214 protein-coding genes, 1 tRNA gene and 1 pseudogene (2 of these 216 only partly in view) are annotated in these 230,686 nt (G+C 57.0%); 86 read left to right on the top strand and 130 right to left on the bottom strand.

From position 1 onward, the window contains the following. From PJL69_RS14125 to PJL69_RS14025, 21 genes are all read left to right on the top strand, one after another. Window positions 1–46: the 3' end of a phosphoadenosine phosphosulfate reductase gene (locus tag PJL69_RS14125; protein WP_271310226.1), read on the top strand. The gene continues 899 nt to the left of window position 1, outside the view; only the last 46 of its 945 coding nucleotides appear in the window; the start codon falls outside the window, past its left edge; the stop codon is at window positions 44–46. A gap of 60 nt (window positions 47–106) precedes the next feature. After that, a complete protein-coding gene (gene pyrC, locus PJL69_RS14120) occupies window positions 107–1,153 on the top strand; it encodes a dihydroorotase (RefSeq protein ID WP_271310225.1) in 1,047 nt (348 codons plus the stop codon). A gap of 21 nt (window positions 1,154–1,174) precedes the next feature. Continuing rightward, the gene (locus PJL69_RS14115; protein WP_271310224.1) at window positions 1,175–1,855 is read left to right on the top strand and encodes an orotate phosphoribosyltransferase; all 681 of its coding nucleotides are present in this window, start codon (window positions 1,175–1,177) and stop codon (window positions 1,853–1,855) included. Between the two features lie 209 nt (window positions 1,856–2,064). Beyond that, a complete protein-coding gene (locus tag PJL69_RS14110; RefSeq protein ID WP_271310223.1) occupies window positions 2,065–3,552 on the top strand; it encodes a replicative DNA helicase in 1,488 nt (495 codons plus the stop codon). A gap of 238 nt (window positions 3,553–3,790) precedes the next feature. After that, the gene (gene alr, locus PJL69_RS14105; protein ID WP_271310222.1) at window positions 3,791–4,828 is read left to right on the top strand and encodes an alanine racemase; all 1,038 of its coding nucleotides are present in this window, start codon (window positions 3,791–3,793) and stop codon (window positions 4,826–4,828) included. Continuing rightward, on the top strand, window positions 4,825–5,610 hold the full coding sequence (locus tag PJL69_RS14100) for an MlaE family ABC transporter permease (RefSeq protein WP_271310221.1): 786 nt from the start codon (window positions 4,825–4,827) through the stop codon (window positions 5,608–5,610). Before alr ends, PJL69_RS14100 begins: the two co-directional genes overlap by 4 nt. After that, on the top strand, window positions 5,607–6,353 hold the full coding sequence (locus PJL69_RS14095) for an ABC transporter ATP-binding protein (RefSeq protein ID WP_209100106.1): 747 nt from the start codon (window positions 5,607–5,609) through the stop codon (window positions 6,351–6,353). Before PJL69_RS14100 ends, PJL69_RS14095 begins: the two co-directional genes overlap by 4 nt. A gap of 110 nt (window positions 6,354–6,463) precedes the next feature. Continuing rightward, complete coding sequence (locus tag PJL69_RS14090; protein ID WP_271310220.1) at window positions 6,464–8,878, top strand: calcium-binding protein; 2,415 nt, start codon at window positions 6,464–6,466, stop codon at window positions 8,876–8,878. 7 nt (window positions 8,879–8,885) lie between these two features. After that, complete coding sequence (locus tag PJL69_RS14085) at window positions 8,886–10,961, top strand: ATP-binding cassette domain-containing protein (protein ID WP_271310219.1); 2,076 nt, start codon at window positions 8,886–8,888, stop codon at window positions 10,959–10,961. Window positions 10,962–11,002: 41 nt separating this feature from the next. After that, a complete protein-coding gene (locus tag PJL69_RS14080; RefSeq protein WP_271310218.1) occupies window positions 11,003–12,277 on the top strand; it encodes an HlyD family efflux transporter periplasmic adaptor subunit in 1,275 nt (424 codons plus the stop codon). A 393-nt stretch (window positions 12,278–12,670) separates the two neighbouring features. Further along, window positions 12,671–13,108, top strand: coding sequence for a paraquat-inducible protein A (locus tag PJL69_RS14075; protein WP_271310217.1), 438 nt, complete (start codon window positions 12,671–12,673; stop codon window positions 13,106–13,108). A gap of 14 nt (window positions 13,109–13,122) precedes the next feature. Then, window positions 13,123–14,490: a DNA repair protein RadA gene (gene radA / locus PJL69_RS14070; RefSeq protein ID WP_271310216.1), complete on the top strand. Its 1,368-nt coding sequence runs from the start codon at window positions 13,123–13,125 to the stop codon at window positions 14,488–14,490. 81 nt (window positions 14,491–14,571) lie between these two features. Further along, window positions 14,572–15,126, top strand: coding sequence for a CvpA family protein (locus PJL69_RS14065; protein WP_209100119.1), 555 nt, complete (start codon window positions 14,572–14,574; stop codon window positions 15,124–15,126). A 165-nt stretch (window positions 15,127–15,291) separates the two neighbouring features. Then, window positions 15,292–16,554: a TAXI family TRAP transporter solute-binding subunit gene (locus PJL69_RS14060; protein ID WP_271310215.1), complete on the top strand. Its 1,263-nt coding sequence runs from the start codon at window positions 15,292–15,294 to the stop codon at window positions 16,552–16,554. Window positions 16,555–16,922: 368 nt separating this feature from the next. Next, complete coding sequence (gene purF / locus PJL69_RS14055; RefSeq protein ID WP_271310214.1) at window positions 16,923–18,452, top strand: amidophosphoribosyltransferase; 1,530 nt, start codon at window positions 16,923–16,925, stop codon at window positions 18,450–18,452. Window positions 18,453–18,457: 5 nt separating this feature from the next. After that, entirely contained in the window at window positions 18,458–19,024 is a 567-nt protein-coding gene (locus PJL69_RS14050; protein WP_271310213.1) for a DUF2199 domain-containing protein, read from the top strand. A gap of 138 nt (window positions 19,025–19,162) precedes the next feature. After that, a complete protein-coding gene (locus PJL69_RS14045; RefSeq protein ID WP_209100126.1) occupies window positions 19,163–19,420 on the top strand; it encodes a hypothetical protein in 258 nt (85 codons plus the stop codon). An 83-nt stretch (window positions 19,421–19,503) separates the two neighbouring features. Further along, on the top strand, window positions 19,504–20,178 hold the full coding sequence (locus PJL69_RS14040; RefSeq protein WP_271310212.1) for an SDR family NAD(P)-dependent oxidoreductase: 675 nt from the start codon (window positions 19,504–19,506) through the stop codon (window positions 20,176–20,178). A gap of 166 nt (window positions 20,179–20,344) precedes the next feature. Continuing rightward, entirely contained in the window at window positions 20,345–21,127 is a 783-nt protein-coding gene (gene surE / locus PJL69_RS14035) for a 5'/3'-nucleotidase SurE (protein WP_271310211.1), read from the top strand. Continuing rightward, window positions 21,127–21,780, top strand: coding sequence for a protein-L-isoaspartate(D-aspartate) O-methyltransferase (locus PJL69_RS14030; RefSeq protein ID WP_271310210.1), 654 nt, complete (start codon window positions 21,127–21,129; stop codon window positions 21,778–21,780). The genes surE and PJL69_RS14030 overlap by 1 nt, the downstream gene beginning before the upstream one ends. 124 nt (window positions 21,781–21,904) lie before the next feature. Beyond that, window positions 21,905–23,122 (top strand): LysM peptidoglycan-binding domain-containing protein, encoded by a 1,218-nt coding sequence (locus PJL69_RS14025; RefSeq protein WP_271310209.1) that lies wholly within the window; start codon window positions 21,905–21,907, stop codon window positions 23,120–23,122. A 46-nt stretch (window positions 23,123–23,168) separates the two neighbouring features. Here PJL69_RS14025 and PJL69_RS14020 read toward each other — a convergent pair whose 3' ends face one another. The 4 genes from PJL69_RS14020 to PJL69_RS14005 form a co-directional block, all read right to left on the bottom strand. Next, window positions 23,169–24,008, bottom strand: a complete 840-nt coding sequence (locus PJL69_RS14020) for an ATP-binding protein (RefSeq protein WP_271310208.1) — start codon at window positions 24,006–24,008, stop codon at window positions 23,169–23,171. Between the two features lie 117 nt (window positions 24,009–24,125). Next, window positions 24,126–25,061, bottom strand: a complete 936-nt coding sequence (tatC, locus tag PJL69_RS14015) for a twin-arginine translocase subunit TatC (protein WP_209100138.1) — start codon at window positions 25,059–25,061, stop codon at window positions 24,126–24,128. After that, window positions 25,058–25,528 carry a Sec-independent protein translocase protein TatB gene (gene tatB, locus PJL69_RS14010; RefSeq protein ID WP_209100140.1) on the bottom strand — a complete coding sequence of 157 codons (471 nt, stop codon included), beginning with the start codon at window positions 25,526–25,528 and terminating at the stop codon, window positions 25,058–25,060. Before tatB ends, tatC begins: the two co-directional genes overlap by 4 nt. A gap of 17 nt (window positions 25,529–25,545) precedes the next feature. Next, window positions 25,546–25,761: a twin-arginine translocase TatA/TatE family subunit gene (locus PJL69_RS14005; RefSeq protein ID WP_271310207.1), complete on the bottom strand. Its 216-nt coding sequence runs from the start codon at window positions 25,759–25,761 to the stop codon at window positions 25,546–25,548. A gap of 186 nt (window positions 25,762–25,947) precedes the next feature. Here PJL69_RS14005 and PJL69_RS14000 point away from each other — a divergent pair, with 186 nt between their 5' ends. Next, window positions 25,948–26,616, top strand: a complete 669-nt coding sequence (locus PJL69_RS14000) for a helix-turn-helix transcriptional regulator (protein ID WP_271310206.1) — start codon at window positions 25,948–25,950, stop codon at window positions 26,614–26,616. On the opposite strand, the gene PJL69_RS13995 is transcribed toward PJL69_RS14000, so the two are convergent. From PJL69_RS13995 to PJL69_RS13980, 4 genes are all read right to left on the bottom strand, one after another. Continuing rightward, window positions 26,613–27,656 carry an ABC transporter ATP-binding protein gene (locus PJL69_RS13995; protein WP_209100454.1) on the bottom strand — a complete coding sequence of 348 codons (1,044 nt, stop codon included), beginning with the start codon at window positions 27,654–27,656 and terminating at the stop codon, window positions 26,613–26,615. The genes PJL69_RS14000 and PJL69_RS13995 overlap by 4 nt on opposite strands. A 100-nt stretch (window positions 27,657–27,756) precedes the next feature. Then, entirely contained in the window at window positions 27,757–29,142 is a 1,386-nt protein-coding gene (locus PJL69_RS13990) for a sodium:solute symporter family transporter (protein ID WP_271310205.1), read from the bottom strand. 90 nt (window positions 29,143–29,232) lie between these two features. Continuing rightward, window positions 29,233–30,369, bottom strand: coding sequence for a hypothetical protein (locus tag PJL69_RS13985; protein WP_271310204.1), 1,137 nt, complete (start codon window positions 30,367–30,369; stop codon window positions 29,233–29,235). Between the two features lie 33 nt (window positions 30,370–30,402). After that, entirely contained in the window at window positions 30,403–31,182 is a 780-nt protein-coding gene (locus PJL69_RS13980; RefSeq protein ID WP_271310203.1) for an SDR family oxidoreductase, read from the bottom strand. Window positions 31,183–31,332: 150 nt separating this feature from the next. Here PJL69_RS13980 and PJL69_RS13975 point away from each other — a divergent pair, with 150 nt between their 5' ends. The 5 genes from PJL69_RS13975 (at window position 31,333) to PJL69_RS13955 (ending at window position 37,394) form a co-directional block, all read left to right on the top strand. After that, the gene (locus PJL69_RS13975) at window positions 31,333–32,361 is read left to right on the top strand and encodes a Hint domain-containing protein (RefSeq protein ID WP_271310202.1); all 1,029 of its coding nucleotides are present in this window, start codon (window positions 31,333–31,335) and stop codon (window positions 32,359–32,361) included. A gap of 99 nt (window positions 32,362–32,460) precedes the next feature. Beyond that, on the top strand, window positions 32,461–34,068 hold the full coding sequence (locus PJL69_RS13970) for a peptide chain release factor 3 (protein WP_271310201.1): 1,608 nt from the start codon (window positions 32,461–32,463) through the stop codon (window positions 34,066–34,068). Between the two features lie 48 nt (window positions 34,069–34,116). Next, a complete protein-coding gene (locus PJL69_RS13965) occupies window positions 34,117–34,872 on the top strand; it encodes a hypothetical protein (protein ID WP_271310200.1) in 756 nt (251 codons plus the stop codon). Beyond that, a complete protein-coding gene (locus PJL69_RS13960; RefSeq protein ID WP_271310199.1) occupies window positions 34,869–35,819 on the top strand; it encodes a glycosyltransferase family 2 protein in 951 nt (316 codons plus the stop codon). The genes PJL69_RS13965 and PJL69_RS13960 overlap by 4 nt, the downstream gene beginning before the upstream one ends. Before the next feature lie 177 nt (window positions 35,820–35,996). Then, complete coding sequence (locus tag PJL69_RS13955) at window positions 35,997–37,394, top strand: DEAD/DEAH box helicase (RefSeq protein ID WP_271310198.1); 1,398 nt, start codon at window positions 35,997–35,999, stop codon at window positions 37,392–37,394. 91 nt (window positions 37,395–37,485) lie between these two features. Here PJL69_RS13955 and PJL69_RS13950 read toward each other — a convergent pair whose 3' ends face one another. The 28 genes from PJL69_RS13950 to PJL69_RS13815 all read right to left on the bottom strand — a co-directional run bounded on the left by PJL69_RS13950 (window position 37,486) and on the right by PJL69_RS13815 (window position 64,453). Beyond that, window positions 37,486–39,150 carry a ribonuclease J gene (locus PJL69_RS13950; RefSeq protein ID WP_271310197.1) on the bottom strand — a complete coding sequence of 555 codons (1,665 nt, stop codon included), beginning with the start codon at window positions 39,148–39,150 and terminating at the stop codon, window positions 37,486–37,488. After that, a complete protein-coding gene (locus PJL69_RS13945; protein WP_209100156.1) occupies window positions 39,147–39,923 on the bottom strand; it encodes a type III pantothenate kinase in 777 nt (258 codons plus the stop codon). Before PJL69_RS13945 ends, PJL69_RS13950 begins: the two co-directional genes overlap by 4 nt. A gap of 25 nt (window positions 39,924–39,948) precedes the next feature. Continuing rightward, entirely contained in the window at window positions 39,949–40,701 is a 753-nt protein-coding gene (locus PJL69_RS13940; RefSeq protein ID WP_271310196.1) for a biotin--[acetyl-CoA-carboxylase] ligase, read from the bottom strand. Between the two features lie 114 nt (window positions 40,702–40,815). Further along, window positions 40,816–42,255 carry an NADH-quinone oxidoreductase subunit NuoN gene (gene nuoN / locus PJL69_RS13935; protein ID WP_271310195.1) on the bottom strand — a complete coding sequence of 480 codons (1,440 nt, stop codon included), beginning with the start codon at window positions 42,253–42,255 and terminating at the stop codon, window positions 40,816–40,818. A 14-nt stretch (window positions 42,256–42,269) separates the two neighbouring features. Beyond that, window positions 42,270–43,814, bottom strand: a complete 1,545-nt coding sequence (locus PJL69_RS13930; RefSeq protein WP_271310194.1) for an NADH-quinone oxidoreductase subunit M — start codon at window positions 43,812–43,814, stop codon at window positions 42,270–42,272. After that, window positions 43,814–45,967, bottom strand: a complete 2,154-nt coding sequence (gene nuoL, locus PJL69_RS13925) for an NADH-quinone oxidoreductase subunit L (RefSeq protein ID WP_271310193.1) — start codon at window positions 45,965–45,967, stop codon at window positions 43,814–43,816. Before nuoL ends, PJL69_RS13930 begins: the two co-directional genes overlap by 1 nt. A gap of 6 nt (window positions 45,968–45,973) precedes the next feature. Then, window positions 45,974–46,279 (bottom strand): NADH-quinone oxidoreductase subunit NuoK, encoded by a 306-nt coding sequence (gene nuoK, locus PJL69_RS13920; protein WP_209100166.1) that lies wholly within the window; start codon window positions 46,277–46,279, stop codon window positions 45,974–45,976. 45 nt (window positions 46,280–46,324) lie between these two features. After that, window positions 46,325–46,927, bottom strand: a complete 603-nt coding sequence (locus PJL69_RS13915; RefSeq protein ID WP_271310253.1) for an NADH-quinone oxidoreductase subunit J — start codon at window positions 46,925–46,927, stop codon at window positions 46,325–46,327. A gap of 2 nt (window positions 46,928–46,929) precedes the next feature. Continuing rightward, window positions 46,930–47,337: a carboxymuconolactone decarboxylase family protein gene (locus PJL69_RS13910; protein WP_271310192.1), complete on the bottom strand. Its 408-nt coding sequence runs from the start codon at window positions 47,335–47,337 to the stop codon at window positions 46,930–46,932. Between the two features lie 17 nt (window positions 47,338–47,354). Continuing rightward, window positions 47,355–47,849: an NADH-quinone oxidoreductase subunit NuoI gene (gene nuoI / locus PJL69_RS13905; protein ID WP_271310191.1), complete on the bottom strand. Its 495-nt coding sequence runs from the start codon at window positions 47,847–47,849 to the stop codon at window positions 47,355–47,357. A gap of 1 nt (window position 47,850) precedes the next feature. Further along, complete coding sequence (nuoH, locus tag PJL69_RS13900; RefSeq protein WP_209100172.1) at window positions 47,851–48,891, bottom strand: NADH-quinone oxidoreductase subunit NuoH; 1,041 nt, start codon at window positions 48,889–48,891, stop codon at window positions 47,851–47,853. 6 nt (window positions 48,892–48,897) lie between these two features. Next, window positions 48,898–49,314 (bottom strand): hypothetical protein, encoded by a 417-nt coding sequence (locus PJL69_RS13895; RefSeq protein WP_271310190.1) that lies wholly within the window; start codon window positions 49,312–49,314, stop codon window positions 48,898–48,900. 7 nt (window positions 49,315–49,321) lie between these two features. Next, window positions 49,322–51,340, bottom strand: coding sequence for an NADH-quinone oxidoreductase subunit NuoG (gene nuoG, locus PJL69_RS13890; protein ID WP_271310189.1), 2,019 nt, complete (start codon window positions 51,338–51,340; stop codon window positions 49,322–49,324). 3 nt (window positions 51,341–51,343) lie between these two features. After that, window positions 51,344–51,757 carry a DUF5333 domain-containing protein gene (locus tag PJL69_RS13885; protein WP_271310188.1) on the bottom strand — a complete coding sequence of 138 codons (414 nt, stop codon included), beginning with the start codon at window positions 51,755–51,757 and terminating at the stop codon, window positions 51,344–51,346. 103 nt (window positions 51,758–51,860) lie between these two features. Then, on the bottom strand, window positions 51,861–52,232 hold the full coding sequence (locus tag PJL69_RS13880; RefSeq protein WP_271310187.1) for a hypothetical protein: 372 nt from the start codon (window positions 52,230–52,232) through the stop codon (window positions 51,861–51,863). A gap of 19 nt (window positions 52,233–52,251) precedes the next feature. Continuing rightward, on the bottom strand, window positions 52,252–53,550 hold the full coding sequence (nuoF, locus tag PJL69_RS13875) for an NADH-quinone oxidoreductase subunit NuoF (RefSeq protein ID WP_271310186.1): 1,299 nt from the start codon (window positions 53,548–53,550) through the stop codon (window positions 52,252–52,254). Between the two features lie 4 nt (window positions 53,551–53,554). Further along, a complete protein-coding gene (locus PJL69_RS13870) occupies window positions 53,555–53,788 on the bottom strand; it encodes a DUF5337 domain-containing protein (protein WP_271310252.1) in 234 nt (77 codons plus the stop codon). A gap of 9 nt (window positions 53,789–53,797) precedes the next feature. Continuing rightward, window positions 53,798–54,889, bottom strand: coding sequence for an NADH-quinone oxidoreductase subunit NuoE (gene nuoE / locus PJL69_RS13865; RefSeq protein ID WP_271310185.1), 1,092 nt, complete (start codon window positions 54,887–54,889; stop codon window positions 53,798–53,800). Then, window positions 54,889–55,161 (bottom strand): hypothetical protein, encoded by a 273-nt coding sequence (locus PJL69_RS13860; protein WP_271310184.1) that lies wholly within the window; start codon window positions 55,159–55,161, stop codon window positions 54,889–54,891. Before PJL69_RS13860 ends, nuoE begins: the two co-directional genes overlap by 1 nt. Further along, on the bottom strand, window positions 55,158–56,381 hold the full coding sequence (locus PJL69_RS13855; RefSeq protein WP_209100458.1) for an NADH-quinone oxidoreductase subunit D: 1,224 nt from the start codon (window positions 56,379–56,381) through the stop codon (window positions 55,158–55,160). The genes PJL69_RS13860 and PJL69_RS13855 overlap by 4 nt, the downstream gene beginning before the upstream one ends. Next, complete coding sequence (locus PJL69_RS13850) at window positions 56,381–56,986, bottom strand: NADH-quinone oxidoreductase subunit C (RefSeq protein ID WP_271310183.1); 606 nt, start codon at window positions 56,984–56,986, stop codon at window positions 56,381–56,383. The genes PJL69_RS13855 and PJL69_RS13850 overlap by 1 nt, the downstream gene beginning before the upstream one ends. Further along, window positions 56,983–57,516: a NuoB/complex I 20 kDa subunit family protein gene (locus PJL69_RS13845; RefSeq protein WP_271310182.1), complete on the bottom strand. Its 534-nt coding sequence runs from the start codon at window positions 57,514–57,516 to the stop codon at window positions 56,983–56,985. Before PJL69_RS13845 ends, PJL69_RS13850 begins: the two co-directional genes overlap by 4 nt. After that, complete coding sequence (locus tag PJL69_RS13840; protein WP_271310181.1) at window positions 57,507–57,872, bottom strand: NADH-quinone oxidoreductase subunit A; 366 nt, start codon at window positions 57,870–57,872, stop codon at window positions 57,507–57,509. Before PJL69_RS13840 ends, PJL69_RS13845 begins: the two co-directional genes overlap by 10 nt. 626 nt (window positions 57,873–58,498) lie before the next feature. Further along, a complete protein-coding gene (locus PJL69_RS13835; protein ID WP_271310180.1) occupies window positions 58,499–59,284 on the bottom strand; it encodes a crotonase/enoyl-CoA hydratase family protein in 786 nt (261 codons plus the stop codon). Between the two features lie 11 nt (window positions 59,285–59,295). Then, window positions 59,296–60,156 carry a hydroxymethylglutaryl-CoA lyase gene (locus PJL69_RS13830; RefSeq protein WP_271310179.1) on the bottom strand — a complete coding sequence of 287 codons (861 nt, stop codon included), beginning with the start codon at window positions 60,154–60,156 and terminating at the stop codon, window positions 59,296–59,298. Window positions 60,157–60,159: 3 nt separating this feature from the next. Further along, window positions 60,160–60,825 carry a glutathione S-transferase family protein gene (locus tag PJL69_RS13825; protein WP_271310178.1) on the bottom strand — a complete coding sequence of 222 codons (666 nt, stop codon included), beginning with the start codon at window positions 60,823–60,825 and terminating at the stop codon, window positions 60,160–60,162. After that, window positions 60,822–62,780 carry an acetyl/propionyl/methylcrotonyl-CoA carboxylase subunit alpha gene (locus PJL69_RS13820; RefSeq protein WP_271310177.1) on the bottom strand — a complete coding sequence of 653 codons (1,959 nt, stop codon included), beginning with the start codon at window positions 62,778–62,780 and terminating at the stop codon, window positions 60,822–60,824. The genes PJL69_RS13825 and PJL69_RS13820 overlap by 4 nt, the downstream gene beginning before the upstream one ends. Window positions 62,781–62,848: 68 nt before the next feature. Continuing rightward, window positions 62,849–64,453, bottom strand: coding sequence for a carboxyl transferase domain-containing protein (locus tag PJL69_RS13815; protein ID WP_271310176.1), 1,605 nt, complete (start codon window positions 64,451–64,453; stop codon window positions 62,849–62,851). Window positions 64,454–64,592: 139 nt separating this feature from the next. Here PJL69_RS13815 and PJL69_RS13810 point away from each other — a divergent pair, with 139 nt between their 5' ends. Continuing rightward, the gene (locus PJL69_RS13810) at window positions 64,593–65,198 is read left to right on the top strand and encodes an OmpW/AlkL family protein (protein ID WP_271310175.1); all 606 of its coding nucleotides are present in this window, start codon (window positions 64,593–64,595) and stop codon (window positions 65,196–65,198) included. Between the two features lie 107 nt (window positions 65,199–65,305). Here PJL69_RS13810 and PJL69_RS13805 read toward each other — a convergent pair whose 3' ends face one another. The 4 genes from PJL69_RS13805 to PJL69_RS13790 form a co-directional block, all read right to left on the bottom strand. After that, the gene (locus PJL69_RS13805; RefSeq protein WP_271310174.1) at window positions 65,306–66,469 is read right to left on the bottom strand and encodes an isovaleryl-CoA dehydrogenase; all 1,164 of its coding nucleotides are present in this window, start codon (window positions 66,467–66,469) and stop codon (window positions 65,306–65,308) included. A 153-nt stretch (window positions 66,470–66,622) separates the two neighbouring features. Then, the gene (locus PJL69_RS13800) at window positions 66,623–67,957 is read right to left on the bottom strand and encodes an MATE family efflux transporter (RefSeq protein WP_271310173.1); all 1,335 of its coding nucleotides are present in this window, start codon (window positions 67,955–67,957) and stop codon (window positions 66,623–66,625) included. After that, the gene (locus PJL69_RS13795) at window positions 67,950–68,459 is read right to left on the bottom strand and encodes a PaaI family thioesterase (RefSeq protein ID WP_209100210.1); all 510 of its coding nucleotides are present in this window, start codon (window positions 68,457–68,459) and stop codon (window positions 67,950–67,952) included. The genes PJL69_RS13800 and PJL69_RS13795 overlap by 8 nt, the downstream gene beginning before the upstream one ends. Beyond that, a complete protein-coding gene (locus tag PJL69_RS13790) occupies window positions 68,459–68,881 on the bottom strand; it encodes a PaaI family thioesterase (protein ID WP_209100212.1) in 423 nt (140 codons plus the stop codon). The genes PJL69_RS13795 and PJL69_RS13790 overlap by 1 nt, the downstream gene beginning before the upstream one ends. 118 nt (window positions 68,882–68,999) lie before the next feature. Between PJL69_RS13790 and PJL69_RS13785 the strand changes: the two genes are divergently transcribed. The 7 genes from PJL69_RS13785 (at window position 69,000) to PJL69_RS13755 (ending at window position 76,399) form a co-directional block, all read left to right on the top strand. Then, on the top strand, window positions 69,000–69,380 hold the full coding sequence (locus tag PJL69_RS13785; protein WP_209100214.1) for a MerR family transcriptional regulator: 381 nt from the start codon (window positions 69,000–69,002) through the stop codon (window positions 69,378–69,380). A 359-nt stretch (window positions 69,381–69,739) separates the two neighbouring features. Continuing rightward, on the top strand, window positions 69,740–70,141 hold the full coding sequence (locus PJL69_RS13780; RefSeq protein WP_209100216.1) for a MerR family transcriptional regulator: 402 nt from the start codon (window positions 69,740–69,742) through the stop codon (window positions 70,139–70,141). A 48-nt stretch (window positions 70,142–70,189) separates the two neighbouring features. Then, the gene (locus PJL69_RS13775) at window positions 70,190–71,965 is read left to right on the top strand and encodes an acyl-CoA dehydrogenase C-terminal domain-containing protein (RefSeq protein WP_271310172.1); all 1,776 of its coding nucleotides are present in this window, start codon (window positions 70,190–70,192) and stop codon (window positions 71,963–71,965) included. A gap of 67 nt (window positions 71,966–72,032) precedes the next feature. Then, entirely contained in the window at window positions 72,033–72,245 is a 213-nt protein-coding gene (locus PJL69_RS13770; protein ID WP_209100220.1) for a hypothetical protein, read from the top strand. A 56-nt stretch (window positions 72,246–72,301) separates the two neighbouring features. Beyond that, a complete protein-coding gene (locus tag PJL69_RS13765) occupies window positions 72,302–72,940 on the top strand; it encodes a glutathione S-transferase family protein (protein ID WP_271310171.1) in 639 nt (212 codons plus the stop codon). A gap of 24 nt (window positions 72,941–72,964) precedes the next feature. Beyond that, entirely contained in the window at window positions 72,965–74,176 is a 1,212-nt protein-coding gene (locus PJL69_RS13760) for an acetyl-CoA C-acetyltransferase (protein WP_209100225.1), read from the top strand. A 24-nt stretch (window positions 74,177–74,200) separates the two neighbouring features. Further along, complete coding sequence (locus PJL69_RS13755; protein ID WP_271310170.1) at window positions 74,201–76,399, top strand: 3-hydroxyacyl-CoA dehydrogenase NAD-binding domain-containing protein; 2,199 nt, start codon at window positions 74,201–74,203, stop codon at window positions 76,397–76,399. A gap of 98 nt (window positions 76,400–76,497) precedes the next feature. On the opposite strand, the gene PJL69_RS13750 is transcribed toward PJL69_RS13755, so the two are convergent. Then, entirely contained in the window at window positions 76,498–77,175 is a 678-nt protein-coding gene (locus tag PJL69_RS13750; RefSeq protein ID WP_271310169.1) for a Hint domain-containing protein, read from the bottom strand. Between the two features lie 351 nt (window positions 77,176–77,526). On the opposite strand from PJL69_RS13750, the gene PJL69_RS13745 reads away from it, so the two are divergent. The 4 genes from PJL69_RS13745 (at window position 77,527) to PJL69_RS13730 (ending at window position 81,454) form a co-directional block, all read left to right on the top strand. Continuing rightward, the gene (locus tag PJL69_RS13745; protein WP_271310168.1) at window positions 77,527–79,155 is read left to right on the top strand and encodes an AMP-binding protein; all 1,629 of its coding nucleotides are present in this window, start codon (window positions 77,527–77,529) and stop codon (window positions 79,153–79,155) included. An 88-nt stretch (window positions 79,156–79,243) separates the two neighbouring features. Then, a complete protein-coding gene (locus PJL69_RS13740; protein ID WP_209100231.1) occupies window positions 79,244–79,954 on the top strand; it encodes a DUF484 family protein in 711 nt (236 codons plus the stop codon). Beyond that, complete coding sequence (locus PJL69_RS13735; protein ID WP_271310167.1) at window positions 79,951–80,865, top strand: tyrosine recombinase XerC; 915 nt, start codon at window positions 79,951–79,953, stop codon at window positions 80,863–80,865. The genes PJL69_RS13740 and PJL69_RS13735 overlap by 4 nt, the downstream gene beginning before the upstream one ends. 205 nt (window positions 80,866–81,070) lie before the next feature. Beyond that, the gene (locus tag PJL69_RS13730; RefSeq protein ID WP_271310166.1) at window positions 81,071–81,454 is read left to right on the top strand and encodes a cupin domain-containing protein; all 384 of its coding nucleotides are present in this window, start codon (window positions 81,071–81,073) and stop codon (window positions 81,452–81,454) included. Window positions 81,455–81,469: 15 nt separating this feature from the next. On the opposite strand, the gene PJL69_RS13725 is transcribed toward PJL69_RS13730, so the two are convergent. The 5 genes from PJL69_RS13725 to PJL69_RS13705 form a co-directional block, all read right to left on the bottom strand. After that, window positions 81,470–82,420 (bottom strand): NAD(P)-dependent oxidoreductase, encoded by a 951-nt coding sequence (locus PJL69_RS13725; protein ID WP_271310165.1) that lies wholly within the window; start codon window positions 82,418–82,420, stop codon window positions 81,470–81,472. Between the two features lie 86 nt (window positions 82,421–82,506). After that, complete coding sequence (locus PJL69_RS13720; protein WP_271310164.1) at window positions 82,507–83,253, bottom strand: maleate cis-trans isomerase family protein; 747 nt, start codon at window positions 83,251–83,253, stop codon at window positions 82,507–82,509. A gap of 4 nt (window positions 83,254–83,257) precedes the next feature. Then, on the bottom strand, window positions 83,258–84,427 hold the full coding sequence (locus PJL69_RS13715; RefSeq protein ID WP_271310163.1) for a M24 family metallopeptidase: 1,170 nt from the start codon (window positions 84,425–84,427) through the stop codon (window positions 83,258–83,260). Beyond that, window positions 84,420–85,472, bottom strand: coding sequence for a pyridoxal-phosphate dependent enzyme (locus PJL69_RS13710; RefSeq protein ID WP_271310162.1), 1,053 nt, complete (start codon window positions 85,470–85,472; stop codon window positions 84,420–84,422). Before PJL69_RS13710 ends, PJL69_RS13715 begins: the two co-directional genes overlap by 8 nt. Beyond that, window positions 85,469–85,885: an acyl-CoA thioesterase gene (locus PJL69_RS13705; RefSeq protein WP_271310161.1), complete on the bottom strand. Its 417-nt coding sequence runs from the start codon at window positions 85,883–85,885 to the stop codon at window positions 85,469–85,471. Before PJL69_RS13705 ends, PJL69_RS13710 begins: the two co-directional genes overlap by 4 nt. Window positions 85,886–86,068: 183 nt before the next feature. Between PJL69_RS13705 and PJL69_RS13700 the strand changes: the two genes are divergently transcribed. Then, window positions 86,069–86,533: an Lrp/AsnC family transcriptional regulator gene (locus tag PJL69_RS13700; protein WP_271310160.1), complete on the top strand. Its 465-nt coding sequence runs from the start codon at window positions 86,069–86,071 to the stop codon at window positions 86,531–86,533. A gap of 52 nt (window positions 86,534–86,585) precedes the next feature. Here the strand turns inward: PJL69_RS13700 and PJL69_RS13695 are convergent, their stop codons facing one another. The 4 genes from PJL69_RS13695 to glpD all read right to left on the bottom strand — a co-directional run bounded on the left by PJL69_RS13695 (window position 86,586) and on the right by glpD (window position 92,265). Beyond that, window positions 86,586–86,870, bottom strand: coding sequence for a helix-turn-helix domain-containing protein (locus PJL69_RS13695; RefSeq protein WP_271310159.1), 285 nt, complete (start codon window positions 86,868–86,870; stop codon window positions 86,586–86,588). A gap of 76 nt (window positions 86,871–86,946) precedes the next feature. Continuing rightward, entirely contained in the window at window positions 86,947–88,113 is a 1,167-nt protein-coding gene (locus tag PJL69_RS13690) for an ATP-binding protein (protein ID WP_271310158.1), read from the bottom strand. 164 nt (window positions 88,114–88,277) lie between these two features. Then, window positions 88,278–90,494, bottom strand: coding sequence for an NADP-dependent isocitrate dehydrogenase (locus tag PJL69_RS13685; protein WP_271310157.1), 2,217 nt, complete (start codon window positions 90,492–90,494; stop codon window positions 88,278–88,280). A 187-nt stretch (window positions 90,495–90,681) separates the two neighbouring features. After that, the gene (gene glpD / locus PJL69_RS13680; RefSeq protein WP_271310156.1) at window positions 90,682–92,265 is read right to left on the bottom strand and encodes a glycerol-3-phosphate dehydrogenase; all 1,584 of its coding nucleotides are present in this window, start codon (window positions 92,263–92,265) and stop codon (window positions 90,682–90,684) included. Window positions 92,266–92,430: 165 nt separating this feature from the next. Between glpD and PJL69_RS13675 the strand changes: the two genes are divergently transcribed. After that, window positions 92,431–93,189: a DeoR/GlpR family DNA-binding transcription regulator gene (locus tag PJL69_RS13675; protein ID WP_271310155.1), complete on the top strand. Its 759-nt coding sequence runs from the start codon at window positions 92,431–92,433 to the stop codon at window positions 93,187–93,189. Between the two features lie 2 nt (window positions 93,190–93,191). Here the strand turns inward: PJL69_RS13675 and PJL69_RS13670 are convergent, their stop codons facing one another. From PJL69_RS13670 to PJL69_RS13660, 3 genes are all read right to left on the bottom strand, one after another. Beyond that, on the bottom strand, window positions 93,192–94,817 hold the full coding sequence (locus PJL69_RS13670; RefSeq protein WP_271310154.1) for an FAD-binding oxidoreductase: 1,626 nt from the start codon (window positions 94,815–94,817) through the stop codon (window positions 93,192–93,194). Between the two features lie 29 nt (window positions 94,818–94,846). After that, window positions 94,847–95,323 carry a nuclear transport factor 2 family protein gene (locus tag PJL69_RS13665; protein ID WP_271310153.1) on the bottom strand — a complete coding sequence of 159 codons (477 nt, stop codon included), beginning with the start codon at window positions 95,321–95,323 and terminating at the stop codon, window positions 94,847–94,849. Window positions 95,324–95,415: 92 nt separating this feature from the next. After that, window positions 95,416–96,039: a glutathione S-transferase family protein gene (locus tag PJL69_RS13660; RefSeq protein WP_271310152.1), complete on the bottom strand. Its 624-nt coding sequence runs from the start codon at window positions 96,037–96,039 to the stop codon at window positions 95,416–95,418. A 124-nt stretch (window positions 96,040–96,163) separates the two neighbouring features. Here PJL69_RS13660 and PJL69_RS13655 point away from each other — a divergent pair, with 124 nt between their 5' ends. After that, window positions 96,164–97,063, top strand: coding sequence for a LysR family transcriptional regulator (locus PJL69_RS13655; RefSeq protein ID WP_271310151.1), 900 nt, complete (start codon window positions 96,164–96,166; stop codon window positions 97,061–97,063). On the opposite strand, the gene PJL69_RS13650 is transcribed toward PJL69_RS13655, so the two are convergent. The 22 genes from PJL69_RS13650 to PJL69_RS13545 form a co-directional block, all read right to left on the bottom strand. After that, window positions 97,060–97,860 carry an ABC transporter permease gene (locus PJL69_RS13650; RefSeq protein ID WP_271310150.1) on the bottom strand — a complete coding sequence of 267 codons (801 nt, stop codon included), beginning with the start codon at window positions 97,858–97,860 and terminating at the stop codon, window positions 97,060–97,062. The two genes, PJL69_RS13655 and PJL69_RS13650, sit on opposite strands and share 4 nt — an antisense overlap. After that, the gene (locus PJL69_RS13645) at window positions 97,853–98,620 is read right to left on the bottom strand and encodes an ABC transporter ATP-binding protein (RefSeq protein WP_271310149.1); all 768 of its coding nucleotides are present in this window, start codon (window positions 98,618–98,620) and stop codon (window positions 97,853–97,855) included. Before PJL69_RS13645 ends, PJL69_RS13650 begins: the two co-directional genes overlap by 8 nt. Window positions 98,621–98,667: 47 nt before the next feature. Next, window positions 98,668–99,681: an ABC transporter substrate-binding protein gene (locus PJL69_RS13640; protein WP_271310148.1), complete on the bottom strand. Its 1,014-nt coding sequence runs from the start codon at window positions 99,679–99,681 to the stop codon at window positions 98,668–98,670. Window positions 99,682–99,700: 19 nt separating this feature from the next. Continuing rightward, the gene (locus PJL69_RS13635; protein ID WP_271310147.1) at window positions 99,701–100,369 is read right to left on the bottom strand and encodes a GntR family transcriptional regulator; all 669 of its coding nucleotides are present in this window, start codon (window positions 100,367–100,369) and stop codon (window positions 99,701–99,703) included. Between the two features lie 103 nt (window positions 100,370–100,472). Continuing rightward, window positions 100,473–101,630, bottom strand: a complete 1,158-nt coding sequence (locus PJL69_RS13630; RefSeq protein WP_271310146.1) for a Gfo/Idh/MocA family protein — start codon at window positions 101,628–101,630, stop codon at window positions 100,473–100,475. Then, window positions 101,630–102,685: a sugar phosphate isomerase/epimerase family protein gene (locus PJL69_RS13625; RefSeq protein WP_271310145.1), complete on the bottom strand. Its 1,056-nt coding sequence runs from the start codon at window positions 102,683–102,685 to the stop codon at window positions 101,630–101,632. The genes PJL69_RS13630 and PJL69_RS13625 overlap by 1 nt, the downstream gene beginning before the upstream one ends. Window positions 102,686–102,704: 19 nt before the next feature. Further along, window positions 102,705–103,799, bottom strand: coding sequence for a LacI family DNA-binding transcriptional regulator (locus tag PJL69_RS13620; protein WP_271310144.1), 1,095 nt, complete (start codon window positions 103,797–103,799; stop codon window positions 102,705–102,707). Next, a complete protein-coding gene (locus PJL69_RS13615) occupies window positions 103,768–105,387 on the bottom strand; it encodes a dihydroxyacetone kinase subunit DhaK (protein WP_271310143.1) in 1,620 nt (539 codons plus the stop codon). The genes PJL69_RS13620 and PJL69_RS13615 overlap by 32 nt, the downstream gene beginning before the upstream one ends. A gap of 12 nt (window positions 105,388–105,399) precedes the next feature. After that, window positions 105,400–106,392, bottom strand: a complete 993-nt coding sequence (locus tag PJL69_RS13610) for an ABC transporter ATP-binding protein (RefSeq protein ID WP_271310142.1) — start codon at window positions 106,390–106,392, stop codon at window positions 105,400–105,402. Next, window positions 106,385–107,479: an ABC transporter ATP-binding protein gene (locus PJL69_RS13605; RefSeq protein WP_271310141.1), complete on the bottom strand. Its 1,095-nt coding sequence runs from the start codon at window positions 107,477–107,479 to the stop codon at window positions 106,385–106,387. The genes PJL69_RS13610 and PJL69_RS13605 overlap by 8 nt, the downstream gene beginning before the upstream one ends. 2 nt (window positions 107,480–107,481) lie before the next feature. Beyond that, on the bottom strand, window positions 107,482–107,670 hold the full coding sequence (locus tag PJL69_RS13600; protein WP_271310140.1) for a hypothetical protein: 189 nt from the start codon (window positions 107,668–107,670) through the stop codon (window positions 107,482–107,484). Beyond that, the gene (locus PJL69_RS13595) at window positions 107,667–108,629 is read right to left on the bottom strand and encodes a carbohydrate ABC transporter permease (RefSeq protein WP_209100283.1); all 963 of its coding nucleotides are present in this window, start codon (window positions 108,627–108,629) and stop codon (window positions 107,667–107,669) included. The genes PJL69_RS13600 and PJL69_RS13595 overlap by 4 nt, the downstream gene beginning before the upstream one ends. After that, window positions 108,626–109,573, bottom strand: a complete 948-nt coding sequence (locus tag PJL69_RS13590; protein ID WP_209100285.1) for a carbohydrate ABC transporter permease — start codon at window positions 109,571–109,573, stop codon at window positions 108,626–108,628. Before PJL69_RS13590 ends, PJL69_RS13595 begins: the two co-directional genes overlap by 4 nt. A 97-nt stretch (window positions 109,574–109,670) precedes the next feature. After that, window positions 109,671–110,990 (bottom strand): ABC transporter substrate-binding protein, encoded by a 1,320-nt coding sequence (locus PJL69_RS13585; RefSeq protein WP_209100287.1) that lies wholly within the window; start codon window positions 110,988–110,990, stop codon window positions 109,671–109,673. A gap of 278 nt (window positions 110,991–111,268) precedes the next feature. After that, on the bottom strand, window positions 111,269–111,712 hold the full coding sequence (locus tag PJL69_RS13580; protein ID WP_271310139.1) for an SRPBCC family protein: 444 nt from the start codon (window positions 111,710–111,712) through the stop codon (window positions 111,269–111,271). Beyond that, a complete protein-coding gene (locus tag PJL69_RS13575; protein ID WP_209100291.1) occupies window positions 111,709–112,572 on the bottom strand; it encodes a phosphoenolpyruvate hydrolase family protein in 864 nt (287 codons plus the stop codon). Before PJL69_RS13575 ends, PJL69_RS13580 begins: the two co-directional genes overlap by 4 nt. A 1-nt stretch (window position 112,573) precedes the next feature. Further along, window positions 112,574–113,782 (bottom strand): Tm-1-like ATP-binding domain-containing protein, encoded by a 1,209-nt coding sequence (locus PJL69_RS13570; protein ID WP_271310138.1) that lies wholly within the window; start codon window positions 113,780–113,782, stop codon window positions 112,574–112,576. Window positions 113,783–113,793: 11 nt separating this feature from the next. Next, a complete protein-coding gene (locus PJL69_RS13565) occupies window positions 113,794–114,513 on the bottom strand; it encodes an ABC transporter ATP-binding protein (protein WP_271310137.1) in 720 nt (239 codons plus the stop codon). Next, window positions 114,503–115,276 carry an ABC transporter ATP-binding protein gene (locus PJL69_RS13560; RefSeq protein WP_209070303.1) on the bottom strand — a complete coding sequence of 258 codons (774 nt, stop codon included), beginning with the start codon at window positions 115,274–115,276 and terminating at the stop codon, window positions 114,503–114,505. Before PJL69_RS13560 ends, PJL69_RS13565 begins: the two co-directional genes overlap by 11 nt. After that, the gene (locus tag PJL69_RS13555; RefSeq protein ID WP_271310136.1) at window positions 115,267–116,505 is read right to left on the bottom strand and encodes an ABC transporter substrate-binding protein; all 1,239 of its coding nucleotides are present in this window, start codon (window positions 116,503–116,505) and stop codon (window positions 115,267–115,269) included. Before PJL69_RS13555 ends, PJL69_RS13560 begins: the two co-directional genes overlap by 10 nt. Before the next feature lie 13 nt (window positions 116,506–116,518). Beyond that, window positions 116,519–117,499, bottom strand: a complete 981-nt coding sequence (locus PJL69_RS13550; RefSeq protein WP_271310135.1) for a branched-chain amino acid ABC transporter permease — start codon at window positions 117,497–117,499, stop codon at window positions 116,519–116,521. After that, complete coding sequence (locus tag PJL69_RS13545) at window positions 117,496–118,362, bottom strand: branched-chain amino acid ABC transporter permease (RefSeq protein WP_271310134.1); 867 nt, start codon at window positions 118,360–118,362, stop codon at window positions 117,496–117,498. Before PJL69_RS13545 ends, PJL69_RS13550 begins: the two co-directional genes overlap by 4 nt. Window positions 118,363–118,666: 304 nt before the next feature. Here PJL69_RS13545 and PJL69_RS13540 point away from each other — a divergent pair, with 304 nt between their 5' ends. Beyond that, a complete protein-coding gene (locus PJL69_RS13540) occupies window positions 118,667–119,194 on the top strand; it encodes a phosphoenolpyruvate hydrolase family protein (protein WP_271310133.1) in 528 nt (175 codons plus the stop codon). Further along, window positions 119,191–120,915 (top strand): phosphoenolpyruvate hydrolase family protein, encoded by a 1,725-nt coding sequence (locus PJL69_RS13535; RefSeq protein WP_271310132.1) that lies wholly within the window; start codon window positions 119,191–119,193, stop codon window positions 120,913–120,915. Before PJL69_RS13540 ends, PJL69_RS13535 begins: the two co-directional genes overlap by 4 nt. A 48-nt stretch (window positions 120,916–120,963) precedes the next feature. On the opposite strand, the gene PJL69_RS13530 is transcribed toward PJL69_RS13535, so the two are convergent. From PJL69_RS13530 to PJL69_RS13520, 3 genes are all read right to left on the bottom strand, one after another. Further along, window positions 120,964–122,241: a TRAP transporter large permease gene (locus tag PJL69_RS13530; RefSeq protein ID WP_209100304.1), complete on the bottom strand. Its 1,278-nt coding sequence runs from the start codon at window positions 122,239–122,241 to the stop codon at window positions 120,964–120,966. Between the two features lie 6 nt (window positions 122,242–122,247). Continuing rightward, window positions 122,248–122,775, bottom strand: coding sequence for a TRAP transporter small permease (locus PJL69_RS13525; protein ID WP_271310131.1), 528 nt, complete (start codon window positions 122,773–122,775; stop codon window positions 122,248–122,250). 63 nt (window positions 122,776–122,838) lie between these two features. Beyond that, the gene (locus PJL69_RS13520) at window positions 122,839–123,819 is read right to left on the bottom strand and encodes a sialic acid TRAP transporter substrate-binding protein SiaP (protein ID WP_271310130.1); all 981 of its coding nucleotides are present in this window, start codon (window positions 123,817–123,819) and stop codon (window positions 122,839–122,841) included. A 314-nt stretch (window positions 123,820–124,133) separates the two neighbouring features. On the opposite strand from PJL69_RS13520, the gene PJL69_RS13515 reads away from it, so the two are divergent. The 6 genes from PJL69_RS13515 (at window position 124,134) to PJL69_RS13490 (ending at window position 131,325) form a co-directional block, all read left to right on the top strand. Further along, window positions 124,134–124,898, top strand: a complete 765-nt coding sequence (locus PJL69_RS13515) for an IclR family transcriptional regulator (protein ID WP_209100307.1) — start codon at window positions 124,134–124,136, stop codon at window positions 124,896–124,898. Window positions 124,899–125,080: 182 nt separating this feature from the next. Next, window positions 125,081–125,833, top strand: coding sequence for a sugar phosphate isomerase/epimerase family protein (locus PJL69_RS13510; RefSeq protein ID WP_271310129.1), 753 nt, complete (start codon window positions 125,081–125,083; stop codon window positions 125,831–125,833). Then, on the top strand, window positions 125,833–126,906 hold the full coding sequence (locus PJL69_RS13505; protein ID WP_271310128.1) for a LacI family DNA-binding transcriptional regulator: 1,074 nt from the start codon (window positions 125,833–125,835) through the stop codon (window positions 126,904–126,906). The genes PJL69_RS13510 and PJL69_RS13505 overlap by 1 nt, the downstream gene beginning before the upstream one ends. Beyond that, window positions 126,903–127,652, top strand: coding sequence for a transporter substrate-binding domain-containing protein (locus PJL69_RS13500; RefSeq protein ID WP_209100312.1), 750 nt, complete (start codon window positions 126,903–126,905; stop codon window positions 127,650–127,652). Before PJL69_RS13505 ends, PJL69_RS13500 begins: the two co-directional genes overlap by 4 nt. A 65-nt stretch (window positions 127,653–127,717) precedes the next feature. Next, window positions 127,718–129,364 carry an amino acid ABC transporter permease gene (locus tag PJL69_RS13495; RefSeq protein ID WP_271310127.1) on the top strand — a complete coding sequence of 549 codons (1,647 nt, stop codon included), beginning with the start codon at window positions 127,718–127,720 and terminating at the stop codon, window positions 129,362–129,364. Further along, window positions 129,361–131,325, top strand: a complete 1,965-nt coding sequence (locus PJL69_RS13490) for a beta-galactosidase (protein ID WP_271310126.1) — start codon at window positions 129,361–129,363, stop codon at window positions 131,323–131,325. Before PJL69_RS13495 ends, PJL69_RS13490 begins: the two co-directional genes overlap by 4 nt. A 58-nt stretch (window positions 131,326–131,383) precedes the next feature. Here PJL69_RS13490 and PJL69_RS13485 read toward each other — a convergent pair whose 3' ends face one another. Then, a complete protein-coding gene (locus PJL69_RS13485; RefSeq protein WP_271310125.1) occupies window positions 131,384–133,168 on the bottom strand; it encodes a methyl-accepting chemotaxis protein in 1,785 nt (594 codons plus the stop codon). A gap of 393 nt (window positions 133,169–133,561) precedes the next feature. Between PJL69_RS13485 and PJL69_RS13480 the strand changes: the two genes are divergently transcribed. Then, window positions 133,562–135,352, top strand: a complete 1,791-nt coding sequence (locus tag PJL69_RS13480) for a methyl-accepting chemotaxis protein (protein ID WP_271310124.1) — start codon at window positions 133,562–133,564, stop codon at window positions 135,350–135,352. Between the two features lie 121 nt (window positions 135,353–135,473). On the opposite strand, the gene PJL69_RS13475 is transcribed toward PJL69_RS13480, so the two are convergent. The 13 genes from PJL69_RS13475 to PJL69_RS13410 form a co-directional block, all read right to left on the bottom strand. After that, window positions 135,474–136,274, bottom strand: a complete 801-nt coding sequence (locus tag PJL69_RS13475) for a ChaN family lipoprotein (protein WP_271310123.1) — start codon at window positions 136,272–136,274, stop codon at window positions 135,474–135,476. Window positions 136,275–136,296: 22 nt separating this feature from the next. Continuing rightward, on the bottom strand, window positions 136,297–136,461 hold the full coding sequence (locus PJL69_RS13470) for a hypothetical protein (protein WP_271310122.1): 165 nt from the start codon (window positions 136,459–136,461) through the stop codon (window positions 136,297–136,299). A gap of 164 nt (window positions 136,462–136,625) precedes the next feature. Continuing rightward, on the bottom strand, window positions 136,626–138,143 hold the full coding sequence (locus PJL69_RS13465) for an FGGY-family carbohydrate kinase (RefSeq protein ID WP_271310121.1): 1,518 nt from the start codon (window positions 138,141–138,143) through the stop codon (window positions 136,626–136,628). Further along, on the bottom strand, window positions 138,136–138,978 hold the full coding sequence (locus PJL69_RS13460) for a class I fructose-bisphosphate aldolase (protein WP_271310120.1): 843 nt from the start codon (window positions 138,976–138,978) through the stop codon (window positions 138,136–138,138). The genes PJL69_RS13465 and PJL69_RS13460 overlap by 8 nt, the downstream gene beginning before the upstream one ends. After that, window positions 138,951–140,696, bottom strand: a complete 1,746-nt coding sequence (locus PJL69_RS13455) for a glycerol-3-phosphate dehydrogenase/oxidase (protein ID WP_271310119.1) — start codon at window positions 140,694–140,696, stop codon at window positions 138,951–138,953. Before PJL69_RS13455 ends, PJL69_RS13460 begins: the two co-directional genes overlap by 28 nt. 109 nt (window positions 140,697–140,805) lie before the next feature. Further along, a complete protein-coding gene (locus tag PJL69_RS13450; RefSeq protein WP_271310118.1) occupies window positions 140,806–141,801 on the bottom strand; it encodes an aldo/keto reductase in 996 nt (331 codons plus the stop codon). Then, complete coding sequence (locus tag PJL69_RS13445) at window positions 141,791–142,771, bottom strand: sugar-binding transcriptional regulator (protein WP_271310117.1); 981 nt, start codon at window positions 142,769–142,771, stop codon at window positions 141,791–141,793. Before PJL69_RS13445 ends, PJL69_RS13450 begins: the two co-directional genes overlap by 11 nt. A 10-nt stretch (window positions 142,772–142,781) precedes the next feature. Further along, entirely contained in the window at window positions 142,782–143,777 is a 996-nt protein-coding gene (locus PJL69_RS13440; RefSeq protein ID WP_271310116.1) for an ABC transporter permease, read from the bottom strand. Window positions 143,778–143,788: 11 nt separating this feature from the next. After that, window positions 143,789–145,312: a sugar ABC transporter ATP-binding protein gene (locus PJL69_RS13435; RefSeq protein ID WP_271310115.1), complete on the bottom strand. Its 1,524-nt coding sequence runs from the start codon at window positions 145,310–145,312 to the stop codon at window positions 143,789–143,791. A gap of 83 nt (window positions 145,313–145,395) precedes the next feature. Further along, complete coding sequence (locus PJL69_RS13430; protein ID WP_209100346.1) at window positions 145,396–146,403, bottom strand: substrate-binding domain-containing protein; 1,008 nt, start codon at window positions 146,401–146,403, stop codon at window positions 145,396–145,398. A gap of 323 nt (window positions 146,404–146,726) precedes the next feature. Next, on the bottom strand, window positions 146,727–148,409 hold the full coding sequence (gene dld, locus PJL69_RS13425) for a D-lactate dehydrogenase (RefSeq protein ID WP_271310114.1): 1,683 nt from the start codon (window positions 148,407–148,409) through the stop codon (window positions 146,727–146,729). A 20-nt stretch (window positions 148,410–148,429) separates the two neighbouring features. After that, window positions 148,430–150,493: a TRAP transporter large permease subunit gene (locus PJL69_RS13420; protein ID WP_333781881.1), complete on the bottom strand. Its 2,064-nt coding sequence runs from the start codon at window positions 150,491–150,493 to the stop codon at window positions 148,430–148,432. Between the two features lie 139 nt (window positions 150,494–150,632). After that, window positions 150,633–151,685 carry a TRAP transporter substrate-binding protein gene (locus tag PJL69_RS13410; RefSeq protein ID WP_271310113.1) on the bottom strand — a complete coding sequence of 351 codons (1,053 nt, stop codon included), beginning with the start codon at window positions 151,683–151,685 and terminating at the stop codon, window positions 150,633–150,635. A gap of 210 nt (window positions 151,686–151,895) precedes the next feature. Here PJL69_RS13410 and PJL69_RS13405 point away from each other — a divergent pair, with 210 nt between their 5' ends. Beyond that, on the top strand, window positions 151,896–152,675 hold the full coding sequence (locus PJL69_RS13405; RefSeq protein WP_271310112.1) for a FadR/GntR family transcriptional regulator: 780 nt from the start codon (window positions 151,896–151,898) through the stop codon (window positions 152,673–152,675). A 101-nt stretch (window positions 152,676–152,776) separates the two neighbouring features. Here the strand turns inward: PJL69_RS13405 and PJL69_RS13400 are convergent, their stop codons facing one another. The 5 genes from PJL69_RS13400 to PJL69_RS13380 form a co-directional block, all read right to left on the bottom strand. Continuing rightward, complete coding sequence (locus PJL69_RS13400; protein ID WP_271310111.1) at window positions 152,777–154,603, bottom strand: BCCT family transporter; 1,827 nt, start codon at window positions 154,601–154,603, stop codon at window positions 152,777–152,779. 79 nt (window positions 154,604–154,682) lie between these two features. Then, on the bottom strand, window positions 154,683–155,675 hold the full coding sequence (locus PJL69_RS13395; RefSeq protein ID WP_271310110.1) for a GlxA family transcriptional regulator: 993 nt from the start codon (window positions 155,673–155,675) through the stop codon (window positions 154,683–154,685). 18 nt (window positions 155,676–155,693) lie between these two features. Beyond that, window positions 155,694–158,162: a GcvT family protein gene (locus PJL69_RS13390; RefSeq protein ID WP_271310109.1), complete on the bottom strand. Its 2,469-nt coding sequence runs from the start codon at window positions 158,160–158,162 to the stop codon at window positions 155,694–155,696. Between the two features lie 9 nt (window positions 158,163–158,171). Beyond that, a complete protein-coding gene (locus PJL69_RS13385) occupies window positions 158,172–159,347 on the bottom strand; it encodes a mandelate racemase/muconate lactonizing enzyme family protein (protein ID WP_271310108.1) in 1,176 nt (391 codons plus the stop codon). Beyond that, the gene (locus PJL69_RS13380) at window positions 159,334–160,854 is read right to left on the bottom strand and encodes a trimethylamine methyltransferase family protein (protein ID WP_271310107.1); all 1,521 of its coding nucleotides are present in this window, start codon (window positions 160,852–160,854) and stop codon (window positions 159,334–159,336) included. Before PJL69_RS13380 ends, PJL69_RS13385 begins: the two co-directional genes overlap by 14 nt. 95 nt (window positions 160,855–160,949) lie before the next feature. Between PJL69_RS13380 and PJL69_RS13375 the strand changes: the two genes are divergently transcribed. Beyond that, window positions 160,950–161,861 carry a LysR substrate-binding domain-containing protein gene (locus PJL69_RS13375; RefSeq protein WP_271310106.1) on the top strand — a complete coding sequence of 304 codons (912 nt, stop codon included), beginning with the start codon at window positions 160,950–160,952 and terminating at the stop codon, window positions 161,859–161,861. Between the two features lie 40 nt (window positions 161,862–161,901). Here the strand turns inward: PJL69_RS13375 and PJL69_RS13370 are convergent, their stop codons facing one another. The 6 genes from PJL69_RS13370 to PJL69_RS13345 form a co-directional block, all read right to left on the bottom strand. Next, a complete protein-coding gene (locus PJL69_RS13370) occupies window positions 161,902–162,909 on the bottom strand; it encodes an Ldh family oxidoreductase (RefSeq protein WP_271310105.1) in 1,008 nt (335 codons plus the stop codon). Between the two features lie 56 nt (window positions 162,910–162,965). Further along, window positions 162,966–163,616, bottom strand: a complete 651-nt coding sequence (locus PJL69_RS13365) for a DUF3726 domain-containing protein (RefSeq protein WP_271310104.1) — start codon at window positions 163,614–163,616, stop codon at window positions 162,966–162,968. Continuing rightward, entirely contained in the window at window positions 163,613–165,304 is a 1,692-nt protein-coding gene (locus PJL69_RS13360) for a hypothetical protein (protein WP_271310103.1), read from the bottom strand. The genes PJL69_RS13365 and PJL69_RS13360 overlap by 4 nt, the downstream gene beginning before the upstream one ends. 103 nt (window positions 165,305–165,407) lie before the next feature. Beyond that, window positions 165,408–166,952 (bottom strand): BCCT family transporter, encoded by a 1,545-nt coding sequence (locus PJL69_RS13355; RefSeq protein ID WP_271310102.1) that lies wholly within the window; start codon window positions 166,950–166,952, stop codon window positions 165,408–165,410. Window positions 166,953–167,029: 77 nt separating this feature from the next. Then, window positions 167,030–168,013 (bottom strand): membrane dipeptidase, encoded by a 984-nt coding sequence (locus tag PJL69_RS13350; protein WP_271310101.1) that lies wholly within the window; start codon window positions 168,011–168,013, stop codon window positions 167,030–167,032. Window positions 168,014–168,182: 169 nt separating this feature from the next. Then, entirely contained in the window at window positions 168,183–169,631 is a 1,449-nt protein-coding gene (locus PJL69_RS13345) for an aldehyde dehydrogenase family protein (RefSeq protein WP_271310100.1), read from the bottom strand. Here PJL69_RS13345 and PJL69_RS13340 point away from each other — a divergent pair. After that, window positions 169,617–170,636, top strand: coding sequence for a LysR family transcriptional regulator (locus PJL69_RS13340; protein ID WP_271310099.1), 1,020 nt, complete (start codon window positions 169,617–169,619; stop codon window positions 170,634–170,636). The two genes, PJL69_RS13345 and PJL69_RS13340, sit on opposite strands and share 15 nt — an antisense overlap. Then, window positions 170,633–171,640 carry a GlxA family transcriptional regulator gene (locus PJL69_RS13335; protein ID WP_271310098.1) on the top strand — a complete coding sequence of 336 codons (1,008 nt, stop codon included), beginning with the start codon at window positions 170,633–170,635 and terminating at the stop codon, window positions 171,638–171,640. The genes PJL69_RS13340 and PJL69_RS13335 overlap by 4 nt, the downstream gene beginning before the upstream one ends. Window positions 171,641–171,711: 71 nt before the next feature. Here the strand turns inward: PJL69_RS13335 and PJL69_RS13330 are convergent, their stop codons facing one another. The 8 genes from PJL69_RS13330 to PJL69_RS13295 form a co-directional block, all read right to left on the bottom strand. After that, on the bottom strand, window positions 171,712–172,275 hold the full coding sequence (locus tag PJL69_RS13330; protein ID WP_271310097.1) for a sarcosine oxidase subunit gamma: 564 nt from the start codon (window positions 172,273–172,275) through the stop codon (window positions 171,712–171,714). Further along, window positions 172,268–175,222, bottom strand: a complete 2,955-nt coding sequence (locus tag PJL69_RS13325; protein ID WP_271310096.1) for a sarcosine oxidase subunit alpha family protein — start codon at window positions 175,220–175,222, stop codon at window positions 172,268–172,270. The genes PJL69_RS13330 and PJL69_RS13325 overlap by 8 nt, the downstream gene beginning before the upstream one ends. Beyond that, window positions 175,222–175,509 carry a sarcosine oxidase subunit delta gene (locus tag PJL69_RS13320; RefSeq protein ID WP_209100390.1) on the bottom strand — a complete coding sequence of 96 codons (288 nt, stop codon included), beginning with the start codon at window positions 175,507–175,509 and terminating at the stop codon, window positions 175,222–175,224. The genes PJL69_RS13325 and PJL69_RS13320 overlap by 1 nt, the downstream gene beginning before the upstream one ends. Beyond that, entirely contained in the window at window positions 175,503–175,988 is a 486-nt protein-coding gene (locus tag PJL69_RS13315) for a pyridoxamine 5'-phosphate oxidase family protein (RefSeq protein ID WP_271310095.1), read from the bottom strand. The genes PJL69_RS13320 and PJL69_RS13315 overlap by 7 nt, the downstream gene beginning before the upstream one ends. A gap of 10 nt (window positions 175,989–175,998) precedes the next feature. After that, entirely contained in the window at window positions 175,999–177,249 is a 1,251-nt protein-coding gene (locus PJL69_RS13310) for a sarcosine oxidase subunit beta family protein (RefSeq protein WP_271310094.1), read from the bottom strand. 318 nt (window positions 177,250–177,567) lie between these two features. Continuing rightward, the gene (locus tag PJL69_RS13305; protein ID WP_271310093.1) at window positions 177,568–178,113 is read right to left on the bottom strand and encodes a cytochrome b; all 546 of its coding nucleotides are present in this window, start codon (window positions 178,111–178,113) and stop codon (window positions 177,568–177,570) included. Window positions 178,114–178,415: 302 nt separating this feature from the next. After that, window positions 178,416–179,474 (bottom strand): DUF3500 domain-containing protein, encoded by a 1,059-nt coding sequence (locus PJL69_RS13300; protein WP_271310092.1) that lies wholly within the window; start codon window positions 179,472–179,474, stop codon window positions 178,416–178,418. 13 nt (window positions 179,475–179,487) lie between these two features. After that, window positions 179,488–179,799: a DUF2218 domain-containing protein gene (locus PJL69_RS13295; protein ID WP_271310091.1), complete on the bottom strand. Its 312-nt coding sequence runs from the start codon at window positions 179,797–179,799 to the stop codon at window positions 179,488–179,490. 46 nt (window positions 179,800–179,845) lie between these two features. On the opposite strand from PJL69_RS13295, the gene PJL69_RS13290 reads away from it, so the two are divergent. The 8 genes and pseudogenes from PJL69_RS13290 to PJL69_RS20390 all read left to right on the top strand — a co-directional run bounded on the left by PJL69_RS13290 (window position 179,846) and on the right by PJL69_RS20390 (window position 187,770). Next, window positions 179,846–180,769, top strand: a complete 924-nt coding sequence (locus tag PJL69_RS13290) for a LysR family transcriptional regulator (RefSeq protein WP_271310090.1) — start codon at window positions 179,846–179,848, stop codon at window positions 180,767–180,769. A gap of 305 nt (window positions 180,770–181,074) precedes the next feature. After that, entirely contained in the window at window positions 181,075–182,370 is a 1,296-nt protein-coding gene (locus PJL69_RS13285; protein ID WP_271310089.1) for an extracellular solute-binding protein, read from the top strand. A 72-nt stretch (window positions 182,371–182,442) separates the two neighbouring features. After that, the gene (locus tag PJL69_RS13280; protein WP_271310088.1) at window positions 182,443–183,324 is read left to right on the top strand and encodes an ABC transporter permease subunit; all 882 of its coding nucleotides are present in this window, start codon (window positions 182,443–182,445) and stop codon (window positions 183,322–183,324) included. A 12-nt stretch (window positions 183,325–183,336) separates the two neighbouring features. After that, entirely contained in the window at window positions 183,337–184,233 is an 897-nt protein-coding gene (locus PJL69_RS13275; protein ID WP_271310087.1) for an ABC transporter permease subunit, read from the top strand. An 11-nt stretch (window positions 184,234–184,244) separates the two neighbouring features. Further along, complete coding sequence (locus PJL69_RS13270) at window positions 184,245–185,285, top strand: ABC transporter ATP-binding protein (protein ID WP_271310086.1); 1,041 nt, start codon at window positions 184,245–184,247, stop codon at window positions 185,283–185,285. Beyond that, window positions 185,282–186,289 carry an endonuclease/exonuclease/phosphatase family protein gene (locus tag PJL69_RS13265; protein ID WP_271310085.1) on the top strand — a complete coding sequence of 336 codons (1,008 nt, stop codon included), beginning with the start codon at window positions 185,282–185,284 and terminating at the stop codon, window positions 186,287–186,289. The genes PJL69_RS13270 and PJL69_RS13265 overlap by 4 nt, the downstream gene beginning before the upstream one ends. A gap of 210 nt (window positions 186,290–186,499) precedes the next feature. Further along, window positions 186,500–187,110: pseudogene (locus PJL69_RS20395) on the top strand (cryptochrome/photolyase family protein); the annotation flags it as partial. Between the two features lie 3 nt (window positions 187,111–187,113). Then, entirely contained in the window at window positions 187,114–187,770 is a 657-nt protein-coding gene (locus tag PJL69_RS20390) for an FAD-binding domain-containing protein (RefSeq protein WP_441347499.1), read from the top strand. A gap of 68 nt (window positions 187,771–187,838) precedes the next feature. Here the strand turns inward: PJL69_RS20390 and PJL69_RS13250 are convergent, their stop codons facing one another. The 7 genes from PJL69_RS13250 to PJL69_RS13220 all read right to left on the bottom strand — a co-directional run bounded on the left by PJL69_RS13250 (window position 187,839) and on the right by PJL69_RS13220 (window position 194,006). Further along, window positions 187,839–189,305, bottom strand: a complete 1,467-nt coding sequence (locus PJL69_RS13250) for an aldehyde dehydrogenase (RefSeq protein ID WP_271310082.1) — start codon at window positions 189,303–189,305, stop codon at window positions 187,839–187,841. A 9-nt stretch (window positions 189,306–189,314) separates the two neighbouring features. Then, window positions 189,315–190,352, bottom strand: coding sequence for an LLM class flavin-dependent oxidoreductase (locus tag PJL69_RS13245; protein WP_271310250.1), 1,038 nt, complete (start codon window positions 190,350–190,352; stop codon window positions 189,315–189,317). Between the two features lie 13 nt (window positions 190,353–190,365). Continuing rightward, window positions 190,366–191,277 (bottom strand): flavin reductase, encoded by a 912-nt coding sequence (locus tag PJL69_RS13240; protein WP_271310081.1) that lies wholly within the window; start codon window positions 191,275–191,277, stop codon window positions 190,366–190,368. Continuing rightward, the gene (locus PJL69_RS13235) at window positions 191,274–192,086 is read right to left on the bottom strand and encodes an alpha/beta fold hydrolase (protein ID WP_271310080.1); all 813 of its coding nucleotides are present in this window, start codon (window positions 192,084–192,086) and stop codon (window positions 191,274–191,276) included. The genes PJL69_RS13240 and PJL69_RS13235 overlap by 4 nt, the downstream gene beginning before the upstream one ends. After that, entirely contained in the window at window positions 192,058–192,660 is a 603-nt protein-coding gene (locus tag PJL69_RS13230; protein WP_271310079.1) for an amino acid synthesis family protein, read from the bottom strand. Before PJL69_RS13230 ends, PJL69_RS13235 begins: the two co-directional genes overlap by 29 nt. Window positions 192,661–193,020: 360 nt before the next feature. Then, window positions 193,021–193,323 (bottom strand): DUF1330 domain-containing protein, encoded by a 303-nt coding sequence (locus PJL69_RS13225; protein WP_271310078.1) that lies wholly within the window; start codon window positions 193,321–193,323, stop codon window positions 193,021–193,023. Continuing rightward, window positions 193,320–194,006 carry a GntR family transcriptional regulator gene (locus PJL69_RS13220; protein ID WP_271310077.1) on the bottom strand — a complete coding sequence of 229 codons (687 nt, stop codon included), beginning with the start codon at window positions 194,004–194,006 and terminating at the stop codon, window positions 193,320–193,322. Before PJL69_RS13220 ends, PJL69_RS13225 begins: the two co-directional genes overlap by 4 nt. 616 nt (window positions 194,007–194,622) lie before the next feature. Here PJL69_RS13220 and PJL69_RS13215 point away from each other — a divergent pair. After that, complete coding sequence (locus PJL69_RS13215; RefSeq protein WP_271310076.1) at window positions 194,623–196,566, top strand: methyl-accepting chemotaxis protein; 1,944 nt, start codon at window positions 194,623–194,625, stop codon at window positions 196,564–196,566. 173 nt (window positions 196,567–196,739) lie between these two features. On the opposite strand, the gene PJL69_RS13210 is transcribed toward PJL69_RS13215, so the two are convergent. Continuing rightward, entirely contained in the window at window positions 196,740–196,901 is a 162-nt protein-coding gene (locus tag PJL69_RS13210) for a hypothetical protein (RefSeq protein WP_271310075.1), read from the bottom strand. Window positions 196,902–197,118: 217 nt separating this feature from the next. Between PJL69_RS13210 and PJL69_RS20385 the strand changes: the two genes are divergently transcribed. After that, complete coding sequence (locus PJL69_RS20385) at window positions 197,119–197,715, top strand: DUF4365 domain-containing protein (protein WP_441347497.1); 597 nt, start codon at window positions 197,119–197,121, stop codon at window positions 197,713–197,715. Further along, window positions 197,610–198,764 (top strand): hypothetical protein, encoded by a 1,155-nt coding sequence (locus PJL69_RS13205; RefSeq protein ID WP_271310074.1) that lies wholly within the window; start codon window positions 197,610–197,612, stop codon window positions 198,762–198,764. The genes PJL69_RS20385 and PJL69_RS13205 overlap by 106 nt, the downstream gene beginning before the upstream one ends. A gap of 13 nt (window positions 198,765–198,777) precedes the next feature. Here the strand turns inward: PJL69_RS13205 and PJL69_RS13200 are convergent, their stop codons facing one another. The 4 genes from PJL69_RS13200 to PJL69_RS13185 all read right to left on the bottom strand — a co-directional run bounded on the left by PJL69_RS13200 (window position 198,778) and on the right by PJL69_RS13185 (window position 202,681). Then, window positions 198,778–199,413: a recombinase family protein gene (locus PJL69_RS13200; protein ID WP_271310073.1), complete on the bottom strand. Its 636-nt coding sequence runs from the start codon at window positions 199,411–199,413 to the stop codon at window positions 198,778–198,780. Window positions 199,414–199,982: 569 nt separating this feature from the next. Further along, window positions 199,983–200,741, bottom strand: a complete 759-nt coding sequence (locus PJL69_RS13195) for a ParB/RepB/Spo0J family partition protein (protein ID WP_271310072.1) — start codon at window positions 200,739–200,741, stop codon at window positions 199,983–199,985. A gap of 329 nt (window positions 200,742–201,070) precedes the next feature. Continuing rightward, window positions 201,071–202,528, bottom strand: a complete 1,458-nt coding sequence (locus tag PJL69_RS13190) for a tyrosine-type recombinase/integrase (protein WP_271310071.1) — start codon at window positions 202,526–202,528, stop codon at window positions 201,071–201,073. A gap of 63 nt (window positions 202,529–202,591) precedes the next feature. Then, window positions 202,592–202,681, bottom strand: a tRNA-Ser gene (locus tag PJL69_RS13185). A gap of 201 nt (window positions 202,682–202,882) precedes the next feature. Between PJL69_RS13185 and PJL69_RS13180 the strand changes: the two genes are divergently transcribed. The 19 genes from PJL69_RS13180 (at window position 202,883) to PJL69_RS13090 (ending at window position 221,769) form a co-directional block, all read left to right on the top strand. Further along, window positions 202,883–203,773 (top strand): SPOR domain-containing protein, encoded by an 891-nt coding sequence (locus tag PJL69_RS13180; protein ID WP_271310070.1) that lies wholly within the window; start codon window positions 202,883–202,885, stop codon window positions 203,771–203,773. A 13-nt stretch (window positions 203,774–203,786) separates the two neighbouring features. Next, the gene (locus PJL69_RS13175; protein ID WP_271310069.1) at window positions 203,787–204,956 is read left to right on the top strand and encodes a D-alanyl-D-alanine carboxypeptidase family protein; all 1,170 of its coding nucleotides are present in this window, start codon (window positions 203,787–203,789) and stop codon (window positions 204,954–204,956) included. Further along, window positions 204,953–205,588 (top strand): dTMP kinase, encoded by a 636-nt coding sequence (gene tmk, locus PJL69_RS13170; protein ID WP_441347496.1) that lies wholly within the window; start codon window positions 204,953–204,955, stop codon window positions 205,586–205,588. Before PJL69_RS13175 ends, tmk begins: the two co-directional genes overlap by 4 nt. Further along, window positions 205,585–206,736 (top strand): DNA polymerase III subunit delta', encoded by a 1,152-nt coding sequence (locus tag PJL69_RS13165; protein WP_271310068.1) that lies wholly within the window; start codon window positions 205,585–205,587, stop codon window positions 206,734–206,736. The genes tmk and PJL69_RS13165 overlap by 4 nt, the downstream gene beginning before the upstream one ends. A 3-nt stretch (window positions 206,737–206,739) precedes the next feature. Continuing rightward, complete coding sequence (locus PJL69_RS13160; protein WP_271310067.1) at window positions 206,740–207,546, top strand: TatD family hydrolase; 807 nt, start codon at window positions 206,740–206,742, stop codon at window positions 207,544–207,546. After that, window positions 207,543–208,346, top strand: coding sequence for an MBL fold metallo-hydrolase (locus tag PJL69_RS13155; RefSeq protein ID WP_271310066.1), 804 nt, complete (start codon window positions 207,543–207,545; stop codon window positions 208,344–208,346). The genes PJL69_RS13160 and PJL69_RS13155 overlap by 4 nt, the downstream gene beginning before the upstream one ends. Before the next feature lie 24 nt (window positions 208,347–208,370). Beyond that, window positions 208,371–209,300, top strand: coding sequence for an AEC family transporter (locus tag PJL69_RS13150; protein WP_271310065.1), 930 nt, complete (start codon window positions 208,371–208,373; stop codon window positions 209,298–209,300). Window positions 209,301–209,368: 68 nt separating this feature from the next. Beyond that, window positions 209,369–210,010 carry a DsbA family oxidoreductase gene (locus tag PJL69_RS13145; RefSeq protein WP_271310064.1) on the top strand — a complete coding sequence of 214 codons (642 nt, stop codon included), beginning with the start codon at window positions 209,369–209,371 and terminating at the stop codon, window positions 210,008–210,010. Window positions 210,011–210,423: 413 nt separating this feature from the next. Further along, window positions 210,424–210,726 carry an STAS domain-containing protein gene (locus PJL69_RS13140; RefSeq protein WP_271310063.1) on the top strand — a complete coding sequence of 101 codons (303 nt, stop codon included), beginning with the start codon at window positions 210,424–210,426 and terminating at the stop codon, window positions 210,724–210,726. After that, the gene (locus tag PJL69_RS13135) at window positions 210,723–211,088 is read left to right on the top strand and encodes a response regulator (RefSeq protein WP_209101552.1); all 366 of its coding nucleotides are present in this window, start codon (window positions 210,723–210,725) and stop codon (window positions 211,086–211,088) included. The genes PJL69_RS13140 and PJL69_RS13135 overlap by 4 nt, the downstream gene beginning before the upstream one ends. Window positions 211,089–211,101: 13 nt before the next feature. Continuing rightward, window positions 211,102–213,297: a chemotaxis protein CheA gene (locus PJL69_RS13130; RefSeq protein WP_271310062.1), complete on the top strand. Its 2,196-nt coding sequence runs from the start codon at window positions 211,102–211,104 to the stop codon at window positions 213,295–213,297. Then, the gene (locus PJL69_RS13125) at window positions 213,290–213,760 is read left to right on the top strand and encodes a chemotaxis protein CheW (protein ID WP_209101547.1); all 471 of its coding nucleotides are present in this window, start codon (window positions 213,290–213,292) and stop codon (window positions 213,758–213,760) included. The genes PJL69_RS13130 and PJL69_RS13125 overlap by 8 nt, the downstream gene beginning before the upstream one ends. A 5-nt stretch (window positions 213,761–213,765) precedes the next feature. Further along, window positions 213,766–214,665: a CheR family methyltransferase gene (locus PJL69_RS13120; protein WP_271310061.1), complete on the top strand. Its 900-nt coding sequence runs from the start codon at window positions 213,766–213,768 to the stop codon at window positions 214,663–214,665. Further along, on the top strand, window positions 214,662–215,048 hold the full coding sequence (locus PJL69_RS13115) for a response regulator (RefSeq protein ID WP_209101536.1): 387 nt from the start codon (window positions 214,662–214,664) through the stop codon (window positions 215,046–215,048). The genes PJL69_RS13120 and PJL69_RS13115 overlap by 4 nt, the downstream gene beginning before the upstream one ends. A 23-nt stretch (window positions 215,049–215,071) precedes the next feature. Beyond that, a complete protein-coding gene (locus PJL69_RS13110; protein WP_271310060.1) occupies window positions 215,072–215,416 on the top strand; it encodes a hypothetical protein in 345 nt (114 codons plus the stop codon). A 39-nt stretch (window positions 215,417–215,455) separates the two neighbouring features. Then, on the top strand, window positions 215,456–216,667 hold the full coding sequence (locus PJL69_RS13105; RefSeq protein WP_271310059.1) for a PAS domain-containing protein: 1,212 nt from the start codon (window positions 215,456–215,458) through the stop codon (window positions 216,665–216,667). Between the two features lie 49 nt (window positions 216,668–216,716). Next, window positions 216,717–218,864, top strand: a complete 2,148-nt coding sequence (locus PJL69_RS13100; protein ID WP_271310058.1) for a methyl-accepting chemotaxis protein — start codon at window positions 216,717–216,719, stop codon at window positions 218,862–218,864. A gap of 76 nt (window positions 218,865–218,940) precedes the next feature. Then, window positions 218,941–219,507: a chemotaxis protein CheD gene (locus tag PJL69_RS13095; RefSeq protein ID WP_271310057.1), complete on the top strand. Its 567-nt coding sequence runs from the start codon at window positions 218,941–218,943 to the stop codon at window positions 219,505–219,507. A gap of 528 nt (window positions 219,508–220,035) precedes the next feature. After that, window positions 220,036–221,769: a GMC family oxidoreductase gene (locus PJL69_RS13090; RefSeq protein ID WP_271310056.1), complete on the top strand. Its 1,734-nt coding sequence runs from the start codon at window positions 220,036–220,038 to the stop codon at window positions 221,767–221,769. A gap of 183 nt (window positions 221,770–221,952) precedes the next feature. On the opposite strand, the gene PJL69_RS13085 is transcribed toward PJL69_RS13090, so the two are convergent. Both PJL69_RS13085 and PJL69_RS13080 read right to left on the bottom strand, forming a co-directional pair. After that, entirely contained in the window at window positions 221,953–223,467 is a 1,515-nt protein-coding gene (locus tag PJL69_RS13085; protein WP_271310055.1) for an aldehyde dehydrogenase (NADP(+)), read from the bottom strand. 100 nt (window positions 223,468–223,567) lie between these two features. Next, on the bottom strand, window positions 223,568–224,248 hold the full coding sequence (locus tag PJL69_RS13080) for a GntR family transcriptional regulator (RefSeq protein ID WP_271310054.1): 681 nt from the start codon (window positions 224,246–224,248) through the stop codon (window positions 223,568–223,570). A 165-nt stretch (window positions 224,249–224,413) separates the two neighbouring features. On the opposite strand from PJL69_RS13080, the gene PJL69_RS13075 reads away from it, so the two are divergent. Further along, complete coding sequence (locus tag PJL69_RS13075) at window positions 224,414–225,430, top strand: Ldh family oxidoreductase (protein ID WP_271310053.1); 1,017 nt, start codon at window positions 224,414–224,416, stop codon at window positions 225,428–225,430. 48 nt (window positions 225,431–225,478) lie between these two features. On the opposite strand, the gene PJL69_RS13070 is transcribed toward PJL69_RS13075, so the two are convergent. The 5 genes from PJL69_RS13070 to PJL69_RS13050 all read right to left on the bottom strand — a co-directional run. Then, window positions 225,479–226,504: a trans-3-hydroxy-L-proline dehydratase gene (locus tag PJL69_RS13070; protein WP_271310052.1), complete on the bottom strand. Its 1,026-nt coding sequence runs from the start codon at window positions 226,502–226,504 to the stop codon at window positions 225,479–225,481. A 34-nt stretch (window positions 226,505–226,538) separates the two neighbouring features. Then, window positions 226,539–227,783 (bottom strand): NAD(P)/FAD-dependent oxidoreductase, encoded by a 1,245-nt coding sequence (locus PJL69_RS13065; RefSeq protein WP_271310051.1) that lies wholly within the window; start codon window positions 227,781–227,783, stop codon window positions 226,539–226,541. Between the two features lie 83 nt (window positions 227,784–227,866). Beyond that, window positions 227,867–228,799: a 4-hydroxyproline epimerase gene (locus tag PJL69_RS13060; RefSeq protein ID WP_271310050.1), complete on the bottom strand. Its 933-nt coding sequence runs from the start codon at window positions 228,797–228,799 to the stop codon at window positions 227,867–227,869. After that, window positions 228,790–229,749 (bottom strand): dihydrodipicolinate synthase family protein, encoded by a 960-nt coding sequence (locus PJL69_RS13055; RefSeq protein ID WP_271310049.1) that lies wholly within the window; start codon window positions 229,747–229,749, stop codon window positions 228,790–228,792. The genes PJL69_RS13060 and PJL69_RS13055 overlap by 10 nt, the downstream gene beginning before the upstream one ends. A 518-nt stretch (window positions 229,750–230,267) precedes the next feature. Continuing rightward, window positions 230,268–230,686 carry the 3' portion of a TRAP transporter large permease gene (locus PJL69_RS13050; protein ID WP_271310048.1) on the bottom strand. The gene runs 871 nt beyond the window's last position, so 419 of the gene's 1,290 nt are visible here — the last part of the coding sequence; its start codon lies beyond the right edge, outside the window; the stop codon is at window positions 230,268–230,270.

Raw genomic sequence — 230,686 nt, 5'->3', positions numbered from 1 at the left:
CAATGGATTGGCAAGGGCGGCCGAACAAGGCCGACTTGCAGGCTAAACACGCGCCAAATCACATCAAAGGCTAGCCAGCAGGAAAGCTTTTGTGTAAGGCGCAGGCATGACCCAAAGCTTGACGATTGCCCGCCCCGATGACTGGCACCTGCATTTGCGCGATGGCGCGATGCTGAAAGCCGTTCTGCCTGAAACTGCGCGCCATTTTGCCCGCGCGATCATCATGCCGAATTTGGTGCCACCTGTGGTGACGGGTGCGCAGGCTGCAGCCTATAAAGACCGCATTATGGCGGCGCTGCCTGCGGGTATGGATTTCGCCCCTCTGATGACGCTTTACCTCACCGAGGACAGTGACCCAGACGATATCGCAGCAGCGCATGCTAGCGGGTTGATCAAAGCCGTGAAGCTTTATCCGGCTGGGGCGACAACGAACTCCGCAAGCGGCGTGTCGAACTTCAAAAACGTGCGCGCGGCTTTGGAAAAAATGGCCGAGATCGGCCTGCCGCTCTGTGTGCATGGCGAGGTCACAGACCACGACATTGATATTTTTGATCGCGAGGCGGTGTTTATTGACCGCGTTCTGGATCCGATCCGCAAAGCCACACCGGGTCTGCGCGTTGTCATGGAGCATATCACAACCAAGGACGGTGTTGCCTATGTGCAAGACAATGCGACCGATCTGGGCGCAACAATCACCACGCACCACCTGATCATCAACCGCAACCACATTCTCGTGGGCGGAATCAAACCGCATTACTACTGCCTGCCTGTGGCCAAACGCGAAGAGCACCGCTTGGCGCTGCGCGCAGCGGCGACGTCGGGCGATGCGCGGTTCTTCCTTGGCACCGACAGTGCGCCGCATGTCGACGATCTGAAAGAAAACGCCTGTGGCTGTGCGGGCTGCTTTACCGCGACCAATACAATGGCGCTGCTCGCGCATGTGTTTGAAGAAGAAAACGCGCTTGAGAACCTGGAAAAATTCGCAAGCCGCAATGGCCCGAACTTCTATGGGCTGCCTGTGAATGACGCCAATCTCACGCTGACCAAAAATGCCGAAGCCACTGTTTTTCCAGAGAAAATCGAATGCTCTGACGGGCCCGTCACTGTGTTTGATCCGGGCTTTGACGTGTTCTGGAACGTCGCCGACCAATAACTGCTGCCAAAGGACATTGAGATGATCCCTACCGCCTTCCCGCCGAAAGAAGAAATCGCTCGCCTGACTGCTCGCATGCTGTTGGAAATTGGCGCGGTGAACTTCAACACCGATGAGCCCTACACGCTGGCCTCTGGCCTGCCGTCCCCAAGCTATATCGATTGTCGCAAGCTGATCTCCTTCCCGCGCATCCGTGCGACGCTGATGGATTTCATGACCGTCACGGTGATGCGCGAAGCCGGATTTGAGGCGTTTGACAACATTGCTGGTGGTGAAACTGCGGGCATCCCTTTTGCCGCGCTGGTGGCTGAGCGCATGGCGCTGCCAATGACCTATGTGCGCAAGAAACCAAAGGGTTACGGCAAGAACGCCCGCATCGAAGGTGCGATGAGCGAAGGCGAGCACGTGCTGTTGGTGGAAGATCTAACCACCGATGGCGGCTCCAAGCTGTCCTTTGTGGATGCGATCCGCGAGACCGGCGCGAGCTGTGGCAACACGGCAGTGATTTTCTACTACGACATCTTCCCAGAAACCGAGAAAACCCTCGGCGACCACGGGGTGGCGCTACACTATCTCTGCACCTGGTGGGATGTGCTGGCAGAAGCCAAAGCGCAGGGCGCCTTCTCTGAGGAGACGCTGGCGGAGGTGGAAACCTTCCTGAAAGATCCGCGTGCATGGCAAGAGGCACGCAGCAAGGGCTAAAGCTGAAATCATCGGCGAAAATTGTCTCATGTCCGCCTGACTTGCGGGCGTGAGAACGCTGCTTTGTCCCTATATGTTGACGTAGGGCCCTATCTTTTGACAAGATCAGGGGTATTGCAGTTATCCACAGGTGATCCACAGAAACATACAATTTGCCCGGTTTTGGCGCGGTTGTTAGAACCGACGACAGGGGGCAATTGGGCGAAATCATGAACGAAATATCGAGCATCAATCCGGGCGCGGAAGCGGCCCCAGAAGAAGACCCAATGCCGCATTCCATTGAGGCTGAACAGCAGCTTCTGGGTGCGATCCTGACCAATAACGACATCTTTGACCGCGTAGCTTCGGTTATCAATTCCGAGCATTTCTATGAGCCGGTGCATGCCCGTATTTTCGAAGTGGCGGCTGCGCGGATTGCAAAGAACAATCTCGCGTCTCCTGTGACGCTCAAAGCCTTTCTGGAAGACGACGAAGGGCTGAAGGAATTGGGCGGTCCGGCCTATCTGGTGCGCCTTGCTGGGGCGGCGATTTCTGCTTTTGCGGCAGGGGATTACGCACAAATCATCTATGATTTGGCGATGCGGCGTGAGCTGATTGGGCTGGGCAATGACATTGCCACCAAGGCCAAAAAAGCGGACATCAAGCTTGAGCCGAAAGAGCAGATCGTTCAGGCCGAACAGGCGTTGTATAAGCTCTCTGAACAAGGCTCTTCTGAGCGTGGGTTTGTGAGCTTTCTGAAGGCGGTCACAGAAGCTGTGAACACGGCCAACGCCGCCTATCAACGTGAAGGTGGTCTTGCCGGGATTTCCACCGGTCTGATTGATCTGGATAAGAAGCTCGGGGGCCTGCACCCGTCTGACCTTCTGATCCTTGCGGGGCGTCCTTCGATGGGGAAAACCTCGCTGGCCACCAACGTCGCATTCAACGTGGCCAAAGCCTATAAGAAAGGCATCAAGCCGGATGGCTCTGAAGGGGCTGTTGAGGGCGGGGTTGTTGGCTTCTACAGCCTTGAAATGTCAGCAGAACAGCTGGCTGCGCGGATCCTGTCTGAGGCGGCTGAAATCCCCTCAGAACAGATCCGTAAGGGTGACATGACCGAGGAAGAATTCCGCCGGTTTGTGCAGGCCGCAAAGGATCTTGAAGCCTGCCCGCTGTTCATTGATGACACCCCTGCCCTGCCAATTGCGCAGCTGGCGGCGCGGGCGCGACGCTTGAAACGGACCCACGGGCTTGATCTGTTGATCATCGACTATCTGCAGCTTTGCCGGGGCACAGCAGATAACCGGGTGCAGGAAATCGCCGAGATTTCCATGGGGATGAAAGCCATCGCCAAGGAGCTCAATATCCCGGTGATTGCGCTGTCTCAGCTCTCCCGTACTGTGGAGAGCCGCGACGATAAACGCCCACAACTCAGTGACTTGCGGGAATCGGGCTCGATTGAGCAGGACGCCGATGTGGTGATGTTCGTGTTCCGTGAGGAATACTATGTGGAGCGTGAAAAGCCTTCGGATGACCGTCTGGATGAGATGGCGGCCTGGCAGGAGCGTATGGAGCGCTTGCACGCCAAAGCAGAGGTGATCCTTGGCAAGCAGCGTCACGGCCCGATTGGCACCGTGGAACTGAGCTTTGAGGGGCGGTTCACCCGCTTTGGCAACCTTGTGCAGCCCTGGCAACAGGGCGGCGAGGACGCTTATTAAGCCGCGCTTTGGCGTGGATGACGAATCAAAAGGTAAACGGCGTCCCAGAGCCAAAACGGGACGTCGGTATCGCGTCGGTATCCCTACGGTATTGCGTAGGTGTCACTTTCAGAAAGCCGCCAAATCGAGATCGTTTATGCAGCGGACGTTGCGCAACAGCGAAACTGAGACCTGCATGCCAAAATTCGCCGCGTCTTAGCCCTTGACCTTGTGCGGTGAGGCGTCAACAAACGCGGTCATGGCTACTGCAACTTTGACAATTGATCTGGACGCCCTGCTGCACAATTGGCGGGCGCTGGATGCGCGCTCAGGCGCGGAGACCGCTGCCGTTGTAAAGGCAGATGGATATGGTTTGGGTGCGGATCGTGTGGCGCGTGCATTGATGCGCGCGGGCGTGTCCCGTTTCTTTGTCGCCGCCGCCGAGGAAGGCGCGGCCTTAAGACAGGCTATTGGACCAGATCCGGAGATCAATGTCTTTAGCGGGCACATGCGCGGCGACACCGATATGATCAGCGATATGGGATTGACCCCAATGCTGAACTCGGTGGATCAGATCGTGCGTCATGTGGAAGCGCTGCCGGCGCATCCCTTTGGGGTACAGCTGGACACCGGCATGAACCGGCTGGGACTGGAAGCGCCTGAATGGGACGCGGTGCGGGAGCTGGTGCTGCAACGTGGGCCGACGCTTTTGATGTCCCATCTGGCCTGTGCCGATGATCCGGAACACCCGATGAACCCACGCCAGCTGGCGGCGTTCAAGGAGATGACCGACGGCATTGAGGTGCCACGCTCGCTGGCAGCGACTGGCGGGATCCTGCTGGGTGAGGATTATCACTTTGATCTGACCCGCCCCGGTGTTGGGCTTTATGGTGGCATGCCGTTTGTGGACGCCGCTCCGGTGGTCAGCCTGCGCATCCCGGTTATTCAGGTGCGTGATGTGGCCGCGGGCGAAAGTGTTGGCTATTCCAACACCTGGATCGCCCAGCGTGACAGCCGCGTCGCCACCATCGCAGCAGGCTATGCCGACGGCATCATTCGCGCGATGGGCGAGAAAGTTGATGTATTCGCGGATGAGGCGCATTGCCCTCTGATTGGCCGCATCTCTATGGACATGATCGGCATTGACGTGACCGATGTGACCACGGAGCCAAGCGAGGTCGAACTCTTGGGGCAACATCAGTCGGTGGACACCCTGGCACATGCGGCGGGCACCATTGGCTATGAAATCCTCACCTCAATGGGGCAACGCTATCAGCGGCGGTACAAATCCTCATGAGCGTTTTGTTGAAACCGTTCAACGCCATTGGGCGCAACACGTTGGCCATCCTCACGGTGATCGGCGATCTGGCGCTATTTCTGTGGGGCGCGTTGAGTCACATTTTTCGCCCGCCGTTTTACGGCCGCGAGTTTCTGAGCGCGCTTTTTAACATCGGCTGGCTGAGCCTGCCCGTGGTTGGCCTGACTGCCGTGTTCACCGGCGGCGCACTGGCCTTGCAGATTTATGATGGCTCTTCGCGGTTTTCCGTGGAAAGCGTGGTGCCGCAAATTGTGGCGATTGGCATGGTGCGCGAATTGGGGCCGGTGCTGGTGGGGCTGATGGTGGCGGCACGTGTGACAAGCTCCATTGCCGCTGAAATCGCCACCATGAAGGTGACCGAACAGATCGACGCGCTGGTGACCCTTTCTACCCATCCGATGAAGTATCTGACCGCACCGCGCGTGCTGGCCGCCGCCATTGTGGTGCCTGTGCTGGTGGGGATTGGCGACATCATCGGAATCTACGGCGGCTTTCTGGTGGCGACAGAAAACCTTGGCTTCAACCCGGCCAATTACGTGCGCAACACCGTGGACTTCCTGCATCTGAACGACATTGTTTCGAGCCTCGTGAAAGGCTGTGCCTTTGGCGTGATTGCGGCGGTGATGGGCTGTTACTATGGCATGAACTCGGGGCGCGGCGCACAAGGCGTGGGCCAAGCCACCAAAAGCTCAGTACAGGCAGCAGCCGTGCTGATCCTTGCTGCGAACTTCGTACTGACAGGACTGTTTTTCTCGACATGATCCGTTTTGACAATGTGCATAAGAGCTTTGGCCCCAAACAGGTGCTGCGCGGGGTGAACCTTGAGATCGCCAAGGGCAGCTCCATGGTGATTATTGGGGGCTCTGGCACCGGGAAATCGGTGATGCTGAAATCCGTGCTTGGGCTGGTGACACCGGACAGCGGGCAGATCTCGGTAGATGGCAAAAACGCGACCCAAGGGGATCGCGATGCGTTTCTGGCGCAGTTTGGCATGCTGTTTCAGGGCGGCGCGCTGTTTGACAGTATGACGGTCTGGCAGAATGTGGCGTTTCGCCTGCTGCGTGGCAGCCTGAAGCGCCCCAAGGCGGAGGCGCGTGAGATTGCCATTGAAAAGCTGCGCCGTGTGGGGCTGACCCCGGATGTGGCCGATCTTTATCCCTCTGAACTGTCCGGCGGGATGCAGAAACGTGTGGGCCTAGCCCGCGCGATTGCCGCGCAACCAGACATCATCTTCTTTGACGAGCCCACCACCGGGCTGGACCCGATTATGTCGGGCGTGATCAATGATTTGATCCGCGAAATTGTGGTGGAAATGGGGGCCACGGCCATGACCATCACCCACGACATGAGCTCTGTGCGCGCCATTGCCGACAATGTCGCGATGCTGCACGGCGGCGTGATCCAATGGACCGGTCCCGTGGCCGATATGGACGCCAGTGGCGACCCTTATCTGACACAGTTTATCGCAGGCAGCGCAGACGGGCCAATTGAGGCGGTGCGGTAAGTTGCGCGCCTAACGGGAGCCGCATCAGCTAAGCACACGCAAACTCTTTACCTTTTATCAACCTTTCGTTCGCAGAATGTTCTGTGTGTATTGGTAAAAGGTATTTTGGTATGCCAGAAAACGAGCCGCAGGCGTCGGTCAATCAGGTTATTGGCACGACTGGCGACGACTCCCTCACTACCGGCGCGGGCGTGGACAAGCTCAACGGTCACGCAGGAGATGACACCCTCATATCAGGCGCAGGCAATGACCTGGCCGCGGGGGATATGGTTGGCAATGAATGGATCTTTGTCGATGGGCGCTGGGTCTATAACCTTGACGCCATTGTCTCCAATGGGGACGCCGCTGATCGCAGCTACAATGACGTGATTTCAACCGGAGCGGGCGACGATGTGGTCCTGGGCAACGGAGGGGAGGACGTGCTCTCCTCCGGCGCAGGGGATGACACGGTGAACGCGGGCACCGGGCACGACACGGTAGACGGCGGCGCAGGTGATGATCTGCTCAATCTGGAGGACGGCCATGATGTGGCCGCCGGGGGCATGGGCGCGGATACAATCAACGCCGGTGACGGGCATGACCTTGTTTTTGGCGATTTGGAAAACAACAATCTTTTAAATGGCGCGGGCGGCGGGGCCGCGACCCTTGGCCAGATGGCCACACAGGGCGGCTGGGCACTCAGCGATGTCGCAGGCGAAACCGCGCTCTCCCAAGAGGTCGCGACCGAAGCCGGGGAGACCTACACCATCAGCTTTGAAATGGCCGCCAATCTGGCTGGCGGTGCGGCCTGTGGCAAGGTCGAGGTGCTGTGGAATGGCGAGGTGGTCGGCACTGTGGAGGCCACATCCGGCGTGTTTGAAACCCACACCTTTCAGGTCACCGGGACGGGCGACGCAGGTGGGCTCACGCTGCGCGAGCTCGCCCCGCCGGATGTCACGCCCAGCATCAACATGGACGGGCCGATCAGTTTTTACAGCAAAGAGGTCGCTGTGAATGGCGAAAACGTGGAAGTGCATGCCTTTGCGCCCGGACAGTCAAAACTGTTTCAGATGATTGACGGGCAGCTCAACGTGTTTGACCCGGAGACCGAACAATATGAGGTGGCGGGCGATCCTACGGGGCTGCGCATCAATGCGATCGGCTTTAACACCGAAGATGATCTGATCTATGGCATCGCCAAAGCCAATGGCGTGGACGCATTGGGAAACCCGGTGTCGGTGCGCGATCTGGTGATGGTGGATGCCGAGGGTTATGCCTATCGCGTGGGGGAAACCCCTGTGGCCGATTACGTGGGCGATTTTGACAGCGAGGGCAACCTCTGGACGTTTCAATCCAGCCTGAACCGGGTTTCAAAGATCGACGTGGACACTCTGGATGCCAATGGCAACCCACAGGTGATCAACTACGATCTTCCGGATGGCCTGTTCCGTGGGCGCACATACGACGTGGCTTACAATGCTGAGGACGGCGCTTTTTACGCAGTGGAATCCCCCGGGCGCAATGGGTCTGCAGGCGCGGTGCACCGCATTGACATGTCAGATGTGCCCAATGGCGGCAGCCCTCAGATCAGCTCTGTCCCGATCACCGCCACCCTTTATGACGACAGCATGAGCGCGGGCATGCCCAAAGGCGCCTATGGTGCAGTCTTTATGGATGGCGAAGGCAATTTGTATTTCGGGCTGAACAACGGCGACCATGATCTGGACGGCAGCACCGGGGCCAACGGCGGCATCTATCGTGTCGAGGTCGATTGGAACGCAGGCACTGCCTATTCCGAGTTCATGGCAGAAGCGCAAAGCACGGGCAGCAATGATGGCGCCGTAGATCCCCGCGCGCCCGACCCCTTCGCCCCCGTCGATACTGAAAGCACCATCCTTATACGCGATCCGGCGATCATCAGCGACCAGGGCGGCAATGACGATCTGCGCGGCGGCGCGGGCAATGACACGATGTTTGGTGGCGGAGGCGATGACACGCTGCACGGCGGCAGCGACAATGACGCCCTGCATGGTGAGGCCGGCAACGACCGTATCATGGGCGGCGATGGCGATGATCTTGCCACCGGCGGCGCAGGCAACGACAGTCTCACCATGGGGGACGGTGCCGACACCGCCGAAGGCGGCGCGGGGCGTGACTACCTGCATGGCGAACATGGCGCTGACAGTCTGACGGGCGGCGATGGCGACGACAAACTGGTCGGCGGGACAGGTGCAGACACAATTGCCGGCGGCGCAGGCAATGATCACCTCTGGGGCGGCAATTGGTGGAAAGACGGTGATGCGGACACCTTTGTTGGATCGGCAGGCGGCGGCCGGGACATGATACACGACTTTGAAGTGGACCATGATGTAATCGATCTCTCCAGCTATGGCATCGAATTTGCCGACCTGCAGGCCCACATTCAGGATCAGGGCTGGGCCACTGTGATTGATCTTTCGGCACTGACAGGTGGGGCCAGCAATGACAGGCTCATCCTGAAATCTGTGGATCCGGACGATCTGGACGAAACAAACTTCTTGCTCTGATCCGATCATGCAAACCTCGCCACTCACGCAACTAAAACGGTTGCTGCCCCCGCTCATCGGGTTGAGCGCGTTGTCCAATCTCGCGGTGTTGATCAGCCCTATCTTCATGATGCAGGTTCTGGACCGCGTCATCCCAACTGAAAACCTGCACACACTGATCCTACTTCTGGTGGTTGCGGTGGGTGCATTTCTTTTGCAAGCCATTGTGGATGGGTTGCGAGATGTCACATTGCAATATAGCGCACGTTGGAGCGAAACCCTCTGCCTGCCTGAGATCCTGTCAGCCACACCGGAGCGGCGTCAGACATTGATCGCATCGCTTGCGACACTGAAAAACAGCTTGCTCGGCGCCACCGCAGTTGCGGCATTGACGATGCCATGGCTACCGCTGTTTGTGGCAGTGCTGTGGCTCATACATCCCTTGTTTGTCGCGCTTGCATGCGCCTTGCTTGCGGTGACTGCAACGCTGCGGATCACCATCTCCGGGGTGCTGGCGCCACAGCAGGCAGAACTGAACCAGACCGTTGAAGCGGAAAGCCATGCACAGCGTGATGCGCAAACCACGCATGCGTTGCGCGGACTGGATACGCTGAGCCGCAACCTTATGTCCAAGCTGACACAGGCGATGGCCAAACGCGCGACAGTCGAAGATCAAATGACCCCTGTGTCCGCCGCCAGCACAGCAGCGCAGGGTTTGCTACGCAACATGGCGCAGCTGCTCGGCCTCAGCCTGGGGGCAGGCTTGGTGGTGAATGGCACCCTGAGCGCTGGCGGCATGATCGCGGCCAGTCTGATCCTCATGAAAACCGTAAATAGCTTTGAAACCGCTCTCGCGGCGCTGCCTGACATGCGCGCGGCGCTGGCGGCCTATCAAGACCTGCGTGACATACCAAATGCCCCATCGCGTGAGGGCACGACCATCGACACCCTTTCTGGCGCGCTGCGCTGTGAGGGCCTGATCGCGCCCCGTGGTGCAGGCGCCCCACCCAGACTGGACAGGATCAGCTTTCAATTGTCCGCCGGTCAGTGCCTTGCGATCATCGGCCCTTCCGGCAGTGGCAAAACCACATTGCTGGATGCGCTGAGCGGTGCGCACCCCTGCCCCATCGGCGCGGTCTGGCTTGACGAAACAGAGGTCAAAACGCTCCCCATTGCCAGCCACGCCAAACAGATTGGATTTTTGCCACAACAGGCACAGCTGTTTCACGGCACGCTCGCACAGAACATTGCGTCTTTTGCTCTGGATCTCTGCGACGCGGATGTCATAGCCGCGGCAAAAACCGCAGGGGTTCATGGGCTCATATCCGCCCTGCCTCACTCCTATGACACCGATATCGGCGCCATGCCGCATCTGCTGTCCGCCGGGCAAAAACAACGCGTGGCCTTGGCGCGTGCGATCTATCACCGCCCGCGCTATCTTTTTCTTGATGAGCCCAACGCGCTTTTGGATGCGGCCGGAGAGCGACAACTCTGCGCCGCGCTGGCGCGGCTGAAAAGTGACGGGACGACGGTAGTTATGGTGCTGCATCGCTCCGGCCTGATGGGGCTGGCAGATCAGATCCTCTCCCTCGAAAATGGCCGCATGGCCGATTTTGGGACCCGTGCTGAGGTGCTTGGCCGCATGAGCAGCGGCCGACGGCGCATCGAGCTGCCATTGCGCGCAACCAGTTTGCAGGATCTGACCGATTGGGTGAGCGCGCAATTCACACGTGCCTCTGATGCGCCACTGTCAAAACGCGCGGAACTGGTGGCCACTGAGCTCTTTGCGCTGGCGCAAGCAAGCGGGGCCACTGACGCGGCACGCACAGCGGTGTTCCTGTTTCGCTTCCTCTCTGAGCAAAGCTGCGAACTCACTGTCACGGAAGCAGGCCATACTGCTGCCGACACCAAAATGCGCAAGGTGGCGGACCTGTTGCGCCACCCTGACGCAAACATCGCTGAGCTGCCAAGCGACGAAGCCGCCCTCGCTGTGTTGTCGCAAATGAGTGACCGCTTGGACATTCAAAATCAGGAAGGACAGTCGGTCTATCGGGCGGCGATTTCAACACGTACGATCGCATTGCAAGGGGTGGCACGACATTGAGCCCCGCTGTGATCTCTCATCCATTGGCACAAGACTGCAGGTTGCCACCTCATGTGCTGCGCCCGCTGCACATTGGGTTTGCCTGTGTTGTTGCGGGTGTGACCCTATTTGTTTTTTGGGCCGCTCTTGCCCCGCTTGCGACATCCATCCCAACCCAGGGCCATCTCAATGCCAGTCGCCCCAGTTTTGATGTGCAGCATCCCTACGGCGGAAAGATCGCGGAGATTCACATTCGTGAACATGCCACTGTCACCGAAGGCGCCCTGCTGATCACTTTGGATGTGACACAGGAACAGGCCGAACGTGCCGCCTTGCAGCGCGCGCTGACCCAAATGATGGAGGAGCGGGCCGCCATACGCGCAGCCGTGGCGGGGCAGCTGTCTGACATGCAGGGTATCGATGCGCTGCGCGACCCTGCACAAATGGCCATCAGACGCATGCAAAATATGGAAAAAGCGATGTGGCTGCGCGCGCGCATGAGCTCCGCACAAAAACATGCACTTGAGGAGCGCGCAGCCTTTCTGGCCCGCAGCATTTCGCAGCGCGAAGCCCAACAGCGGTCTATGATGGCCCGCAAAGCACGCTATGAGGGGCTGCGCGCACAAGGTGCCTTTCGGGCGGCAGACATCGACGCCCTGAGCGAAGATATTCTGGAACTGGACTCCGCCTTGGAACGGGACCGGGCGGAACGGGCGTCCCTGCGCAATCAAGCGCTGCAGGCAGAGATGCAGGCCACACGCGAACAGGTCGAACATCGCCAGCAACTGCTGGATCGCCTTGCGCAACTGGAAGAAGCGATACCGCGGCTTCAGCGTCAGGTGCTCGGCCTGTCAGCCCGCATCGACCAAGCAGACATTCGGGCGCCGGAAGCGGGGATTGTGGCCGCCCTTTTCTATGACACCGCCGCAATGGTTGTGGCACGTGGGGATACGGTTTTGACACTGTCTCGCCCTACCGAGCGGCATCAAATCTCCTTTATCGCGAACCCGCAGGTGATCGATCAATTACACGTGGGCATGCGGGGCCAGCTTACAGTCGCAGCATTGCCGCAACGCAGCCACCCTCGGGTCAGCGCGACGATCACCTCTCTGTCACCAGAAGCCCGGCGCAATAGTGACGGGGCAGTGGTGGGCTATGACGGCGTGGCAGAGATCGATGCAGAGGACCATGCCGCACTGCTGGCACAGCTGGGCGATGATGCAACGCTGACCACGGATATGCCTGTAAGCGTGGTTTTTGCCGGTCGTCAGACCACCTTCGGCGCATATTTGATGGAACCGTTTTGGGACTTTTTGGAAAAAGCAATGCAGGACTGAAACCGACGGCCATATGCGCTGTAACACCAACCAAGGCAGCCCGTCCACTAACGATACAGTCGACAAATCTGCGATGCAGATCAAGCTGATCTGGCGCTTAAGGAAAAATTTCCAAGCCGATCCTCGGCGCGCCAGTTGGTTTGGCGGGAGCGATCACGGGGCAAGCAAAGTCGGTTGTGCGCGAGGCCGCTCAAGCGCCGCGGACATAGACAGGCCGCACCTGCAAAACCTTGCAAATAGTAACAAGCACCTGGCGCGGCACCTGCCCTTTGATCCTGAGTAAGCGACGCGTCGTCACCGGGCGCTGAAACGTCAGAGGCTGATAAATCCACCTCCATTTTCCCCTTGGTTGCGTGCTTGTTTGCGCAGAGCAATGCAGATAGCTCTTGGCGCATGAAGCTGTTTTTGCGCCTTGCGAACCTCTCTTTGCTGATATTGTTCCCAATCGCATGGTTTGCGCCATTGATGCGCGCTGGCCTGTTGCCGATTTTTGGACTGAGTGAGATTTCCATTGTGTCTGGTTTGCAATCGCTCTGGGACAGCGACGTGGCGCTCGCGCTGCTGGTGACTTTTCTAGCGATTTTTGCGCCTTATGTGAAAGTCATCGGTGTCGCCCTGATCCAGTTTGGGATGCTGAGGCGCAAGGTGCTGCCGGTGCTTGAATTCTTGGGCAAGCTGGCGATGGGCGATGTGTTTTTGATCGCCCTATACATTGTGATCGCCAAAGGCGCGGGACATGTCACCGTCTATACCGGCTGGGGGCTTTATCTGTTTACCGGATGCATTTTGGTGTCTCTGGCGATTAGCTATTTGACCCGCAAGCGGTCGTGATCCAAAACGTCCCCATGGCAAAAAGCAAAACCCAATTTACATGTTCGGCCTGTGGCGCGGTCTCGACCAAATGGTCGGGGCGCTGTGAGGCATGCGGCGAATGGAATACCATCGTTGAGGAAGCGCCTTTTGGGGCAGGCCCCGCTGGCAGCGCGCTTGGCAATGCCAAGGGGCGGCGGATGGAACTGTCTGATCTGGCCACCAAAGAAACCCCTCCGCCGCGCACCATCAGCGGCGTGAAAGAACTCGACCGGGTGCTAGGTGGCGGGCTGGTGCCTGCAAGTGCGTTGCTGGTTGGGGGCGATCCGGGGATCGGCAAATCCACGCTGTTGTTGCAGGCCGCCGCGCGGTTTGCGCGCCAAGGTGTGAAAACCATCTATGTGAGCGGTGAAGAAGCAAGCGCACAGGTGCGCATGCGCGCCCAAAGACTGGGGCTGACCGAAAGCCCGGTGTTATTGGCGGCAGAAACCAACCTGCGCGATATTTTGACAACGCTGGAGGCGGAGCGGCCGCAGCTTGCCATCATTGACTCCATTCAAACCATGTGGAGCGACACCGTGGGCAGTGCGCCCGGCTCTGTCAGTCAAGTACGCGCCGCAGCCCATGAGTTGACAGCCTTTGCCAAGCGCAAGGGTATGGCGGTCATTCTGGTGGGACATGTCACCAAAGAAGGCCAGATCGCCGGGCCACGTGTGGTCGAACATATGGTTGACACCGTGCTTTATTTTGAGGGCGAACGCGGCCACCAGTTCCGCATTCTGCGGGCGGTGAAAAACCGCTTTGGCCCGGCTGACGAAATTGGCGTGTTTGAAATGACAGGGCGCGGCCTTGTGGAAGTGGGCAATCCCAGCGCGTTGTTCCTGTCTGATCGCGGCCAACCCACGCCCGGCAGCGTGGTGTTTGCCGGCATCGAGGGCACGCGCCCTGTGTTGACAGAACTGCAGGCGCTGGTGGCCCCGTCACCGCACAGCCAGTCGCGCCGTACGGTTGTGGGCTGGGACAGCGGACGGCTTGCGATGATTCTTGCCGTGCTTGAAGCGCGCTGCGGCATCCCCTTTGCCGGGCTCGATGTGTACCTGAACGTGGCAGGCGGCATGAAAATCGCCGAACCTGCCGCCGATCTGGCCGTGGCCTGCGCTCTGGTTTCTGCGCGTGAAGACAGCGCCTTACCCGCTGACACGGTGGTTTTTGGCGAAATCAGCCTCTCTGGCGCGCTGCGCGCGGTCAGTCAGACGGAAAATAGGTTGAAAGAAGCCCAAAAACTTGGTTTCTCATCTGCAATCGCTCCGAAGGGCGGCAAATCCAATCCGGTAGACGGCATCAAGCTAAACCGGATCGGGGATTTGGCGAGTTTTGTTGGCGAAGTTTTCGGAGCGGGCTGAGGGCATCTGAGGCACGCGCACATAAATACGCCGCAAGGCAGGTTGGCCGCACATTGGGTCATCCAAAAGGGACAGGAATACATGGAAGGTTTCACCATCATCGATGCCGTTGTGGCAGGCATCATTGTTATCTCGGCGCTGCTGGCCTACAGCCGCGGCGTTGTGCGGGAAACCATGGCCATTGCGGGCTGGGTTGCCGCTGCTGTGCTGGCCTTCATGTTTGCCGGATCTTTACAGCCGCTGGTCAAAGAGGTGCCCGTGCTGGGCGAATACCTCGCCGACAGCTGTGAATTGTCGATCATCGCTGCCTTTGCGGCTGTGTTTGCGCTTTCGTTGGTTGTTGTGTCGTTGTTCACCCCGCTGTTTTCCTCGATCATTCAGCGCTCTGCACTTGGCGGGCTCGACCAAGGGATGGGCTTCATCTTTGGGGTGCTACGCGGCATTTTGTTGGTGGCGATTGCCTTCTTTGTCTATGAAACCGTGATCACCAGCCAGTCGATTGCGATGGTGGATGACAGCCGGTCTGCCGAAGTGTTCAGCCGCATCACACGCCAGATTGACGACCGCGATCCGCAGGACGCGTTGGGCTGGATCACAGCGCAATATGAACAGCTGGTCGGCGTCTGCGAAGGCTAAGCCGCGCTTTAGAATTTTTCAGAGCCCGCACCACATGGTTGCGGGCTTTTTTCTGGGCGAAATTTTTACCCTATTCAGATTTTTAAACGCCGCTCTCTACTGGCTCTTGTTTGCAAAACCAACGGCGGCTAACGTTCGGAGAAACAAGCTATTTTCGAGCCGTTTATGCGCCTTTGGATCGCCATCACCACTGTCACACTCGCGGTATGCGCGACTCTTGTTGCGCTGCTGTTGCTGCCGCCCAAAACACTCACACTGGCGGCGGGTGCGCGTGGCGGCGCATATGCGCTGATGGCGGAGCGCTACCGGGATATTTTGGCGCGCGACGGGATCACGCTGGAGATCCTCTATACCAATGGATCCGTTGATAATGCAGAACTTTTGGCGCTTGAGGCAGTGGATGCAGCGTTTCTGCAAGCCGGAATTACTGTGCCCGCAGGCAAAGCGGAGGCCATTGGAGGTATCTTTTATGAGCCTATGATCTTCCTGGTGCGAGAAGGTCATCAACTGCCGTCAAACCCCGCGCTCTGGCAAGGGCTTCAGATTTCGCGCGGCAAGATAGGCTCTGGCACCGCAGCGGCATTTGCGGACTTTCGCGCCGCAGTAGGCCTGCCAGAAGAGGCCAACAAGGAATTGGATCTGGGCGCGGCGCAGTCGATTTTTGCGTTGCAGGCTGGCGGGATCGACATGGCTTTTCTGGTGAGCAGCATTGAGGCGCCCTATCTTGCGCAGGCGTTCAGCACTGACGACATCAGCCTTTTGCCGCTGTCCTACGTCAAAGCGATTGCGCGGCATATGGACTACGCAGATATCGTGGACATCCCGATTGGGGCGATCTCGCTGGATCCGGTGCAGCCAATGGAGACCCAACAGCTTCTGGCGCTGAAGGCGCAAATGGCAATTGATCCGACGCTTCACCCGGCACTGGTGAACCGCCTGACCATGGCCGCCAAAGAACTGCATGCGGGGCGCGATATTCTTTCTGATCGAGGCACCTTTCCCTCCGCCGAAGGCATTGGCATGCCAGAGAACAATGTTGCGCGGCAGCTGATCCAGAACGGGCCGTCCACTTGGCACAATCTGTTGCCCTATTGGATGGCGGCGCAGGTGAACCGGCTTTTGCTGTTGATTTTGCCCATTCTGTTGGTGCTGTTGCCTTTGCTGCGGATCGTGCCTGCGGTTTATGCGTATTTTCGTGGCTGGCAGGTGTGGAAACACTATGGTCAGATCCGAGAGATCGAAGGGAAGGTCAGCGAAACGTCGAGTGCCAAGCAGCTCAGGAAGCTCTCAAATGCTTTGGACGCGCTGGATCAGAAAATCTCGCAGTTGCGGCTGCCGCCAGCCTATCGGCAAACAGCCTACCACGCGCGACTGCACATTGATCTGGTGCGAAGCCGCATTGCTGAACTGACATCGAAGGCCAAATAAGCGCGCGTTCGCGCAGGGCGCTGGCAAAAGTGGGAATTGCGCAGCATTTTTAACCGCTTGATCAACTTTACCATGGGGGCTGCGGTTTCTGGCACTTGGAATGTGATCCTTTCGTGACATGCCCCCCCAGAGCGCTTAAGACAGGGCCAGCACGAAACAGGGATTCGGAGCCACCTCTGTGGTCATTGGGCTGACACATACCCGACACGCAACCGCGCCTCGCGGGACGTGGATTTGCATCCCAACCTATGCGCATTGCGCCGACCGTGCACACCCACCGACCTTTGCCAAGCACAGAGACTCTGCGCAACAAAGGTGCCTGACCACCCAATCTAGCCAAGCCTAGTCCGAAAATAGGAGCACTGCACGTGTGCGGAATTCTGGGGATCGCAAATCGCAATGACGACGTTTTTGCGGAGATTTATGACGGTCTGCTGATGTTGCAGCATCGGGGGCAGGACGCCTCTGGTGTGGTGACCTACACCGGCGGATTTTTCCGAGAGCGCAAGGCCAACGGGCTGGTGAAAGACGTGTTTCAGGCCAGCGATGCGGAAACGCTGACCGGCCGTGTGGGCATGGGCCATGTGCGCTATCCGACCGCTGGCAGCCTGAGTGCCGCCGAAGCGCAGCCGTTTTTTGTGAACGCACCTTATGGCATTTATCTGGTGCACAATGGCAATATCACCAACACCGATGCACAGCGCGAAAAGGTGACAGGCAAATACAGCCGCCATCTGCGCACCACCAGCGACAGTGAAATTCTGCTGAACGTTCTGGCCGACAAAGTGGCTGATGCGATCAAGGTGAACGGCAGCGCGGATGCGATCCGCAATATCTTTGCCGGTGTCAAAATGACCATGGAGCGCGTGCAGGGGGCCTATTCGGTGATCTGCCTGATCGCGGGTGTTGGCATGCTGGCCTTCCGTGACCCGCACGGCATTCGCCCATTGTCGGTGGCCAAACGTGCGGCTGACGGCGAAGGCGATGACTACGCTTTTGCCAGTGAAGACGTGGCCTTTGGCATCAATGGGTTTGAAAAGCTGCGCGATGTGAAGCCCGGCGAGGCACTCCTGGTGGACCTAGAAGGCAACCTGCATGAGTTCCAGGCGGTGGATGGCCAACTGACGCCCTGTATCTTTGAGTATGTTTATCTGGCGCGGCCTGACAGTGTGCTCGACGGTGTGTCCGTCTATCAGGCGCAGATCCGCATGGGCAAAACACTGGCCAAACAGATTGCAGACAGCGGTCTTGAGATTGACGCGGTTATTCCTGTGCCAGACAGTGCCCGCCCCGTGGCGCTGGAGGTCAGCAACATCACTGGCGTGCGCTACCGCGAAGCGCTGGTGAAAAACCGCTATGTGGGCCGGACCTTCATCATGCCGGGACAGGAAGAGCGCCAGAAATCCGTGCGGCGCAAGCTGAATGCGATCCCGCGCGAGATGGACGGGCGCAACATTCTGTTGATTGATGACTCCATTGTGCGTGGCAACACCATCAAGAAGATTGTGCAGATGTGCCGCGAGGCAGGCGCGAAAAAGGTCTATATCGCCTCCGCCTCTCCGCCCGTGGCCTATCCGAATGTGTACGGCATCGACATGCCCACCAAACATGAGCTGATTGCCCATGACATGAGCATTGAGGAAATTCGGGACGAGCTGGGCGCGGATGCGCTGTTTTATCAGAAGCTGGATGACCTGATCTGGGCGGCCAAGGAAGGCAACCCTGAGATCGACCAGTTTGACTGTTCTTGCTTTGACGGCAATTACATCACTGGTGGCGTGACGCCAGAGTACCTGGCCGATCTGGAAAACAGCAGCCGTGTGAGCAAAAAAATCGCGGAGGCCCCGGCCCCTGGCGCAAGCTGGAATGGCGCCACTTTGGCAACCACGCAAAGCTGAGCCCGGTGAACCTGCTCGCGCTTGATAGCCGATGGCGGCGTCTCCATGACCCGGAGTGGATCAGCCCAAAGAGCGGTCGCAGCTTTGGCGGGCTGATCGACATTGGCTATGACCACCCGGATCCATGGCCGCATGGCGATCTGGCTGAGTGCGGGCAAGATGTGCTGGAGGTTGGCGCGGACAAGCTCTCCGCCGACCTGTGCCGCTGTGACGGGATGCGCTTTGTGCGCGCCATGCTGGCGCTGCCGATCAATGGCAGCGATGAGGCCGTGCAATTTGCCATCTGGGTGCATGTTGGTGACGCCGACTTCTACCGGTATCTGGAAGATGCCACCGGCGAAACGCCGGGATTTGCCGGATGCGCAGCCTGGCTGATGAATGACATTCCCGGATTTGAAAGCGACACCCCTTTTGAAGGGCAGCTGATTCCCGGTGGCGCAGATGAGCGGCCGACATTTGAGGCGAATGACGGACCGCTGAAACAGGCGCAGGCAGAGGGGATCTCCTTTGAGGCGTTGCTGGACCTCTACGCTGCAACCGGCAACGATATCCGCGCTGACCTGACCGGCTGAAATCCGCTTATTTTTATGACAAAATCGCGCCCATCGGCGGCATTAAGCCCTCATTAACCACGATCCCGATATCCAGCTCTGGCAGTCAATGGAGCGATCTCTATAAGGCCGCCACCACTCACATTATCGGGATAGCCCATGACCTCCAGAACGTCTTCGAAGGTGGCCGGACTGGCCACAGAAACGGGTGTGCTGAAAAAGCGATCTCGCCTCACGCTGATCGGCGTCATGGGATCAAAATCAGCCCCCCGCGCGCTGCTGATGACAGGCAGCGGACGGACCTTGCGCGTGCAACTTGGGGACCGCACGCCCTCTGGCAAGGTGATCGCCATTGATGGCCAAAGCATCGTGCTTCACAGCGGTCAGGGCGCAACACGCCTGTCGATGCCGCGCTAAGGCGCAGGATGGCGCGCACGCTGCGACATTGATGCGCCTGCTTGCCTCTTGACCTCATAGCGCAATGGCCGCATTCCAGAGGCATGACAGATACACATGCCTCTCCCGCACCCCAGGACGAAAAAATCGCTTTGATCACGGGGGCCTCCCGCGGACTTGGTGCCGCCTTTGCTGAAGCGCTGGCACCGGGCTATCATATTGTCGCTGTTGGGCGCACCACTGGCGCATTGGAAGAGCTGGATGACCGCATCCGCGCCAAGGGGGGACAGGCCACGCTGGCACCAATGGACATCACCAATCAGGACGCAATGGCACAGCTTTGCCGTTCGATCCATGACCGTTGGGGCAAGGTGGATCTTTGGGTGCATACTGCCGCCCACGGCGCGCCGCTGACGCCTGCGGATCACATTGATGCCAAAGACTGGCAGAAATCTGTTGCGATCAATCTGGACGCTGTCGGCCGGCTGATCCCCTTTTTGAGCCCGCTGCTGGGCCATAGCGGGCACGCGGTTTTCTTTGACGATCCCCGTGCAGGACAAAAGTTCTTTGGCTCTTATGGGGCCACAAAAGGCGCGCAGATTGCGCTCGCCAAAAGCTGGCAGGCGGAAACCGCCGCCATCGGCCCCAAAGTCTCGATCCTGTCGCCCAAAGGCATGCCCACAGGCACGCGCGCGCGGTTCTTCCCCGGGGAGGATCGTGACACGCTTGTGCACCCGCGCGAAGAGGCGGCGCGCTTGATCGCAGAGCTGGATCTCTAGAGACGACCGAAAATCCCGCCAGACTGTGACGGGGGCTCCCCAATCAGAGATGCTTGCAACGCGCCCGACATTGTCGCGCTTGCCCCGCTGTGATCGCTCCACTAGACAGAAGAAAATCAGTGGGGCTTAGGCCTTGTGGCGACAGCGAAACTTGGGGGCAGGCACCATGCGCATTCTCATCACAAATGACGACGGCATCAACGCGCCCGGTTTGGCGGTTCTGGAACAGATTGCCGCCGACCTTGCAGGTGCGGACGGCGAAGTCTGGTGTGTCGCCCCGGCGTTTGAGCAATCAGGCGTGGGTCATTGCATCAGCTACACCCACCCCACGATGATCGCGCAGATGGGCACGCGCCGGTTTGCCGCCGAAGGCAGCCCGGCAGATTGTGTGCTGGCTGGTGTGCATGACGTGATGAAAGACGCGCGGCCTGACCTGATCCTGTCGGGCGTGAACCGGGGCAACAACTCTGCGGAAAACGCGCTTTATTCCGGCACATTGGGGGCCGCCATTGAGGGCGCTTTGCAGGGAATCCCATCCTTTGCGCTGTCGCAGTTTTATGGGCCAAACAATGCCAATGCAGAGGATCCGTTTGAGGCCGCTGGACGCCATGGTGCGCAGGTGCTGCGCAAGATTCTGGCCACCGATGTGCCCAATGGATCTGACTATGGGCTGTTTTACAACATCAACTTTCCGCCGGTTTTGGCCGATGAGGTGAAGGGCGTGCGGGTTGTTGCGCAAGGGTTGCGACCAGGCACGAGCTTCTCTGTTGCGCCCCACACCTCGCCCTCCGGGCGTCGGTTCCTGTGGGCCAAGGGGGGCAATCAGCAGGTGAAAACAGCCCCGGACACTGATGCGGCGGTCAATCTGGACGGCTATATCAGCGTGACACCCATGCGTGCAGATTTGACCGCACATGATGCGCTGAGCGCTTTGAAAGACATCGAATAATGGACCCGGACGCGCTCGCAGAACGCAAAATGCAATTCCTGTTTGCCCTGCGTTCGCGCGGGGTGACGGAGGCTGCGGTTCTTGGCGCCATGGAGGCGGTGGACCGGGGGCTGTTTGTGCGTGGGCTGTTTGCGGAGCGCGCCTATGAGGACACACCTTTGCCGATTGCCTGCGGGCAGACCATCTCTCAACCCTCAGTGGTGGGATTGATGACGCAGGCGCTGGAGGTCACGCCGCGAGACAAAGTGCTCGAAGTTGGCACCGGCTCTGGCTATCAGGCGGCCATTCTGGCGCAGCTGGCACGGCGGGTGTACACGGTGGACCGTCACAAGCGACTGGTGCAGGAGGCCCGGGGTGTTTTTGACACGTTGGGCATCGTCAATATCACCTCTTTGATTGGCGATGGCAGCTTTGGCCTGCCTGATCAGGCGCCCTTTGATCGCATCATCGTCACCGCCGCAGCCGAGGATCCCCCCGGCCCCCTCTTGGCGCAGCTGAAGATCGGCGGTATCATGGTGGTGCCCGTGGGGCAGTCGGATGCGGTTCAAAGTTTGATCCGGGTGCGGCGCACAGAGAACGGGTTTGACTATGACGAGCTCAGGGCGGTGCGTTTTGTGCCTTTGCTGGAAGGCGTTGCCCGGGAAAACGATTGACTTTTCAGGGCTTTCCTCTTGGCAAAGGGGGCAGCGTCGCCCATTTGGGCACAAGCAGTAAACGGAACCAAAGCGGTCATGGCATCAGACCCCTTCTTAAGGGACCGCATGTGAGGATATCGAGATGGTTTTTTCCCAGCCCAAGCGCATTCGCTTTTTTGGTGCAGGACTGGCACTGAGTGTGCTGGCGGCCTGTGAGGGTGGTTTTGACTATGATCTGCGCGGAGATGCGGCAGGCGGTGGGCTCGACACCTCGGATGCGGCGCTGACGGCGACCTCCAAACGGCCCTTGCCTGACAATCGGGGTGTGATCTCTTATCCAAACTATCAGGTGGCGGTGGCCCAAGGCGGCGACACGCTGCAGGATGTGTCTGGCCGGGTTGGCATTCCGGTGGAACAACTGAGCCGCACCAATGGCATCGCCCCGGATGTGAAACTGCGCAAAGATGAAGTCATTGTGCTGCCTTATCGCGTGGCAGAACCCTCTGCGGCGACAGGGGGCACCGGTGTGATTGTGCCGCCGGGTGGCGTGGACATTGCGGCGCTTGCGGGTGGTGCAATTGCCAATGCCAATACCACCGAAGTACAGACCAGCACGCTCTCTCCTGCCGCGGCGCCAATTGCGACGCCTACAGAGAATGCCCAGACCGGGCTTGAGCCGGTGCGCCATAAGGTCAAACGCGGCGAGACGGCCTTTACCATTGCGCGGCTTTACAATGTGTCGGTGCGCTCGCTGGCAGAGTGGAACGGACTGGGCAGTGATTTCACCATTCGCGAGAACCAGATCCTGCTGATCCCGCCAGCGGATACAAACGCGCCTGCACCGGCACCGGCACCGGTGGCGACAACGGCCACCACGAAACCGGGGGAAGGCTCCCCGACGCCAACACCGCCAAGTGCGTCCAAACCATTGCCCGATGATGCCACCGCCCCCAAAGCGGCGCCAGCCCCGAAACCCGAAAGCCCGGATCTTGGCGCACAGCAAAGCGCCTCTAAGGCTGCGATGGGTTATCCGGTCGCGGGCAAAATCATTCGCCCCTATGCCAAAGGCAAAAACAACGGCATCGACATTGCAGGGGATGCGGGCACGCCGGTGCTCGCCGCGGCAGATGGCACAGTGGCCGCAATCACGACAGATGCGGATGATGTGACCATTCTGGTGGTGCGCCACCCCAACAACCTGATGACGGTCTACTACAATGTGGCCGAGGTAAAGGTGGCTAAGGGGGCTGCAGTGAAACGGGGGCAAACCATGGCGCAACTGCCCGCTGAAAACGCCTTTGTGCACTTTGAAGTGCGGGATGGTTTTGAGAGCGTGAACCCTGCGCCCTACCTGAAGTGAGCTTGGCTTGCAGGGGGTGCGCCCCCTGCACTGCCTTATTAATCCGTCAGATTTTGACGCCTTCGCGCCCGGCCAGATCCAGGAAAAACTGCCATGCGACGCGGCCAGAACGGGCCCCTCGGGTGGCCTGCCACTCGATGGCCTCGGCACGCAGGCGGTCTGGATCAACCGACACGCCGTGGGCGGCGCAGTAGCCGTCGATCATCGCGAGGTAGTCATCCTGCGAACAGGGATGGAAGCCAAGCCAGAGACCGAAACGGTCTGACAGCGAGACTTTTTCCTCGACAGCTTCTGACGGGTTGATCGCGCTGGAGCGTTCATTTTCGATCATGTCGCGCGGCATCAGGTGGCGGCGATTGGAAGTAGCGTAAAACACCACATTGTCAGGCCGCCCCTCGATGCCACCATCCAGCACCGCCTTCAGCGATTTGTAGTGCTGATCGTCGTGGCTGAAGCTGAGGTCATCACAGAACAGCAGGAAACGCTCTGAGCTGGCACGCAGAAGGTTCAGCAGGCGTGACACCGTGGGGAGGTCTTCGCGCTGAAGCTCCACGATTTTGAGTGCATGGCCTTCGGACAACACCTGTGCATGTACGGCTTTCACGATGGAGGATTTGCCCATGCCGCGCGCCCCCCACAAAAGCGCGTTATTGGCAGGCAAACCTTGCGCAAACTGGCGGGTGTTTTCCAGAAGCGTGTCGCGGGAGCGGTCAATGCCGACCAGCAGATCGAGGGAGACGCGGTTGATGTCTGGCACAGGTTCCAGACGGTCCGGCTCCACATGCCAGACAAACCCATCTGCGGCGGTGAAATCCGGCGCGGCCAGTGGCGCGGGGGACAGACGCTCCAGCGCGTCGGCAATGCGGGTCAAAGTGGTGTCATCCATGGCGGGCCTCCGGTGTTGTTGCCGCTAAAGAGCACTTTCTATGCGCAACAACAAGGGCATAGACCCAACGAAAAACGCGCCCAACGTGGGGCGCGTTTCATTGCTTTGACATAACGCTTATTTGGTGTCGATGTCGGCGAGGTCTTCGGCCTCTTCGTCATCTTCGAAGTAGACGCCCTCTTCCTTCAGTTTGGCGATGCGCTGTTTGTCCACACGGCGCACAAGGAAGATCGAAACCTCATAGAGGCCATAGACCACTGTGAAGAGGATCAGCTGCGTCACAACATCCGGCGGCGTGACCAGCGCGGCCAGCACAAGAATGCCAACCATGGCGTATTTGCGCACAGATGCGAGGCCATCAGCACTGACCAGACCGGCCTTGCCCATCAAGGTCAGAAGCACAGGAAGCTGGAAACACAGGCCAAAGGCCATGATGAATTTCAGCGTGATATCAAGGCTTTCGTTGACCTTACCAAAGAAGGTGATTTGTACCCCCTCTGCTGCCTGCGGCGTGGCCGCTGCGACAGTGCCGGGCACATCCTCAACCGCCGGGGCCATGAGATTGGCAAAGACCGACGCCACATCGGCAAAGCCGAGGAAGAACTGCATCGCCAGCGGGGTCACGACCAGCTGTGCGAAGCTTGCGCCCAAGAGGAACATGAACGGCGAAGCGATCATGAAGGGCAGAAACGCGCCACGCTCACTTTTGTACAGACCCGGCGCGACAAACCGCCAGAGCTGATAGCCGATCACCGGGAAGGCCAGCGCAAAGCCGCCCACCATGGAGATGCGGAACAAAGTGAACAGATATTCCTGCGGGGACGTAAACTGCAACGTTGGCGATGGGTCGCCCAGATCGCGCAGCACTTCGACGATGGGTGCGACAAGGAAATGCAGCACGTGTTCTGCAATGAATTGCCCGCCGATCGGCACAAAGAAGAAGCTGATCGCCACAATGAAGGCCAGCACGGAGCGGATCAGCCGGGTGCGCAGCTCTGCCAGATGCTCGATCAGCGGGGCGGAGCTGTCTTCAATCTCGTCAGTGTTGCTCATGCCTCATCCTTTTTGGGGGCGGTTTCTGGCTCCGCCGCCTCTGACGCCGCTTTCTCGGCGGCTTCTTTGTCCAGACGGGCCTGCGCAACATCTGCCGAATGCTTGCGGATCTTCTCTGCCGCTTCGGCGCGTTCTTTGGACAGACGCGTGGTTTCGGCCCCCGGCTCATAGCTCATGGAGCGCTTCACCTCATTGGCACTGTCGGCAAAAGCATCGCTGGCCGCTTTCAGCGGATTGGACACTTTGTTCAGCCCGTCAGTGGCGCCCTTGATGGTGTCGGTCACGTCTTTGACGCCCGCCTGATCGGCGGCCTGGTTCATGGCAGAGGAGAACTCCCGCGCCATACCCTTGGCCTTGCCAACAAAGCGGCCCACATTGCGGAACAGAACCGGCAGATCCTTGGGACCGACCACGATCAACGCGACCACCCCAATCACCAACAGTTCTGGCAAACCCAAATCAAACATATGGACTGGGCCTCAGATCAAACTTTGTCTTTTTCGTCAGATGGGGTCACGTCTTTGGCTGTGTCAGCGGCCTCTTCTTCCAGCTCCTGCTGGCCTTCGTTGATGCCCTTTTTGAACGAGGTGATGCCTTTGCCGACTTCGCCCATCAGACCGCTGATTTTGCCGCGACCAAACAGCACCAGAACCACAACCGCGATGATCAAAGCGCCCATTGGACCGATGTTTCCAATCATGATGTCTCTCCTTCTTGGTGGGGCGTTGGCCCCGAAAATTTTCCCTGCCCTTTTCCTACTCCTTGGGCTGGGTGCGGAAAAGGCGCGCGCACGGGCAATTGAGCGGAATTCGAAGGTTTTCAGCGCATAATTTGTCACTATTGTGTCAGTTGTAAAAAAACTGACAGTAGATGTGAGAATCAGCCCATGGGGACATCGCAAAATCGAGCCGAGCGGTTGCTGGCGTTGATGGACGTTCTGCGCGACGGGCAGCTGCACCGGGCGGAAGACTTGGCAGCAACGCTCGGGGTGTCATTGCGCACGGTCTACCGCGACATGAAAACCCTGATGGCGAGCGGCGTGGCGGTAGAGGGCGCGCGTGGCACTGGTTACCGCGCGCAGACGGCGCTGACACTGCCACCGCTGAACCTGACGGAGACCGAGCTGGAGGCACTGCATATCGGCTTGGCGGTGGTGGGCACCGGGATGGAAGGTGAGTTGCGCGCTGCGGCGGAAAGCCTGAGCGCAAAAATTGATGCGGTGTTGCCCGAAGAGGCAGGTGGTGTGGTGCAGGGGTTTGGGTTTGCCAGCTATCCGTTTGACTTAAGCGCGCGGGCGCTCAGGCATCTGGAGCCATTACGCACCGCAATTCGGGCCAAGCAAAAACTGCGGCTTGTCACACAAGACGGAGCGCGGGATGTGCGCCCTTTGAAGCTGCGCTATTGGGGGCGTGTCTGGGTGCTGGCGGTGTGGGATGAAACAGGCAACGCGTTTGCAGAGCAGCGCGTCGATCAGATCACCGAAATCACGCCGCTGCCCGGCCTATTTGTGGAAGAGCCGGGCAAGAGTTTGCGCGACTTTGAGGCGCAGCTTTAGGCTGGGAACACAAAGCACCGGTCGCGGCGGATGGTGAGCCAGAGCGGGGTACCCTCTTTGGGCAGGAACACATTGGGCACGGTGACTTTGAGCTCTGAGGCGTCGTGATCCATGATGAACTCGACAAGGCTTTCATTGCCCATGAAACGTGCGCGCCTGACGCGCCCGCGCGCGGCGATACCGTCGCTTTTGGTCGGGCGCGGGCCATTGCCCTTGCGGTCAAAATCAAGCTTGAGATGTTGCGGGCGGATCACGATTTCCACCGGTGCGCCATCGGCCAGGCCCGGGGTCAGAAAGTCACCAAATGGGGTGTTTGTAAGAGCGCCGTTGCTGGTGGAACGGATCACATTGATGTCGCTGAAAAACGCCACCGCCTGTTTGTCCACCGGGGCATTGTAGATGTTGTAGGGCGCGCCCTGCTGCACAATCTTGCCGTCGCGCATGAGGGCAATTTCATCGGCCATGCGCATGGCCTCTTCGGGCTCATGGGTCACGAGCAGGACGGCGGTGTCCTCTTCTTTGAGGACCGCAAGGGTTTCATCTCGGATGCCGTCGCGCAGGCGGTTATCAAGGCCAGAGAACGGCTCATCCATCAACATGATGCGCGGGCGTGGTGCGAGGGCGCGGGCCAAGGCGATGCGCTGTTGTTCGCCACCTGACAGCATGTGTGGATACTTGTCGATCGCCCAGCCGAGATTGACCTTGGCCAGCAGCTCTTCGACACGGGCACGTTTCGCCGCGCCGCTGCCCTTGAGACCGAATGCGACATTGTCGGCCACAGACAGATGCGGGAAGAGGGCAAAGTCCTGAAACATCAGACCGATCTGGCGACGCTCCGGGGGGACACGGAAAACCGTGTCGCAGATCAGGTTGCCATCCACATAGATTTCACCGCTGTCCTGCATATCCACCCCGGCGATCATGCGAAGCGTGGTGGATTTGCCGCAGCCAGAGGGCCCCAAAAGGCAGGTCACCTGCCCCGAGTGCAGGGACAGAGACACATCGTCCACCACCTGCCGGTTGCCAAACCGGCGGCGCATGTTGCGGATTTCAAGGCGTGGGGGGAGTGTTTCGGTCTGTGACTGCACTTATGGCCTCATGCGATCCCCGATGGTTTCCATCGGGTTTCGGGCAGGTTTATCAGCCCCCTACCCGCGCTTCAACCCTGCGACTGCCAAGGAGCACAGCCGCAAAGCCCACCACGAGCACGATCAGACAGATCTGCAAGAGCTGTTCGTATTTGTGGCCATCATAAAGCAGATCAGAGACCAGCGCACTGTCGCGGAACATATAGGCGGCGGCACCGGTGATCGCGGCGGCAAAGCTGACCAGATAGGCCCAGAGCGGGACAACACGATTGGTCAACAAGCCCGCCACCAGCACCGGCGTGAGGAACATTGAGGCTGTGCCGGACACAGCAACGGCATCAAACAGGGTCTGATTGCCCCAAAGCGTGAGCGCGCCACCGGCTAATGCAAAGACCAACATCGCGATGCGTCCACCCAGCAAGGTGCGGGGGGCAACACGCAGCTCTTCGACCACCAGGCGAGAGGCGGAGCTGAGCGCAGAATCCAAGGTGGACAGCGCAGACACCAGCAAGGACACCAACAGAAGCGTGAAGACCCAAGTGGGCAGCATGGTGGCCCATGTGCCAATAAGCTGGCCCTCGTAAGCGGCCCCCTCAAGCGCAGCCTGAATGCCAAAAAAGCCAAAGGCGATGATGCAGAGCGTGGAGATCCAGAAAGCGTGCAGGAAGCTTTTGCGCGTGGTGTCGCGATCCGCCAGAAAGCCGCGGTCCATCATCACCGGATCATGCACCGGGTAGGAAAACACCTGTAGCGCAGCGACCACGAGCAGCACCCAGCCATTGTGTGGGCCAGAGACGCCTGGCGCGGTCAGCACTGCGCCGAGATCAAATCCGGGGCGTAGGATCAGCGCGACAAAGGCCGCGCCAAAGACCACGAGAAACAGGCTCATCTGCACCACGTCTGTGCGCAGGGCGGCGGACAGGCCGCCCCAAGCAGAATAGGCCAATGCAAGCACGCCAACGACCAAAATCGCGGTGGTGCTGGCGCTGGAGACCTCGGGGAAGGCGGCTGCAAAAATCAGGCCAACCACCAGCAGATTGGCAAAAACTTCAGACAGCAGGCGCAGCGCAATCACAACGTTGTAGGCGGTTGTGCCGGTGCTGCCAAAACGATCGGTCAGCCAATCCTGTACCGAACGTGCGCCCTGCGCCCGCATGCGATTGACGATATAGCCGCCGGTGAGGAAGGAGCCGTAGTATGCCGCATAAGCCAGCGTGCCGGCGATGCCGTAGTAAAAGCCCAGAATGGCGGCGTTCATCAGCGAACGGGCAAAGATCCACGTGGTGACCTGCGAAAACACCAGCGTCCAGAGTTTGGGCGCATCACCTGTGGTGGATTGCCCGCCAAAGAAGCCCTCTACGGAGGCGCGACGCGGCGCAACAAGAAGGCTGAGCGCGATGATGGCGGCAAATATGGCGATAATGGCTGTGGCCTGCATGGTACTTCCCCAGTTGGTCTGACATTCGCCTAGCAGGCAGGCCCAAACCGCACCAGCCGCCCCACAAAAATGTGAAGGCCCGTTAGCGGGTTACCCTGCGGCCACCAATTCAAACGCCACTTCAGCGCGCTGCGTGCCATTCACCTGAATGGCGAGCTTGTGCGGGCCGGGATGCAGGGTGAAGGTGGTGGCATTGCCTTTCAATGGGTGCTTTTTGGCAAGCTCCAATTGGCCATTGCCGGCCACTTTGCCCTGTTTGAGCTTGAACACCTTCTGGCCGGTTTTGCCATCCGGGCGGTGGAACGTCAGGACATAATCGACCATCACGGGCACGGGTTTGGCAGCGTCGGTACTGAGGGTCACGGCCACGTTGAGCGCCTCGCCAATGGCTATGCGATCAGCCCCAACAGAGAGGTTTTCAACGGTCACCGGCGCATCCGCTGCAAAACCCAGCAGCGCAAGTGCGTCGGCATCGCCTGCTTTCACGGCGGTGCGCAGGGCGTGGCGGGTCATCCACTCAAGCTCTTTGGCGGCTTGCCGTGCCTCTGCCTGCCAAGATTTGAGGTGATCGACGACCAAACCCGTATCGATTTTGGAAATATCGTTGAGATGATTGGCCACCGAGCGCGTCACATACCGGGTGGAATCTGCGTGCAGCGCAGCCAGCAATGGCAGGGGTGCGCGGGGGTCTATGTCTATCTTCTTGGCCCAGGGCAGCTTTGGGCGGGTGCCTTCGCTGACCAGCCGGCGCACGTGGTAGTTTTCATCCTGCGCCCAGACGGTGAGCCGCGCAAAGGTTTCCTCGGGCCAGCGGTTGAGGAAGGGGCGGATGTAGAACTCCATAGAGAAGCGCTGTGTCGCGGCATAGAGGAGATCAAAGGCGCGATCGCGGTGTTCTTCCAGCCCGTAGCGCACAGCAAGGATGCCGGGCACCGCGTGGATGAAACGGCCAAAATCATCATCTGTCAGCGCGGGATCAAGCGCCGGAGGCATGGCGGCCTCCAGCTGATCCGCCATGGTGGGGAAATCGGGCGCGAGGCGTTTTTCGATGCAGTCGGCGATCCAGTCGAGCCGCTCCATAAGCTCTCGTTCTGGAAAACCAGCAAGGGTTTCTGCTTGAAAGCCTTCCGCATCAAAGCCCGACACACCGGCGGCATATTCTGCCGCCAGATCGGCCATGCTTTCTGCGTTAAACAGATGATCTTTCAGCGAAAACCCTTGTGACACACCAACACCCCGCGCCAATTTCAGAAACCCTTCTTACATGGCTGAGGCAAAGGCACCGCCATCCAGCAGCACGTTTTGACCCACAATAAAGCCTGCATGATGGGAGCAGAGGAAGGCACAGGTTGCGCCAAATTCATCTGCGGTGCCGTAGCGGCCAGCAGGAATGGTGGCAGCGCGTTGGGCCTGCGCCTCTTCCATGGTGATGCCCTGCTGCTCGGTCACCGCAGTGTCGAGGGACACAGCGCGGTCGGTGGCGTGAATGCCGGGCAAGAGGTTGTTGATGGTCACCCCTGCGCCAGCCACCTGACGGGCGGTGCCGGCCACATAGCCCGTGAGACCCGCGCGCGCGGCGTTGGACAGACCCAACACCGGGATCGGGGATTTCACGGAAACCGAAGTGATGTTGACCACGCGGCCCCAGCCCCGTTCCATCATGCCCGGAACCAGCGCCTTGATCAGCGCGATGGGGGCGAGCATGTTTGCATCGAGCGCGGAAATGAAATCGTCGCGGTTCCAATCTGTCCACATGCCGGGGGGCGGTCCACCTGCGTTGTTGACGAGGATATCCACACCCTCAGCGGCCTCAATCAGCTTCGCCTGCCCTTCCGGCGTGGTGACATCACAGGCGATGGCCTCAACCTGCACGCCGAACTCTTCACGAATTGCCGCTGCGGAGGTTTCCAGCGCCTCAACGCCACGTGCATTCATGATGAGAGCGACACCTTCAGCGGCGAGCGCGCGTGCACAACCCAGACCCAAACCCTTGGAAGACGCACAAACAAGCGCGCGTTTACCTTTGATTCCCAATTCCATGCGATTCTCCCCTTTGTATTGTGGCTAAGAAATACCTAATTCCTTTGGGATGCCAGCAATATACCAATGCGCGGGCTTCATACTGCCACAATTGCGCTATAGTTTGATGAACTTAGGGCGCCCACTTGGAACCAAATGAGAAGGTCAGATATGTTTGCTCAAGGTCAAGACACAGCGATGCCGTCACAGCGGCTGCCAGTGTATCTTGCGGAAGCATTCTCCGTAGCGGATGGTGCAAACCTTGGCGACGCGCTGTCTTTTGCAGAAGAACTGGTGCTGGATGACATCTATACGCTTGCAGTGTCCGCCAAAGTGCAGAGCCTGTCGTTGCGCACAGATGGGGCCGGACAGCACTTCGTTGCAAGCGACCGTGGTCTGGGCGCAAAAGATGCGCGGGTGTTTTTAGATTGTGTCGCGACATTCATGCCCCCAAGCGGTGACACAATTGAGGTGCTGGTACTGGTAGAGGTGGATGACGCGGGAGGCGTTGTGCAGATATATGGCGCGGCGTTGGCGCCGCTGACCCCCAAAACCAACTACGCGCTGGTTGGCGTGGATCGTGGCGTGGCAGAAACGCGGCTGGCGCAGCTGGCCTGTGTGAGTTTCACCAGCGGCACGCATATCACCATGGCCACCGGTGAGCAGCGCAGGGTCGAAGATCTGAAGATCGGGGATCGCGTCCTGACACGGGACGACGGCCCACAGGAACTTCGCTGGATTGGGCATTCTGTTCAACGCGCCAGTGGGGAATTTGCGCCGATTGTGATCACCAAAGGCACGTTAAACAACGCCGACGATCTTCGGGTGAGCCCGGACCACAGGCTGTTTGTGTATCAGCGTCATGACCATATTGGCGTGGGCCGCAGCGAACTGCTTGTAAAGGCCCGCCATCTGGTGAACGGCGAGACCGTCTATGCGGCTGAGGGTGGTTTTGTCGACTATTACCAGCTGATGTTTGACACCCATCAGATCATTTTTGCCGAAGGGATTTCGGCGGAAACCATGCAGATGGACACACGCACCCGTCCCGCCGTGCCCAAAGAGGTGACGGAACGCCTGCAACGGCAGGCCGCCAACAACAGCACGCGTGGGGCCCCCGCCGCGCATCTTGAAGTGCATGAAAGCCTGCTGGACCGCCCCGACGCGGTTGAGCTGCTGCGACGCGCTTCCTCCAAGTGAATTCCAATAGATTTAACGGGATGATTTGACGGGGCACTGTTACGCCCTGCTCTCTGCTTTTCCTTGCGAAAAGGCGCGCGCGCGCCTATACGCGCGACCATGTTGGACACGAGCACAAACCGCCCCGAATTGCCGCCTGAGATTGCGCGCCGCCGTACGTTTGCGATCATTTCGCACCCGGACGCCGGGAAAACCACGCTGACGGAGAAGTTCCTGCTGTATGGTGGTGCGATCCAGATGGCGGGCCAGGTGCGTGCCAAGGGCGAGGCGCGGCGGACACGCTCTGACTTTATGCAGATGGAGAAAGACCGCGGGATTTCCGTGTCGGCCTCTGCCATGTCGTTTGATTTTGGCAACTTCCGTTTCAACTTGGTGGACACACCGGGCCACAGCGACTTCTCTGAAGACACCTATCGCACGCTGACCGCCGTGGATGCGGCGGTGATGGTGATTGACGGCGCCAAAGGTGTGGAAAGCCAGACACAGAAGCTGTTTGAGGTCTGCCGCCTGCGCGATCTGCCGATCCTGACCTTCTGTAACAAAATGGACCGCGAGAGTCGCGATACCTTTGATATCATTGATGAGATTCAGGAAAATCTGGCGATTGACGTAACACCCGCAAGCTGGCCGATTGGCATGGGGCGCGAGTTCCTCGGCTGCTATGACATGCTCAACGATCGGCTGGAGCTGATGGACCGCGCGGATCGGAATGTGATCGCCGAGACCATTCAGATTGACGGGCTGGACGATCCAAGACTGGCTGATCACGTGCCTGCCCACCTGCTGGAGAAGTTGCAGGAAGAGGTCGAAATGGCCAAAGAGCTGCTGCCGCAGCTGGATCCGCAGGCGGTGCTGGAAGGGCATATGACGCCGATCTGGTTTGGCTCTGCGATCAACTCCTTTGGGGTGAAAGAGCTTATGGATGGCATTGGCTCTTACGGGCCGGAGCCGCAGGTGCAGACCGCGCAGCCGCGTGAAATTGCACCCGAGGAGAAGAAGGTTTCAGGCTTTGTGTTCAAGGTTCAGGCCAATATGGACCCAAAACACCGCGACCGTGTGGCCTTTGTGCGGATGGCGTCAGGCCACTTTAAGCGCGGCATGAAACTGACCCATGTGCGCACCAAAAAGCCGATGGCGATTTCCAATCCGGTGCTTTTCCTCGCGTCTGACCGGGAGCTTGCGGATGAGGCTTGGGCCGGTGACATCATTGGCATCCCCAACCACGGGCAACTGCGAATTGGCGACACGCTGACCGAAGGCGAAGCGCTGCGCGTTTCCGGCATTCCGAGCTTTGCGCCAGAACTGTTGCAGGGCATTCGCGCGGGCGATCCGCTGAAGGCAAAACACCTTGAAAAAGCGCTGATGCAATTTGCCGAAGAAGGCGCGGCGAAGGTGTTTAAGCCGATGATCGGTTCCGGCTTTATTGTGGGGGTTGTTGGGCAGCTGCAGTTTGAAGTGCTCGCCAGCCGGATCGAGATGGAATACGGCCTGCCTGTACGCTTTGAACAGAGCCAGTTCACCTCTGCCCGTTGGGTCAACGGCGAACGGCAAGCTGTTGAAAAATTTGCGGATATGAACAAACAGCACATCAGCTATGACCATGATGGCGATGTGGTGTTCTTGACGCGCCTGCAGTGGGACATCGACCGCGTGGCGCGCGATTATCCTGATGTGACGCTGACCGCCACCAAAGAAATGATGGTCTGACACAGTCTGCGATTGCACGGGGGATTGCCCTCGTGCAAACATCGCGCCATGACCGACGACACCCTCACCTACCCGGGCGGCTTCGCCTATATGATGGAGCGCTATGAGGGGCGGCGCGATCCCTTTGATTTTGGCCCTGAAGACTTGCCGCCGCTGGATGTGGATCTGGCGGCGTTGAAAGCAGCAATTGTGCCGGGAAGCGCCACGCAAAAACAGCCGGATGACCCAAACACCAGTTGGGCGCGCAAGCGTCGCCAGATTGCGGAAGAGTTTGTCGCCAAAAGCGCGTTGGCTTTTCTGAATGCGCAACTGATTTCCAACCTGCGCAAACGTGAACACCCGCCACAGTGTGCCGCCTTGTTTCGCAGGATTTGGGCCGAAGAACACGCCCACCTTATCGCAGAGTTGAACCTACGCTGGCTGGTGAGCTCAGTACAGACATTCGCCGACCATGGGGATACCGCCGCGCAGCGTGAAGTTGGGCAGGCTTTGAAGATGCTGTTTGGAATGATGAAACTCTATGAGTTTGAGCGCAGTTTCAGTGGGTTGCCTCCGCAGAAAGAACATAGCTTCGGCAAGCGTGTCAAAACCCGGCTGCCGCTGGATATGGAGGCGTTTTCGTTGATTCACGGGGGGCTCGACATCAACTTGATTGCGCCTGTCTGGGACATGGCCAAGCGAGATACCGTGATTGCCCCGCTGGCGGAACATTTGCTGGCGGAATTGATTGCGGAGCCGGGCGGCGTGTTTCGCCGACTTGCGCAGATGCGCGCCAAACGCACGCGGCAAAAGGCTGATAAATGACAGTAAAGCAAGCAAGCTGGGGCGTGGTTGCGACCGTCAAAGCCCCTGCGAAAGATATCTTGAATTTTGTTGCCCATCACTTGGAAATGGGTGCCCAGCATATCTGGATCTATCTGGACGCGCCCAATCCGGAGGCTAAGGCGCTGCTCAAAGCGCATCCAAAGGTCACCCCCGTGAGCACGGGTGAGAATTATTGGCTGAAGGCGCGCGGTAAGCGCCCGCCAATGCATCAGAACAGACAAGCCTATAACGCGCGCCACGCCTATCACCGGGCGCGGAATTTGGACTGGTTGCTGCATTGCGATGTGGATGAATTTTTGTGGCCAGACCGTTCCATTGCAGCGCAACTTGCGGCCTTACCCACTGACTGTCTGGTGGCCCGTGTGCGGCCTGCTGAGGCGCTGGCCCCGCTCGAAGACGGGACGGAGCCACGGCTGTATAAACGCTTCATCGCGAGCAAAGACGACCGTACGCGGCTTGTGGCCGAAATCTATCCGACGTTTGCGCCCTATCTGAAAGGCGGGTTTGTAAGTCACGTGGCAGGCAAGATCTTCATGCGCACCAAACAGGATGACATGACGATCAAAATTCACAACGTGATCCAGAACGGAAACCGCAATCCGGGTCAGGTAGAACTGACGGACACAACGCTGCTGCACATGCACACCAAAGGGTGGACGCATTGGGAAAAGAGCTTCGCTTACCGCCATCGCAAAGGCTCTTACCGTGATGAGCTTGGCGCGGCGACACCGGAAGAGGAAGGCGGACTTAATCTGCACAAGCTCTTCGCCCATCTTGCGGAGGAGCCAGACGGATTGCGCCAGTTTTATGAAGAGGCCTGTCTCGCAACGCCTGAATTGGTTGCCCGATTGCAGGCGCACGACCTGCTGCAAGACTGCGCATTGCATTTGGATGCGACACGGCAGAAACACTTTCCTGAGTTTTAGGGTAAATGTTTCCTAAATCACGCCAAAATGATGAGACGCTGCTGGTTTCGTTGACCTAGAGCCTTTCGTGGGTTAGAACGCCCGCCATGGATCGATATCGCCATGTGTTGCGGGGCCATACGGGCCTGATCCAAAAGCCGATACGGGCCAAGATGTGTCCGTAAACCACGGATACAAATGACAAAATTTTCTGACCTGAACCTCAACCCGAAGGTGCTGAAAGCGATCAGCGAAGCGGGATATGAAACGCCAACCCCCATTCAGGAGGGTGCGATTCCATCCGCACTTGAAGGGCGAGACGTTCTTGGCATTGCGCAAACCGGCACCGGGAAAACCGCGAGCTTCACTCTGCCGATGCTCTCCTTGCTGGCGCGTGGTCGTGCGCGCGCACGGATGCCGCGCAGTCTGGTGCTGTGCCCCACACGGGAATTGGCCGCACAGGTTGCCGAGAACTTTGACACCTATTCCAAATACCTGAAGCTGACCAAAGCGCTGCTGATTGGTGGGGTGAGCTTTAAGGAGCAAGAGGCGATCATCGACAAAGGTGTCGATGTTCTGATCGCCACACCGGGCCGCCTGCTCGACCATTTTGAGCGCGGCAAGCTGATCCTGTCTGACGTGAAAGTCATGGTGGTGGACGAAGCGGACCGTATGCTCGACATGGGCTTTATCCCGGATATTGAGCGCATCTTTGGCCTGACCCCCTTCACCCGTCAGACGCTCTTCTTCTCTGCCACGATGGCGCCGGAAATCGAGCGGATCACCAACACGTTCCTTTCCAACCCGGAGCGTGTAGAAGTGGCCCGTCAGGCGACTGCGAGCGAGACGATTGAGCAGGGCGTTGTGATGTTCAAAGCCTCACGCAAAGATCGCGAAGGCAGCGAGAAGCGTAAAGTGCTGCGCGCGCTGATTGATGGCGAAGGCGACAAATGCAGCAATGCGATCATCTTCTGCAACCGTAAGACGGATGTGGATATTTGTGCAAAATCGCTCAAGAAATACGGCTATGACGCGGCGCCGATCCACGGCGATCTGGATCAATCCCAGCGCACCAAGACGCTGGAAGCGTTCCGCGGTGGTGAGCTGCGCATTCTGGTGGCCTCTGATGTGGCGGCGCGTGGTTTGGACGTGCCCAGCGTGAGCCATGTGTTCAACTTTGATGTACCAGGTCATGCTGAGGACTACGTGCACCGGATTGGCCGCACAGGCCGTGCGGGGCGCGAAGGCAAAGCCTTCACAATCTGTAATCCACGGGACGAGAAAGCCTTTGAAGCGGTGGAAGCGCTGATCCAAAAAGAGATCCCTCGCGTTGAGAACCCGGTCAAGATTGAGCCACGCAAACCGCGCAAGCCCAAAGCGGATGCAGCCAAGACTGAGGAGAAGCCAGCGGTGGTTGAGGCACTCGACATGCCGGCGCAGGACGAACCACGTGGTCGCGGAAATCGGGGACGTGGGCGCGGCCGCTATGACCGGCGCGACGACAACAACCGCGTGGTGGGCATGGGCGACCATCTGCCAAGCTTCATTGCGCTGAGCTTTGATGAGCGCCGCGATGCTGAGAACGCGGCAGGCTAACGCCGCCGTTCTTCTTGCAAGACCACTGAAACGACAAAGGGCCCCGCTGGGGCCCTTCTTTGTTGCGTGTGGTTGTGACTGTCAGCTCAGGTCAGCTCAGACGGCTGACAATCACAGTGACTTCGGGCTTTTTGCCAATCTCGTCACGCGCGGCATTGCGCACGATGCGGCGAATGTCGCCTTCGAGTTTGTCATCATCGGACAGCGTCTTCTCTTTGGCACGGCCCAGGAACTGGGTCACGTCTTCTTCGAGCACATCAACCAGCGGCGCCTGAGAACGACCCATTTCGGGCAGGCCCATGACTTCGCACCACGCTTCGCCAAGAGGCTCATCATCTTCGTCAAGCAGCACGGTGACGATCACATGGCCATTCAGCGCCATACGGATACGATCGCGCACAATGCCGTCGAGCGCGCCGATCTGAGCACTGCCGTCGAGATAAGTGCGGCCGGTTTCCACATAACCCGCGATCGAAGGCTGGTCGCCAGAGAGGTCCAACATGGTGCCGTTCACGGCCACGATTGAGGCACGGCCGCCTTCGTTGGCGAGCTTGGCATGTTCGCGCAGGTGACGGTGTTCACCGTGGTTGGGGATCACCATCGTTGGATTCACGATGTCATGCAGGCGTTTGAGGTCCGGGCGGTTGGCGTGACCGGACACATGGTATTTGCCAGAACTGTCATCGACCACATCCACACCCATTTCGGAGAATTGGTTGATGATGCGGATCACGCCTTTTTCGTTGCCCGGAATGGTTTTGGAGCTGAAGAGGAACAGATCGCCCTCTTTCAGTTTGATGCCATTGTATTTGCCACGGGCCAATTGCGCGCTGGCAGCGCGGCGTTCGCCTTGGGAGCCGGTGACCAACAGCATTAGGTTTTCACGCGGGATGCTGGCGGCGTCTTCGGGGCTGACCACTTTCGGGAAGTCAGCCAAAACGCCGGTCTGGATTGCGGCTTCGATCATCCGGCGCATGGCGCGGCCCATCAGGCAGATGGAGCGCCCTGCCCGTTCGCCGGCCTCTGCCAGCGTTTTCACACGAGCCACGTTGGAGGCAAAGGTGGTGGCGACCACCATGTTGGGCGCCTTGGCAACCAGAGCTTCGATTTCCGGCCCGACGGAGGCTTCTGAACGGCCTTCATGGGGGGAAAAAACATTGGTGCTGTCACAGATCAGCGCTTTGACGCCATCTTTGGACACTTCCGCCCAGAGCGCTGGATCAAAGGGTTCGCCCACCAGCGGGGTTTCATCGAGTTTGAAGTCACCAGAGTGAATGACACGGCCTGCGGGCGTGTCGATCACCAAGGCAGCGCTTTCCGGGATGGAGTGGCTGACAGGCAGGAAGCCCACTTTGAAAGGGCCTGCCTGCGTGACCTCGGGCCAAGCAGAGACGGTGCGCACCATCTCTTCGGGCTGGCCGCGATCCGACATTTTGTGACGCGCCAGGTTCGCGGTGAAGGCACGGGCATAGACCGGCACGCCAAGGCGCTCCCAATAGTGGCCAACTGCGCCGATGTGATCCTCGTGACCATGGGTGATGAAGACCGCCTCAAGACGATTTTTGTTTTCCTCAAGCCAACGGATGTCGGCGAAGATCAGATCAACGCCGGGGCTGGTTTCCATGTCGGAAAACGCCACCCCAATATCCACCAGAATAAGTCGTTCGTTGTCTGCTGGCCCATAGCCATAGACATAGGCATTCATGCCAATTTCGCCGGATCCGCCCAATGGCAGATAAATCAAGCGGTCGCTCATGCGCCCTGCTCCTTGTTAAAGTCGTGGATGACGGTCAAGCCGTGCATCGTTAAATCATCTTCGATGGAGTCAAACAGGTGGTCGCCCTGCTCAAAGAGCGGCGCGAGGCCGCCCGTTCCCACCACTTTCATGGGCGCGCCATATTCCGCCTTGATCCGGGAGATAATGCCTTCGATCAGGCCGGTATATCCCCAGAACACGCCAGACTGAATACAGCCCACAGTGTTTGTGCCAATCACCTTTTCGGGTTGGCTGACATCGACATGCGGCAGTGCCGCCGCGCCCGAGTGCAGCGCCTCTAAGCTAAGGTTCACGCCCGGTGCAATCACACCGCCCACATAAGCGCCATCCTCGGCCACCACATCAAAGTTTGTCGCTGTGCCAAAATCCACAACAACAACATTGCCGCCGTGGCGGTCATAGGCGGCAACCGCATTGGCCAGACGGTCGGGGCCGGGCTGTGTGCCCTGATCCACGCGTGGTGCATGGGGCAATTTGCAATCGGGTTTGCCCACCACCAGCGGGCGACAGTTGAAAAAGCGATCCGCAAAGACGCGCAGGTTCCACACAACACGTGGCACGGTGGAAGAAATCACCACATCGGTGATGTCTGCATCAATGCCGTAATGTGTGATCAACGTGGAATACCATGTGAAATACGCATCTGCGGTGCGGGCATGGTGTGTGGAGGTGCGCAGGGTGCACAGGAACTTCTCCCCATCCCAGATGGAGAACACGGTGTTGGTATTGCCGCAGTCGATGGCCAGAAGCATGGCGCAGATCCCCCTATCCCGTGGATCAGAAAAAGATATCAGCCGCCGCAACAGCGACGCGGCCCTTCGCGGTCTTCAACACCAGATTTCCAGCGCTGTCTACCGTTTCAAAGGTGCCTGTGGTCTCCTCGCGCGTGGTACGTGCCGTCATCACCTCACCGATGCGGGCCGCACGGGCGAGCCAAGCGGTGCGGATCGGTTCAAAGCCATAGGTGACGAACTGCGCCTCCCACCGGGCATAAGACGCGGCCAGCGCATCCAAAAAGCTTTCAGGATCCACAGCGGCCCCGGTTTCTGACAGCAGCGATACAGGACGCGTGGCCTGTGCCTCTACCGCGCCAGTGTCTGGCGCATGGGCAAGGTTGACCCCAATCCCAATGGCGATGTGGCTGACAGCGCCGCCCGCAAGCCCCGCACTTTCCAGCAGGATCCCCGCAACTTTGCCTCCATTGAGCAGAACGTCGTTGGGCCATTTGAGCGCAAAGCCCGCGCTGCGCCCAGTTACGGCGACAAAGGCATCATAGAGTGCCAGCGCCGCCACAAAGGAGCGCAGCGCCACTTGATCAGGGCTTTCTGCAGGGCGCATGACCAGCGTGGCGGCAAAATTGCCAACAGGATCTACCCATGCGCGGCCACGGCGGCCGCGGCCTTTGGTCTGGCGCAGCCCAAGGATCCATTCTGGCGCCATAAGCTCTGGTGCGATACGCGCGGCTTCTGCGTTGGTGCTGTCCACTTCCGCCAAAACGCGGCGGCCATAGCCTTCGGGCCAATTGGTCATATGTATTCGTCTTCTACTGGTCAAAATACCTTCGGCGAAGGCTCTCTCAAAAACAGCAACGCGCCCTGTCTGGACGCGTCACACTTCATTTACAAACGCCATACGGCAAAACACTCATTGCAGCAATGCTGCGGCAGCCGCCTGTGCGGCTGTGTCCACCCCAAAGAAGTTGACCACCCCAAGAAGCATGACTGCGGCACTTACCATCAGCAGGACTTGCTGCATGGGGGAGCGCGGTGGATCTAGCGCATCACGCTCTTCGCCGAAATACATGAAATAGACGATGCGCAGATAATAGAATGCGCCGATCACCGAGGCAATCACACCGGCCACGGCCAACCAGGCCAAACCAGCATCAAAGGCGGCGCGCAGCACATAAAGCTTGCCAAAGAAGCCAAGGAACGGCGGCACACCTGCGAGCGAGAACAACAGGAACAGCATCGCCAGGGCGCGGCCCGAAGACCGTTTGGCATACATGTTGAGCGCATCGATATCGAGCATCGGGCGGCCGTCTTTCTCCATCGACAGAATGAAAGCGAAGGTGCCAATGTTCATGGTGAGATAGATCGCCATATAGACCAGCATTGCCTCCACACCCAATGCGGTGCCTGCTGCGAGCCCCATCAGCGCATAGCCCATATGCGCAATCGAGGAATAGGCCATCAGACGTTTGATATTGCGCTGCCCAATAGCGGCGATGGCCCCAAGGAACATCGACAAAACGGACAGAAGCGCGATGATCTGCTGCCAGTCGCTGACAACGCCGCCAAAAGCGTCAAACAGCACGCGGGCAAACAGACCCATGGCTGCAAGTTTGGGGGCCGTTGCAAAAAACGCGGTGATCGGGGTTGGTGCGCCCTCATACACGTCCGGGGTCCACATGTGGAACGGCACGGCAGAGACTTTGAACGCCAGACCGGAGATCACGAAGGTTAGCCCAAACAGCAGACCAAGCGGCAGATTGTCGTCGCCGGCGGCCTGAATGATGCCCGCAAACTGTGTGGTGCCGGCAAATCCATAGACCAACGACGCGCCATAAAGCAGCAGACCTGAGGACAATGCACCGAGAAGGAAGTATTTCATACCCGCCTCTGTCGACTTCACACTGTCCCGGCGGAGAGAGGCCACCACATAGAGCGCGAGCGATTGCAGCTCCAGCCCCATATAGAGTGCGATCAGATCTCCGGCAGAGACCATCGTCATCATGCCAACGGTCGCCAGAGCCATCAGGACCGGATATTCAAATCGCGCAATCCGGCGCCGCGCCATGTAGTCCTGCCCCATCACAAGCACAGCCGCGCCTGCAAGAAGGATGGCGACTTTGGCAAAGCGCGAAAACGCATCATCGTGGAACATGCCATTGAAGCCGACGTTTTCGCCGCTGCCTGACGCGCCAATCCATATGGCAAGGAGCACAAACACACCTGCGGTCAGCCATGTGAGCAGCCCCGCCATTTTGTCTTTGCCCGTGTAGACCACGCCAACCAGCGCACCCATCGCGTAAAGTGCCAGCAAGATTTCCGGCAAGATGATATTCAGATCAGCTTGGATCATATCTCATACGCTCCTTAGTGCGATGCCATCTGGCTGGCAGCAGCGCCATTGGCCAGAGCGATGTCATAGTTGGAAACCAGTTGCTCGACAGAGGGGCCGATGATGTCGGTCACCAGCGAGGGGTACACTCCGAGGATCAGCGTCATGGCCACAAGCGGCGCAAAGATCATCTTTTCGCGCGGGGTCATATCGGTGATCGACTTCAGGCTTTCCTTGATGAGATTGCCCAACACCACGCGGCGGTAGAGCCAAAGCGCATAGGCGGCAGAAAAGATCACGCCTGCAGTGGCCACTAGAGCGACCCAAGTGTTGACCTGGAACACGCCCATCAGGGTGAGGAATTCGCCGACAAAACCCGAGGTTCCCGGCAGACCGACATTGGCCATGGTGAAGAACATGAAGATTAGCGCATAGGCGGGCATGCGGTTCACCAGACCACCATAGGCGTCGATCTCACGCGTATGCATGCGGTCATAGATCACCCCAACACAGAGGAAGAGCGCGCCGGAGATAAATCCATGGCTCAGCATCTGGAAGATCGCCCCGTCAATGCCCTGTTGATTGGCGGCAAAGATGCCCATGGTCACATAGCCCATATGCGCCACCGAAGAATAGGCGATGAGCTTTTTCATGTCTTCCTGCACCAGCGCCACCAGCGAGGTGTAGACAATCGCAATCGCCGACATCCAGAGGATCAGGGGGGTCAGCACCTCAGAGCCGATCGGGAACATTGGCAAACTGAAGCGCAGGAAGCCGTAGCCGCCCATCTTCAGAAGGATCGAAGCCAGCACCACGGAGCCCGCCGTCGGCGCCTGTACGTGGGCATCAGGCAGCCAGGTGTGGACCGGCCACATCGGCATCTTCACCGCGAAAGAGGCAAAGAAGGCGAGGAACATCAAAGTCTGGACGCCGCCAATCACCGTGAAGCCCAGAACATTCATGGTTTCAGATGCAAACTCATAGGTCATGAGCGTCGGAATGTCGGTGGTGCCTGCCTGAACAAACATGCCAACCATTGCCACCAGCATCAGCACAGAGCCGAGGAAGGTGTAGAGGAAGAACTTGAAGGAGGCATAGATGCGGTTCTTGCCCCCCCAGATGCCGATGATCAGGAACATCGGAATGAGACCGGCTTCAAAGAAGAGATAGAACAGCACCAGATCCAGCGCCATGAACACGCCAAGCATCAGCGTTTCCAGCATCAGGAAAGCGATCATATACTCTTTGACACGGGTCTTCACATCCCAGGAGGCCCAGATCACCAGCGGCATGATGAAGGTGGTCAGCATCACAAAGAGCACAGAGATCCCATCCACGCCCATTTTGTAAGTGAACCCCATGATCCATTCCCGCTGTTCCACGAACTGAAAATCCGTGTTGCTGGGATCAAACCCTGACAGAATGAAAAGCGAGACCAAGAAGGTGATCACCGTGGTGGTGAGCGCCACGCGTTTGGCGTTGCGGTTGGCCATTTCATCTTCGCCGCGCAGGAACACCAACAGGATGAACGCCGCAAAGGTCGGCAGGAAAGTGACGAGAGAGAGCAGGCTGTCATTCATCAGTTTGCGCCTCCGCTGATGGTCATCCAGGTGACCAGAATCACGATCCCGACCACCATCGCCAGAGCATAGGTGAAGATGTATCCGGTCTGTGCGCGACCCGCCAATTTCGTGAGCATCGGAACAAAGCCCATCGCCAAGCCATTGATGCCGCCATCAATCACAGCACCATCGCCGCGCCTCCAAAGGAAGCGCCCGATGGCTTTGGCAGGACGGACAAAAATCGCGTCGTAAAGCTCGTCAAAATACCATTTGTTCAAGAGGAACTGATACAGGTAGCGCTGGCTTTCGGCGGTTCTGGCTGGCATCGACGGATCCCAGATATAGAACCACATGGCCATCACAAAGCCGAACAGCATGGCCACAAACGGGCTGACCTTGACCCATTTCGGCGCGTGGTGCGCCTCATCCATCACATGGTTGGACGGATGGGTGAAAATCGCGCCCTGAGGGGCTTCGCCGTGATGCGCCGCAGCCACCGCCGCGTGATCTGCATCGCTATGTGTGTCTGCGTGGCCTTCATCATGCGCATGATCATCATGGGCACCATGATCACCGGCCTTGGCCTCAGCATGGTCATCACCGTGATCGTCATGGGTTTCGCTGTGTTCTGCGTGGTGTCCCGGCACGCCGTAGAATTTGTTGACCGTGTCATGATCGCCAAAGAAGGCGCCAAACCAGATCATCCCAGCAAAGATCGCGCCCAGCGACAGTACGCCCAGTGGGATCAGCATGACCGTCGGGCTTTCATGGGCGTGCTCGTGGGTTTTGCGATTGCCACGTGGCTCCCCATAGAAAGTGAGGAACATCAGGCGCCAGCTGTAGAAGCTGGTGAACATGGCGGCCACAACAAGCGCCCAGAAGGCAAAGCCACCAGCAGTGCCCGCCCACGCGCTCTCGATAATGGCGTCTTTGGACAGGAAGCCTGCAAAACCGATGTGGGTCAGCGGGATGCCGACACCTGTGATGGCAAGTGTGCCAATCATCATCGCCCAGAAGGTATAAGGGATCTTTTTGCGCAGGCCGCCGTAGTTGCGCATGTCCTGCTCGTGATGCATCGCGTGGATGACCGAGCCTGCACCCAAGAAGAGCATCGCCTTGAAGAAAGCGTGGGTGAAGAGGTGGAACATTGCGGCGGAGTAGACGCCCACACCTGCGGCCACAAACATGTAACCGAGCTGAGACATGGTGGAATAGGCAATCACGCGTTTGATGTCGTTTTGCACGAGGCCGATGGTGGCGGCGACAAAAGCAGTGGCGGCACCGAGGAATACGATAAAGGCCTTGGCTTCATCGGCATATTCGATCAGCGGGGACATACGCGATACAAGGAACACGCCGGCAGTCACCATGGTGGCCGCGTGGATCAGCGCCGACACCGGGGTCGGGCCTTCCATCGCGTCTGGCAACCACGTGTGCAGGAACAGTTGTGCTGATTTGCCCATCGCACCGATGAAGAGCAGGAAAGCCACCAGATTGGCCGCGTTCCATTCACGCCAGAGAAACTCAAGCTGGGTTTCTGCCAACACGGGGGCCGCGGCGAAGATGTCATCGAATTTGATGCTCTCGGTCAAAAAGAAGATCGCGAAGATGCCGAGCAGGAAGCCAAAATCGCCGACGCGGTTGACCACAAAGGCTTTGATCGCCGCGGCGTTTGCGGACGGCTTTTTGTAATAAAACCCGATCAAGAGATAGGACGCGACGCCCACACCTTCCCATCCAAAGAACATCTGCAGGAGGTTATCTGCTGTGACCAGCATCAGCATGGTGAAGGTGAAGAAGGACAAATAGGCGAAGAAACGCGCCTTGTAGGGCTCACCATCCCCCCAGTTTTCGTCATGCGCCATGTAGCCCATGGAATAAAGGTGCACGAGGGCGGACACTGTGGTGACCACAATCAACATGATCGCCGTCAGTCGATCCACTCGGATGGACCAACTGGTGTCGAGATGACCCGATTGGATGAAATCCAGAATGTGAATCTGTTTGACGTGTTCGGCATCGAGCCCAAGGAAGACAATCCAGCTCAGCAGGCAGGCCCAGAAGAGAATGCCCGTGGTGAGCCACTGCGCCGCTTTTTCGCCAATCACGCGCCAGCCGAAGCCCGCAATCAGCGCGCCAAACAGCGGTGCAAAGAGGATGAAGGTTTCCATGCGCGCTTAGCCTTTCATCATATTGACGTCTTCGACCGCGATGGTGCCGCGGTTTCGGAAGAAGGAGACGAGGATCGCAAGGCCAATGGCGGCCTCTGCTGCGGCAACTGTCATCACAAAGAGCGCAAACACCTGCCCAGCAAGATCACCGAGGAACGACGAAAATGCGACGAGGTTGATGTTGACTGACAGCAAGATCAGTTCGATGGACATCAACAGGATGATGATGTTCTTCCGGTTGAGGAAGAGGCCAAAAATGCCGATCACAAACAGCGTCGCTGCGACGCCCAGGTAGTGTTCCAAACCAATCATTCTCGGTCCCTCGGTTCTTTTGTCTTCCGGTTCTGCGGCGGTGGCTTAAAGCCCCTGCCCCGGTTTTACGTCTTTCAGTTCCATCGCATCTGCGGGGTCGCGCCACATCTGTTCGAGCACGTTCTGGCGCTTGATGTCTCTACGGTGGCGCAGGGTCAGCACGATCGCGCCAATCATCGCCACAAGCAGGATCAGACCCGCCAGCTGGAACAGCAGGAAGTACTGATCATAAAGGATCAGCCCCAGTGCTTCGGTGTTATGGGCATCCGTTGGCGTGACCGCACCGCGCAGCGCCTGCGCTTCATCGGCGAACTGCCAAACCCCGAAGGCCATGCCGAGCTGCATCAGGAGGATCACGCCGATGAGCAGCGCCAGCGGCATATATTGCGCCATACCCGCCTTCAGCTCTGCAAAGTCCACATCCAGCATCATCACCACAAAGAGGAAGAGCACCGCGACCGCACCGACGTAAACGATGATCAGAAGCATGGCGACAAACTCCGCCCCGAGCAGCACAAACAGCCCGGCCGAGCTCAGAAACGCGAGGATCAGCCAGAGCACCGAGTGCACAGGATTGCGGCTGATCACGGTGAAAAGCCCCCCTGCGATCACGCAGATTGCAAATAGCCAGAATGCCATCGCTGCCATGGTCATGTGTCTTGCCCCTCTTGTTCGGCCAGAACCTCCTGCACAATTTCCATCGCGCGGGTGGTAGCGGGAATACCGGCAAACATCGACATTTGGCCGATGGTTTCCACAATTTCTTGTTTTGTGGCCTCTGCCTCGACCAGATGACGGATGGTGAGACGCATCTGTGCGTCCGCCTGTGCCCCCAGCATGGTGAGCGCCCCCAGCATGAGCAGAAGGCGGGTTTTTGCATCAAGCCCCCCCTGATTGAGGGTGTTGCCAAAGAACATTTCCATCACATCCTTGGGCATGGTCGGCCAAAGCGCCTCAAACCCTTTGGGCGTAAAGCTCTCCAGTGCGGGATTGAAGGCTTTTGCCATCTCCTGATACTGGGCGAACATCGCCTGATATGGGTTTTTGGTGTCGCTCATGGTCCTTTGATCCTCACTCAGCGATAGGGCGCGTCGATTTCGAGGTTGCGGGCGATTTCCGCTTCCCATCTTGCGCCGTTTTCCAACAGCTTCTCTTTGTCATAGAAAAGCTCTTCGCGTGTTTCAGTGGCAAATTCGAAGTTTGGCCCTTCGACAATAGCATCCACCGGGCAGGCTTCCTGACAGAAACCGCAGTAGATGCATTTGGTCATATCGATGTCATAGCGGGTGGTCCGGCGGGAGCCATCTTCGCGCGGTTCGGCATCAATGGTGATGGCCTGAGCCGGGCAGATCGCCTCACAGAGTTTGCAGGCGATGCAGCGTTCTTCGCCGTTGGGGTAACGCCGCAGGGCGTGTTCGCCGCGAAAACGTGGCGACAGCGGGCCCTTTTCATGCGGGTAGTTCACGGTCGCCTTGGGTTTGAAGAAGTACTTCATGCCAAGACGGAAGCCGCCAATGAAATCTTTCAGCAGGAAATAGCCAGCCGCGCGTTTGTAGTCGATTGCTGTCATATCAGCCTCCAATCGCCCAGCGGGCGTATGCGCCGCCAAAGAGTTCAAATTTTGCAAGGAAGGCCACCAACACGACCCATGCGAGCGACATCGGCAGGAAGACTTTCCAGCCAATGCGCATCAGCTGGTCATAGCGGTAGCGCGGGGTGATCGCCTTCACCATCGAGAAGATGAAGAAGACAAAGCAGATCTTGGCGAACATCCAGAAGATGCCATCGGGCAGGAAATTCACCGGGGAGAGCCAGCCGCCCAGGAACAACAGTGACACCAGCGCGCACATCAGAACGATGGCGACATATTCGCCGATCATGAACAGCAGGAAGGGCGTGGAGCTGTATTCCACCTGATAGCCAGCGACGAGCTCGGATTCCGCTTCGGGCAGATCAAACGGCGGACGGTTGGTTTCCGCCATGGCCGAGATCAGGAACAGGAAGAGCATCGGGAAATGCGGCAGCCAATACCAGCTGAGCGCGCCGTATTTGCCGTCTTGCGCGTTCACGATGTCGCCGAAGTTCATTGAGCCGGTGGTGATGATCACCCCAATGATGATCAGGCCGAGCGACACCTCATAAGAGATCATCTGCGCGGCAGAGCGCAAAGAGCCCAAAAACGGGTATTTGGAGTTGGAGGCCCAGCCCCCCATGATCACGCCGTAAACCTCAAGCGAGCTGATCGCCATGACGTAAAGAATGGCAACGTTGAGGTCAGACACCACCCAACCGTCGTTGAATGGGATCACCGCCCAAGCGATCAATGCCATCACGAGGCTGACCATGGGCGCAAGCAGGAAGACCGCTTTGTCTGCGCCCGCCGGAAACACGATTTCTTTCACAGCGTATTTGATGAAATCCGCAAAGCTCTGCAGCAGGCCGAAGGTGCCCACAACATTGGGCCCCCGGCGCAGCTGTACCGCCGCCCAGATTTTGCGATCCGCATAGAGCAGGAACGCCAGTGCCACCAACAACGGCACCACAACCAGCAGCACCTGCCCAAGGGTCAGAAGGAAAATGCCGAGGTATGTGGAGGAAAAGAAATCAGTCATAGAGCCTCACACCGTTGGTATTTCGTTTTCTTGGCAGTTCGCAACGATGACTTCTGCGTCTATCGTTTTGAGACCACGTGGTAGCGCCGGGGAGATGGTATACACCGCATCCCCTTTCCAAACGCCGTCCTGATTGTCGGTCGTTGTGCGCACATGCCGCGCAAAGCCAAACCCGCGGATCAGCGTGTACTGCGCGGCGGCGCATTCTGCATAATCATGCACGTCTTCCGCATCGCGGGCGCCGCTCATCGTCACATGAAAATTCACCAGATCGCCCTCAAGCAGACGCGTGTCCACGCCAAGGTAGAGCGGGGCGAATTCCGTCTCGCCACGGCTCACATCACTGCTGGGTTGCGGCGCACAGGCCGCAAGCGTGGCCAGGCTGGCTGCTGCGATTGTGATATGGAGAGGCGTCTGTGTCATTTTCACTTCATTCTGCCGCGATCTGTTCAGCACCGCGGGATTTTGCATTGGCGGAAAGCTCCGCCATCAACGCGCTGGCCCTGGCAATGGGATTTGTCAGGTAGAAATCCTGTATGGCTGGCAGGAAAGTGGCTTTGCCCAAATGGGCAACGTCCAGAGGTTGCCATTCGTTTTCAATAACTTGATCGACCTTCTTAAGGTGCGGAACCTGTTTCACAAGAGCCTGTCGCAGCTGGCTGAGTGTGTCATAAGGCAGGACCGCATCAAGCTCCGCACTGAGCGCCCGCAGGATCGCCCAGTTTTCCTTGGCTTGGCCGGGCGCAAACCCTGCGCGCATGGCGAGCTGCGGGCGGCCTTCGGTGTTCACAAACAACCCGTTTTCTTCGGTGTAAGCGGCAGCGGGCAGGATGACATCAGCGCGATTGGCGCCGCGGTCGCCATGGCTGCCCTGATAGATCACAAGGACACCGGGATCGATTGTCACCTCGTCTGCGCCGAGATTGTAGATCACCTCGGCCCCCTCAACGGCTGCGCTCAGCCCGCCTTCGGTCACGGCACCAACATCCATCGCCCCCACACGAGACGCGGCAGTGTGCAGGACCATGAATTTGGACTGCGCGGCCTCTGCAAGGGCCATGGCGGTTCCGAGAACGGCGGCGCCGTCCGCTTCGCGAAGGGCGCCCTGCCCCACAATCACAACACCGGGTTTGCCGTGCTGATCTGCATGATCCTGTGCCGCCAGTTTGGTCAGCGCATCCCGATCATCCCCCAGATGAGTGTACTCATAAGTGAGATCCGCCGCTGCGCCGATCAGCGCAACTTTGGCCCCTTTGAGCCACGCCTTGCGAATGCGGGCGTTCAGAACGGGCGCCTCGTCACGCGGGTTGGTGCCGATCAGCAGGATGGTTTCGGCGCTGTCGATATCTTCAATCGCCGCAGTGCCCACATATCCCGAGCGGTTGCCGATTGGCAGGCGCGCGTTGTCGGTGCGGCATTCCACATGCCCCTCCAGCCCTTCGATCAGCTGTTTGAGGGCAAAGGCGGCCTCTGTCGGGACAAGATCGCCGACAAGTCCCGCCACTTTCTTACCCTTCATGGCGTTGGCGGCCGCTATCAGCGCCTCTGGCCAGCTGGCGGGTCGCAGCTTCCCATCCACGCGCACATAGGGTTGATCAAGACGCTGGCGGCGCAGCCCATCCCAAACAAAGCGGGTTTTGTCGGAAATCCACTCTTCGTTCACCCCGTCGTGGTTGCGTGGCAGAATGCGCATCACTTCGCGCCCTTTTGTGTCCACACGAATGCTGGAGCCAAGCGCATCCATCACATCGATGGTTTCGGTCTTGCTCAGCTCCCATGGGCGGGCGGTGAAACTGTAGGGTTTGGAGGTGAGCGCGCCCACGGGGCAAAGATCAATGATGTTGCCCTGCAGATTGCTGTCGAGCGTTTCATTGAGGTAGCTGGTGATTTCCGCGTCTTCCCCTCGCCCGGTCTGACCCATCTGCGTGATGCCTGCGACCTCAGTCGTGAAGCGCACACAGCGCGTGCAGGAGATGCAGCGCGTCATGGTGGTGGCGACAAGCGGGCCGAGGTTGAGATCATCCACCGCCCGCTTGGGTTCGCGAAAGCGATTTTCGCTGATGCCATAGGCCATGGCCTGATCCTGAAGGTCGCATTCGCCCCCCTGATCGCAGATCGGGCAATCCAGCGGGTGGTTGATGAGCATAAACTCCATCACCCCTTCCCGCGCTTTTTTCACCATGGGCGATGTGGTTTTCACCACAGGCGGCTGCCCTTCCGGGCCGGGGCGCAGATCCCGCACCTGCATGGCGCAGGACGCCGCCGGTTTGGGCGGGCCGCCCACAACCTCCACAAGACACATCCGGCAATTGCCGGCAATCGACAGGCGCTCGTGGTAGCAAAAACGCGGAATTTCGATCCCGGCCACTTCACAGGCCTGAATCAGGGTCATCGCGCCCTCGACCTCGATTTCGCTGTCGTCGATGATGATCTTGCGGAGGTCAGACATGGATTACTTCGCCCTCAAGTACACGCCGATCTGGCTGTTGCGTTCCATTTCCGCCCGCCCCAGCGCGCAGAATGTTTCCGGATTTTCGTGGCTTGCGCCCTTGTGTTTGAAATAGGCATCGCCCCGCGCACGCATGCGTGCCTTCTCCTCATCGGAGTCAAGGAACGCGCGGATTTCCTCATTGCTGTAGCCCAGCGACCGTGCCTTGCGCACCAGCGCCCAGCCATCTGTTGCCCCTTTGAGCTTGCGCCCCTCAAGACTGTCGCAGGCATCCGCAATTTCAAAGGCCACCAATGCCCAATAGAGGGGCTCATAGATCTCTTCGACCTCTCGCAGAGAGGGTTTGGCTGAGGCACCCCCAGCACCCCCAGCCAGAACGATGCTTCCCAACAGGGCGGCCGATATCAGACGTTTCATGCACACACTCCTTTTGCATGGGCAAAGTGATCCTTTGCCTGCACACTCAAAGGCGCGTGTGGCGCTGTTAGGCAATAACAGCAAGCGTATGTCAGATATCCGATCAAGGGCGACAGAACCCTTCCAACGTGATTTTGTCGTCCACGGGCACGATGTTTTCATGCTCTGGCCCAATCAGCCAATCAACGCTGGAGGTGCCATACTCCGAAATGCAGTATTTGAAGGCTTCGTATTCTCCTGCTTGACGTGCGCCCACCAAACTTTGGTTGGCCCGAGACACTGTCACGGAGAAATGGTCTCGCGTCTCGCGAGAGACTTGTTGCGCTTTGGCTTTGTAAAGGTGGCCGTCGAATGTCACCTTGTCACGTTTGCTGCGAAAACTGTCGCGAAACCCGTCCCCACAAGCAGACAACGCCGTGGCCGCAGCCAGGATTATCAAGAGTTTGCCGCTTGGAGATTTGAGAGCTGTGGTCATAGTTGGGTCCATTTGTATGTCACTCCGCCGCCATGACGCCGGGGCGTCGGCTTTTTTTGGCTTTAATGCGGCCTTCGATTTCATCGCGGAAGTTGCGAATAAGCCCTTGTATCGGCCAAGCGGCGGCATCGCCAAGAGCACAAATGGTGTGACCCTCAACTTGCTTTGTCACATCCCAGAGCATGTCGATCTCTTCGGGGTCTGCATTTCCTTCGACAAGGCGCTCCATGACGCGCATCATCCAGCCTGTGCCTTCGCGACACGGAGTGCACTGGCCGCAGCTTTCATGCTTGTAGAACTTAGACAAACGCCAGATAGCTTTGATGATGTCGGTCTGTTTGTCCATCACGATCACCGCAGCGGTGCCAAGGCCCGAGCCGAGATCGTTGCGCAGATAGTCGAAATCCATAGTCGCGTCGCGCATGTTTTCGCCGCGCACACAGGGAACGGAAGATCCGCCAGGGATCACCGCCAAAAGATTGTCCCATCCCCCGCGAATGCCGCCGCAGTGCTTTTCGATCAGTTCCTCAAAGGAAATCGACATGGCCTCTTCAACGACACAGGGGTTGTTCACATGGCCAGAAATCGCAAAAAGTTTAGTGCCTGCGTTGTTGGGGCGGCCAAAACTGGCAAACCACTCACCACCGCGCCGCAGGATGGTGGGCACCACGGCGATGGATTCCACGTTGTTGACGGTTGTTGGGCAGCCATAGAGCCCCGCGCCTGCCGGGAAGGGCGGCTTCATGCGTGGCATGCCTTTTTTGCCCTCAAGGCTTTCGATCAATGCGGTTTCTTCGCCGCAGATATAAGCGCCTGCGCCATGATGCAGGAACACATCGAAGTCCCAGCCAGACCCGGCGGCATTTTTGCCAAGCAGCCCGGCATCATAGGCTTCATCAATTGCCGCCTGAAGCGCTTCACGTTCGCGAATATACTCGCCACGCAGGTAGATGTAGCAGGTGTGGGCGTTCATCGCGAAAGAGGCGATCAGCGCGCCTTCGATCAGCGTATGCGGATCATGGCGCATGATTTCGCGGTCTTTGCAGGTGCCGGGCTCTGATTCATCAGCGTTGATCACCAGATAAGCCGGACGCCCGTCGCTTTCCTTGGGCATAAAGGACCACTTCAAACCCGTCGGGAAGCCCGCACCACCGCGCCCGCGCAGGCCGGAGGCTTTCATCGTGTCAATGATCGCGTCGCGCCCCTGCTGGATCAGCTTGGCGGTGCCATCCCAATGGCCACGCGCCTGTGCACCTTTGAGCGTGCGGTCATGCATGCCATAGATGTTGGTAAAGATACGGTCCTGATCTTTGAGCATCCCGTTACCTTTCGTCTGCCTGGTCGCCTGTCTGGCGGGCGCGCCAGATCTGATAGATATTGACCATCGCCCAGATCAGCGCGGCCATTGCGGCAAAATCGAACAAGAAAGCAAAACGCCCCGGCAAGCCCACCACCGGCGCGAGCCACTGGGCCGCAATCCAGAGCACCATGGCGCCCGCAATCACAAGCGCGACAACCCGCCCTTTGCGTGCCAAAGCCTGTTCTGCCTGCCCCATCGACATCTGCTATTTGTCCTCATACACGTCGCCTTTAGCGACTTTTTTGGAGAATTCGGTTTCTTCCCCTGCGGCCAAGAGCTTGGCCTGTTCGACCCAGCCATCCCGGTCTATGCGGCCTTTGAACGAAAGCTTTTCGTCCATTTCGGCAATGTCGTCGGCCTGCCACGCGGCGATCTGCGCAAAGGTTGTGACGCCAGCATCATGCAGTTTCTTTTCAAGCGCCGGACCAACCCCTTTGAGCTGTTTGAGGTCATCCGCCGCGGCATCTGACTTCGCGGCTTTCTTGGGTTTCGCCTTCTTGGCCTCTTCGGCCTGTTTGGCGGCAGGTTTGGGCGCTGGCGAGGGTTTGGGCGGCTGCCCTTCGGCGGCGCGGCCTGCAACGGTGCCATCTTTGCCTACCCACGGGGTCAGAAGCGGCACTTCGGTGCCGTCGATGCGTTTGATGGTGTCGCCGACATCTTTGGCAAGCTGTACAGAGGCATTGTACTGCGTCTGACCGCTGTCATAGTCTTTGAGACTGGTCAGACCGGCAAGCGGCTCGGCAGCATAGCGGCCATTTTGCGGACCCGGAGTTGGCACGTTACCCGCCGCCATGTCATCCAGCATCTGAGCAAAGCCTTCGGCGGTCAGATCCTCAAAATAGTCTTTGCCAATCTGCGCCATGGGAGCGTTGGTACAGGCGCCAAGACATTCGACCTCTTCCCAAGAGAAATTGCCGTCTGCGGAGAGCTCGTGCGGCTTGGCAGCGATTTTCTCTTTGCACACCGAAATGAGATCCTCAGCCCCACAGATCATACAGGAGGTGGTGCCGCAAATCTGGATATGGGCGACGGAGCCCACCGGTTGCAGCTGGAACATGAAATAGAAAGACGCGACTTCCAGCACGCGCATGTAGGCCATGCCAAGCATATCGGCGACGGCCTCTATGGCGGGTTTGGTGAGCCAGCCTTCTTGTTCCTGCGCGCGCCACAGCAGCGGGATCACCGCAGAGGCCTGTCGGCCATCGGGATATTTGGTGATCTGGGCCTCAGCCCAGGTCTGATTGGCGGCAGTGAAAGCAAAGCTTTCGGGTTGGTCTGGGTGCAAACGGCGGAGCATTACTGGCAAGCCTCCGTATTGAGTTTGAATGTGCCGGCGTCGATTTCGCCCTGCCCCGCTTTCTCAAGGTAACGCAGGGTCTTTTCAAAAGACCGGCCTGTGAAACCGGCGGGCAGCAGCTCAGCTTTGGCAAGATCACGTGTGATCAGGCAATTGTTGGCTTCCCCAACTGAAATCACGAGATCGACAAGCTCTTGAGCAACAGGTGGCTCCTCACTGGCCCATGCGGAGGTTGCGAGGGTCATGGCGATGATTGTAGCGGCAACTCTCACCGATCAATCTCCCCAAACACGATGTCCATGGTGCCGATGATGGCGGCGACATCGGCCAACTGGTGGCCGGTGGCGATGTGATCCATCGCCTGCAGGTGCAGATAGCCCGGCGCGCGCAGCTTGGCGCGGTAGGGTTTGTTGGTGCCATCTGCCACCATATAGACGCCAAACTCACCTTTGGGCGCTTCGACAGCGGCGTAGACCTCTCCCGCGGGCACGTGGAAGCCTTCGGTATAAAGCTTGAAGTGGTGGATCAGGCTTTCCATCGAAGTCTTCATATCACCGCGTTTGGGCGGCGTGAGTTTGCCACGTGCCAGCACGTCTCCGGTGGCTTCGCGCAGTTTCACAATCGCCTGACGCATGATGCTGACCGATTGGCGCATCTCTTCCATGCGCATGAGATAACGGTCATAGCAGTCGCCGTTTTTGCCGACCGGGATCTGGAATTCAAACTCGTTGTAGCACTCATAGGGCTGGGCGCGGCGCAGATCCCAGGCCATGCCAACAGAGCGCGCCATCACGCCGGACATGCCGTAATCCAGCACGTCCTGCTCTGTCACAACGCCAATATCGACGTTGCGCTGTTTGAAAATGCGGTTTTCGGTCAGCAGCCCGTCAATGTCATCGATGACTTCCGGGAACTCGATCGCCCATTCTTCGATGTCGTCCACCAGCTTGTCGGGCAGATCCTGATGTACGCCACCGGGACGAAAATAAGCCGCGTGCAAGCGCGCGCCACAGGCACGCTCATAAAACACCATGAGCTTTTCACGCTCTTCAAAGCCCCAGAGCGGCGGGGTCAGCGCGCCCACATCCATCGCCTGTGTGGTGATGTTCATCAGGTGGTTGAGAATGCGGCCAATTTCACAGAACAGCACGCGAATGAGCTGGGCCCGGCGCGGCACTTCGGTGCCAGTCAGCTTCTCAATGGCAAGGCACCAGGCGTGCTCCTGATTCATCGGCGCCACATAGTCGAGGCGGTCGAGATAGGGCAGGTTCTGAAGGTAGGTGCGGCTCTCCATCAACTTTTCGGTGCCACGGTGCAAGAGGCCCACGTGCGGGTCGCAGCGCTCGACAATCTCGCCGTCCAGTTCCAGCACCAGACGCAGCACGCCGTGGGCCGCCGGGTGTTGTGGACCAAAGTTGATGTTGAAGTTGCGGATCTTCTGTTCGCCGCTCAGAGCGTCCACGCTGCCGTCATCAAATTTGGAGCCGTCCATCATGAGGTGCCCTCCTTCTCATCACCGGGCAGGATGTAGTTGGCCCCTTCCCATGGCGACATGAAATCAAACTGGCGGTAATCTTGTGTGAGCTGCACCGGCTCGTAAACCACGCGTTTCTGCACTTCGTCATAGCGCACTTCGGTGTAGCCGGTGGTCGGAAAATCTTTGCGCAGCGGATGGCCGCGGAAGCCATAGTCGGTCAGCAGGCGGCGCAGATCCGGATGATCTGAGAAAATGATGCCGAACATGTCAAAAACTTCGCGCTCAAACCAGTTGGCCGACGGATGCACCGAGGTGATCGAAGGCACGGTTTCATCCTCGCGCGCGGCAACCCGCAGGCGGATGCGCTGGTTCTGAAACATGCTGAGGAAGTGATACACCACATCAAAGCGGCGCGATCGTTCTGGATAATCAACGGCGGTGATATCGACCAGCGTGGAAAAGCGGCAGGTCGCATCGCTGCGCAGAAAATCGACAAATCCCAGAATGTGAGACGCCGTCACATCAATGGTCAGCTCGTCAAAAGCAACATCCCAGCCCAGAACACTTTCAGGACGCTTGAGCTCAATATGAGCGCCGAGTTCTTTAAGAGCTTCGCTCATCTCTCAATCGTCCCTGTGCGGCGGATTTTGCGTTGGAGTTGCAGCAAGCCGTAAAGCAGTGCCTCTGCGGTCGGCGGGCAGCCGGGCACATAGATGTCGACTGGCACGATGCGGTCACAGCCGCGCACAACTGAGTAGCTGTAGTGGTAATAGCCGCCACCGTTGGCACAGGACCCCATGGAAATCACATAACGCGGCTCTGGCATCTGATCATAGACCTTGCGCAGCGCCGGAGCCATTTTGTTGGTCAGCGTTCCGGCCACAATCATCACATCAGACTGACGCGGGGAGGCCCGGGGCGCGATGCCAAAACGCTCTGCATCATAGCGCGGCATGGAAGTGTGCATCATCTCAACCGCGCAGCAGGCCAGACCAAAGGTCATCCAGTGCAAAGAGCCTGTGCGGCCCCAATTGATCAGGTCTTCGGCATTGGTGAGCAGGAAGCCTTTGTCCTGAAGCTCGGTATTGAGGGCCTGCGTGGCCACTTCACGGTCCACGCCGGCCGTGTTGGCACCCGTCATCACTCCCATTCCAAGGCTCCTTTCTTCCACTCATAGGCAAAGCCCACGGTGAGCACGGCAAGGAACACCATCATGGACCAGAACCCAGCCATAGAGACGTCTTTGAAGGCGACGGCCCAAGGGAAAAGGAAGGCTATTTCGAGGTCAAAGATGATGAAGAGAATCGACACCAGATAGAAACGCACATCAAATTTCATGCGGGCGTCATCAAAAGCGTTGAAGCCACATTCGTAGGCGCTCACCTTCTCAGGGTCCGGGCTGCGCACAGCCAAAACAACAGCAGCAAGTATGAAAACCAGCCCAAGGCCGATGGCGACGGCCATGAAGACGAGAATTGGGAAATATTCCCTGAGCATCTCTTCCAATGTTAGCTCCTTTCATGCACGCGAAGCCGGTGCAGTCAGATGGCTTTAAACACTCCCAGACGGTTTACCCCTGCGCTGGGTCTGGGTCAACAATTTGCATTATCACACCACAGTGTGATGGGCTTATGTTTCTTGATTAAAAAGAGCCTGTTAGGACTTAAAATCATAGGTCACTGCCCCCTCAACACAGCCCGAGGCACTCCTCAAAACACTGTCGCACATGGCCGGTGCAGGAGTGTCAGTTCCGACATCTATTTCCTACTGTTTCCCTAAGAGACCGCATCTTTTCACAAAGAATCTGGTCAAAAGGTGCATTTTGGTGTGCCAATCAATGGATTGACGGCCAAATACGTGATGGTCTCTGGCGCTCAGTGCGCAGCAAGACACATTGACATCGCATCACAATGCCTCAGCTCCGCTAGCGGCTGGTCAGCCCCTTCCCCTGAGCGTTCCCCTGCGCTGGGCTGCGCTCATGGAAGATTGGACCATCACGCCTCATTCTCAGCAGCCCCATGTCAGCGCCAATTTGCCGCAGGAGTCGAACAGAGAATGCGGGCGGTCCTCTCCTCCTGACGGAAAAACGCTCAAGTCTTGACGTCAGGCCGTTGATGCGATGAGCTGAGCGGCTATTGCACCCAGCGCGGTTTCTGCTTGGCAAAGAATGCCGTGATGCCCTCCTGCGCCTCAGCACCTTCCCAACATGCAACCAGCTCTGAAATCGTATGATCAATCACGGTGTCGTCGATTTGAGGGCCTAGCCGCCGGGCCAATGCTTTGGCGCGCGCGACAGCTTCCGGCGCACAAGAGAGATAGGGGATCACTTCCGCCTCCACAGCTTGGTCAAGCGCATCAGCGGGTACGGATTTTGCCAGCAACCCGAGCGACACAGCCTCTTGGGCTCTGAACAAGCGTGCCGACATAAACACCCGTCGCGCCAGCGCCTCCCCCATACGGGCAAGCACGTAAGGGCCAATGGTGGCGGGGATCAGACCCAGCTTAGTCTCTGTCAGCCCCATGGTCAGACTATCGACACCAATCGCCATATCGCAGACGCTGGCCATACCGACGCCACCGCCAAAGGCATTGCCCTGCAAACGGCCAATCAATGGCTTGGGCAAAGTGTTGAGCGCCTGCAAGGCTTCGGCCAGTTTGCGGGCCTCAACAAAGCGCGTTTCTGGATCCGCCGCCATTTGGGCCTGCATCCAGCCCAAATCGCCCCCAGCGCAGAACGACTTTCCTGCCCCAGTCAGCACAACCACGCGAACCTCTGGATTTGCAGCCAAAGCCTCTGCGGCGTCCTTGAGTTCCTCAATCATCTTACCGGACATGGCGTTGTGTTTTTCCGGGCGATTGAGCGTGAGCGTTGCGACGCCCCGCGCGTCGACATCAATCAGCAAAGTTTCATAGCGCATCGAAACGGTCCTCATTCACCTGATGTGCGCATTGCGCGCGCCATCGTGGCCGCTTTGGCCAAAACAGCTTTGTCCAGCCCTGTTTCGTAACCGAGCTCTTTCATGCGGGCGGCAACCGCCTCTGTTGCGACATTGCCTGCTGCGCCGGGCGCATAGGGGCAGCCCCCAAGCCCTCCGACCGCGGCATCAAACACCCGCACGCCCAGCGCAAGCGACGCTTCAATATTCAGCAGCGCGCGCCCGGATGTGTCGTGAAAGTGGCCTGCAAGTTTTTCCACAGGCACTTCGGTGAGCACCGCCCGGAGCATCATGGAGATGCTTTCTGGTGTGGCCTGTCCAATTGTGTCACCAAGGCTGATTTCATAGCAGCCAGCCTCATGGAGGTGTTTGGCCACGGCCGCGACCTTGCTGGGCGGTGTCGGGCCATCATAGGGGCAATCGGTGACACAGCTGATGTAGCCGCGCACCGGAATGCCGGCTTCTTTTGCCGCGGTGACCACCGGCGCAAATCTCTCAAGGCTTTCGGCGATGGTTGCATTGATGTTGGCTTTGGAGAACCCTTCAGAAGCCGATCCAAATATGGCAATTTCGTCCGCTTTTGCAGTCAAAGCTCCCTCAAAGCCGCGCATGTTTGGCGTGAGGGCGGCATATCGCACACCGGGCGCGCGCCTGATCCCCGCCAACACATCCGCAGAATCCGCCATTTGCGGCACCCATTTGGGGCTGACAAAGCTCGCGATCTCGATACGTTTGAAACCCGCATCACTTAGGCAATCTACAAGCGCGATTTTCTCGGCTGTTGGGATCTGGCGCTTTTCGTTTTGCAGCCCGTCGCGTGGGCCGACTTCAAATATCTCAACAACGTCAGACATGGATCATGCGCCTTCCGGAAGATGATAGAAATCCTGCGCGTAGATTTCCTGTTCGCCATCTTTGGCAAGCGCCGCTTTGTAGGCTGGGCGCTCGATGAGCCGATCCCGGTAGGCCAGAACCTTTGGGTAATCCTCCAGGTGCACATAATAGCGCGCCAATCGCAGATTGAGACCAAACATGATGTCTGCCGCTGAAAATCCTGTGGGCAGCAAATAACCGCTTTCCTCAAGCATCCCTTCGAGTGCGCGCATGGTCAGCTGCAAACGCTTGGTGTTGAGTTTCATCGTTGTAACGGAAGCCATGGCAGGGTCACGCAGAAACACATGCTGCATATTGAGCTGCTCGATCTGTGCGGCCTGGGTTTCAGCAAAATGCATCAGCTGCAAATAGCGCGCACGGGTGGGGGAACCGATTGCAACCCCAAGGCCCGCTTCCGGGTGGGTTTCTGCAAGGTATTCGAGGATCGCACCGCTTTCGATCATCGGTATTCCGTCGATCTCGACGGCGGGTGCGCGTGAGGCAGGGCTGACTCCCTGTATCTCTGGTGTATACATCGTGCCGCGCCGGATGCTGTGCTCGATGATCTCAGCTTCCAGCCCAAGCTCTTCCAGCATCCAGATCACACGAAATGACCGAGAAATCGGGATGTGATGCAAGCGTATGATCATGCCGCATCCTCCGCTTCGTCCTCAAGCACAATCAGCGCGCTGCCATCTTCAACCTGCGCACCGTCAGCAACCATCACCTCTGCAACAACGCCATCACGGGGGGCAAGCAACGCGTGCTCCATCTTCATCGCTTCCAAAATGGCGAGCCGGTCTCCCTGTGCCACCGCCTGTCCAGGATTGGCAAAGATTGCTTTCACCACGCCCGGCATGGGCGCGGCGATGACATTGCCCCCTGCGGCGGCCTCATCTTCGCGCTCTAGCGGATCCACAACATGAAAACGGTAGCTGTTGCCCCAAAATACTGTGAGCTCTTGTGCCTCGCGCGCGGTGCGGGCAAGCACCTTGGTGCTGTCCACCCACCATGCGCCGTGGCGGTAGGTGACCGCATGGGTGGCGTCGTCCACACCAACGGTAAAATCACCGGTGCCGTTCACTTGCACTGAGACGTCGATTTGCGCGTCATTGTGCACAAGCGATACCGAAAAGGTGAGCGGCGACCAGAGCACCAGCGTTTCTGCCGGGGCAGACCCATCCATGGGGCGCAGGCCCAGCGCGGTGAGCGCAGCGATGGCGCGTGATTTGGTGCAGGCCGAGGGTTGCTGCGCCAGTGTTTCCAAATGACGCTCGATCAACCCAGTGTCGACATTGCCCGCGACAAAATCTGGCTGGGCGGCCAAGAGCGCGAGAAAGCTCACATTGGTGACGGTCCCGCCAACCTCTGTCCAGCGCAGGGCGCGCTCCAACTGTGTGAGCGCCACATCCCGGGTCGGTCCATGCACGACCAGTTTGGCAATCATCGGGTCATACCACGGGGAGATGGTATCTCCGGCGCGCACGCCACTGTCTACACGAGCTTCTGGTGGGAAGGTCAGATGGCTCAGTGTGCCGGTGGCGGGCAGGAAGCCTTTGGGCACATCTTCTGCGTAAATGCGGGCCTCAAAGGCATGGCCCGTGATGGTCAGCGCCTCTTGGGATTTTGGCAGCGGCTCCCCAGCGGCCACTCGCAACTGCCATTCAACCAAATCGACACCGGTGATGGCCTCAGTCACGGGGTGCTCTACTTGCAGGCGGGTGTTCATCTCCATGAACCAGAACCCATCCGGGCGCAGCCCGTCACTGCCATCGACAATGAACTCGATGGTGCCCGCGCCCTTGTAATTGATCGCCTCGGCAGCCCTGACGGCGGCCTGCCCCATGGCGGCACGCATCTCTTCCGTCATCCCCGGCGCAGGCGCCTCCTCGATGACCTTCTGGTGGCGGCGCTGTAGTGAACAGTCCCGCTCAAACAGATGCACCGCATTGGTGCCATCACCAAAGACCTGCACCTCAATGTGGCGCGGGCTGGTGACAAATTTCTCTATTAGTACGTCAGGATTGCCAAAGGCCGTGGAGGCCTCACCCTGCGCACTCGCCAGTGCATCCGCAAAATCAGCAGGCTTTTCAACAAGCCGCATGCCTTTGCCACCGCCACCGGCAACCGCTTTTATCAGGACGGGATAGCCAATGGCCTCTGCCTGTTCTGCCAGAAACGCAGCATCCTGATTGGCACCGTGATAACCCGGCACAACGGGCACATTGGCTTTCTCCATCAAAACTTTGGCCGCATCCTTGAGACCCATGGCGCGAATGGCCTCTGCTGAGGGACCGATGAAGGTCAGACCTGCGGCTTCTACCGCTTCGACAAATTCGGGGTTTTCAGACAGGAAGCCATACCCCGGATGAATGCCCTGTGCGCCTGCCTCCAAAGCGGCGGCAATGATCACATCGCCCTTCAGGTAACTTTCCGCAGGTGCTGCCCCCCCGATGTGCACGGCCTGATCTGCCAGCGCGACATGTTTGGCACCCGCATCAGCATCGGAAAATACGGCCACGGTTTTCACCCCCATGGCGCGCGCGGTCTCCATCACGCGGCAGGCAATTTCGCCACGGTTGGCAATCAGGATTTTCTCAAACATAGCGGCCTCCCGACCTTTCCTTCATTCTGCCCGGACAACGCCGGGGCGCGGGGGCGAACCCCCACCGCTTACATCCGGAACACGCCGAACTTGGTCTCTTCGATTGGCGCATTGAGCGCAGAACACAGGCTCAGATGCAGCACATCGCGGGTTTTGCGGGGATCAATGATCCCGTCATCCCAAAGGCGCGCGGAGGCATAAAGCGGGTGACTTTGTTCTTCGAACATCGCAAGCGTGGGCTGCTTAAAGGCAGCCTCTTCTTCTGCGGACCAGTCCCCGCCCTTCCGTTCGATCGCATCACGTTTCACGGTGGCAAGCACACCAGCGGCCTGCTCCCCTCCCATCACGGAGATCCGCGAGTTTGGCCATGTCCATAGGAACCGCGGACTGTAGGCACGCCCTGCCATGCCATAGTTGCCCGCCCCAAAGGATCCGCCCACAAGCATGGTGATTTTCGGCACTTTGGTGGTGGCAACAGCCGTCACCAGCTTGGCACCATGGCGCGCAATGCCTTCGGCCTCATACTTCTGTCCGACCATGAAGCCGGTGATGTTTTGCAAGAACACCAGCGGAATGCGGCGTTGCGAGCAAAGCTCGACAAAATGCGCGCCCTTGGCGGCGCTTTCGGAATAGAGCACACCGTTGTTGGCGATGATGCCCACCGGGCAACCTTTGACATGGGCAAAGCCGCACACCAGCGTTTCGCCAAAACGTTTTTTGAACTCATCAAAGCGGCTGCCATCCACCACCCGCGCAATCACCTCACGGATGTCATAAGGCGTGCGCAGCCCGCCCGGCACCACGCCAAGGATTTCTTCGGGATCGTAAGCCGGATCTTCGGGGCTGGCCCAATCCACCGTTTGGGGCTTGATGCGGTTCAGATGCCTGAGCGACTCGCGGGCCAAAGCCAGCGCATGGGCGTCATCTTCGGCCAGATAATCCGCAACACCAGACAGCCGTGTGTGCACGTCACCGCCGCCGAGGTCTTCGGCGCTGACCACCTCGCCCGTTGCGGCCTTCACCAGCGGCGGCCCCGCAAGGAAGATGGTGCCCTGCTCTTTCACAATGATGGTGACGTCAGACATGGCAGGCACATAGGCCCCACCTGCGGTGCAGGAGCCCATAACAACGGCGATCTGTGGGATGCCTTTGGCGCTCATGTTCGCCTGATTGAAAAAGATACGCCCGAAATGGTCGCGATCCGGGAAGACCTCGTCCTGTTGCGGCAGATTGGCCCCGCCGCTGTCAACCAGATAGACGCAAGGCAGGTTGTTTTGCTCGGCAATCTCCTGCGCCCGCAGGTGTTTTTTGACGGTCATCGGATAGTAGGTGCCGCCTTTCACGGTGGCGTCATTGCAGACCACCATGATCTCCTGTCCGTGCACACGCCCGATGCCCGCGACAACACCCGCACAGGGTGCCGCGCTTTCATACATCCCATGCGCAGCTGTCACGCCGATTTCCAGAAACGGCGAACCCGGATCCAAAAGCCCCGCCACGCGGCGACGCGGCAGCATTTTACCGCGGCTTTCATGGCGCGCACGAGAGGCTTCGCCCCCACCCTGCCGGGCTGCCTGTGCCACAGATTGCACGGTTTCCAGCATCTCAAGGTGCGCCGCGCGGTTGGCGGCAAAGTCCTCAGAGCCGGTCATAACTTTAGATTGCAGCTTCATATGCCCCCCAATTGCGGCGAATGTTTTGATGCGCGCGGATTTTGCTCACGCGATTTTGATCCAGATCAGAGCGGGAGCGCGCGGCCTGAGTCATACTCCCGACATAACCCCTCATAACGACTATGAAATGAGATCCTCCATGAAACGTTTAACCTCCACGCTGGCTCTGACCGCCGTTCTTGCCGCATTCTCCGCCCCTGTTTTGGCTCAGTCCCAAGGTGATTGGACTGCGGGCGTCGGCTTTGGCAACGTGAACCCGAAATCTGGCAACGGCACGCTCGCGAACCTTGAAGCAGACGTTGACGACAACACCCGCCCGATCTTCACGCTGGAATACTTCATCCGCGACAACATCGGTATTGAGCTGCTCGCAGCGACCCCATTTTCGCACACCGTGACATTGTCGAACGGTGCGACCGCCGGGAAAGTCAAACAACTGCCACCCACGCTGTCGGTGAACTACCACATTCCGACCAACAGCAAATTCACCCCATTCTTCGGCGTAGGTCTGAACTACACAACCTTCTTTGAAGAAGAATCCGCTCTTGGCACGCTGAAGCTTGATGACTCCTGGGGTATCGCGCTGAATGCGGGTGTTGACTACGCGGTTTCTGACAAAGGCGCGGTACGCTTTAACGTGCGCTGGATCGATATCGACTCCGACGTGACCTTGGACGGTGGCAACATCGGCACGGCAGAAATCGACCCGATTGTCATCTCTGCAAGCTATGTGCACCGCTTCTGAAGACAGTGAATTGCGCCGCAGCGCATGAAGTCGACACATTTGCGAAGGGCGACCGCTGGTTCGCCCTTTTGCTTTACGCGTCTTCAATTGTGGAGCCAATGCGCCCATCAGCTCATGGCCGTCATCAATTCGCGGCCAATCAGCATGCGGCGGATCTCGCTGGTGCCGGCGCCGATTTCCATCAGCTTGGCATCCCGGAAAATCCTGCCGACGGGATTGTCTGACAAATACCCAGCCCCACCAAAAGCCTGCACCGCCTGATGCGCCTGTGTCATGGCCACTTCTGAAGCGTAAAGACAGCAGGCCGCCGCATCCTGACGGGTGATGCGCCCCTGATCGCAGGCTTTTGCGCACTCATAAACGTAGGCACGTGCCGAGTTCATCGCGGTGTACATGTCGGCAATCTTGCCCTGCATCAGCTGGAAGTTTCCGATGGAGGTGCCAAACTGTTTGCGCTCCACCATGTAGGGCATCACTTCATCCAGACAGGCCGCCAGAATACCCGTGCCGATGCCCGCCAGCACAACCCGCTCATAGTCGAGCCCAGACATCAAAACTGCGACACCTTTGCCCTCTTCGCCCAGCACGTTTTCAAACGGCACTTCGCAATCTTCAAAGATCAACTCAGCAGTGTTGGACCCCCGCATGCCCAGCTTGTCAAAATGCGGGCTGGTGGAGAACCCCTTCATCTCTTTTTCAATCAGGAAAGCGGTGATGCCACGTGGCCCGGCATCTGGATCGGTCTTAGCGTAGACAACCAGTGTGTCCGCGTCCGGGCCATTGGTGATCCAGTATTTGTTGCCGTTGAGCACAAAGCGGTCGTTGCGCTTTTCGGCCCGCAATTTCATTGAAACAACATCAGAGCCCGCCGATGGCTCTGACATGGCCAACGCGCCCACATGTTTACCCGAAATCAGGCGCGGCAGGTATTTCTGCTTTTGCTCTTCGGTGCCGTTGAGCTTGATTTGGTTGACGCAGAGGTTGGAATGCGCGCCGTAAGAAAGAGACACCGATGCGCTTGCACGCGCCAATTCCTCCACCACGATCACATGGGCCAGATAGGACATCTCTGCACCGCCGTAGACCTCTGGCACGGTGACGCCAAGCAGACCCAGCTCGCCAAACTCTTTCCAAAGTTCATTTGGAAATTCGTTCTTCTGATCAATCTCGGCGGCCATCGGCTTGATGCGCTCCTGCGCAAAGCGGTGCACCATCTCGCGCAATGCGTTGATGTCCTCGCCCAGATCAAAATTCATGGTGTGCGTGAACATTGGCCCCTCCTCCGTTATTGAACACTTGTTCATATAATTAGGCTGACTCGCGCATCGGATCAAGAGGATTTCCTCATCGCCACGCATCACAACATGAAACGCGCGCGACCGAACCGCGCGTGGTGTTTAATTTTAGAGGGAGACCTACGCCGCTCAGGAGGCCTTGACCTCCAGCGCCGGATAGCGCGCGCCAAGCGTGACGCCGCGCGCAACAAAGCTGACCAAAAGCGCGATCCAAAGACCATGATTGGAAAAACTTGGCACCAGCACCAATAGCGCCACCAGATAGACCAGAGCAGAAATGAACATCATATTGCGCATCTCTCGCGTTTGGGTGGCACCGATGAAAATCCCATCCAGCATCCATCCCGCCAGACCAATGATGGGCGCGAGCACCATCCAGGGCAAATACGCCCTTGCCTCGACACGCACCTCCGGCGCGGTGGTCATCACATCAATGACCCAGCCGCCGATCAGCGCAAAGGTCAGTGACATCAGAACCACGCAGATCAGCCCCCAGAAACTCGACATCAGGGAGGCTTTGCGCAAGCTTGCCCTGTCTTTGGCCCCAAAGGCCTGACCCACCATTGCCTCAACGGAAAAGGCAAAGCCATCAAGCGCATAGGCCGTGATTTCAAGGAACTGCAAAAGCACCTGATTGGCGGCGAGCGTGACATCCCCAAAGTCGGCACCCAGAAACAGAAAAGACATAAAGATCGCCTGCAGCAAAAGTGATCGCAGCAAGATGTCACGATTGACCATTGCCATTTCACGCAATGCGACAGCATCCAAAAGACGCGCCAGATCCTTCCAGGCCGGAGTCTGAAACACATCCCGACACAGCCACAGCGCCAAGAAAGCACCGGATACTTCGGCGATGACCGTCGCAGTGGCCACACCGCCCACGCCCCAGCCCAAGCCAAGCACAAACCACAGATCCAGCAGGATATTCAGCCCATTCATCCAGATCTGGATGACAAGCACCGCCTTGGTGCGCTCATGCGCAATCAGCCATCCGGTCAGCCCGTAAATCGCAATGGCCGCAGGCGCAGACCAGACCCGGATCTGCAGATATTGCTGTGCGAGGCTTTCCACCTCTGGCGATGCAGGAGTCAGCCAGAACGCCGCGCGAAAGAGGTAGACCTGCGCTGCAATCACGAGCACGCCACCAGCAAGACCAATCATCACCGCCCGCGTGAGCATGGCTGCAACTTCGCCCTGCCGTCCCGCACCGATGGCTTTGGCCGTCAAGCCGGTTGTCCCCATCCGCAGGAAACCGAAGATCCAGTAAAGCCCAGCAAGAATGATCGCCCCGATCCCCACTGCGCCAATCGGCGCCGCCTCCCCCATTTGGCCAACAACACCTGTGTCCACCGCTCCGAGAATGGGAACGGTGGCGTTTGACAGCACAATCGGAAGGGCTGTGTGCAAAATACGGCGATGCGTGATTTCACCGACACCACCGGCTTGCACGTTGGGGTCAGTCATCCTGACTTGGCATCAGGAAATGCCCGGTGGCCTGCGCAAAAAGCACGTTGCGCTGATCTTGCCATGCTTCGACATGCACAGAGGCATAACGCCGCCCCGAGCGATTGACACGCGCCCGCGCATAGGCATCGCGCGGCAAACCGGAGCGTAAGTAATCGACGGTAAAGTCGATGGTTTTTGGCATGCGTGGCAAATGCCCCTCTGACAGGCGCTCCATCGACAGCCGGCCACTTTCTATATCGTCCCATAACCCCGACCACGCGAGACCAATCACAGCCGTGGTTTCCAAAAAGCCTGCTGTGACCCCACCATGAATGGCAGGCAACATTGGGTTGCCGATCAGCTTGTCATCAAAGGGCAGTATTGCGGTAAGCTCATCGCCCCGACGCTCAAATTCAATGCCAAGGAAATTGATATAGGGGACACCATGCACCAAGGCATTCAGAGCCGCATCGCGACGTTGCTTGACCACCTGCACCGGTTCTGGACGTTTACGCGCCATCACTTGCGCTCCACTGTGAAAGCGCCGGTGGCGGTGGCCACTGGGCGCTGCTCATCGTCATCCACTGCGGTGGCACGCACAAACGCGACGGATTTGGTAATCCGGTAGCATTCTGCCGTAGTGCGCACCGCTTGCCCGGGCGTTGCCGCGCGCATGTAGTCAATGCGCAGATCAATCGTCGCCGTTCCTGATGGCGAGGACGGATGACACATTGCGGCCGCCCCGCAACACGTGTCCATCAATGCAGAGACCGCGCCGCCATGCAAAACGCCCGTTTCAGGGTCCCCAACAATTTTGGAATCGTAGGGCAGCTCCATTGACGCCTTACCATTGCCGATCTGCGTCAATTTCATATTGAGCGCCTTGCAATGCGGAATGGCATTTATGAAGTGCTCCGCCATTTTTGCTTTTTGAGTGTCCATGCACTGCCTCCAACAACCTTGGGCTCATTTATGCGCGTCAAAATCGACCTGTCGCAAGGGGGCGGTTGCCCTCGCTGCAGATGCAAACTAAGTTTGCCCGTGCAAGGAGATCCCGCCCATGTCTGATACTCGTCTGTCTTTCAAAGAAATGTGCGCAAAGTTCGATGTGACACCGCGCACGCTCCGCTATTACGAGTATATCGAATTGCTGCACCCTGAACGGTCTGGGCGCAGCCGTTTTTTTGGCCCCAAAGAAGTCGCCCGGATGACCCTGATCATGCGCGGACGTCGCTTTGGGATTAAATTGGAAGACATTCGCCAGTGGCTGCTGATCTATGAACACGAGGGCACGTCTGCACAGATGCAGGCCTTTGTGGAAATGGCGGATCGCCAGTATGCAGAGCTTGAAGAGCAACGCCTGCAGCTGGAAGAAGCGATGCGTGAACTCAAGGAATTGCGCGACGAAACCGCTGCGTTTTTGGTAGACGGCAGTTCTTGACGCCAACACAGCCGAAGCTCACCAAATTTTGAAGCCGCGCCTTAGGCGCGGTCTTTTTTTGCGGGGCACTGCATTCCAATGATGCAAGCACACCAACCAAAGACACCATGAATTCATAATATTTTCAATATCATAAAGCTTACTATTAAAGTCATTCAAAGACGCACAGCCCACTCGGGTGCAATGTACAACGTCGCCATTTTACGTCCCTCACATGCACCAAGTCGTGACTTGGAAATGATCCAACGTCACTTCCTAATGTGACGTGACGTCTTACTTACGTTAACGTCAACTGCTATAGTATTGGCATTCCCGAAGCCCATTTTGTTTCTCAACTTTCATAGAGAAAGGACGCAATTATGAGCGAAGATACGATGACAATTCGCGAGATGTGCGACGCCTTTGACGTGACACCTCGTACCCTGCGCTTTTACGAATCCAAGGAACTTCTGTTCCCCATTCGCGAAGGCCAGAAACGCCTGTTCACAAAACGTGACCGCGCGCGGCTGAAGCTGATCCTGCGCGGCAAACGTTTTGGATTTTCCCTCGAAGAGATCCGTCAACTTCTGGATCTTTACGACATGGGAGACCAACAGGCGACACAACTTCAGCGCACATATGAGGTGGCGAAACACCGCCTCAAGGACATGGAAGAACAGCGCGATGAGCTTAACGAAGCCATCGACGATCTTCGTGAGCAGCTGAAATGGGGCGAGAGATTCCTCTCTGACCTCAACACAGAAAAAGACGCCGCGCAGTAAGCGCGTCACAAAGACCTCCGTATCGGATCACCCAAAGGGAAGAGCCCAATGCCAACATATACCGCACCTGTGAAAGACCTGCAGTTTGTCCTGCACGATGTTCTGAAAGTTTCTGGTTCCGACGTTCCCGGCTACAGCGAGCTGGAAGCCGATTTCACCAGCGCTGTACTTGAAGAAGCCGGGAAACTGACCAGCGAAGTGCTGGCGCCCCTGAACGTTGTTGGCGACCACGAAGGCTGCCGTCTGGAGAACGGGGTTGTCTACACACCTACCGGCTTCAAGGATGCGTTTGAGCAGGTCAAAGAAGGCGGCTGGACTGGCCTCGACATGCCGGAAGAATACGGCGGGCAGAACATGCCCTATGTTCTTGGCACCGCGGTCGGCGAGATGTTCTCTGCTTCCAACCAAGCCTTCACCATGTATCAAGGCCTGACCCATGGTGCAGCAGCAGCGATCCTTGCGCACGGCACCGACGAGCAGAAAAACAAATGGCTGCCAAAGATGGTCTCCTGTGAGTGGACCGGCACCATGAACCTGACGGAACCGCATTGCGGCACCGATCTTGGACTGATGCGTACCAAGGCGGAACCACAGGATAACGGCACCTACAAAATCTCCGGTCAGAAGATCTTTATCTCTGCGGGTGACCACGACATGGCCGACAACATTGTGCACCTCGTGCTGGCAAAAGTGCCAGGCGGCCCAGAAGGCATTAAGGGTGTGTCCCTCTTTATCGTACCAAAGTTCCTTGTCGACGACGCAGGCAACATCGGCGCGCGCAACGGCGTGTCTGTGGGCAGCATCGAAGAGAAGATGGGCATCCACGGCAATTCCACATGCGTGCTGAACTATGACGACGCCGAAGGCTATTTGATTGGCGATCTGAACAAAGGCATGCGTGCCATGTTCACGATGATGAACGAAGCGCGTCTGGGTGTGGGCATGCAGGGCCTTGCACAGGCCGAAGTCGCCTATCAAAACGCACTGACATACGCCAAAGACCGTCTGCAAGGTCGCGACGTGACCGGTGTGAAAAACCCGGATGGCCCTGCCGATCCGCTGATCGTGCATCCTGATATCCGCCGCTCCCTGATGGATCAGAAGTCATTTGCCGAGGGCGCACGCGCGTTCATCCTCTGGGGTGCAACCATGATCGACAAGGCGCACCGCTCTGGCGACAAAGACGCCGATGGCCTCGTATCTCTGCTGACGCCCGTCATCAAAGGCTTCCTGACAGATGAAGGCTATGACATGACCGTCAAAGCCCAACAGGTTTATGGCGGCCACGGCTACATCGAAGAATGGGGCATGAGCCAGTTCACCCGTGATGCGCGTATTGCGATGATCTACGAAGGGGCAAACGGCGTTCAGGCGCTCGACCTTGTGGGCCGCAAACTCGCCGCAGACGGTGGCAAGCATGTGATGGCTTTCTTTGAGCTGGTCAAAACCTTCTGCAAAGAAAATGGCGACGATGAAGCCCTGAAAGATTTTGTTGGCCCGTTGAAGCAAGCCTCCAAAGATCTGCAGGCGGCTGGGATGTATTTCATGCAGACCGGCATGAAGAACCCCAACGATGCGCTGTCAGGCTCCAACGACTTCATGCATCTGTTTGGACACGTATGCCTTGGGCTTATGTGGGCGGAAATGGCGAAAGCGGCCAATGCTGCATTGACAGCTGGCACTGGTGATGCCGCGTTCTACGAAACAAAGCTCGCAACCGGCCGCTACTACATGGCACGTCGTTTGCCGGCGACAGGCATGCACCTGGCCCGCATCCAATCGGGTGGCGACACTGTGATGGCGCTGACGGCAGACCAGTTCTAATGCATCGGCTGGGCGGGACTTATCCCCCGCCCAGCGTATTGCGAACAGCTGTCTCAAAGGAGGACAGATGCCGAAACGCTTTCGCCTGACCCGACGGTTTCCGGTGGCCATGACAGAAGATGGGTATCGCAAGCTCAAGAGCTTTGCGGCCGAGGCGGGTCTGGATGAAGGCGAGGCGCTGTCGTTCCTTTTTGAGAATTTTGACGCTGTGACAGACACGGAGCAACTGGCGCAACGCTTGCGCCAGTTCAACGCAACATTGGACGCACGTAAACGGTGACAGCGGAGTTGGGATATCCCCCATTCTGCTGAACCAAATGCCAAGGGGAGGAAGGCATGACGATCAAACTCTATTGTTTTGGGGAGAGCGGACACTCTTACAAAGCGGCTTTGGCGCTGGAGCTTTCAGGTTTGAGCTGGGAAGCCGTAAAAGTGGATTTCTTTGCCGGTGAAACCCGCGGCGAAGACTACCGCACCAATGTGAATGTCATGGGCGAAGCGCCTGTTCTGGTAGACGGCGATTTCAAGCTGTCTCAGTCTGGGGCGATTCAAGCGTACATCACCGACAAAACCGGCAAGTTTGGCGGCACCTCTCGCGAAGAAGAGTTGGAAGTGTTCCGCTGGGTGCTTTGGGATAACACCAAGCTGTCTGCCGTCGCTGGGCCAACCCGTTTTCTGATCAACTTCCTGCCTGAGGACAAACAGCCCAAAGAGGTGATTGCCTTCAATCAAGGGCGCCTGAAAGGCACTTACGACGTTCTCAACAAACATCTCGAGGGCCGTGACTGGATCGTGGGCGACGGGCTGACCAACGCGGATCTGACCTGTTGTTCCTACCTCTACTACCCGGAGCCCTTCGGCTTTGATCGCGCCGACTGGCCCAATATTGACCGCTGGCTCACCAATATTTCGAACACACCGGGGTGGAAGCACCCTTACGACCTTATGCCCGGCTCCCCTGCGGACCGCGCCTGAATTCGCCTGACATAGGAGACCAAAATGACCGAAGCCTATATCTATGACGCCGTGCGCACACCGCGCGGCAAAGGCCGCAAAGACGGCAGCCTGCATGAAGTGACCTCTGTTGCGCTTTCAACGACTGTTTTGAACGCACTGAAAGACCGCAACGATCTGGAAGGCCACGCCGTTGAAGATGTGATCTGGGGCAACGTGACTCAGGTGAAAGAGCAAGGCGGCTGCCTCGCCCGGACGGCTGTGTTGGCTTCGGATCTGGATGAGATCATTCCCGGCCTGGCCATCAACCGTTTCTGCGCCTCCGGCATGGAAGCTGTGAACCTCGCGGCCAATCAGGTCAAAGGGGGCGCTGGTGATGCCTACATCGCCGGTGGTGTAGAAATGATGGGCCGCGTGCCAATGGGATCTGACGGTGCGGCCATTGCCGTTGACCCGTCTGTCGCCATGGATATGTATTTCGTGCCGCAAGGCATCTCTGCCGACATCATCGCAACCGAATATGGCTTCACCCGTGACCAAGCGGATGCGCTGGCGGTGGAATCTCAGCGCCGTGCGGCACAGGCATGGGACGAAGGCCGTTTTGACAAATCCATTGTGGCTGTCAAAGACATCAATGGGCTGACCATTCTGGACCGTGATGAATACATGCGTCCGGGCACCGACATGCAATCCCTCGGCGGCCTGAAGCCAGCATTCAAAGAGCAAGGCGAAGTGATGCCGGGCTTTGATAAGTTGGCGCTGATGAAGTACCCGCATCTGGAAAAAGTCAATCACATCCACCACGCGGGCAACAGCTCTGGCATCGTGGATGGCGCAGCTGGCGTTCTGGTTGGCAACAAAGAGTTTGGCGAGAAATACGGCATCAAACCGCGCGCGGTGATCAAGCAGACCGCCAAAATTGGTCTGGACCCAACCATCATGCTGACCGGCCCGGTGCCCGCGACCCAAAAGATCCTGAAAGACGCAGGCATGGCGATCAGCGACATCGATCTGTTTGAAGTGAACGAGGCTTTCGCCTCTGTTGTGATGCGCTTCCAACAGGCGTTTGATGTTGATCCGGCGCTGGTGAACGTCAACGGCGGCTCCATCGCAATGGGCCACCCGCTTGGCGCGACCGGTGCAATCATCATCGGCACGCTGCTCGACGAGCTGGAGCGTCAGGACAAAGAAGTTGGCCTTGCCACGCTTTGCATTGCGTCCGGCATGGGGGCAGCCACCATCATTGAACGCGTGTAATCCGCCGACAACAGGATAAGAGACATGACTGATTTCACAATGAACGTCGGCGACAACGGTGTCGCCATCATCACCTGGGACGTGGCTGACAAATCCATGAACGTCCTGCGCCGCGAAGCCTTTGGCGAGTTGGAAGCCCTGATCGACGAAGTGCTGGCCAATGACGACATCAAAGGCGCCGTGCTCACCTCTGGCAAAGACACCTTTGCTGGTGGGATGGACCTCAATGTTCTGGGCACAATTCGCGCAGATGCCGGTGACGAGCCTGCGCAAGCCCTGTTTGATTTTACCATGATGGGCCACAAGTTCCTGCGCAAAATCGAACGCGCTGGAATGGATCCGAAGACCAACAAAGGCGGCAAGCCGATTGCCTCCGCCCTGCCTGGCACCGCGCTTGGCATCGGTCTGGAGCTGCCTTTGGCGACACACCGTATCTTTGCAGCGGACAATCCGAAGGCCAAAATCGGCCTGCCAGAAATCATGGTTGGCATTTTCCCCGGCATGGGCGGCACCACCCGCTTTATCCGCATGATGGGCGCCATGGCGGCCTCCCCTTTCCTGCTCCAAGGTAAGATGGTGGACCCAAAGAAAGCCAAATCTGCGGGCATCATTCACGAAGTGGTGGACGATCCAGTCGCGGCAGCCACCGAATGGGTACTGAACGCAACCGATGCAGACATCGTGAAACCATGGGACACCAAAGGCTATAAAATGCCGGGCGGTGAACCCTATCACCCAGCCGGGTTCATGACCTATGCAGGCGCCTCTGCCATGGTGAACGGCAACACTTGGGGTGTTTATCCTGCCGCCAAGGCACTGCTGTCTGCCGCTTATGAAGGCGCTCAAGTGCCGTTTGACACTGCGCTCAAGATCGAAGCGCGCTGGTTTGTGAACGTGCTCTTGAACCCGTCCTCCTCCGCGATGATCCAGTCTCTGTTCATCAACAAAGAGGCGCTGGAGAAAGGCGCAAACCGTCCCGACGTGCCAGATCAAACCGTCAAGAAGGTTGGCGTTCTTGGCGCGGGTATGATGGGCGCAGGCATCGCGTTGGTCTCTGCTCAGGCAGGCATGGATGTTGTGCTGATCGACACCTCCCAAGAGGCAGCAGATCGTGGCAAAGCCTACACCGAGACCTATCTCGACAAAGGCATGAAGCGCGGCAAGGTCACGGCAGACAAGAAAGAGGCCATGCTGGCGCGCATCAACGCGACCACAGACCTCAACACACTGTCTGATGTGGACCTGATCATCGAAGCGGTGTTCGAAGACGTTGGCGTGAAAGCGGAGATGACCAAGAAGGTTGAGGCCATCATCCCTGAGGATGCGATCTTTGCTTCCAACACTTCGACCCTGCCGATCACAGGTCTGGCTGAAGCATCGGTGCGCAAGGAGCAGTTCATCGGCATTCACTTCTTCTCCCCAGTTGAGAAGATGGCGCTGGTGGAGATCATCAAAGGCAAAGAAACCGGCCCACGCGCGGTGGCCAAAGCGCTCGACTATGTGCGTCAGATCAAGAAGACCCCGATTGTTGTGAACGACGAACGCTTCTTCTATGCCAACCGCTGCATCATTCCATACATCAACGAAGGTGTGATGATGGCTGGCGAAGGTGTGGGCCGCCCGCTTCTGGATCATGCCGCGCAGCTTCTGGGCTTCCCTGTGGGGCCTGTGCAGCTGGTGGATGAAACCTCCTTTGATCTAGGTGCCAAGATTGCCAAAGCAACCATGGACGCCATGGGCGACGCCTATCCAAAGTCTGTCGCAGATGATGTGACCTTCTGGATGGTCGAAGAAGGGCGTTTGGGCCGTAAGGCCAAAGCGGGCTTCTTTGACTATGATGAAAAAGGCAAGCGTCAGGGCTATTGGCCGGGCTTCAACGAGAAGTTCCCGCTTCTGGAAGAGCAACCCGATCTGATTGAAGTGCAGCACCGCCTGATCTTTGTTCAAGTGCTGGAAGCGGTGCGCGCGCTGGAAGCTGGTGTTTTGGAAGACATCCGCGAAGGCGACGTTGGTGCGATCCTTGGCTGGGGTTTCATGCCTTGGTCTGGTGGCCCGTTCAGCTGGCTCGACATCGTGGGCGCAGCCTGGGCGGCAGAGCGTTGCGACGAACTGACTGCAAAGTTCGGTGCGCGCTTTGAATGCCCAGCTCTTCTGCGCGAGATGGCTGACAAAGGCGAGACCTTTTATGGCCGTTTCGGTCCACAGGCCAAAGCCGCAGCCTAACGCGATCAAGAAAAACAAACCAAAGCGCCCGCCAATTGGTGGGCGCTTTTTCATGTATTACTCTCGTCTCAAAAGCGCGAATGCCTTCGGCGCTCAGATCAAGCGGCGCGGCGGAGCTCTTGCAGGTTCACATCCACAGGACGCGCGGCACCGCCTTGCAAAAGAGCCTTAGCCTCAATAACAGGCATCAAATTGTAGTTCGCCACATGTGCGAACCGTGGCCGCACCCCTGCGCGAACGCCCCATGCACACTGCGAAAAAAGCAACGTCCCGCCATTGGCAAAGATCATCTGATCCTCTGCAAACGCAGGCAAGTAAGCCCTGAGAGTTTCCTGCGTCTGAAGCCGATAGACCCCTTCAAGAACCTCAAGCGCAGCCCCAGGAATGACCGCGAAAGGGTCCCCCCATTTGTCGCGCACCTTCGGACTTTCCACCAAGACCCCCTGATGCGGTTGCACAACCAAGTCGCGCCGATTGTCGATCGTTCCCCTTGGCACAAACAATGGTCTGAGTTTGTCCGGTGTCACTTGATCTGGGGACGCTATCAAATCAGAAGCCACAGCCCTGATCCGTTGAAAGCCCGCGTCAAATGTCAGCACTTCGTCGCCAACATGTAGGCTTTCTACGGAGGCCCAGCCCCCGGGCGTGACGACCCGCGTGCCTTGAACGAAACCGCATCCCGCTGTGATCAAAACAGGCTTGATGCCCGCCGCCTCGCGCCGTTCTGCCAAGGCCTTGATCGCCTTGTCACGAATTGATCCCACCGCATGTTCCATCGGTCCCGCAACATCCCCAACGATTTTGGTATTTCCACTGCACGCCGCCAATAAGGAAGCAATGCGCCCCAATTGCGATTGTTCTGTGTCAGCGTTGATAATCGGTAAACAATCCAGATCGCTTGCATGGCATTCGATCCAAACTTTTGACAAATCGCGCCGTATTTGCACGTCATCGCAGCGTCTTTCCCGGCATATCTGCTGCCGCAACGAGGCGTTTTGCGCGACCTCATGCAGTTTTCTACGCTGTCACTGTCGCAATCCTGCTTGATTGCAACACCGTTCCGAGGTTTTCTTTTGGCAACCAGATACTTGCCACCACACAGGGTGGCCGACAAGGAGGAGATGTCGATGGGTTGGATGGCGGACGAAACAGGTCTCGAAAAATGCGATGCAAATTTTGTACCGCTCACACCGCTGTCTGGATTACGCCGCGCGGCTCAGGTCTTCCCAAACCGTATAGCGATGGTGAGCGGCGACACTCGCCGCACTTATTCCGAATATCATGAACGCTGCACACGGCTTGCGTCGGGCCTTGCCCAGCTTGGCGTCATGCCGGGGGATGTGGTTGCCACCATCGTTCCAAACATCCCTGCCGCAGCGGAGGCGCATTTTGGCGTTCCTGCCTGTGGCGGCGTGCTGAACGCGATCAACATCCGGCTGGATGTGCATACTGTGGCTTACATTTTTGGTCACGGTGAAGCCAAAGTCGCGCTGGTTGACACCGCATTCCTAGAGCTCGCGGAAGCCGCCATTGCAGAGATGGACGGAGATGGGCCAACCCTTGTGGAAGTGCCGGATGAGGCGGCAGGCTTTCCGGCGAGTGGAAAATACATGACATATGAGGCACTTCTGGTCTCAGGTGATCCAGTATTTGACTGGATTATGCCAAAAGATGAATGGGAAAGCATCTCGCTGAATTACACATCCGGGACGACCGGACAGCCGAAGGGCGTGGTCTATCACCATCGCGGCGCTTACCTGAATGCGATGGGGCAAGTGCTGAGCTGGCAGATGACGCTCTATCCCGTTTACCTCATGGTTGTCCCCCTGTTTCATTGTAATGGATGGTGCCATACGTGGCTGATGCCGATGATGGGCGGCACATTGATCTGTTGCCGGGATGTGGCGGCAAAACCGATATTCGATGCCATTGCAGATGAAGGTGTGACCCATATGGGTGGGGCGCCGATCGTGCTCAATATGATGGTGAATGCCCCAGACAGCGAACGGCGCGACTTTGACCATCTGGTGGAGGTTTTCACAGCAGGTGCTCCCCCTGCCCCAGCCATATTGGCCAAGTTCGAGCCCATGGGATTCAACGTGACCCAGATCTATGGGCTGACCGAAGTGTACGGCCCTGTCACCGAGTGCCTGTGGGACGACACCCGTTGGGATGGGTTAGACACAGCAGAGCGCGCTGCGATCAAAGCGCGGCAGGGTGTGACCATGCCTTTCATCGAGGAAGTGACTGTCACAAACGAAAAACTGGAACAGATTCCAATGGATAGCGTCTCGGATGGCGAGATCATGATCCGTGGCAATGCCGTTATGAAAGGCTATCTGAAGAACCCAGACGCCACGCAAGCGGCCTTCGCAGGTGGGTATTTTCATTCCGGGGATATCGCGGTGCAGCACCCTGACAGCTACATCCAAATCACGGATCGCGCAAAAGACATCATCATCTCAGGCGGTGAGAACATCAGTTCGGTTGAGGTAGAAGCCACATTGATGGATCACCCATCTGTCAGCCTGGCTGCGGTGGTTGCCAAGCCCGATGACAAATGGGGGGAAGTGCCCTGTGCTTTTGTCGAACTTCTGGACGGTGTGAGCGTTGAGGAGGCCGAGGTGATCGCCTTTGCGAGAGAACATCTGGCTGGTTTCAAGACCCCCAAGAAAGTTGTGTTTGGCGAACTGCCCAAAACCTCAACAGGGAAGATCCAGAAATTCGCCCTGCGCGAACAGGCCAAGGCACTTTAGGTGTGTTTGGGCAAGTCTTTGCAAAAAGTTGCGGCATTTGCCCAGAGGTTCTGGTAGACTCGCGTTAACGACCGTAAATGGCAGCGATATGAGCAGCACTCCTAAGATTGAAGACGGGTTGCGTGAGAAAATCATCTCGCAGCCGGATGTGATCCTTGAAGATCGCGATCTGATGCGCGCGTTGATCGCGGCAAATGAAAAGACCATGGGCGGCAATATTGTCGATTTGCGTGGCATTGCGATGGAACGTCTTGAAGCACGGCTGGACCGGCTGGAAGACACCCACCGCAGCGTGATTGCGGCGGCTTACGACAATTTGGCGGGCACCAATCAGGTGCATCGTGCCATCCTGCGGATGTTGGATCCGGTTGAATTTGAACGTTTTCTCCATGATCTGAGCGGTGAGGTCGCCGATATTTTACGTGTGGATGCCATTCGGCTGGTGCTGGAAACCGAGCAGGAGACCGAGGGCGACAATGCTCTGGCGCGGCTTGGTGATGTGCTGTCGACGGCGGCGCCGGGATTTGTCGAAGAGTATCTGACCGGAGGCCGCAACATACCACAACGCCAGGTGACGTTGCGCCAGGTGCAGGGCGCGCGTGCGGAGGTCTATGGCGAGGACAGTGACTGGATCTGCTCGGAAGCCTGTCTGAAACTCGATTTCGGCAAGGGCCGCCTGCCGGGGCTGCTGGTGATGGGCGCGGAAGATCCGCATCAGTTCACACCGCAGCAAGGCACTGATTTGCTGGCATTTTTTGCCGGTGTTTTTGAGCGCGCCATGCGCCGCTGGCTGGCGTGATCAGCGCAGCGGTCAGTGACGCGATCACGCGATTTCTGGCCCATAAGGCCGCTTTGGAGGCGGCCTCAAGCAACACGATTTCCGCCTATGAGCGCGATCTGATTGAATTCGCAAGCTTTTTAACGCTTCACAAAGGCGCGCCGCAGGGGCTTGCGCCGTTGATGGCGGTGTCGGTACAGGACATGCGCAGCTGGATGGCCAGCGCGCGCCGCACGGGCATTGCGCCGCGATCTCTGGCGCGTAAGCTCTCGGCAGTAAAGAGTTTTTACCGCTGGCTGGCGGAACGCGAGGGATGCGATCCCACAGCGGTTCTGGCCACCCGATCGCCCAAGTTCAATGCCAAACTGCCCCGTCCGCTTTCCGAGGAAGCCGCTAAGCAAGTCATTGAAACCGTTGAGTTTCAGTCAAGTGACGATTGGGTTGGCGCGCGAGATACGGCGGTAATCACCCTGCTGTACGGCTGTGGCCTGCGGATTTCCGAAGCCCTGAGTCTGACGGGTGCGGATGCCCCGCTGCCCAAGACGTTGCGCATTGTCGGCAAAGGCGGCAAGGAACGCATCGTGCCGGTTCTGGATGCGGCACGCGCGGCGGTGGCCCAATATATTTCCCTTTGCCCACATAATCTTAGCCGAGAAGGTCCGCTATTTCGTGGCGTGCGTGGTGGGGCGCTGAGTGCGCGGATTGTGCAGATGGCGATGCAGAAAACCCGCCAGCAACTGGGCCTGCCTGCGACCGCCACCCCCCATGCGATGCGGCACAGTTTTGCCACCCATCTGCTGAGCGCGGGGGGCGATTTGCGGGCCATTCAGGAGCTGCTTGGGCATGCCTCGCTTGCCACCACACAGACCTACACGCAGGTCGATGCGGCGCGCCTTATGGAAGTCTACAACAACACCCACCCAAAAGCGTGAGTGGCAAATAGTTAACGTCAAAAACCGCCTGTTTTGAACGTCGGTATTGCGTCTGTATCGCGACGGTATTGCGGAGGTGCGAAAATCGGGGTCAGAAATGGTTAATCGGCCGACATGGTTAGGGGATTGAGGGGCCAGCCCCACCACCGCAGCGAGCTGAAGCGCCGTGTTTTGCCACAGGTGCCATTTACAGAAGGAAGCCGTGATGAAAGAAACCGTCTTGCCCGATGCGCCAGATGCAAAATCACCCGCCGGGGCCGACATCCGTTTCATTATGGATGGCACCACGGGAAATATGATTCACAGCACCGTTCCTCCGGGGCAGATCAACAGAGCAACCATCCACAAGAGCGTTAGCGAGTTCTGGTATGTTCTGGAAGGTCAGGGGGAGATCTGGCGACGCGACGAAAGTGAGGAAAGAATCACGCCCCTCGCGCCCGGTGTGTCGATTGATGTTCCTGTGGGCACAGCGTTTCAGTATCGCTGCACCGGAGAGGTGCCGCTGACATTCATATGTATCACCATGCCGCCATGGCCGGGCGATCAGGAAGCCTCTCATGTTGACGGAGCTTGGCCGCCGACCGTCTGACAAACTGCGCGCCTTTCAGCCACGCCCCTGCGGCACGACCTCATACCCCGACTCCTCGGGCTCATCATCCACCATCTCAGGCGGGAATCCCGGGGCCAGCACAGAAAGACCGGTGGCCTCTTCCAGCCGCTTGATGATGTTGGGGCTGAGCTCCCTTTCCCCAAAACGCGCGATGGCGTCGTCGAACATCGCAATCATCAGCGGGTTGAGCTCCAGCGGCACACCGGCGCGGTCGGCCACATCCTGAAACAGTCCAATGTCCTTTTTCACCAGATCCATGGTGAAGGAGATGTCACGCGAGCCGTTGAGGATGACCTGACTTTCGGTCTCATGGCTGAAGGAGTTGCCAGAACTAATCTTGATCGCCTCATAGGCGGTGTTGAGATCCATACCGGCGGCGGCGCAGGTGGTGAGCGCCTCGGCACTGGCCACCAGATGTGCGGTGGCGAGGTAGTTGGTGACCACTTTCAGCACTGAAGCCGAGCCGAGATCGCCGGTGTGCAACACACGGCGGCCCATGGTGGTCAGCAGCGGCAGGATGCGCTCGAAGGTCGCCCGATCACAGCCTGCGAAGATGGAGATGTTGCCGGTGTCGGCCCGATGGCAGCCGCCCGACACCGGGCAATCGACCGCAGCGCCGCCCGCGGCGATGACCAGCGCGCCAAGGCGTTTGACCTCCGCCTCATCGGTGGTGGACATTTCCATCCAGATTTTGCCGGGACGCACCTCCGGCAGCATCTCCTGCATCACAGCATCTGAGGCGGCGGGGGACGGCAAGCAGGTGATGACCACATCACAGAGGCGCATCATCTCTGCCGGGCCGGAGACCGCCTTGGCCCCCTGCGCCAGCTTGTCGGCCACAAGATCAGCATTCAGATCATGGACATAAAGCGCGTTGCCGTTTCTGAGCAGGCTGCCACTGAGTTTGCCGCCCACATTGCCCAATCCGATAAAGCCGATTTTCACACGCGTTCCCCCCTATCCTCTGTTGCAGCGTGGCGCGAGATGACATGCGCGGCAGGTCGGAGCGCGACATATCTGGCGTTTTTGACCTATTGCTTATCAAAGAGGCGGCCCGGCGCCTGCGACGTCAGCGGCGCGCCGGAAAGCTGCGCCATATGCCATGCCAACGCGGTATTGGAGCTGAACACCGGCTTTTTGAGTGTGGCCTCCAGTTCGGCGATCACATCCATCGTTTGCAGATTTGTGCAGCTGAGGAACACCGCCTCCACATCTTGCTGCCCCACTTTGGCTGCAGCAGCTTTGACAGACTCTGCCGTGATGCGGGCGACGTTTTCCTCTCCGGCTTCGCCAAAGGACACCAGCGCGGGCACCGAAATACCTGCAGCCTCAAAGGCGCGTTGCACCGGGAGAGAGACCTCGGCCACATAAGGCGTGACCATGCCAAGGCGCGTGATGTTGAGCGCGTGACAGGCGGCGATGGCGGCGGTGAGCGAATCGGTCACGGCGGGAGTTTTCACGCCCTGCGCAACAAGCGCGGCCACTTTAGCGGCCCCGATCATGGTGGTGCCGGAGGTGCAGCCGTAGCCGACCACATCAAAGCGGGCGGCAGGCGGGAAGAGCGCGGCGCTGGCGGGCAGGGTTTGGGACATTTCCTGCAAGGTGTCGGTGGTGACTTCGGCCCCGGAGGGCACGCGGGAGGTGTAAAGCGCGAGATCGCGGGAAGGAAACAGGCGGCGAAAATCCTGCTCCAGCGTTTCGTCAAACTTCAGCACGATGAGGCCGAGCGTGTGGTGACCGGAGGCGGGCGTGCCGAGCGTGAAGGGGATGGTGTCCATAGGGTTACCTCAGGATCGGAAGGCCGGCGGGGGCGCGGGAGGAGAGGAGCTCGCCGCCATCCTCGCGCAGGACGATGTTTTCCTCATGCACCTGAAAGAGGCCGGGGGCGATCTCCACGCCCGGCTCCAGCGTGAGCACCATGCCGGCACGCAGCTCCGTGGTGTCATATGGGGTGAAGCTGGGCCATTCAGTGAGCGTGATGCCAAGGCCGTGACCCAGCCGTCCGCCGCCGGGGGTGGCGCCTTGAGCGGTGAGGCTGTCGACAAACATCGCGTGCACATCGCTGGCGCGATGGCCGGGGCGGAGGGTCGCAAGCACGTGGTCGGTGGCCTGGTAGAGCTGCGCGTAAGCGCGTTTGGCGGCGTCATCGGCGCGGGTAAGGGCGAAGTTACGGTCAAAATCGCAGAAGTAGCCATCGCGCACGGCGCCGGTGTCGAGCATAAGAATGTCGCCTGCGGTGAGTTTCTGATCGCCAGCGGGAGAGATCACATCGCCGTAGCCACCCTGCCCTGCGCCACCAGCGGTGTAGCTGACCCAATCTGCGCCTTCCTCCAGCAACACACGCTGGAAGTCGCGGAAGACCTGCGCGTGGGTGCGGCCCTCTGCGGCGTAGTCAGAGATGCGGGCAAAAGCGCGATCTGCGACGGCGCAGGTGGCGCGGATTTTGCGGATCTCGGCCTCTGATTTGATTTCGCGGGTACGTTGGAGGGTTTCTGTGGCATCCACAAAGCGGCGGGGTGCGAGGGCTTGCGTGAGTTGGGAGTAATCGGCCAGCGGCATGCGCAGCTGGGTTTCAAGGCCCATTGGCAGGCCGATGGTGCCGGTTGGCGGGACGATTTCTGCTATAGTTTCGCGAAGCAGACTGAGGCCATCGTCCTCAGGGAAGGGCGCGTCCCATGTGCGAATGTCGGTGAGCCATGTTTTGCCCATCAGGTCTGCGCCGATGGCGGGGATCACGGCGATGGGGGTGCCGGTGGCTGGGATGAGGACAAACCACGGGCGGGCGGGGCTTTCCCAGAAGCGGGTGAGAAAGCCAGTGGTGTAGAAGATGTCGGCGGCTGAGGTCAGCAGCAGGGCGGATTGGCCTGCGCGCGCCATGGCGGCTTGCAGGCGGCTGATGCGGGCCGCGAACTCTGACGGCGGGAAACCTCGGGTTGGCATCGGCTCAGACATCTTCCGGCCCTTCGCTGACAATGGTGAGGATGCGGGCGTCCGGGCCGAGCTGCGGGCGCTTGAGCAGCGCGGCAGCAACACCGGCCACCCCAGAGGGGGTGCTGGCGATGCCGTGGGCTTTGAGGGCCTCTACGGCGTCGTGGGCCTCCTGTTCTGAGATGGTCACGAAACTGTCGGCATCCACCGCCAGCCCATTGAGCGCCACCATGGAGGCGGTTTTGCAATCCAGACGGCCCATATCGGAAACCGGACCGGAGGTGTCCACAAGCTGGCCTGCGCGGATGGATTCTATCAGTGCGGGGGCAGCTTCGGGCTCCACCACGATGATCTGCGGCGCATCCCCCCAAGTGGCGCGGGCAAAGGCCGCGACGGCGGCGGCGAGACCACCAACACCGGCCTGAAGAAAAATATGTGTGGGCGGTGCGGGAATTTGCGTGGCGGCTTCTGAGGCCATTTGCAGATAGCCCTCCATGACGCGGTAGCCTGACGCCTCATTGCCTGCCCATGTGCTATCCGAGAGCAGCGTCCAGCCGTTGGCTTTTGCGGCGGCTTCGGCGGCGGCCATGCTGGCCTCATAGTCGTCACCTGCCCAAGCGACCTCTGCTCCCTGCGCTTCAAGGCGGGCGCCAAAGGCGGCGGGGACCGTGTGGGCGAGGTAAATCACCGCTTTGGCCCCGAAGATGCGCGCCCCAGCCGCCACGGACATGCCGTGGTTGCCCGCCGAAGCGGTGACATAGGTGCGGCCCGTCAGCGCTTGCGACCAATCAGAAGGATATGTGCGGGCCGCATCATGGGCGATGGCGTAGGCAGCACCAAGCGCTTTGAAGGAGCCAAGGCCCATGCGGCTACGCTCGTCTTTGATGTGAAAGCTCGCCACCCCAAGCTTGGCTGCGAGATCGGCCATGTCGCGCAACGGGGTTTCGGCGTGGGCCGGGCAAAGCGCGAGCAGCTTGGCCACCGCTGCGGCATCCCGGCTGGGGTGCGTGTCAGACTGGCGTGTCGGGAGGCCTTGGCTGCGATAGGGGTTGGCTAAGGTGTCGGTCATGTATCAGGGGGACTTTCCAAAAGGGATTTCAGACGTGCCACCTCCCCTGCCCGCATGCGGCCATCGCGCATTTCAAACAGCGCGCGCACTTCGGTGCCCTCAAAGGCGAGATCCTCCCCGACATATCCAAGATGGGACAGCCGGTAAGATTTGGCGGCCCAATCGGTGATTTCCATGCGGATGGTCAGCAGATCGCCATCCCTGAGCGGGCGACGATATCTGGCATGGGTTTCCATGAGACCGAGACCCTTGGCCCCCAGTTGCGCGCAGACCGCCGCGTGGCCGCCATAGGTTTGCAGAAAGCGCTGAAAGGTGCCGTCCATCCACCGGTAGATATTGGGGTAATAGACGATGCCCGCTGGGTCGCAATCGCCAAAAACTACGTGGTGGTGGTGCTCAATAGTGAAGCGCATGAGGGGTTCCGTTCGTGGCCTGTTTGAGGCCAGATTGGGTGCCGATGGCGAGAATGGCAATGAGGACTTTGGGTTGACAGAAGAAGGGTGCAGCCCTGAAGGTAGCGCCGAGGTTTGGGCAGTTTGCCTTAAAATTGCAGAGATAGGGACGTTTTGCCCCAATATTTACGCTGAACGAGCTAAATGACCGTAGAATTGGACGATATGGACCGCCGCTTGCTGGCGGCGCTGCAAAAAAACAACCGCCTGACCGCGGATGAATTGGGGGAGATTGCAGGGGTGTCGCGCTCTGCCGTGCAGCGTCGTGTGGCGCGGCTGCGCGAGAGCGGGGTGATTGAGGCGGATATTTCGGTGGTGTCGGCCAAAGCCGTCGGGCGGCCAATGACCTTTATCGTGGAGGTCGAGATGGAGCGCGAGCGCACGGACCTTCTGGATGAATTCCGCCGCTCCATGCTGCAGCTCGATGATGTGCAGCAATGCTATTATGTGACGGGCCACGCGGATTTCATCCTTGTGGTAACCGCCCCGGATATGACCGCCTATGAAGAGTTCAGCCGCCGGGTTTTCAATGACAACCCCAACATCCGCCGCTTTCACAGCAATGTGGTGATTGACCGTGTGAAAGCCGGGCTGCAAGTGCCGGTGTGAGGGGCGTGTTGTGAGGGCCAAAGTGGCCCCACTCACTCAGCAACAGGCCGAATTAGCCGCAGCAGCTACAGGAGGATGTGTGCGCGATGGGCTGAACCGGCTCCAGATTGTCCTCGCCCAATGGCAGCTCCCCGGTGAGCGCGGGCGCTGGGATCTGCAACACGGTGGCGATGCGGATCAAGGTGGCTTCCGGCAGCGTCGCGCTCTTGGACGCGGTTTCCAGCTTGGTTAGCTGCCGCTCTGTCATGCCCACAAGCTTGGCGAGCTTTGGCCGACCGAGTTTCCGTGCCTTGCGCACGGTTTTGAGACGCTGGGGATCAAGAGTAAGCGCGGTCACGGAGCACCTGTGTGATTGTGGTTTGCGGTCCTAGATAGGCTGGTGCGTTGGGGGTGGCAAGTGTGCACGTCCCTCCTCAACGCTGGGTGCGGCGCAGGAAGTCGTCAAACATAGGGACGGTGAAATCTATGTCACCATATTGAGGGCTGTAGATCATACCTTTGGCGATGATCTGGGCGCGCCGGGGGCCGAGTTTGCTGGGAGACTGGCCCAACTTTTTGGCCACCCGGGAAGAGCGGTATGGCCCTGTCCCCAATGCAGCCATGGCGACCACATAGTCGCGTTCCTTTGGGGTCAGGCGGTCAAAACGGACCTGAAAGAACCCTTCGTCCAGACGCCGCAGCGCATCCCCGGTCGCCACCTCGACAACATCTCGGTCAATCGGGGAAGCCACGGCAGTATTCCACGCCTGATAGCCCCACTCCTGCAAGAAATACGGGTATCCCTGCGTGGTTTCATAAATCCGTTTCAGCGCTTTCTGGGTGATCTTTTCTCCTTCGTCCTCGATCGGTCCCTTTATGGCCTGCATGGCTGACGCCTCATCCAGCGGGCCGACATTTGGGTAGGAAAACAAGCGCTCTGCATAGGATTTTGCATCGCCAGACAAGGCGGCCAATTGCGGCAGGCCCGCCCCAAAGAACATGACGGGGAGCTGTTTCTGACCGATTTTGTGAATGGCCACAATCAGGGCCGCAAGCTCTGCTTCGCTGAGATATTGCACCTCATCAATCAGCAGGCACCATCCACGACCCGCAGCTTTGGCAGCGGTGCCGATGGCGACAAACATATCGGTGAGGTCATATTCCAGATTGCCGCTGTCCGCGACGCCGGGCTCCGGATCCACTGAAACTGAGATATCGCCCATCTGCACTTTAAAAGCGCTGGCGAAACTGCGCAGGGCTTTCATGGCGAAGTGGGTTTTGGCCCTCGCTGCTTCGATCAGAGAGAGCTTGCGCAACACGCGCTGCATGCGCGGATAGAGCATAAGCGCGAGTTTTTTCTCTTCGGGGGCTTCAATCACGGAGGTGAGGTAGTGTTCGTCTTCAGCCGCGTTTTCAATGGCGTTGAGCAGAACGGTTTTACCTGTGCCACGCAGGCCCAGAAGCATTTGGGAACGCGCATGGCGACCGATCATGGTGCGCTTGAGCGCGGTGACCGCATCGGTAATGATCTCATCGCGTCCGGCAAGCTGCGGTGGCTGCGAACCTGCGCCCGGGGCAAAAGGGTTTCTGACTGGATCCATGGTACTATCAAAATCTAATGGGTTATATGTTATGATAGATATAGATATGTATAAGTCAATATAGCTGTGTAGATCCAGCTGCTGTCACGCGTCTTCGCCTTACTGACCAAAGAAAAAGCCGCCCACGAGGGGCGGCTTCTTTGTTTCTCAGTTCAAACCGGCGCTTAGTCGATGATCGCGTTCAGTGTTGCGGACGGACGCATCACTTTGGCTTTCAGCTCCACAGAGGGGCGGAAGTAGCCGCCGATGTCGGCTGCCGGGCCCTGGGCCGCTGCGAGCTCGGACAGGATGGCCTCTTCGCCTTCTGCCAGAGCTTTGGCCACGCCTGCGAACTCTGCCGCCAGATCTGCATCGTCAGACTGTGCCGCCAGTGCTTCGGCCCAGTAGCGGGCAAACCAGTAGTGGCTGTCGCGGTTGTCAGGCTGACCCACTTTGCGGGATGGGGAGCGGTTGTCGTCCAGAATGCCTTGGGTTGCGGCCTCGGCAGCGACACCCAGTACACCGGCTTTGGCGTTGCCTTTGACATCCGCAAGGAAGTTCAGGCTTTCACCAAGGGCACAGAACTCACCCATGGAGTCCCAGCGCAGGTGGTTTTCTTCGACCAGCTGTTGAACGTGCTTGGGGGCAGAGCCGCCCGCGCCGGTTTCAAACAGACCACCACCCTGCATCAGCTTCACGATGGAGAGCATTTTGGCGGAGGTGCCCAGCTCAAGGATCGGGAAGAGGTCGGTCAGGTAGTCGCGCAGCACGTTGCCGGTGATGGCGATGCTGTCGTTGCCTGCGGTGATGGTCTTGAGGGATTGAGCGGTTGCTTCGCGTGGCGCGAGGATCTGGAACAGGTCCGCCTTGCCAGCTGCTTCCAGCGCAGGAGTCACGTATTTGATCAGCTCGGCGTCATGGGCGCGGTTTGCGTCCAGCCAGAAGATCGCCTCGGAACCGGTCAGGCGCTGACGGTCCAGAGCCAGTTCGATCCAGTTCTCGATTGGGGCTTTCTTCACGGTGCAGGAACGCCAGATGTCGCCCGCTTCCACGTCGTGGCTGTGCAGCGTTTCACCGTTGGCCAGAACAACGCGGATGGTGCCCTCAGCAGGTGCCTCAAAGGTGGTTGGGTGGGAGCCGTATTCTTCCGCCTTTTGTGCCATCAGGCCAACGTTGGCCACGGAGCCTGCGGTGGTCACGTCGAGCGCGCCGTTGGCTTTGAAGAAGTTCACGGTCTCATCATAGACAGATGCGTAGCAGCGATCCGGGATCACACAGTTGGTGTCACCTTTGTTGCCTGCCTCATCCCAGCCTTTGCCGCCTGCGCGGATTACAGCCGGCATGGAGGCGTCGATGATCACGTCAGAAGGTACGTGCAGGTTGGTGATGCCTTTGTCGCTGTCGACCATATACATGGACGGACGCTCCAGCGCGGCGATTTCTGCTTTGATGGAATCTGCATTGTCGAGCGTGTCGATGGCTGCCAGAACAGCCCCCAGACCGGAGTTCGGGGAACCGCCTGCTGCGGCGATGGCTTCACCGTGGGCATCCCAAACCGGGCCAAGCCATGCTTTGACCGCGTGGCCGAAGATGATCGGGTCAGAGACCTTCATCATGGTGGCTTTCATGTGCAGGGAGAACATGGTGCCGTCTGATTTGGTGTCTTCAATCGCATCAGCAAGGAACGCGCCGAGCGCTTTGGCGGACATGAAGGTGGCGTCAGCAACGGTGCCCTCTTCCAGCGGCCAGCCGTCTTTCAGAACGGTCACGGCGCCGTCTTTGGCGACAAATTCGATTTTCGCGTCACCGGCCTGATCGGCAGAAATGGTCGCGGAGACTTCGTTTGCATAGAAGTCATTGCCCGGCATGGAGGAGACTTTGGTTTTGCTGTCAGACGTCCAGGCACCCATGGAGTGCGGGTTGTTCTGTGCAAAGTTTTTCACGGCACGTGCGGAACGGCGGTCGGAGTTGCCTTCGCGCAGCACAGGGTTCACAGCGGAGCCTTTGATGCCGTCATAACGGGCGCGGATCGCCTTTTCTTCGTCAGACTGCGGATCTTCTGGGTAGGCTGGAATGTCGTAGCCCTGCGCCTGCAGCTCTTCGATCGCGGCCACCAGCTGTGGCACGGAGGCGGAGATGTTTGGAAGCTTGATGACGTTAGCGTCAGGGGTCTTAACCAGCTCGCCCAGAGCGGCCAGATCATCAGACTGACGCTGTGCGTCGGTCAGGTTTTCCGGGAAGGTTGCGATGATGCGGCCCGCCAGCGAAATGTCTGGGGTGCCAACGGTGATTCCGGCGGCAGAAACGAACTTGCGGATGATCGGCAGGAAGGAGGCAGAAGCCAGCTCCGGCGCTTCGTCTACAATTGTATACAGAATATCTGGTGTCTTGTTTTCAGCCATATGTCTCACAACCTTTTTTAAGTCCGGGGTGTCTATATTTGCGGGTTCTGGGCGGAATGCCCGACATAATCCGTTTGGTCCTCTTTGCCATCGTGGGGATTGTGACGGGCACAAAAAACCCGCACGACGGCATCGTGCGGGCTCCGTATAGGCTGCATGGGGCCAAAGATCAATTGCGGCGTCCCGCTTAGGCGGGGGCTTTTTGCCGCGCGGCCTGCATATGCGCATCAAGCGTGGCAATTTGTGCCTCTGTCAGGCGCAGCCCCAGCTTCGAGCGCCGCCAGACAATGTCTTCGGCGGCGCGGGCATATTCTTTCTGCATCAGCCAGGTGACCTCGGCTTCTGTCAGGGTTGCGCCAAAGTCTGTGCCGAGGTCTGCCGCCTCTTTGGCGTCGCCCAGAAGGGTTTCTGCCTCGGTGCCATAGGCGCGAATGAGGCGTTTGGCCCAAGCGGGTGTCAGGAAAGGATATTGGCTTTGCAGCGCGGCGATTTTTCCTTCGACCTCGTGCACTTCAAAGTCGCCGCCGGGCATGGCCACGCCTGCTGTCCATGGTGCGGTGGCTTCGGGGAAGAATGGCACGATTTTGGCCATCGCTGCCTCTGCGAGCTTGCGGTAGGTGGTGATTTTGCCGCCAAAGACGTTGAGCACCGGCGCGCCGTTGTCATCGAGTTTGAGCACATAGTCGCGCGTAGCCGCGGTGGCGGAAGAGGCCCCATCATCATAAAGCGGACGTACGCCGGAATAGCGCCAGACGATGTCTTCCATCGTCACAGGTTTCTCAAAATAGTTTGATGCGAAATCACAGAGATACTGTGCTTCTTCATCGGTGCAGGTTGGGGCCTCATCGGCGTTGCTGTGTTCCTGATCGGTGGTGCCGATCAGGGTGAAGTCTTCCTGATAAGGAATGGCAAAAATGATGCGGCCATCCTCGCCCTGGAAGAAGTAGCAGCGGTCATGATCAAACAGGCGCTTGGTCACGATGTGGGAGCCACGCACCAGACGCACGCCTGCGGAGGAATTCTGTTTCAGCACGCCCTGAATGACGTCCGCCACCCATGGGCCGCCTGCATTGACCAGCGCCTTGGCACGGGTGGTGCGACGCGCGCCGGTTTCCACATCTTCCATTTCGATGTGCCACAGGCCATCGGTGCGGGTGGCAGACAGCACTTTGGTACGGGTGTTGATGATTGCGCCGCGCGCCTCTGCATCGCGGGCGTTTAGCACCACAAGGCGGCTGTCTTCGACCCAGCAGTCGGAATATTCAAACGCTTTGGCGAATTTGCCTTTCAGCGATTTGCCCGCTTCGTCGGATTTCAGATCCACTGTGCGGGTGCCGGGCAGGATTTTACGGCCACCGAGGTTGTCATACATGAACAGCCCCATACGTATCAGCCAGCTGGGGCGGCGCCCTTTCATCCATGGCATGACCAGCGACAGGATGCGCGATGTGGGGGTGTCATTGTCAAAGCGCATGTCCTTGTGCATGGGCAGCACAAAGCGCATCGGCCAGCTGATATGGGGCATGGCGCGCAGCAGGGTTTCGCGCTCAATCAGTGCCTCGCGCACAAGGCGGACCTCAAAATACTCCAGATAGCGCAGCCCGCCGTGAAAGAGCTTGGTGGAGGCCGAAGAGGTGGCCCATGCGAGGTCTTTCATCTCTGCAAGTTCGACAGAGAGGCCGCGCCCCACCGCATCGCGTGCAATGCCGCAACCGTTGATGCCGCCGCCGATCACAAAGAGATCCACTGTGTTGTCTGACTGAGCTGCCATGAGATTCCCTTTCGCGGGCTTTCGAACATTTTCGCGCATCTTCGAACATTTTCGCAGGCCGGAGTCAAGAAAAAGCCCCCGAGATCTGCAATATTTCATAGGTTTTCATTGTAATTTTCCGCAAATCCTGACACGGCTATGCGTGAAAAACGAAGATAAGCGAACATGCACAGCAGTTTCCGAGACCGTGAAATCCTTGAAATCGCCCGCACCGAAGGCAAAGTGACCGTTGACGGGCTGGCCGCGCATTTTGATGTGACGGTGCAGACCATCCGGCGGGACCTGACCCAGCTGGCGAACGCAGGACGGCTTGAGCGGGTGCATGGCGGCGCGGTCCTGCCCTCGGGCGTGCGCAACATTGCCTATGAGGAGCGCAGCCGCGTGAATGCAGAGGCCAAGGCGGCGATGGCGCTGGCCTGTGCAGCAGAAATCCCCAACGGCTCTGCACTGTTCATCAACATTGGCACCAGCACCGAAGCCTTGGCGCGAGCGCTATTGGGACATGACGGGCTGCTGGTTGTGACCAACAACCTGAATGTGGCGCAAATTCTGGCGGGCAATGAACGCTGTGAGGTTTTGCTGACCGGGGGCAAGCCACGGCCTGAGGATGGCGGTCTGGTGGGACCGATTGCAGAGCGCATGGTGCGGGATTTCGCCTTTGATTATGCGATCCTTGGCTGTTCGGCAATCTCAGCAGAGGGCGCGGCCTATGATTTTGCCATGGACGAGATTTCGGTGTCCAAAGCCGCCTATGCGGGGGCGCGGGAAACCTGGCTGCTGGCAGATCACAGCAAGTTTCAACGCAACGCGCCCGCGCGCATTTTGGATTTTGACGATGTGGACCGGCTGTTCACCGACGCGCTGCCCGCCGCGCTGCATCCGGTCTGTGAAGAGAAAGCCACGCAGGTTACGCAAAGCGGCTAGGTTCAGCCGCCAAAGGTTTCAGAATGGATCTGCGCCATTGGCACGCCCTGCGCTTCCAGCCCTGATGTGAGTGCGGTGACAAAGCCCGCAGGACCACAGAGCAGATAGTGCGCCTGCGCACCCGCCGTCAGGGCGAGCACCTCCTGCGCGGTGATGCGGCCTTGGGCGTCATAGTGCTGACCCAGAAGATCGTCTGGGTCAGGCTGGCTGTAAAAAACACGCGAGGTCGCATTGGGCGCGTCGGAGATCAGCTTAGCAACTTCGGTGCGCAGCGCGTGGTGACGCCTGTTGCGCGTGCCGTGCAGAAACCAGACTGGGCGGTTGGGGTTCTGGTGGAGCGCTTCGTGCAGCATGGCGACCATTGGCGTGAGACCAACGCCCGCGCTAATCAGCACCAAAGGGCTGCTGTTGTCCGGGATCACAAAATCTCCGGCGGGGGGCTTGGCGTCGATCACATCGCCCACCGCGATCTTGCTGTGCAGCATACGTGAGGCAAGCCCCTGTGGTTCGCGTTTTACCGTGATGCGATAGCTGCCTTCATGCGCAGGTCCTGACAGCGAATAGCTGCGGCGCAGTTTGGCGCGTTGTGTGGGACCCTCCAGCGCGATGGGCAGATGCTGCCCGGCCTTGAATGGCGCAAGGGGTGCGCCATCCTGTGCGGACAGCGTGAAGGAGGTGATGTCCTCCGCCTCTTTGGTTTTTGCGGTGACAACCAGTTTGCGCGTGGGCATTGGGGTTTTGGACCAGCGCAGGCCCAGCGCCTCGCGGCGGTCCAGCACGCGTTCAATCGTGACCTCAATCACGCGCAGAGCGCTGGGGTCGCGCGCCTCTTGGGGGGCCCAGTCGATGGTTGCGCGCCCGGAGACATGCAGCAGACCTCCGGTGGCAAAATCGACAAACAGCAGGCCGACGCGCGGATCCTCAATGAGGTTGCCGATGGTGTTGAAAAAGTTGTTGCCGGAATAGTCGGGGATGCGCAGCCGGGTGGGGCTGACCACCTGCACAAACCCCGGTGCACCGCCTCTGTGAGAGGCATCATAGCCATTGGAGGCCGCCTGCTCTGCGCTGTGATGGCCTGAGCCAATAAAAAGCGTGTCTGCGGCCTGAATGTGGGCAATTTGCGCGGCACTCAGTTGGGCTGCACTTTGGGACGTAGGGCGCGTGGGGTGCGGCACACGCCACCAATCCCGCTCGCTGATATATTGCGGGCAGTTGCCAAAAGTCTGGCGGATGTCGATGGCAAACCCTGCGTCGGTGGGACGGGTGCGGCCACTCAGCCGATTGCGGCGACGGGTGGCCAGTTCGATGCCAACAACACCGATGTCTGCGCCCGCTGTCAGGGCCTTGGCCAGCGGATCCTGCGGATCCATTGCGCCCGCCAAGGTGAGGGTATGCGCATCCGGGGAGCGGATAAAACCGTCTGAGCCTTCGACAATCGTGGCCCAAACGCGCCCCTCCGCATCACCTGACGCGACCACCAGAAAGGGTTGATCCTGATAGAAGGCGCGGTGCTGATCCGGCATGAAGTCCCGAATGAACGGGGCCACGCGGCGCGCCATATCGCCAGCTCCGGCGCGCAGCTGTGCAGCACGCTCGCCCTTGTGAAACGGTGTGTCTGTCGTTTGCATGTCGGCGTCCTCCGTCAGGGTGGCAGGGGTCAGAGACCCAGTTCGCTGAGGCCGGGGTGGTCGTCGGGGCGACGACCAAGGGGCCAGCGGAATTTGCGCTCATCTTCGGCAATGGGATGGTCGTTGATGCTCGCAAAGCGGTGGGCCATGTAGCCGTTTTCATCGAACTCCCAGTTCTCATTGCCATAGGCGCGGAACCAGTTGCCGCTGTCGTCGCGATACTCATAGGCGTAGCGCACGGCGATGCGGTTTTCGGTGTAGGCCCAGAGCTCTTTGATCAGGCGATAGTCGAGCTCCTTGTCCCATTTGCGGGTCAGGAAGGCTTCGATCTCTGCGCGGCCTTTGGGAAATTCCGCGCGGTTGCGCCACTGGCTGTCTGGCGTATAGGCCAGCGCCACTTTGGCTGGATTGCGGCCATTCCAGCCGTCTTCGGCAAGGCGTACTTTTTCGATGGCGCTGTCGCGCGTGAAGGGCGGCAGGGGATGGCGCGGGGCTTCGGCAGTCATGGGGAGGACTTTCTTTAACGGAGAAAACAGGGGGAGGATTGAATAGATGAATGCGCCAGAGCACAGCCTGCGCCCTGCTCTAGAGCGGAAGGTTATTCGGCGACAAGGCCAACGGCAGTGGCGGGCATTGGCTCAAACCCATCCAGTGCTTCAAACCGGGCAAGCCAGGCGCGCACATTGGGATAAGGCGCAAGCGAGACATTCCCCTCGGGCGCATGGGCGGTGTAAGAATAAGCGGCGACGTCAGCTATGGTTGGGCGATCCCCCACAAGCCAGTCCTGCCCTTCAAGTCCCTGCTCCAGCTTCTGCATGGCGCGGTTGGCGATGGTTGCGGTGAAGTCCGCATCAAGCGGCGCACCAAAGACGGTGATGAGACGCGCGGCGGCGGAGCCGAAGGCAATGTCCCCTGCGGCCAGAGTGAGCCAGCGTTGCACAGCGGCTTCGCCAACAGGATCGGTGGGCATCCAGTCTGGCGCATAGCGGCGCGCGAGATAGACCAGAATCGCGTTTGAGTCAGAGACCACAACGTCGCCATCTTCGAGAACAGGCACCTGCCCGTTTGGGTTCATCGCCAGAAAATCGGGCGTTTTATGCGCCCCAGCGGCGAGATCGACAAAGACCCTCTCATGGGCGATGCCTGCCAGTTTGGCAAAGACCAACGCGCGGTGGGCGTGGCCTGATTTGGGGAAGTGGTGAATGCGAACGGCTGTGGACATTTTGGGCTCCTCTCTATGGGACTGTTGTTGGGGCTGTTCTGTGTGCGCAGAGATAGCGCTTGCCAAAACAGATGATAATTGCCACTTTTTGCGGATCATTAAGCCCTCAGAAGGCGCAATAGAATTGGACAAGATTGATCGCATGCGCGCCTTTGCCCTTGTGGCAAAGAACGCCTCTTTCACCGCAGCGGCCCAGCGATTGGGGCGCTCTTCCCGGCTGGTCAGCAAATATGTGGCTGATCTGGAGGAGGCGCTTGGGGTTCAGCTGCTCAACCGCACCACGCGCAGTGTGTCCCTGACCGATGCGGGGGCGACCTATCTTGCGCTATGTGAGCCCCTGCTGGATGGGTTTGACGAGATGGAGGAGGCCGTGCGCAACGCGCAGGCCGCCTTGCGCGGTGTGATACGTGTTGCCGCGCCCACCGGGTTTGGGGCCTTGCGGCTTGCGCCTTCGCTGGCCGCCTTTGCCAGCCAGCATCCGGAGGTGGAGCTTGATCTGAAACTCTCGGACAGGCGGGTGTCCATCGTGGATGAGGGGCTGGATCTGGCGGTGCGGATTGGGCCGATGCGGGACAGCTCGCTGATGGTGCGCCAGCTGGGGCCGATGCCGCTGGTGATCTGTGCCGCGCCTGCTTATCTGGCGCGGGCAGGCACGCCCACACATCCGCAGGCGTTGTCGACACATGAATGCATTCAGGATGGCAACACCGCTGAGCCGGGGATCTGGCGCTTTGCAATGGACGGGCAGGACGTGGCGGTGCCTGTGCAGGGCCGATTGCAGGCCGATGCACCCGCAGCGGCGGCGCGGCTGGCCGCAGCCGGCATCGGGGTGGCGCGCTGCCCGGCCTATACGGTGGCCCAGGCGCTTAAGAGTGGGGAGCTGGTGGAGCTGTTTGCGCCCTATCGGGTGACGCCTTATGTGGTGGCGGCCCTTTTTCCACAGAACCGCCGCCTGACCACCCGTGTGCGCGCCCTGATCGACCATCTGGCGCAGGATCCGCTGATCTGCAACGGTGGTGTTTAGGTCCGCCAGCCCAGCAAGCGGCGCTCAATCACGCCGATCAGCGTGCTGACCAGCACCCCGAGCAGTGACAGGATCACCACCCCAGCAAACAGACGTTCGAGATCATAGAGCGAGCCGGCCTCCAGAATGTAGGCGCCAATGCCGTATTCCGCGCCAAGCATTTCGGCCGCGACCAGCAGGATGATGGCAATCGCAAGGCTGATGCGCAGGCCAGAGAGGATGCCGGGCATCGCTCCGGGCAGCACAATTTTGCGCACGATGGACCACCAAGACAGGCCAAAGCTTTGGCCCATGCGGATCAGGGTACGGTCGACATTGTCCACCGCGCCATAGGTGGCGACCACGGTGGGGGTGAAGGTGCCAAAGGCGATCAGCGCGTATTTGGAGCCTTCGCCAATGCCAAACCAGATCACAAACAGCGGCAAAAGCGCGATTTTGGGGATCGGAAAGATCGCAGCAACGATGGGCACGAGCCCCGAGCGCACGTAAGAAAACAGCCCAATGAGCACACCGACGCTGATGCCGATGCTCGCGCCAATGGCGGCCCCGACAACCAGACGTGACAGCGAAGGGCCGAGATGTTTGAAGAGCAGCCCGCTTTGATAAAGCTCGCGGAAGGTTTCAAATACATCAGAGGGGCGCGGCAGGGTCAGTGCAGAGATCCAGCCCGCGCGCGTGCCCCATTCGGCGATCAACACAAGGCCAAGGAACACCGCAAAGCTGACCCAGCGGTGGGGTTTGGGGGCAAAGCCACCGCCCCGGAACGTGACGGTTTTTCCCACAGAGGCGTCAGACATGGATCAGCTCCGCATCGGCGGCACGCGCTTCGTCGCGCATCAGGTGCCAGAGGTGTTTTTGATGGGCGTCGAGCTCTGCATCGCCAAACTCCCGCGCGCTCAGGGGGGTGTCGATGTCGACAATTTCACGGATTTCGCCGGGGCGACGGGAAAGCACCACCACACGATGACCGAGACGCACGGCCTCTGCCAGATTGTGGGTGACGTAGACGGCGGTGAAGGGCTGACGCTCCCAGAGTTCGACAAGATCATCCATCAACAATTCTCGCGTCTGGCTGTCGAGTGCAGAAAGCGGCTCATCCATCAGCATCACAGCCGGGTTCACGGCCAGAGCGCGGGCAATGGCGACGCGTTGCTTCATGCCACCAGAGAGCTGTTTGGGCAGTGCCTTGGCAAAATCGGTGAGCTTGGTGCGAGCCAGCACATCATCAATGATGGCGCGGGCGTCGGCGCCTTTGATTCCGTGATCTTCGAGCACCAGAGAGATATTGCCCGCGACACTGCGCCAGGGCAGCAGGGCAAAATCCTGAAAGATATAGGTGAGCGGATTGAGACAGCCTTCGGGCGGGGCGCCCAGTTGCAGAACCCGGCCAGAGGTGGGGCGTTCCAGCCCGCCGATAAAGCGCAGAAGCGTGGATTTGCCACAGCCGGAGGGGCCAACGATACACACGATCTGCCCGCTGGGAATATCCAGCGAAATGTTCCGCATGACCTCAAAGCTGTCATAGGAATGGCTGATGTTTTCGAGTTTGATGTCCATGAGTGCAATCCGGCGAGGTCCGCAGAGGCCGACCTCGCCAAAAGAGGTTATGCGCCGAGGATTTCGACGTAGGAGCTGTCCACGATCTGGTCGATGGAAATGTCGCCATCCACCAGTTTCTCGGACTGGAACCAAGACAGCTGATCCTGCAGGGAGCCGACATTCAGCGCGGCATTTGCATTCAGGCGCATGGTGCCGTTGATGATCGAAGGCGCGGCCTTTTCACGGGGGCGGTCGGTGTACACATATTTGTGGATCAGATCGACCATCGCGTCCTGATCGGCGGTCTTGTCGATCATGGCGGCGGTGTAGTCATCCACGCCTTTGGAGAAGCCTGCGAGGAAGCTTTCGGTCAGACCGCGCTCGTTGGCGGCGTTTTTGGAGGAGGTGAAGACCGTGGTCACCTGATAGTCGGGGATGTAGTCTGCCACATTGCCGATGATGTGGACCGCACCGGAGCCTGCGAGCGGCTTGGCGATGTGGGGCACAATGGACCAACCATCAACCTGACCGGATTTCATCGCGCCAATGATGGCCCCAACCTTTTGCAGCGGTGTGAAGGACATGTCGATACCCTCTGCCTGCGCCATTTTGGAACCCATATAATGGAAAGAAGAGCCTGCCTGTGTCACGGCAAACCGTTTGCCTGCCAGATCTTTGGGGGTTTTCACACCGGCCTGAAACGCGGCATCAGAGGCGAGGAATTTCTGGCCGTCAATGCCCGCTTCTTCGCTGAGGGCCCCGCCGATAACTTTGATCGCCCCTTTGTCAGCAAGGCTGATCAGGCCGCCGGACATAGCGGTTACGGCATAATCCACATCACCGGACGCGATCGCCACGGCCATGGGCTGTGCGCCTTGAAAAAATTCAAACTCCACATCAAGCCCAGCGTCAGCAAAATAGCCGCGCTCAAAAGCCACAAAGCTGCCTGAGTGGGATGTGAAGCGCAGCGCGCCCACTTTGATTTTCTTGTTTGCAGCAATCGCAGGGGCGGCCAGCCCGGTTGCGGCGGCAGCGCCGCCCATGAGCGCCAGCATTTTACGGCGGTTGAAAGTGGTCATGATGTCCTCCCTCTGATCATCAATGGGTCTTAAGTTCAGCTTCGATATCGGCCTGCAGCAGCGTGAGAGCGGTGCTCTCTTCGCGGGTCAGCACGGCATCGAGCAGTGATTTCTGACGCGCCTTGCGCGCTTCCCAGTCGAGCTTGCCTTCGCGCATCTGCGCGAGGCGGAAGCGGCGGCTCTGGTCAAAGAACTTGCGGTGCAGATCTATCAGGCGCGGACTGTCGCAGGCGGCAATCAGTGCTTGGGCAAAGGTGCGGCAGGCCTCATCCCATTCCAGCGCCACCAGATCATCGGGCGCGCCCGCAACGGCGGCCTCGGCCTTTTGCAGCGCGTGATGGGCGGCAATCACGCGCCCCTCCCAAGCCACATCGCCCAGCGCAATGGCGCGGGCCAGTGCGATGCGTTCAATCTCAATGCGCACCAGTTGGATGTCGCGCAGGTCATCCTCCGTCGCAGAGGTCACCCGAAAGCCGCGTTGTGCGGTGGCCTCAACCAACCCTTCTGTCGCCAGAATGCGCAGGGTTTCCCGCATGGAATGGTTGGAGCCGCCATAGCGGCTGCGCAGCGCCTCGATCTTGAGCTTTTGATCAGGCAGCAGCGTGCCAAAGGCAATGTCACGCCGCAGTGAGGAAGCCAGCAATTCCACAATGGTGGCATCCTCAGTTTTCTTGCCGGAGAAAATCATCGCTGTTCCACAAAATCAAAAACGTTGGAGATTTTTCCGATATGTGGAGAAAATCGTCAAGAGACTCCTGACGATTGAGTTGCACAAAATGCGCGAGTCTCCCCTATGGCGCGAGTTTGACCCAAGCGGCGTTGCGCTGTGCGCTGCGCACGCAAGCGTCGACAAATTGCACGCCTTTCAGCCCATCCTGCACCGTTGGAAACATCACCTCAGGCGCAGCCTTGGCCCCGGTGCGATGGGCGACAATGGCCTGCGCGGCCTCTGCATAGATATTGGCAAAGCCCTCAAGATAGCCCTCTGGGTGACCCGGAGGCACGCGGCTCATGCGGGCGGCGGCCTCCCCTGCCCCGGCGCCACCCCGTGTGATCAGGCGTTTGGGCGACCCCAAAGGGGTGTGCCATAGGTAATTCGGATCTTCTTGCGCCCATTCCAGACCACCGGTTTCGCCGTAAATCCGAATGCGCAGGGCGTTTTCATTGCCCGGCGCAACCTGACTGCACCAGAGCATGCCTTTTGCCCCGCCCTCTAAGCGCAGCATCACATGGGCGTTGTCGTCAACCTGCCGCCCCGGCACAAAAGCCGTGAGATCGGCGGCAAGCTCGACGACATCAAGACCTGTGACAAAACAGGCGAGGTTGTAGGCGTGGGTGCCAATGTCCCCGGTGGAGCCCCCTGCCCCGGATCTGGCCGGGTCTGTGCGCCACTCGGCCTGCTTGAAATCCTGTTCTGTTGTCAGCCAGTCCTGCGGATATTCGACCTGCACCACCCGGATTTTGCCGATCTCGCCAGCGGCGATCATCTCGCGTGCCTGCCGCACCATCGGGTAGCCCGTGTAGTTATGCGTAAGGATGAAGAGCGCGTCTGAGGTTTCGGCGGCTTTCACCAGTTTCTTGGCATCCGCCAGCGTGGAGGTGAGCGGCTTGTCACAGATCACGTGGATGCCGCGTTTGAGAAATTCGCGCGCGGCCTGATAGTGGACGTGATTGGGGGTGACAATGGAGACGGCCTCAATCCCGTCTTTGCGCCGCGCCTCGCGGATCGCCATGGTTTTGAAATCCTCATAGACGCGCGGCAGGCCAAGGGCTGCGCCACTCTCTATGGATTTCTCAGGCGTGGAGGACAGCGCCCCGGCCATCAGTTTGAAATGGTCATCCAGCCGTGCGGCGATGCGGTGAACCCCGCCAATAAAGGCGTCATTGCCGCCGCCAACCATGCCAAGGCGAATGCGGCCCGTGTGCGTTTCGTTTTTCGCGCTCACCATCAGTCGATCCCCAGCATTTTGCGATTTGCGGCGGCGTCTGTGCCGCCATCGGCGAAGTCATCAAAAGCCACTTCTGTTGGGCGGATGATGTGGTCGCGCACAAAGGCCGCGCCTTCGCGGGCACCGTCTTCGGGGTGTTTGATGGCGCATTCCCACTCCACCACGGCCCAGCCATCAAAGCCGATGGCGGTGAGTTTGGAAAAGATCGCGCGGAAATCCACCTGCCCGTCGCCCAAAGAGCGGAAGCGCCCTGCGCGGTCGACCCAGCTTTGATAACCGGAATAGACCCCCTGTCGCCCGGTGGGATTGAATTCCGCGTCTTTGACGTGAAACATGCGGATCCGGTCCTGATAGATGTCGATATGGTCGAGGTAGTCGAGGCACTGAAGCAGGTAGTGGGACGGGTCATAGAGCATGCAGGCGCGCGCGTGCTGGCCGGTGCGGTCCCAGAACATTTCGTAGGTCACGCCATCATGCAAATCTTCGCCCGGATGGATTTCATAACAGACATCCACACCACAGTCTTCGGCGTGATCAAGGATCGGCCGCCAGCGCGCCGCCAACTCATCAAAGGCGGTTTCAATCAGCCCGGCGGGACGTTGCGGCCAAGGGTAGACATAGGGCCACGCCAGCGCGCCGGAAAAGGTGGCATGCGCGCCAATCCCGAGGTTTTTGGAGGCGGTCAGCGCCTTTTTCACCTGATCGACAGCCCATTGTTGGCGTGCAGCGGGATTGCCGCGCACCTCTGGCGCGGCAAAGCCATCAAAGGCGGCGTCATAAGCGGGATGGACTGCAACAAGTTGACCCTGAAGGTGGGTCGACAGCTCGGTGATTGCGACCCCATTGGCCTGTGCCACGCCAGCAAGTTCATCACAGTAGTCTTTGCTTGAGGCAGCTTTGTCGAGATCAATCAGGCGGCTGTCCCAGCTCGGCACTTGGACGCCGATATAGCCGCAATCGGCGGCCCATTTTGTGATCGCATCCCATGAATTGAACGGAGGATCGTCTCCGGCAAACTGGGCCAGAAACAGTGCGGGTCCTTTGATTTCTTTCATCGCATCCTCCCTAAAATGCTCACTTCATGGACGGTAAATTCTCCCGAATGACGATCTCGATCCGAATGTTCTCCTGACTCTCAATGACAGGCGTGCGGTCGCATTTTGCGCGCAACACACGCAGAGCACTGCGGGCGAGATGGCCGGTGTTTTGGGTGATGACCGCATCAATGACGCCTGCGCGCAGCAGCGCGGATGAGTTTTCGGTCAGCTCATGGTCGATCAGAACGGGGCGCTGGGGCAGATCCGCCGCGGCGATGGCGCGGGCGATGCCCTGCACGCTGGCACCCACGGAGTAGATGCCAATTGCATCCGGGTTTTCCTTCAGCGCGCGCAAGGTCACGCGCTCGGTGTGGGCGGCGTCTTCCTGACCTTCGATGCTGGGGAGCGTTTCCAGATGGGGGAAACTTGCGCCCACCACCTGATCAAAACCGAGTCGTCGCTCGATCATGTCGCGGGACTGTTTGTTGGTGATGACCACAACAACCTTGCCGGTTTGCCCGCCCGTGAAGCGCCCGAGCAGAGTGCCGGCGGTGCGCCCGGCGGCGACGTTGTCGATGCCGACAAAATGGTCCCGATCCGAATTGGGCTGGTCGGTCACAAGCGACACAACAGGAATGCCGCGTTTGCGCAGATCTGCGATGGCGTCACGCACCTGCGGGGTTTCCTTGGCCATGATCGCCAAACCATCCACCTCCGCCGGATCCAGCGCGCTGAGGGTGGCGGTCAGTTGGGTGTGCTCTTGTGTGGGCACACGAATGGTGCGCACTTCGGTGCGGTTTTGCGGGGCGTTCACAATGACTTCGGAAATGCCGCGTTCCAGACTGGTGAGGAATTGCCCCTTCCAATCTGGCAAGACAAAGACGAAGCGATAGGTCTTGCGCCGCGCAAGATTGGCGGCGGCGGTGTCACGCACATAACCGAGCTCGGTGATGGCGGACTGCACCTTTTCAATGGTGACAGACCGCACGCCCGGGCGCTCGTTCAGCACCCGGTCGACAGTCGCGAGGCTCACGCCCGCAACGCGGGCAATGTCATTGACCGTTGGTTTTGCGACACCTGTGATGGTTGGCTTGCTCAGTTTACGTCCCCATTTCTTTTGCCAGCGCGCCAAAGAGCAGCGCGACGGCCTCTGCACCCGGATCATTGTGCCCTTTGAGGTTTTCCTCTGGCACATAGGCGGCGCGCCCTGCTTTGGCGCGGTGAATGTTTGCGGTGCTGTCTGCTCCAGCCCGTGCCGCGGCGGCGGCGGCGGCGATGCCTTCGGGAAGGGCGCTGAGTGCAGGGGCGAGCGCGTCAATCATGGTGCGGTCCCCAACAGAAGCGCCACCCACCTGGCTGACGCGCGCCAAACCATCCGCCAGCGCGCCCTGCACGGAGGCCCCATTGGCACAGGCGTCGCCTGCAGCGTTGAAATAAATCGCTAGGATCACACCGGAGGAACCGCCCATGGTCTGGCTCAGCTCGTTGCCCAGCGCCGGGAACAGCTGTGTCAGATCGGCGAGCGGCATGTGATCGAGCCGCGCCTGCAACGCGCGCGCGGCGGTGGCCAGCGTGCTGCCGGTATCGCCATCGCCGGATTTGGCATCCAGCGTGTTCAGATCCGCCTCAGCCGAGATCAGAAGATCGGTCACATTCTGGATGATGGCGCGGGTGCGCGGATTCTCGGATGGGATTGGCTCAATTGGGGTGAGCCCGTCCGGCAAGGCAACAACCGGCGGCGCGACAATCGCCTTAAGGCCCGGCCATGCGGGCAAGGTAACTGCGGCTTTCAGCGCGTCCAGTTCACCCGGCGTGGCCTCCATGATGGAGACGGAGAATCCGTGCATATCAAGTGAGGTCATCAGAGGCGCGGGGCCGATGATGTGCTGCGCAAGCCCCGCCTCTGTCATGGCATGTGTCAGTACCGACATTTCCAGCGGCGTTGTGGAGCCGAGGTTGTTCACAATCGCCACAACGTCGCCTGTGGCATGTCCTTTCAGCTTTTCGACAACTGTGCCCATCGCCGCCACAGCGCCGGAGAAATCCACCTGCTCAATGCCGGGTTCGCCATGGATGCCGAGGCCCAGCTCTGCCTTGCCTTCGCCAATCCGCGCCTCTTTGAGAGAGCCGGGAATGGTGCAGGTATCAAGGCTCATGCCGATGGAAGCGACTTTGGCGATGACATCTTTGGCGGTCTGGGTGACAGCGGCGAGATCTGCGCCCTCCTCAGCCAGTGCGCCCGCGATTTTGTGCACAAACAACGTGCCCGCCACGCCGCGTGGCTGGGGCAGATGCGGCAGCGCGATGTCATCATCGACCACAACCATTTCGACCCGGCGCCCCAAGGCGCGGGCGCGTTCGGCGGCCAGACCGAAATTCAGCCGATCCCCGGTGTAGTTTTTCACAATCAACAAGCAGCCCGCCTCGCCTGTCACCGCCAAGATACCTGCGAGCACAGCCTCTACGGAAGGAGAGGCAAACACCTCACCACAGACGGCAGCGGTGAGCATGCCTTTGCCAACAAACCCGGCGTGGGCAGGTTCGTGACCGGAACCGCCACCCGACACAAGCGCCACCTTGGATTTGTCCCAGTCAGAGCGGAACACAACCTTGATGTGAGGATAGCCATCCAGACGCGACAAAGCCCCGCCGGACGCGGCCAGAACACCGTCCAGAGCTTCGGTGACAAGATCTTCTTTGGCATTGATAAACTGTGACATGCTGTTCCTCCCTTAGACGACACGTGCGCCGGAAGCATCGAAATACAATGGGTTTTCTAAGCTGATTTTTATGGTCGCGCTGCCCGCGTAATCCTGATGCGGATCGGTGAGCGTGGTGATTTCATGCCCGTAAACCTTCAGGTGCAGTCGGGTCTGATCCCCGAGATGCTCTGACCTGATAACCTGCGCCTCTATGCCGTCCCCCTGTCGGATGTTTTCTGGTCTGAGGCCGATCTGCACCCCTTTATGTGCGCCGGGAAAGAGCTCTGCCGGGAGGATATTGATCCGTGGCAGGCCCAGACGGCTGGCCACATAGACGCTCGTCGGATCCTCGTAAATCTCTTTGGGAGTGCCATATTGCACCAGACGCCCTTCCTCAAGCACGCCGATGTGGGTCGCCATTGTCATGGCTTCGATTTGATCATGCGTGACATAAAGCAGCGTGGAGCCGAGGTCCGCCTGAATGCGCTTAAGCTCCACACGCAGGTCGGCGCGCAGTTTGGCATCCAGCGAACTGAGCGGCTCATCCATCAGATAGATCTGCGGATCGCGCACCAGCGCACGGCCAATGGACACCCGCTGCATTTCGCCGCCTGACAGCTCGGTCGCCTTATTGTCGAGCTTGTGGGGGATTTGCAGGATCTCTGCGATCTTCTGAACCTTATGGGCGATCACATCCTCAGGCGTTCTGAGGATCGGGGAGCGCAGCGGAAAGGCGAGATTGTCGCGCACGGTGAGGTGCGGATAGAGCGAATACTGCTGAAACACCATGGCGATGTCGCGTTGTGCGGGCGTGTCATTGCCCACATCGCGCCCGCCAATGAACACGGAACCGCTGTCCAGTTTTTCCAGTCCGGAAATCAGGCGCAGGGTTGTGGTTTTGCCGGCCCCGGTTGGGCCAAGCAGCACCACAAAGGCACCATCTTCAATCGTCATGGAGATGTCAGAGACTGCCTGGGTTTTGCCAAAAGCCTTGGAAACATTGTGGAGTGACACTTCAGCCATGGAGAATGCCCTCATTCAGTTCTGATTTGAGCGCGCGACCAGACTGGCGATCAAACAGCGTGATGGTGCTGGGGTTAAACTCGAGCCCCACGGTTTCACCGGCACGCGCAGCCTGTTGGGCAGAGATGCGTGCCTTCACCTCACCGCCATGGGTGTTGAGGGTGACGATCTGTGTGGTGCCGAGATATTCGGTGGCCAGCACTTCGGCGCGATAAGGCGCAGCATCGCTGAGCTGGATGTGCTCAGGACGCACACCAAAGGCCAGATCGCCCTCAAAGGGCTCGCGTGTTTGCGGGATCGCAAAGGCGGTGTCATGCATGGTGACATCACTGTCATGACGCCCAACTTTGCCGTGGAATTTCAGGAAGTTCATTGACGGGGAGCCAATGAAATCAGCCACAAACATGGTGGCAGGTTTGTCATAGATTTCCTGAGGCGTGCCGAATTGTTCCACCACCGCATTGTTCATCACGACGATTTTGTCTCCCATCTGCATCGCCTCCAGCTGATCGTGGGTTACATAAACCGTGGTGGCCCCCATGCGATCATGCAGGGCGCGGAGCTCTTCGGACATGTGCTCGCGAAACTCTGCATCGAGCGCGCCAAGGGGCTCATCCATCATGAAAGCCTTGGGTTCGCGCACGATGGCACGGCCCAGCGCAACACGTTGGCGATCCCCACCTGACAGGCCACCCACAGGGCGGTCCAGAATGTCTTCGATGCCGAGGATTTTGGCAACTTCGGCCACTTTGTCTTTCACTGCGTTGCGCGACATGCCCTGACACACCAACGGGTAGCTGATGTTTTTGCGCACATTCATATGCGGATAGAGCGCGAACATCTGAAACACAAAAGCGATGTCACGTTGGGACGGCGGGCGCTGAGAAATCTCCTCGCCATCCAGAAAGATGTCGCCGGAAGTTGGCAGCTCTAACCCCGCTATCATACGCAGGGTGGTTGTTTTGCCGCAGCCCGAGGGGCCGAGGAGCATGAAGAACTCCCCGTCTTCGATGGTGAAGGAGCTTTCGCGCACAGCGGTGAAATCGCCGAACTGCTTCTTGAGGTTTTTGATGACGATCTGCGCCATGGTCACTCCGGGAAGTGGCTGACAATGATGAACATCACTGTGCCAATGAGGGTTGTTATGAACGAATAGGTGAAGGCCCAGATCACGAAGGGCTGCATCAGCATGAACACCCCAAGTGCGATGATGATGGTGGCCAGCATTTCCCAGGGTCCGCGCCGGAAGCGCATCAAGCCAGTGATAAAGTTGCTCATTTGCGCACGGCTCCGAATGTGATCCCACGCAGCAGATGTTTGCGCAGCAGGATGGTGAAGATCATGACCGGCAGCAGGAAGATCGTGACGCCGGCGGCGATGGCGGGCCAGTCAAGGCCCCCGATGCCGATGATGGTGGGGATGAAGGGGGGCGCGGTCTGCGCGTTGGCTGTGGTCAGCAGCACCGCAAAGGCATATTCGTTCCACGCAAAGATCAGACAGAAAATCGCGGTGGAGGCGATACCGGTTGCGGCCTGTGGCAGCACCACTTTGTAGAAGGCCTGAAACCGTGTGTAGCCATCAATCAGCGCGGCCTCCTCGTACTCGGTTGGAATGCCGTCAATGAAGCTTTTGAGCAGCCAGACCGCGAGCGAGATGTTCACACCGGTATAGAGCAGGATCATGCCCAGATGGGTGTCTGACAGACCAAGCTGGCGGTACATCAGGAAGATCGGGATCGCGACGGCAATGGGCGGCATCATGCGGGTGGACAGGATGAAGAACAGCAGATCATCGGCGAGCGGGATTTTGAAACGGCTGAAGGCATAGGCCGCCAAAGTGCCGAGAAACACGCTGAGGAAAGTTGAGCCAAAGCCGATGATCACCGAGTTGAGGAAGCGCTGGCCAAACTTTGAGGGGCCAACAATCACCATGTCGTATTGGCGGACAATCTCATCCGCCCAGTTCTGTGGCGGGTTTTCGGCCAGATATTCCTCTGTCTGGCGCGTGCGTGTGGTGAACAGGTTTACGTAGCCCTCAAGCGTGGGTGTGAAACCGGACTCTCCCTCGCCGCCGATCACGTATTTGGGCGGATAGGCGATGGCATCTGCCGGGCTTTTGAAACCTGTAATCGCAATCCAGACCAGTGGGATCATGGTGATCACCGCATAAAGTATGACCAGAGAGCCTGCGAACCATTTGATGCGGTTTGAGGGTTCGTTGATGGAAAAGCCGCTCATCTTTCTTTTACCTTATTGAGGGCTTTGACGTAGATACTTGCCAAGCCAAACACCGTCACAAACAGGATGATCGCGTAGGCGGAGGCATAGCCTGTGCGCCATTTTTCAAAGGCTTCCCGTTTGAGATTGATTGAGGTGAGCTCTGTCACGGATCCCGGCCCGCCGCCTGTCAGCTGCACGACGAGATCAAACATCTTGAAGTTCTCAATGCCCCGGAACAGCACCGCAAGCATGAGGAACGGCAGCACCATGGGAATGGTGATCGTGAAGAATTGACGCAGCTTTGAGGCGCGGTCGATTTCTGCGGCCTCATAGATATAGTCGGGAATACTGCGCAGACCAGCAAGACAGATCAGCATGACAAATGGGGTCCACATCCATGTGTCCACGATCACAATGGCCCATGGCGCAAGATTGACCTGCCCCAGCATTTCAAAGCTGGAGGGATCTTTGCCGGTAAAAAACCCAACGATGTAGTTAAACAGGCCGATTTGGGGCTGGTAGAGGAACTTCCAGAAGTTGCCGACCACCGCAGGCGAAAGCATCATGGGCAGCACGATGATGGTCGTCCAGAGGTCGTTGCCCTTGAACTTTTTGTTGATCATCCACGCCAAGGTAAAGCCGATCAGCACCTGAAAGAAGATCGTCCAGAACAGAAAGTGGGCGGTCGCCTGCATGTTCAGCCAGATGTCACTGTCTGTCAGGATGCGCTCGTAATTGCGCAGGCCAATCTCTTTGACCTCGCGGCCAATGCGGTTGGCCTTGTAGTTGGTAAAGCTGAGCCGGATGGTCCAGACCAGCGGGAAGATGTTGATCGCAAGCAGCAGGAAAATGGTGGGGGCGACGAAAATCCAGGCGATGGCCCGATCAGACAGCCCCCTGATTTTGCGCGCTACTGGAGCGGGCGTTGACGACGCAACGCGATCTATTGTCCGGTCAGACATATGCTCGGCCTGTCAGTTGAAGTGTGTGAGGGACGTGGGCGTCCCATGTGGAGGATGGCCCCAGCGCACACTGCAACGCGCGCGCTGGGGCGTAAGATCAGAGTTTGCCTTCGTCCTCAAAGACCTCTGTCCAGTCCTCAATCAGCTTATCAAGCGCTTCTTGCGCGGTGCCCTGATCGGCGACCACATAGTCATGCACCCGCTTTTGCATGGCGAGCAGCAGCTCGGCATAGGCTGGCTCCTGCCAGAAGTCCTGCACACCGGCCATGGCATCCAGGAAATCCCCTGCAAAGGGCTGGCTTTCCACAAACCCGGGATCTTCCAGAACGGAGTTGTGCGCAGAGTAGCCGCCAAGCTCCCACCATTTGGCCTGAACACCGGGATCAGAGAACCACTTGATGTACTCCAGCGCCGCATCCTGTTTATCGGAGTAAGCCACAACGCTTATGCCCTGTCCGCCCAGTGTGGAGCCCGCCTGATTTTGTGGGGGGTTCACAAAGAAGTCGATCTTGTCACCGCCGGTGTTTGGATCAGCATATAGGCCCGGGAAGAACGCAAACCAGTTCATCGCCATGGCGACCTGACCCGATTTAAAGGCGTCCAGGCTCTCGCCCATATAGCTGTTGGTATAGCCCGGAGGTGTCGCGGTTTTGTAGAACTCTTTGTAGAACTCCAGCGCTTCGACAGCTTCGGCGGAGTTTACAGCACCTTCCATATCGTAGCTGCCGGGGGTGTTTTCATATTTGAAGCCCCATGGATACAGCGCAGAGGTGACCCCCATGGTGATGCCTTCAGAGCCACGCTCGGTGAAGATCGCTGCGCCATAAACGGTTTTGCCGTCAATCTCGCGCCCCTGGAAGAACTGCGCGATTTGCAGCATTTCTTTTTGCGACTGAGGCTCGCGCAGATCGGAGCCTGTGGCCTCTTTGTAGGCGGCTTTGATGTCATCGCGATCAAACCAGTCTTTGCGATAGAACCAACCGTTTGCATCCCCCATCGCGGGCAGCGCGTAGTAGTTTGGCGTGCCTTTGGGCCATGTGGAATAGGCATAGACCGTTGCCGGGGCAAAATCGTCCATGGAGATGCCTTCGGCGTCAAAGAAGTCGTTGAGTTTGACGTAGTGACCGTTTTCCGCGCCGCCACCAATCCACTGGCTGTCGCCAATCAGCAGGTCGCAAAGCTTGCCGCCGGAGTTCAGCTCGTTGAGCATCCGATCTGCAAAGTTCGGCCATGGCACAAACTCAAAATTCATGGTGTGGCCGGATTGGGCCTCAAAGTCTTTGGACAACTCCACCAAAGCGTTGGCGGGATCCCATGCCGCCCAACAGAGCGTGAGATCTTCGGCTTGTGCTGTGGATGATACGCCTGCGGCTGCAAGAGCCAGAGCGCTGGCGGTGGCCAGTTTAAAATACGTCATTCAATCCTCCCCTATCTACGCCGCCCTCTACTCCCGTCGAATCGCGGCATGCATTCACGCTATTTGAGGTACGCACCTCATGTCTACATATTTTTGAGGTGCGTACCTCATTCATGGTATAAAACGCCTATTTTCAAATACTTAACGAGATCGAGATGAGGGAACGCCTGCGCAAAGAAAAACCGCTCCGGCCACATGCGTGACCGAAGCGGTGATCTGGAAGCCGCTAAGAGAACTCTGCGACGCGGGTCTGATCTGACTCGCATCAGCGGATTTGATCAGCTCTGGAAGCTCTGCTCCAAAGCGCGAAAGCCGCCGAGAAAAACATCGTTTTCCACAAAGCTGTGCCACTGCGCCGTCTGGCCATCGCCTGCTTCAAACTCGGCCCACCATTCGGCAAACGTTTCGTTGCGATCCGTGATCGCGGAGACTTTCATCGTGGCGACATAGTTCACAAAAGGCAGCGGCCCATCGGGCAGCATGTCATAGGTCAAGGACCGCTCTACGTTGGAAATCGCAAGAAGGGTTTCCCGGATACGCCCCGATCCATCTGTGAGGGCGAAATTGCGCACGCAGCCCACCTCACCGGCATTAAAACCTTCCTCGATGTGGCTGTCGGTGGCGGCAGGATGCCAGTTTGGCAACCCATTGAAATCGCGCACACGGGCCCAGACTTGATCGACGGGCACGGCGATGATTGTGGACGCGTAGGCTTTGATCATTGGGCGGCTCCTTCTGCTATTTGCGCGCCACGGCGCAGATTTCCAAAACTTGCGGTCTGCGCGGCAATCGCGCGTTCAGTTGGCAAACGCTCCATAGAGGACGCGCCATAAAAGCCGTGACAGTCCGGGCAGAGATCAAGAAACTTCTGCGCGTCGTCCGGCTCGGCCAGTGGGCCACCGTGACAGATGAAAATCAAGTCATCCCGGTGAGCGCGGGCCGCTGCCGCCCATTCCTCATAGAGGCGGGCACATTCTGCGATGTCAGGCGCGCTGTCCCCGGCCCCGATGGACCCGCCGGTGGTCAACCCAAAGTGGGCAACAATCACATCTGCCCCGGCTTTGGCCATGGCGGCGGCGTTTTCGGCGCTGAACACATAAGGTGTGGTCAAAAGATCCCGCTCATGAGCCTTGGCGATCATCTCCACCTCTTTGTCATAGGACATGCCGGTGGCTTCGAGTTCGCGCCGGAACCGGCCATCAATGATGCCAACGGTGGGAAAATTCTGTACACCGGCGAACCCCATCGCGGCGAGATCATCCAGAAACTTGTCCATGATGCAGAACGGATCTGTCGCGTTGACGCCAGCAAGCACGGGCACGTTTTCTACGACGGGCAGCACCTCCCGACCCATGTCCATCACGATTTCATTGGCGTTGCCGTAAGACATATAGCCCGCGAGCGAGCCGCGTCCGGCCATGCGGTAGCGGCCGGAGTTGTAAATCACGATCAGGTCGATGCCGCCCGCTTCTTCGCATTTTGCGGAAAGTCCGGTGCCAGCGCCGCCACCCACAATGACTTTGTCTGCGGCGATCTTGGCCCGAAGGCGCTGAAGGATGTCTGCGCGTCCTGTGACTGCCATCTTAGGTTCCTTTTTCATTGTAGATTTCGTTGAACTCAGCGATTGCAGCCTTGGCAAAGGCCGGATCGTTGATGTGCATTTCGAGGTCGATCAATCGACGGTTTTTGGTCTGTTTTACGGTGGAGCGCAGCGCCTGAAACAACGCGTCATTGGCTTGGGGGTCGTAAAACGGGCCGCCTTCGATATCCAAAGCGGACACCCCCTTGAGCGGCAGCAAGAAGCGCACCGGCCCTTCGCAGGCATTGAGCTTATTGCCGATCCAGGTGCCAATTTGCGCCGCTTCTTCGGCATTGGCACGCATGAGCGTCACCTGCGCGTTGTGATGATAGAGCGTGCGGTCCTTGAACTGAGGCGGCACGCTTTCTGGCCCCCAGAAGTTCGCCATATCCAAAGCGCCACAGGAGCCCACATAGGGCAGCTTGCTGCGCGCGATGCTGTCAAGGCGCCCTTCGCCCGCACTGAGGAAGCCGCCCACAATCAGGTCACAGATTTCCGTGGTGGTGATGTCGAGCACCCCGGCGACATCGCCCTGATAGACAAGCTGTTCCATCGAGCGGCCGCCGCTGCCGGTGGCGTGAAACACCAGACAATCAAACTGGTCTGACAGGTCTTCGGTAATGGCCTGCACGGCGGGGGTGGTTACACCAAACATCGAGAGCACCACGGCGGGGCGATCATCGGGCGCTTCGGGCACCGGGTTTGCCATCATGCCCGCCAGGGCGTGAGCGGCGTTGCCCAGCAGTTTGCGCGATACACGGTTGAGGCCGGACACGTCGGTCACAGGGTGGAACATATTCACATCAGAGGCGCCGACATAGGCAGACACATCGCCTGAGGCGAGCGTGGACACCAGAACCTTTGGCACGCCAATCGCCAGAGCCTGCATGGCTGGCGCAATGATGGCCGAGCCGCCAGACCCGCCAAGACCAATGATGCCACCCAGGTCAGACCGGCCACCCACAAAGGCTGTCAGCGCGCGGGCCATTTCGGTCACAGCGGCGCCGCGATCATTGACAAACACCGCTGCCGGGCCTTCCGGGTGGCAGGCGGCGACACTGGCGGCGGTCACGTCCACGCCGCTGTCCCCACCTTTGGTGCCGACATTGATCAGCACGGTTTCCAGCCCGGTTGCGGCGATGAGATCGCGCACATAGGCCAGCTCTGGGCCCTTTGTGTCTGCGGTGCCAATCACATAAGCTTTCTTCGTCATATGCTCCTCCCTCAGCCTGCCTGACCCGGCTCTAGACCAAGATGTCGTTTCTGCATTGCTGTGTCTGCCTCAAGCGCTTCTGCGCTCATGCGTTCCACAACCTCGCCCCCCACCATGATCGCCACATCCTGCACAGCAGCCAATGCGGCATGCATGTTTTGCTCAACCAGCATCACGGCGATGCCTTCGCGCGCAATCAATGCAATCAGATCAATCACATCGGACACAATCGCGGGTGCGAGACCCTCTGTGGGTTCGTCCATCACGATCAGTTTCGGATTGAGTAGGAGCGCGCGCCCAATCGCGAGCATCTGCTGCTCGCCGCCAGAGAGGCGGTCGCCCAGATTGCAGCGGCGCTCTTTCAGGCGGGGGAAGGTTTCATACACACGGTCAACCGACCAGTCCCCACCCCGACGTTCCACAATTCTGAGATGCTCTTCAACCGTGAGGGAGCGAAAGACCCGACGCCCTTGTGGCACATAGCCGATGCCCAGCTGCGCGCGCTTTTCTGGCGCGAGTCCTGTGAGCGCAACCCCATCAAACCAGATCTCCCCCGCGGCATGGGCATGCAGCCCCATGATGGCATTGCACAGGCTGGTTTTGCCCATACCATTGCGCCCAAGAATACCCAGCGGGCGTGTGCCCACGGTGAGATCGACCCCATGCAGCACGTGGCTGGAGCCATAGCGCAAATCCAGCCCTTCGATTTTTAGCAACCCATCAGTGGCCATGAGCCCCTCCGATATAGACGCGATGTACCTCTTCGTTTTGCATGATGTCGTTGGGAGACCCTTCTGCAAGCAGGCGGCCATTGTAGAGCACAGAGACGCTTTCAGAGGTTTGCAGCGCGATTTCCATGTCATGCTCGATCAACACGACAGTCACATCTTTGGGCAAAGACATGAGCAAGGCGCTGAGTTTGGGGCGCTCTGCCGGGGACAGCCCGGCAGCGGGCTCATCCAGAAGCAAGATTTTCGGATCTTCCGCCAAAGCGATGCCAATTTCGAGCTGGCGCCTTTGACCGTGGCTCAACTCCGAAACTTCCCGCTCCAACACATCAGTGACGCCTGCCACCTCTGCCAAGCGCTCCGCCTCTGTCAGGCGCGCATCATTGTGGCGCAACGGCAGCACCTGCCGCCAACCGCCCCGCACGCCTGCGACCGCAAGAAACAGGGTTTCGCGCACGGTGAGCCCATTGAACAGATGCGCGTGCTGATAGGTGCGGCGCACCCCGCGTTGAATGCGTTTGTTGATCGGCTCGCGCGTGACGTTGGTGCCAAACAGCGAAATGGTTCCGGCGGTGGCTTGGGTGTCGCCCGTCAGCACATTGAACAGGCTGGTTTTGCCCGCGCCATTCGGCCCAAGGATCGCCCGCCGTTCGCCGGGCTGCACAGTCAGGTTGATGTCCTGAACCGCCCAGAAGCCGCCAAAGCGTTTGCCGATGCCCCGGACCTCCAGGGCATTGGCGTTGGTATGTGTCTGACTTATGGGCACGAAGGGTTGTCCCGGCTGACAGGGCCAGAGGCCAGGAAAGTGGCTTCGTCTTGGCCCAAGAGCTGATCCACATCGCGCACCACTTTGACAACACGGTTGCCAAGCGAACCGTCTTCACGCTCATAGACCTCGGTCACAAAGTTATCGACGATGCCATTGCGGTTCTTGTCCAGACGCATGGTGCCGCCTGTTGGGGTCACAAAGGTCAGATCCGTAAGCGCCGCGCGGAAGGCCGCCTGATCGTTTGACAGATCACCATCCACCTCATCAAGCGCCAGCATCGCAGCTTTTGCGCTCATGTAATAATGATGCGCAAAAATAGACGGTGCAGAGAAGCCATCTGGGAAGGCCTCTGTGTAGCTTGCCGAAAAGGCGCTCCACTCTTGACCGTCATAGTCGCTCACTGTTGGCGTGCCAGCTGGCGCGCCGACAAGCAGCTTTTTGAACGGACCTTTAGAGTCCAGAATGGACTGGTCGATGGTGATGGAGCCGCCGATGATCGGCTTCTCACCGCCGGCCTGGCTGTATTGCGTGAGGAAGTTGACCGCGTCTGCACCGCCCAGCGCCACAAAGATCGCATCCACGTCCTGCGGGATCGAGTAGACCACGGAGGAGTAGTCTTTGTTGCCGATTGGGGTCCAGAATTTCTCTGGCACCTTGCCACCTGCGGAGCAGAATTCGGTCATAAAGCCCAGAACCTGCGTGTAGGGGAAGGAGTAATCTTCCGCGATCACGGCGACGGATTTGTAGCCCATGTCGTTGTAGGCATAATCGCCCACACCCACCATCCACTGTGCGCCATCGCCCCCAAAGCGGAAGAAGTTGTCAGAACTGTCACGCAATGTGGTGTCCTGCGCTGCTGACGAGCCATTCAGGAAGGTCACAGCCGGATAGGATTTGGACAGATCGCGCAGCGCGAGCCCTTCAGAGCCGGACAATGGCCCCACAATCATGTCCACACCATCCTGCTCAATGAGCTTGCGGGCGGCATTCACCGCGCTGTCCGGGCTGGCGTCTGAGGACATGGTGATGACTTCGACTTTGTTGCCATCGACCTCTCCGCCGACTTCGAGCACCGCGAGTTCTGCGCCACGGATCCCATCCTGGCCAAGCGCGGCAAACGCGCCTTCGAGGATGGAGATCACGCCGATTTTGACCTCCTCGGCAGAGGCTGGCACTGACATTGCGCTAAGCGCAAGCACCGAAGCCGCTAATTTGAGCTTATTCATTCTAGGTTCCTCCCTATGAGTTTGCTCGTACAGATGATTTGGATTTCGCATCAGGGCTGCGCAGGCGGGCGAGCCAGTCTGTGCCCAGTTGATGCAGCCCGCCGGGGGCGACAACGACGATCAGCAGCAGCACGCAGCCGATCAGCGTGTTGAAACGTTCCCGGTCGATCAGATCGACGGCGAAAGTGTCCAGCAGCACAAAGACCACTGCGCCGACAAAGGCCCCCGCTGGATGGCGCAACCCGCCAATGACAGAGATGATCAGGATGTCGATGATCGGGCCCAGCCCCACCGAAAAGGACGAGATCCGCTCCTGATACCAGACATTGAGAATGCCCCCTGCCCCGGCCAGAAAGCCTGAGAATGCAAAGGCTGCGACAATCGGAGTGGTGACAGAGATGCCCAGCGCCAGCACGCGGCCCGGCGCATCGCGCACCGCTTGAATGGTGAGCCCCAGAGGGGAGCGCACAAAGCCACTGACCAGCGTGAGCGCCAAACCGGCTGTGGCGAGCGACAGAAGATAGAGGGGCAGCGGATCGCGCAGGCTGATCCCGGCGATCTCTGGCGCACGCACACCGGAGAAGCCCGTCCAACCATTAAAGAACGTGTAGTTTTGGCGGGTGAAGTAGAAGAAGGCCACGCCAATCGCCAGCGTGATCATGATGGCATAGATGCCGCGTGAGCGCCGCGCAATCAGCCCGACAACTGCGCCGGACACCGTGGCAAGCGCCAAGGCGATGGGGATTGTGACCCAGAATGGCAGCGGCACGCCCAGTCCAACGGTGTTGGGGCCAAAATAGGCCATTGTGTAGCCCGCAACCCCAGCCATAGTGGCTTGAGCAAAGGAGACGACACCCAGATAGGTGGCCAGAAAGCTGAGGCTCAAAGCCATCACACCGAGGATCAGCGCGCGGGTCGCGACCTGTGTGAGCCAGAAATCATTGAGCAGCAGAGGCAGCGCCAAAAGCGGTAGAAGAACGACAGCGGGTCTCATTGTTCTGCCTTTCCAAGCAGGCCCTGCGGACGCACCGCGAGCACAAGCACCATGATTGCGAAGGTGAAAACAACGCCATAGGTCGGCGCGTAGGCGAGGCCGTATTGCTCAGCCAGACCCACCAGCAGCGCACCAAGGGCAGCGCCGCCGATCGAGCCCATACCGCCAACGATGACCACGACCAGCGAGGACAGCAGGAACTGAAGATCCGTGCCCGGCGCGATGGAGAGCGCGCTTGCTGCGACAACTCCGGCCATTCCCGCAAGCATGCCGCCGAGGGCGAAGACGAGCACAAAGATGCGGCCAATCGGGTAGCCAAGGGCGCGCAGCATGTCCTGATCATCCACACCGGCGCGGATCACAGCGCCAAAGCGGGTGCGTTGGATCAGGAACCAGAGCGCAAGACCGGTGGCCAGTGCAAAGGCCATGAGCGCGAGGCGAATGTTGGCGTAGCCCACACCGAGGATCGGCAGTCTCTGCCCACCTGCCAGCGCCTCTGGCAGCGCGACTTGATAAGTCAGACCACCCCAGTACCACAGCATAAGATCGGCCATGATGATGGAAATCGCGATAGAGGCGAGGGTTTGACGCAGCTCATCACCCTGCATCCACCCCAGAACACCGGCTTGTACCAACGCCCCGGCCAACGCCGCAGACAGCCCTCCGCCCAGCACGCCAAGCCCCCAAGAGCCGGTGACATCAACGATGCTGTAGCCGACATAGCCGCCCAGCAGCAGAAGCGCGCCGTGGGCCATGTTGACCGTACGCATCAGGCCAAAGATCAAACTAAAACCGCTGGCCGCCAAAAAGTAGAGCGCAGCGAGTGTCAGCCCATTGAGGGTGACAATAAGAAATAGAGTCATGTTTCCTCCCGTTGAGAAAGAAACTGACAGAGATGTCGTGGCCAACAAAGAAAACACACCAGCGGCGCAAGTTTTTAAAATGTATTATTTTCAGATACTTAACTCAAATCAACAAACCAGCCCCCTGACCGCAATCAGAAAATATCAGAAATAACTTCTTATTATCGGAATATTCTTCTTATATGTCGGCATGAAAACACTTACCCTTGCTGGCCGCACCCTTTCAGGCGCACCCCAGCGCGATCGGATCTTTTGCCCGACCCTGGCCGGACTTTCCCCATCGCAGGCTGATCTGGGGTTTCTTATGCCCCGACTTGACCACAACCGCGCCCTGCGAGAGAGCCCGCAGCAAGGCGACTGGGCGGCGGTCTTGGCCAGCGATCCGTTTGGTTCAGAAGATGCGCTGTTTTTCCGGCTGCATGAACTTGGCTATCGTGGGATCACCAATTGGCCCTCTGCTATTTTGCTGGAAGGGAACCTGCGGCAATCCATGTCGACGATCCCGGCTTCGCCCGCGTTTGAGTATGATTTTCTTGCCCGCGCCAAAGCGGCAGGTTTTGACACGTTGGCGTTCTTCCTCTCACTCGATCAGGCCCGTCAGGCGCTGAGGGCAGGCAATGGTCAGCTTGTGCTGCATCCCGGATTGTTGAGCATCGAGGACACTGAGAGCGGCACGCTGGTTTTGAAGTCGCTGCAAACCCTGATTGATACGCTGCGATCTGAAGATGATCGCGCACGCATTTTCGCCTATTCCTCTGCATGGCATGAACAGTTGATGGCGCTCAAAACACTGTCTGTGGACGGGATCATTTGGAACGAGGCCAAGCCATGAGCGCGCAGAAGAAAGAGTTTCTGTTTGCCGCTGTAGTCGGCTCTGGCCTGACCGCCAAAGCCGCCGACAAAGCGGGGGCGGATTATTTGCTGGCATTGAACGCCGGTCGCTTCCGGGTGCAGGGGGCCTCCTCACTCACAAGTTTTTTGCCGGTGCGCGCGGCCAATGACTGGGTGATAGAATTTGCGGAGCGGGAAATGCTGGGGCGTTGTAGTGCGCCGATCTATGCCGGGTTTTCGGTGAGCGACCCCAATCTCGACATAGCGGCCCTCGTGGCGCGCACAAAGGCGCTTGGGTTCGCGGGGGTGTGCAACTTTCCCTCCACCACATTGATTGATGGCAGGCTGGGCGCCCTGCTTGAGCGTGAAGGGCTGGGGCTTGAGCGCGAGCTCACGCTTGTGCGGGAAGCAACCAAGGCGGGATTGGGCAGCTTTGCCTATGTGCACAACAATATGCAGGCGCGCAAAATGGTGGATGCGGGCGCAACAGCGATTTGCGTCAACGTCGGGTTCACCAGCGGGGGAACGGGTGTCACAACGCATCTGACACTAGACACGGCAGCAGCGCAGATTGAGAGGGTTCTGGAAGGCGTGCCAGCCTCAGTTGACAAGCTGTGCCATGGCGGGCCGATCACCTCGCCGGAAGAGGCGCTTGCGATCACGCGGATTTGCGGAGTTCAGGGCTTTGTGGCCGGGTCAACCTTGGATCGTTTACCAGTGGAGCAAACACTGAATGAAGTGACAAAGGGTTTCACCGCCATTCCAAGCCTGTCGCGTGTTGAGACCAGCACGCCAGCCTCACAGCATGATCTGGTTGGCTCGTCGATGGCGATGCAAATGATCCGTCAGGAACTTGAGGAGCTGGCCCATGAAGATGTGCCCGTGTTGCTGATCGGAGAAACCGGCACCGGCAAAAGCCGGGCCGCGCTGGGGCTGCATGAAGCCGGGATGGCTGCGCGGCGGCAGCCAGTTGTGGTGGACTGCCCTGCCCTGAATGGCGACGAAGGCGCGGTGCATCTTTTGGGCAAAGCACCGGGCGCATTTGGCGGGGGCGGCACCCAGCGTGGCGCGCTGGAGCTTGCGGCGGGCAGTACCATTATTTTTGACGAAGTCTCCGCCTTGCCCCGCGATCTGCAGGGCAAACTGCTCAAGTTCACGGATGAAAAGGTCGTGCAACGGATTGGCGACCATAGCGCACGTCAGATTGATGCCCGCATCATTGCCACCAATGCTCTGGACTTGCTGAGCTGCGTAGACACACAGGATTTTCGACAAGACTTGTATTATCGCATTTCTGGCTATGAAATCACGCTCCCGCCCTTGCGGGCGCGCGTGGATGACATTCCAGAACTTGCAATGCACCTTGGTCAGCAGATTGGCGGCGAGGTACCAAAATTCTCTAACGCCGCTCTGCGCAGATTACTGGAACATGACTGGCCGGGCAATGTGCGTGAGCTTGCCCATGCGGTGCATCGCGCCATTCGCCGGGCCGATGGAGGTACAGTTGATCTGAAAGCGGTGGACTTCCTGCGGCGTCTGCCCACTGAGACACCTGCGCCTGAGACATCGGAAGCCCCAACTGCGGCCAGCACCTCTGAGCGCGAGTGGATTGCGGCAGCCTTATCGCGCAACGGTTTTCGGCGCGCGCAGACCGCTGAGGAGTTGGGCATGACAACCCGCACACTCTATAACAAGATCAAGAAATATCATTTGCAGGCTTAGGCTCAGCCTGTAGCGCACCGGCTCCATTTGAGAGCCGGTGCTTTTTTATCAGCCATACAGCATCTGGGGCAACCAGAGCACAAGCTGTGGGATAAACGTCAGCAGGAGCAGCACACCAATCAGTGGCACCAGAAACGGCAGGGTGGCTTTCACACATTGCTCAAAGGGCACTTTGGACACGCGGGACAGCACAAAAAGCACCATGCCCACGGGCGGCGTGAGCAGACCCAACATCAGATTGAGGATCACAATGATGCCGAGATGAATGGGATCAATGCCAAACTGCGCCGCCACCGGCATCAGAACCGGCACGAGAATGGAGATCGCCGCGATGGTTTCCATAAACAGCCCCACGATCAGCACAATCGCCATGATAAGCAAAAGCACGACCGCTTTGCTGTCGGTGAAAGAGAGCACAAATTCGGCAAATTGGCTGGCGATCTGATTAGCGGTCAGGATCCACGCAAACACAGACGCTGCACCCACGATGAGCATAATGGCCGCAGTGGTTTCGATGGTTTCCAGTGAAATCACCGCAAGTTTGCGCAATGTCAGCGTACGATAAACCAGTGTGCCAAGCACCAGAGCATAGGCCGCTGCACAAATTGCCGCCTCAGTCGGGGTGAAGGCGCCTGACACAATGCCACCGACGATGATCACGGGCGTCATCAGGGGCAAAAACGCTGCTTTGAAACGCGTGCCAATCAGGCTGACGCTGAAGGACACATCACGGGGGTAGTTGCGCTTGCGTGACATCCACCACACCATGATGGACAGCGCTGCCGCCATCATGAGGCCTGGCACGATGCCCGCCACAAAGAGCTGACCGATCGATACCGAAGCCATCACCCCAAAAATCACCAAGGGCAGTGAGGGCGGAATGATCGGCCCGATGGTGGAAGATGCGGCGGTTACACCGACGCTGAAGTCATCGTCATAGCCCGCTTCGCGCATGGCTTTGATTTCAATCGCGCCAAGGCCACCGGCATCCGCCACAGCCGCACCGGACATGCCGGCAAAGATGATGCTGGCGCCGATGTTCACATGACCAAGACCACCATGCATCCAGCCCACAATGGCGCGGGCAAAGCCAAAGATACGCGCCGTGATGCCCGCCGAATTCATCAGCGCTCCAGCGAGGATGAAGAAGGGAATGGCCAGAAGCGGAAAGCTGTCCATGCCATTGACCAGATTGTGCATAAGCAGCACAGGCGGCAGGCCGGAATGCAGGATATAGGCAAAAGACGACAACGCGAGCGAGAAAGCGATTGGCACGCGCAGGAGCATCAGACCAAAAAGGGATGCAAAGAGAATAAAGAGACCCATAGGTGGTTAGCTCCGTGTCGCGGTTTTCAGGCGGTTGATGATTTGCGCGGCGATCACCAGCGCATTCACCCCAGCCAGCGCCATGACGCCCGCGTAAAGATAGTATTTTGGGAAAGGCAGCGAGACCATTTGCTGAAATGAGGTGCGCTGAATGAGCTCCCATGCGGACCAGAGGATTGTTGCAAACAGTGCAAAACTGGCAAGTAGGGCGAAAACATGCACCCACTTCAGATGGCGTCCGTAGAATTTATCGACAAATTCGAGCGCGATATGTGAGCCCATGATCTGACAGCGGATCGCGCCAGCAAACGTGAGCAAGATCAGCAGGTATCGCGCGGCCTCTTCCGTCCAGGCGATGGAGTCATTGAGCACGTAGCGCGTGAAAAACTGCAGAAACACAACGCAGAACAGGGCTGCGAAGAGGGCAAGCAGGGGGTAGTCCGCCAGGCTGACCTTGAAGTTGCTGAAATGGAGTTCGTCTTCTTTGGCAAGAGCGTCGAAATCAATTTCAGGCGCTTGGGTCGCATCCTTCATCGGGGCCTTCCTTTCCATGTGTAAAAAGGCCCACCAGCGGAAACTGGCGGGCCCATTACCTGTTTATTCTTTGATGGCCTGAAGGCGCGCGAAGATTTCAGGGCTCCATGGCACGTCTGCACCAGTCAGCATTGGGGACACCGCATCCATGAAGGGCTGACGGTCCACTTCGTTTACGGTCACGCCTTGATCGCGGAACCAATCCGCGAGTTCGGCCTCAGAGGCGACGATTTCATCAGATGTGCTGGACGCGGCCTGAGCAAGCGCATCGATCAGGGCCTGACCGTCATCACCCATTTTAGACAGAGTTACCGGGGATACCACCATCGCCAGAGAGTTCGTGATGTGCCCAGTCAGGTTGATGTTGGACTGAACTTCGTGGAACTTTTTGAACTGAATGGTTGGCAGCGGGTTTTCCTGCGCGTCAACCACCCCCTGCTGCAGCGCCAGATAGACCTCAGCAAAGGCCATTGGTGTCGGGTTTGCGCCGGTGGCTTTTGGGAACATCTGATAGGCTGGGGCGTTTGGTGTGCGGATCTTCAGACCATCCATGTCTTCTGGGGACATGATCGGCTTGTTTGAGGTCACGTGACGCGCCCCATAGTAGGTCATGGCGGCAATGGTGTTGCCGGAAACTTTGCGATACTCGCCGCTCATTTCATCAAACAGATCGGAGGCCACATAGGCTTTCCAATGCTCATAGGACCGCATGGTGAAAGGGTAGTCAGAGATGCTGATCGGGCCATAGGACTGACCAAGGAACGCCACCCCTGTGTAGATCGCATCAACTGTACCAAGTGATAGCGCTTCGTTCAGCGCAGCCTCTTTGCCGAGCTGAGACGCAGGAAAGACCTCCATGGTGTAGCGGCCATCGGTTGCTTTCTCGAGCAGTTCGGCGGCACGTTCCGCGGCTGCGTGATATGGCGTGGATGCCTCATAGACGTGCCCGAAACGCAGGACTTCCTGCGCCCATGACATGGACACGCTTGCGCTAAGGGCAACAGTCGCACCAATGGCGACGGAGCGGATTTGAGACAGTTTCATGATTTTCCTCCCTGGATTTGTTGAGAAACTGATGAATGAAAAGTCAGAACGCGGTTTCGGCACGGTGCGGTGTCGACACGAAGGCGGGCTCTCCCACAACTGATGGAACAATCCCTGCAAAATAGGTGTTCGGCATCTGCGCGCATTCAGCAGCGAGGAGGGAAGATGCGCAGCTTTGCAACAAGCTGTGCATTTCCATCCGTTGCGCCCTGCGAATTGCCGTGAAATCTGGCATTAACCCGCATCCTTCTCCCCGTTATGGGTTGAATGGTTTGCATATTTGAAACAGTGTGTCAAATACGAAAGGGAGACACATGACGAAGACGACTCAATCCAGCTATTCAGCTCCGGCGCTCACGCGAGGATTGAAGATCCTTGAGATCGTGAGCAAAGCCCCCACCCCGTTAAGCACACAGGAGATCGCAGCAGAACTTGGCCGGAACCGCAACGAAGTGTTCCGAATGATCGCGGTTCTGGAGGCCGAGGGTTTCCTTGAAAAATCCGGTGCCGGATTTGGATATGTTACGACATCCAAACTGTTGGAAATGGGACTTAACTCACCGAGAATAAAAGATATATTGGAAGCGATCTCCCCCATGGCGGATCAGTTTTCCCACCTGACAGGCGCCCCTTGTCAACTGGTTCTTGCCTCCGGAGATGAGATGGTTGTGATGAAGCGCTGGGAACCGCCATTGCGCATGTCAATCAGCGTGCCAATCGGCTCTCGGCGGCCGTTGGAAGACTCCGCATCCGGCATTGTCATGCTGTGTGCAATGAACCCGTTTCTGTTTTCAGAAACTGAGGCCCGCATTTTACAGAGGAACCCGGACTTTCAAGCGAAAGATCTCGACGCGTATCGCAGCGAGCTGTCTCAAAACGGTGTGCTGCGCTTCAACAGCCGCTTCATGGAGGGAATCGTCGATCTCTCGGTGCCATTGGTGTCCCTCGGTGGGCAACTTCATGGCGCACTGACAGTGCCATATGCCAACAATGCCACCTGTGAGGCTGCGATGGAGGAGATTGAGGCAGAACTTCTCAAGATCAGAAACAGCATCGCAACATCCCTGTTGCGCGCGTGAAACCTACGACGCAATGCATCGCAAAAGCCGCGCGTGAGACGCTGGCAGGGGCAGCAGCTCCCCTGGCCGCGTCTTGCCATGCAGCGATTCAGCCCCCTTCAAGATCCATTGAACCGGCGGCTTGACAAGTTGAAACGGTTTTTACAGCATAATTGAAACGTTTCAATTAACGAGAATCGCAGATGCGGGTATCGGCACAGCTTTACACAGTGAGGGATGTGGGCACGTTGCAGCATCAGCTGACAACTGCCCGCAGGTGTGGTTACCGCGACATTGAAACGATTGGTTTTCACGATCTCAGCCCGCATCGTCTTGCAGCACAGGTCCGGCAGTCTGGACTGACGTTGCGGTCAGCGCATTTTGACTGGGTCGATTTTGAAGAGCGGCTGGACGACATTGTTAGCCTGACTGTGCTTCTGGACTGCAAAACAGTTGTCATGCCTTGGCTTGCCCCTGAGCAGCGGCCAACGACGGCTGAAGGCTGGAGGCTTTTGTCTGATCAAATGGCCATCTGGGCGGATCGACTTGCTGCGCTTGATATCCGGCTTGCCTACCACAATCATGATTTTGATTTGCAGGGGGATTTCGGCAGCACACCCCTTGATCAAATTTTGTCCCACCCCGGCGTTTACTGGCAGCCAGACATCGGTTGGCTAGCTGTCGCCGTTGCCGATCCGCTGGCATGGATTACGCGATACGCAGATAAAATTGTGTCGGTGCATGCAAAAGATGTCGATCCGCAAGGTGACGTCGGTGATGCGCGTTGGCGTGACATTGGGGAAGGCGTCGTAGATTGGCCAACGGTGCTGAATGCGCTTTCAAATACGCCCTGTCGTGATCTTTTTGTCGAACATGACGCCCCTTCTGAGCCCGCTCGGTCGTTGGCCACAGGTCGGCGGGTGTTGAGCCACCTGCTGGCAGAAAGCGTGGTTTGATGGCGCGGGCGACGATCAAATCCATCGCAAAGCTCACGGGCTATTCGGTCGGCACGGTGTCGAACGCATTGCGCAACGACAAATCGGTGAAGGAAGAAACACGCCAAGAGATTCAAGAAGCGGCTGCCAAGGTAGGCTATCGCGTCAACTTGGATGGGCTGAAGCTGCGCACCAAGAAATCCTATCGCATTGGGGTTTTGGTCAGCGTGTCCACAGAGGATGCGGACGAATGGGAAGGCGTGGAATTCACGCGCATTCTGGCAGGCATTTCCTCTGCGCTTCAGGGGTCGCGGTATGAGCTCAGCGTGTTCAACGTTGCCAATATGGATGACGCAATGGCGGTGCTGGCACGGATCGTGCAGGATGGGTTGGCGGATGGCGTGATCTTTTCCGGCACACTGCAGGACGATGCCCGTATCGCGTATCTGCAAGAATGTGGATTTCCCTTTGTTACAATGGGCATGAGCGACAGCCCGAAGCCCCATGCCTATGTGGATATTGACAGTCAGACGGCCGCTTATGATGCCACGGCGCGGCTGGCCAGATTGGGACATAGGCGCATTGCGCTGATCAATCCGCCGTCAGATCTGATTTACGCGCGCCAGCGGCAGGCAGGGTACATTGACGCACTCAAACAAGCGGCACTGATGCCTGATGAAACGCTGATTTTTCGCGGACCAACCACGGCGCGCACGGGGCATGACGCCTTTGCCGCTATGATGGCGATGTCTGAGCCGCCAACCGCCTGTGTCTGTGCAAATGAAGCCATGACGCTCGGAGTGCTGTCCGCAGCGCATGAGGCAGGCTGCAAGATCGGGCGCGATCTGGTGGTGGTGTCCACCGATGATCTGAAACTGAGCCGCTATTTTGTGCCGCCACCGAGCACCTATTATGTGCCGATTGAAGAGACCAGCCGCCTGCTTGGCGACTATATGCTGCGGGCATTGGCAGGTGTCGACCCAACACAAAACCAGAAAAAGATCAGGGCCACTTTGATAGAGCGGCAACCTGACACACCTGCGCACAAAGAGGCGCACCACCCCCAACCAACAGAGGAGTTACAAAAGACATGATGAAGTCGTTACTGACAGCTGCGGCCCTAACCGCACTCACGATTCCAGCCGCATTTGCCGCGGATCTGGAAGGGCGCGTTCTGAAAATCGGAACCGACGCCACTTATCCCCCTATGGAAACCGTTGATGAAGCCACCGGCGAAGTTGTGGGTTTTGACGTGGATGTGATGAACGCGATCTGCGCCAAGGTGAATTGCGTGCCTAATTTCGTGAACACAGCCTGGGACGGCATTTTTGCGGCCCTGCAGCAGGGCGAATTTGATCTGGTGATTTCTGGGGTCTCCATCACACCAGAGCGCGAAGAGACGATGGATTTCTCCGATCCCTACATCGTTGTCAGTCAGGCGGTCTTGTTGTCGGTGGACAATGCGAGCCTGACGCTGGACGATTTCAAGGCCGGCGGCAATAAGCTTGCCGCACAAACCGGCACCACCAATGCGCAGCTCGCCGAGGATCTGGTGGGGCGCGAAAATGTCAGCCTCTATGACAACTTCTCTGCGGCGGTTCTGGCGCTGCAGAACGCCGATGTGGAAGGCGTGATCATCGATGGCACCTCTGCTGTTGCCTATGAGCAGGAATTTGCAGGTGAGCTGACCGTGGGGATCACCGGGCTGCAATCTGACCCGCTTGGCATCGTGTTTCAGGAAGGCGACGCCACTGTGGACGCCATCAACGAAGGTCTTGCGATGATCAAAGAAGACGGCACGCTTGATAAGCTGATGGGGAAATACTGGGGCACTGAATAACCACCACTCACCCCAAGGCCCGATCCCTTCCGGGGGTCGGGCCATCCAACCTGCAGAGAGATCCCATGTTGCGCCTGAGTTCGATCCGGCCGAGCAACCTTGTGCTGCTCGCGGCCGCGCCCTTTATCATCTATTTATTCGCCTCATCGTCGAAATACCTCAGGTCGCTGGTCGCGATCCTTGGCATTGGCGAAAACGCCGGACCAACTTTCGTGGGCTTCTTGCTGTTGTTTATAGCCGCTGCGCTTGCCTATCTGTGTGCGCGCCATGCGCGGTTTGTTGATGCTGCGCCGATGTGGCTTCGCGTTGCGGCACTCGCAGCACCGGTCTGCGCCATTGGCGTTGCAGCTATGGGATATGCCGCACCACAAGTTTTGATGCCGTTTGCCGAGTCTGTCTTCTTCAATGCGCTGGGTGAGAACACCTCCAAACTCATCGATCGCAGCGTGAAACCCTGGGCGCTGTTTCCTGAGGTGGTGACGCAGGTGCAATCCGCCCTGCAACTTTTGCTCGTGCTGTTTGCTCTTCTTGTGCTGGCCATTCCATTTGCGGCAAAGCTGCCCGCAAAACTGCGAAACCCAGCCGGCCTTGGGCTGGAAATCCTGACAGGTGCTGTGCTGTTTTACCTATTGTTCATGGCGCACTGGCAGTTCGCAACAGGCGTTGCGATCACGTTTCGCGCGGCGATATTTGCCTATATATTTGCGGGTATTCTGGGGCTCATCTGGGTGGGCCTCCAGTCTTTTGCGCCGACGAAACGCACCACGGCGATCTATGCCGCGATCAGCATGAGTATGCTGGCGGCATCCGCGTTTTTCTTTATGCAGCCCAAAGTGACCTACGTTCTGGTTGGCAGCACGGAGGCGCGTATTGCCATTGTACGTGGCACGCCGCAGGCGCAGGCCGACATCATCCGGTTTGGCGAATTCGAAGAAGGCGCAGAGCAAAAGTACCGCATCCGCAGCGCGCCCGATGCCGTCACAGCGCTTGAGCAGATTGAAACCGTCAAAACAGTTTCCGCTGCATTTGTGCCTGTGGAGGCGCATACGCAGGGATATCCTGTGCTTTGGCAAACCAGCTTTCTGCCGGATTCCAAGCGCAACCCGGCGCTGACCTTTGCGGTTCTTGGCTTCCTCCTGTTGACGCTGACCGTTGGAGGCGCCCAACACAAGTTGCATCCTCTCGCGGTGGGGGCCGAGTTTTTTGTCGATACGATCCGCGGCATTCCCATGCTGGTGATCATCCTCTATATCGGCCTACCTTTGGCCGGCGCGGTGAAAGACGCCACAGCTGGCGGCATTGACATGACCAATATGACGCGCGGGATTATCGCCATTTCGGTGGGCTACTCTGCTTATATGGCTGAAATTTTCCGCTCAGGCATTGAAGCCATTCCCAAAGGGCAGATTGAGGCCGGGAACTCGCTCGGCCTGTCACGCTGGCAGACTGCGCGGCTGATCATTCTGCCGCAGGCTTTGCGGGTTGTGACGCCGCCCCTTGGCAATGAATTCATCGCCATGATCAAGGACACATCGCTGCTTTCGATCCTGTCGGTGCGCGATATGACCCAGCGCATGCGCGAATTTCAGGCCTCAAGTTTTTTGCCATTCGCTCCATTTAACACCGCCGCAATCCTTTACGTGGTGCTCACGCTTGGCTGTGCGAGCTTTCTGAAATGGATTGAACGCCGAACCGCAAGGGAAAACCGATGAGCAAGCTGGAACTGGGGGTTTGCTACTACCCTGAGCAATGGGACCCGTCGCTGTGGCGCGAAGATGCGCAGCGTATGGTCGACATGGGGATCGACTGGGTGCGTATTGCCGAATTCACCTGGGGGCTGATTGAGCCCAAACGCGGCGCGTTTCACTGGGACTGGTTGGATGAGGTGATCGACATTCTGGGCGCCACGGGCCTGCAGGTGATGATGTCCACGCCAACAGCGGCACCGCCCAAATGGCTGATTGATGCGCACCCCGAAATCCTGCCAGTCGGGCCAGATGGGCGGGTGCGCGGCTATGGATCGCGCAGACATTACTGTTTTTCGAGCACCGTTTATCTGGAAAAGGCCAAGCGGATCGCCACAGAATACGCGCGGCGCTATGGACAGAATCCCTATGTCAAAGCCTGGCAGATCGACAACGAATACAATGACCATGACACGGTGCTGAGCTATTCCGAAGCGGCCCGGGACGGTTTCCGGCTTTGGCTGGCGGAGAAATACGGCACGATTGAAGCGCTCAATGACACATGGGGGGCGGCTTTCTGGGGGCTGTCTTACACCAGTTTTGACCAAATCGAATTGCCCAATGGGCTGGTGGCGATGGCCAACCCAACACAGTCGCTTGATTTTGCGCAGTATAGCTCTGACCGCGTGAAGCTGTTCAATCGGGCCCAGGTAGAAATTTTGCGCAAGCATTCTCCGGGCCGGGACATCACGCACAACTTCATGGCCGGGAGTTTTGAGTTTGACCACCATGACGTGGCCAAGGATTTGGACATCATTGGTTTTGACAGCTACCCGCTGGGCAACTTGTTGGGGTCCACCCTGACTGATGCAGAAAAACGGCACTACCTGAGAACCGGCGCGCCGGATTATCAGGGCTTTCACTGCGATCTCTACCGCAGTCAAGGCGATGGCCGTATGTGGATTTTGGAGCAGCAACCCGGGCCGGTGGATTGGGCGGAAAAGAACCCCTCCCCTGCGGATGGCATGGTGCGGCTTTGGACATGGGCGGCCTATGCCCATGGCGCGCAGGCGGTGATGTTTTTTCGCTGGCGGCAGGCGAAATACGCCCAAGAGCAGTTTCACACCGCGCTGCTGCGCTCTGACGGAAGCCCGGATCAGGCCGCATTGGAGGTGGCGCAAGTGGCCAGAGAGCGCGCGCTGCTGCCAGACGCCACACGCCGGAAAGCACGGGTGGCTGTGATGTTGGATTATCAATCCATCTGGGCCGCTGACATCCTGCCACATGACGATGCATTCCCCAACGCGCAGATCGTACGCGAGTGGTATGCGGAGCTGCGCGCCTTGGGTATGGATCTGGATTTTGTCGGGCCAGATAGTGATTTGGCGGGCTACACCCTGATCGTGCTGCCACAAAACATGATTGTGACCGCAGCGTTGGCAACGAGCCTCAGAGAAAGCGGTGCAAAACTGCTGATTGGCGCGCGCAGCGGAAGCAAGACAGCGCAGATGCACACACCCCACAATCTGGCACCCGGCGTGTTGGCGGATCTGGCGGCAGTACGAGTGTTGAGGGTGGAGTCGTTGCCTGATCTGGCCGAGGAATCCGTGCGCCTGAAAGACGGTACGGCTTTCGGCTTTTCCGGCTGGCGCGAGGTGATTGAAACGGATGCGGAGGTGCTTGCCACGTTTGCCAGCGACTACCGAGATGGCAGTGCGGCCGTCGTGCGCTCGGACCGCGCCACATATGTCGCGATGGTTCCGCGCGGCGCGCTTTTGCGCGCGATTTTGAAAGATGCGCTGGACTGGGCAGGGCTTATACCGACCTCTTGCCACGCTGATCTTAGGATCACACAGCGAGGAGACTTGGCATTTGCGTTTAATTTCGGGCGGGAGCCCATCAGCGTGCCCGATACGGCGGGGCGGCCCTTTTTGATTGGAACGTCAACGGTGCCAGCCTACGGCGTGGCTGTTTGGCGTATCCTGTAAACCAAACAGGCGTGGCACATGCCACGCCTGTTCTGCATTTTCACAACGCGCTCAGAACCTACGCCGCCTCGTCCTGAGCTGTCTCTGAGAGATATCCCCCGCGCCCGACATGAAAGAACTCAAGCGTTTCGGTGAGAGATTGCGCATCGCCATCCAGCACCTGACTGGTGGCTGTTGCTTCCTCTGCCATGGCTGCATTGCGCTGCGTGACCTGTTCTAGCTGCGAGGTGCCACTGTTTATTTCGGCAAGGTTTTCAGATTGTTCAGCCGCCCGCACGGACAGTTCTGATACCAGAACAGAGATCTGGTTGACGCGTTCCGCGATGCCATTGATCGCGGTGCCGGCGCTTCCAACGAGTTTTACGCCTTTTTCAACCTGTTGTTCGCTTTCAGAAATCAGTGACTTGATCTCCATCGCCGACTCTGAGGACCGCTGCGCAAGCGCGCGCACCTCTGAGGCGACAACAGCAAAGCCACGCCCTGCGTCCCCTGCCCGCGCCGCTTCGACGCCTGCGTTCAAAGCCAGCAAATTGGTTTGGAACGCAATGTCGTCAATCACACCAACGATCTGTGCAATCTGGCTGGAGCTTTGCTCGATCTGAGACATCGCGCCGACGGCATTTTCCACAATTTCGCTGCTGGCCTCTGCTTGGTCGCTGGCTTCGCCCATGGTTGTGGCCACGCTACGGGTCGCATCTGCACCAGCAGCCACGCTCGCATTGAGCTCATCCATCGCGGCTGACGTCTCCTCCAATGTCGCCGCCTGACTTTCGGTGCGTTGCGCCAATGCGCCAGAAGACTGACTAATCTCGGAGGCGCCATTGCGAATGGAGGCGGCGTTGTCTTGCAGCGCGGAAACCGTGTGCGACAGACGCTCGGTCAAATTGTTGAAATCCGCACGCAGGGTTTCGTATTTATCGGCAAATGCCTCATCGATGAAAACTGTCAGATCGCCTTTGGCGAGCTTGTCGATATTGGTGCGCAGTGCCTCCACGACATGGCTCACTTCACGTGCCTCGCGGGCTTTGAATGCCGCTTCTGCCGTGGATTTCTCTTCGATCGCGACTTTCAGATCCATAACAGACTGACCGAGCATACCGATCTCATCACGACGATTGAGAAGCGTTTCGTCAATTTGCCCTTCGCCGCGCGCCATTTGATTGAGCACACCACGCAAGTTGCCAAGCGGTGCGCTGATCGACCGCGCAAGCACCCCAAACATCATCAGACCAAAAACACAGAACACAACCGCGACAACGATCACAATACGTTCTGTTAGCTGAAAGGAGCTCTGCGCCTTCTCATAGAAGTGGGCCGCACCGTCGACGTTGGTTTGCAACATCGTTTCGTTCATTTCGACGATCTCGTGATACAGCGTCGCAAAGGCACCCGCACTCAGATCAGCGGCTTTGACATCATTGTTGGTTTGACTGAGCGAAACGATCTCGTCGTTCATGGCCAGAAGACGCTCAGCTTTTTGCATCAGGTCTAAAAAGGTCTCTGTTTCCAGACCCGGATCGAGCGTTTGTTCAAACTGGCTCATGCGCTCGTTGAACTGCGTGATCGAATGCTGGATAATGTCTTCCTGCTGCCGCATTGCTCTGTCATCTGGCGCAATGATGTGAGATTTTTGTGCGATAAACAGATGGCTTAAAGCCGCCTCAGCCCCGGCCAGATTGATCGCACTGGTGAAGTAGTTCTGATAGATTTCTTCGGTGCCATCTGCGACCTGCTCTAGGGATCTGACGTTATAGATTGCCACCGATGCAAAAGTGACGAGCAGAACGAAATAGCAGACACCAATCTTCTGAGAGATCCTCAGGTTTTTTGCAAAAGAGAACATGGCGTGTTTCTGATCCTGTTTGAACGTGTTCTGGCCCGTCTATTCGTAATTTGCTTGTTGAAGAGTTAAGCAGTGAGCGAAAGGTCCGTCACGAGGCTGACCGCAACAGGCGCCGATCTAGATTTCAAGACAATGATGAGGGGGCTGCGCACCACAGTTATGATCTGACAGCATATCTGCCCGAACTTGGGATACTGGAATGACATGTTTCAAGACTTCGAGCGCTGCAAACGCCGCTTATAAGTATTTGTTTTCAAACTGAAAAAATCAATGAAGTCGACTTCAACCGGTAAAATAGGCTGCATTTTCAACATTTCGGCAAGCAAGGAGTTGTTAAGGGGCTCTCCCTAGGCCGCTTGAGCGCGAAGAACTACCAAAGGATTCAACTCACTCATGCTAGCCTTTCTTTCAAAACTGTCGACACGGGTTGTCGCGCTCGCGTTGCTGGCCGTTGGCCTCTCCATTGTGCTGGAAATGATTTTGCAAAATCAAATGCGGACAACAACAGAACAACTGCGTGATGCTGAGCTGAATAAGATCACTGAAATTGCCGTCAGCCTGCTGGAAGATCTGGATAAGGGCGTTCAATCTGGAAAATACACCGAAGAACAGGCTTATGAGCTTGCGCGTGATCGCCTCGCAACGTTTCACTTTGGTGAAACAGGGTATGTATACGCATTTGACAGCGACTTCGTGATGCAAGCCCATCCAGTGTCGCCAGACGCCGTGGGCAGCTATCGAGGCGATTTCAAAGACTCCAATGGCATGCTGGTCTATCGCGAATTGCGGAAAGCCGCTGTCACAGAGGGCTCCGGGACACTCACATATCAATTTACCAAACCTGGTAGCACCGAAATGGAAGCCAAAGTTGCTTATGTGAAGTACTTTGAGCCGTGGGGTTGGACCATTGGCACGGGCGTCTATGTGGCGGATATGGACGCACAGTTGGCAACCATCCGTAACAAGGCACTGACTGTCCTGGGTGGCATTCTCGTGATTTTGTGCGGTGCTGCGTTCTTCCTGACGCGCAGCGTCACCGGGCCCCTGAGTCAGTTGCGCGCCAGAATGGGAAGCCTTGCCGAAGGGGACACAAAGAGCGAAATCCCGTTCACACAGGCGCAGAATGAACTTGGCGATATGGGGCGGACTTTGGATGTATTCCGTGACGCGCTGGAGCGGCAAAGGGACATGGAAGCGGCGCAACGCGCGCGTGATGCCGAGCAGTCCAAAGTGGTGCAAACGCTATCGAGCCATCTTTCAAGCCTATCGCGCGGGGACCTTTCCGCGAAAATCACCACAGAGTTCCCCCTCGACTACGAAGAGCTGCGCGCAGATTTTAATGCCTCGGTGACCACTTTGAGCCAGACCATGACACACGTCATTGAAGCGGCCGGATCTATTCGCAACGGTGCCGGAGAGATCAGCCAGGCGTCTGACGACTTATCCAAACGGACCGAAAACCAAGCAGCGACGCTGGAAGAGACCGCAGCCGCGCTAGACGATCTGACACATTCGGTGCGCGCCTCCGCAGAGGGAGCACGATTTGTTGAAAGCTCGATGGAAAAAGCCAAATTCGAAGCGGAACAGAGCGGCCAGGTCGTGCATAGCGCTGTCAAAGCAATGACTGAAATTGAGCAAAGCTCCAGCCAGATCTCACAGATCGTATCGGTGATTGATGATATCGCATTTCAGACCAACCTATTGGCGCTGAATGCTGGTGTGGAAGCTGCGCGTGCTGGGGATGCGGGACGGGGTTTTGCCGTTGTGGCCTCTGAAGTGCGCAAGCTTGCGCACAGCTCTTCTGAAGCGGCAATGGAAATCAAAGGCCTCATCGACGAGTCTTCGAGACATGTAGAGCATGGCGTGGAACTTGTTGGCAAAACCGGCGAAGCACTGAACAACATCGCAGAACGCGTCGTGCAGGTTTCCAAAGGTGTTTCGGACATCGCGGAAGGTGCATCGGAGCAATCAACAGGTCTTGCAGAAATCAATGCAGGGGTCATGCAGCTCGATCAAGTGACCCAGAAGAACGCGGCTATGGTCGAAGAAGCAACAGCCGCAGGGCATATGCTTAATGGGGATGCGGCAACGTTGGTCGATCTTGTCAATCGGTTCAAGATTGCGGGTTCACAGAGCGCATGGGCACAAAACCCTGCTGCTTCTCCCACCCAATCGGCGGCCTGACGGGAGATCCGAGGCCAAGTGCCGACAACGAAAAACGTGCCATCGTTTTATGGTGGCACGTTTCCCCAATTGATTTAAGCAGTGCAAAGAGTGCCAACCTACCCGGACAGCGCAGCAACGCTTATGACGTCGCCGGCATCTTGCAGAGCGCATCTGCGATATCGCCTATTGGCTCGGCGACCTCCGCATGCGGCAGCAGAACGCGGCAGTTGTTGACGCCCAGATCTGCAAGCTGCGACGGCGTGCCGTAGCGATGCTCCAGATGGCCGCGGCCGATGATGCCAATCACAAGCGGTGCCGAAGGTGATAGCGCGACTTCGGCAATGCGACCGGCAAACGCCCGATCCCACGTCTGTTGTGCACGCACAAAACGGTCAAACTGCGGATCCTCTGGCGATGTTGCCTTGCGGTTGGGAAAAGCGCCGCCGGTGACATCAAAGAGGTATTTGCGATAGGCTGCACTTGGCGGTGCCGCCTGTGTCAATCCTTCGCGCTCTGGCTCGGGGATGGCACCCCAACCTTCTTTGCCGACCTCAGTCACCAAACCGCGACGGCAGTTCAGCCCCAGCATTGGGATGCCAAAGTCTCGGCAGAAATGAAACAGCGGCATGTAGAGGCTTATGTCAAAGCCCCAAACGGTGCCCCATTCCACACGCTCTGCGAACTCAGGTTCGGCGATCTTGCCATCCACCCAATCCTGCAGAACGGGATTGAGGCGTTTGGGGAACATCTCAAAGCCCATCACGAGATCTGGTCGAAGTGCCAACAAGCCGGCGGCCACATGCATCTGCCAGCGGTGGTTCTCCGCTTTGTCGTGTTGTTCGCCGAGCAAGACAGCCTGTGCCTGCGCGGCTTGTGCAATCACATCGTGATGGCACAAAGCTGCGCCGGTGCGGGGATCAAACCAGTTTCCGGATTTCATCGGTTTCTCCTGTTATGCGCACTTACGCGGCGCGATCTGCCACATGGCCAATTTGCCAGGTTCGGTCGGGATTGAGCGCGTTGGGAGCGCGATGCGACACACACAGAATGGTCGCGTTGGGCACCTCCGCCCGCAAGAGTGTAAACAGCGCCTGCTCTGCCTCGCGGTCCAGACTGCTGGCAGGCACCCCTCCTCTCTGCGCGATGCCTGAGCAAGAGCATCCACTGCGTGTTTCAGAGCATCAAACTCTTCTAAAGGCGCCGACACTTCGGCAATCACAAGGACAGTCATGTCAGTCTCTTTCAAGGTGTGCGTTTCTTTTGAGAAACCGAAAATTTGCCACGACGTATTTCACGCCGTAGCGGCCTGTTCATGAAGTTCCGCCCAGATCGGCGCGAGCGCTTCGGTGAGTTTGCCGTAAAGCTGATACCTGCGGTCATAATGCGCCGTCATTGCTGGATCGGGCGCAAAGCTGGCACGCTGGCGCGTCATTTTCGCAATGCCTTCGGCATAATCGGCAACCAGCCCCGTGGCCACTGCCACACCAATAGCGGCACCCAACGCCCCGGTTTCTTGCGCTTGGGCCACGGAGATTGGAGCCCCCAAACAATCGGCAAACATCTGAGGCCAGTGTGGGCTGCGCGCCCCGCCCCCTGACAGAACTGCCGCGTCAAATTGCACGCCGGATCCACGCAAGACATCAATGTGGCGGCGGTGCTCAAACATCACCCCCTCAAACAGTGCGCGCAAAAGATGACCTTCGCCGTGCCAGCCTGCGACCCCATAAAAGCCAGCGCGGTGATCTGCGCCCAAACCAGAGCCATACAAGAAGGGATGAAAAAATGGATCATCGCTTTGCGGCGTGATGTCGCCAACCCGCTGATTGCAGTACCCAAACGGATCATCATGGTGCGCGCCGCGCTCCACCAACTCGCGAACATACCACTCCAGATTGACCGCAGAAGTCGCGCTGGATTCAATATTCACAAAATGCCCGTCGCCAAAGGCGCTGACCATAAACACGTCCGGATCAAAGACCGGCGCGTCTGAAAACACCTGATTGATGCTCCATGTCCCTACGATGATTGAGGCGTCACCGGGCACCCCAGCACCAGACCCCAGCGCACTGGAAACCACATCAAAATACCCGCCAATCACAGGCGTGCCTTCTGCCAGCCCGGTGAGCGCGGCACTTTCGGCTGTGACATATCCGATGACTTCGGCAGGGTCCGCCAATTGTGGCAGGCACTCCAGCGCTTCAGAAAGATCATATAGCGCCATGAGATCCGCGTCATATCGCGCGTCAGGCAAGCAGGTGAGACCGCAGCCTGACATATCGGAAATATCGCTGACACGTGCGCCTGTCAGGCAGTAATTCATGTAATCCTTGCACAAGAACACTGTTCCGATCTGCGCGTAGATGTCTGGTGCATTGTGTTTCAGCCAAGCCAACAGAACCGGGGTTTGAGAGGGCCAGGGCTTTTGCAGGCAGATGCGATGCAAAGCATCCCCCTGAGTGTTTGCAAGATCTGTGGCAAGCTGCGCAGCACGCGTATCAAGAGACTGTATCCCGATCAGTGCCTCCCCCGCTTTGTCCAGCGCATAAAGCCCATTGCCATGACCTGCACACCCGACCCCGGCAATTTGTTTTGGATCGATGCCCGCGGTTTCGATACAGCTGCGGATCACCTGTTGGGCGTTGGCCCAAAGTTCGTTCATGTCGCGCTCTACATGGCCTGTTTTAGGCGAGTGCGTTTGCCCATCCATGGCCTGCATGGCGATTTGCCGTCCTTCCAGATCAAACAACACAGCCTTGATGACTGTGTTGCCTGCATCCAGACCCAGCAGATATGTCTGTTCTTCAGCCACGGTTATAGATGTCCCACGCTTCTTCGCCAGTTGCCTCATTGTGGATCATCGCCATCAGAGCGCTGACCACGGCCTTTGGATTGTCATGCTGATAGATATTGCGGCCATAGACCATGCCTTTTGCGCCCTGCTGCATCAGCGCAGCCGATTTCATCAAAACATTCTTCAGATCTTCTTTGCCACCGCCGCGCACCAGGACCGGCACCCTTGCCGCTTCGACCACGCGGTGAAAATCCTCGGGGTTCTCCGTTGGATCGGCCTTGATGATATCGGCCCCCATTTCGCTGGCCAGACGGGTGAGGGTCACAATTTTTTCGGCATTGCCATCGACCTGATAGCCGCCGCGCACATCATTGGGCAGCATCACCAGCGGCTCGATCATCAGGGGCATGCCGTATTTCTCACAAGATGCGCGCACGCGGCTGATGTTTTCGACGCATTGGCGGAAGAGTTCCGGCTCATCAGGTAGCATGAACAGGTTCACCACCACCGCAGCTGCATCCATTTCCAACGCACCGATGATCGGCTCCTCTGCGTTTTGCAGCATGGACCACATCACGCGATGGCGCTGGTCGTTATATGGGTTGCCCATATCAATGCGCATGACCAGCGCAGGCTTGTCTTTTTCGGGGCGACTTTGCAGCAGATCTGCCTGACCATAGGCGCATTGAATGGCATCCGGGCCCGCATCAATCAGCGTGTTCATCACAGCGGGCATGTCCTCCAGCCCGACCATAAAGCTCGGTTCGTTGCAGACGCCATGGTCGATGGCCACGTCAAGGCACCCCCCATTGGTGAACATCCGGTTCATGCGTGCTTTTGTACTGATGCGCATTGCGCTCTCCCTTCGGTATTACGTGATCTGAGTGTTTCGGGGTTGACGCCATGGAACTGCTGCAGTTCCTCAATCAGCGCTTGTTTTTGCGCGGCAAGTGTTTCTGCGGAGATGTCCACCGTCTCACGCATCACCTCTGCAAGGGCGTCGATGATCTCAGCAGAAAGCACACCGGAAATCGCCAAATCCGTGCGCCGCAGGGCCAGATCAGACAGGGTGGCGACGTGTTCGGAGCGGATCAAATGCGCAAGTTCTGCGCGGCTGTATAGGGTCGCCGGGGACAACGACTGGTCGCCGGATGGGCAGTGCTTGGCGACATTCATCGCATTGGTTCCATAGCGGCTGAGCAGATGGGTGGCGCGCGCGGTGCTTAGCCCGTTCTTTGCGCGCAAGGTTTGCAAGACAGCGGCAGACTGCCTCTCAAACCCTTTCCCGCCGCCAATCGACAGCCCCAAGGTATCGCATTTGCGCGCCTGGCCTAAAATCCCCAGAGCCTCATCACAGACCTGTTCAGCAAAGGCGCGAAACGTTGTCCATTTCCCCCCGATCATACAAAGCTGTGGGGGCCGCCCATCACGCGCCGCAAGGTGGCGAATGTCATGGCCGCGCGAGATGCGGCCTGTGAAATCCTGATCACTTTGCGGCAAAGGGCGAATACCGGAATAGCTAAAAACGATATCGCTTTCACCAAACTGCATGTTCGGAAACACGTTTTGCAGGGACCCCAGAATATAGTGTGTTTCCTCTGGCTCGCAGCGGACGCGGCCCGGCTTTTGAACCCGAATGTCGGTTGAGCCTGCCAGAACCTTGTCATGAAAGGGGAATACGATGCAGATGCGCCCATCATCGTTTTCAAAAAACACCATGCTGCCCTTAAGTGCAGCGTGCAGCTTGGGATAATCCAAGATCACATGTGATCCTCTGGTGCCTTCGACCATCGGCTTTTTGGTGCCCCCACCCAATTGGGCAACGGTTTCATCGAGCCAGGCACCGGTGGCATTCACAATGAGCTTGGTTGTGATCTGGGCCTTCTGTCCTGTGATCTGGCACGTCAGGGTATAGGCTGCATCAGAGGGGGCCATTTCGGCGTAGTTCACCGCGACACAACCCGCATGCGCCTCGGCAACATCGGCAATCATCTCAAGACACAACCGCTCAGGAAAGCTGATCCATGCGTCATGATAGGTGGCGGTATACTTGGCCTCAGCCATCAGATCCGGCCAATCCCGTCGCGTGGTCTGTTCCCCAGCAAAACTGTGTTTGGGCATCAGGCGGCGTTTACGGGTTACCCAGTCATACAGGTACAGCCCCAATTTGATCGGAAGCGCGCCACGACGGGAGGGTTTGCCACTTAGCCCCAAGAAAGACACCCCGGCATTCAGCAGCCCCGAAAACGTCGACGTGATCGGGATCACGGTGGGCAGAGGATGCACCATGTGCGCCGCATTCAGCAGCAGAGCATCACGTTCCTGCAAGCTTTCACGCACAAGATCAAACTCACCATTTTCCAGATAGCGCAAGCCACCATGGATCATACGCGAGGGCGCGGCACTGCATCCGCTGGCGAAATCGCCTCGCTCCACCAACAGCACGCGCAAACCCTGTAGCGCCAGCTCTCGGTACGTGCCGATCCCGTTGACGCCCCCGCCGACAACCACAACGTCAAACGCGCAGTCTGTTTGAAGCTTCTGCCAGTTTTTGATCCGCTGATCGGACATGACTTCTCCGTTCGCTGCCAGCCGGGGCTGGCGCGTTCTATTGCCGTAGTGGGTGAGGCATTGCCCCGGTCAGGCGGCCAAAACCAGCGCCTGGTGAAAGGACAGCGTGTTAGCCGTCTAGGTTGCTGAGGTGCGCGGCTGCGGCCTGACTGATGGTGGCAAGTTCAGCCTCACCCAACCGGAGCAAGCCTGCCTTCGCATTCTCCGCCGCCTGATCTGCATCGCGCGCGCCGCAAAGTGAAAAGGTGATGCCAGGCTGTTGCAGCGTCCAGGCAATCACAATTTGCGCTTTGGTCGCGCCATGGGCCTCAGCAATGGGGGCGATCGCCGCCATCAACTGAGCCACCTTTTGACGGTTTGCCATGGAGAACCGCGGGTTGTCTTGGCGTTGATCATCGCCTTCAAACACCCGGTCTGGGCCGATCTTGCCAGATAGCAACCCCAATGCGAGCGAAGAATAGCTCAGGATCGACACGTCCTGCTGCAGACAGAGCGGGGCCATCTCCGCCTCAACGGCGCGGTTGACCATGGAGTATTCCTCCTGCACCGCATCTAGCTGGCCTGCGGCTAGGTAGGCGCGCACATCCGCAGGCGTTGTATTGCTTGCACCGATAGAGCGGATTTTGCCCTGCTGCTTGAGCTGTTCCAAAGCTTCCATCGTTTCCGCAACTGGCGTTGTGGGATCCTGCCAATGGGTGATGTAATGGTCGATATAGTCCGTGCCGAGACGTTTCAGGCTCTGTTCGACCTCGTAGACAATCGCATCTTTGCCCAGATAGCGATGTACGGGCGCGCCATCATAATCAAAGAAGTGATTGCCTTTCTGAGTGTGCCAGACAAGACCGCATTTGGTGGCGAGCACCACTTGATCTCTGCGGGTTTTGATGGCTTTGCCGACGATCTCTTCGGCAACACCCTGACCATAGGCAGGGGCCGTGTCGATCAGGCTGATACCGGCATCAATGGAGGCTTCAATCGCTTTGATTGAGCGCGCCTCATCGGTGCCGCCCCACATCCAGCCGCCGATCGCCCATGTGCCAAGCCCAATGGCGGACGCCTGTATGCCGGACTGGCCGATTTCGCGTTTTAGCATTTCATGCGACATGTTCACTTCCTTCATATTGCTGCAGCACCGCTGCGGCCGTGTCTTCGTCCACGATCAAGGACTCCAGAAAACCACCGTTCAGGGCAGCTTTGATCGGGCTCACTTTGCTGGTGCCTGCGGCAATGCCGATCACCCGCTCACATTGGCCAAGTTCCTGAGGAGACAGCGCAACAAGGCGCGAATTCAGGGCAAAATTCGCCACCGCGCCATTTTCGCGGATCAGATGGGCCATAAATTCTCCGACCACGCCTGTCCCCACCAGCATTTTGCGGTCTGCCTCGGGCACGGGGTGCAAGTCGTAATAGCTTGACCGAGCCGGTTGAACGGAACCGATCCCAACAAGCGCGATGTTCGCGCGCCGCGCTAAGTCCAGCACTTCTTTGATTGAGGACACCCCCATCAACATGTCCCGCTGCGCCTGACTTTCCGCAAAGAGTGGCGCATGCAGGAGCATGGTTTTGCCCCCCAAGCGCTCCGCCAGACGTGTGGCCAGATGGTTCACATCGGTGAAGTATTTGCCCTGAACTCCCCCTGTGAGCGGCACCACGGTGACGTCCCAGGCGCGCTCCACCTCCAGGCTATCCACCAAAGCGCTGACCGCCTTCCCGCCGGTGATTGCGATCACATCTCCGTCTCGCAGGGTTTCTGTCAAATGGCTGGCCGCCGCGCGCCCGACCTGCTGCAATGTCGCCTTCTCACTGCCTTCTACCGTCGGGGTGACAACGGCGCTGTCGAGGCTCGCGAAGCGGCTGAGTGCTTCCTCCAGATCCATCAAACGCTGGAACGGGCTGTCGATTTCGATCTTGAGCATCCCAAGCTTGCGTCCCTGGGTGATCAACCGGTTCACTTTGGATGTCGAAAGGTTGAGCTCGTTTGCGATCTCTGACTGCTTTTTTCCTTCGATAAAATGAAGGACCAGCACAGCGTGGATTTGGCGCACCGTTTCAAAGTCTTGTCTGCGTTCTGCCATCCCGTTCACCTCAGCGCCGTTTCTTATTGAGGTAGTGGTCGATGGTCACAGCCGCGAGCAGGATGGAGCCACGGATGATGTCCTGCCAGTAGACCGACACATCCAAAAGTGCGAGCGAGGAGGACACCACCGACAGCAGCACCGTGCCAAGGATCGCCCCGAAGATAGAGCCAGATCCGCCATTCAGGCTGGCCCCGCCGATCACCGCTGCGGCGATCACATTAAGCTCCATCCCCAGACCAAAGGTCGGCTGCGCAGACCCAAAGCGCGCCATATAGATGATGCCTGCAAAACCACAAAGTGCAGAGCAAAGTGTGGTGGTCAGAAACACAACCTTCTTGGTGCGAATGCCGGAATAGGCCGCAGCTTTTTCATTGGAGCCGGTGTAAAACACTTTGCGAAACATGGTGGTGCGGCGCAGCATGAAATCGGCCGCAATCACAACCACAAAGAAAATGATGATCACCACAGGAATGGGGCCGATGGAGCCCTGCCCAATGAATTTGAATTCTGGTGGCAGAGTATAAAGGCCAATGGGGCGTCCACCGGTGGCCAGCAAACATATCCCACGGGCAATCACCATGATCGCGAGCGAGACGATAAAGTGATGCAATCCGATCCGCGTGGTGAAAACCCCCATGAAAGAGCCAATTGCGGTGCAGGCAAAAATTGCAATTGCAGAGGCGACCCACGGATCGATCCCTTGCAAAAACAACCAACCCGCAATGACGCCCGCAAGGGCTGTGACTGAGCCCACCGAAAGGTCGATACCGCCGGAAATCAGCAGTACGGTCATGCCGACCACCACGATGCCTTCCACCGCGAATGCCATGGTCATCGCGCGGATGTTCACCCAGGTCAGAAAGTATGGCGAGGCAAAGGACATGCCGATGAAAAGCGCCAGAATAATGACGATCAGCCCGGTTTCCCGCATGCGGATCAAGCGCCCCATCAGAGAGTGCCCCTTGCTGTCATCGACGGCTCCGATGTTCACTGATTGCTCCATTTTCTCCCCCTTCATTGCGCTGCTGAGAGCGCCGCATCTGCGCCAGAGGCCAGATGCATGATATTTTCTTCTGTCATTTGATCGCCCGTCACCTCGCCGGTGATGTGGCCCTCGTGGATGACCAGCACACGGTCGCAGACCCCGATCAATTCGGGCAGCTCTGAGGAAATCACCACGATGCCCACGCCTTCATTGGCGAGATCGCGCAGGATGCGGTGAATCTCCACCTTGGCCCCCACATCGACGCCCCGGGTTGGCTCATCCAGAAAGATCAGACGCGGATTGACCGACAGCATTTTCGCGATGGCGACCTTTTGCTGGTTGCCGCCAGAAAGAGAGGACACCGGATCAGTCAGTCCCCCGCACTTTAGGTTCAGCTTCCGTCCCAAACGATCCGCCTGATCCACTTCTTTGCGCGTCTGAATCAAACCAAGGCCGCTGGCGACTTGCTCTACTTTCAGCGCGGAGACATTGCTGGCGATGGACATGTCCAAAAACACGCCGTCGCCTTTGCGGTCTTCTGAGAGATAGACCATGCCCGCCTCGATGCTGTCCTGATAGTCACGCAGCTTGAGCTGCGCTCCGTTCAGCCAGACATTGCCGGTGACCTCGCCTTCCAATGCGCAGATGCCTTTGGCAATTTCACTGCGCCCAGCGCCTATAAGACCGGCAAAGCCCAGGATCTCTCCTTTCTTCAGCGAGAAGGACACATCGCTGAAACGCTCTGCTTCGGTCAGGTTCTCAACCCGCAACACCTCTGTATCGTTGCGATCATCGGGATGTTGCTTGTCTGGATAGAGATCCCCAAGTTCGCGCCCCACCATGGCATTCACCACGTCGCTCGGAGTGATGTCGGCGACAGTGTCGGTACGTACATAACGCCCATCCCGAAACACCGAAACCCGGTCGCAGTTTTCAAAAATCTCAACCATCCGGTGGGAAATGTAGATGATGGAGATCCCGCGATCCGTCAGCTGCCGCATGATCCCAAAAAGCACCTGCGCCTCCGCTTCGGTGAGCGCGGCGGTGGGCTCATCCAAAATGAGCACACGACAGTCCAAAGTCAGGGCTTTGGCGATTTCGACAAGCTGCTGATTGGAAATCGAAAGATCACGCACCAAGATTGCTGGATCAATGGTGGAGAGCTGGGCAAATACCTGACGTGCCTTCGCCTCGATGCCTTTGTAGTCCATGAGGAACGCACCGCTGGCGCTGGTGGTCGCCATAAAGATGTTTTCGGCAACAGAGACATCCGGGCAGAGCGCAATCTCCTGGTGTACGAAACCGATGCCTTTTTTCTGCGCCTCTGCGGGGGACTGAATGCGCGTCTTTGCGCCGTCGATCCAGATTTCGCCACTGTCAGGCTGCAAGATCCCGTCGATGATGTTCATCAAGGTCGACTTGCCTGCGCCGTTTTCCCCGGCAATCGCGTGGATCTCTCCTTTGCGCAGCTCGAAATCCACCTCTTTCAGTGCCTTCACCGGCCCGAAGGATTTGGAGAGCTTGGAAATTTGAAGGATTACATCCCCAGTCATAGCGCCCACTTGTCTTTGAAGTCTTGTTGTTGCAAGCTGCTGCCCCACACACCTGCGGAGCAGCCAAACTCAGCTCAATCCGATCAGCTCGGATCGCGGCCTTCCATGTAGGCGTTCAGATCAAAGCTCTCAGCATTCGCTTTGGTGATGACCGAGAAGCCATTGTCCACAAACGGGATCTGAACAGGGTTGTAGCCAGAGACCTTGTAGTCATTGAACGGATCAAAAACGTCAGACTTCGCCGCCATGAACACCGACATAAAGCCCATGAAGCCCTGCATGCCCTGATTTGGGTTCAGCGCCGCATAGATGTTGCCCGCTTTGATATGCTCTAGCGTTGTTGGTGTCACATCAGCGTGCATCACCATCACATCAGACTCGGCCTCAAGAATAGCAGCCACGGCACCTTCGGCAGAACCTGCCTCCGGGATCCAGATGGCTTTCAGGTTTGGATTGGCCTGAACAATAGATGCGGTCGCGCGATAGGCAGCGTTGCTGTCCTGATTGGTGGCCTGGCGCCCGACCAGTTTGGTGTTCGGATAGTGCTCTTCCATGTAGGACAGGAAGGCTGTGACACGTAGATCGTGGTTGGACTGACCCGGATTCTCCAGAACTGCGAATTCGAAACTGTCGCCCAGTTCACCCACAAAAGCCTCAGCGGCATATTTCGCCTCTGCAAGGTTGTCTGAGGTGATGTAGGCGGAGCGCTTAGAATTTGGGGAGTCCGCCGCAAATGTCGTGATTTCGGTGCCGTTGTCGATCGCGCGGTTGATTGGTTCAATGAATGGATCCGCTTGCATTGGGTGCAGCAGGATACCTGCCGGGGCTTTCACCAGATCCTGTTCAAAAGAGGCAATCTGTTTGGTGATGTCATAATCTGGAGTGCCTGAGAAAATGGTTTCACACCCAAAAGCCGCCGCCGCTTGTTTAAAGCCCTGATAGACGGGTACCCAGTATGGATGCCCTGACACCATGACATTCATGATATAGGTTTCACCCGGATCACACTTCAGCGTGTCTGCCTGCGCCACGCCAACAGCGGTTGTCAGCGACAGAGCGGCGCACAAAGCCATCTGCTTAAATTTGACCATAATCCTATTCCTCCCACGGTCGATTGACCTTGTGACGCAGCCTCTCCTCAAGCGCGCCGCAAGAAATTTCATCCTGTGCAGTTTCTTGCACTGACCCTGAGTTAGAGAGGAAATGGCACCTCAATCAATCGAACAAGCAAAATTTCTCAGAAGCTGAAATTTATTTCACAATTGCCGTAGACTCGGGAAAACGCTTGGTCAGGCTTCAGCATCGACAGGTGGGGATAAACAAGCCTGTGGAACAAGGGGGCGTTCGCTCTACGCACGCGTGGAGGGCGCAGGACTGTGCGCGCGGCTTTCGACCAGCGCACACAGCTAAATCATCAGCTTGCGCCGTAGTGCTTTGCCCGACTCATTTTCCCGATGCCAGGGTTGAATGAGTTGGTCGGGTCGCAATCGCGATAGTGCGCCGCCAATGCCGGTTTGGCTGTGTAGAGGTGGCCTACATTGTGTTCAGCGGGGTATTCAGCGCCGCGCTCATCCAGAATTTTCAGCATCGCGGCCTTCAGCGCTTTGGGATCGCAGCCTTTTTTCACCACATAGTCCTGATGGAACACGTGGCACATAAGATGCCCATAGTAGACCTTCACCGCAATCTGATCGAGCAGATCCTTTGGCAATTTTTCAAGCCACGCACGATCGTCGCGACGCAGAGCGATGTCGAGTGAGAGAATGCCTTCGGACTCCTTGGCATGCACATGGCCATACCGAACCGCTGCGCCCGCCGCTGCAAACCGATGAAGCCCGGCAATTTTTGCCTCTCGCGGAGAACAGGTCACATAATCTGCATCCGTGTTGTCAAAGAGTTCCGGCAAGAGCTGTGCCGCCTCTTCGATGCCACCATCATGCATTTTCAGGATCAGGTGGTGTTCATATCGATCGCGGTAGGCTCGCAGAAACGCCGGCAGGTGCTGTGGCCAGATCTTTGACACCAGCTGCATAAACTTGTCCGTGAACCCACGGGTCAAAGAGAATTTGTTCAACCGTGCGTCGATCGCCCCTTTCAGGGCGAAGAACATCGGCAATCGGTCGGTGCCCAGTTTGTCGATCATCACCAGCGTGTCTTTGCCGTACACGGCTGCAATGTCAAAACACTCACGATGCATGTATTCTGCGGAAACCGGCAAGGTTTCGAAATCTTTCAGAATGCGGCGGCGCAACTCTGTGAACTGATCCGGATCATTGGTGCCAATGTAAAATGTTTGCTCGCGCTCATAGGTTGGGAAGGTGTCCAGACGCACCGCAAACACCACGAGCTTTCCGGCACAACCGGACACTTCATACAGCAGGCGTGGGTCATTGTTGTAGCGCGCAGGGCTGCGCGCATCTGCGTCGCGCACAATCTCTTCATAATCTGTGTCGCGGGCTTTGCGGCCTTCTGGCGTGGGGGTGTTTTTGTCGTAATCGCCCGCCTCCAGCCGTGTCAGCATTTCCTCAGGCGTGTCACCAAGCTCAATGCCGAGATGGTTCACAAGCTCAAGCGCGCCGGTTTCATCAATCCGGGCAAAAAGCGCCAACTCGGTGTAGCTGGGCCCACGTTCACAGAGCGCCCCGCCTGAGTTGTTGCACACCCCGCCCGTGATCGAAGCGCCAATGCTGCTTGAGCCGATCACCGAGTGCGGCGTGCGCCCGAGGGGGCGCAGCAGTTTTTCCAGCTCAAACAAGCTGGCACCTGGCAGGCTCAGCACCTGCTCACCGTCCTGCAAGAGATGCAGACCTTTGATTTTGCTCGAATTCAGCACGACAATGGGGCGGTCATAGGTGCCTTTGGGTGTCGATCCTTCGGTGAGCCCCGTGTTGGCAGCCTGCATGACAACGACAACATCAGCGGCAACACAGGCCTGAAGAACCTGCCACATCTGCAGCAGGTTTGTTGGCATCACAACCGCAATGGCCTCACCCTCGCCGGAACGAAACCCCTTGCGGAAACGTTCCGTCTGACTGGAGGAGGTCAACAGGTTTTTGGAACCAACGATCTGATCAAGCTGCTGAAGCAATGCAGACATTTGCCACTCCTCCCTTTTTATCAATAGGCCACGGACGGCAGCCACGTGACCAAAGCGGGCCACAAGAAAACCAAGCCAAGGCACAGCAGCTGCAACAGCACGAAAGGCACCACACCTTTGTAGATGTCGGTCAACTTTACCTCAGGTGGGCAAACCCCTTTGAGGTAAAACAGGGAAAAGCCAACAGGTGGGGTCAGGAAACTTGTCTGCAGTGTCACAGCCACAAGGATCACAAACCAGATCAATGCAGGTTCATCCAAACCGAACCCCGGGATGCCGAGATCCAGCGCCATCACAACCGGCCCCATCAGTGGCAGGACGATCAGGGTGATCTCAATCCAATCCAGAAAGAAGCCCAGCAGGAAGCAGATGAACAGAATGAACAGGATGGTGCCATTTGGCCCCAGTCCGGTGGATCCGATCAGATGTTCGATGAATTCGTCCCCGCCCAGCTCGCGCAGCACAAAGGAGAACACAGTGGCCCCAAGGAAAATCGCGAAGATATAAGCGGTTGAATTGAAGGTGGCCTTACAGACGTTCCAAAGCTTCTTAAACGTCAGTTTGCGGTAGACCACTGCAAGCAAAGTTGCCCCGATCGCGCCCACACCCGATGCTTCGGTGGGGGTGGTTATGCCCGCAAAAATGGAGCCCAGGACTGCCAGGATAAGCCCAAGTGGCGGCAACACCGCGACCAGTACATCTTTGATGACGCTCCAGTCGGGTGCTTTCGCCCCTTCCGGCACCGGTGCTGCGGCGCGGTTGAGTTGGGCCACGATAAAGATATAGCCAAGGTATAGCGTGCCAAGAAGGACACCGGGTACCATTGCTGCCATGAAGAGATCACCTACGGACAGCGCCATCTGATCCGCCATAATCACCAGCATAATGGAGGGTGGGATCAGAATGCCGAGCGTACCAGAGGCTGCAATCGTGCCGGTGGCCAATGTCTTGGAGTATTTGTTTTGCAGCATCGTTGGCAGGCTTAGAACGCCCAGCAACACAACCGATGCCCCGACAATGCCGGTTGATGCGGCGAGCACGATGCCAATCAGGGTAACGGTGATCGCCAAACCGCCCCGCACGGTGCCAAACAGGCGTGTCATTGCCGTCATCAGACGTTCGGCAACACCGCTTTCATCCAGCATCAGCCCCATGAAAATGAACATCGGCAATGCCACCAGAACCGCGTTGGACATGGTGGCATAGACGCGGTTAACCACGGCTCCCAGCGTCAAATAGTCGAGACCCGTGAACGTGCTTTCGAGCCCGGTCCAGAGCATCAGGTCATTGTCAAAGAGATAGGCTGCGAAGCCAAAAATCATACCTGTGCCCGCAAGGGTCCAAGCCACAGGGAAGCCGGTGAACAGCAACCCAATAAAGGTCATGAACATCCCCATGACCATCATTTCCTCGGTGGTCTCCACCAGGAAATGCAGGCCCCAGGCCATGGCCATTGTCATGACAAACACCGAGGCCACGAGCAGAAGCGAGCGGCCTTCCCGCTCTTCGGGTGGGTTTTGGATCAGCGCATGCACATCGTGGATCAGACGGGCAACCGCCGCCAGACCAAGGAGCGCGAAGCTGAGAGGGATGACCGACTTGAAGATCCAAAGGTTTGGCAGCCCGGTGGCACTGGAAGAGCCTTCATCAACGCGGAAACTCTCATAAAAATAGTCATAGCCCTGATCGATCATCAGATAGACGAAGGGCGACAGTAGTACGAGAATACCCAGAACTTCTATGATGCGTTGGGCCCGGCGTGACAATTGCATGTGAAACAGATCAACGCGCACGTGGCTGTCTGTCACCAGCGCGTAGGACACACCAAACATCGTGACCAAGCCGTAAAAATGCCACTGAAGCTCATCAAGTTTGGGGAAGTTCAGATTGAACGCATAGCGCATCACAACCTGAGACACGATTGCCGCAATCAAAAGCAGGTTGGCCAGCATGACAATATGGCCAACACCCTTAATCAGAGTGTCCAGAAAGACCGCAATCGGCTGCGTGTCTTTGTCTGGGTGTTCAATGATCTTTTCGAATGTCTCTGCGACATCACCACGATAGTCGGTTTGCATCGTCATCGGGGTCTCCTCCGGTTGCGGCGTGTCTGTAGGCCGCGACAGGCGCGATCTGCCTGCCCAAAATCTCAATTCGGCTGTCAGTAAGATGCGCCGAGACTGGGAGGCCCTCGGCGCATCTCTTGCGGACTAACGGGTGCTGTTAGTTGATCCGCGGGAGGAAGGCGTTCTGCTCCCAAAGGTCGTACTGGTTGCGGAAGGTTGTCATGTTTTCATAGACTTCCTTGAAGAAAGGATCGTTGGCGCTTTCTTCTGCGGCGACCTCTTCCCAAGTGTCTTTGAAGACGGTCAGCATCTCAGGGGACCATTTGCGGATTTGCACGCCATTCTCTTCGATGTTATTTTGCAGAGCATCAAACTGCATCGCTTCACCTTCGGCGAAGCTGTCCGCCATAGACGCCTTGCAGGCCTCGGTCAGAATGTACTGGTGCTGCTCAGAGGCTTCGTTCCACACATCTTTATTGATGAGCAGTTCAAACACCGTCGCCTGCTGGTGCCAGCCGGGGAAGTAGTTGTATTTAACAACCTTGTGGAACCCGAGGCGCTGGTCGATGGCAGGCATCGAGAATTCGGTTGCGTCGATCGCGCCTTTTTCAAGCGCAGGGAAGATTTCGCCACCTGGCAGAAGCGAAGTTGCAACACCAAGTTTTTCCATGACTTTGCCGCCCAGACCGAAGAAGCGCATCTTGAGGCCTTTGAGATCTTCTGGAGAGTTAATCTCTTTGGCAAACCAGCCAGATGTTTCCGGGGCGATCACGGCGCAAGGCAGAACCTTCACGTTGTAGCCCGCCTCGTCATACATGCGCTGGTACAGGGACAGGCCGTCACCGTAGTACATCCACGCCATGTATTCGCCAGCTTCGGGGCCAAAGGGAACAGCGCTGAACAGCGGTGCCGCGGGGATCTTGCCTGCCCAATAGCCAGCTGTGGTGTAGCCAGAGTTGATTTTGCCAGCAGAAACCGCATCGAGGATTTCAAAGGCTGGCACCAGTTTACCAGGTTCGTAGACTTTCATCTTCAGCGTGCCGCCGGACATCGCTTGTACGGCATCAGCCACACGTGGAATGGGCGTTCCCAATCCAGGAAGCGCAGTTGAGAACGCGACAGGCGTCTTCAGAAGCAGTTTGTCTTTTGCAAGCGCAGGCGTGGCCGCAAGGCCAGCAGCCAATGCGAGACTGGTGATGATGGATTTCATGTTTTCCTCCTCATGCAAGACCGATCCGTTTGATCGAAAAGTGGTAAAATATATTTACCTCTCGTCGTTGATGTACTTCATGCCCCAAAGAGGTGTCAATTTGGTCTGCACCACTGAAGATTTAAACGATTGTTTCTAATAGATTATAGATGATTTTTCTTGCGCTCTTGGAATGAAGAGGTACTCTAATTTTACCTCTAGGAGGCACAGATGCGCACACTTGCAACCATATTTGACCGAATCGAATCAGCCCCTGTCGCCGACATGGTCGTTCAGCAAATTGAGGATCTCATCGTTCAGGGGGTTCTCGCGGAAGGAGACCGGCTCCCGTCTGAGCGGGAGCTTTCTGCGCAACTGAATATCTCGCGCCCCAAATTGCGCGATGCTCTAAAACAGTTGGAGGCGCGCAGGCTCATAACCGTCCAGCACGGCGAAGGTACGTTTGTAGCACGGCTTACCGGGCAGGCAATGCAGCCCGCGCTGATTGATCTATATGCGCGTCATGGCAAAGCCTTTTTTGACTACTTGGAATACCGCCGCGCACAGGAGGCCTTTGCCTCCAGACTCGCCGCAGAGAGAGCCACAGCAACCGATCGCGATCGCATTCAACGTCATCTTGATGCGATCAGAGAGGCCGACGCACGCGGAGACATGGAGGCGGGCCAAGAGGCCGATGTGCGTTTCCATTCGGTGATTGTTGAAGCCAGTCACAACGCCATGCTGGTCCACATGATGTCGTCAATTTACGATCTGACACGTCGGGGTGTTTTTTACAATCGCGCCTATCTGCGCACGCTGGATGGGACCGGTGAGAAACTCTTGGCACAACACATCGAGATCGCGAACGCCATTTTGGCCGGCGATGGTGATAGCGCTGAATCAGCGGCGAAGGTTCATTTAGACTTTGTCGAACGGTCGTTTCGTGTTGGCGAACAACAATCTGTCAATGAACGCGTCTCACAAAAGCGCGAAGGTTTGGTTTCAGAGTAGTACCCATATTTAATAATTTGGGTGCACCTGCCGCCAAAACAGAAATACGAAAGAGAAACGCCGCCCCGAACAGGAGCGGCGTCTTGTTTATTTTACGCTATTTATTCAGCTGCTTGCTGTGCTGCGCCATCGTAGTTGTCACGCACACCATCGCGATACAGCGCCTTGCCCAGAGAAATGCACATCAGGCCCATCACCATTGTAAATGGCAGTGCGCCGATGATCATTGCCGCGCGCAGGGCGTCCATCGGATTGTTGTCGCCAGCGGCCAAGATGAGCGCGCCAATAACAGCCGTCAGGATCAGGCCCCAGATGATACGGTGTTTGATACCTGTTTCTTCTGCACCGCCGGACATGATGGTGTTCATCACCAAGATGCCTGAATCTGCCGAAGTCACGAGGAAGGTCATCACCAGCACCACGCACATCACGTTCAACATGGACAGAAGACCACCGTCGATCATGTAAGACAGGGTGACAAACAGCTTGTTGGTGTTGGATGCACCGATGATTGCGCCATCCGCAACACCTGCGAGCTCCAGATCAATGGATGTGCCACCAAGAATGGTCATCCACGCAAAGCACACCAGTGCTGGCGCGAACACACAGCCTAGGATGAACTCGCGCACGCTGCGCCCCTTTGAAATGCGCGCCAAGAACAGGCCCACAAAAGGAGAGAACGCAATCCACCAAGCCCAATAGAAGGTTGTCCAGCCAGCCTGCCAGCCAAACTGACGACCTTGCTCGCCCGCTGCGTAAATCGCAGTCAGCGTGGTTTCATCGAGCTCAGCCGCCGCGCCTGTCAGACCGGATTTAAAGCCCTCATAGCTGCCCCATGCATTGGTTGCGCCTCCCATCAGATCCCCTGCAAGCGGTTGTGCCGCAGCAGGCAGCGAAGAGGCAAAAGCTTCCGCAGACAGTGGGCTATATGCGCCAAAGCTCAGAGACAGGAAGTGAAGGATGTAATCCACCATCGCGGTGCCATAGGTGGTCATTGCAAAAGCAAAGGACCCAAATACGACAAATGTGCCAAGCAAGATGATCGACAGCACCAGGTTCAGGTTGGAGAGGTATTTCACCCCACGGCCCACACCAGAAACCGCAGACAGGATGGACAAGCACATGATCGTCACAAGCCCAGAAATCAAGCCAACTTTGCTTGGTGTTGGAACGTCACCACCCATATCCATGATCCAAGTCATTCCGGTGATCGCGTAGACCCCATCAACAAATTGGCTAATGCCGTAGCCGATGGTCACAGACACACCAAGAATGGTCGCAACCACACCAAGTACATCGACAAGATGGCCCAAGAAGCCATTCATCAGACGGCCAAACAATGGGGTCAGAGCGGAGCGAATGGTCAGCGGCATACCGCGTGTATAGGCATAATACGCGAGGCTAAGGCCAGTCACCACATAGATTGCCCAAGCATGGAAGCCATAGTGCAGATAGGTATAACGGTAAGCAGATTGAACCGCCTCGGGCTGATTGCCCGGCACAGCCCCCGACACAACTTCAGGGTTCGATCCCCAAAGTCCCAGAGGCTCAGCAGTGGCAAACACCATCAGACCTACACCGAGGCCTGCCCCGAACATCATTGAAAACCATGAGAAATTGGAAAACTCTGGCTTTTCGCCTGGCGCACCCATGATGCGCTTCCCGGTTGAAGGCAGCAGCGCCACAACAGCAAGAAAGAAGAAAAACAGACCAACAATAACAATGTAAAAGCTGTTGAAGCTTTCAAGGAGCTTTCCGTTCAAGCTCCCGAGCGTGCCGGTTGCATTGGCTGGAAACACCAGAGCCCAAAGCACAAGCGCCACCATGATGCCCTTACTGATTAAAGCAATGGGCACGCTGTAATTTTCATAGAAACCGGCATCAGCCGTTTCTATCTCTAAGTCCGTAAAAGGTTCTTTTATCGACATACTATTCCTCCCGTGTCGTTTTTGTCCTTTTTTCGATAGATCCTGTCCTTTTAGCGACTCCTTTCGCGTCTAATTGCGACTATCCCGCGCGCTTTTGCGTATGCGGTGAAATCCCGAAATGTTGCCGAAAGCACTTGGAGAAGTGACTTGCAGAGGCAAAGCCGCATGAGATGGCCACATCTAGGACGCGCATGTCGGTTTGCTGTAGCAGTGTGCGAGCACGTTCCAATCTCAAGCTTGTCATGTAGGTTTTAGGACTCATACCCACGTATTTTTGAAACAGCCTCTCCAGCTGCCGCGTTGACAGGCCAGCGTTGGCTGCAACAACACTCGGCGACAATGGGGCTTCCAAATTTTCTTGCATCAGAGTGACCGCACGCGCGAGTTTTTCATGGCGCGTTCCAAAACGGCACAGATCTGTCTGTGTCTGACGATCATCCTTCACGCGAACCGATGCATAAAGCAAGTGGTCTGCAACTTTGGTGACAGTATCTTGACCACATTGCTGGTTGATAATCGACGCAAAGAGATCAATGGTCGATGCCCCGCCGCCGCATGTGGTGATACCACGTTCTGTTTCATAGATCGAACATACAGGTTCGATTTCCGGAAACAGCTCCACAAAAGCTGGCTGATGCTGCCAATGCGCGCTCAACCTCTGCCCAGTCGCAAGACCAGCACTGGCAAGGATCGTCGCGCCGCCGCCTATGCCGCAGAGCTGAACACCAAACCTTCGGGCCTGTCGCAGCCAGGACTTGAGCTCGTTGGACGCAATTTGCGCAACACCCGCCGCTCCGCAGATGACGATACAATCGCCACGGCTGGTGTGCGGCAAGCTTCCCTCGACCTCTACTTTGATGCCAGAAGACGATGTCACCGGACCACCGGTTTCGCTCACGATGGTCCAATCAAAGACAGGGTGCTCGGCGACAGCATTTGCTGCCGCCAGAGCGTCTACACCTGCACCAAGTTCCAAGGCTGAGAAGCCTGGTGAAATCAAGAAGACGAACTTGGCACGCGCGCTTGGCTTGATGTTTGAGTTTGAGACTCTGATTTCAGGACCCCGCATCATTTTCAGCCCTTTCCTCTCTTAGGCACGCATGTTTGCACCGTTGGCGTCATATGCTGGGGCGCCAAGGATCTCTGCATCATACATTGTGCCCAATATCTCCACCTGGAGTTTGGTGCCTGGCGCAGCATGCGCCGTCGCTACATAGCCCATTGCCATAGACTGACCGACGCGATGACCATACCCACCGGAAGAGACGTAACCGACTGCCTCGCCGTCTTTCAGGATCGCCTCATCGTTGGAAACATCGATGCCATCAACCTCGATTGTCATCGTCACAAGCTTCTGTTTGACGCCTTCCTCACGGAATTTAAGCGTGGGGTCTTTGCCGACAAAATCCTTCTTCCAGTTGATGAAAGCATCCATGCCGCTTTCAACCGCATTGAAGTCTGGACGGAAATCTGTGGTCCAGACTCCCCAACCTTTTTCCAAGCGCAGGCTCATCAATGCGCGTGCGCCATACCAGCGATAACCCAAATCGGCACCGGCCTCTTCAATCGATTGCGCCAAACGCAGAAGGTATTGAGGCTTACAGTAAATCTCATAGCCCAGCTCACCTGAGAAAGAGATCCGGTTCAGGATAACTGGAACACCGCCCACAAAGGTCTGGCGCAGGTCGCGGAACTTGAACGCCTCCGCGGAGACATCATCCCGGGTGATGCGGGCCAGCAAGTCACGTGACTTCGGCCCGGAAAGGGCCACACCGTGCCAGTCGTCCGACGCATTGTTATAGGTCACATCCGACGGCAGATCTTTCTCAAACCAGCGGCGGTGCGCCTCCTGCATCGACCCCGAACCAAACAGAATGAAGTGATCGTCAGCCAGGCAGGCAACGGTCAGATCGCCATACAGACGACCCTTTTCGGTCAGCATAGGAGTCAAGGTCAAGCGGCCCGGCTTCGGAACATAGCCTGCGAGGGTTTTGTTCAGATAATCGCGTGCGCCTGCGCCCTTGAACTCATGCTTCGCAAAGTTTGCGATCTCAATGCCGCCGACTGCGTCCTGAACGGCTTTCACTTCGCGTGCGACGTAATCAAACGAGCGGTTGCGCTCAAACGTTGGCTCTTCATACGCATCGTCAGCACCGTCCGCAAACCACAAAGCGTTTTCAAGACCAAAGCCTTGATCCATCACCGCGCCCTTGGCCACCAGCCGGTCATAAAGCGCAGTGGTTTTTTGCAGGCGCCCTTTGGGCAGCGTTTCATTGGGGAAGGTCATCACAAAACGGCGCTCGTAGTTCTCCGACGATTTGATGGTACCCCAGTCTGGTGTGGCAAATTCGCCAAAGCGCGCCACATCCATGGCCCAGACGTCGATGGACGGCTCACCGTCAATCATCCATTCCGCCATCGTCAGGCCAACGCCGCCGCCCTGACAGAAGCCTGCCATGACACCAACCGCACACCAGTAGTTCTTCATACCCGGAACTGGGCCGATCATTGGGTTGCCATCCGGACCAAAGGTGAATGGGCCGTTGATCATATCTTTGATACCAGCGTTGCCGATGGCTGGGATGCGTTCAAAGGACATTTCCAGACGGTCGGCGATGCGGTCCAGATCCGGTTGCAAGAGCTCGTGGCCAAAGTCCCAAGGCGTGCCTTCGATCTTCCAAGGTGTAGATTTCGGCTCGTAAGTGCCCAGCAGCATCCCCTGACGTTCCTGACGGAAGTAGATGTTTGCCTCATAGTCGATGCCCGCAGGCAAACGGCCAGCTTCGCCCATGCTGTCCATGCGCCCGGCAATCTCTGGGATCGCTTCGGTGATCAGGTAGTGGTGCTCCATTGGCTGCACAGGCAGGTGAATACCAGACATATGGCCAACTTCCCGCGCCCAGAGGCCGCCACAGTTCACTACGTGTTCTGCGTTGATCTTGCCTTTGGGGGTGGTCAGATCCCAGCTGCCATCCGGGCGCTGGCTCATCGCGGTCACGCCGCAATGGGTGAAATACTGCGCTCCGTGGTGACGGGCGGATTTTGCGAAGGCATAGGTAGCGCCAGATGGATCGACATCGCCATCCTGTTCGTCCCACAGGGCGGCATGATAGTGTTTCGGGTCAATCAGCGGGTGACGCTCGGCCACTTCTTTGGGGCTGATGAATTCCTGATGCAGGCCCATATAGCGCGCTTTGGAACGCTCGCGCTTGAGATAGTCATACCATTCCGGGGTCGAGGCCAGATAAAAGCCGCCGGTAATGTGCATGCCCACCGAATGGCCAGATGTCTCTTCGATCTCTTTATAGAGGTCGATGGTATAAGACTGCAGACGCGAGATATTCGGATCTGAGGAGATCGTGTGGATCTGTCCCGCCGCGTGCCAGCTTGAGCCGGAGGTCAGCTCGTCACGCTCCAGCAGGACGGCGTCTTTCCAGCCGAATTTGGCCAGGTGAAACAGGATCGAGCAGCCGACAACGCCGCCACCGATCACAACCACTTTGGCGTGGGCGGGCAGCTGCTTGCCGCCAGTGCTTTCTTCTTTTTGAATCTCAGGCATGATCTTTCCTCAGTTCAGGGGCAACCGGCGGAATTTGCCGGGCATTGCAGGGTCATAAAAATGGTCAAGTGGTCCGTTTTCGACCAGATGGGTGTGCCAGTGATTGAGCGCGTCTCTATCAAGCGTCACGCCCAGACCGGGGCCTTCTGGAACGGCGATCACGTCATTTTTCTGGCAGAACGGGCCGCCTTCGATGACATCGCCGATCTGCCAGCGGAACAGCGATTGTGATGGCTCAGAGATCCAGGGCATGGCTGCGGACATATGCAGATAGCCAGCGGTTGCGATGCCGGCATCGCCGGAATAGCACCAGAACCCCACGCCCATCGCTTCACAGGCCCCGATAAAGCGCACCGCGCGCGCAATACCGCCCAGAACCGCAAAATTTGTCACGATGTAATCCGGTCCGCCCACAGCAACCACCTTGCGGATGTCTGGCACATGGGTGGAGATCGGAATGGTAAAGTGACGGCGCAGCTCTGCCATCTCTTCAAAGGTCGCAACCGGATCTTCGTAGTTGCGTATATTATAGGGCTCGATTTCACGGAACAGACGCATCGCTGTTGGCAGCGAATACTGCATATTGCTGTCCAGCCGGATCATCGCCTTGCGGCCCAGCGTGTCACGTAGCGCTTTGACCGTGTCGATTTCCAGCTCGGGATCGCCGAGGATCAGCTTGCCTTCGAACATGGTTGAGCCATGTTCCTCTGCCATACGGGCACAGTAGTCCGCCACCTCCTGAGGGGCCATTTCGCCCCCGACACGATACCCAAAGTACTCGGTGAAAGGGATCTCTTTGCGCACCGCGCCCCCTAGCAGGCGATACAGGGGCTCATTGGCGACTTTACCGCGCAGATCCCAGAGCGCGATCTCAATCGCACCAAATGCTTTCACCACAGAGCTGTCATCTGTGTTTTGTACGATCTGCCAGGGCGGCACGCATAGGCTTTCGCAGCCGGCAATATCCAGTGGATCTGCACCGATCAGCCGTTCGCCCATGGCCTCAATCGTGCGGACCACATCGATCGACGGGGCTTCACCAAGGCCAACCAAGCCTTGATCCGTCTCGACTTCGATGATGGTTTTTGACGTGCCCGGATAATATCCGCCGGTCCACCACATCGGCTTTTCCAGCGGAATATTGACCGGCGTCGCCTTCAGCCCTGTTATCTTAATACCAGGCATCAGGCAGTTCCTCCTTGCGCTTGGCGACATAGGTTTGGAGCTCTTCGAGCTTCGCGACGTCTATGTCTGGCTGTTTGTATTCAGCCAACATTTGCTTCCAACGGGCGCAGGCACGCGCGCGCATATCTAGTGAGCCGCGCTCCTCCCAGTTTTCAACGTTTTCGCTGTCTGAAAGTTGGGCTTCGTAAAACGCATTCTGATAGTGACGCATCGTGTGGGCCGACCCAAGGAAGTGCCCGCCTGCCTCTACTTCGCCATAGGCATCGCGCGCAAAACTCTCGTCGCTGGTGTCCAAACCTTGGCTCAGAACCTTTTGATAGGATCCGAGACGATCCGCATCCATCACCAGCTTTTCGTATCCGGTTACCAATCCGCCTTCGAGCCAACCAGCCGAGTGCAGCACGAAATTTGCACCAGCCAGCATGGTTGAATGCATTGAATCCGCACTTTCATAGGCCGCCTGAGCATCCTCGATCTTAGATGCCGTCAACGACCCGCCACAGCGCAACGGCAACCCGATACGGCGCGCCAGCTGCCCAATTGCGTAGTTCGAGACCACGGGCTCCGGCATGCCAAACGTGGGGGCACCGGTTTTTAGTGACATGGAGGACAAGAAGTTCCCCATGACGAACGGCGCGCCTGGGCGGATCAGCTGGACATATGCGCAGACCATCATCGCCTCCGCCATCGCTTGCGCCACGGCCGCGGCAGTCGACACAGGCCCCATCGCCCCTGTCAAAATGAACGGCACTGTGATGACCCCCTGCCCCCGCGCGGAATAGACCCGCACAGATTCAGTCACCACGCGATCCACCAACAAAGGTGAGTTGGTGTTCACATTTGCCATAATAACGCAGTTTTCATCGACAAAATCGCGCCCGAAAACGATATCCATCATGTCCATGCTGTCCTGCGCACGGCTCATTTCTGTGATCGCCCCTAGATGTGGCTTATCACTCAATGTGATGTGCGCCATGAGCATGTCAAAGTGGCGCTTTGAAACAGGCACATCGGTCGGCTCACAAGTCACGAAACCACCGTGATGCAGATTGGGGTGCATATACGTCAGCTTCACCAACTCTTCGAAGGAAGCCATATCACCGTAACGGCGACCGCGCTCCAGATCGCGCACGAAGGGAGAGCCGTAAACCGGCGCAAAAACCTGATTGGTCCCGCCAATGGTAACAGACCGCTCCGGATTGCGGGCTACTTGGGTAAACTCACTTGGCGCCTTGGCACAGAGCGCGCGAATCCAACTCGCATCGGCGCGCACCAAATCATCTTCAACGCGCGCGCCCTCTTTCTTCCACAACGCCAACGCTTCAGGGTCGTCTCGGAACGCAATTCCGACCTCTTGAATGATCCAGTCGACCTGGGCCTCAATCTTGACGAGGTCCTCTTCATCCAAGATGTCGAAATGCTTGAGTTTACGGCGAATAAAAGGGCTGGCAATCGCGCCTCCCCCTTGCGTGTTACGTTGCCTAGACGCTCTTGCGCGACGTGCCATTGGCCTGCTCCCCATATTCTTCAACTCAGAATATTAACCTGTGAAAAAGCGGCTGTGACGCTTGAAAAAATATATGGTTGGCATAAACAGAATTTATGCAAGAGATCTGGAAACAACTCGGGTCACCGCGCCACCTCGTCGTCTTTGAAGCGGCTGCGCGGCTCCAATCCTTCACGCACGCAGCGCAGGAACTGAATGTCCAACAACCGGCGGTGAGTGTCGCGATACGTCACCTCGAAGAAGGGCTCGGCACGGCTCTGTTCATTCGCCAGCACCGCAAAGTGATTCTAACCACTGCGGGCGAGCGGCTTATGGCGGATGTAACCCGGGCGTTTAGCCAGCTTGCCCATTCTGTGGCATCGATTCAGCAGCTTAAGCAGGCCAAATATGTCACCCTCAGTGCCTCGACCGCATTTAACAACTACTGGATCATGCCAAGGTTGGCAGAGTTTCAGGCGCAACACCCGGAAATTGACTTGCGTTTGCAATCAAGTGATCGCGAACCAGACATTGATGCAGAAAATATCAGCCTCGCTGTCCGCTTAGGCGGTGGGAACTGGCCAGAATACGAAAGAGAGCTGATCGCAGACGAAGTGATTTACCCGGTTGCAGCACCGCGCATCATGGAAGCCGCAGGTCAGTTTGAAGACATTTTCGACCTGCTTAATCAGCGGCTGATCCACCTGGAAGAGCCCATTCGTCAAAGACCGAGCTGGGGCGATTGGTTCAAAAACTTCTCGGTTAAATCAGGCGTGCCAAACACCGGACTTCGGCTGAATGACTATGCCCTTGTCCTGCAAGCCGCCATAGCCGGAGAAGGCTTTGCATTTGGCTGGAAACATCTGACTGATCGCCTTGTGGCACAAGGCGTTCTGGCCGCACGGTTTGAATGGCAGTGGAAGACCGGAAACGGATTCTATCTTGTATGGTCGAAAAAGACCCCACTCACAGAAGACGCCAAAAAGGTCCGCGATTGGGTTTTAGACAATACGACTAATACCCCTTAGGTACGGGAGCCGCGCGCATCGCGGCCCCCAGTTTTTTTCGTTACAGAAGTGCCCGCACTTTTTCCAACAACGCAGCGTTGACCGCGACGCCCTCGGTTGCCGCGACTTCACGGCATTTTCTGCGCCCATCGCCGGGAAGACGCGCACCGTCTTGATCATGAAACGAAGCGATCAACTCGGCGAGCTTCTCCTGAAAAGCGCCGCCCGACGTGGCAGGTGGATCAACCGCGATGAAGAACTGACCGGTCTTAGGAGGCCCGCCTGCGGTCCCAGAGAAAGGGCTGGCCACGGAACCGAGCGTCGCACCAGTCATCGCTGCCGCCATCAATTCAACGGTCAGTGCGATGCCGACACCTTTGTAACCGCCAGAAGGGACCATGGAGCCTTTAAGGCCTGCCTCTGGATCGGTTGTGGGCTGTCCATCCGCATCAAGAACCCACCCTTCCGGTACGGGTTTGCCTTCGCGCGCGTGTTTCATCACTTCACTCTTGGCAATGGTACTGGCGGATTGGTCAATCAACAATGCTGCATTTCCGTCAGCATCCGGCGCAGCGATGGAAAACGGATTTGTCCCGACAACTGGTTTGGCGCCACCTGAAGGTGCAATGGAGGCAGGCGCGTTGGTGAAGCCAATGCCCAGAAGCCCTGCTTGTGCCAACCGCTGTGTATGCACGCCAAGCACACCACAGTTGTAAGAGTTATTCACTGCAAGCACAGCCACGCCCTGCTCTTTGGCCAAAGGGATCAGCTTTTCAAAGCCAAGATCAATGGCTGAATGGGCGAACCCCGTTGCCGCATCCACCGCAACAACCGCGGGACGTGGCTGGGTCACAATGGGCTTGGCTTTCCCATCGACTTTTCCACAATCCACGTGCTGAGCGTAGATTGGAATATAGGCCAAACCGTGGGAGGCGACACCATCCGCCTCTGTCATCGCTGTGGCGACAGCCAGTGGGCGGGCGTTTTCTTCGGAGGTGCCAGCCTTCACCAAAGCGTCAAAGGCAAGTGATTCAATCTCGGCAAGAGAGAGAGTTTCGGTTGCAGTCATCGTGGGTTCCCAATCTTCTGATATGTGATGCGCCCATTGGCGCAAACCGCAGGGGTTTAGTCGTTATCACTCAGCCCGGCGCCAGCGCCGCGCAGACGGCTTTCTTCTGTCGCAGGGGCAAAAGTGCGGTGGGCAAATGCGCTCAATCTGTCCCAGTCGTTGTCTGGAACATCCGCGCGCAGCAATGGCTCCCGCCGGCCTTCCATTTCCGCAGGCGCGGAGAACACCAGCTTGGCAACATGGTCCGCGTTCAATGCTTCTGGGCTGGCCTGAACGCAAAGCTGACGTCCATCGGTCGCCAAACGCGCGCCATCCCATTCCGCGGCAACCGGCACCCCAAGACGCAACGCAGCCCCGCCCATGAACGGCACCGCAAGCAAGGGAATGCTGACATTTTCCATTACAATGGTGCCGCGATCCAAAAGGCGCACAGCGCTGTCGCTCAGGGACGCACCTGCAATCAAAGGGCTCATGCGGCGTGTCGGTGCATGCCAGATTTCCGCACTCAGCGACACTGGCGACACATCAATTGACGGAATGCGATCATTCATCTCCAGCAAGTCCGCCAACAACCCTGCCCCAGGGAAGCCAAAAGCCGAAAGCCACCGTGTGCCTTTTGCGGCTTCTTCCGATAGTCCCCAAGACAAGCCCGCGCCACGTGCTGCCCGTTTGCTCATGGCTTCAATTTCGTTCAGGGAGTGCCTCATGCGGTTGCCTTTTCAAGTTGCGGGAAAACCCAATAGTCCGCATTTTCATTGGACAATTCATGCGGAAGCGGCGCGTTGCCATACATACAAATGCGCACCCACCGGTCGGATCGCGGATCAAACTTAGTTGCCCCGAAGAACGACAGCTTGCAGCGCAACATGTCAATCGGCAGCACGTGATCGGAAATTGTGTTGTCTCTGATTTCTGCGTAGGGTGCGCGACCGACTATCTGAACGCGCCGCAGCACATGGCGATGTTCTGGGTGACGCAGAAGGAAGTCTGCAACCTGCGCATCCTCTGACCAATGCGCCAGCGCCTGATACAGTTGTGCCGCGTCCCGTCCGGGCGCCAATGGTTGCTCATATTCCTCAATAGGCTCTTCAAAGCGTTCGCCCAAGCGCGGCTCGAGCTTTTCTTCCGACACATACCACGCCCGTGCCTTGCTCGCGGGGGCCGTCCAGTCGGTTTCAATCGCCCAGCCATAGATCTCGTGCAGAAGCGCTCTGAGATCCCCGATTTTCATTGCGCCTGCGATACGGAATGTGGCGGTGTTATCGGCGGCCATGCCTTCGGCGAACTCATCCACCAAAGCGCCATAAGGCTCCAGTATCAGCGATGCGACCCATTCCTGACCCTCCAGCGAAAGGTGCTCTTCGGCCCATTCGTACAAAGTATTCCAAGGAGACGCGGCGTTCAAATCGGCGTCGGCCAGATAGCCATCAACCTTTTCAACATCCTCACGCAGAGCGGCGAGTTTCTCTATTTGGATTGGATGCTCAGAGACCCAAGTCTCTGCAATTTTCTTATTGCGCGCAAAGACATCCCGAAACAGCGCGATGTCTGCTGCGGTTGCGGATTGCACACCACGCACCACTTGAACTGCATTTTCGCGCGCCGCGATCCAATTGTTGAACAGAACCGGATGGTTCAGCAGAAACGGCGCCATTCCGAGCCCCGTTGAGTTCCCGATGCCCATTGAACGCGCAATATCAACATCCAGCGCAACAGCCTTGGTGCCATTCTCTTTCGCACGCACGTCCGCCATATGCTGCACCAAGTCCAGTACGAACCAGCGCGTCAGATAAACTGACAACATTTCGACCTGAAAAGGGGCACGAAACTCAGGGCGATCCGCGATCATTTCGCGATCTGCGGCCCCCAATTTGCCTGAACCATACACCGCCGTTGTCCGCATGAGGTATCCAACGGCGTCGATCTTTTCCACAGAAGGCTGATGCCCATTTGCGAGAGCATCGACAACATGTTCCCACAAGCGCACCGATCTGTTTGACCGCGACACAGACAGCTCCGTGTTAGTCACGCGCCCCGCTTCCTGCACCGGAATGTTGGCCGAAAGCCGCTCAATGTCTGAACCCGTCGGCACGCCATCAAAGAGGGTGTAGGTTGCATCCCATGCATCCGCAATCACCCGATCAGATCGCTTTTCAGGGGGGAGATCATGTGCAAACGCAATCAGTGAATATGATCTGTCAGGACCATGCGCGGTATAGACTGCATGGCCAACCCCATTATCGTTAATTTCAAAAGCTGTCTTCTCAAACCGCCAATTCTCGCGTGCCATGCGACGGGTTAGAACGCGCATAAAGGACAGTCGCGACTGGTGCATAGAACCAAGACGCGCAAGACGCATCACCACCTGTGGGGCACGTCGGGAAACCTCAGTCATTCGATATCCTCCTGATCTTTTGGCATCTGAGTGAAAGTGACAAGATGCCTGACAGTCTTTGAATGGGGAGTGTTGGGCGCGTTTTGCGCCCAACAAAGGCCGTTTACTCAGCTTTGCCTTTGGCAAGCGTGATGCGCAACGCATCCCACAGCGACGGCAGCAGCAGCAACGACACCGGCACAGCAGAGACCACAATAAAGCTCTGCAGCTTGGATACACCGCCCGATCCAACAGAGATCAAGATCACTGCCATCACGCCCATTGCAATCCCCCAGAATACGCGCAGCGCCGCAGGTGGATTGTTTTCATTGCTCATGGTGGCAGAAATCACAAAGCTCATCGAGTCCCCTGTGGTGGCCACAAAGATCGTGGTCAGGATGAGGAACAGGATAGAGATCACAAACCCCATCGGCAGGTTGTTGGTGATTGCCAAAAGTGCGGCCGGCAGATTGAACCCCTCAAATGCGGAGGAAATCGAACCTGTTGCTTCCAGCTCCATTGCGATGCCCGTGCCACCAATGATGGTGAACCAGAAGTTGGTCACGATGGGTGCAACGATGGAGAGCATAATGATGATCGAACGGATCGAACGGCCGCGGGACACACGTGCGATGAACATTGCCATCAGCGGGCCATAGCCCATGAACCAGCCCCAGAAGAACACAGTCCACCAGCCAAGCCAGCCTGGCTCACCAAAGACCCCAGCGTCGCCGCGATAGAGCGCCATCTGGAAAAAGTTCCCAACATAGGTGCCAAAACCTGAGAAGAACGAGCCGAAGATAAAGCCCGTTGGCCCAGCAATAAGCACAAACAGCAAAAGCGCAGCCGCCAGAAGAACATTGACCTTTGACAAGATCTGAATGCCCCGCGACAGGCCGGTCATGGCAGAAATCGTGTAAATTGCCACAAGGCCAGCGATCACAGTCGCCTGCAGCGCAAAGCCATCAGTCAGGCCAAAGAGATCTGCAAGACCGTAGCTGACCTGAAGCCCCAAGAAGCCAATCGGCCCTACGGTGCCTGCCACAACAGCGATGATCGAAGAGGCATCTGCAATCAACCCAATCGGGCCATTGATCGCCTTATCACCAAACACCGGATACAGCAGCGTGCGTGGCGCAAGGGGGAGGCCTTTTTCATAGTGATAATGCATGAGCATCACTGTGGTGAGGGACCCCAGAATGGCCCATGCAAGAAACCCCCAGTGCATGAAGCTTTGGGCAATCGCCGGATTAACCGCTGCTTCGGTTGCGCCCTCTGCCCTATAGAGGGGAGGGGAATACAGGAAGTGGGCGATTGGCTCACCTGCCGCCCAGAACACACCACCACCAGCAAGCAGTGTACACATGATCATTGAGCCCCACTGGAACGTGGTGAACTCAGGCGTGGTGATGCCGCCCATGATCGCACGCCCTCCGGGCAGAATGCAAAGCACCAGACCAATCAGGAACGTTGCCAGCAGCAGCACCTGCCAATACAGACCAAAATACGTTGCTGAAACGTTGAAACCCCAGTCAACAGCCGCAGACAGCGCCTGCAGATTTACGAGCGCAGCGATGCAAAAAATCGCGATAAACCCGCCGGAAATCAGAAACAGCGGCTTGTTGATCCGCCCCTCTTTTGCTCCGGTTTCCAAAGTTGCGTCAGACATGACCCCTCCGTTGGTCGGGCCGACACCACATCATAGGTCCCGGCCGTTATTATTGAGTGTTGTATTCTCGGCTGGCGTTAAGCGCGCGCTGTAAAGTTCTCCGCAAAGAAGCGGTGCCAATTGTTCCCCATGATCCCCGCAACTTCCTCGGCGTTGAGACCTGTGGCCCGCAGACCTTCTTCGATGTTGCCAAAGTGACGGTTGTCTTCAAACCAACTTGGCATCGGTGGGAAACCAGGCGCAGCGGCAGAGCCTTCGCCATAATCGATTTCTTTCGTCCAGCGGCCGACGCGCATCCACTCCACTATGCTGTCAGGCTGATCCTGGCAAAGGTCCGTGCCAATTCCCAGATGCTCTGCCCCATAGGTTTCAGCGGTGCGCGCAATCATCTCGCAGAAGCTTTCCAGCGTGCAGTTCGACTTACCTTTGAGATGATGCGGGTACACAGAGAACCCCAGCATCCCGCCGTTTTCGGTCACGGCGCGTATCACGCTGTCTCGCTTATTGCGCAGAGCAGGCGACCAATCGTAAGGATTGGCATGTGTGATCGCGATCGGACGCTCAGAGATTTCCGCCGCTTCAATCGTGGATCGATCTGCTGAATGGCTCATATCCACAACAAGACCGACGCGGTTCATCTCTTTGATGACCTGTTTGCCCATTCGGGTAATGCCCGGATCTTCGGCTTCGTAACACCCCGTCGCCAGAAGCGATTGGTTGTTATAGGTCAGTTGCATAAACCGCGCGCCGAGATCGTGCAGGATTTCGACCAACCCGATGTCATCTTCAATCGGGCTGGGGTTCTGGAAGCCAAAAAACACCGCAGTGCGACCGGTTTCACGAGCCTTGGAGATATCGCTGGCCCAGCGACCTTTCATAATCAAATCAGGGTATTGCTCGAACCAACGGTTCCATTTCTCAAAATTTAGAACCGTCTCACGAAAGTTCTCGTGATAAGAAATAGTCACATGGATGGCGTCGACTTGCCCTTCACGCAGCTGGCGAAAGATCTTCTCAGACCAATTGGCGTATTGCAGTCCGTCGATACGGAAATGGCTCATTATGATCTCTCCCCCCGCTCGGTGCATTCGGCTTTCAAAGCGATGCGGCAACCGTTTCTATGTGGTCAGCGCCCAAGCAGTGTTATCTGCGAAATTTCGTCTCGGATTCAGGGCGCATGCGCGCCTTGAGCGCTGCGCCCAAGCGGGCGCAGCTGCGTGCACACTCAGATCAAACAGGACCTGCGCTGATGTATGCGGTTTTAACGGTGGTGTAGAATTCAGCCGCCGCTTTGCCCTGTTCGCGTGGGCCGTAGGAGCTGTCGCCGCGGCCACCAAATGGTACGTGGTAGTCCGTGCCCGCGGTTGGCAGGTTCACGGTCACAACACCTGTGCGGGCGTTGCGACGGAAGTGCGTCGCGCGTGCCAGAGATTTGGTGACGATGCCAGATGTCAGACCAAAGTTGGTGTCATTGACGACCGACAGGGCCTCGTCATAGCTGCCGACTTTGATAACGCTGGTCAACGGAGCAAACATCTCTTCCTGGTTGATGCGCATGTCATTGGTGGTGTTCAGGAAAACACCTGGCGACATGTAGAAGCCCTGATGCGGCATCTCCAGACGCTGACCGCCACATGCCAGTTCCGCACCTTCGGATTTTCCCAAATCCACATAGGACAGGTTTTCAGCGAGCTGCTGTTCGCTGACGACCGGCCCCATCTGAGTACCTGCTTCCAACGCGTGGCCCACTTTCATCGCTTGAGTACCGGCCACAAGTTTTTCGACAAAAGCATCATGCACGGCAGCATGCACAACCAGACGCGAGGAGGCTGTACATTTCTGACCGGTGCCACCAAATGCGCCACCAAGAGCCAGCGTGACCGCGAGATCAAGATCCGCGTCATCCATCACCGCCAATGCGTTTTTGGAGCCCATTTCCATCTGAACTTTGGTCAAGTTCTGGATTGCAGCGGCGGCAATACCTTTGCCCACAGGCACAGAGCCCGTAAAGGAAATCGCATCCACCTTCGGGCTCTCCACCAGACGCTGACCGATCGACCGGCCGGAGCCCATAACGAGGCTGAACAATCCTTTGGGAATGTCCTGACGGTTGATGATTTCTGTTAGTGCCACGGCTGAGGCAGGTGTGATATTGGCGGGCTTCCACACAACGGCATTGCCATAGCAGAGCGCAGGGGCAATTTTCCAAGATGCCGTCGCAGTCGGGAAGTTCCATGGCGAGATGATCGCAACGGTACCCACCGCTTCGCGGCGTACGTCGATTTCAATGTCAGGGCGTACGGAGTCAGCATTCTCACCGATCTGGCGCAGGCACTCTGCGGCATAGTAGGTGAAGAACTGACCTGCGCGGAACACTTCGCCTTTGCCTTCGGCCAGAGGCTTGCCTTCTTCGCGGCTAAGCAATGTGCCCAGCTCTTCTGCGCGTGCCATAAGCTCGTTACCGATCGCATTCAGCACAGCCTGCTTGCGCTCCAACCCATAGGCTGCCCACTCCCGCTGCGCGATGCGCGCTTGTTCAAGGGTGGCCTCAAGCTGATCTGCGCTAGCCTGAGCAAACACGCCAACCAGATCGCTCAGATCAGACGGGTTGTGGTTTTCGATTTCGCCTTCGCCAGTCAGCCATTCGCCAGCGATCAGGTTCTTTTGGATGTCAGACATCGCCGAGTCACCTCATTAAGAAATTGTCACCTCGGGGTATGGACTCTTTTCAGCCAATCAATCAAACTAAAATTATTGAAGATAACTTCAACAAAACTGAAGCCCCTGATGACGCTCAAAATTGAAATGCTCCGCGGCTTTGTCGCTGTCGCTCGCAGCGGCAACCTCACCGACGCCGCACTCATCCTTAAGCGGACTCCCTCTGCGGTTTCCATGATGCTCAAACAGTTCGAAGCGCATCTTGGTGAGCCATTGTTTGAGACCGACCGAAAAAATAAACTTACGGCTCTGGGCGCGTTCGTGCTGGAGCAGTCAGAGCAACAGCTGCAGCACTTCGACAATACTGTCAGAGCCATAGAAAGCTTTGCGGATGCCAGCATAGGTCATGTGCGCATCGCAACTGTTCCCTCGGTCGCAGGAACGATCATGCCACGTGTTTTTTCCGGAAACATAAAGGCTTACGAAAGCGTCCGCATTGATTTGCGTGATATGGATTCAAAATCTGTGCTGCATGAGCTCACGCGTGGCCGTATCGATATTGGCATCGCCACGCTCAGCACCCATGACACCGGGCTGCACAGCCAACTTCTGATGACCGACTGGTTTGGCGTTATGCTGCCCCCTGAGCACCCCCTAGCTTTGACGCCAGACCCAATCGACTGGGACGCATTGGCGCAAGAGCATCTGATCGCCAATAGCTTGTCCGAAGGCATGCCTGGGGCCGAAGTTGAGGCGTTGCATTCAAGATCACGCTTCTCTGCACACAACCTTACATCAATCTTGGGGCTTGTACGCGCGGGCATTGGCATCACAATCCTGCCAGAAATGGCTGCCATCTCTGCAGGCCATACAGATTTGATTTTTCGCCCTATCGCGGATGAGAAAGCAAAGCGCCATATACATCTGCTCCGCCGTGCCGATTCGGCAATGAGCCCTGCAGCACAAAGGCTCGAAGCCGATATTTTGGAAACGGTCGACAGCCTCAAGAAGGAACAACAAAAATGAGCCCGCAACCCGAATGCACCACGCTGGGCATTTTGATCTTCCCAGGCTTTCCTATGGCTTGCCTCACGTCTTGTATCGAACCATTGCGTGCAGCCAATGAAATCTCCGGCCAAACCGCTTTTGATTGGCTAGTGATCTCCGAAAGCACAGCCCCTATTCAGTCATCCGCCGGAGTGACATTCGCACCCGATCTCGCTCTGTCAGAGGTAGAAAAATTAGATCACCTTCTGTTTGCCTCAAGCCCCAACAGCGCATTTGACGCCCCATCCAAAGCAAACGCTGCGCTTCAACGCCTGATCCGCAACAAAACCAGAATTGGCGCCATAAGCGGCGGCGTGTTCCCTCTGGCACGCACCAATCTGACTGGGGACACACCGCTGTCAGTGCATTGGTGTTATGAGGCTGCGTTCCAGTCAGAATTTCCACACATCCCAATCAATGGATCTGTGATCTGCAAAGAAGCCTCCATAACGACGATTTCGGGCGCCTCGGCCGTGTTTGACCACATGCTTGAGCTCATTGAGGAAAGACTGGGCGGCGACATCATGGCGGAGGTGGCCTGCTGGTTTCAGCACCCCTTCATCCGCAGCGAGAATGTAACTCAGAAAGTCCCTGCAATTTCAACACCGCAAAGCGAAGATCTGCTGCCCAGTCAAATTGCCAAAGCGATTGCGCATTTTGCTGAACACATTGAGAACCCGATCCAGATCAGCGAAGTCGCGGCCTCTGTGGGCCTTTCTGCGCGCTCACTGGAGCGTAGCTTCAAAAATGCGACAGGCCAGAGCCCCCTCGTTTACTACCGGCGCATGCGTATGAAGCAGGCGCGCCAACTCGTGCTTTACACCAATGTCTCGATTGCTGAAGTGGCGTATATGGTGGGCTACGCCACACCAGGCACCTTTATTCGCTACTATCGTGAAACCTATGGGGTGACACCTGTAAGTGACCGGCGCGCAAAGAACTCCATGCGCGTTGGCAGTGATGACGCTTTGCCATCAGGCTAAGTCGCTAGAGTTTAATCATGACGCATGGGCGCTTTCGGCAGAAAGCGCCCCATATGATAGTTTAGGCATCGCTACGCGATGGATTTGGCGACAGAGATCAACCCGTGATGCAAAGAGGCTGCGGAAGAACGCGGTCCAAACACGGCGACGTGTGATTCACTGAGACGCCACAAAAACACACCAACATGTTCAACAGTGGTGCGGCGCACAGAGCTCGGCCCCATTGTGCGGATCGGCGCATTACTGAGCCGCTCAAACAAATCCTCAAGCGTGTCACCAATCACGTCAAAACGGCACCAACCATCCGTTTGCTCCACAACAGATGCTGCATCACCCAACACGGTCTTGAGTTCAAAGGCCAGAAGTTCATGAGTGTCATGTGGCGCTGTGATCATCCACTGTTCGGGTGCAGACCAAAAGGCTGCTAGAGGTGCAGCGTCTGCCGAGCGCCCCACATCAGGCAATGACAGACCAAGTGTCTCTGCCAGAAGGTCACGCACCGCGGCCTCCTGTCCGGCGCGTGCTGCGACGGATGCAAGTGCGCTATCAACACCTTCCGAGATGGTCAGCGCACCAATCGTGTCGATACGCGGCGTGTCACTGCCCAGCGGAGTGATTGCTTTGAGTTTATGCACGAAGTTTCTCCCCTTCAGGGTCCACAAAATGGGCGCTGACGATCTCGACCAGGGTTTCCTGACCTTCCAGCGGGTTCACAAGCCGCAGCTTTTCACCTTTGCGATCAAAACCGCCCTTAACGAAAGCCAAGCCAATGGAGCTTTCAAGGATTGGCGAGTAGGCCGCAGAGGTGACGTAGCCCTGATCATGCGCTGCATCGACCGGCCCGGTCGCATTCATCAGATGCGCCCCTGCAGGTACCGGGTCGGCGGCGTTGACCGGTTTCACGCCAACCAGTGCCAGAGCGTCTTGGGTGTTCATCCCCTCGCGACGGCTGAGCACATTGCCGATGCAGTCTTTTTTGGTGCTGACCATGCGCCCAAGCCCGAGGTTCAGCGCGGTCGTGGTGCCATTGAGCTCATTGCCTGCTGCATGACCTTTTTCAATCCGCATAACGCCAAGCGCTTCGGTACCATACGGAACAACATCAAACTCCTCGCCCGCCTCCATCAGCGCACGCATCATGGCGTCGCCATAACGGGTCGGCACCGCGATTTCATAGGCCAGTTCGCCAGAGAACGAGATCCTGAACAGCCGCGCACGCAAACCACCACAAACGGTGATTTCGCCGCAAGCCATGAATGGAAAGGCTTCGTTGGAGATGTCAAATTCAGGGTCGACAATTTTCTGAAGCAGCTTTCGGCTGTTGGGCCCAGCGACCGCATATTGTGCCCAAGCCTCGGTGGTCGAGATCAGCTGAACATCCATCTCCGGGCACAGACACTGGCGCACGAATTCCATGTTGCGATAGGCCAGCACCGCATTCGCGGTGGTCGTTGTCACCACAAATTGATCCTCCGCCAGACGCGCCGCGGTGCCATCATCATAGGCCACGCCATCTTCGCGCAGCATCAGGCCATAGCGGGTCTTGCCCACTGCAAGCTTGGCAAACCCATTGGCGTAAATCTTGTTCAGGAAGGCGGCAGCGTCCGCGCCCTGCACATCAATCTTGCCCAATGTGGTCACATCACACACACCAACAGAATTGCGGGTCTGCAGCACCTCGCGGTCAACGGACTGACGCCAGTGGGTTTCGCCCTTGCGCGGGAACCACTGCGCCCGCAGCCAGTTGCCAACTTCGACAAACACGGCCCCTTGCTCTTCTGCCCATTTGTGGCTCGGTGTCAGGCGGGTGGGATGGAAATCCTTGCCCACGGCACGGCCCCCAAAGGCCCCCATCGCAACCGGTGTGTAAGGCGGGCGAAAAATCGTGGTACCTGTCTCTGGGATCGACTTGCCGGTCAGTTCCGCCATCACTGCCAAAGCGCCGACGTTGGATGTTTTACCCTGGTCTGTGGCCATACCCAGCGTGGTATAGCGCTTCAGATGCTCCACCGCGGTGAAGTTTTCCTGATGGGCCAACTTCACATCCTTGACTGTCACGTCATTCTGATAATCCAACCAAGCGCGTTTTGCGCCTTTGACATGCCAGAATGGTGTGATCGCAACCGGAGCGTCCGCTGCAGCTGGCAGATCGGCGGCGGTTGCTGTGATCCCCAGATCTGAAAGCGCAGCCACGGAAGCAGCTGCTCCACCTTGCAGCGCAGCCTCTGTTGTAAACTCGCCTTTTGCAGCGCCTGCTACGATCTGGCCAACTGGCAGACCCTCTCCCGGCACAAAAGCGTGAATATCGTTATTCCAGACCGGGCGGCCACGCTGATGGCAGGTCAGGCCCAGGTTTGGGTTCCAGCCGCCTGACATGGCCACCGCGCCACAAGAGATGTCGCGGGTCTGACCGTTGGCGGTGCGCACGCGTACCGAGGTCAGCCCCAGACGGCCAGAGCTGTCCACGATTTCCGCTCCTTTGAGCACTTCTGTGCCAGCCACATCGGGCGCATCCGGGCGGGTGTCAACGATCGCAGGCACCGCAACACCGCGTGCCATAAGATCACGCGCGGTCTGATGTGCGTCATCATTGTTCGCAAAGACCACCACAGACTGTGCCGGTGTCGCCGCCCAGCGGTTGGCATAGGCTCGTACAGCGCCCGCCAGCATCACGCCGGGACGGTCGTTGTTTTCAAAGGCAATCGGGCGTTCAATCGCCCCTGTCGCGATGACGGCGCGTTTGGAATAGATCCGCCACAACGTCTGGCGCGGCTTATCCGCTGCCGGGGCGATCAGATGATCGGCATTGCGCTCTACAGCGCCATAAATGCCGTGGTCATAGGCGCCAAAAACGGTGGTGCGCGGCATCACCCGCACATTGCCCATCGACGCAAGCTCTGCCAGCGTCTGCGCCACCCAGGCCTCGCCTGCCATCTCAGATAGAGCGTCAGTTTCCGTGATCAGCCGACCGCCCATACGGAAATCTTCGTCTGCCACAATAACCTGCGCGCCTGCGCGTCCGGCAGTCAGCGCCGCTCCCAGCCCGGCAGGACCTGCGCCGATGATCAGTAAATCGCAATGCAGAAAACCTTTGTCGTAATGATCCGGATCATCTTCGCCGGTCAGGCTGCCAAGACCCGCCGCCTTGCGGATAATCGGCTCATAGAGCTTTTCCCAGAAAGCCTTCGGCCACATGAAGGTTTTGTAGTAAAATCCTGCGGTCAGGAAATTTGAGAAGCGATCGTTGATCGCCATGAAATCACGCTCAAGCGAGGGCCAGCGGTTTTGTGAATTCGCGCTGAAGCCATCATAAAGCTCGGCCACAGTCGCACGCGTGTTTGGCTCTTGACGGCCGCCGCTGCGCAGCTCAACCAATGCATTTGGCTCTTCGCTGCCTGCTGTCAGCGGCCCGCGGGGACGGTGATATTTAAATGACCGCCCCATCAGGCGCACGCCGTTGGCAAGCAAAGCGGAGGCAAGCGTATCGCCTTTAAACCCCTGATAGGTTTTGCCGTCAAATGTGAAATTCAGGGCGGCATCACGATTGATCAGCCCACCACTCAGACGATTGTTTTGCGCCATTAGTCTGCCTTCCCTGCCGCTTTGGCCACATCACGTGCCAATTCGACTTTCAGAATTTCATGGGTGAGCGTGTTGCGTGTCACAACCAGCCAGGACCGGTCGCCCTGTTCGTGAAACCACAGCTCGCGGTGTTCACCCGCAGGGTTGTCGCGCAGGTACAGATAGTCATGAAACGCCTGCGCCGCATTTTCCGCCTGCCAATCAGGACGATTGATCAGTGAGGCATCGCCAAGATAGGTAAATTCCTGTGCATCGCGCAGGCCCAACAATGGGTGATCGATCAGCATTCGGCGTCCTCCGATCCTTTGTGGATGATGTTGATATCCCGGACGCGCTGCATCCATTTGGCGCGTAAGTCTTCGCTGGTTACGCCAATATCATAGGCCGGCGTGGCGAGCGGTTTGCAGGCGGTCACATTGATGACGACAAAGCCAGAAAACTCGGGCTCAAGCTCAGGCCAGCGCGTGGTGTAAGGTGGCCGCAACGAAGGGTAGCGGGCGTCTTCGCGAGCGACAAAGCTTGCCTCCCCTTGGATGAGCACCCCCCGGCGGGTCAAAATGTCGATGAAATTGACCTCTAGCTGAGGACGCACCTTGATGTTGGCCAAAGTGTCTGGCGAACGGATCTCGGCGAAACTGATCGTGATGTCATCATGGATGACAAATGATCCCTTGGGCGAAACGTTTGGATTGCCCTCAGTATCGGCAGTGGCCACAAAGCCAAGATGCCAATTTTCGATCAGGTCGCGGGCGAACTTGTTGATCATGGCCGTATCCTTAGTGCAGGTTTGGTTGGGCGCCCTGCCCTTTTTCGTCAATCATGTGCCCGGTCAGGAACCGATCGAGACGATAGGCAGTTGCTGTTTCATGAGGGCGGTCAGTTTTGAGAAGGTGCGCAAAGCAGTAGCCCGCCGCAGGCGTGGCCTTAAAGCCACCATAGCACCAGCCGCCGTTGAAATAGAGGCCCTCAATATGGGTCTTATCAATGTAGGGCGAACCATCCATGGACATGTCCATGATCCCGCCCCAACTGCGCAGCAACCGTGCTCGACCCAGCGCTGGGATCAAAGACATACCGCTTTCGATCACGTCTTCCACCACCGGCAAGTTGCCGCGTTGGGCATAGGAATTATACATGTCGATGTCGCCACCAAACACCAGACCGCCCTTGTCAGACTGGCTGCAATAAAAATGCCCAGCGCCATAGGTGATCACTCCGGGAATGAACGGCTTCAGCCCTTCAGACACAAACGCTTGCAAAACATGGCTTTCAATTGGCAGGCGCATCCCCGCCTTCTCCATCACCCGGCTGGAGCTGCCAGCCACAGAGACACCGACCTTTTTGGCCCCGATATAGCCGCGCGTTGTTTCCACCCCGCGCACTTTGCCGTTTTCGATGCGGAAGCCCGTGACCTCACAATTCTGGATAATATCTACGCCACGCATATCTGCACCGCGGGCATAGCCCCATGCCACAGCATCATGGCGCACAGTCCCGCCCCGGCGGTGCAGCAACCCGCCTTTGATTGGGAAACGCGCATCATTGAAATTCAGGAAAGGGTACATGTCACGCACCCCGGCAGTGTCCAGCAACTCGGCATCTGATCCGTTCAGGATCATCGCGTTGCCGCGGCGCCGGGCGGCATCACGCTGCGCATCTGTATGCACCAGATTCAAAATACCGCGTTGGCTGACCATCGCGTTATAGTTGAAGTCCTGCTCAAGATTTTCCCAAAGCTTCAGCGAGAATTCATAAAATGGCTCATTCCCATCCAACAAGTAGTTTGAGCGAATGATCGTGGTGTTCCGTCCAACATTGCCACCGCCAATCCAGCCTTTTTCCAGCACAGCAATGCGTGCACCGCCGAATTCCTTGGCAAGATAATATGCAGTTGCAAGACCATGGCCACCACCACCTACGATCACATAGTCGTAGGCATCAGCGGGCTCAGGGTCACGCCAGTGCGCGCGCCAGCCTTTGTGCCCAGTTAAAGCCTCTTTAAAAAGTCGCAGCGCCGAGAATCGCATAAGAGCTCCTATTGGTTGCTCCCATCTGTCTACGCCGCAGTCAGCACATTTCCGGCCTCGGATTCGGACAGAAACACTTTCAGATCCGACAGAGTTTGCGCGCATTCGCCGCAAATGCGCCAGACGCTCACACTGTTAAGCTACGAGAGCAGAACGCGCAGCATCATAATGTAGGAGACTGGAGCACTGGCGCACATGCTTCACCACGCTGCAAACAGCGGACGGCTGCGTAAGTGGAGTTAACCGCGCAGTAGCCAGTCGCGCAGCGCGGTAACGCTGGCCGACACCCCATGGCGTCGGCCACGCGTATGTCAGGCTTTATGCACGACCAACCATGCGACGCAGGGTGCTGTCTCTATCGATGATATGGTGCTTGAACGCGCCCAAGACATGCAACAAGATCGCGGCCACCAAAGCCTTACCCAAAAGCACATGAACCGTCTCGCCAATGTCACCCAGGGTGCGGTTGATTGCGACTGGGCGTCCATTGTCACCCATATTGGCTCCGAGGATTTCAAGTCCAAACGCGGTGAGACCACGTCCCCCCATGTAGGAATCCACCATACCCGAAAGAGGCATGGCAATCGTACCAACAATCAATACCCAATGGATCACCCACGCAACACCATGCTCCCATTTGGCACCCTTGCTCACATCATCAGGCCATCCTTTGCGCACCCTCAACACGACACGCCATAAGATGACAGCAAAGATCACGATGCCGAAAGATTTGTGCAGCGGATACAGCCAGCGCGCGCCATCGACACGGGTCATATACAGACCCGCCGCAATCAAGGCGATCATACCCAGCCCCACAATCCAGTGCAGGCTGATTTCGGTGCGGGTTAAACTTTTCGTGGTCATGGCGTGGTCTTTCGTTGCTGTGTCACAGGGCATACATTTAACGGTCCAACAGTGGGGTTCCGGCGAAAAAAACTTGGATGGCGCGAATGTTGCTCAAGCTCTCAAAGGGAAGGAAGGTTTCAAGCTAGTCGCGCACAAAAAAGATCGGCGAATTGGCCACCAATGGCAGGGTGCGACATTTTATTCGCAGCCTAGCACTGAACCATACGGCCTATGCTAGCAGCGACACTTGCGTCACTGTTTCGCGAACAGATAGGCGGGCAATCCCCAAGATCTCAAAGGTTGACGCGCATCTCAGAACTTTATTTTCCATAGTCCTTGGTGGGGTTGCGATACATGGTGTGATAGTGCCCAGCACCTTGCGCGCTGCTGCCTACGTTCCCACCTGTTGAAAGCATTTCAATGATCAGCGTCGGCCCCTGAATGCGCATGTAAGTGGGGGTGTTCACCTCATCTGTACCAACCCAGGCGAAGGATATCTCCTCCAGACCTTCAGCCAGTTCCGCCATACGCAATTTGGCGTTCTCATCTGGTTGAATAGATACCCATTCGTTGATCGCAGTCAGCAACGCCGCCCTTTGCGTACCTGTCATCTCTGATGCGGACAGACCAATCATCGACGGAATACGCCCGTCGTTGCCCGGCCCCGTCAACACATCTTCTGGCACTTTCCCGGCATGCGCGGCCGCCTGTTGGGCCTCATCCAGTGCTGTGTAAACGGCATACCCTGACAGATGCATGTCGCGCACCGCCTCATAGTCCGTGCCATTCACGGTGAAGATCGCAGGCTCTGTGCCCACAAATGTGGGGGACATGGTCTCAACGCGATTGCCTTCAATTGAAATGTTAAGGCCCAGGTGATGACCACCGAATTGCCATCCCCACGGGGCATTTGCATCAGGCGTGCCATAAATAGACAGCCAGTAGTTCTCAGGCGCCCATTGCAGCCGCTTAGCGCGTCTGTCGGTGCTTAAGAAGGTCTCTGCAGCCATCACTTCTGCAACGCTTTCATAGCCCTCTTGTCCAAGGGACGAGGCAAGGAAGGCAAACAACAATTTGCGCTGTTCATCGTCCAGTTCCCCCACGGAGATACCAGAACGATCGACAATGCCAGCCGGCAAATTTGACCACTTTGTACGGATCGGGCTGTCCAGTGCGAACATAAATTGCGCCTTGGTGTCGGCATCAACGCGCGCCAAGAAAGCTTCTACTGCGCGCAGAGCCGCCGCTCCTGATGCAGGGCCATACGACAATTCATAAGCCGGGATCGGGACAAGTTCTGTATGTTCATGAATTGGCGCCTCATGTGCACAGACAGAAGTGGCAAGAAAAAGAGCCGCCGTTGTCGCCAAAATTTTCATAATATGTCTCACCTTATTCTATGCTGTTTTCTTCTGGCCAAACCACGCGCAGATCCTCGCGGAAAGCGAAGCGTTCAAGATGAGCGCCAATAATGTCTTCGATTTGTCTGAGCTGGCCAACCGTTGCGGCCCGAGCAGACAGTGTGAGCGACTTTTCATCGGCTCTCACATGGGCTGTGCCGGCTGAAAAATGAAAAACTGCGGTGCATTCACCTTCGCTTTCCACATGCTCCACCCGGATCTTGTGACCAAAGTGTTGGGTTAGCTGCGTGACGTACCCACGTGCCCTTGGCGAAAAGATCGTTGTTTGCGACAATGACGTCATTGAGCAGCCTCACATATGTTACCCAACGAATGTAGTCGACGACGCTTTGTATGACTATACGGCTTTATTCGATTTCTTTATTCGATATAATGAAGCAATGTATCGTTATGCCCAAAGCCTTGTGGCGTTTGTCGCCGTTGGTCAGACCGGTGCCTTCGTCAAGGCCGCCAGACAACTCGGTGTTACGCCGTCGGTTATCAGTCATCATATTTCACGACTTGAAGACGAATTGGGAGAAACCCTGATTCATCGCACCACGCGGAAACTCTCGTTATCAGAAAATGGGAAACGCCTGTTTGAAGCTGCTCAACGCGGCTTTGAAGGCATTGAACTTGAAACGGACCGCATCAAGGCCGGGTCAGAACACATAGCCGGAGCACTAAAGATTGCACTTCCAGCTTTTGTGCCCGATCCCAATCTTGAAACACGCGTTATGGAATTTATGCTGCGTCACCCGAGCGTGGCGCTCACCCTCGAATACAGCGATCACATCGTGAGCATCGTGGATGCAGCCTATGATCTTTCCATTCGCATTGGCGACCTACCAGACTCCAGTCTGACTCGTAAAAAGATTGGCTCTGTTCAACATGTCTTTGTGGCCACACCCGATTTTCTAATCCGCCATGGTACCCCAAAACAACCGAAAGACCTAGAAAGCATGCCTTTCGTCTCCATGGGGCGCTCTAACGATGTGTTTTCGTTGATCCGGGGACAGAATACACAGGAAATCAAACTAGATGTTTGCCAATTGAGTGTGCAAAGCATCCTCGCAGCGAAAGCCGGAACACTTGCAGGCGTGGGTTTTGGCAATCTTCCGGAACCCTTGGTCGCTGACGATCTCGCTGAAGGCTCACTGCTGCGCCTTTTGCCTGATTGGGTACTGCCACCGCTCTCTATTCAAGCTGTCTGGATGGGGACATCGCGCAGAAACAGCCTTGCAAAACGACTCGTAGAGTTTTTGCAGCAATAAGGCGCCACGTCGCGCGTTCATGTCTGAAACATCATGCTGCGCGCGCTTGGTACGCGGCATTGTTCAATCGAACACAGCACCGGCAAGCAAATCGTTACAGAAACGCAAAATTCGCTTCACAGATCTGTCGCATAACCCCGTTAGTTGAACACGTGTGCAGCTCATACGCACATATCACGCACCGCTTTTTGCGGGCGATCGGATTTTACTTGGATCGTCTTTTCGAGGCGATCGCTCACGGAAAAAGGACAGGCAGATCTGTGGCGATCTGCTGACTCAACTGGAGACCAATTGTGAAACATTTCATGACCAGCACGGCCGCGGCCGCATTCGCAATGGTGGCAAATTCTGCCTTTGCCGAAACTGAAATCACCTGGTGGCACGCCATGGGTGGCGCGCTTGGCGAAACCGTGAATGCGATTGCCGAAGACTTCAACGCGTCTCAAGACGACTACAAGATTACTCCTGTCTTCAAAGGCACCTATGAAGAAGCGTTGACCGCAGGCATCGCCGCATTCCGCGCAGGCGAACAGCCCAACATCCTTCAAGTATTTGACGCAGGCGCAGCGACCGTGATTGGCGCCAAAGGCGCAACTGTGCCGGTGCAGGATCTGCTGACCGACAATGGCGTGGACTTTGACATCAACGACTACATCTCAGGCGTACGCTACTTCTATGCAGACGCCGATGACAAGATGATCGGCATGCCGTTCAACTCCTCTTCGCCGATCATGTATTATAACATGCAGGCGTTCGAAAAAGCGGGTGTTGAGCCGCCAAAAACCTGGGAAGAGTTCCAGACGGTCACTGCACCTGCGCTGAAAGAAGCCGGGTATACCGCGCTGACTCAATCCCACCTGCCTTGGATCTTCACCGAGAACTTCATGTCTCGTCATGATCTGCCTTTTGCCACCAACAACAACGGCTATGAAGGCGCCGAGGGCACCGAAATCCTGGTGAACAATGACGCGATCAAAGCTCACTTCACTGCCGTGACCGAATGGCAGGACGCTGGATATTTTGAATGGTTCGGCACAGGCTGGGGCGACAACGCAACCCCATTTGAAGAAGGCAAAGTCGGCATGTGGCTTGGCTCTTCTGGCTCCTTTGGCGGCCTGTCCAAGAAAGATCTGCCGTTCGATTTCTCTGCGACCTACCTGCCTTACTGGGAAGCTGTGACCGCTGAGCCAAAGCAAACCTTCATCGGTGGCGCATCCCTCTTCGCCATGTCGGGCCACGATGCTGAGGACAACAAAGCAACCGCTGCGTTCTTCGAATTCCTGACCCAGCCAGAGACCCAGTACTTCTGGCACCAGGAAACTGGCTATGTGCCAATCACCGAAGCCGCCTATGAAATGGCAAAAGCAGATGGCCATTATGACCGCGCGCCAGCTGCAGAAGTCGGCATCAAACAGCTGTCCCTGCCTGCCGGTGATAACACCAAGGGCTACCGCATGGGCTTCTACGTGCAGATCCGTGACGTGATGAACCGCGAATACGGTCGCATTTTGACTGGCGAAACCTCGGTCGAGGACGCGTTTGCCACCATCGAAAAAGAAGCCAACGCCCTGCTGGCAAAATTCGCCAAAACTCAGAGCTAACACCCTCTGTCAAACACACAAAGAGCGGCCGCGCAGTATCGCGGCCGCTCCTTCTTTCAAAGGACACTTCCCATGAAACGCGCCGGTTTCACCACCAGATGGTTGCCGATCTTGCTGCTCTTGCCGCAGTTGATCATCATTGCCATCTTTTTCTATTGGCCTGCTGCCCATGCGGTCCAATCTTCATTCTATCTGCAGGACCCGTTTGGATTTGGTTCCACCTTTGTGGGGGTCGATAACTACAAAGACCTCGCAGGCAGTGGCGAATACATGAAGATTGCGCGGTTCACGCTGGTGTTCACAACGCTCGTCACCTTTTTCTCGCTTGCGCTGGCGCTTCTGCTTGCCGTGAAAGCAGACAAAGTGCTGCGCGGCGCGCGCAGCTATCGAACTTTGCTGATGTGGGTCTATGCGGTTGCGCCTCCCGTTGCAGGCTTTATCGGGCTGATCATGTTTGACCAAAGTTGGGGCCCGCTGACCGAGCTCGCACGCAGCATGGGCTGGGATTTCAAACTGGGTGTAAACTTCAATGACACTGCAATTGCTATGGTCATCGTATCCGTCTGGAAGCAGGTGCCAGTGAACTTCATTTTCTTCCTCTCTGGCCTGCAGTCCATCCCGAAAGCTGTGCGTGAAGCTGCGTTGATCGACAATCGTTCCGCCACAGGCCGCTTCTGGCAAGTCACCTTCCCTTTGCTCGCACCAACCGGATTCTTTCTGTTGATCATCAACATCACTTACGCGCTGTTTGACACTTTCGGCATCGTTGACACCCTTGTGAAAGGCGAGCCCGGCAACAACCCGATGACGCTGGTTTACAAGGTCTACGTGGATGGCTTCCGCGGCAATGACCTTGGAGGTTCGTCTGCACAATCCGTCGTTCTCATGGTGCTTGTGCTGGCGCTGACCATTTTCCAGTTCCGCTTGATTGAGCGGCGCATTCACTACACTTGAGGGGGGCAAATCATGACAGATCTAACACAAACTCAGGCTCCCACACTGCCTGTACGCAAGTTCCGCATCCGTTGGAGCGATATTGGCGATCATGCAGTGCTGATCCTTGGCTCGCTCTTTATGCTGGTGCCCCTATTGATCGTGCTACAAACCACGACAACCACCGATGTTGAAACCATCAAAAACGGCCCTGGCCTGGTGATCGGGGATCAATTTGGAGCCAACTTCGACAAAGCCATGTTCGAGGCCTCCGGATTTTCTGGCGAGAATACTGGCATGTCCATGCTGAAGAACTCGATGATCCTAGGGCTCGGCTTTGCCCTTGGTAAAATCGCGATTGGCATGATGGCCGCCTATGCGTTGGTGTATTTCCGACTTCGGTTTGCAACATTTGCGTTCTGGCTCATCTTCACAACGCTCCTTCTGCCGCTCGAGGTGCGCATTCTGCCGTCATATGAGATCGCGCAAAAGCTTGGGCTGCTTAACACCTACAGCGGCTTGATCGTGCCGTTGATCGCCTCGGCAACCGCGACGTTTTTCTTCCGCCAATTCTTCCGTTCTGTACCAGAAGAGTTGGTTGAAGCCGCTCGGATCGACGGCGCAGGACCCGTGAAATTCTTCATCGACATCCTCGTGCCTCTCAGCCAGACGATGATCGCAGCCATGTTTATCATCATGTTTGTCTTTGGCTGGAACCAATACCTTTGGCCGACAATGATCACCACCGAAGAGCACATGTACACGCTGGTGCGCGGGATCAAACAGATCACGCAAGATCTCGAAGGCACAAATATTCCTGAATACGGCCGCGCCAATATGCTCGCATTGATTGCGATCCTGCCGCCCGTGCTCGTGGTGATTTTCTTCCAAAGCTGGTTCGTCAAGGGCCTCACGGAATCTGACAAATAAGGACAAGAGAAATGGCTCAGGTCTCTCTGCAAAACATCCGCAAAATCTATCCCAATGGCTATGAGGCGGTCACCAGCACCAGCTTTGATATTGCCGACGGTGAATTCGTCGTACTCGTAGGCCCATCCGGCTGCGGCAAATCCACCTTGCTGCGTATGGTGGCGGGTTTGGAAGACATCACCGAGGGCAGCCTGTCGATTGGTGATCGTGTGGTGAATGACGTCGATCCCGCTGATCGCGACATCGCAATGGTTTTTCAAAATTACGCGCTCTATCCGCATATGACTGTGCGCAAGAACATCGGCTACGGCCTCAAGAACCGCAAAACGCCGGCTCAAGAAATCGAGCGCAAGGTGGACGAAGCCGCAAAGATGCTCAATCTTGAGCCCTACCTGGACCGCAAACCAAGTCAGCTGTCCGGAGGGCAACGCCAGCGTGTCGCCATGGGCCGCGCTGTGGTTCGCGATCCAGCGCTGTTCCTGTTTGACGAACCGCTCTCCAACCTCGATGCCAAACTGCGCAATCAGATGCGCATTGAAATCAAAGCCTTGCAACGCCGACTCGGTGTGACCTCAATCTACGTCACCCACGATCAAGTGGAAGCCATGACCATGGCGGATCGGATCATCGTACTGAATGAGGGTCGCATAGAGCAGGTTGGCACCCCAGCAGAAATTTATCATTCCCCTGCTTCGACCTTTGTCGCAAGCTTTATGGGCGCACCCCCAATGAACCTGCTCGAGGCCCGCCTTGAGGGCGGACAGGTGCTTGTCAATGACGGCACTCCACTCGCAAATGCGCAGGGACGCGGCGCGGTCACTCTAGGTATCCGCCCCGAAGACGTCGCGTTCGACCCTGCTGGGCCGCTGGACTTCCATGTTGATATTGTTGAAGAATTAGGCGCACACAGACTGTTGCATGGCCAACTGGCCGCGCAAAATTTCACAATGCATGTCAGCAAAGAAGTCGCAGCTGCACCGGGACCAGTACGCGTCGGTCTCAAGACTGATGCGCTTCGGCTGTTTGATGTGGAAACGGGAAAAGCTCTATGATCACTCACACCCACGCTACCTTGCCAGCGATCAGCAAAGCAGAGCAGCAACGCATTTTAGAAACGCCGCGTACAGTGCGAGCTCACCAAGCTTTACTTGCCGACACGCCAGCGATGAATGCGATTCAAATCGGCGGCGAAAGTCACTGCACGTCGCTCCCCGCGGACATAACCGTGGCGGCCTGGAATGTAGAACGTTGCCTGTTTCCAGAAGAAACTGCCGCCCATTTGAGTACGGTTGCGCCAGACATCGTGCTTCTGTCTGAGGTGGATCACGGCATGTCCCGCACGGGGCAACGTCACACCACTGAGGACATGGCAAACGCATTGAGCATGCAATACGCCTTTGGCGTAGAGTTCCATGAACTCGACCTTGGCGGCCCAACAGAGCGCGCCTTCTGCAAAGATGACTTCAACACGTTAGGTTGGCACGGCAATGCTATTTTGTCTTCTGTTCCCTTTCAAAAGGTGGGCATGATCCGGCTCGACAAAGACGGGCATTGGTTTGCTGCAGACACAGGCGCGGCGGATCCGCAACAGCCAAGGTTGGGCGGGCGTATGGCAATTGTCGCGATTGTACCGACAGAAACAGGACCTATGTGCGTCGTTTCCACTCATCTGGAAAGCAACGCCGGTGCCGCCCACCGCCACGCACAGTTTGAAGAACTTCTGACAGAGGTGGCGCGTTTTGCGCCGGACATGCCCATCCTGATTGGTGGCGATCTAAACACCGGCAACCACATCCCACCCAATTTCGACTGGAAGCAAGAAACCTTGTTCGCATTGGCTGAACAGCAGGGATTTTCGTGGGACTTCACCGCGGAGGGAATGACAACCCGCCCCAGTCTTATTACTCCGCATCCTGATCGTGTGATGAAGCTGGACTGGTTCGCCGGAAGCGGCCTGCAATGTATGAGCAAAGGCCTGCTGCCCGCGCTGGACGCAAATGGCCGACCACTTTCTGACCATGATTGCGTTTGGTGCACAGTGACCTCAAAGACTTAGCCCGGAAATCCTTGATATGGTCACGCCAGCTTTGGATTTGTCCACATCAACATAAGGCATTGTGCAATACGAAGCTGATTGCACAATGCCAACCTTCCCACTGCGAGAGCCAGTCGTCGGCGTGTCTGCTGATCCGCACCACATGCCGCTGCGTATCAGATACAATCACGTCACTTAAGGGCGCGCGCCGCGTCCACCGACTGGCCAAATATGCAACTTATCCTCGTCTTGGGCGACCAGCTGACCCCTTCGGTATCTTCCCTGCGGAAGCATAACGATGGTGACGTCGTCTTAATGGTGGAGGTGCGCGAAGAAGCGACCTACGTCAAACACCACAAGAAAAAATCGCATTTGTTTTTTCGGCGATGCGCCACTTTGCAGCGGACCTGAAAGCGCGTGGGATTAATGTCATTTACCGAGCGTATAATGCCCCGGATAACCAAGGCTCCCTCTTTGGTGAAGTCCAAAGAGCAGTTGCCCAACTCACCCCAGAGGCATTGATCATCACAGCGCCTGGTGAGTTTCGATTGCTCGACGCGATGCAAAACTGGGAGCACGAACTCGGCATTCCTGTATCCATTCTGGAGGACGACCATTTTCTCGCCTCTCGAAACGATTTTGCGAATTGGGCCAATGGGCGGAAGCAACTGCGCATGGAGCATTTCTATCGCGAGATGCGCAAAAAACACTCGGTTCTCATGGAATCCGATGGCCCAACAGGCAGTCAGTGGAACTTTGACGTAGAGAACAGGCGTGCCCCGCCCACAAATCTCCATGTTCCAGCGCCCTACTCAGCCGATCCAGATACCATCACCCAGCAAGTTATGGAGCTTATTGAAACAGAGTTTCCCGATCACTTTGGCGACCTCGCACCATTTCCTTATGCGGTGACTCGGCCAGGCGCGCAGGAGGCCCTAGCCTCCCGTGCGCCTATCGACGCCTGCATGCGATCACTGATTGAAACGGGGTGGATCACTTTTCGTATGCGCGCGATGTTGGTCAGTTTTGCCAGTTATCAACTCTGGCTCGACTGGCGTAAGACCGCGCCTTACATGGGCAGGCTGTTTACCGATTATGAACCGGGCATTCACTACAGCCAGTTTCAGATGCAATCTGGCGTAACTGGCATCAATGCACTGCGGGGCTACAATCCTATCAAGCAAAGCCGCGATCAGGATCCCAGTGGCATGTTTATTCGAAAATGGGTGCCTGAACTCGACCATTTGCCCAACGAAACAATTCATGTCCCGTATGCCTCCGAAACACCGCTGTTTAGGCCGAGATTTAATACCAACTACCCGCCGCCGATCGTTGATCATAAAGTCGCCGCAAGATGGGCGAAAACGCAGATTTCTGAGGTGAAAAAAACGGCTAGTTTTCGAACCCGCTCGCAGAGCGTGAACCAACGACACGGCAGCCGCAAACGCGCCCGAGCTAAACCGGACAACGCCAACCACGGCAAGCAACTCAAATTACTCTGACTTCACAAATCCCGCTCTCTCCGTGTGTTGTGAACCTCCGCTTTAATGTGCTTTGCAATCTGCAAGAGCTATCGCATTACGAATGGGTCCGGGATTGGTTCATCGCTGGTGCGCAGCCAAACCGCCTTAGTTGTTGTGTATTCAAGGGCGGCCTCCACGCCGCCTTCTCGCCCATGACCCGATAAGCCAAATCCCCCAAACGGCGCGATCGGGCTGACCGCGCGGTATGTGTTAACCCAGACGATACCTGCTCGTATGCCACGCATCATCCGATGCGCCCGTGTCAAATCGCGAGTGAACAAGCCCGAAGCGAGACCGAATTGCGTATCATTGGCAATCGCCAGTGCCTCTGCTTCGGTATCAAAGCTGATGACTGAAAGAACAGGGGCAAAAAACTCATTAGTTACGCAGGGTGCATCAGGTGCATCCGTACAATCCAAAATTGTCGGGGGAAAGAAATACCCGTCGCCTTGAGGGATATAACCGCCGGTGACCAAGCGCGCGCCCTTTGCCAGAGAACGCTCAATCAGAGCCAAAGCCCGATCGCGCTGCCCCAAGGTGCACAGGGGACCAACTTCAGTTGCCATCTCTTGAGGGGGGCCAATCACCACTTTTTCAGCCCTTTGTTTCAGTCGAGCCAGAAACTCATCTTTGATGGCATTTTGGACCACAAGGCGGGATCCTGCGACGCAGCTTTGCCCCGTCGCGGCGAAAATCCCCGAAATCTGCGCGTTCACCGCACTGTCGAGATCGGCGTCATCAAAAACGATGAACGGAGACTTCCCACCCAGTTCAAGTGAGGTCGAGGCCAAATTTCCTGCCGTGCTGCGCACGATATTGCGCGCAGTCTCGGCTCCTCCAGTGAAGGCCACATGCGACACCTTCGGATGACTGGTCAAAACCGCACCGCACTCCGGACCAAATCCGGTGATGACATTCAAAACACCTTTCGGAAACCCCGCTTGATCGAAAATGCGGGCAAATTCCAGCATGGGCGCCGGTCCCTCTTCGCTAGCTTTCAAAACAACTGTGCAGCCCGCTGCCAGTGCGGGCCCAATTTTGACAGCAGACAGAAAGAGTTGAGAGTTCCAAGGGACGATTGCCGCTACTACACCTATAGGCTCGCGTCGCAGCCAAGCTTGCATATCTGGTTTGTCTATCGGCAGGAACGCCCCTTCGATTTTATCGGCAAGCCCTGCATAATACCGATAGTAGTCTGCAACGTAAGAGATTTGGGCTGATGTTTCGCGAATGATCTTTCCAGTATCACGCGTTTCAAGCTCGGCCAGACGCGGGGCATTCTCTGCGATCAGATCCGCGAGACGCGCCAAAAGTTTCCCGCGCTGCGTTGCTGTCATATGCGCCCACTCGGGATCAAAGAATGCACGATCAGCCGCCTCAACAGCACGGTTCACATCAGCAGCACGCGCCTCAGGCATCATGGCCCAAGGCCGCCCAGTTGCCGGATCTTTGCTTTCGAATTGCGCAGTGCCGTCGGAAAAGTCACCGTCAATATATTGCTGAAACTGCTGCATAATTTTTCCTTACTGAAAGGCAGGCATCACGTCAGAGATGAACCGCTCAAGCGACTCCTTCTTCCGCTCAAAGGGCATCGAGCTGTCGATCCAGAAGGAGTATTCATCATATCCCATGGCTTCGTAGTTTTTCAGCCGCACTATCAGCTCTTCGGCGGTACCAATTGCGAGATCGCGCTGTATTGCTTCAGGTGAGTAAAAAGGGTGCGCCGCAATGTCTTCATCAGAAAGCGGCTCAATCAAGCCCTGCCTGATCTTGCGCTTGTTCATGAACCAAGCGCCGAAGTAGTTGTAGAACCGGTTCAGTTCGACCGCTGCCTGTTTTGCATCTTCTGCATCGCTGGCAACATAGGTATGCAAGAGCAACATTATGCTCGGGCGCGGCTCGTCAGGGAATTTGGCGCAAGCATCGTTGAATTTGCTCATCAGTGACTCGATCTCTGGATCACCGTTCCACAGCGGCGTCACTTGCACATTGCACCCGTTTGCGACAGCAAATTCGTGACTGTTTGGATCTCTGGCGGCGATCCAAATAGGTGGACCATCAGCCTGCACTGGTTGTGGCGCCGAGGTGGTTTCTGGAAACTGCCAGAACTCACCGTTGTGCGCGTAATCCCCAGCCCAGAGTTTCTTGATGGCTGGAACTTGTTCGCGCATGCGTTGCCCAGCCTCCCAGGCGTCCATCCCGGGCATCATGCGTTCATATTCGAAAGAATAAGCGCCGCGTGCAATGCCAAGCTCCAATCGGCCATCCGTAATCAGATCTGTCATCGCAGCTTCACCAGCGAGGCGGATCGGATGCCAGAAAGGTGCGATCACCGTTCCTGTGCCCAAACGCACATTCTTGGTCTTGTTTGCAAGATCTACCAGGTTGATGAAAGGATTCGGCGCGATGGTAAAATTCATCCCGTGATGTTCACCTGTCCAAACCGCATGGAACCCAGCTTCATCCGCAATCTTGCATAGCTGCACAAACTCATCATACAGGCGTCTTTGATCATCCTTTGGATTGATACGCTCCATGTGAGCAAATAGCGAAAACTTCATTGCATTTCTCTTTTTAAGACAAGACTGGGCGAACTTTTCCACTGATCTGATTGCCAAGATAGATCCCGAAATTTCCGATGCGACGCTCCTGCTCATAACGCTCCAACATCGTGCACATCGCCGCGTCTGCAATATCCATCAGCGTACTTTCATTCAGTTCTGCGAAAGTGCCCTGTGATGGCTCTCCCTCTGCCGCCTGACACAGGAATGCGATGTGCTGTTGCTGCTGTGCGGCATCTTCATACAGAGAATAAATGAAACCAGGCTCGGCATTCACGCCACATCGATCGATTAGGTCGTTCAAGGCCGATGTGACACCCATCTTCCCGGTTTTGGTTGTAGGCAGCGTCAGACGCCCATGTTCGTTACCAACCAACAGCACTTTTCCGTCGCGCTCAATCAGTGCGGACACGATCAAATTGGTACCTTGGCTTAACGCCTCCGCTTCTGCCGCTGGGGTGACATACGCACCACGCGCGTAGCCAAGCCCGGGCGCAGTCGACATGTCAAAGGCTTCGACCCTGCCAATCAGGATCAGGTGATCTCCTGCCTCAACTGTTTTGAAGGTCGAACAGTCAAACCAGGCCGAAACCCCCGCAAATATTGGTGATCCCACGGGACCAGCGCGCCAGTTCACGGTCGCAAAACGGTTTTCGACTGGGCGCGCAAACGTATTCGACACATCCTTCTGGGTCTCAGACAGAACATTGACGCCAAATCCTTTTGCCCGGGCAAACGTCTCATAGTTGCGAGAGCTGTTGGCCAGACAGATCGAGACCAGCGCAGGCTCCAGAGAAACAGAACTGAACGAATTCGCAGTAAAACCCAATGGCTTACCCTCATCATCATGGGTTGTGACAACCGTCACGCCGGTCATGAACGTTCCAAACGCATTCCTGAGTGCACGAGGATCAAAACTTGTCATGCCGTTCCTCTTTCCGCTGCCGGAGTGCGCAACCAATCTTTCAAAATTGCATTGACCTTTTCCGGTGCCGTTAGGTTGACCATATGACGCTCCCCCTCAATGATAACCGCATGTCCTTGCGGGGCAATATCAGCCATGGCCTCAGCCATTTCAGACGTCGAATTCGGATCCAGTGCGCCGGTGAGTGCCAGCAGCGGGCAGCGGATTTGTGAAAACTGATCCGCATACTTTTCGTCGCCCGCAGCAAATGCCGCGTAGGCGTCGGCGTACCCTTTGGTATTCACCGAAGATAGCCAGTCAGACACCTTACCGCGTGCCTTCTGCTCTGCTGGTCTGTCACCGAACCATCGCTTCAACGGCGTTTCAAGGTCAAAACAACCACGTTGAATGTCGTTTGCACGGGCCACAACAGCCTTCCGCGCTGCGGACGAGCGGCGGAATACACCATTTAGAAGCGCCACGCTTGCCACTCTCTGTGGATGGGACACCGTATATCCCGCCGAGATCAGCGCCCCCATAGAGTGGCCGACCAAATGGATAGGCCCAAGGCCCATTGCCGTCACAACCGCATGTAACCACGCAACATAGTCAGGCAAAGCTGGCTCTCCCGCCAACGTATCGCTCCCTCCATGACCTGGCAGATCCAGAGCGATCACCTGGCAAAGCGCGGAAAACGCTTCTACCTGAGGATACCATGCGGCAGATTGCATTCCTACACCATGAAGCAGCACTAAGGGGAAGCCCTGACCAGACTCCCTGTAGGTGACGCGCCCGTAAGGCTCAGACAGCTGCAGGGTTGTCAACATCATGCCCGAGCTCCTGCAGATCCTGATAGCGGTCACCGATGCGATGATGCGGGCGACCACCAATAGACGCCCCCAAAGCGATCACGATTTCATCCGGTCCGGGCGCATCGGCGATAGACAGCTGTATGGTCAGGTAATGGCTCCGCCTACCGCCGTCGTTTTTGTCCATCAACGGGATCTGCAGTGGCGCATTGGCAGGGCCGCGCGTGTTTGTGAAGGCCAAGTAAGATTTTGCACCCACCGCTTCACGGTAATGGTTTCCAAAGCGCAGGGTGTGAATCAATGCCGACGCATGTTCCACCTCGCCATTCATCCCCACAATCGCCGCTTTACCATAGGCTTCGACTTTGTCACCACCACCGGCGGCCTCAAGCACCATCTTTGTGAGCGCCTCACCTAATCCAGGCGCACAATCGTGGATCGCGGGACGTAAATCTTCAACGAAACCCTGACCTGCCCATGGGTTTTTGATCACGGCAATGGTTGCGATCATCTTTAGCGTGTGCTCAGCAACCTTACCGCCCTCGATCAGCGTTTCTTCGACATGCAGAAGTGTTTTACGAATTTCGGCCGGCATTTTTGGCTCCCTACAGAGGTCTGTCATCTTTATGGTAAGATGGTATACCATATACCAACATGTCAATTATAATCTTGCCGGGCGAGAGCGCTGCACCTGCGCCACGGCCCCACGGAACGTAAAATTATTTCTTTTTAGATACTTAATACGAATTCGCTGCACGCAATCACTGCGCATTCTACGAAACAACGATCAAGAACCGGGACCAGTCATCTGGGATTTCAGCTACATTTTCAGATAGCATCCAGGTGGCCAGCCTCACCAATACGCCACTTAGAGGAACCGCCACGAACAGCAAGGATAGCCCTGGCAAGAGCATAGAGACCCAATCGACTCCCGGTCACTTCTCCAGCCGCAATCTCAGAAATTGGGTAAGCCCTGTATGAGCGCGATATCCGCCTGACAGGCAGACGCGCGCTTTTCTCGAGCAAGACGATACTCTATCGAATTATAGCAGGCTCTCGCTTGTTCTATAGTGTCGAACTCGATGATCACGCGCCGTTGCCAACGCTGCCCCTCCAACGTCTCAGCCTCCCCTCGCGCCAAAAAACGAGCCCCGTATTTTTGGAAAGCCTCAGGAGCCAGTGCTTGGTAGTCCGAATAAGCCTCAGGATCACTGACAGTTACATTTGCGATCCAATACCCTTTGGGGTGATCAGTCATTGCAAGTCACCCTCGGAAGCAAACACCCGCTCTGCAATAGCCGCTACAGCGTCTAAATGGCATTCGACTGCGATCCGGGCTGCCTCAGGGTTCCCCGAGACAACAGCTGCACAAATGTCTTCCATGTAGGCTATGCCGGGTCGCCTGCGTTGGGTTGAGGTCAGCGTCAACATGCGTAACCGGCTGATCCTCCCATTCAAGCGTTCAACAATATCCCAAGCTATGTGATGTTCTGCTCCACGAAAAACTTGCTGATAGAAATCAGACGTTGCTCGAAACAATGAACCGCGCGTCTTCCCGACGGACTCTTCTTGCAAACGTTTCAGCGCCGCCTCCAGCTTGCGTGAGATATCTGCATCAATGTTGCGTGCGCATTGTTCAGCAGCTGCCGTTTCGAGAAGCCGTCGGATGCCATAAATTTGGCGCGCATCCTCCCAACGCATGACCGCAACGATTGGCCCATGTCCAGGAAGGATCTCAACCAAACCTTCAGCCTCGAGATAACGTATAGTTTCCCTAACGACCGTGCGGCTGACGCCGAGCTGCTCGCACAAAGGACGCTCGACTAAGCGCTCGCCAGGCTGAAACAGACCTTCGACGATGGCTTCACGCATCCGTTCTTGAACCATGTCCCGCAACGTCGCGGGCTGTTGATCAATCTTGGAAAGTTTCGGCGCACTCATAACATTCGCTTTTATGGACGGCCAAGCGTTGTGGCAACCCGGTTTCAATCTGGTCGAAACACCCCATTCTCCGCAATTTCGCAATGTCAGCAGCGGCAGGCGGTACTCTCATCAGGCTGAGAAAACCCACGCTGGATGGATTGACGTCGATGGAACCGACATCACCCACGCCAAGCCTTGCGACCGTGAACGACGGATCTCTCACAAGAATCACGCTTGCGGAGGCTATTATCTGCTGGCCCTGAAACGCACATGTAAGTCGTATGCTTGCAGCAAATCTAGATTTTCTTCCGCGATAGGCGACGGCACCTACATCAAATACTCGCTTAGCCTGTTAACAGCCGATTTTAGTCCACGATCAACTGTTGTTTAAGCAAATTCTTCTACCAGCGCGCACACTCACTTAACTTCTGAAGAGAAAGCGCCGGTAAATATGTTTAGAACCATCTCAGGGAAATTGGTGATTGTCGCAACAATCGCGATCTCCGTGATTGTTATCGCATTCACACTTTACTCTGCAGTCCAAAAATCATCCGAGGTTAGAGCTGAAGTTGTTCAAAAAACATCTCTCGAGGCAGAAGCGCTGGCGCTTAAACTCTCCTCGGAGTTGGCCAGAATGATTTCTGCCGCTGATGCGATCAGTGGTGCGATATCCGGTATAATGGAAGATGGCAGAACCACGGCAGCCGAGATCAAAGACGTGATGGAAGGTTTTGCAAGACGCTATGATCTGGCCCTCTCCACCTACATGAGCGGTGATCCGAATGGCGCTAGCGATCGGTACATCTTCGGAAATGAGGGGCGTCACGAATCTGGCCTCTTCAATCCGCTTTGGATTTGGAATGAAAATGGACAGCTCGAATTTGACACATTTGAATATGATGCCACGCAACCGCCAGAGTATGTAAAATTCCCTATGGAGACAGGTGAAACCGTTATTACCGAACCGTACCTGACCTACGAGGGTGATGACATGCTAACCTCTGCATCAGCGCCAGTCTTTGTGAATGGCCGAGTGGTTGCTGTTGCGGGCGTTGACATACTGCTCGGCGAGCTCACCGCGCTTCTGGACAATTTTTCAATCTACGAAGGCGATCGAATGGTTTTGGTCGACCAGAGCGGTTTGGTACTCGCGCACCCTGAAACAGACAAGCTGATGCAGCAATTTGACGACGCAGGCCGTGAAGCGTTGCTCAAGGCAATCAACACGGCGGACGTACAAGTCGTGCCAAACGCTAAAAATGGGGCAACACGGCTGTTTTTCCCATTTACAACTGAGGGAATGAACAAAACCTGGGTCATTGCGCTCGACATCCCCAAGAAAGTCTTCACTCAACCGGTTTTCGCGGTGATCGTTGAACAGGCTGTGACCGGGCTATTGCTTCTTATGTTTACGCTGGCGGCCGTATTTGCATCCACGCGATTTTTAGTAGCAAAACCGCTCGGCACCATGCTGGACGCTATCAAATCGCTTGCGCGCGGAGAGAACAAAGCCGCGCTCGAGGTTCCTACGCGCCAAGATGAAATCTCTGATATGGCCAGATCTATCGAAACATTGCGACAAGAGCTTGTTAAAAAAGAACAGTTGGAAGCCGCTCAAGAAATCGAAAAACAACAGCAAGAATCCGTTGTGCAGGCGCTTGCAAATGGGCTGCAACTTCTGGCGTCGGGACATCTAGACGCACAAATATTGGAAGAAATGCCGAAGTCATATGAACGGCTTAGGGTCGACTTCAACGAAACCGTCGATCAACTTGGGCACCTGATTGGATCAACAGACCGCTCTGCAAGTTCCATTGACGGTGGCCTCCGGGAGATTACGACCGCCTCAAATGACCTTGCGCAACGCACAGAACAATCCGCCGCTCAATTGGAGGAGACCGCAGCTGCACTTGGAGACATGACAAAGTCGGTGGACAATGTGGCCACCGGAGCGGAGCGTACCGAAAAGCTGGTTGTTCAAGTCAATCAAAACGCTGTTGAGAGCTCAGAAGTTGCGCGTGCAACGGTAAAAGCGATGGGGCATATCCATCAGACCGCCGAACAGATTACGCAGATTACAGGCATGATTGACGAAATCGCATTCCAGACAAACTTGCTTGCACTCAATGCCAGTGTGGAGGCCGCGCGCGCAGGCGATGCAGGGCTCGGGTTTGCGGTTGTTGCTGCCGAAGTGCGTAGCCTTGCATTGCGGTCGTCAGACGCGGCACAAGACATCAAAGAACTGATAAACACCTCCAGTGAGCAAGTGGCTCATGGCGTGGAGTTGGTGGATCGCACAAGTGCATCTCTGGAGGGTATGCTGACAGCGTTCAACAATATCTCGGAACACATTCAAGACATCTCCAAGCAAGCGCGTGAGCAGTCCCTAGGAATTTCGGAATTGAACAGCGCAATGGGCAACCTTGAAACCACACAGCAGCAGAATGCAGTGATGTGCGAAGAGACTGCCGCCGCGTGTGGCGCGCTCGACAGAGAAACCGCGAAGCTGTCAAAACTCGTGTCAGATTTTCGCGCGGATTCTGCTGAAAGTGGCCAACAAATGCGTCTGGCCTCTTAGGCGGGCTTCTTTGTGTTAGCTAAGGCGGTACACGATAGCAATAATTGGCGATCTATTCGGAGCCTATAAACTCTCCATCCTCCTACCATGGGTTTCAATGGTAGGAGCGACAGAGCAACCCTGCAATTGGCCAAGTGCTTGAGCCAAGATACAAGAACGTGCTGAGCTGAAAGTCATTTTTCCAAGACGTCAGGATATCCGGAGGCGTTTTGTTTACCACGCATGCAGCTGATGTAGCCAAGGCCCAAAATCGGCCGCGACCCGAATTCGGTCGCAAGAACAGCGATACACTTCCAAAAGAAGATCGTGGCGGAGGAGGTGGGATACTGCGCCATGATTGAAAACTCCTTAAATTTCAGACACATGCGCATAGAAAGTGGTACAAAACAGACTGTACGGCAAGATATACCACAACAAACACGCAGGCATTGCCGTATTCCGCCCTAGCAATGATTGCTTGATGCGCAATTCCCTTCACCACCTAGGCGATCGTTGACACTGGTGGGATCATCGGCAATTGCCCATCAACTTTGAGAGCACATTAGAGCAACAATGATCGCCCCGATGCTGAGTAAAGTTGACCAGAAAGAACAGTTCTCGCTCACCTATCTATACGCAATTGCAAGCAGCGTCGGATTTGCTGTGGAACAACCGCGCATTGACAGAAACAGCATTGATGCGTGTGTCCGCGCCCAGGGTCGCCTCCACCCACAATTAGATCTCCAATTGAAAGCAACCTCGTCACCAGACATCAAGCCGGATGGATTGCACTTCCGCTTGAAGCGTAAGAACTATGATGACCTAAGGTGCGAACGCCTTGTACCTGCGATACTGGCTGTATACGAAATGCCAACAAAAGAACCTGATTGGTTTACGTTCAAAGATACCGAGAGCATTCTGAGGAGTAGGATGTGGTGGGTGTCGCTTGCGGGCCTGCCTGACATTGACAAGGAATCTAAGACAGTGGTGCTTCCTAGAGGGCAATTCTTGACACCAACTACGCTGTCCAACCTACTTGAGGAAATCTCCAAGGGGCGGCTTCCATGCGAGTTAAGCTCAGTGACCAACTTGTGCTTGGCGCAATTGACCCCATGGCCTTGCGTTCGTACGCCATGTCGCAGGGCTGGGAGTTCGCTGAAGAGTACGTGATGGCAGATCGCCACATAGGTGACCTCTATACGATCGCAAGTTCGCCGGACTTGGCGATTATTCTTCCGGCTTCGACGCAGTTCGGAGACTATTCTTCAGTGGTGGGAAGAGCCATTGAGGCAATGTCCGAGGCCGAGGATCGCGATGAACTACAAATCCTGAAGGACATAAAAGTAGCGACATCAGATGTGCTTAGGACACGCGCACCTGCAGGCGATGAAAGTGGCGCAATAGCGATAGGTGACGGCGTCGGTCTCTTCCGAAACTCTCACGACCTACTTCTCTCTGCTGCATGTGCAGTGGGGCATAGAAAGCGAGCATATAAGCTTGGGAAAAACGCGCAGGCATCGGAATACATGAAGAGCGTCAAGCTCGGACAGACTGAGATCGGCTCATTCATAGTTACACTTCTCTCTCCAGTACCGGCTTCACTTGAGATGACAACACAGTCAGGTCTTTGGCCGGAGTTCGACGCGGAGCCGTTCGAGCGCCAAGTTACCAGAGTCCTCGCTGAGGCACTTCAGCACACTCAAAATGCAGTACAGCGGGTAAACAGCGGTGCAGGAATAGAAGAGTTTGAGAAAGGCGTGTCCGGTGGCATTAGCGCGAACCTTTGCTCAGCAGCCGCAAAGCTAATTCAAAATGGGCAAGGATTAGACTTGTCTTTGACTTGGTCGCAATCGAGAAAGGCCCCACTTCCGAAAGCTTCCTTTAGCTTTGTCGAGGAGGACGGCAAGATTCTCAAAGAGGCAGCACGATTGTTGGAAGCAAAAGCGCCTCGTCCAGACGAAGACTTGACCGGTTTCGTGTCCAAGCTTTCACGTTTGGAGGACCAAGTACCGGGAAACATCACCCTTAAGGCGATTGTGGACAACCAACTTATGTCAGTGGCTGTGACCCTTGATGAAGAGATGTATGCGTCTGCAACTGCGGCACACACCAGCCGGAACACGGTAACAATCAGTGGCGATCTCGTAAGAGAAGGCCAGCGCTGGAAATTGAACAACCCGCGCGACCTAGTGGTGGCACGGGACACCAAGACCGACTAATCTGGGCGGCACTTCAATCAGCCCACTTGGACAGAGTTTCTTGAGCTTTTGCTGGGTCTCGCCTGATTCTGATCACTGTCTGGCGGGTTAGCCCGGTCACCTTACTGATCTCCGTTGCGCCGGCCTCTTGCGATAACATTTCAAGCACAACATCCAACGCCCTTTTGTCATAGCTGGGTTTCTTCCCTCGGTACTTTGCCTCGACCTGTTTCGCAGCCGCGATTCCAGCCTTTTGAGCCTCTTTGATGGCCTCTGCCTGCGCCTGTGCCGTTGCGGCCATGAAGGCAATCAAAGCGTCTCTAACGGCCTCTTGCATCGGGTCTGTGGTCGCCCCGTCAAATGTCATCTCGTTGATCACGGTTTTTACCACGACACCCTGCCTCATGAAGTGTCGGATTGTGTCCGTGACGTCTTGGTAGTTGCGGCCCAGACGGTCCACCCAGCGGACAACCAGAGTATCCCCGTGGCGGAGCTTGTCGTACAGCCGTTTTCCTTCTGGGCGCTCCTGCAGCGCAGTGCTGACGCCTGAGACCCCATGGTCCGCGACCACTTCGTCGATCAAGAAGCCAGCTGCCTCTGCTAGCGTCCTATGGTGGTCAAGTGTCTGGTCTGTTGTGGAAACTCGTGCGTACAGGATGGTCTTACTCATAGTGTCCTCATGTGTCCGTTTGGGTTCTGTACGTTGACCGAGATCAACCCTTACGGACACCCCTGCGATTGCAGCGCCAAGGTGTACACAAGCCTATACCCTTACGGACAAAAGGAAATTGCTCAATTAGTGAGTCAGTATGTCGCAGGGGCAGCGCAGGTAAACCGTGGGATGTGTTATGGCAAGGAGACCAATGCGACTGTGCATCGCTCTCCCTGCGCATCTGGAACTTGACTATGAAAATACCCCAATGTGCTACACACTTTCCCTGTGCTTCATCCACATAACCGTTGTAAGACATCGCCCTACTCCATGGCTCCGCCCGCTTTTGCTCACTGATTGCGGCGTGGGTGAGCTGGGTCTCTGCTTTGGGCGGCTGCAACTCTACGTGACCAAAGGGCCGATGCCGTACTGCTAAGCCCCCGCCCAGCGCAAGTGTCAGCTTATGCTCGCAGGCCCTGCGCAAAAAACAGCTTGCCCCCTGTCCTCCGCTGAGAAGGTAGGGGGTAAAAACCGTATCGCTCCGATATAGGTAGACCGCTCAGATATTTGCGGCAGAAAAGTCTCCGTCAGAACGGGAAGTCATCCTCGTCTTCTTCGTCGTCACGCAGCCAGTCAACCACAAACCCCAGCGTCTGCTTGTTCAAGCGCCTGTCCAGTACGCGAGCTACAGCCTCCCACTGGACCCTGCCCATCTTGCCCAGCGCTTCCCCAATGGCGTCATCGAGCGCTTTAGCTCTGGTCGCTATCATTTGTTCCTGCATGTCCTCGTCCCATTCTTGTTGCTCTAGACCCTTCAGTGTGCGCTGCGCTAGCCACCACGACGTTGGTATGTCCATTTCTTCTTGGTTAAAGGCTTTCTTGCATCTCCGCATGTTGGCGATGGTTCCGTCAGCAGCCCCAGTTGCTTGCACGAGCTGCTTCCGAGAATACGCATGGTCGGAGCAAACCAATCGCCACGCCGCGTCCATCTTCTCGGTATTGGTCATGGGGAGCTTGGTTTTGGTACTTTCAGCTATAGCGATCAACTTGGCCTCAGCCTCAGTGCACGCATGTACTGTCACTGTGATCTTCCTTGTGTACTTGCAACGGGTGTAAGCCGCATGGCGGTGGTGTCCGTTCAGGATCACGAAGTCATCCTCTCCCCGATGCCAGACAGTCATAGGGTCCATCTGACTGCCCCCTTGTATCGCTGAGGCGAGGTCTTTCACGTGGCCTCCGTCAGTCTCATACGCGCGGTACTGGAAGGTCTCAGGCTCTGTCTTGAGCTGGCTAATTGCCAGCCGCATGCTTTTGGGAGACTTAAGCCCCTGTTTTACTTTGGTCATTTTGATGTTCTCTTCGGTTGCTTGGGTCCAGATTTGCCGGTCCCAACCTGTGCAATATGCACAGTCAGTGCTTGCACACCTGCGTTATGGCAGATGCGCCGCTGCAGGCGCTCGCTGAGGCTCCATCACCTCGTCGTCGAGAACCTGAAGCAAACGCCACGGACCAGCCGAAGAGCCATCCCGCGCCGTAACTTGAGGCCGTCACCTCATGGACGCGGATGGTGCCTTCAATGGTGGGCCTCAATTAGACGGTGGTACTCAATTCATGGTCGATGTCGATCACGTGGATGCCGCTGTTGCTAAAGTCGAAGAGTTGAAGTGCGTTGCCTCTAAAACGCCTCGAGGTATCCGGCCTCCTTCAAGGCCTCCCAGACCCTCTGCTGCCACTCCCGCAGTTGCTTCCACTCAAGGCCATGGTCATACACGTCCATGGCTTCCTTCGGTTTCGCCCAGCCCCCCAGCTCCTGCCGAATGTCTCTGGGGACACCTGCTCTCTTCGCATGTGTCGCCCATGTGTGCCTGAAGGAGTGCATCACCAGTCGCCCGTCAGTATCGACCCCAAGAGTGTCCCTCCTGAAGCGTGTGAACCATTGCGAAACTGCGCTTGCCTTGCCTTTACTAGGCCTCTGTGACCACTCATGGAATAGCCTACGCTCGTCGCTGGGGAGGTCCTGCTGCGCTTGCGTAGCGGCCCTAACACGTTCTGCTAGTAGGCGCTGGGCGTCTTCAACAAGCGGTATGAAGCGTCGTGCGTTGTCGGTCTTGCCGTCTGGGATACTGAAGCCTGAGCCATCGAGTTCGACATGCCTCAACTCTAGCGAAGCGACCTCGTCCGCCCTGACACCTGTAGACAGTGAGAGCCTCAGTATGTCGGCTTTCTTGGTCCCCCAATCTGGCTCCGCCATAAAGAGCTTGGTAACCTCTTCCGCAGTGAAGGCATCACGCTTCTGTGCCTTCTTCGCTCTGTTGGTCTTCTTGCGGGAGATGCCCTGCTCCTCGCGGACCCAAGGATTGGGGACAGCGCTGCCGCCTTTCCCCCTCAAGACACGCCTATCGGTGACTGCCCATGCCCACAGCCCTCGTAGGTGCGTCGTATGTTTATCGACTGTTGTAGGCGACACCTTGGCCGTCAGGGGTAAGTACTCAGTCCGAAACCTAAACGCCTTCTGCACCGTGACATCCGCAAGTGTAGCGCCATCTCCCAAGTAGGCCGCCAGATGTTTCACTGAGGACCTCACGTCGTTCATAGTTGAGCGCTTTAGTGGGTCAAGCCCGAGAGGGTTTCCCTCCACCCTATCGTCCAGATACTGCTCCAACGCCTCGGCCAGCGGTAGCTTCCCCATGAGGACAACATCAGCGAACTGCTGGGCCTCTTTCGCGTAGCCTGCTTCAGTGGCCCTGTCTAACTGCTCTGTCAGGATCAGGTCATGCTCGTCACCTTCGACTGCCCGCAGCTCCCGCCATGCCTTGGCATTCTCTGGTGAGAGATCGATGATGCCGCCGATGCTCTTTTGGCCTTTACCTTTCTTGGCCTCAGCCTCGAGTTGCCAGAGTTGGCCGATGCGCACATCTCTCGTCCGCACGGCTTCAGCGTACTTCGTGGTGTCCAAACCCAGCTTCAGGGTCTTACCGAACGGCTTCCCTGTCCAAGGGTTTTCAGTCCCGACCAACACTTCGGGCGTCTTGATGCGCAGAGAGTAGCCCTTGCCTCGGGGTCTTTCGAGATGGCGCATGTCACGAGCTTCCTCGTGTGTGCCTCCGTCGTCTTCGTCGATGTGGTACGCCACGTACTACATGCACCTCTGTAATACATGCAATTCTCACCTTATAAATCAACGACTTAGACAAGGTGGCGGAGGAGGTGGGATTCGAACCCACGGAGGGCGTTAACCCTCGTCGGTTTTCAAGACCGGTGCATTCGACCACTCTGCCACTCCTCCGACGCCCTCTCCCTAATCGGGTCAGGCGGCGGGTTCAAGAGAAAAACCTGCGCAAAATCTCGCGGAGCTGTTTCACCAGACTTTCCATGCGGAAACCAGCACGCTAAACTCCCGAGCAAAGCGCTCCGGCACCCCGTTTGAGAATGGAAACACTCTTCAGCGCATCCGGGGCTAAAAGCATGAGCGGGCAGAGGACAAATCATGAGCAATCAAACCGGCGTTTTGCGCAATATCTCCAAACGCTGGATTCTCAGCACCTGCATTTCAAGCAGCCTGCTACTGGCGGGTTGTTCTGATTTTGAAAACCCATTTGGCCAACCCAGCGCTGACACAGAGGTCGCAGAAACGGGAAGCACGGGCCAAACCACGAAACTGGTAGAGCGCGACGTAGAAGCGCCTGAGGTGTTTTCCGCTTCAGAATCCGGTCTATGGGATGGACGCCCGTCTCTTGGCGGTGTCTGGGCGGCGCACCCAGATGTGTCTGATCCAGAACGGGTGATCATCCGAAACCAGTCCAACGGCAAATTTGTCATTGGCGCGCTTTTCCGCCGCGAACGAGAAATCCCTGGCCCCCGGATTCAAGTGTCCTCTGATGCGGCCGAGGCGCTGGGCATGATCGCGGGCCAACCTGTGGCGCTCAACGTCACGGCTCTGCGTCGCGAAGAGGTGGCCGAAGAAGCGCCGGCATCTGCAGAGGCAGCTCAATCAAATGCGTCCACCGCTGAAATAGCTGAAGCTCAGCTGGAACCCATCGCCGCCGCAACAGCAGCAATCGCAGCCGCCGAAGCTGAAGCTGCCCCAGCTGCAGCCGCAACAACCGCGCGGTCAGAAGTCGCGCCAAAGCCTTCTGCATCGTCATTGTCAAAACCCTATGTGCAAATCGGTATTTTCTCGGTGCAAGCCAATGCGAACCGCGCAGCGGAGCAAATGCAAACCACTGGACTGTCGCCGCTAGTGCGCAAAACCACGTCTGGTGAGAAAACTTTCTGGCGTGTCCTTGTCGGGCCCGCCAGCAGCAAATCTGATCTCAAAGCGATCACGGACAAAGTACATGGTATTGGCTTCACAGATGCCTATGCTGTGACAAACTAAGGAGGCTTCGCCTATGCTACGATCCGCATTGAAATTTGTCATTTCAGGCGCTCTGGCGCTCAGCTTTGCGACCTCTGCTTTTGCCTTTGAAACCAAAGCAAAGGCGGCCTTTGTCATTGATCAGACCACAGGCACGGTTTTGATGGCCAAAAACGCTGATGAAGCCTTGCCGCCTGCGTCCATGTCCAAGTTGATGACCCTGTATATGGCTTTTGAGGCTGTCCGCGATGGTCGACTAAGCATGACGGAAAAGCTGCCCGTGTCGCAACATGCGATGAATTATGGTGGCTCCACTATGTTTTTGGACACGACAGACCGCGTGTCCGTCGAAGATTTGCTGCGTGGTATCATCGTGCTGTCGGGTAATGACGCCTGCGCTGTGATTGCCGAAACTCTGAGCCCAGATGGCACCGAAGCGGGATTTGCCCGCCAGATGACACTGCGCGCACGTCAGATGGGCATGACCAATTCCACCTTTGCAAATTCTAACGGCTGGCCTGCCCCAGGACACCGGATGAGCATGCGCGATCTTGCATTGCTGGCCAATCATCTGATTGCAGATTTCCCCGAATTTTATCCGATGTTCTCGGAAACCGAATTTGCATTTGATGGCCGCGCACCGAAAAACACACAAAACCGCAACCCACTATTGCGACTGAATATCGGCGCAGATGGCCTAAAGACCGGCCATACGGCAGAGGCAGGATACGGTTTGGTCGGCTCCGCCAAGCAAGGCAAGCGCCGTGTGATTTTCGCCTTTTCTGGACTGGATACAGTAAATGAGCGCGCGGAAGTGTCCGAGCAAATCGTCAACTGGGCCTTTCGCCAGTTTTCAGAAACGACCCTAATCCGCGAAGGCGAACGCTTGGCCGAGGCAGATGTTTGGATGGGCAAGACTCCTCGAGTCGGCCTTGTGCCCGCCGAGGATGTAGATGTCTTGCTCCCAGTTTTGTTGCGCGGAAAAGTCGACGGAGAGGTCATCTATACAGGCCCTATCGAGGCGCCAATCACCAAAGGCCAGCCACTTGCCGAGTTGGTTTTGAGCCCGGAAGGTTTGCCAAAAATGCGCATTCCACTGGTTGCAGAGGCTGACGTGCCAGAAGGCGGCTTCGGCGTGCGCCTGCGTGCGGCCTCCAGCGTGTTAATGTCCCAGTTTGGACTGCTTGTAGAGGACGCATCGTGACCACAGGTTGCTTTATCACCTTCGAAGGCATCGATGGCTCCGGCAAATCAACACAGGCCAAGAAACTTGCAAAGGCGCTTCAAGATCAGGGGCATGAGGTTGTTCTGACACGAGAGCCGGGCGGTTCGGAAGGCGCAGAACAAATCCGTTCTCTGGTACTTGAGGGCGACCCGGATCGCTGGTCGGCGGAAACCGAGATTCTGCTCTTCACCGCAGCACGACGGGACCACTTAGAACGCACAATCCTGCCAGCGATTGCCGCAGGAAAAGTGGTCATCTGTGACCGCTTTGCCGACAGCACGCGCATGTATCAAGGTTTGTCTCGCGGCGATCTGCGTGCGATTGTCGATAAGCTGCATGGCCTGATGATCGGGCGAGAGCCCGATATGACAATTCTGATCGACATGGATCCGGCTGAGGGGCTGAAACGGGCAAAATCGCGCAACACCTCTGAAGAGCGTTTTGAGGACTTTGGCGAAGGCCTGCAGCGGCAAATGCGTCAAGGCTTCCTTGATTTGTCACAGGAATATGCCGAACGGTTTGTGGTGATTGACGGCGCGCGCACGCAAGATGCGGTGGCTGAGGATGTGCTCTCCGCTGTCTCAAACCACCTCAAGGATCTGGCAGCGTGAGCGAAGAGCAGCTTCCTGAGCCAGATCGCGTCGACGGCGCACCCCACCCACGAGAAACCTTTGCTCTCTATGGGCAACACAGCGCAGAAGCCGATTTTCTGACCGCTGTGAATTCTCAGCGCCTGCATCACGGCTGGCTGATCAGCGGCCCCAAAGGTGTTGGAAAAGCCACATTGGCATGGCGCATCGCGCGTTTCCTTTTGACTCTGCCACCGGAGAACGAAGGCGGGCTGTTTGGCAATGCTCCGCCCGCACATACCTCCCTGAATGTAGATCCGGATCATCCGGTTTCCCACCGGATCAGAGCGCTTTCCGAGCCGGGGGTGTTTCTGCTGCGTCGAGGCTGGGCTGGAAGCACCGACAGTGCGCGAGATAAATCTCGTCAGGAAGGCAAATTTGCCTCTGAGATCCGCGTCAACGAAGTGCGCGACCTCAGCGGGTTCCTGCATATGTCCATGGCAGACGGCGGACGCCGTGTGGTGATTGTCGACAGTGCCGATGAGATGAACGTCAACGCGGCAAACGCGCTGCTGAAAATGCTCGAAGAGCCCCCTGCCCGCACTGTCATGCTGCTGATTTCTCATCAGCCATCACGCCTGTTGCCGACGATCCGCTCCCGCTGTCGCGAGCTGCGCCTGAACCCACTGTCGCCGGAAGATATGCAGACCGCCCTCAGCCAAGCAGGTTTTGATGCGGCGGACTCCCCAGCCCTTTCTGAACTTGCCGGTGGCTCGGTTGGTGAGGCACTGCGCCTCCTACAACAGGATGGTCTGGCGCTTTATAGTGAATTGTTGGCGCTGTTTGCGACCCGTCAGGGCTTTGACAGGCCCCGTGCCCTCAACCTCGCCAATTCCATGGCAGGACGCGGTGCAGAGAACCGATTTGAAATGCTGCTGACCTTGCTGGATCTGTTTTTGTTGCGCCTCGCCCGCACCGGCGCGCTTGGCCAGCCGCCAGCTGTGGAAGCGGTTCCGAATGAAGCCCAAATTCTCAGCCAACTGGCGCATTCGCCCTACAAAGCACGCCAATGGGCGCAAACGGCGCAAGAAATTTCAGATCGAACACAGCATGGCAAATCGGTCAACCTTGACCCCGCCTCTTTGGTCCTTGATACGGTCTTTAAGATTCACGAAACAGCGGTGGCCTAAGCCTTGACTGACCTACCTGAAATCACTGACAGCCATTGCCACCTCGACTTCCCAGATTTTAAGGGCCAGCTTGAGGAAACACTCGCCCGTGCCGCAGAAGCGGGCGTGACGCGCATGGTCACCATCTGCACCAAACTACGGAATGAACCGAGCGTGCGTGCGATTGCCGAAGCCCACACGCCAATCTTTTATGCGGCGGGCACCCATCCAATGAGCGCGGCAGAAGAACCGATGACCAGCGTAGAAGAGCTGGTCGCGATCGCGCAGCATCCCAAAATGGTTGGGATTGGTGAAACGGGTCTCGACTACCATTACACGGCGGACAGCAAAGATGTGCAGCAGGTCTCTCTGCGCATTCACATCGAAGCGGCACGTCAAACCGGCCTGCCACTGATCATCCACAGCCGCGATGCGGATGAGGACATGGCCCAGATCCTAACCGAAGAACACAAAGCCGGTGCCTTTGGCTGCGTCATGCACTGCTACAGCTCCGGCCCCAAGCTCGCAGAGCAAATGCTAGATCTCGACTTCTATTTGTCGATGTCCGGCATTGCGGCCTTCCCCCGCTCGCAAGAAGTGCGCGACATCTTCGCTGCCGCACCTGTTGATCGCATCCTTGTGGAAACCGACGCGCCTTATCTTGCGCCCCCGCCCTATCGCGGCAAGCGCAACGAGCCTGCCTATGTCGAAAAAACCGCCCGTATTGGCGCAGAGGTGTTCGGCATGGACTATGCTGCGTTTGCTGCGCAGACGCAGGCGAATTTTGAGCGTCTGTTCAGCAAGGCGCAATTGAAAGCCGCAGCTGCATGAGCGCACGTCTGACTTTCACCATTCTTGGATGTGGCAGCTCCGGCGGTGTGCCACGCATTGGCGGGCATTGGGGGGACTGTGATCCCAACAATCCAAAAAATCGCCGCCGCCGCTGCTCCATGCTGGTGGAACGGGAAACCGAAGATGGCAAAACCACTGTTTTGATCGACACCTCGCCTGATATGCGCGAGCAGCTTCTATCAGAAAATATTAGTGCTCTGGATGGCGTCGTCTACACCCACTCCCACGCAGATCATGTCCATGGCATCGATGATTTGCGCATGGTGGTCTACAACATGCGCCAGCGTGTCAAAGTCTGGGCGGATGGAGCCACCCAAAACGACCTGCTCTCACGCTTTGGCTATGCCTTTGTGCAGCCAGCAGACTCGCCCTATCCGCCGATCCTTGAAATGCACACGATTGATGACGTGGCCTTTACTGTGAGCGGCGCAGGCGGAGACATTTCGCTTCAACCAATCCGCGTCGATCATGGCAGCATTGATGCGCTGGCTTTCCGAGTGAACGACGTTGTTTATATGCCGGACGTTTCAAAAATCTACGATGCCGCCTGGGATCAGCTGCAAGATCTGGACTGCCTGATTGTCGACGCGCTCAGACGCACGCCTCATCCAACCCATGCCCATCTGGATCAAGCTCTTGAATGGATCGAGGCACTGGCTCCGAACCGAGCAGTTCTTACCAATATGCACATCGATCTGGACTACGAAGCGGTTGCCGCAGAGACGCCGGATCACATCACACCAGCGTTTGACGGGCTGAAAATCACCGTCGATCTCTAAGAATAGCACCTAAAGGCCGGCCCCATGCAAACCCTGATATCGGTGATCATGCCGGTCTTTATTCTGATTGGCTTTGGGTATCTCGCCGCATGGAGAGGCTATTTTAGCGCCTCTAACGTCGATGGGTTGATGCGGTTTGCCACAAATTTTGCAGTACCCGTTTTGCTGTTTCGCGCGATTTCGACACTTGATCTGGCTGCGGAATATAACTCCGCCCTTCTGGGCAGTTTTTACGGCGCGGCCTTCATCTGTTTTTTAACGGGTATGCTCGGGGCCAAATACCTGTTTGGCCGTGATTGGGAAGACGCCACAGCAATCGGGTTCGTTTGTCTGTTTTCAAACTCCCTTCTCTTAGGGCTGGCCATCATGGAGCGGGCCTATGGTGAAAACAGCCTAACCGGAAACTACGCCATCATCTCGATCCACGCGCCTTTCTGCTACGGCCTTGGCATCGCAACCATGGAAATCATACGCGCACGTCACAGCAGCAAGGCACGCATTGTCCCAACTGTGTTGAAAGCAATGTTCTCAAATGCACTCATTTTGGGGATCGCGCTCGGCTTTGTTGTGAATCTCGGCAAAATCCCAATGCCAGACCCCCTGACACATGCGGTGAACCTCCTGGCGTCGGCCGCCCTGCCGGCTGCGCTGTTTGGGATGGGTGGCGTGCTGTTTCGCTATCGCCCAGAAGGAGACATGCGCACCATTTTGTTCTGTTGCGCTGTTTCCCTTGGTCTGCACCCAGCGTTGACGGTCGCGTTTGGCACGTGGTCCTCTCTTTCTGTCGACAATATCCGCTCTGCGGTGGTCACCGCGTCCATGGCGCCGGGCATAAATGCCTATCTTTTTGCGAATATGTACGGTCGCGCCATGCGGGTCGCAGCTTCCACTGTTCTGATCGGCACCGCGTTTTCTGTGATCACCATCTGGCTCTGGCTGGGCACGCTTCCGTGAACTGAGCCCCCTTGTATGGTTGCCAAAGAGCAACCAGATCGAAGTTCAGCAACGAACAGGACCACCCTATGATCAAGACTCCGATCCGCGTAGACATAGTTTCCGATGTCGTCTGCCCATGGTGCATTGTGGGATATCGCCAACTTCTGAACGCGGCAACCGCCACAGGTATCGAAATCGAAACTTACTGGCATCCTTTCGAACTCAACCCTGACATGGAGCCAGAAGGCGAAAACCTGCGCGAACACATTATGCGAAAGTACGGCTCTTCCGCCACACAATCCGATGCCGCACGTGAGCAGCTGACAAAAATTGGGGCTGAACTCGACATCAATTTTCTATGGTCAGACGCCAGCCGTATCTACAATACGTTCAACGCTCACCAGCTTATTCACTTGGCCAGCGATGAAGGAAAAGCTCAAGATCTGAAGTTGGCGCTTTTTGAGGCCTATTTCACGCAGGGGCTTGATGTCAGCAGTGAAGATGTGTTGCTCGAAGTTGCCGAAACGATCGGCCTTGATCTTGATAAAGCTGAAACAGCCCTTGCGGATCAGAGTTTTGCAAGCGTGGTGCGTGAAAAAGAAGCGTTTTGGACTTCGCGTGGCGTAACTGGCGTACCCACCATGATATTTGACGGAAAATTCGCCATGTCAGGTGCCCAAGGGGTGGATAACTTCTCTAAAGTTCTAGCTCAGTTTTCCGATACTTAGACAGACTCTGGTGCCACACGCACTTCTTATGGCGCTCTAAGGGAACCGGGACACCACGCCGGCATCCAGAAGGCCACTGTCCATTTTTTGAAACGCCGGAATCGCTGATTCCGGCGTTTCGCATTGCAGATAATCTGCCCAGCCAGTCACCCAAGATGTGCAGTTTTTCCTTCAGAGTTGGTTCATTTTATAACCGCAACCAACATGCAGACATGCTCGCATAGAACAGAATTTATATTCCTATTTATCAACATCTTAAGATCAATTTCTTTGGAAAATCCGCACACAAGCTTACACCTTTTCACAAAACCAAACCCTGTGGCTGAGAGAATTGGAACGGGTAACGCGGTGTTAAGGCATCCCGGCTTAGGTTGCCTCAAATCAGCCAGTCCGAAACGGTATCGACCAAACCCATGAACACAGCAAATTCAACCTCACAACCAGACTGCATCGCGCTTCCGCAGCAGCTGGATTTCGCCCACTGCTCAGAACTGCGCCAAGCTATCGAAGCTTCACGCGGACAACCATTGGCCTTGGATGCGCTCCACGTGGAGTTTCTGGGAGGCGCTGGTGCTGAGCTTCTGCTGGCAACTAAAGCCGAATGGACCGCACGCGGTCTCGGCTTCGAGCTCCGCCAGCCATCCGATGACTTTCTAAAGGGCATGGAGCGGCTTGGCCTGCCCCAGTCCACTCTTCTTGAAAGGGCCGACGCATGACCACCAAGATTCTTGCTGTTGATGACTCGCGCACAATGCGTGCGATGATTCAGACCGCGCTCACCGACGCTGGATTTGATGTAGACCTCGCCGAGGACGGCATTGATGGTTTGGACAAACTCGGTGGGTCTAACCCTGATCTCGTTATTACTGACATCAACATGCCACGCCTTGATGGTTTTGGCATGATCGAAGGTGTGCGTGCGCGTCCTGAGTGCGCCTCTCTGCCAATCCTGGTTCTCACCACCGAAAGTGGCGAAGAACTGAAACAGCGTGCTCGTACCGCTGGCGCAACCGGTTGGATCGTCAAACCATTTGATGCCGAAAAACTGGTTGCCATCATCAATCGTCTGGTTGTCTGAAAGGAACTGAAAAATGTCCGACCTTCGTGACATGTTCTTTGAGGAATGCGACGACCTTCTAGAGGTTCTGTCGACCGGTCTGGATGATCTCCAGAACGGTAACTCAGATGCGGAGACCATCAACGCGATGTTCCGCTCTGTGCATTCCATCAAAGGGGGCGCAGGCGCGTTTGGCCTGGATCGCCTGATCAAATTTGCCCACGCTTTTGAAAATGTTCTGGACGATTTGCGCTCCAACAAGATCGACGTGGACCCAAACATCACCGCTTTGATGTTCTCGGGCTTTGACCACCTGAGCGATCTGGTAGATGCGGCCCGCGAAGACAATGATCTCCCGGATAGCGAAGGCGCATCCGTTCTTTCCGATCTGAAGCTTGTCACGCAAAACGCCAATGGCGGCGTAGCTGAAGAGGAAGACGCGTCCGAAGTATCTTCCGATGACTTCGTTGCCCTGACATTGGATGTTGGGTTGGATCTTGATCTGGGCGGTGATGGCCCCGGTGACCTGCCTGGTTTGCCCTCTCTGGAACCTGTCAGCGAAGGCGCAACGCATTTCATCGTCAAGTTTTCAGCTGATCCGGTTCTCTATGCACGCGGCCACGACCCAGCATTGCTGTTCCGCGCTCTGGGCGAGATGGGCGAGATGACGGTTGAGGCCGATATTTCTGGCGTCGCTACATTGGAAAGCCTGCAAGAAGCTCCAGCAGCTATTTCTTGGACTTTGACACTACGTCCTGATGATGGAATCGACGAAAGCACAATTCGGGAAATCTTCGAATTCGTTGAAGGGCAGTGCACACTCGAGATCATGGAAGTTGCCGCCGAAGCTGCACCAGTGGTGGAAACAGCTCCAGTCGTTGAAGCGGAGCCACCAGCCAAACCTGCAGCTAAGCCCGCCAAACCCTCTGCAAAGGCCGAAGCTCCTGAAAAGGACGCCAAGCAGGAGGCCAAAGGTGGAGACGGTGGAAAAAAGTCCTCTGAGCCGCGCAACAGCACAATCCGTGTGGATCTGAACCGCGTTGACCGCTTGATCAACCTCGTTGGCGAGCTTGTGATCAGCGAAGCAATGTTGCGCCAGTCCATGAACGAATTGCCTGTGTCAGCCAACAGCGCCGTCAGCGAAGCTATTGGACAGCTTAAAACTCTGTCCGGTGTGCTTCAGGAAAGCGTTATGGCCATTCGCGCACAACCTGTACGCGGCTTGTTCCAGCGTATGAGCCGCATCGTGCGTGAGTCCTCCCGTCAAGCAGGCAAGACCTCTCGATTGGTGATGGTAGGCGAAGCCACTGAGGTTGATAAAACTGTGACCGAGCGTCTGGTTGAACCTCTGACGCACATGATCCGGAACTCGGTGGACCACGGCCTTGAAAAGGCTGAGGATCGTATCGCCGCTGGCAAGCCGGAAATGGGCACAATCAAGCTCGAAGCCGCGCACCGCTCTGGCCGGGTTGTGATCTCACTCTCTGACGATGGCGCTGGCGTCAACCGTGAGAAAGTGCGCCGCAAGGCCGAAGAAAAGGGTCTTGTGCGCCCCGAGGACGATCTGACCGATAGCGATATCGACAACCTGCTGTTCCGTCCGGGTTTCTCAACCGCGGATGAGATTTCACAGCTGTCTGGCCGCGGTGTTGGTATGGATGTTGTGCGTTCTGAAATTCAGGCGCTTGGCGGTCGCATCAACCTGCAATCTGAGCCAGGAAAAGGCACCACGATCACCATCTCTCTGCCGCTGACTCTCGCGGTTATGGAAGGCATGCTCATCGAAGTCGCAGGTGAATCCCTTGTGGTACCCACTGTTGCATTGCGCGAGACACTTCAGCCGGGTCAGGCGAACATTCATGACTTCTGTGATGGAGATCGCGGACTGTCCGTAAATGACTCGATGCTACCGATTGTGGATCTGGGCGAAGCGCTAGGTTTCCGTAGCTCGCTGGAAGATCTGAGCAATCAATCACTTTTGCTGATTGAAGGCGAGTCCGGCCGACGCTCTGCGCTGGCAGTCGACGGCATCGTTGAGCAACGTGAAGTTGTGATTAAGGGTCTGGAGCAAAACTATCACTCAATCCCCGGCATCGCAGCGGCCACCATCCTCGGCAACGGCAAAATCGCCCTGATCGTGGACACCGACCAAATGATCCCCTCACCGGGCAATGGCAACCCAGGACTGCGCAAAGGGTCCGAACTTGTAGAGGTGAACTCTTATGTCTGAACAAGCAACCATTGAAACGACCGATGAGCGTATCGAAATCGTGTCTTTCACCATCGGTGAACAGGCGTTCTGCCTCGACATCGGACACGTCCTTGAAATTCGTGGCTGGACCAGCACAACTACCCTGCCCCACGCACCTGACTACGTCGTTGGCATGATGAACCTGCGCGGCGCCGTGCTGCCGGTGATCGACCTGTCCATGCGCCTTGGCCTTGGCAAAACGATCCCGGAATCGCGCCATGTGATCATCATCGCGCACATTGATGAGAAGAGCGTGGGCTTCCTGGTAGATGCAGTTTCCAACATCATCACTGTGAACACCGAAGAGATGAAGCCAACACCCGAAGTGTCCTCCTCCAGAACCGCCGCCTTCATCCGTGGGGTCTACACGCTGGAAGAGACCATCGTGCGTGCAATCGACGTACACCAGATTATGCCTCAGGAAGCTCTGTCAGCAGCATGAACGAGATGGCGCAACATACCCTTGAAGAGGGAACAATCAGTGATGCGGACTTCACCCGCATTGCACAGCTTGTGCGGGAGATGATGGGCATCGACCTGCAACCCCACAAGCGTACGATGGTTGCCTCTCGATTGTCTAAGCGCCTGCGCGCCACCGGATTTGACTCTGTTGACGCATACATCGACTACATGTTGTCCCCGCAGGGCAAAGACGAACAATCGCGCTTTGTGAGCGCCTATACGACCAACATGACGCGCTTCAATCGCGAGGGGCATCATTTCGAGCAACTGGCAGAAGAGTTTCTGCCAAATCTCATGGCTAAGGCACGCCGCGGCAAACGCGTGAGAATTTGGTCTGCTGGATGTTCCAGCGGGGAAGAGCCTTACGGTCTGGCATTCCATGTCTTGGATGCCTGCCCGGAAGCCGAAAGTCTGGATGTGAAAATACTGGCAACGGATATCGACACCGAAATTTTGGCCACGGCCAAACGTGGCGTATATCCAACGTCATCCACAACCTCTCTGCCCAATGGGCAGGCCAACAAATATTTCTCCCCCCACGAGGGGGCGAGAGACCGAAGTTCAGTAAGCGACAAAGCGCGCAACCTGATCAGCTTTAGACGCCTCAACTTGCACGGTGAGTGGCCGTTCAAGGGCAAGTTTGACATCATCATGTGTCGCAATGTTGCGATCTATTTTGATGCACCAACCCAAAGCCGCCTTTGGCGCCGGTTTGGTGAACAACTTTGCCAAGATGGTCTGCTGTTCCTGGGTCACTCCGAGGGGATTGGACCGGAACATGCAGACATGTTCCACACAGTGGGACGCGGCGTCTTTTCGACAAGCACCTCCCGCGTCGGCGGCACGTCCGCAAACGCATCAATGCACATGGGGAACTCAAAATGAGCTTGAAAGATAAGCTACATATCTTGGTAGTGGACGACATGTCCACAAGTCGTGGTCTCATCACGCAGGCGCTCGATGAAATCGGGATCGTCAACTACCGCACAGAAAACGACGGTGCGAACGCATGGCGCAGCCTTGGCGCCAAACCGGTTCACCTGATCCTGTCTGACTACAACATGCCAGGCATGGACGGTCTGCAGCTGCTGGAGGGCATCCGTTCCAACAAAGCGACCGCCCGTACGGGTTTTATCCTGATCACAGGTCGGGCCGATCCAGAAACGATCAACAAAGGTGTCCAACTCGGCATGAACAACTTCATTAAGAAGCCGTTCCAGACCGCTCAGTTGAAAGCCTGCATCGAGAAGGTCGTGGGGCCCCTGTAAGGGGCTTCATTGGGGGATTGCGTATGACCACTCGTACCACCGCAGATGTATTGAGCACGATCGCTGAAGACGTGGCTGATCTCGCATCCATTGCACATGCATTGGACAATCTGACCAGTGAGTTGGATTTAAGCGGCGCAGATCAGTCAAAGATCCGGGATCTGCAACGTGTTGATGCGCTGTTTCAGCATCTTGATGACATCGCGGTTTTGCTTGGCAACATGTCCAAACTGATTGGCGCTGGCCCAGATCTCAATGTGCAGGATCTGCAGGACAGCGTCCGTCTGGACTATCTCAAGTCTCGTCTTTCGGACGCAGCAACAACCACCGAAATGTCGCCTGATGCAGGCACTGTTAACCTCTTCTGAGCCCCTCGCGCTCAGCAACGAAATATTGGGATGTCTCTCATGAACGCCATGACCAAGATCGCCAGCACCGGTACGGACAACGCGGAAACCGAAGTTCGGTTTCCTGCCGAAAAAATCCTCGTTTCTGCGACCGACCAACGCGGGGTAATCACCTTCGCCAGCGAGTCGTTCTGTGAAGTCGCGGGTTTCAGCCAGGAAGAGCTGATGGGAGCACCGCACAAAATTGTGCGTCACCCAGACATGCCCAAAGGCGTGTTCTACCTGGTCTGGGAAACCCTCAAAGCCGGCCTGCCGCTCTGTGCATACGTTAAGAACCGCACAAAAAACGGCGACTACTATTGGGTGCTCGCGGTTATGACGCATACCGAAAACGGTTACCTGTCTTCGCGCATCAAACCGGAAACAGAGCTCTTTGAAAAAACCAAAAAGCTCTATGCCGAGCTCCTGAGGGAAGAAGCGAACGGTCTCACACCGGAGCAAAGCGCGAACAGATTTAAGGCAATGCTGCAAGAAGAAGGTTTCGCAAACCTGGACGCTTACACAAGTTATGCTTTGAATGCCGAATTCAAAAATCGGGATCGCATGAGCGCCGATTTGGTCAATTCATTTGCCGCAATGGATGAACTCGAGACGCTCATCAGCGACATGCAAGGACTGGTCAATAACATAGAACAGGGGTTTGAACGCGTCCGTGGCGAGCCAGTGAATCTACGCATTTTGGCAGGGCGTCTTGAAGGTGCTGGCGCCGCGCTTGGTACAATCTCGCAGAACTACGATGCGATGGCCAAAGAAATGCATGGCCTCGTCGGGCGTCTCCATGACCCTGAAACGGGCGCCTTGCAACAGATGCACAGTGCTGTCCTGCAAGGGCGTACAACACTTCAATCCTCGCAGCTCTTTAGCGAGGCCTGCGAAGCTTTGAAAAAACAAAAAACCTGCATCGACGACGATGTTCGCATGCTCCAGGAGCATCGTGAAAAGTTGCAAAATAAAAGCCGCGCGCGGCTTATTGAAATCTCTTCAATCGGCAAATCCATCCCCGACATCTGCCGCAGTTTGCGCCGCCGGATCAATGGTCTGGACGTTGTGAAGCTGCTTTGCAAAGTTGAGAGCGGACGCATGCGCGATGTCGATAGCGGCTTGGACGGTATTATTGCGCGTCTCGAAAACTTCCATGACAACACCGATCGTTGCCTCGCAGAACTGTCTGGCAAAGCTTCTCAAGTCACGCAGAAAGGCGCCTCGATCTAAAGGGCTTCAGCCTTCCCTTTCGTATTGCGGCTACCTCTAGGACAAAAAAATGACCAATAATTCTCCGACGCACCGCCAATCTGCAGGCACCAGCATCAAAGCCAAACTGTTTTGGACAGTTGCCGTATGTGCCTTCTTGGGCTTGGCTGTAGGAACAGTCGTGGAGTATTTTCTAGAGCAAAGTAATACCGAAAAACGTTTGGCGAAACGCTATGAGCTCGTTGTCGATCTCTTTTCGACGCAGCTCATAGCACCAACACAGTTTCAAGATCCCGAGCGTATCCAGGCAACAGTTGCGAAGCTGATTGAGAAAGATCCACAGTTTGCAGCCCTTGAAGTTTTTTCTCCTGCGGGCGAGCTGCTTTATAGCTTCAACCAAGAAGGTACACGCGATGCGGCGGTGGAAACGGCGCTCTCAACCGTGCACTCCGTTTCTGGCGAAACGGGAGAGCCTTACGCTATGCTGGATGGTGACGTCTATGCTGGTCAAATCGCAATAGAAGCCCCCGGCGCCAGAGGCGTTGTTGGTCAATTCAACTACGCAATCGACATTTCTAACGCGCGCGCTGAAACACTGTTTGAAGTGATCATCGATATGACCCGCACAGCGCTTGCATCATTGCTTGCGATTGGGTTGATCATCTATCAGCTTGCTCGGGTCGTCAGCCGCCCGATCAAAGACCTCAGCGTGGTCGTAGAAGAAATTGCAGACCATAACTTCGACGTCGAAATCGACTATACGGACCGCAACGACGAAATCGGGTTAATCGCGCAACGCCTTGAAACTTTCAAGGAACGCTTGGCTGATGAGCAAGAAACTCGCAAGCTTCGGGCCAAAGAAGATGACGCCTTAAAAAAGGTCTTCTCCCGTTTGGCAGAAGGCTTGGCAGAGATTGCAAATGGTCAGGTGGGTCGCAAAATAGATAAGTCTGAATTTTCAGACCTGAAAGAAGACCATATCAAAATCTGCGACGACTTTAACGCCGTTCAGAAAAATCTCCACGGCGTGTTGTCCACCGCATCGCAAACAGCGGAATCTGTGCGCTCAAGCGCCCAGGAAATCTCCGAAAGCGTTGTCGATCAGTCCAAACGTTCAGAAGCGCAAGCCGTGACTCTTGAAGAATCTGCTGCTGCAATTGAAACGCTTAGCAGCTCTGTGGAGCAAACCGCAGGCAACGCAGCCGATGCAAGCGAGCTCATTGGCCGCAACCGTGCACAAGCACAGGCAGGTGGTGAAGTGGTCGAACTCACTGTCGCGGCAATGCGCAATATCGAGGAAAGCTCCGAACAGATCACCGCAATCATCGGTGTGATTGATGACATCGCCTTCCAAACCAATCTGCTTGCACTCAACGCTGGTGTTGAAGCCGCGCGTGCAGGAGAGGCAGGACGCGGATTCGCCGTGGTAGCATCTGAAGTCCGCGCACTTGCACAACGCGCGTCGGAATCGGCGAATGAAATCAAGGATCTTATTCACCGCTCCGGGGAACAGGTCACCAAAGGAAGTGACCTCGTCAACAAAGCGGGCGAAGCACTGCAAGAGATCATCACAGGCGTCAACCAAGCATCAGAGCTGGTCTCTCAGATTGCGACCGGATCGCGCGATCAAGCCGACAACCTTGTAGAGATCAAGGAAAGCGTCACTGAGCTGGACCGCGTCACCCAGCGGAATGCGGCTATGATTGAGGAAGCTTCTGCCGCCACGCGCAATCTGTCGAGTGAAGCGAGCCGCATGACTGATGTATTGCACAGCTTCCGTTTGACAGAGACCACACCACCTACAAAATCCGCTGCGCCAGCCGACAAGGGCACACCAAAAAGACCAGAGGCCAAAAAACCGTCTCCTAAGAATGCGCAAGAAAATCCTGTTGAAAACCAAAAGCCTAAGCCTAAGCCTGCGGATCCCAAGTCAACCGCAGAGGTAGAAGCCAAGGCAAAAGAATGGGATGACGACGTCGCAAAAGACACCAAGGCGCTAACTAAAAAGTCTAAGAAAGCCGCAGGATCGACACCAAAGGCCGAAAAGAAGAAGAAAACGAAAGCCAGCGTGACAACACAAAAACCTGCCAGACAAAAATCTGACACTGCGCAAGGCGCACCGGTTGTCGAATTCAAATCACGCTCTGCCACACCAAAGGCGGCGGCAGTGAACCAAGACATGAACGACCTCTCAAGCGAAGGTTGGGAAGATTTTTGAACTCCGTCGTCCCCAAGAGCCCTAAACATTCAAGATCAGAAGTCTTGAAAAGCCAATCTGAAGAACGGAACGCGTTATGAGCCTAGCAGAAGCAGAAGCGATAAAGGGATTTAACGTGCAGCCCCTCCTGCAGGGAGATGTGCAGGTTTCAAACGATCCTCAGCTTGTGATGACCACCATTCTCGGTTCCTGCGTGGCCGCTTGTATGTGGGACGAAGTCGCCGGTGTTGGAGGTATGAACCACTTCCTATTGCCAGGGACCGAGACTGGCTCCAATGGCGGCATGAGCCATGGTGTGCACGCAATGGAACTCTTGGTGAATGGGCTCATTCAAGCAGGTGCACGCCGTGAGCGACTACGTGTCAAACTGCTGGGAGGTGCGAAGATGTTCAATAGCCGCATCGACATTGGCACCAAAAACGCAGAGTTTGCAACCTGGTTTGTCAAAAACGAAGGGTTCGAGTTGGTGGACTGTTGCCTTGGCGGACAGCGCGGTCGCAACTTGCGGTTCTGGCCAGTTGGCGGACGCATACAACGTCGCTTCATGAAAGACACACGTCTGATCGAAGAGGAATCCGCACAGCGCATCGCGTCCAAGAAACCTGCAGCAGAGGCAAGCATTGGCGACGTACAACTGTTCTGAAGACAGTAAATGGCGGTTCTGGTTTGTATCGATGTGAACACGAAAAAATGCCAGTTTGACGCCTCTCAACGCTTGCAGTTCAGTTTAGTCTATTGACCCAAAAGAGGCTCCTATTGGGAGCCTCTCACGCCGAAGAATCCACAATTTATTGGATTCCACTTCACAGACAGCTTTTGATGATAAGGTTGCCCCCAGCGGAGCGCTTCAACCTTAGGACGCACCAAGCAGTTGGCGCTGACAAACTACAGCACATAGAGGTACTCAAACGGAGAATACCGTTTGAAGGCCCAAAAAATCCTGTAGCTCTTACTACTAAAACCTGCAAAATAAGTGCTCGTCTCCTGATGCGCTTTGACCATTTCCAGCTCCTCCCACACCAAAGTCGCGACCAAAGTCTATGGTCTCTCATCTTAAACGAGGGTTTTTAGACTGGACAAACCCCAGACCGACTTGCTCACTTTACGGGGTTCGAACCAAAGCTGAGGGACGACATTCAACATATTAACGCATCTGATTAGGGAGGATAAGATGACGTCGACAGGTACCGGGAAACAACAGCGCGCTTTACGCGCCGACTTTGAGAACGGGCGCATGTCGCGCCGATCATTCTTGCGAGCCACTGCAGCGCTTGGGATAGCAGCAAGCGCGCCTTTGACGCTCGGCGCACGCCACGCAGCGGCACAGGCGGCAGAGAGCTATGACTACATCATCATCGGTGCGGGCTCAGCAGGGTGTGCCCTCGCCGCGCGCCTCTCAGAAGACTCTGACAAGTCGGTGCTTGTGTTGGAAGCAGGCCCGCCGGACGAAAACCAGTTTATTCACATACCTGCTGCGTTTCCAAACCTGTTTGGCACTGAACTAGACTGGGGTTTCATCACAACGCCTCAGGAAAGTGCCAAGGGCAATACGCTCTACACTCCACGCGGAAAAATGTATGGCGGCACCAGCTCTATGAATGCCATGATCTATAAACGCGGGAACCCGGCAGGCTTTGACGATTGGGGCAAAGACAACCCCGGTTGGAGTTACGCTGATCTACTGCCGGTCTTCAAACGCTTTGAAAACAACGAGCGCGGCGCAGATGAGGCGCATGGCGTTGGTGGCGAGCTCAATGTCGCAGACCTTCGTGATCCAAATCCGACCAGCCAAGCCATGCTAGATGCGGCACTCGAAGCAGGGTATCCAGCGCGCACAGACTTTAATGATGGCTATGATCAAGAAGGCTTCGGTTTTTACCAAGTCACCCAAAAAGGTGGGTTCCGCAACTCATCAGCCGTCGCATTTTTGCACCCTGCACTCGAACGCGACAACCTCGCCATTCAAGCTGAAGCCTTGGTGCATCGGCTGATTATCGAAAATGGTCACTGCAAGGGCGTTCGATTTGAGGCTGGCGGTGAAGCCTTTGACGTGTTCGCAACTTCGGAAGTAATCCTTTCCGCAGGCGCCTATGGGTCACCACATATCCTCTTGCTGTCTGGCATTGGACCAAAAGAGGATCTAGAGACCCTCGGCATAAATGTCGAATTAGATTTACCAGGCGTGGGCAAAAATCTTCAAGACCACTTCATGGCACCTGTCGCCTACGAATGCACACAACCTGTCACGCTCGCCAATGCGACAGCCCCAGAGCAAGCCAAACTACTGACAGAAAAGGGCATGGGGCTACTGACATCCAATATCGGGGAAGCAGGCGGATACCTCACCGTCATGGACGGAGCGATCGCTCCCGATTTGCAATTTCATTTCACTCCAACATGGTTCGTCTCTGATGGTGCGGGAAACCCCTCAGATGGCACCGAGGGTTTTACACTGCTGCCGGGCATCGTCGGAACAAAATCGGTTGGAGAACTGACTCTAAGCTCCACAGATCCCAAGATGCCCCCCAACATCAATCCGAATTGCTTTGGCGATCCACATGACCTCGAAGTGATGCTTGAAGGCGTCAAAATTGCACGCAAAATCATGACGCAACCCGCAATGGATCCATACCGTGGCGCGGAACGCTTCCCGGGCGCGTCGGTACAAACTGATGAACAGATACGGGACTGGCTGCGCGACAACGTACAAACAATCTACCACCCAGTGGGGACATGCAAAATGGGCTCAGACGATATGGCTGTGGTCGATGCCCAACTAAAGGTGCATGGCATCGCCGGACTGCGTGTCGCGGATGCCTCCATCATGCCGACGATTACCAATGGAAACACCAATGCTCCATCGATCATGATTGGTGACCGTTGCTCTGATTTTATACGCACGTAGGTTCGTGTGTAAATAAGGCCCGCCAAGCCAAGTGGCGGGCCCGATAAACTAAGGGCGTTGCTCTCTATCAAGTACTGCCGCATCTGCGCAGATCAAGTTCCAGCACATGCAAACATGACGCACTCTCCAGATCCCAAGCTCATAGCATATGGAAAGCGCAGAATGTTAAGTTAGGCCGCGAGATTAGGCGCCGGTTTCAGGCACCAGCACATCTGGAAGATTTTGATAGCAGACCGGTCGCAGGAAACGGCGGATCGACAGTGTACCCACGGATGTTGCACCAAAGTTTGTAGACGCAGGGTACGGCCCACCGTGAACCATCGTATCAGACACCTCAACGCCGGTCGGGAAACCATTGGCCAGCAGGCGACCCGCCTTGCGCTCCAAAATCGGCATTAGGCTCTGAGCGTCTGTCATATCCGCATCGTCCATGTGCAGCGTACACGTCAATTGACCTTGCAGATTCCGGGCAATCTCGCGCGCTTCTTCGATGTCATCGACTTCCACAACAACGCCAAGGGGCCCAAACACCTCCTCGGCTAGGACATGGTTGTCCAGCCAGTTTTTTGCCGTTGTTTTATAGAGATACGGTGTCGCGTCACGCTGATCACAAACAGAGGTCAACACCTCTTGAACACCGCTGGTTTCAGCGACGCGGCGCTGCCCGTCGCGATAAGCGTTCGCAATGCCATCGGTCAGCATGGTTTGCGCCCCAACTTGCGCAAGTGCTTCTTGTGCCGCAGCAACAAAAGCATCAGCTTCGGCCCCTGCTTTCACCACAACGATACCGGGGTTTGTACAAAATTGGCCTGCGCCCATGGTCAGCGACCCTGCCCAACCTGCGCCGATCTCTGCACCGCGATTGCTGAGTGCATTGTCGAGGACAAACATCGGATTGACAGAGCCGAGCTCGCCATAAAACGGGATCGGTTCTGCACGTTGTGCGCAAAGATCAAACAAGGCACGACCGCCCGCTAGAGAACCGGTAAAACCAACTGCCTTAATCAAAGGATGCTGCACCAACGCTGCGCCAACCGCACGGTCTCCACCTTGAATAAAGCTGAAAACACCAGGATCAATGTCACACTTTTGAATGGCGGCGTGAATGGCTTCTGCGATGATTTCACCTGTACCTGGATGCGCGGAGTGGCTTTTCACAACAACCGGACAACCTGCTGCAAGCGCTGCTGCGGTATCCCCACCCGCCGTGGAAAACGCTAAGGGAAAGTTTGAGGCGCCAAACACAGCGACCGGCCCAATCGGGCGCTGCACCATCTTCAGGTCAGGACGCGGCAAAGGTGCCCGGTCAGGCAACGCAACGTCGTGGCGGCGGTCGAGATAGTCGCCTTGCAGAATGTGGCTGGCAAACAGGCGCAATTGGCCTGTCGTACGACCTCGCTCACCCTGCAAGCGCGCCTCAGGCAACCCAGTCTCCTGCGTGCCAATTTCCGTGATGGCTTCAGCGCGGGCTTCAATCTCATCGGCGATAGCGTTTAGAAAGGTCGCGCGTGTTTCCCGCGCTGTGTACCCAAAGCTCCAGAAGGCCTTTTCAGCGGCTTCAGCAGCCGCAGCAACATCTGAGACGCTACCAATGGCAAATTTATGGCTCGGTCCATGGGCTGGACTGGACATAAAGGTGTCAGCACCTTCTTTCCAAGTGCCAGCAATCAAGTGTTTTCCGTGAGGTGTGAACGACATAGGCTCGGATCCATCGGTAGTGAATAAATTTATGGATATTGTATCCAATTATCACTTCGGTGACAACCCGCCCTTGTCGACAAGCCAATACCAAGTTGGGCTAAGTAACCTCATCCTTTCGCTGCGCTGCAATCATTTCTAAGAGCTCTGCTTTGGTGCGTGTGATATGCCGAGTCAGCAATTCACAAGCCCCATCAACATTGCCAGCACGCGCAAGCTCCAAGAGCTTACGATGCTCTTGTTGCGCAGGCTCCCGCTGTCGCATGACACTTAAATGAATGCGCACATACCGATCAGAGTGCACATTCAAACGCGCGAGCATCTCATCAGAAAGCCGCCGCCCTGCTGCACTGTAAAGGGCACAATGGTAGTCGTAGTTTAGCTTTCCCCAACGTGACACATCATCCTGACGGTAAGAGGTCTCCATATCGGTTAGGATTTCCTCGCACTTTTCAAATTCCAAAGCGCCCATTTTTGGAATGGCTCGCCGAAACAGATCTACCTCCAGCAAAACCCGCAGGTCGAAAATCTCACCGATCTCTCGTAGGGAATGTTTCATCACATACCCACCACGGTTGTTTTCCCACTGCACCAAACCTTCTGCACTCAGACGCTTCAACGCCTCCCGTACAGGCATCCTAGAAACCTCATATTCTTCCGCGAGCAATTCCTGCCGAATAGCCTCACCTTCCTTGAGATCCCCGCTTAGGATGCGCTCACGCAAGTCGTTTGTGATCAGTTCAGGAAGGCTTTGCTTCTTAACGGCACGAGTGGCTGACATATTGGTCTTCGCTTTTGTATTTTGGATGCAATACGCTCAAATGAAGAGTTACACTGAAAACATTGGCAAAAAAACCTGAAATCTGGATTGCTGGATTAATGTGATTTTTGTATCCAATATCCCAACATCTTCTCGCTGCACCAAAAACGAAATCAGGGAATTCTCATGAGCGCTATGAAAAAACTGAAACTCGACGACATTCAGACGCTCTGTCGGAAAGTCTTGACCTCTGTCGGATATGGCCAAGAGCACGCAGACGCCATAACTGACATGCTATATCGATGTCAGCTCGACGATTGCCAGTCTCATGGCCTCTTCCGCTTGTTCATGTGCGCGCAAACCATGCAAGCGGGACAGATCGACGGCCACGTCAAACCTGAACTCGCAGAAACCGACAACGCAATCGTGCGCGTCGATGCCAAAGGCGGCATGTCATTGCTTGCATTTGAAAAGGCATTGCCAACGCTCGTCAAAAAGACCCGACAACATGGAATGGCAGCAATGGCGATCAACAATTGCTTCCATTTCTCAGCTCTGTGGCCCGAGGTAGAACGCCTTTCGAACGAAGGCCTAGCGGGTTTGGCGATGGTTCCAAGCCACGCTTGGGTGGCCCCAGCAGGCGGCACGCGTGGCAGCCTTGGCACCAACCCAATCGCGTTCTCATGGCCCCGCATCGGCAAAGACCCGTTCACATTCGATTTCGCGACCAGCGGCTTTGCACGCGGAGAGATTGAACTCTACCGGCGCGCGGGCAAACCTCTGCCCGAAGGCGTGGCGATTGACAAAGCGGGCAACCCAACCACCGATGCACAAGCAGCGATGGATGGCGCCATGCTGACTTTTGGCAGCTACAAGGGCTCCGCGCTATCCATCATGGTGGAGTTGCTGGCAGGCCCCCTGATTGACGATCTCACCAGCATGGAGAGCATGGCCTTTGCCAACGGCGCTGGCGGGGCCCCTTATCATGGCGAAGTCCTTCTGGCGTTTGATCCGAACCATTTCAGCAATGGCCGCGTGGCCGACAATGATGCCCGCGCCGAACGCCTCTTTGCCGACATTGTCGACCAAGGCGCACGATTGCCATCGCAACGGCGCTTTGCCGCCCGCGCCCGCAATCTGGAGCGTGGGTATGTTGAAGTGCCCCAAACCTTGTTTGACGATCTGGTAGCACTGAAAGCCTAAAAAGAAACGCCCAGCCACTTGGCTGGGCGTTTTGTTCAAATCTGTCTGTCACGCACCCCAGGTATCGCGCAAACGATACCCACCAGGCCAAGGATCCGACGGATCCAGCATGTGCTGGTGAATGCCCGTGACCCAGCCGCGTCCGGAAATCTCGGGGACAATCGCCGACTGTCCGCCCACTGTTGTCGTGTCAACGATACGTCCTGTGAAGCGCGACCCGATGATGGACTCCGCTTCAAAAGTTTGCCCCTGTGTCATCTGCCCTCGCGCGGCCATCAAAGCCATGCGCGCCGATACAGCCGTGCCGGTTGGAGAACGGTCCACCTTACCCGGCTGAATCGCCACCGCGGATTTTCCAGTCAGACCGGTCTCTGTTTCACTGAGCGGCCCGCAGAACGCGCAGAAAGAAATGTGCTTCCAATCAGGGGTCTCTGGGTGATGGAACCCAAGCTGTTCATTCGCCGCATTGGTGATCTTCACACCCAACTGCGCAATGTCTTTAGCTTCGCTTTCGACAATTTCAAAACCAAGTGCCTTTGCGTCCACCACCACAAAACTGTCACCGCCATATGCGGTATCAACCGTGATAGAGCCAAGCCCCTCGACCTCAAGTGCGACATCCAGCTGCCCGGCAAAACTAGGCAAATTCTGAACAAAAATTCGCTCTGCCTTGCCGTCTTTGCACTCCGCGCGCACCCGCACGAGCCCGCCTGGCGCCTCAAGTGTCATATGGGTGACAGGCTCCTGCATCGGGATCAACCCGCCATCCAGCAATACGGTAGACACGCAGATAGAATTCGACCCCGACATCGGTGGCGTGTCTTCAGGCTCCATGATGATCCAAGCCGCATCGGCCTCTGGATGTTTCGGAGGCACCAGCAAGTTGACATGGCGGAACACACCGCCGCGAGGCTCATTCAATATAAAATTGCGCAGGGTCTGATCCTCCGCAATGAACCGACGCTGCTCCCAAAGTGTTTCACCGGGCGGCGGCAAAACGCCCCCCACGATCACATCACCAACTTCGCCTTCTGCATGGGCGGAAATCACGTGAATTGTTTTGCTGCTGCGCATGCTGCCTCCTCTATAGTGTTGTTCTGGCGCAAACTTAGAACCGTGTTGCGGCAAATGCCGACATATCGACTTGCGGCGTTTTTCCTTCGACCAGCGCAGCCACAAGCTCGGCTGTCCCCGCAGATTGGGTCAGTCCCAAATGTCCATGGCCAAAGGCATAGATCACCTGCCGCGCCCCCGGTGCATGATCAATAACCGGCAAACTGTCAGGCAAAGAAGGGCGGAAGCCCATCCATTGCGTCCCCCCTGACGTGTTCAGATCAGGGGCAAATCGCTTTGCCTTGGCAAGCAGGGTATCCGCACGCTTGTAATTTGGTGGCAGATCCAATCCGCCAAGCTCCACTGCGCCACCAACGCGCACACCACCATTGATGCGAGTCATCACAAAACCATGCCCTCCAAAGGTGACATGCGTACGCAGATCAAACGCCCCTTCGGGCAGCGTGGTATTATAGCCGCGTTCCGTTTCCAGCGGAATCTTGTCCCCCAGTCGGGCAGCCAGCTTATGGGACCAGGCCCCAGCGCTGATCACAAGCTTATTCGCGACAATCTCACCATCTGACGTGGCCAGCCGCACCTTCTGGTCTTGAGGCTGCACATCTGTGACCTGCACAATCTGTAACCGCCCACCACGTGCCATAAACTGATCCGCCAGATGCTGCGTCCAGGCTGCGGGATCCACTGTGTTCATCCAAGTCGGCGTATAGCCCGCATGGGTGAACTGACGACTCAGTCCAGGCTGGATCTCTGCAATCGCGTCTGCACTTTTTAGCAGCTCAAACGGGATCCGATGCTGCTTGCGCAGCTCCCAGCTAGGCATGCTGGCACGCAATTCCGCCTCAGACTCATAGAGCATAATCTGCCCTTCGCGCTGCATCATCGGCTCACCGTCCACAGCTGCGATCTGGCGCTCCAAAGCCGCGCGGCTGAAATCCATCAACACCGATTGCGCCGACAAGGACGCCAGATACCGATCGCGCCAGCTTGCCCGCCAGAAACGCAACATCCATGGCGCGATTTTGAGGGCGTAGCGTGGCGGCACCGACAATGGCCCCAAAGGATCAAACAGCCACTTGGGGGCTTTGCGCATGATGCCGGGCGTCGCCAGCGGCACAATATCAGTATAGGCAAAAGCGCCCGCATTGCCTTGCGAGGTTTCTGCCGCAACCCCTTTGCGATCCAAAACCGTGACCTGATGCCCGCGGCTCTGCAACTCCAGTGCTGCACTGATGCCCACAATGCCGGCACCAATCACGACAATCTCGTGCGCATCCTGCATCCCTAACTCCCGGGTTATTTTGAGATGCCCCCAAGCCAATGAGAGCAAAAGCAATTGACCGAGCGCAGATGCGCCCGATCCAGTTAGTCAGTAATGCCCGCCTTAAAGGGGTCATCGTCGCCAAAGAGGAGCGTACCTTCAGCCATAATGTAGGCCTGCCCCACAATCGTTGGGATTACGCCCCCTGCCTCGCCAATCTGGTAAGACAATCTATATGGGCTCCCAATCACGCTTTCCTGTACGATCTCTTCGCCAGGCGCGAGGCGGCCAGATGCTGCGAGACACGCCAGTCGCGCGGAACTGCCTGTGCCACAGGGCGACCGATCATATTCGTCATCCGGGCACAGTACGAAATTGCGGCTGTGAACTCCGTCTTTCGGAGACACGCCTTGGAACACAACGTGGTCCACCAGCTCGCCGTTTTCCCCCACAACACCCTGCGCAACACAGGCCTCTCGCGTGGCAATGGCCAGATCCGTCAACGCACGAATATCCGCGCTTTTGACCGGCATCGGGCTGGGATCAACAATGAAAAACCAATTTCCGCCATAGGCAAGATCGCCTGTCATCGGGCCATAGTCTGGCACGTCAACAGTCACATCTGCTTTGACACGTCGGCTTTCCACATTCGTCACACGCACAGTGTTAGCGTCCAGCACATCAATCGAGATCACCCCAACCGGCGTTTCAATCCGGTGCGTGCCCACGCCAATGCGGCCCATATGCGCCAGTGTCACGCCAAGCCCAATCGTACCATGGCCACACATACCCAAAACGGCATCGGCGTCAAAATAGATCACGCCAATTTCGCACGTCGGATCCTGCGCAGGCACCAACAGCGCGCCCACCATGCCAGGTTGCCCACGCGGCTCAAGCAAGATGGATTTGTAAAACGCTTCATGCTCGGTCGCCAAAGCGCGCGCCTGATCGGCCAGAGGCCCAGACCCAAGGTCCGGACCTCCATCAAGGATCACCCGTGTGGGCATTCCTCCTGTGTGACTGTCAATCACATGCATTCAGCAATCACCCCGCCCTGCTTGCTCCAGTCGGCAAACCAGTTGCGGAACAGTGTGTACTGTTGCTCGCAATAGTTGCGCTGCGCATCAGACAGAACATCGGTTTCATTGAAGTGCAAACGGTATTCTTCTTCACCATTCAGAACCAGCAGATACTTGTAGTAAAGCACCAGATCCGTGCCTTCATCAAAGCTCGACAGAACGCCAAAGGCTTCTTCCAGCTCCTGCGCGCGCTTGCGCGCTTCTGCGTTGCCTTGTGCCGCTTTCTGCGACAGCGACGCCAACAGCAGGGCTTCTTTTGGCAGGGCCGTACCGATACCAGTGATGGAACCTGTCGCGCCACAGTTTACGAACCCGTGGTACACTTCGGTGTCCACACCCACCATCAGCGTGACCTGATCGTCCTGGCTGGTGATGTGTTCTGCGGCATAGCGCAGATCATCTTTTCCACCAAATTCTTTAAAGCCAACAAGGTTCTTATGCTCTGCCCGCAGGGCAAAGAACAGGTCAGCACGCGTGGCAAAGCCATAGACGGGGCTATTGTAGATGATCGCCGGCACATCAGGCGCCGCTTCCAGAATGGCTTTGAAGTGGTTCTTTTGCGCAGCCATCGATGTGCCGCGAGACAGAACACGCGGGATCACCATAAGGCCAGCCGCGCCAACTTTTTGCGCGTGTGCCGCATGCGCCACAGCAGATTTGGAGTTGATCGCACCGGTGCCCACAACAACAGGAATACCCGCTTCGACAAGGCGCTCCACGCCCGTCATGCGCTCTTCATCGGACAACAGCGGCCAGTCCCCCATGGAGCCGCAATAGACCACAGCCGACATGCCGGCTTCGATCATGTCATGACCTTTCTTTACCAGGGCATCATAGTCTGGTGTGCGGTCTTCTTTGCATGGGGTCATCAGCGCGGGCATGGTGCCAGCAAAAACGGTGGTCGACATGGGATCTCCTGTCTGAAGGCTGGCGCAAGCGCCATATGTTGACGGATAAGGAGGGCGCACCCCCCGGAAGATCGACCTCACAACCACCGCACTTGACTAGCGATTCAAAAGGACAATCTCCTATGACACTCCAGCTACAATAATTGGATCCAAAATCCAATAGAAAATGACGATGCATCCAAGAAACTGCTTTCACACCGGAGAATCCGACGCCAACAGCCAACACAAACACGCATAGCGGACATGCGAATGAAATTCTTCTCGCGAGCTAGCTTACCCCCTAAACGGGCGCCATCGTACAGACACATTGATTCAGAAAAGGACACTCCCAATGACACGCAAATTTCTCAGCGCGTTGGAGTATACTGGTTTTGTCACCGCGGGCATGCTGGCCATCGCCACAGTGATCGTACTCACATATTCATGAGCCAACAGGCCACGCCACATAAATTATTTCACACATAAAAGCCGGCGAGATTCCCGCCGGCTTTCATTATTCAAGAACTGTCAGACACGCCTTAGCCCAAAAGCAGGTTTGGTAACCACAGTGCAATTGATGGCACAAAGGTCGTCAGCAGCAATGTCGGCAACCAAGCAAACACGATGAACACAAGCGTCGGCCACAGCATCTTCGCAACCGGCGTATCAGTCACCTGCGCGCCCAGATACAGCAGCGGAGCGGTCGGTGGCGTGATATTCGCCATCCCAAGGTTCACCCCGATAACAGCCGCAAAGTGGATCGGATCCATGCCTACGCTCTGCGCAATTGGCAGCAGGATCGGTGTGGAGAGCAGCAAGCCGGAAATATCATCCATCAACATGCCAATCAGGATCATCACCACATTGATCATCAACAGGATGACAATCGGGTTTTCAGATACCGAATAGACCATGTCCTTGGCGATCTGCGGTGCGCCCTGCGCAATCAGATTGTCAG

Origin of the sequence: Shimia sp. MMG029, assembly GCF_027947445.1 — a bacterium.
Classification (GTDB): domain Bacteria; phylum Pseudomonadota; class Alphaproteobacteria; order Rhodobacterales; family Rhodobacteraceae; genus Shimia.
Note: the sequence above shows the minus strand (reverse complement) of the source record. Positions and strands in the feature narration are given on the sequence as shown.

Excerpts from the sequence above, each read along its gene's own strand:
- pyrC (WP_271310225.1), top strand. The coding sequence starts at position 107 with ATGACCCAAAGCTTGACGATTGCCCGCCCCGATGACTGGCACCTGCAT.
- PJL69_RS14115 (WP_271310224.1), top strand. The coding sequence starts at position 1,175 with ATGATCCCTACCGCCTTCCCGCCGAAAGAAGAAATCGCTCGCCTGACT.
- PJL69_RS14110 (WP_271310223.1), top strand. The coding sequence starts at position 2,065 with ATGAACGAAATATCGAGCATCAATCCGGGCGCGGAAGCGGCCCCAGAA.
- alr (WP_271310222.1), top strand. The coding sequence starts at position 3,791 with ATGGCTACTGCAACTTTGACAATTGATCTGGACGCCCTGCTGCACAAT.
- PJL69_RS14100 (WP_271310221.1), top strand. The coding sequence starts at position 4,825 with ATGAGCGTTTTGTTGAAACCGTTCAACGCCATTGGGCGCAACACGTTG.
- PJL69_RS14095 (WP_209100106.1), top strand. The coding sequence starts at position 5,607 with ATGATCCGTTTTGACAATGTGCATAAGAGCTTTGGCCCCAAACAGGTG.
- PJL69_RS14090 (WP_271310220.1), top strand. The coding sequence starts at position 6,464 with ATGCCAGAAAACGAGCCGCAGGCGTCGGTCAATCAGGTTATTGGCACG.
- PJL69_RS14085 (WP_271310219.1), top strand. The coding sequence starts at position 8,886 with ATGCAAACCTCGCCACTCACGCAACTAAAACGGTTGCTGCCCCCGCTC.
- PJL69_RS14075 (WP_271310217.1), top strand. The coding sequence starts at position 12,671 with ATGAAGCTGTTTTTGCGCCTTGCGAACCTCTCTTTGCTGATATTGTTC.
- radA (WP_271310216.1), top strand. The coding sequence starts at position 13,123 with ATGGCAAAAAGCAAAACCCAATTTACATGTTCGGCCTGTGGCGCGGTC.
- PJL69_RS14065 (WP_209100119.1), top strand. The coding sequence starts at position 14,572 with ATGGAAGGTTTCACCATCATCGATGCCGTTGTGGCAGGCATCATTGTT.
- PJL69_RS14060 (WP_271310215.1), top strand. The coding sequence starts at position 15,292 with ATGCGCCTTTGGATCGCCATCACCACTGTCACACTCGCGGTATGCGCG.
- PJL69_RS14045 (WP_209100126.1), top strand. The coding sequence starts at position 19,163 with ATGACCTCCAGAACGTCTTCGAAGGTGGCCGGACTGGCCACAGAAACG.
- PJL69_RS14040 (WP_271310212.1), top strand. The coding sequence starts at position 19,504 with ATGACAGATACACATGCCTCTCCCGCACCCCAGGACGAAAAAATCGCT.
- surE (WP_271310211.1), top strand. The coding sequence starts at position 20,345 with ATGCGCATTCTCATCACAAATGACGACGGCATCAACGCGCCCGGTTTG.
- PJL69_RS14030 (WP_271310210.1), top strand. The coding sequence starts at position 21,127 with ATGGACCCGGACGCGCTCGCAGAACGCAAAATGCAATTCCTGTTTGCC.
- PJL69_RS14025 (WP_271310209.1), top strand. The coding sequence starts at position 21,905 with ATGGTTTTTTCCCAGCCCAAGCGCATTCGCTTTTTTGGTGCAGGACTG.
- PJL69_RS14020 (WP_271310208.1), bottom strand. The coding sequence starts at position 24,008 with ATGGATGACACCACTTTGACCCGCATTGCCGACGCGCTGGAGCGTCTG.
- tatC (WP_209100138.1), bottom strand. The coding sequence starts at position 25,061 with ATGAGCAACACTGACGAGATTGAAGACAGCTCCGCCCCGCTGATCGAG.
- tatB (WP_209100140.1), bottom strand. The coding sequence starts at position 25,528 with ATGTTTGATTTGGGTTTGCCAGAACTGTTGGTGATTGGGGTGGTCGCG.
- PJL69_RS14005 (WP_271310207.1), bottom strand. The coding sequence starts at position 25,761 with ATGATTGGAAACATCGGTCCAATGGGCGCTTTGATCATCGCGGTTGTG.
- PJL69_RS14000 (WP_271310206.1), top strand. The coding sequence starts at position 25,948 with ATGGGGACATCGCAAAATCGAGCCGAGCGGTTGCTGGCGTTGATGGAC.
- PJL69_RS13995 (WP_209100454.1), bottom strand. The coding sequence starts at position 27,656 with ATGCGCCGCCGGTTTGGCAACCGGCAGGTGGTGGACGATGTGTCTCTG.
- PJL69_RS13990 (WP_271310205.1), bottom strand. The coding sequence starts at position 29,142 with ATGCAGGCCACAGCCATTATCGCCATATTTGCCGCCATCATCGCGCTC.
- PJL69_RS13980 (WP_271310203.1), bottom strand. The coding sequence starts at position 31,182 with ATGGAATTGGGAATCAAAGGTAAACGCGCGCTTGTTTGTGCGTCTTCC.
- PJL69_RS13975 (WP_271310202.1), top strand. The coding sequence starts at position 31,333 with ATGTTTGCTCAAGGTCAAGACACAGCGATGCCGTCACAGCGGCTGCCA.
- PJL69_RS13970 (WP_271310201.1), top strand. The coding sequence starts at position 32,461 with ATGTTGGACACGAGCACAAACCGCCCCGAATTGCCGCCTGAGATTGCG.
- PJL69_RS13965 (WP_271310200.1), top strand. The coding sequence starts at position 34,117 with ATGACCGACGACACCCTCACCTACCCGGGCGGCTTCGCCTATATGATG.
- PJL69_RS13960 (WP_271310199.1), top strand. The coding sequence starts at position 34,869 with ATGACAGTAAAGCAAGCAAGCTGGGGCGTGGTTGCGACCGTCAAAGCC.
- PJL69_RS13955 (WP_271310198.1), top strand. The coding sequence starts at position 35,997 with ATGACAAAATTTTCTGACCTGAACCTCAACCCGAAGGTGCTGAAAGCG.
- PJL69_RS13950 (WP_271310197.1), bottom strand. The coding sequence starts at position 39,150 with ATGAGCGACCGCTTGATTTATCTGCCATTGGGCGGATCCGGCGAAATT.
- PJL69_RS13945 (WP_209100156.1), bottom strand. The coding sequence starts at position 39,923 with ATGCTTCTGGCCATCGACTGCGGCAATACCAACACCGTGTTCTCCATC.
- PJL69_RS13940 (WP_271310196.1), bottom strand. The coding sequence starts at position 40,701 with ATGACCAATTGGCCCGAAGGCTATGGCCGCCGCGTTTTGGCGGAAGTG.
- nuoN (WP_271310195.1), bottom strand. The coding sequence starts at position 42,255 with ATGATCCAAGCTGATCTGAATATCATCTTGCCGGAAATCTTGCTGGCA.
- PJL69_RS13930 (WP_271310194.1), bottom strand. The coding sequence starts at position 43,814 with ATGAATGACAGCCTGCTCTCTCTCGTCACTTTCCTGCCGACCTTTGCG.
- nuoL (WP_271310193.1), bottom strand. The coding sequence starts at position 45,967 with ATGGAAACCTTCATCCTCTTTGCACCGCTGTTTGGCGCGCTGATTGCG.
- nuoK (WP_209100166.1), bottom strand. The coding sequence starts at position 46,279 with ATGATTGGTTTGGAACACTACCTGGGCGTCGCAGCGACGCTGTTTGTG.
- PJL69_RS13915 (WP_271310253.1), bottom strand. The coding sequence starts at position 46,927 with ATGGCAGCGATGGCATTCTGGCTATTTGCAATCTGCGTGATCGCAGGG.
- PJL69_RS13910 (WP_271310192.1), bottom strand. The coding sequence starts at position 47,337 with ATGAGCGACACCAAAAACCCATATCAGGCGATGTTCGCCCAGTATCAG.
- nuoI (WP_271310191.1), bottom strand. The coding sequence starts at position 47,849 with ATGACAGCAATCGACTACAAACGCGCGGCTGGCTATTTCCTGCTGAAA.
- nuoH (WP_209100172.1), bottom strand. The coding sequence starts at position 48,891 with ATGACTGATTTCTTTTCCTCCACATACCTCGGCATTTTCCTTCTGACC.
- PJL69_RS13895 (WP_271310190.1), bottom strand. The coding sequence starts at position 49,314 with ATGACACAGACGCCTCTCCATATCACAATCGCAGCAGCCAGCCTGGCC.
- nuoG (WP_271310189.1), bottom strand. The coding sequence starts at position 51,340 with ATGTCTGACCTCCGCAAGATCATCATCGACGACAGCGAAATCGAGGTC.
- PJL69_RS13885 (WP_271310188.1), bottom strand. The coding sequence starts at position 51,757 with ATGAAACGTCTGATATCGGCCGCCCTGTTGGGAAGCATCGTTCTGGCT.
- PJL69_RS13880 (WP_271310187.1), bottom strand. The coding sequence starts at position 52,232 with ATGACCACAGCTCTCAAATCTCCAAGCGGCAAACTCTTGATAATCCTG.
- nuoF (WP_271310186.1), bottom strand. The coding sequence starts at position 53,550 with ATGCTCAAAGATCAGGACCGTATCTTTACCAACATCTATGGCATGCAT.
- PJL69_RS13870 (WP_271310252.1), bottom strand. The coding sequence starts at position 53,788 with ATGGGGCAGGCAGAACAGGCTTTGGCACGCAAAGGGCGGGTTGTCGCG.
- nuoE (WP_271310185.1), bottom strand. The coding sequence starts at position 54,889 with ATGCTCCGCCGTTTGCACCCAGACCAACCCGAAAGCTTTGCTTTCACT.
- PJL69_RS13855 (WP_209100458.1), bottom strand. The coding sequence starts at position 56,381 with ATGGACGGCTCCAAATTTGATGACGGCAGCGTGGACGCTCTGAGCGGC.
- PJL69_RS13850 (WP_271310183.1), bottom strand. The coding sequence starts at position 56,986 with ATGAGCGAAGCTCTTAAAGAACTCGGCGCTCATATTGAGCTCAAGCGT.
- PJL69_RS13845 (WP_271310182.1), bottom strand. The coding sequence starts at position 57,516 with ATGGGAGTGATGACGGGTGCCAACACGGCCGGCGTGGACCGTGAAGTG.
- PJL69_RS13835 (WP_271310180.1), bottom strand. The coding sequence starts at position 59,284 with ATGCGCTATGAAACTTTGCTGATTGATGTCGACGCGCGGGGCGTCGCA.
- PJL69_RS13830 (WP_271310179.1), bottom strand. The coding sequence starts at position 60,156 with ATGTCTGACGTTGTTGAGATATTTGAAGTCGGCCCACGCGACGGGCTG.
- PJL69_RS13825 (WP_271310178.1), bottom strand. The coding sequence starts at position 60,825 with ATGATCATACGCTTGCATCACATCCCGATTTCTCGGTCATTTCGTGTG.
- PJL69_RS13820 (WP_271310177.1), bottom strand. The coding sequence starts at position 62,780 with ATGTTTGAGAAAATCCTGATTGCCAACCGTGGCGAAATTGCCTGCCGC.
- PJL69_RS13815 (WP_271310176.1), bottom strand. The coding sequence starts at position 64,453 with ATGAAGCTGCAATCTAAAGTTATGACCGGCTCTGAGGACTTTGCCGCC.
- PJL69_RS13810 (WP_271310175.1), top strand. The coding sequence starts at position 64,593 with ATGAAACGTTTAACCTCCACGCTGGCTCTGACCGCCGTTCTTGCCGCA.
- PJL69_RS13805 (WP_271310174.1), bottom strand. The coding sequence starts at position 66,469 with ATGTTCACGCACACCATGAATTTTGATCTGGGCGAGGACATCAACGCA.
- PJL69_RS13800 (WP_271310173.1), bottom strand. The coding sequence starts at position 67,957 with ATGACTGACCCCAACGTGCAAGCCGGTGGTGTCGGTGAAATCACGCAT.
- PJL69_RS13795 (WP_209100210.1), bottom strand. The coding sequence starts at position 68,459 with ATGGCGCGTAAACGTCCAGAACCGGTGCAGGTGGTCAAGCAACGTCGC.
- PJL69_RS13790 (WP_209100212.1), bottom strand. The coding sequence starts at position 68,881 with ATGGACACTCAAAAAGCAAAAATGGCGGAGCACTTCATAAATGCCATT.
- PJL69_RS13785 (WP_209100214.1), top strand. The coding sequence starts at position 69,000 with ATGTCTGATACTCGTCTGTCTTTCAAAGAAATGTGCGCAAAGTTCGAT.
- PJL69_RS13780 (WP_209100216.1), top strand. The coding sequence starts at position 69,740 with ATGAGCGAAGATACGATGACAATTCGCGAGATGTGCGACGCCTTTGAC.
- PJL69_RS13775 (WP_271310172.1), top strand. The coding sequence starts at position 70,190 with ATGCCAACATATACCGCACCTGTGAAAGACCTGCAGTTTGTCCTGCAC.
- PJL69_RS13770 (WP_209100220.1), top strand. The coding sequence starts at position 72,033 with ATGCCGAAACGCTTTCGCCTGACCCGACGGTTTCCGGTGGCCATGACA.
- PJL69_RS13765 (WP_271310171.1), top strand. The coding sequence starts at position 72,302 with ATGACGATCAAACTCTATTGTTTTGGGGAGAGCGGACACTCTTACAAA.
- PJL69_RS13760 (WP_209100225.1), top strand. The coding sequence starts at position 72,965 with ATGACCGAAGCCTATATCTATGACGCCGTGCGCACACCGCGCGGCAAA.
- PJL69_RS13755 (WP_271310170.1), top strand. The coding sequence starts at position 74,201 with ATGACTGATTTCACAATGAACGTCGGCGACAACGGTGTCGCCATCATC.
- PJL69_RS13750 (WP_271310169.1), bottom strand. The coding sequence starts at position 77,175 with ATGGAACATGCGGTGGGATCAATTCGTGACAAGGCGATCAAGGCCTTG.
- PJL69_RS13745 (WP_271310168.1), top strand. The coding sequence starts at position 77,527 with ATGGGTTGGATGGCGGACGAAACAGGTCTCGAAAAATGCGATGCAAAT.
- PJL69_RS13740 (WP_209100231.1), top strand. The coding sequence starts at position 79,244 with ATGAGCAGCACTCCTAAGATTGAAGACGGGTTGCGTGAGAAAATCATC.
- PJL69_RS13730 (WP_271310166.1), top strand. The coding sequence starts at position 81,071 with ATGAAAGAAACCGTCTTGCCCGATGCGCCAGATGCAAAATCACCCGCC.
- PJL69_RS13720 (WP_271310164.1), bottom strand. The coding sequence starts at position 83,253 with ATGGACACCATCCCCTTCACGCTCGGCACGCCCGCCTCCGGTCACCAC.
- PJL69_RS13715 (WP_271310163.1), bottom strand. The coding sequence starts at position 84,427 with ATGTCTGAGCCGATGCCAACCCGAGGTTTCCCGCCGTCAGAGTTCGCG.
- PJL69_RS13710 (WP_271310162.1), bottom strand. The coding sequence starts at position 85,472 with ATGACCGACACCTTAGCCAACCCCTATCGCAGCCAAGGCCTCCCGACA.
- PJL69_RS13705 (WP_271310161.1), bottom strand. The coding sequence starts at position 85,885 with ATGCGCTTCACTATTGAGCACCACCACCACGTAGTTTTTGGCGATTGC.
- PJL69_RS13700 (WP_271310160.1), top strand. The coding sequence starts at position 86,069 with ATGACCGTAGAATTGGACGATATGGACCGCCGCTTGCTGGCGGCGCTG.
- PJL69_RS13690 (WP_271310158.1), bottom strand. The coding sequence starts at position 88,113 with ATGGATCCAGTCAGAAACCCTTTTGCCCCGGGCGCAGGTTCGCAGCCA.
- PJL69_RS13685 (WP_271310157.1), bottom strand. The coding sequence starts at position 90,494 with ATGGCTGAAAACAAGACACCAGATATTCTGTATACAATTGTAGACGAA.
- glpD (WP_271310156.1), bottom strand. The coding sequence starts at position 92,265 with ATGGCAGCTCAGTCAGACAACACAGTGGATCTCTTTGTGATCGGCGGC.
- PJL69_RS13675 (WP_271310155.1), top strand. The coding sequence starts at position 92,431 with ATGCACAGCAGTTTCCGAGACCGTGAAATCCTTGAAATCGCCCGCACC.
- PJL69_RS13670 (WP_271310154.1), bottom strand. The coding sequence starts at position 94,817 with ATGCAAACGACAGACACACCGTTTCACAAGGGCGAGCGTGCTGCACAG.
- PJL69_RS13665 (WP_271310153.1), bottom strand. The coding sequence starts at position 95,323 with ATGACTGCCGAAGCCCCGCGCCATCCCCTGCCGCCCTTCACGCGCGAC.
- PJL69_RS13660 (WP_271310152.1), bottom strand. The coding sequence starts at position 96,039 with ATGTCCACAGCCGTTCGCATTCACCACTTCCCCAAATCAGGCCACGCC.
- PJL69_RS13650 (WP_271310150.1), bottom strand. The coding sequence starts at position 97,860 with ATGTCTGACGCCTCTGTGGGAAAAACCGTCACGTTCCGGGGCGGTGGC.
- PJL69_RS13645 (WP_271310149.1), bottom strand. The coding sequence starts at position 98,620 with ATGGACATCAAACTCGAAAACATCAGCCATTCCTATGACAGCTTTGAG.
- PJL69_RS13640 (WP_271310148.1), bottom strand. The coding sequence starts at position 99,681 with ATGACCACTTTCAACCGCCGTAAAATGCTGGCGCTCATGGGCGGCGCT.
- PJL69_RS13635 (WP_271310147.1), bottom strand. The coding sequence starts at position 100,369 with ATGATTTTCTCCGGCAAGAAAACTGAGGATGCCACCATTGTGGAATTG.
- PJL69_RS13630 (WP_271310146.1), bottom strand. The coding sequence starts at position 101,630 with ATGGTGAGCGCGAAAAACGAAACGCACACGGGCCGCATTCGCCTTGGC.
- PJL69_RS13625 (WP_271310145.1), bottom strand. The coding sequence starts at position 102,685 with ATGAAAGAAATCAAAGGACCCGCACTGTTTCTGGCCCAGTTTGCCGGA.
- PJL69_RS13615 (WP_271310143.1), bottom strand. The coding sequence starts at position 105,387 with ATGTCACAGTTTATCAATGCCAAAGAAGATCTTGTCACCGAAGCTCTG.
- PJL69_RS13610 (WP_271310142.1), bottom strand. The coding sequence starts at position 106,392 with ATGGCTGAAGTGTCACTCCACAATGTTTCCAAGGCTTTTGGCAAAACC.
- PJL69_RS13605 (WP_271310141.1), bottom strand. The coding sequence starts at position 107,479 with ATGGCGCAGATCGTCATCAAAAACCTCAAGAAGCAGTTCGGCGATTTC.
- PJL69_RS13600 (WP_271310140.1), bottom strand. The coding sequence starts at position 107,670 with ATGAGCAACTTTATCACTGGCTTGATGCGCTTCCGGCGCGGACCCTGG.
- PJL69_RS13595 (WP_209100283.1), bottom strand. The coding sequence starts at position 108,629 with ATGAGCGGCTTTTCCATCAACGAACCCTCAAACCGCATCAAATGGTTC.
- PJL69_RS13590 (WP_209100285.1), bottom strand. The coding sequence starts at position 109,573 with ATGTCTGACCGGACAATAGATCGCGTTGCGTCGTCAACGCCCGCTCCA.
- PJL69_RS13585 (WP_209100287.1), bottom strand. The coding sequence starts at position 110,990 with ATGACGTATTTTAAACTGGCCACCGCCAGCGCTCTGGCTCTTGCAGCC.
- PJL69_RS13580 (WP_271310139.1), bottom strand. The coding sequence starts at position 111,712 with ATGATCAAAGCCTACGCGTCCACAATCATCGCCGTGCCCGTCGATCAA.
- PJL69_RS13575 (WP_209100291.1), bottom strand. The coding sequence starts at position 112,572 with ATGGCAGTCACAGGACGCGCAGACATCCTTCAGCGCCTTCGGGCCAAG.
- PJL69_RS13570 (WP_271310138.1), bottom strand. The coding sequence starts at position 113,782 with ATGACGAAGAAAGCTTATGTGATTGGCACCGCAGACACAAAGGGCCCA.
- PJL69_RS13565 (WP_271310137.1), bottom strand. The coding sequence starts at position 114,513 with ATGGCCACTGATGGGTTGCTAAAAATCGAAGGGCTGGATTTGCGCTAT.
- PJL69_RS13555 (WP_271310136.1), bottom strand. The coding sequence starts at position 116,505 with ATGAATAAGCTCAAATTAGCGGCTTCGGTGCTTGCGCTTAGCGCAATG.
- PJL69_RS13550 (WP_271310135.1), bottom strand. The coding sequence starts at position 117,499 with ATGAGACCCGCTGTCGTTCTTCTACCGCTTTTGGCGCTGCCTCTGCTG.
- PJL69_RS13545 (WP_271310134.1), bottom strand. The coding sequence starts at position 118,362 with ATGACTCTATTTCTTATTGTCACCCTCAATGGGCTGACACTCGCTGCG.
- PJL69_RS13540 (WP_271310133.1), top strand. The coding sequence starts at position 118,667 with ATGCCCCGACTTGACCACAACCGCGCCCTGCGAGAGAGCCCGCAGCAA.
- PJL69_RS13535 (WP_271310132.1), top strand. The coding sequence starts at position 119,191 with ATGAGCGCGCAGAAGAAAGAGTTTCTGTTTGCCGCTGTAGTCGGCTCT.
- PJL69_RS13530 (WP_209100304.1), bottom strand. The coding sequence starts at position 122,241 with ATGGGTCTCTTTATTCTCTTTGCATCCCTTTTTGGTCTGATGCTCCTG.
- PJL69_RS13525 (WP_271310131.1), bottom strand. The coding sequence starts at position 122,775 with ATGAAGGATGCGACCCAAGCGCCTGAAATTGATTTCGACGCTCTTGCC.
- PJL69_RS13520 (WP_271310130.1), bottom strand. The coding sequence starts at position 123,819 with ATGAAACTGTCTCAAATCCGCTCCGTCGCCATTGGTGCGACTGTTGCC.
- PJL69_RS13515 (WP_209100307.1), top strand. The coding sequence starts at position 124,134 with ATGACGAAGACGACTCAATCCAGCTATTCAGCTCCGGCGCTCACGCGA.
- PJL69_RS13510 (WP_271310129.1), top strand. The coding sequence starts at position 125,081 with ATGCGGGTATCGGCACAGCTTTACACAGTGAGGGATGTGGGCACGTTG.
- PJL69_RS13505 (WP_271310128.1), top strand. The coding sequence starts at position 125,833 with ATGGCGCGGGCGACGATCAAATCCATCGCAAAGCTCACGGGCTATTCG.
- PJL69_RS13500 (WP_209100312.1), top strand. The coding sequence starts at position 126,903 with ATGATGAAGTCGTTACTGACAGCTGCGGCCCTAACCGCACTCACGATT.
- PJL69_RS13495 (WP_271310127.1), top strand. The coding sequence starts at position 127,718 with ATGTTGCGCCTGAGTTCGATCCGGCCGAGCAACCTTGTGCTGCTCGCG.
- PJL69_RS13490 (WP_271310126.1), top strand. The coding sequence starts at position 129,361 with ATGAGCAAGCTGGAACTGGGGGTTTGCTACTACCCTGAGCAATGGGAC.
- PJL69_RS13485 (WP_271310125.1), bottom strand. The coding sequence starts at position 133,168 with ATGTTCTCTTTTGCAAAAAACCTGAGGATCTCTCAGAAGATTGGTGTC.
- PJL69_RS13480 (WP_271310124.1), top strand. The coding sequence starts at position 133,562 with ATGCTAGCCTTTCTTTCAAAACTGTCGACACGGGTTGTCGCGCTCGCG.
- PJL69_RS13475 (WP_271310123.1), bottom strand. The coding sequence starts at position 136,274 with ATGAAATCCGGAAACTGGTTTGATCCCCGCACCGGCGCAGCTTTGTGC.
- PJL69_RS13460 (WP_271310120.1), bottom strand. The coding sequence starts at position 138,978 with ATGCGCATCAGTACAAAAGCACGCATGAACCGGATGTTCACCAATGGG.
- PJL69_RS13455 (WP_271310119.1), bottom strand. The coding sequence starts at position 140,696 with ATGTCCGATCAGCGGATCAAAAACTGGCAGAAGCTTCAAACAGACTGC.
- PJL69_RS13450 (WP_271310118.1), bottom strand. The coding sequence starts at position 141,801 with ATGTCGCATGAAATGCTAAAACGCGAAATCGGCCAGTCCGGCATACAG.
- PJL69_RS13445 (WP_271310117.1), bottom strand. The coding sequence starts at position 142,771 with ATGGCAGAACGCAGACAAGACTTTGAAACGGTGCGCCAAATCCACGCT.
- PJL69_RS13440 (WP_271310116.1), bottom strand. The coding sequence starts at position 143,777 with ATGGAGCAATCAGTGAACATCGGAGCCGTCGATGACAGCAAGGGGCAC.
- PJL69_RS13435 (WP_271310115.1), bottom strand. The coding sequence starts at position 145,312 with ATGACTGGGGATGTAATCCTTCAAATTTCCAAGCTCTCCAAATCCTTC.
- PJL69_RS13430 (WP_209100346.1), bottom strand. The coding sequence starts at position 146,403 with ATGGTCAAATTTAAGCAGATGGCTTTGTGCGCCGCTCTGTCGCTGACA.
- dld (WP_271310114.1), bottom strand. The coding sequence starts at position 148,409 with ATGTCTGCATTGCTTCAGCAGCTTGATCAGATCGTTGGTTCCAAAAAC.
- PJL69_RS13420 (WP_333781881.1), bottom strand. The coding sequence starts at position 150,493 with ATGACGATGCAAACCGACTATCGTGGTGATGTCGCAGAGACATTCGAA.
- PJL69_RS13410 (WP_271310113.1), bottom strand. The coding sequence starts at position 151,685 with ATGAAATCCATCATCACCAGTCTCGCATTGGCTGCTGGCCTTGCGGCC.
- PJL69_RS13405 (WP_271310112.1), top strand. The coding sequence starts at position 151,896 with ATGCGCACACTTGCAACCATATTTGACCGAATCGAATCAGCCCCTGTC.
- PJL69_RS13400 (WP_271310111.1), bottom strand. The coding sequence starts at position 154,603 with ATGTCGATAAAAGAACCTTTTACGGACTTAGAGATAGAAACGGCTGAT.
- PJL69_RS13395 (WP_271310110.1), bottom strand. The coding sequence starts at position 155,675 with ATGATGCGGGGTCCTGAAATCAGAGTCTCAAACTCAAACATCAAGCCA.
- PJL69_RS13390 (WP_271310109.1), bottom strand. The coding sequence starts at position 158,162 with ATGCCTGAGATTCAAAAAGAAGAAAGCACTGGCGGCAAGCAGCTGCCC.
- PJL69_RS13385 (WP_271310108.1), bottom strand. The coding sequence starts at position 159,347 with ATGCCTGGTATTAAGATAACAGGGCTGAAGGCGACGCCGGTCAATATT.
- PJL69_RS13380 (WP_271310107.1), bottom strand. The coding sequence starts at position 160,854 with ATGGCACGTCGCGCAAGAGCGTCTAGGCAACGTAACACGCAAGGGGGA.
- PJL69_RS13375 (WP_271310106.1), top strand. The coding sequence starts at position 160,950 with ATGCAAGAGATCTGGAAACAACTCGGGTCACCGCGCCACCTCGTCGTC.
- PJL69_RS13370 (WP_271310105.1), bottom strand. The coding sequence starts at position 162,909 with ATGACTGCAACCGAAACTCTCTCTCTTGCCGAGATTGAATCACTTGCC.
- PJL69_RS13365 (WP_271310104.1), bottom strand. The coding sequence starts at position 163,616 with ATGAGGCACTCCCTGAACGAAATTGAAGCCATGAGCAAACGGGCAGCA.
- PJL69_RS13360 (WP_271310103.1), bottom strand. The coding sequence starts at position 165,304 with ATGACTGAGGTTTCCCGACGTGCCCCACAGGTGGTGATGCGTCTTGCG.
- PJL69_RS13355 (WP_271310102.1), bottom strand. The coding sequence starts at position 166,952 with ATGTCTGACGCAACTTTGGAAACCGGAGCAAAAGAGGGGCGGATCAAC.
- PJL69_RS13350 (WP_271310101.1), bottom strand. The coding sequence starts at position 168,013 with ATGAGCCATTTCCGTATCGACGGACTGCAATACGCCAATTGGTCTGAG.
- PJL69_RS13345 (WP_271310100.1), bottom strand. The coding sequence starts at position 169,631 with ATGTCTGACATCCAAAAGAACCTGATCGCTGGCGAATGGCTGACTGGC.
- PJL69_RS13335 (WP_271310098.1), top strand. The coding sequence starts at position 170,633 with ATGAGCCCGCAACCCGAATGCACCACGCTGGGCATTTTGATCTTCCCA.
- PJL69_RS13325 (WP_271310096.1), bottom strand. The coding sequence starts at position 175,222 with ATGGCGCAAAACAATCGTCTGAGTGGTGGGCTGATCAATCGTGATGCC.
- PJL69_RS13320 (WP_209100390.1), bottom strand. The coding sequence starts at position 175,509 with ATGCTGATCGATCACCCATTGTTGGGCCTGCGCGATGCACAGGAATTT.
- PJL69_RS13315 (WP_271310095.1), bottom strand. The coding sequence starts at position 175,988 with ATGATCAACAAGTTCGCCCGCGACCTGATCGAAAATTGGCATCTTGGC.
- PJL69_RS13310 (WP_271310094.1), bottom strand. The coding sequence starts at position 177,249 with ATGCGATTCTCGGCGCTGCGACTTTTTAAAGAGGCTTTAACTGGGCAC.
- PJL69_RS13305 (WP_271310093.1), bottom strand. The coding sequence starts at position 178,113 with ATGACCACGAAAAGTTTAACCCGCACCGAAATCAGCCTGCACTGGATT.
- PJL69_RS13300 (WP_271310092.1), bottom strand. The coding sequence starts at position 179,474 with ATGAAAATTTTGGCGACAACGGCGGCTCTTTTTCTTGCCACTTCTGTC.
- PJL69_RS13295 (WP_271310091.1), bottom strand. The coding sequence starts at position 179,799 with ATGACGTCATTGTCGCAAACAACGATCTTTTCGCCAAGGGCACGTGGG.
- PJL69_RS13285 (WP_271310089.1), top strand. The coding sequence starts at position 181,075 with ATGACCAGCACGGCCGCGGCCGCATTCGCAATGGTGGCAAATTCTGCC.
- PJL69_RS13280 (WP_271310088.1), top strand. The coding sequence starts at position 182,443 with ATGAAACGCGCCGGTTTCACCACCAGATGGTTGCCGATCTTGCTGCTC.
- PJL69_RS13275 (WP_271310087.1), top strand. The coding sequence starts at position 183,337 with ATGACAGATCTAACACAAACTCAGGCTCCCACACTGCCTGTACGCAAG.
- PJL69_RS13270 (WP_271310086.1), top strand. The coding sequence starts at position 184,245 with ATGGCTCAGGTCTCTCTGCAAAACATCCGCAAAATCTATCCCAATGGC.
- PJL69_RS13265 (WP_271310085.1), top strand. The coding sequence starts at position 185,282 with ATGATCACTCACACCCACGCTACCTTGCCAGCGATCAGCAAAGCAGAG.
- PJL69_RS20390 (WP_441347499.1), top strand. The coding sequence starts at position 187,114 with ATGGAGCTTATTGAAACAGAGTTTCCCGATCACTTTGGCGACCTCGCA.
- PJL69_RS13250 (WP_271310082.1), bottom strand. The coding sequence starts at position 189,305 with ATGCAGCAGTTTCAGCAATATATTGACGGTGACTTTTCCGACGGCACT.
- PJL69_RS13245 (WP_271310250.1), bottom strand. The coding sequence starts at position 190,352 with ATGAAGTTTTCGCTATTTGCTCACATGGAGCGTATCAATCCAAAGGAT.
- PJL69_RS13240 (WP_271310081.1), bottom strand. The coding sequence starts at position 191,277 with ATGACAAGTTTTGATCCTCGTGCACTCAGGAATGCGTTTGGAACGTTC.
- PJL69_RS13235 (WP_271310080.1), bottom strand. The coding sequence starts at position 192,086 with ATGATGTTGACAACCCTGCAGCTGTCTGAGCCTTACGGGCGCGTCACC.
- PJL69_RS13230 (WP_271310079.1), bottom strand. The coding sequence starts at position 192,660 with ATGCCGGCCGAAATTCGTAAAACACTTCTGCATGTCGAAGAAACGCTG.
- PJL69_RS13225 (WP_271310078.1), bottom strand. The coding sequence starts at position 193,323 with ATGACTGATCACCCCAAAGGGTATTGGATCGCAAATGTAACTGTCAGT.
- PJL69_RS13220 (WP_271310077.1), bottom strand. The coding sequence starts at position 194,006 with ATGAGTGCGCCGAAACTTTCCAAGATTGATCAACAGCCCGCGACGTTG.
- PJL69_RS13215 (WP_271310076.1), top strand. The coding sequence starts at position 194,623 with ATGATTTCTGCCGCTGATGCGATCAGTGGTGCGATATCCGGTATAATG.
- PJL69_RS13210 (WP_271310075.1), bottom strand. The coding sequence starts at position 196,901 with ATGGCGCAGTATCCCACCTCCTCCGCCACGATCTTCTTTTGGAAGTGT.
- PJL69_RS20385 (WP_441347497.1), top strand. The coding sequence starts at position 197,119 with ATGATCGCCCCGATGCTGAGTAAAGTTGACCAGAAAGAACAGTTCTCG.
- PJL69_RS13205 (WP_271310074.1), top strand. The coding sequence starts at position 197,610 with ATGCGAGTTAAGCTCAGTGACCAACTTGTGCTTGGCGCAATTGACCCC.
- PJL69_RS13200 (WP_271310073.1), bottom strand. The coding sequence starts at position 199,413 with ATGAGTAAGACCATCCTGTACGCACGAGTTTCCACAACAGACCAGACA.
- PJL69_RS13195 (WP_271310072.1), bottom strand. The coding sequence starts at position 200,741 with ATGACCAAAGTAAAACAGGGGCTTAAGTCTCCCAAAAGCATGCGGCTG.
- PJL69_RS13180 (WP_271310070.1), top strand. The coding sequence starts at position 202,883 with ATGAGCAATCAAACCGGCGTTTTGCGCAATATCTCCAAACGCTGGATT.
- PJL69_RS13175 (WP_271310069.1), top strand. The coding sequence starts at position 203,787 with ATGCTACGATCCGCATTGAAATTTGTCATTTCAGGCGCTCTGGCGCTC.
- PJL69_RS13155 (WP_271310066.1), top strand. The coding sequence starts at position 207,543 with ATGAGCGCACGTCTGACTTTCACCATTCTTGGATGTGGCAGCTCCGGC.
- PJL69_RS13150 (WP_271310065.1), top strand. The coding sequence starts at position 208,371 with ATGCAAACCCTGATATCGGTGATCATGCCGGTCTTTATTCTGATTGGC.
- PJL69_RS13145 (WP_271310064.1), top strand. The coding sequence starts at position 209,369 with ATGATCAAGACTCCGATCCGCGTAGACATAGTTTCCGATGTCGTCTGC.
- PJL69_RS13140 (WP_271310063.1), top strand. The coding sequence starts at position 210,424 with ATGAACACAGCAAATTCAACCTCACAACCAGACTGCATCGCGCTTCCG.
- PJL69_RS13135 (WP_209101552.1), top strand. The coding sequence starts at position 210,723 with ATGACCACCAAGATTCTTGCTGTTGATGACTCGCGCACAATGCGTGCG.
- PJL69_RS13130 (WP_271310062.1), top strand. The coding sequence starts at position 211,102 with ATGTCCGACCTTCGTGACATGTTCTTTGAGGAATGCGACGACCTTCTA.
- PJL69_RS13125 (WP_209101547.1), top strand. The coding sequence starts at position 213,290 with ATGTCTGAACAAGCAACCATTGAAACGACCGATGAGCGTATCGAAATC.
- PJL69_RS13120 (WP_271310061.1), top strand. The coding sequence starts at position 213,766 with ATGGCGCAACATACCCTTGAAGAGGGAACAATCAGTGATGCGGACTTC.
- PJL69_RS13115 (WP_209101536.1), top strand. The coding sequence starts at position 214,662 with ATGAGCTTGAAAGATAAGCTACATATCTTGGTAGTGGACGACATGTCC.
- PJL69_RS13110 (WP_271310060.1), top strand. The coding sequence starts at position 215,072 with ATGACCACTCGTACCACCGCAGATGTATTGAGCACGATCGCTGAAGAC.
- PJL69_RS13105 (WP_271310059.1), top strand. The coding sequence starts at position 215,456 with ATGAACGCCATGACCAAGATCGCCAGCACCGGTACGGACAACGCGGAA.
- PJL69_RS13100 (WP_271310058.1), top strand. The coding sequence starts at position 216,717 with ATGACCAATAATTCTCCGACGCACCGCCAATCTGCAGGCACCAGCATC.
- PJL69_RS13095 (WP_271310057.1), top strand. The coding sequence starts at position 218,941 with ATGAGCCTAGCAGAAGCAGAAGCGATAAAGGGATTTAACGTGCAGCCC.
- PJL69_RS13090 (WP_271310056.1), top strand. The coding sequence starts at position 220,036 with ATGACGTCGACAGGTACCGGGAAACAACAGCGCGCTTTACGCGCCGAC.
- PJL69_RS13085 (WP_271310055.1), bottom strand. The coding sequence starts at position 223,467 with ATGTCGTTCACACCTCACGGAAAACACTTGATTGCTGGCACTTGGAAA.
- PJL69_RS13080 (WP_271310054.1), bottom strand. The coding sequence starts at position 224,248 with ATGTCAGCCACTCGTGCCGTTAAGAAGCAAAGCCTTCCTGAACTGATC.
- PJL69_RS13075 (WP_271310053.1), top strand. The coding sequence starts at position 224,414 with ATGAGCGCTATGAAAAAACTGAAACTCGACGACATTCAGACGCTCTGT.
- PJL69_RS13070 (WP_271310052.1), bottom strand. The coding sequence starts at position 226,504 with ATGCGCAGCAGCAAAACAATTCACGTGATTTCCGCCCATGCAGAAGGC.
- PJL69_RS13065 (WP_271310051.1), bottom strand. The coding sequence starts at position 227,783 with ATGCAGGATGCGCACGAGATTGTCGTGATTGGTGCCGGCATTGTGGGC.
- PJL69_RS13060 (WP_271310050.1), bottom strand. The coding sequence starts at position 228,799 with ATGCATGTGATTGACAGTCACACAGGAGGAATGCCCACACGGGTGATC.
- PJL69_RS13055 (WP_271310049.1), bottom strand. The coding sequence starts at position 229,749 with ATGTCGACCACCGTTTTTGCTGGCACCATGCCCGCGCTGATGACCCCA.